This window comes from Stenotrophomonas sp. TWI273 (assembly GCF_039674765.1).
Classification (GTDB): domain Bacteria; phylum Pseudomonadota; class Gammaproteobacteria; order Xanthomonadales; family Xanthomonadaceae; genus Stenotrophomonas.
In genome coordinates, this window is sequence record NZ_JBDJOA010000006.1 from 112,671 (window position 1) to 343,058 (window position 230,388).

A 230,388-nucleotide genomic window follows, 5' to 3' on the forward strand; every position below is an offset into this window, starting at 1 on the left:
ACCTCGAACTGGCGCGCAGGCGCGGCGGGAGCTGCCGGGGCGGGCCCGCTGCAGGCGGTCAGTCCGAACAGGCCGGCCGCGGCAGCCATGCCACCCATTCCAAGCACATTGCGACGTGTGTAACGCATGGCCGATCTCCGGGCACGGGGACGATGCGGCCATGCTGCGCCCGGCCCGGTCAACGAATCCTCACGCAGGGTTAAATTTTCCGTGACACATTCAGGTCGCGATCCGTCGACAATGCCGCCATGCCCTCCTGCCGCCCCCTGAGCCGATGAGCAGTGCCAAGCGCGTCCTGATCGTCGAAGACGATGTCCACATCGCCAACCTGCTGCGCATGCACCTGCGCGATGAAGGCTATGAGGTCACCCATGCCGCCACCGGCGACGAGGGCCTGGCCCTGCTGGAGGCGCAGCCGTGGAGCGCGCTGGTGCTGGACCTGATGCTGCCCGGTGTGGACGGCCTGGAGATCTGCAAGCGCGCCCGTGCGATGACGCGCTACACGCCGATCATCATCACCAGTGCGCGCGCCAGTGAAGTGCACCGCATTCTCGGCCTGGAGCTGGGCGCAGACGATTACCTGGCCAAGCCCTTCTCGATGCTGGAACTGGTGGCACGCGTGAAAGCGCTGCTGCGCCGGGTGGAAGCGATGGCCCAGAACGCACGCATCGATGCCGGTGAGATCGAGGTGGCCGGGCTGCGCATCGACCCGGTCGCCCGCACGGCGCTGGTGGAGGGACGACCGCTGGAATTGACTCCGCGCGAGTTCGACCTGCTGTACTTCTTCGCCCGTCATCCCGGCCAGGTGTATTCGCGCATGGACCTGCTCAACCAGGTGTGGGGCTACCAGCACGACGGCTACGAGCACACCGTCAACACCCACATCAACCGCCTGCGCAACAAGATCGAGCGCGATGCGGCCAACCCGCAACGCATCCAGACGGTGTGGGGGCGCGGCTACAAACTGGTCGATGGCCACGAGGGGACAGACACGTGATCCGCCTCACCTTGTCCCAGCGCCTGTCCGCGGTGTTTTTCGCGCTGTTGCTGCTGTGCTGTGGCGCACTGGTCTGGATCCAGATGCGCAGCACTGCCGTGCATGAGCAGGAAACCGTGCAGCGCCTGTCGCGCGGGCTGGCCGAGCACATCGCGCGCAGTGGTGAGCTGATGGATGGCCGCGGCATGCGCAATGGGGAAGTGCGCGCGCTGTTCGGCAAGCTGATGGCGGTCAACCCGAGCGTGGAGGTGTATCTGCTTGATGACCAGGGCCGCATCCTTGGCCATGATGCGCCCGACGGTCACCTCAAGCGCAGCCGTGTCGATCTGGCGCCTGTGCAGGCGCTGCTGCGCGACGAGCCGTTGCCGATCCTCGGCGATGACCCACGCAGTGCGACCGGCCGCAAGGTTTTCAACGCGGCGCCGCTGTGGGTGCAGGGGCATCAGGCGGGTTACATCTACGTGGTGCTGGTCGGCGAGCAGCGCGAAGCGCTCGCCGCCAATATCGCGGCCAACAGTACGCTGCGTACCACGTTGTGGTCGCTGGCGATCGTCGCCGTGGTGGGCCTGCTGGCCGGCCTGGTCGCGTTCCGCTGGGTGACCCGCCCGCTGCGCCAGCTGACCCGGCGCATCCAGTCCTTCGATGTGGATAGTGCCACCCCGGATGCCGCACCGCCCCCGGCGCCGCTGCGCCCCGGCGAGCGCGACGAGCTGGCCATCCTGCAGCACAGCTTCGGCCACATGGCCCAGCGCCTGGGCGAGCAGTGGCAACAGCTGCGCCAGCAGGATCTGCAGCGGCGCGAACTGGTCGCCAACATCTCCCACGACCTGCGCACACCGTTGTCGTCGCTGCACGGGTATCTGGAAACGCTGGCACTCAAAGACGCCACGCTCAGTGCCGACGAACGCCAGCGTTACCTGTCCATTGCCCTGTCGCAGAGTCACAAGGTCGGGCGCCTGGCCCAGGCGCTGTTCGAGCTGGCCCGGCTGGAGCACGGCGGGGTGGTGCTCGACCGCCAGGCCTTCTCGCTGCCGGATCTGATCCAGGATGTGTTCCAGAAGTTCGAGCTGGCAGCCGAGTCACGCCGGCAGACGCTCGGGGCCGACATCCCGCCCGGCGTGCCGCCGGTGGTCGCGGATCTGGCGTTGATCGAGCGGGTGCTGACCAACCTGCTGGACAACGCCATCCGCCATACGCCGGAAGGTGGCCGTATCACCGTGACCCTGCGCGCGGCCGAGGGCGAGGTGCAGATCAGCGTGGCCGACACGGGCCCCGGCATCGCCCCCGAACGGCGCGACACCCTGTTCACCGCGATGCCGGCACTGGGCAGCCAACGACCGGACAGCGGCGGGCTGGGCCTGTTGATCGTGCATCGCATCCTGCAGCTGCATGGGCGCGATATCCGCCTGCTGGAGAGTCGCGACGGGGCGCTGTTCGTGTTCTCGCTGCCGGCCACGCGCTGAGCAATGCGCCGGGGGCTCAGGCGTGTGGCAGGAGCACCCGAAAGCGCGCGCCGCCGAGCACCGAGTCGCATACATCTGCACTTCCACCATGTTTGGTGGCGATGATGTGGACCAAGGCCAGTCCCAGTCCGAAGCCGTCGGGGTGTCGCTGCAGCTGCACATAAGGCTGAAAGATACGCTCACGGTCGGCTGGGGCCACGCCAGGTCCGTCGTCATCCACGGCGATGACCACCCCCGATCCGGCGGCATGCAGGCTCACGACCACCTGACTGACTGCGTGACGCCGTGCGTTGCCGATCAGGTTGCCCAACGCCAGCATCAATGCGTCGCGGTTGGCGATCAGCGTGCACCGATGAGAAGGCTGGAAGCTCAGTCTCGCGGCGCTGTCGCCGACAGCAGGAAAGCGCTGTTCGAGCGCCTCGAAAAGCCGCCAGACATCCAGCCGGTGTGTGGTGACATGTCGGCTGCGACCGAACTGCGCGTAAGTCACGCCGGCAGAGGCCAACTGCTCCAGCCGCGCGACATCGGTCTTCAGGCCGTTCAGCAGCGCTGCCCCTTCCGGGTCGTCATCGGCGATCTGCATCATGGCCAGCGCGAAGCGCATCCGCGCCAATGGCGTACGCGTTTCGTGGGCGACCGCCTGGGACAGAATCCGTTGCCCTTCCATCGCGCCATGCAGTTGCGTGGCCATGCTGGACAGCGCCTCACGCAGCGGCCGCACGAGATGGGTGCTGATGGCGGGGGCCGCGACTGCCAGCTCACCCTGCTGGATCGCCAGCGCCATGTGCCCGAGCGCATAGACATCGCGCCACAGGCGATACACCAGGAAGTACAGCGGGAACGCGATGGCGATGATGAAGATGCTGATCATCACTGCGGCATCCACGTGCTCGCTGTCGTACAAGGCAAGATCGGCCTGCTCGGGTTCGGAGAAATCGCCCAGTACCAACACGTCGGCCGAGCCAGGAAGTCGCTGATAGCTGAAGTGCCCGTCTGGAGACAGCACCAGCCCACCCTGGTCCAGATGCTGCAGCGACGGAACATCCAGTACGTGCGGCGCCTTGGCCAGCGACATGACCTTCAGCGGGTAGGCGAACTGCATTTGCAGGTGCCGGGTCAGCTGCGGCCAGTCTGTCTGCGGCGTGTCGGCATAGCGCGCGTGCAGAAGGTGGTGGGTGCCTTGCAGTTGTGTGCGGATCTGCTGTTCTTCTCCCTGCTCGGTGAGTGACGCCCACAGATACAGGCCCGAGGCGATCAGCACCAGGTAGGCCAGCACGAAGCCCAGGCAATAGCGCAGGAACAGGCGGAAGTGACCCCTGTGCTGTGCCGGCGTGCGGTGGGGCTGCAGCGTCTTCAGCCCCATCCGGCTCGATTGAACAGATAGCCCTTGCCGCGGATGGTCTTGATCCGGCCGGGTACCTCCGCCAGGTCACCGAGCTTGCGACGCAGTCGTGAGATACGGGCATCGATCGAGCGGTCCAGGCCATCGAAACCGATCCCGCGCAGATCGCGCATCAGATCATCGCGGCTGAGGATCGTGCCTGCGCTGTCAGCCAGGCACAGCAACAGATCGAACTCAGCCGTGGTCAATTCGATCCGCTCACCCTGCAGCGTCACCTCGCGGGTATCGCGTTCGATGCGAAGCCCCCCGAAGCACAGTGTCGGGCGTGTCTGTCGCTGGCTGCTGGCGCGACGCAGGTGCGCGCGTACGCGCGCCAGCAGGACCCGTGGCTCGATCGGCTTGCCGATGTAATCATCCGCGCCCAGCTCCAGCCCGAGCACCTGATCGATATCATCGGTGCGCGCGCTCAACATGCAGATCACCCCGCTGAAGCGCGGTCGGATCGCGGCACAGACAGCAAAGCCGTCGATACCGGGCAGGGTGACATCCAGCAGCACCACGGCCGGGTCCAGACCGGGAATGCGCTCCACCGCACTTTCGCCGCTGAGCTGGTGCACCACGTCGTAGCCATGGCGCGAGAGATAGCCGCTGACCAGAGCGCCGAGACGCTCGTCATCCTCCACCACCACGATGTCGACCATCGCTACCCTGCCTTGTCTTCCTGAGCTGGCGCGATCCTAAGGCAGCACGACGGGGCAGCGAGGTGTGCGCTGAACGTGCCCGTCAGACTGTTCATCCAGAGGCAACTTGTGGGGACTGGTGCGGCGAATCTGCGGTGCAACACGTCGGGCGATGTCGTCATCGGGCGGTCTGAAAGTGTGCCCGCGAAGGCACGAAACACGTGTGTGATTGTCGCGTTCAACCCGCTGTCACGAACCGTTACACAGGGTCTAGAACGGTTGCGCGGGTCACACGTGCGCTGCACTGACAGGGCCCCGCCAACAACCCACCGTGTGCACTCCCAACCACGGAGTCATCCATGTACATCAAACGTTCCCTGATTGCCCTCTCGTTGGCCCTGGTCACCACAACGGCCCACGCCTCTCCTGCGGATCGCGAAGGTCTCTACGTGTACGGTGGCCTCGGCAAGACGCACGCCAACGGGAAGGTCCCCGCTGCCGATGCCGCACCGGGGACCAAGCGCAAGCAGCGCAGCTCCGGCACGAGCTACAGCGTCGGTGCCGGGTACCGGTTCAACCCGTTCCTGGCGGCCGAAGGCTCCTTCGACAACACTGTCGGCAACCGCCGCAGCAAGGATCCGGGCACGGCGAATCTCTCCAGCCGTTCGCTCACCCTGGGGGGCTTGGCCCTGATACCGATCGGTGATCACGTGGAGCTGTTCGGCAAGGTGGCCGTCGGCAGCCGCCAGCAGAGTTTCCTGCCGCCCAAGGGCACGGAGATCAAGACGACTCGGCAGCGCAAATTTGCCACCACGCCCAGCGTCGGCGCCAACGTGTATCTGACCGACGCGCTCGCGTTGCGCGCCGAGTACACGATCCCGATGTCGGCCAACAAGAAGGTCCAACAGGCGGCCGGCGTGGAAAAGATGCGCCTCAATAATTGGTACGTGGGTATGTCCTACGCCTTCTGATCGGCAATGCCATCGCCACCCCGGAGCCGCTGCGGTCGGGGGTGGCGTTTCCGCGATCCTGACAGGAGAAACCTCTGCATGAGTGGTATCTGTGGCGTCGTCGTGCGCCCTGGAAAATGTTCCGCTGGCTTGCCGCAACGCTTGGACGCCATGAGTGCGACGTTGCGCCACGGCGGCCGCGCTCCGTCGACCTGGTACGACGAGCGCCACGGCGTGGCGCTGGCGCGATTGCACAGCGTGGGCGGGACCCAACGGTCACCGCAGCGGTCCGCATGTGGGCGCTATGTGCTGTGTCTGGACGGTACGCTGCATACCCGTACGACCCTGCAGCGCGAGTTTGCGACGTCGGCAGGGGCCGCCGAGGAGGATGCGACGCTGCTGCTGCTCTCGATTGCTGCCCGTGGACTGCAGCGCACGTTGAATGAGTGCGACGGGGACTTCGCGCTGGCCGTATGGGATCGCCAGGAGCACGTACTGTGGCTGGCACGCGATCGGGTCGGCGCGCGGCCGCTGTACTACGGCTGGTGCCGCGGCGATCTGCTGTTCGGCATGGGGCTGGCCTCGCTGCACGGCTATCCCGGCTTTCAGGCGCCGATCAATCGCGATGCGCTGACGCTGCTGCTGCGTTTTGGCTACATTCCCGCGCCGCACAGCATCCAGCAGGGCATCTTCAAAGTGGCCGCCGGGTGCGTGGTCCGGCTTACCTTGGCCGTGCGCGAGGCGGGGGCGCTGGCACACAAGGACCACGCGGGTGGTCGCCGCTATTGGGACGCCCGCGAGGAAATGCGCACGGCGATTGAAGCGCGTGCGCACCTGCCGTTGTCCACCCGTGACGATGCGGTGGAGCGGCTGGAACTGGTGCTGCACCAAGCGGTATCGCGGCGGTCGCCACAGGAGGGCACAGCGGCGGCATTCCTGTCCGGGGGGACCGATTCCTCGTTGGTCACCGCCGTCCTGCAGTCGCAGTCCATGCTGCCGGTCGACACCTTCACGGTCGGCTTCGACGATCCGCGCCACGACGAAGCCGACTGGGCAGATCAGGTCGCCGCCCGGCTCGGGACCCGGCACACCCGTCACATCCTCCGGCGTAGCGAGGCAGAAACCCTCGTGGCGGCGCTACCGGACATCTGGTGCGAGCCCTTTGCCGATGCATCGCAGGTGCCGACACTGCTGGCCAGCATGCTGGTCGCCGGCCGCCATCGTGTGGTGATGACAGGCGATGGCGGGGATGAGTTGTTCCATGGACATACCGCTTATCAACGTGCCATCCGCAATGCAGCGTGGAACGAACGTGTGCCTGCGCCGTTGCGGTGCCTGTTGCGGCGATGGCCTGCGGCCGACCCCGAACGGGCGCGATTGGGCGGCTGGCCCGCGCTGCGTTCGGAACTGAGCGCCGATAGCGTGGAGGCGCACTACCTGTTGCGGGTATCGCGTTGGCGCGATCCGGCGCGGGTGGTACTGCAGACAACCGAGCCGGCGACGGTGTTCGCCGATCGCGCGCGCTGGCTGGACGCAGGCGAACCGGCCGATCGGGTGCAGTATCTGGACTTCCTGATGGATCTCGGCAACGGCATCCTGACCAAGATCGATCGGGCCGGGGCAGCCCAGGGGCTGGAAACCCGATCGCCGCTACTGGATCCGGCGGTGGCGCGCTTTGCCTGGTCGTTGCCCGGTGGCCTCACGTTCGCCGATGGCGAACACAAGTGGATTCTCAAGCAGCTGCTGTCGCGGCATCTGCCCGAACGGCTGGTGTACCGGCCCAAGATGGGGTTCGGCCCGCCGGTCGCCGCCTGGCTGGCCGGCCCGCTCTTCCCATGGGCCAATGCGCTGCTGGACGAACAACGGCTGTGCCGCGAGGGCTACTTCGATGCAGCGCTGGTCGGGCGGATATGGACGGAGTTCTGTGAGGGCCGGCGCAAGTGGCACACCCACCTGTGGCCGATCCTGATGTTCCAGGCATGGCTGGAGCGCCATCGGTGCGCCATTGCCTAGGCCTGATCGCCGCCCAAAAAAAGACCCGACAGAGGGAGGGTTCTGTCGGGTCTGGGATTGCGTGGGGGGAGGGACCCACGCAAATTCGATGTTGTCCGGCTCAGCCGCGCGTCTTGCCCGCGCTGGGCGTGGCGGCCGCGAACGGCTGCCGGGCGAGTTCGCCGAAGGCTTCGGAGGCCTTCAGCCCCAGGCCGGCCACTTCCTGGCTGGCGCTGGTCCAACGGGCGAGGTTGTCACGTGCCAGTTGCGCGCCTTTGGGCAGCAGCGACTGCAGCGTGCCGGCATCCTGTGACTGCACGATTTCACCGAAGAACCCGCTGGTGGCGGTGATGTTCTTCTCCAGCGTCTTCAACCGCACCCCGAACATGCTTTCGGCATTTTCCAGCGCGAGCCGGTTGGCACGCGTGGCCGTGGCGGCCAGCTGGCGGGTGTAGTCGCTGAAGGAATCGGTGAACGCGGACGCCATGGTCAGGACGGCTCGAGAACGTTGATGCAATGCAGCATACGCCGAAAATATTGCATTGCAACATTCCATCGCCAGTGGTGGCCCGGTTTTAGTTGAACCGGTTTCCAATCAATGGGTTGCGAAGGCTTGCGGGCGATGATGATGGGGTGGGAGCCGACCAACGGTCGGCTCTACCGCGCGCTGCCGGGTCAGCCGCGGTAGCGGCAGCCGGAGGTGCAGGTTTCGTGCACGGTGACTTCGCTCAGCTCGGGCAGGGCCGGCTTGAGTTCGTCCCAGATCCACATCGCAAGGCGCTCGCTGGTCGGGTTCTCCAGGCCGGGGATGTCGTTGAGGTAGTGGTGGTCCAGACGGTCGTAGATCGGCTGGAAAGCGGCTTTGACGTCGCCGAAATCCATGATCCAGCCGGTCTGCTCGCCGGGCTCGCCTTCCACTTTGAGTTCCACCCGGAAGGAGTGGCCGTGCAGGCGCGCGCACTTGTGGCCCGGCGGCACGTTGGGGAGGTGGTGAGCGGCCTCGAGGGTAAAGACTTTGAAGATTTCCATGGCCGCATTGTAGCGGTGGGCTGGGGCTCCAGTAGGGGGCGGGCGTTAATTGTTGCTAACGAAAACATTTCCATCCGGATGAAGAGATGTTAGTTTCTCTTATATCCGTATGAAGAGATGTTATTGGCCGCGGTTCAGCCAGGCATGGACTACTGCGGAACTTGTCGTCCACCACCCCACTGAAGTTCATGCCCAAGCACACTCTTCTTGTAGCGGCGCTGTCCGTCGCTCTGGCAACGCCTTTGACCGCGTTTGCCGACGCCGCCCCCGATGCCGCCGCCGCCGGCGACAGCAAGACCCTTGCCGCCGTGCGGGTCACCGGGTCCAACATCAAGCGCACCGATACCGAGTCGGCCAACCCGGTGCAGGTGATCGAGCGCCAGCAGCTGGAGGAGACCGGCAAGGCCACCGTCGCCGACCTGCTGCGCTCGATCTCGGCCAACACCGGCAACGCCGCCAACGAAACCACCAACAACGGCTGGGCCTCCGGTTCGGCGGGCATCGGCCTGCGCGGCCTGTCGCAGAAGAACACGCTGGTGCTGCTCAACGGCCGGCGCCTGGCCAACTATGGCTTCCCGGCCGGCGGCCTGTCGGACACCTTCGTCAATCTCAACGCGCTGCCGCTGGTTGCGGTGGAGCGCATCGAAGTGCTCAAGGACGGCGCCTCGGCCGTGTACGGTTCGGATGCCGTGGCTGGCGTGGTCAACATCATCACCCGGCAGAATTTCGAAGGTGCCGAACTCGGTGGCAGCCTCGGCACCGCCGACCAGGGCGGGCTGGACGAGCAGAACCTGAAGTTCATCGGCGGCATCGGTGATCTGGACACGGACGGCTACAACATCCTGGTCAGCCTGGAAGGCTACAACCGCGAGCGCCTGGACCAGGACCAGCGCGACCTGACCAAGTCCGGCATCTACACCGACAAGCCCGGCGGCCGCTGGAACGGCTGGTCGGCCAAGGGTGCGCGCTATCTGGTCAATGGCACCTCGGTGCCGATGCTCGATGCCAGCGGCAACTGCCCGGACGGCACCACGCTGGTCGCCAGCGCACCGATCGACGGCCTGGCCGGCAACACCTGCGGCTTCAACCAGGCGCCGTACACCACGCTGATCCCCTCGACCAAGCGCTACCAGGCCTACGTCAACGGCACCTTCCGGGTGAACGACAACGTCGAAGCATTCGGCGAAGTGCTCTACAGCGACATCAAGGGTGTCTCCTGGTTCGGCAGCAGCCCGTTCTTCACCCTGGAAAGCGGCCGCTTCGCGCTCAACGCCGATACCGGCCTGGCCGAACCGGTGTCGTCCAATCTGCCCGCCAGCAGCCCGTACAACCCGTATGGTCGCGCGGTGCCGATCGAGTACACCTTCTTCAACCTCGGCGCGACCATCAAGACCAACCGCTCGCAGGCTTACCGCGGCCTGGTCGGGCTGCGCGGCAGCCTGCAGAACTGGGATTGGGAAGTCGGGGCGTTCGGTGCGCGCAGCAGCGAGCGCGAGACGGTTTCCGGCGGCTTCGCCAACCGGTATGCACTGGCCGATGCGCTGGCCTCCGGCAGCTACAACCTGCTCAATCCATCGGCGACCTCGCAGGACGTGCTCAACGCGATCAACATCAGCACGCTGCGCCCGGCCGAGTCGGTGCTGCAGAGCGTGGATGCCAAGATCTCCGGGGCGATCGGCCACACCTGGGCCGGTGAGATCGGGTTCGCCGCCGGTGCCGAATGGCGCCGCGAGAAGCTCGACTCCAACAACCCGTGGCAGATCGATGCGGGCCTGCAGATCCGCCCGGCGATTGCCGAGGTGCATGGTGAGCGCAAGGTCACCGCGGCCTATGCCGAAGTGAACGTGCCGCTGGCCGAGCGTCTGGAACTGCAGGCGGCTGCGCGCGCCGATCACTACAGCGATTTCGGCGATGCGTTCTCGCCCAAGCTGAGCCTGCGCTGGCAGCCGTGGGACATCCTGCTGGTGCGCGCCGCCGCCTCCAAGGGCTTCCGCGCGCCGTCGCTGTCGGAGAACTCCAACAGCACCAGCATCGCCTACGGCAGCGTGATCGATCCGCGCGACCCGGACGTGCCGGGCTCGCGCCAGAACCCGACCTTCTTCACCGTCGGCAACAACGATCTCAAGCCGGAGCGTACCAAGAGCTTCAATGCCGGCATCGTGCTCTCGCCGTGGTCCAACACCAGCCTGAGCGTGGATTACTACCGCATCGAGCTGGAAAACCTGGTGGGCACCAACAACACCCAGACCCTGGTCACCGACAACGTGCCGGGTGCGGTCAGCCGCGATGAGCGCGGCAAGCTGCTGGCGGTGTTCAACCGCTACCAGAACCTGAGCGAGCTGAAGACCTCCGGTTTCGATGTCGAGCTGCGTCAGCGCTTCCCGACCGCGCGTGCCGGCGACTTCGGCCTGAGCACCGCCTTCACCCACGTGCGCGACTACAGCCGCCCGACCGTGGTCGGTGGTCCGCTGGTGGATTACGCCGGCAGCAACCTCGGCGCCACCCTGCCCAAGAACAAGGCCACCACCACCTTCGATTGGAGCTACGGCGACTTCCGCACCGCGCTGACCTGGTACTACACCAGTGGTTACGACCAGAAGGCCAGCGCCGCGGCCACTTCCGTGCAGGATCGGGTGGATGCGTACAACCAGTTCGATCTGTACCTGGGCTACACCGGTATCGACAAGCTGACCCTGTACGCGAAGATCCAGAACCTGGCCGATGAGGAGCCGCCGTACGACGCCTCCTTCCCGGGCATCCGCGCGCCGTACGACTTCAGTCAGTACGACCTGCGCGGTCGCTACTTCACGGTCGGCTTCGACTACCGCTTCTGACCTCATCCAGCGCACCGGAGCGTGCGTATCCACAGGGCCGGAAGGAACCGGCCCGTCTTTCGGGGAATCGCTGTGTCTTTGCAACGTCGTCTGCTGTCTCCCATCGCCTGGTTGGCGCTGGTGCTGTCTGTGTTCGCTGCGCCTGCGTCCGCGCAGAGCGCGTACTTCTTCCCGGGCGGTGGTGATTTTGATCCGGCCGTGCCCACGCCCCAACAGTTTCTCGGCTATGAGATCGGCAGCCGTTACACGCGGCACGATCAGCTGGTGGCCTACTTCAACGAACTGGCCAGGCACTCGGACAAGATCAAGGTGGAAGAGATCGGCCGCAGCTACGAGGGCCGCCCGCTGCTGATCGCCACGGTGACCTCGGCGCCGAACCTGCAGAACCTGGATACGCTGCGCCGCCAGCACGTCACCCTGGCCGATCCGGCGCAGCCGCTCTCGGCCGCCGGCAACAGCCCGGTGGTGGTGTGGCTGGGTTACAGCGTGCACGGCAATGAAACCTCCAGCGGTGAAGCGGCGATGCTGACCGCCTACTACCTGGTCGCCAACCGCAGCGCGGAGACGGCGCAGTGGCTGCAGCAGGCGGTGGTGCTGTTCGATCCGGCGCAGAACCCGGATGGGCGCGACCGCGCGGCAAGCTGGCACAACGCCTATGCCTCCTCGCCTGCCTCGGCCGATCCGGCCGACAAGGAACATGTCGAACCGTTCCCGCAGGGCCGCACCAATCACTACTTCACCGATCTCAACCGCGACTGGCTGGCGCTGACCCAGCAGGACACGCGGCCGAAGATCGCCTATTTCCACCAGTGGTATCCCAACGTCCAGATCGACTTCCACGAGATGGGCAAGGACAGCACCTACTACTTCGAACCGTCACCGGCGAGCATGCACAGCCCGCTGATTCCGGCGGCGTCGTATGACTTCAACAAGACCCTGGCCAAGTACCACGCCCAATCGCTGGATGCACTGGGCTCGCTGTATTACACCGGGGAGAACTTCGACAACTTCTCGCCGGTGTATGGCTCGACCTACCCGGACTTCCACGGTGCGGTCGGCGTGACCGTGGAGCAGGCCAGCTCGCGCGGCCGCGTGCAGGAATCGGTCAACGGCCTGCTGACCTTCGGCTTCACCATCCGCAACCAGGTGGCGACCGGACTGGGCACGGTGCGCGGCGCAGTGACCGAACGCGACGGGCTGCTGAAGCTGCAGAAGGACTTCTTCCAGTCCGCGCTGAAGCAGGCCAACCAGCAGCCGGTGAAGTCCTTCGTGTTCGGCGACGCGGCTGATCCGGGCCTGACCCAGCGGCTGCTGGATCTGCTGCTGCAACACCAGATCACGGTGCAGGCGTTGAGCGCCCCGATCACCGTGGATGGGCTGCGCTTCGAGCCGGGCAGCGCGTACGTCGTCCAGGCCGCGCAGCCGCAGTTCCGCCTCGTGCATTCGATCTTCGCCGACACCCCGCCGATCAAGGGCGATGTGTTCTACGGCAGCACCTCCTATGCGATCGCGCCGGCCTACGGTATCGCCTTCGCCGCAAGCCGCAGCCGGATTGCCGGTGGCGAGCGCGTGGCCAGCGTACCGGCCGCCAACGGTGGCGTGGTTGGCGGCCAGGCGGGCTACGCCTACGTATTCGATTGGCGCGATTACAACGCCAGCCGCGCGCTGTATGCGCTGCAGGCCAAGGGCGTGGTGACCCGCGCAGCCTTCCAGCCGTTCACCGCGGCCACCGCGCAGGGCGAGCAGTCATTCGGCTATGGCAGCGTGGTGGTGCCGGTCGCGGGCCAGCCGCTGGCCGGTGCCGAGCTGCTTGCCGCGGTCGATGCGGTCGCACGCAGCAGTGGCGTGCACATCCAGGCGCTGTCCAGCGGGCAGAGCCGCGGTGGCATCGATCTGGGCAGTGACAGCGTCAAGGCACTGCGCAAGCCGGCGGTGGCGCTGGTGATGGGCGAGGGCGTCAGCGCCACCGAGATCGGCTCGGCGTGGTTCCTGCTGGATCAGCACCTGCAGTTGCCGGCCAGCAAGATCGACCCGGCCCAGTTGGGCAAGATCACCCTGGACCGCTACACCACCATTGTCCTGGCCGGCGGTACCTATGCCGGCGTGGACGCCACCGCCGTGGCGGCGCTCAAGCGCTGGATCAATGCCGGTGGCTCGCTGATCACCTACGGCACGGCCGCGCGCTGGGCGATCGAGCAGAAGCTCAGCGACGAAGTGCTGGGGCCGGAGGAGAAGGCGCCGGACGCAGCGCGGCGCGCGTTCGGTGACCAGCGCGACATCGCGGCGATCGAGCGGGTGAGCGGCAACATCCTCAGCGCGGACGTGGACAACACCCATCCGCTGGGCTTCGGCGTACCGCGTCGGCAGCTGGCGGTGAACAAGGAAAACGGCCTGAGCTTCCAGCCCAGCCGCAACCCGTTCTCTACCGTGGTGCGCATCGACGAGGCGCCGAAGGTCAACGGGTACCTTTCCGAGCGAAACCGCAGCCGCGTCGCCGGTGCCGCGTGGCTGGTGGTCTCGCCGCAGGGGCAGGGCAATGTGGTGCTGTTCGCCGATGATCCGGCGCACCGCAAGTACTGGCATGGCACCGAGCGCCTGCTGTTGAACGCGATCTTCTTCGGCAACCAGCTCAACCCGACCAAGCCGCGCGGCTGACACGCCCACGGGTAGTGCCGGCCGCCGGCCGGCTCCCGCCCCCCCCACGCACACAGCCGACTCCCCGTCGGCTGTGTTCATTCCGCCCCATCACAGCCCCCGTGAAAATTTCGTATTGCGAATCATTCGCAATAAGAATAGGATGGCGCCCGCTCACGCTGGACATGAGCGTCACCGGTACCGTCGCGCCGATCCACGCCAACCCCTCCCGGGTTGCGCATCCGCGTCCTCGAACCGTCACCGTCCTTTCTCCAGGGGAACCACCATGAAGATCGTCCCGCTCACCGCTGCCCTGATGGCCCTGGTGCTGGCCCCGGCCGTCCTCGCGCAGCCGGCCAGCAAGACCGCCACCGCCTCGCCGACCGCCGCCGCCTTCCTCGCACAGTTCGCCACCAACGGCACCGACAGCGTCAGCTGGGCCCAGTTCGAGGCCTTCCGCAAACAGCGTTATGCCCAGACCGACCGCAACCACGACGGTCATGTCGACGAACAGGAATACGTCGACGAGTACCTGCAGCGCTTCGACGTGCGTCTGGCCGACGCACGCGCCGGCCACCTGCGCCAGACCGACACCCGCTTCAAAGCGTTGGACCGCGACAACAACGGCGCGATCAGCCGTGCCGAGTACGATGCCGCCGGCGAACGTACCTGGGCCAGCTACGAAAACATCCCAGAACGCCACGCAGGAGACGGCCGGGGCGTCTTCGCGCGATCCGTTGAAGATGCCGACGTCGCATACCGCCAACGGCATGCTGGAACTGTACGACCGCAACAAGGACGGCGCGGTCGATCGCGCAGAGTTCGATGCAGTGCGTGCAGCGAGCTTCGCCGCCACCGATACCGACGGCGACGGCACGCTGTCGCTAGCCGAGTACACCGCCGAGTTTGACGGCCGCCTGGACCACCAGCGCCAGCGTGTCCGTGCCGATGCCGAGCGCCAGGCCCGCGTGCGCTTCGCCTCGCTGGACAAGGACGCCGATGGCCACATGACGTTCGCCGAGTACCAGCTCTCGGGCAAGCGCATGTTCGACCGTGCCGACAGCAACGGTGATGGCGTCGTCGATGCGCGCGATCCGGAGCCGGTCGCCGGCGCGCACTCGGCCAACGGCAACCGCTAGCGGCCCGGACGTGCCGTGCACGTCCCACGTATCAGCCAACGATGATTCCGGCGCGCGATTCCCCGCGCGTCCTTGTGCCTCCCAGCCCCGCTCGATCCACTGATCGCCGCAGCCAGGAACGGCCCGCCGCCAACCGCGGCGTTCACGCCATTCCCTACCTCTCCTGCGGAGCTTGATCATGAAGTCGTCCCTCACCCTGCTGGCCATGGCGGTTGCCGCCGGCCTGTCCGTCACCGTGCACGCTGAAACCGTCAACGATGCCAGCACGCTCGATACCGTGCGTGTGCAGGCTGAGCGCGCCAAGAAAACGCGCTCGGCCAACCAGAACGTCACCGTGCTCACTTCGGCCGATCTCGACAGCGAGATGGCCAATACGATGGAAGAGGCGATCCGCTACATCCCCGGTGTCAGCATCGTGGACATGGGCCGTTTCGGCGATAACGGCTTCAACATCCGTGGTCTGGAAAGCGACCGCGTGGCGATCACCGTCGATGGCCTGAGCCTGGGCGAATCGGTGGAAACCGCGCGTTCCTATGAGTTCTTCCGCGGTGGCCGCGGCGATGTGGACATCGATACGCTCAAGAGCCTGGCCGTGATCAAGGGCGCCGATTCGATCAGCGCCGGCAGCGGCGCACTGGGCGGCGCGGTGGTGTTCACCACCAAGGACCCGGCCGACTATCTCAAGGCGAGCGGCAACGATACCCACCTTGGATTCAAGGCGGGGTACTCCGGCGCCAACGACGAAACCATGGGCACGCTGACCGTCGCCAACCGCACCGGCTTCGTCGAATCGATGCTGGTCTACACCCGTCGCGAAGGCCATGAATCCGAGTCGTGGTACGACACCACGAACGATCGCATCGGGGTCGGTCGCCGTACCCCCGATCCGGTCGACAGCACCCGCGACAACCTGCTCGGCAAGCTCGACCTGCAGCTCGACGAGGCCAATACGCTGGGCTTCCTGTACGAGCGTGGCCGCGCCACCAACGACGTGGACAACCTGTCGCGTGTCTATGCACCGGGTTACCTGTCGCGCAAAGGCCATGACACCAACGACCGTGACCGCTACGGGGTGAACTACCAGTGGCGGGCCGACAACGCGCTGTTCGATACCCTGGATGCGCAGGTGGACCGGCAGGTCACCGACAGCCGTGGCATCACCACCATCGTGGCCGGCAGCGGCTGCCCGGGCGGCGCCACGCCGTGCCTGCGCAGCGAGAACCGCTCCACCAAGCAGACCCTGGACCGTGCCGCGGCCGATTTCAGCAAGGTGTTTGCCACCGCAGGCGCACGCCACGACGTGGTCTACGGCCTGGCCTGGCAGCAGCGCGACATTGATTTCACTGCCGTCGACACGCGCTGGAATGCCGCTGGTGCCGTGGCCTCGGTGGAGATCGATCCGCGCCAGGTGCCCAAGACCGACGTCACCGCCTGGAACCTGTACCTGCGCGACAGCGTGCAGCTGCTCGACGAACGCCTGACCCTCAGCGCGGGAGCGCGCTACGACCGTTACGATTACGCGCCGCAGGTGGATGCCACCTTCGTGGACCGCACCGGCACCGTGCGTGATGTGAGCTTCGCCTCGCCGAGCTGGCAGCTGGGCGCGGAATACCGCTTCCTGCCCGATCACGCGCTGTGGGCCCAGGTGGGTCGTGGCTTCCGTGCGCCCACTGTGGCGGACATGTACTCGCCGACCAGCGCCACCCAGGTGATCAACGCGCAGAACGGCCAGCCGCTGCTGCTCAACGACACCGTGTCCAATCCGGACCTGGAGGCGGAAAAGAGCCTGAACCTCGAGTTCGGCTACCGCTGGAGCACGGACCGCGCGCAGCTGGGCCTGTCGGTGTTCCGCGACCGCTACGAGAACTTCATCGAGTACACCAACCTGGTCCAGTCGGTACCAGGTGGTTTCCGCACGACGGCGACCGGTCCGGTGCTGTACTCGCGCAACTACACGATGCCGACCAACGCGGGCGAAGTGACGGTCAAGGGCGCGGAGCTCGAGGGCCGCTGGCAGATCAGTGATGCGTGGTCCTCGCGACTGGCCGCGTCCTACGCCAAAGGCGAGAAGCGCAATGGCGATCCGCTGGAGAGCATCGTGCCGGCCAGCGCCGTGCTCGGCGTGCGCTATGCCCCCTCGCCGGTGTGGAACCTCACCGCCAGCGTGACCCATGCCGTGGCCAAGAAGACCAAGGACGCCTACACCACCGACGCCACCGGCAAGGTCACCACGCCGGCCTTCGTCGACAAGGCCGATGGCTACACCGTGCTGGATCTGTATGGCACCTGGAACGTCACCCCGCAGTGGAAGCTCAGCGCTGGCCTCTACAACCTGACCAACGAGACGTACTACCTCTGGCAGCGCGTGCGCAACGTCAACAAGGGCAGCAACACGCTCTACGGCTACGTCAACGATGAGGGCATCGGCCGCTACAGCGAGCCGGGCCGCAATGCACGGATCACGGTGGCCTACAGCTTCTGAGTCGGGGCGCCGAGCCACAGCCGTACAGGCGCCAACGGCCGGGCCGGTAGTGCCGGCCGCTGGCCGGCGCCAGACAAACAAAAAAAGGGCGACGCAGATGCGTCGCCCTTTCTACGTTTCAGCGATGCCCGAAGGAATCAGCTGGCGCGACCGCCACCGCCACCCTGGCTGCGGCCACCGCCGGCATTGCCACCGCCACGGCGCTGGCCCTGCGGCTGGCCACCGCGCGGTGCACCGCGGCCGGCGCCATCACGCTGACCGCCACCGGCTTTCTTCGGGCCGGCATGGGCGTGGCGCGGGGCCTCGGCGTGCGGGCGACGTGCATGCTTGCGCGGCGAGCGATCGCCACCCGGCAGTTCGGCCTTGCCCGGCGCGCTGTTGCCCCAGCGGATCGGGGTCTGCGGCTCGAAGCCCGGCACGTCGCGGATGTCCATGTCCTTGTCGAGCAGGCGCACGATCTGGCGCAGCAGCTTGGCTTCGTCCTGCGCCACCAGCGAGATCGCCTGGCCGGTCGAGCCGTTACGACCGGTACGGCCGATGCGGTGCACGTAATCCTCGGCCACCATCGGCAGGTCATAGTTGATGACCTTCGGCAGCTCGTTGATGTCGATGCCGCGCGCGGCGATATCGGTGGCCACCAGCACGGTCACGCGGCCGGCCTTGAAATCACCCAGCGCACGCAGGCGCTGGCCCTGGCTCTTGTTGCCGTGGATCGCCGCGGTCTTGATGCCGGACTTGTCCAGGAACATGGCCAGCTTGTCGCAGCCGTGCTTGGTTCGGCCGAACACCAGGGTCTGCTCACGGCTGTCCTGGGCCAGCAGGTGCAGCAGCAGCTCGCGCTTGCGCGGGCCATCGACCGGGTGCACGCGGTGGCTGATGTTCTCGGCAACGGTGTTCTTCGGCGTGACCTGGATCTGCTCCGGGTTGCGCATGAACTCCAGCGCCAGCTGCTTGATGCTCTCTTCGAAGGTCGCCGAGAACAGCAGGGTCTGGCGGTTCTGGCGCGGCAGCTTGGCGAGGATCTTCTTGATCGACGGCAGGAAGCCCATGTCGAGCATGCGGTCGGCTTCGTCCAGCACCAGGATTTCGATGCCGGAAAGGTCGACGCTGCGGCGCTCGATGTGATCGATCAGGCGGCCCGGGCAGGCGACCAGCAGGTCCACGCCACGGCGCAGCACGTCGAACTGGTTGCCCATGCCGACGCCGCCGTAGATGCAGGCGCTCGGGATGCGCAGGTACTTGCTGTAGCCGCGCAGGCTGTCATGCACCTGGGTGGCCAGCTCGCGGGTCGGGGTCAGCACCAGCGCACGCGGGCGGCGCGGGCCATCGACGGCCTGCGGGTTGGTGCCCAGGTGCTGCAGCAGCGGCAGGCCGAACGCGGCGGTCTTGCCGGTACCGGTCTGTGCGCCGGCCAGCAGGTCGCGGCCTTCCAGGGCGAGCGGGATGGCCTGCTCCTGGATCGGGGTGGGGGTTTCGTAGCCCTGCTCGGCCAACGCGCGCAGCAGGAACGGGGCAAGGCCCAAGGATTCAAAAGACATCGGGTGGAAGCTCCAAAGACAAAGTAACGCCAGGCCGAATGGCCGGACGCGAGGCAGATCAATGTGATCGGCTGACTCGGAGCGTTCCCGTAAACCGCGCTGCGAGAATTGGGTGCAGTCGACGCGGTGCGCAGACTGGAATGCATGACGAATGGCGTCGGAGTGGGGGCGGGCGACGGATCGTTTGATCCATATCGCCGGCGATCCCGAAGGGAAACGGACGGCCGCTGCAGACCCGGATAGTCTAACGGATGTTTGAGACCCATACCAAACCCCCCTGTTCAGCTTGGGAGGAGGGGGGCGGAACGGTAGAGCCACGCCATGCGTGGCTGCTCCTGCGCGTAGGCAATGCATTACGGTAAGGCGATGCGGCGGTGCAGCTGGTAGGCCCGTCAACCATTTGATTACACTTGAAACCTATTTTCGCGATCCCGGATACCCACCCATGAAGCTTGGTTCTTTGAAGGAAGGCGGCCGCGACGGCACCCTGATCGTGGTCTCGCGCGATCTGCGCCAGGGCGTGCGCGCCACCGGCATCGCCGCGACCCTGCAGCAGGCCCTGGAAGACTGGAGCCACCTGGCGCCGCGACTGAACGCCCTGTACGAATCGCTGAACGACGGCGACGCCGACGGCGTGTTCGATATCGACCTGCAGGCGCTGGCCGCCCCGCTGCCGCGTTCCTACGAGTTCGTCGACGGCAGCGCCTACCTGCCGCACGTGGCCCGCGTGCGCCGCGCCCGTGGCGCCGAGGTGCCGGAAAGCTTCTACACCGATCCACTGATGTACCAGGCCACCAGTGCCGGCTTTTATGGCCCGCGCGATGCGGTCAAGGTGGTCAGCGAGGAATACGGGATCGACCTGGAAGCCGAGCTGGTGGTGATCACCGACGACGTGCCGATGGCGGTGACGCCCGAGCAGGCTGCCGGCCATATCCAGCTGATCGGCCTGGTCAACGATGTCTCGCTGCGCAACCTGATCCCGGGCGAATTGGCCAAGGGCTTCGGCTTCCTGCAGTCCAAGCCGCGCTCGGCGCTGTCGCCGGTGTTCGTCACCCCCGATGAACTCGGCGAGGCGTGGCAGGACAGCAAGGTCCACCTGCCGCTGGTCACCCACATCAATGGCACCTGGTTTGGCGCGCCGGAAGCGGGCGTGGACATGCAGTTCAACTTCGCCCAGCTGGTCGCGCACGCGGCCAAGACCCGCCCGCTGGGCGCCGGTGCGATCGTCGGCTCGGGCACCATCGCCAACGAAGACACCAGCAAGGGCGCCTCCTGCTTCGCCGAACAGCGCACCGTGGAAACCCTGCGCGACGGCAAGCCGAGCACGCCCTTCATGTCCTTCGGCGACGTGGTGCGGATCGAGATGTTCGATGCGGCCGGCGACAGCATCTTCGGTGCGATCGAGCAGCGCATCGAGCAGGCGGCCAAGCCCTGAGCGCGGAGGCGGAGACCGTCATGGAACCGATCGAACTCTTCAGTTACTGGCGGTCCAGCGCGGCCTACCGCGTGCGTATCGGGCTGAACCTCAAGGGCCTTCCGCACCGGATCACCCCGGTGCACCTGGTCCGCGAGGGCGGTGAGCAGCACAGCGTGGCCTATGCCGCGCTCAACCCGCAGGAACTGGTGCCGACCCTGCGCCATGGCGGCCGGGTCCTGCAGCAGTCGATGGCGATCCTGGAGTACCTCGACGAGGTGTTCCCGGCCACGCCGTTGCTGCCCAGCGACGCCGAGGGCAGGGCGCGCGTGCGTGCGCTGGCCCAACTGGTGGCCTGCGACCTCCACCCGCTCAACAACCTGCGGGTGATGCAGTATCTGGAGCGCACGCTGCAGGCAAGCGCCGAGGCGCGCACGGCGTGGACGCTGCACTGGATGGCGGAGGGCTTGGCGGCGATGGAAACGCTGCTGGCCGATCATCTGGCGACGGGTACGTTCTGCCATGGCGACCAGCCCGGGCTGGCCGATGCCTGCCTGGTGCCGCAGCTGTACAACGCGCACCGGTTCGGCCTGGCGCTGGCGCCGTACCCGACCCTGCAGCGGATCGAGGCGGCGTGCCTGGCGCTGCCGGCCTTCGACGCGGCGCGGCCCGAGCATCAGATCGACGCAGGGTGACGGGTAGGCATCGACTGTTGGTCGATGCGCCTGGCCCATTGCCCCCGCCAACGGTGGGGGCTTTCCCGTCAGAACCCGTGGGTGATCGACGCCGGTGCGCTGTTGGCCGAGAAATCCGCGTACGGATCGTGCTCGCCGCTGCCGCCTTCGGACAGCCGGAACTTCAACGCCAGGCCATCGCGCGAATCGGCCGCGCGCAGCGCTTCCTCCTGCTCGATGATGCCGTTCTTGGCCATCCGGAACAGGCACTGGTCGAAGCTCTCCATGCCTTCTTCCAGCGAGGCTTCCATCGCCGCCTTGATCTCGTGCACCTGGCCGCGGCGCAGCAGGTCGCGGATCATCGGCGTATTGATCAGCACTTCGGTGGCCGGCAGGCGGCGCCCGTCCTTGCCCTTGACCAGGCGCTGGGAGACCACCGCGCGCAGGTTCAGCGAGAGGTTCATCAGCACGTTGCGATGTGCACTCTCAGGGAAGAAGTTGAGGATGCGCTCGATGGTCTGGTCGGCGTTGTTGGAGTGCAGGGTAGCCAGGCACAGGTGCCCGGTTTCGGCGAAGGCGATGGCCGCTTCCATCGTTTCCGCATCCAGGATTTCGCCGATCAGGATGACATCGGGCGCTTCGCGCATCGCGTTCTTCAACGCGTCGTGGAAGGTGTGCGTGTCGAGCCCGACCTCGCGCTGGTTCACGATCGACATCTTGTGCTTGTGCAGGTACTCGATCGGGTCCTCGATGGTGAGGATGTGCCCGGTCGTGGTGCTGTTGCGGTGGTCGATCATCGAGGCCAGCGAGGTGGACTTGCCCGAGCCGGTCGAGCCGACCACCAGCACCAGCCCGCGTGGCGTCATGATGACGTCCTTGAGCACCTGCGGCAGGTTGAGCTCTTCGATGCTGGGGATCTTGCTGCGGATCGCACGGATCACCATGCCGACCTCGCCGCGCTGCTTGAACACGTTGACGCGGAAGCGCCCGGCATCGGGCAGGGCAATGGCCATGTTGAGCTCGAGCTCGCGCTCGAACTGCGGGGCCTGGCCTTCATCCATCAACGAGTAGGCGATCTTCTTGACCATCCCGGGCGGCAGCCCGGTATTGCCCAGCGGATAGAGTTTCCCCTCGATCTTGATGTATACCGGTGCTCCGGTCGTCAAGAACATGTCCGACGCGTTCTTTTCGGTCATCAGCTTCAGGAAATAGCCGATATCCATGCGAAATGTTTCCCCAACAATCAGCGGCTTGCCATTGCAAGCGCACCGCAGGCTTCCGACAATGGCCGTGCACACAACTTCTGGCGACGGCACCCCCAATGAAACCTAGCTTCGCACAAATACGACGGGCCCTGTATGTGACGGTGTGCGCATTCGCGCTCTCTGGTGCCGCACAAGCGCAGGATGGCGCCCTGGAGCTGATGCAGGCCCAGCAGGCGGTCGACAAGGCCACCCAGGCCGATGCCGACCAGTACGCCCCGGACCTGATCGCCGTGGCCCGCCAGGGTCTGGAGCAGGCCCAGCGTGCCGCTGGCGACCGCCGCGAGCGCAAGAACGCGCCGATACTGGCCGTTCGCGCCACGGTCGATGCCGACCTGGCCCGCGCCCGCAGCGAAGAAGCCACCGCCACCGCGCAGCTGCAGCTGCGCCGCAATGAAGTCAGCCAGCTGCAGCGCCAGTTGGCCACCGGGGAAGACCGCTGATGATGTCCACCAAGATGCGCATGCCCTGCCTGCTGCTGGCCGCCAGCCTCAGCCTGCCGCTGATGGTCCAGGCCGCCGATGACCCGGCCGTGGCCCAGCTGACCCAGCGTCTGATGGCGATCCAGTCCAACCCGGATGCGGCCCAGCTGGCCGCCTTCGAGCGCTTGCAGGCCCAGCAGGCCGTGGCCGATCTGGCCAAGGCCAAGCGCCGCGACCAGGACCAGGCCCGTTACCTGGCCGAGCGCCGGGTCGAGATCGCCGAGACCAGTGTCCGTGCCGCGCTGGCCCAGCGTGAGGTGGATCAGCTTGAACGTACCCGCAGCGAGCTGCTGATCGAAGCCAGCCGCCGCGATGCCCAGCGTGCCCGCCAGGAAGCCGAGCGCCTGCGCGTGCAGGCCCAGATCCAGGCCGAGGAAAGCGAGCGCCTGCGCCAGGCGGCCGAGCAGGAAGCGCTGGCCCGCCAGGATGCCGAAACCGCGCTGACCAGCGTGGCTGGCAAGCAGACCGCGCGACTGAGCGCCGCCCAGCAGAACGCGGCCAAGCTGGCCCGTGAGGAAGCCGAGCTGGTGGCGGGCAGCAAGCTGCCGGGCTCCAAGTTCGACAGCCGCGGCGAAGTGTTCACCTTCAACGGCGATGCTTTCGCGGCGGGCAAGGGCAGCCTGTCCGGCGGTGCCAAGGGCCAGGCCAAGGCCTTGGCCGAGTACCTGAACATCGGCAAGAAGGGCCGGGTCCGGATCGAGGCATACGACGCCGCGGCCGGTGTCGGCCAGCAGCGCGCCGAGGCCCTGCGCGATGCGCTCGTGGCGGCTGGTGTCAGTGCCAGCCGGCTGCAGGTCAGCGGCAAGAAGGCCGCCGCGACCAAGGCCCGCTCGGCCGAGGTCATCATCGCGCCCTGATGCCGGACCGGTGCTGCGTCATGCGCGGGGGTCATGACGCAACTGGTTGTTTTTGTTTAATTTTCGTTGTTCTGCGCGTTCAGCCTGAACCCCGCTTAGGCGGGGTCGACGATATCGTTTGAAAGGGTTGAACCGGCCCCGAAGCAAGCGTAGGGTCAGTTGTCCGGGTCGCCTTCCGCGTCCCGGACGATAGGAGGGCCGGCAATGCACCAGCGCCACGAATCACAGCAGTCCGAGGTCCAGTCTCTACTGGCCGCCGCTGCGGGTTCGCAGGTCAGGGTTGTCCGGCACTCCGCCCCAAGCAGCGCCCCGTGCCGTCAGGCCGGGGCGTTCTTGTTTCTGCAGAAGCGATAGGAGGTTCATCATGTTTGAAGGTCAGCCCCAGAGCGATATCGACGCACGGCGCAAGCAGGATCCTGAATTCAAGGCGCTCTACGAACGGCACCAGAAGTTGAACAAGAAGTGCATGGATGCCGAGCTGGGTGTGCTTCCGATAGACAGCCTCACCCTGGGACAGATGAAGCGTGAAAAGCTGCTGGCCAAGCAGAAACTGGAACGGATGTACGCCTCCCCCGTGCACTGACCCCCCTTGCTGCCCTACGTCGCGGGCGGTTCCGGTCTCCTCGTCGACCGGTGCCGTCCGCGCCGCTTGATGAACGCGGCAACCTGACTTTCGCCGCCAACCGTCGGATAATCACCGGTCCGGCCGCATTGCGGCGCGAATCGATGTGATCCGATGGCAATCCACTCCTCCGTACTCGAACTCATTGGCCAGACCCCGATCGTCAAGGCCCAGCGCCTGGATACCGGTGTCTGCGAGCTTTACCTGAAGCTCGAGAGTGCCAATCCCGGAGGATCGATCAAGGACCGCATCGGCCTGTCGATGATCGAAGCCGCCGAGCAGCGTGGCGACCTCAAGCCGGGCGCGACCCTGGTCGAGGGCACCGCCGGCAACACCGGCCTGGGCCTGGCGCTGGTCGCCCAGCAGAAGGGCTACAAGCTGATCCTGGTCGTGCCGGACAAGATGAGCCGCGAGAAGATCTTCAACCTCAAGGCGATGGGCGCCGAAGTGCGCCTGACCCGTTCGGATGTGGCCAAGGGGCACCCCGAGTACTACCAGGACATGGCCAAGCGCGTGGCCGAGGAAACCCCCGGCGCGTACTTCATCAACCAGTTCGGCAATCCGGACAACCCGGCCGCGCATGAGTTCGGCACCGGCCCGGAAATCCTGGCGCAGATGGACGGCGACCTGGACGCGATCGTGTTCGGCTGTGGCAGCTCCGGCACCATGACCGGCCTGTCGCGCGCCTTCTCCACCCTCTCGCCGAAGACCGAACTGGTCCTGGCCGACCCGGTCGGCTCGATCCTCGCCGAGTACATCAATGACGGCGTGCTCAACGACAAGTCGGGCAGCTGGCTGGTGGAAGGCATCGGCGAGGACTTCCTGCCCTCGATCGCCGATTTCAGCCGCGTCACCAAGGCCTACGCGATCAGCGATGCCGAGAGCTTCCATACCGCGCGCGAGCTGCTGGGCAAGGAAGGCATCCTCGGCGGCTCGTCCACCGGTACCCTGCTGGCCGCGGCGCTGAAGTACTGCAAAGAGCAGACCACCCCGAAGAAGGTGCTGGTGCTGGTCTGCGACACCGGCAACAAGTACCTGTCCAAGATGTACAACGACTACTGGATGCTGGACAACGGCTTCCTGGAGCGCCCGCAGAGCGGCGACCTGCGCGACCTGATCCTGCGCCCGTACGGCCAGCGCGATACTGTCGTGATCGGCCCGAACGACCTGCTCACCACCGCCTACCAGCGCATGAAGCTGTACGACGTGTCGCAGCTGCCGGTGATGGACGGCGACCAGCTGGTCGGCATCGTGGATGAAAGCGACGTCCTGCTGCATGTGTACGGCGACGAAGCCCGCTTCCGCGACCCGGTCGCCACCGCGATGGTCAGCAAGCTGGACCGCCTGGACGTGAAATCCCCGATCGAGGCCCTGCTGCCGGTGTTCGACCGTGGCCAGGTCGCCATCGTCATGGATGGCGCCAACTTCCTCGGCCTGATCACCCGCATCGACCTGCTGAACTACCTGCGCCGGCGCGTACAGTAAGCGTCTGTGTCGCAATGAACCCATGTTTATCCGCGTCAACGGCCGATTAAGCCACCGCTGATAGACTTCCGCTCCTTTTGCGGGGCCCCCCATGGGGGCTCCTCTTGCTGGGAAACAACATGTCCGATCACGCTTCTTCCGGGCACGGCGACCGTTCGCTCGCCCTGGCTACCCTGGCCATCCACGGCGGCCAATCGCCGGATCCGAGCACCGGCGCGGTGATGCCGCCGATCTATGCGACCTCCACCTACGCCCAGTCCAGCCCCGGCGAGCACCAGGGCTTCGAGTACTCGCGTACCCACAATCCCACCCGCTTCGCCTACGAGCGTTGCGTGGCCTCCCTGGAAGGCGGTAGCCGCGGTTACGCGTTCGCCTCGGGCATGGCCGCCAGCTCCACGGTGATGGAGCTGCTGGATGCCGGCAGCCACGTGGTGGCGATGGACGACATCTATGGCGGCACCTTCCGCCTGTTCGAGCGCGTGCGTAAGCGCACCGCCGGCCTGCAGTTCAGCTTCGTCGACCTGACCGACCTGGCCGCGTTCGAGGCCTCGATCACCCCGCAGACGAAGATGGTCTGGATCGAGACCCCGACCAACCCGATGCTGAAGATCGTGGACATCGCCGCAGTCGCTGCGATCGCCAAGCGCCACAACCTGCTGGTGGTGGTCGACAACACCTTCGCCTCGCCGATGCTGCAGCGCCCGCTGGAGCAGGGCGCGGACCTGGTCCTGCACTCGGCCACCAAGTACCTCAACGGGCACTCGGACATGGTCGGCGGCATGGTGGTGGTCGGTGACAACGCCGAACTGGCCGAGCAGATGGCCTTCCTGCAGAACTCCATCGGCGCCGTGCAGGGGCCGTTCGACAGCTTCCTGGCCCTGCGCGGCCTGAAGACCCTGCCGCTGCGCATGAAGGCACACTGCGCCAACGCGCTGGCCCTGGCCCAGTGGCTGGAAAAGCACCCGGCCGTCGAGAAGGTCATCTACCCTGGCCTGACCTCGCACCCGCAGCATGAACTGGCGACCCGCCAGATGAATGGCTACGGCGGCATTGTTTCGATCGTGCTCAAGGGCGGTTTCGAGGCGGCCAAGCGTTTCTGCGAGAAGACCGAACTGTTCACCCTGGCCGAGTCGCTGGGGGGCGTGGAAAGCCTGGTCAACCATCCTGCGGTGATGACGCATGCCTCGATCCCGGTCGAGCGCCGCGAGAAGCTGGGCATCAGCGATGCGCTGGTGCGGCTGAGCGTGGGGGTTGAGGAGTTGGGGGATCTGCAGGTGGATCTGGAGCGGGCGCTGGGTACCGAGGCCGCTTGAGATGGGCATCCTGTCGGTATTCGGAAAGAACCGCTCGCTTGCCTACGAACTGACCCAGCGTGAAGTGCTGGGCCGGTATCGTGGCGCGAGCTTCGGCCTGTTGTGGTCGTTGATCAGTCCGTTCCTGATGTTGCTGGTCTACACGCTGGCGTTCGGCTTCGTGATGAAGGGGCGCTGGCCAGGCTCGAGTGGTTCGACGACTGATTTCGCGCTGATCCTGTTTGCCGGCTTGACCGTCCATGGGTTTTTTGCCGAGTGCTTCATCCGCGCGCCGCAGTTGATCGTCGGCAATACCGGTTATGTGAAACGCGTGGTGTTCCCGCTGGATATCCTGGTGTGGAGCATGACGTTCTCCGCGCTGTTCCACCTCGCCATGAACATGGTGGTATTGCTGATTCTGTATCTGTGCCTGAAAGGCAATATCCACGCCACTGCGCTGCTGTTGCCGCTGGTGCTGGCGCCCTTGGTGATCCTGACCGTTGGCGTCGGCTGGGCGGTATCAGCGCTGGGCGTGTACCTGCGCGACATCGGGCAGATTGCCGGCGTCGTCGCAACCGCCATGTTGTTCCTTTCCTCGGCGATCATTCCGGTGGAATCGGTGCCGGAGAGTTATCGCATCGTGTTTGAACTGAATCCACTGACCTTCATCATCAACCAGGTGCGTGAAGTGGTGATCTGGGGCCGCCTGCCGGATTGGACAGGACTGGCGATCTACACGGTGATCGCGTGCGTGGTCGCATTCATCGGACATCGCATTTTCACCAAGCTGCGCGTGGGGTTTGCCGATGTCCTCTGAAGTCACTGCGGCAGAAACCGTCATCGAGGTCCAGGGCGTCGGCAAGGCGTACCACATGTACGAGCGGCCCTCGCATCGCCTGTGGCAGGCGCTGGCCGGCAAGCGCAAGTCGTTCTACAAGGACTTCTGGGCGCTGCGCGGCGTCAGCTTCTCGATCCGCCGCGGCCAGACCGTGGGTATCGTTGGCCGCAACGGGTCGGGCAAGTCGACCCTGCTGCAGATGATCGCCGGCACCTTGAACCCCACCGAAGGCCATATTTCGGTGAAGGGACGGGTCGCCGCCCTGCTGGAACTGGGCAGCGGCTTCAACCCGGAATTCACCGGGCGTGAGAACGTGCTGCTCAACGCGACCATCCTTGGGCTGCGACGCGATCAGATCGAGCAGCGGATGCAGAGCATCCTGGCGTTCGCCGACATCGGCGAGTTCATCGATCAGCCGGTGCGCAGTTACTCCAGTGGCATGTCCGTGCGCCTGGCGTTCGCGGTGATCGCCCACGTGGATGCGGACATCCTGATCATCGATGAGGCGCTTGCGGTCGGTGATGCGTTCTTCTCGCAGAAGTGCATGCGCTTCCTGCGCGAGTTCCAGAAACACGGCACCCTGCTGTTCGTGAGCCACGATGCCGCGGCCGTCACCAACCTCTGCGAGAACGCGGTATGGCTGGAGAACGGCAAGATGCGCCTGGCCGGGACCTCGCAGGAGGTGGTCGAGGCCTACATGACCGAACAGCACGTCGTCGGCCGGCGCGAGGCAGGGTCCGAAGACATCGTCGTGGCGGCGAAGAAGAAGCCCCGCCGGTTGTCGACCGATCATGCCGATTTCCGCCAGGACGCCTTCAATGAAGCGGGCGTGCAGAATCGCATCGCGTTGTTCGAGTTCGATCCGGACAATGTCGGGCAGGAGTTCGGCGCGGACGGTGCGCGCATTGTCGATGTGCGCATGACCGATGCCGAAGGCACGCCGCTGTCGATCCTGGAAGGAGGCGAGCTGGTGCGCCTGGAGGTGCGGGTCGCCCTGCGCGAAACCCTGGACAACCTGATCGTCGGCTTCTACGTGAAGGACCGACTGGGCCAGCGCCTGTTCGGTGACAACAGTTACTTCGCCTGCAAGGACGCGCCCGTGTCCGGCGAGGCAGGCGAGACCGTGGTAGGGGCATTCGTCTTCCGGATGCCGATCATGCCGTCCGGTTCCTACATGGTCGATGTTGCCGTGGCCTCCGGCGACCAGCACGACCATACACAGCAGCATTGGATCCACGACGCGCTGGAGTTTCGCGCGCTGGATGAAACCATGCGGTTCGGCCTGATCGGGTTGCCGATGCTGTCCATTGAAGTTTCCAAGGAGTCGCGATGATCGAGTTTACCGGCGAGCGCTTTGTGCCCACTGAGCACGGCGTGATCAGGCAGGAGCACCTGCATCGCTATGCGTGGTGCCTGCCGCTGGTGGAAGGCAAGGACGTGCTCGATGTCGCCAGTGGCGAAGGCTATGGCAGCGCCATGCTGGCCTCCAAAGCGCGCTCGGTGCGCGGCGTGGATATTTCCCACGATGCAGTGAATCATGCCGCCGAACGGTATGCCGCGCTTGGCAACCTGCAGTATCTGCAGGGTTCGGCAGCGGCCATTCCGCTTGCCGATGACAGCGTGGATGTCGTGGTGTCCTTCGAGACCATCGAGCACCTGCTGGAGCAGGATGAAATGATGGCCGAGATCCGGCGCGTGCTGCGCCCGGACGGCATTCTGGTCATGTCCTCGCCGAACAAGGAGGTCTACTCCGACCAGGCCGGTTACCACAACGATTATCACGTCAAGGAACTCTATCTCAATGAGTTCCAGGCCCTGCTGGAGAAGTACTTCCCGGCGGTGGAACTGTCCGGTCACCGCATGGCGGTCTGCTCGACCATCACGCCCCTGGATGGCGCGCCGGAACAGCAGGTGTTCCAGGCGTTGGCCGATACCGGCGAACGCGTGGAGCAGCGCGTGGCGCACATGCCGGCGGCGGTCTACTTCGTGGCCATCGCCGCGGCAGACCGTGGGCTGATCCCGGTGCTGCCTGCCTCGGTGCTGTATGCCGAAGGCGAAGATCTTTACAACCATCATCATGAAGTGGCCCGGTGGGCGAAGGCGCAGGATGCGGAGATCGCGTCGTTGCGCGGTCACGTGCAGCGCGAGCAGGCCGAGGTCGGGTCGTTGCACGGGCACCTGTTACAGCAGCAGAACGCGTTGGAGAAGCTCGCAGGAGAATTCGAGCAGCAGCGACAGACTGTCGAGAGCCTCGCAGGCGAGCTCGAACATCAGCGTCAATTGATGAACTCACGGGGGATTGAGCTTCAGCAAAAGCAGCATCATGCCGAAGTCCTCGAGCGTAACCTGGCGCACGCGCAGAATGTGCTGAGCGTCGAGCGCGATCATGCCCGCCGGCTCGAAGGCGCCATCGCGGCGTTGTGGGAAGCGAAAATCCAGCTGGAAGTCGATCTGTCCAATCTCTTGGGCAGCGCACGGGATGACCTCCACAAGCATCACCTTGATATCGGGCTGTTGATGGCCTCGGCGGGGGGAGTGTCCAGTGAATCACCCGCCGCGGACCTGGCGGCCGATCATCGGCGCGAACAGGAACTGGCCGACGTCGTGCAGCGCTATCGTGGTGAGTTGTCGTCGCTGCAGGCATTCACCAGCACGTTGTTGCAGTCGAAATCGTGGAAAGTCACACGGCCGCTGCGGTTCCTGTCCCGTGTCGTGCGGGGTGACAGCGATGCCGTGTTGAATTCGCTGCGTGCCACTGGCCTGGCACGGCATCGCCTGCTCGCGCCCTTGGTGCCGACGATCAAGCGGTTCTTGATGCGTCGCCGGGACGCTGTCGTGGTTCCGGTGGAGGGGCTCAAGCTGGATCAGATTCTCCAGAATCCCGACCAGGCGCTGCAGGACCTCCGCTTCGAGTCAGTCGAGGCGCCGGTGGTCAGCATCGTCATCCCCACCTACGGCAACTACGAACAGAGCCTGGCCTGCATCGCATCGATCGCCCGTGCCGGTGCGGATGTTTCCTTCGAGGTGCTGGTCCTGGAGGATGCTTCCGGCGATCAGGACATCAAGAAGCTCGCCCGGATTCCGGGCCTGCGGTTCCACGATAACCCGACGAACCTCGGCTTCCTGCTGTCATGCAATCAGTCCTTGACCTTGGCCAAGGGCGAGTTCATTTACCTTCTCAACAACGACACCGAAGTGACGCCTGGCTGGCTGGACGCACTGGTGCAGGTCTTCCGGACCCATCCGGACGCCGGCATGGTCGGCTCCAAACTCGTCTATCCGGACGGGCGGCTGCAGGAGGCCGGTGGCATTGTCTGGGCCGACGGCAGTGCCTGGAATTTCGGCCGTCTGGATGTTCCCGGCAGATCGGCGTATTCCTACCTGAAGGAAGTCGACTACGTCTCGGGTGCGTCGATCATGCTGCCGGCGACCTTGTTCCGGACGCTGGGTGGCTTCGATGAGCGCTATGTACCGGCCTACTATGAAGATACCGATCTTGCCTTCCGGATCCGCGAACAGGGATTGAAGGTCTATCTCCAGCCGGCATCGGTTGTCGTCCATTACGAAGGTCTGTCCAGCGGCACCGATGAAACGACCGGCGTGAAGGCGTTCCAGGCGATCAACCGCGAGAAGTTCCTGGCACGCTGGGAAAACACGCTGCGCGACGAACAGTTCCCGAACGCCCAGGATGTGTTCCTGGCGCGCGACCGCTCCCGCAACCGCCGACACGTGCTGGTCGTGGACCATTACGTACCGCAGCCGGACCGCGATGCGGGATCACGGGCGACCTGGCAGGTGATCGAGACCCTCGTCCGCCAAGGGTGCCAGGTGTCGTTCTGGCCCGCCAATGCGTACCAGGACCCGATCTATACCCCGCCGCTGCAACAGCTCGGCGTTGAGGTGCTGTGCGGCTCGGAGTACGTCGGTCGCTTCGACGCATGGCTGACCGAACACGGCAACTACCTTGATGCGGTGGTGCTGAACCGGCCGCATATCTCCGCCGACCTGGTGGGCAGCGTACGCCGGCACAGCCGTGCGAAGGTTGTCTACTACGGGCACGATATCCATCACCTGCGCATGCAGCAGCAGCTGGCGCTGCATCCGGATCGTGAACTCGAAGAAGAGACTCGCCGCTTCCGTGATTTTGAACACGGTCTGTGGAAGCAGGCAGACGTGGTGCTGTATCCATCCACTGATGAAACGGCCCACGTCCGCCGTTGGCTGGCCGAGCATGAGCCGGGTGTCGACATCCGTGCGGAGACCATTCCGCTGTACGCGTATGACCCTGTGCCCGAGGCTGATATGGCCGGGCCGGAGGGCCGCGAGGGCATCCTCTTTGTTGCCGGTTTCGCTCACGCGCCCAACGTCGATGCGGCGTTGTGGTTCGTTCGCGAGGTCCTTCCGCTGGTCCACCGTGAGGTCCCCGGCGTCCGGTTGAGCCTGGTCGGCTCCAATCCGCGGCCGGAGGTCCTGGCGATGGCATCGGCGCATATCGAAGTCACCGGTTACGTCAGCGATCAGGTCCTGACCCAGCGATACCAGCACGCACGCGTCGCGGTGGCCCCGCTGCGTTTCGGCGGTGGTGTGAAGGGGAAAGTGCTGGAAAGCCTGCAGCATGGTCTCCCCTGTGTCACCACCTCGATCGGCATGCAGGGCCTCGGCGCTGCGTCTTCTTTCATGCCGGTAGGTGATGCGGCTGAGGAAATGGCCGCCCATATTGTCAAACTGCTGCGCGATGACGAGGCTTGGCAGCAGGTCTCTGATGCAGAACGGATGTTCATCCGGAGCTTCTACTCGCACGACGCTCTTTGGCGTGTACTGTCCGCAGCCGTCGAGCCGCGCTTGTAGCCATTCTGGGCGCATTGGCTGGCCGGGGTATGCGACGTCGCGCTGTGATGGCTGACGATTAGTCAGGAATTGATGTGACAGGAGTAAAAAATGGCATGAACAAGGCGACGCGCAACCTCATGGGTGCGGCGACGGTGGCGGTGATCGTACTGGTGGTTGCTGTCGCAAGGTTCTCGGGCATCGCGATCCTGCATGGTCCGGACGCCGACGACGTGCTTGTACCGATGTACTTCGACATCAGCCGATCGATAGGTGAGCACGGGCTGTTTGCCGGCATGTACGACTCCGGTCTGGTTGCAGGCTTGTCGTACTGGGGCAGCCCGAGTTTTCATCCCTTGTATCCGTTGTATTTCAACTGGCTGGGCAGTGATTCAACGATTCTGGATACGCTGGATCGCCTGAAGCTGGTTTTCTTTCTCCACATGGGAATCTACGGCGTCGGCAGCTATCTGCTCGGGCGTTGCCTGGGCCTGCGGCAGCTGCTGGCAATCTCCGTCGGCCTCGTCGCTCCTTTCCTGCCTGCGTTCCAGAGCGTTGGAGTGTGGCCGCCCATTTCGGCTTCACTGGCATGGTTGCCGTGGATACTGTTCTTCCAGGCGCGGATCTACCAGCGAGGTTGGGCGCCCGTGGCGGCCATCGGCCTTGCGGCCTCGGTGACGCTTCTTATCTATGCACAGCCAGCGCAGAATCTGGTGCTGGCATTCGTTGGCTCGGCAATTGTCGGAGCGGTTTACAGCGTTGTCGTGCTGAGGCAGCGGGGGTGGCAGAAAGCTCACGTCCACCTTCGTCCCATCTATGCGTCACTTGCGTTGGCCGCGGCGGTGATCGTCGTCGCTTGTTACCCCTACCTGTCCGGGGTGATGGACTTCCATAGCGATTCGATCCGGTGGCTGGGTGATGGTCGGGACATCAGCGGAAAGGACAAGCTGCCCCTGTCCGCGTTGACGGCCCATGGGCTGGGGTGGAAGGCTGTTTTTGCACCCTTCGCATTCGCTCATCAGTACAGCATGGTGGTGGGCAACCTTTATCTGGGCGCTCCCATTGCACTGGCCTGTCTGTCCTATCCATGGTTGTTCAGGACGAGGCCGCTGATGACTGCCTTGCTTGCATCAATCGCAATCAGTGCCATCTTCTGCTTTGCTGCGTTCGGCTGGCTGCTGTATCTGTTGCCGATTGCCAACAAGGTGCGCGAAGTAAACTGGTGGTCGCTGTACGTCGTCATGCTGGCTCTTCCGGTGGGTGCGCTGTGTCTGCAGCGGCTTGTCTCGTTGATCCGCCGCAAGCAGCAGCGTCAGTGGATCTGGTGGCCCGAGATCGCGGCAGCGACCATTGTCGTCATGGCCTTGCTGGGTGTGTTGGTCAGTGGCGAGTTCTATTGGCAGATAATCCCCGTGTTGCTGGGCGCTGCGCTGCTGTGGTGGTCGGCCAGCAGAGGTGTCGCGGTCAACAAGGCGCTGCTGAGCTTGGTTGTCATTGTCTCGGCTGCAGTACCGATTGTCGTTGCCAAGACGCCGAGCCTGGGGCAATCGATGATCGTGCGGGGCGAACGGATAGAACAACGGCATTCGATGGCGACGGTGTTCGCAGCCCTGGAGAGTCCGGAGAACTACCGCGTCGCCGTCAGCGAGACGCTGCCTGATTTCAAAATCCTTGGCCACCAGCTGGCCAATCTCGGAGCCCGGGGGATCCGCGGGGACCTGAATCCACAGCGGCGTTCAAAGTTCGAACTGCTTTACTTCCCCAAGCCCGCGGTGGCCCATTTGTATGGCGTCCGTTACACGGTGGTTGCGGCAGGGACCGAGGGCGCGCTCGCCATTGATGATCGCTACGCGCTCCGCGACGATCCCGCAGCGCTGCCTCGTCTCTTCCTTGCGGAGGGTGGCCTGGCGGTCGTCCCTTCGCCTTCTGCATCGCTTCAGGCAGCGGACGGCGCTCAGGTCGATCACATCTATGCCACCCCCAGGGCGGTGGAGAGACTGGGGGTAGGGCAGACGACGCTCGGCGAAGGGAAATTCTCGGCCCGTCCGGTCGCTGCCTGGCATAACTCGGCAGTGATGTTGCAGGCGATGGTGGAGACCAGTGGTCCCGCCTTGCTGGTGTTGAACGAAGACAGCGACGGCAGGTGGTATGCCATCGTCGATGGCGACGTTCGACCAGGGGTGGCCGTGAATGGCTTCCAGACTGCATTCGCATTGCCGGCGGCGGGGAAGCATAGCGTCATCATCCGCCGACCTGCCGGCTTTGCCGATTACTTTGCCGGGCTGCCCGTGGGTGGACAGCAGTGAACGGTGAGCGCTCGCCGCTTGCTGGATCGGGCGCTCCCGGTCCACTGCAACGCTTCTTCAAGGATCAGCGCGTCCTCTTCCTGATCGTCGGTGGAGCAAATACAGCGTTCAGCACGGCGTTGTTCGCGGGCTTGGTGCTGCTGTTTGGCCCCGGCGTTCCCTCCGTGACCAGCCTGGTGATCGCATGGGTTGTGTCACTGGTGCTGGTGTTTTTCGTCTATCGCCGTTTGGTGTTCCGGGTATCGGGTCATGCTTGGCGTGACTTCGCCCGCTTCGCCAGTGTCAACCTCGGCAGTCTGATGATCAACATGGCAGCCCTGGCACTCCTCGCGGATGTGCTGGGTCTGCCCCCCATTCCGACACAGATCCTCATCACGGTGGTCGTGGTGATCTTCAATTATGTCGGTCACAAGTATTTCTCGTTCCGGCGACGCCCGGAGCCTGGTTCCAAGGAGGAACGTTGATGACTCCTCGAGTGTCGGTCGTTGTACCTGCCTACAAGAATGCGGACTACCTGCAGCAGACCCTGGATTCAATCCTGGCGCAGGACTATCAGGATTACGAACTGGTCATTGCCGATCATTCATCCGCTGATGGAACCGAGACACTGTTGGCGCAGTATGCCGAGCACCCGCGCGTACGTGTTCTGTCACCGACCCCGCCAGGCGGCGGTGCCAAGGCCAACTGGGACCGGGTAACGCAGGCCGCACGTGGTGAGCTGTTGAAGCTGGTGTGTGGTGACGACCTCATCGCACCGGATGCGCTCAGCAAGCAGGTCGCCGCGCTTGATGCCCACCCTTCTGCGGTGTTCGTCGCCTGTAAGCGAGATCTCATCGACGCGCAGGGAAAGGTGGTGATCGGTGCCCGGGGGCTCGGCACGCTCAATGGCCTGGTCTCGGGCCGTGACGCCGTGCGCGCTTCAGTAATGGCCGGAACAAATCTGTTCGGCGAGCCCGGGTGCGTGATGTTCCGGCGCGAGCTGCTGCCTGCCAGCGGATGGGACAACAGTCACCCCTACCTCATCGATCAGGCAAGCTACACCAGCGTGATGCTGCAGGGAGACATGGTGGCGTTACGCGAAAGCCTGGCCAGTTTCAGGATCAACGCCGGGCAGTGGAGCGTGCGTCTGATGCATGAACAGGCGAATCAGGCTATCGCATTCCACAACGCGTTGGCTGCGGCAGATCCCACTTTGTTGCCAGGCCTGACGCTTCGCGTGGGGAATCTCAAGGCTCGCTTGATGGCCCATGCGCGCCGCTTGACCTATGTCTGGCTGGGTCGCCGAATGCAGGCCGGCTGAGGCCGGCTGCCCGAGGGAAGCCCCTGAGGCATGAGCGGATGACCTGCTTGGTCTCCAGGGGCGCAGTGACGACGTTCCGCCGGCAACGTCAGCGCGGTCAGCTCTCCGGCGCGTCATCCACATTGGCGGTTTCGCCAATGATGTACTGAGGGCGATTATTGATGTTCAGCAGGATTCTGCCGGTGTACTCGCCAATCGCACCCAACGCCAACAACTGCAGACCACCCATGAAGAGGATGGTGATGATCAGCGAGGGCCACCCGACAGCAACCTGAGGGGAGTGCAGTTTCTGCCACAGGACGACGATCGCAAGCAGAAAGGCGATGCACGAGGCCACGATACCTGCGAGGGATACAAACCTCAGCGGAACGATCGAGAAGCTGGTGGCCATCTGCAACCACAGCGAGATGGACTTGCTCAGGCTGTAACCGGACTGCCCATCCCCGCGTGCATGATGCTGCGCGATGACGGTTGCGATGCGTTTGTGGCTGGTGCTTTGGATCAGCAGTCCATCAAGGTAGACGAAAGGACCGTTGTACCTCCGCGCCTCTTCACCGAGTTCGCGGACGAATCCCCGAAACGGAGAGAGGTACAGGCCCTTTGGCTTCTTGAGCAGGCGCGCGGCAACCATGTCGTTGAAGCGGCTGCCGAGCCGCTTCCATAGCGCGTGCTGCTTTTCCGGGAACTGCGCGTAGCACAGGTCTGCGCCTTCACGTAGTTTGGCGACGATCCGAGGAATGTCGGCAGGATCGTGCTGGAGGTCGTCGTCCATCGTCACGATGTATCGGCCGCGCGCTATGCCCAGTCCCGCCATGATCGCATTGTGCTGCCCTGCGTTTCGTCGTAGATCCAAGCCACGCAGCCAAGGGCGTGCCTGGGCCTGCTGCACGATGACGGACCAGGCGTCATCGGGGCCGGCGTCATGCACCAGAATGACTTCAAAGCCGCCGTCCCCAAACGCCGGGAACAGTGTCTCCTCCAGTCTGGCCACCAGGTTCGGCAGGATGCCGGCGCTGCCATAGACAGGTATGACGACGGAGATTTCAGGATTCATGGGGCTGGCCGTAGTACTTGTGGATCACGCGGAGAGGGTAGTCTGGACCAAAATCCAGCCCGATGTCGCGCGCCGTGCGCTCGGCCAGCGCGGTATCAATCAGCATCTCCTCGCCCCGGTCCACCGCGATGATCTGCGCGCGGCGTCCAAGCACGGATTCGAACAGGCCGACGATCTCCGTCATCGGCAGCGACCATGGGGAAGCGATCGAGGCCACCTTGGGCACCGGCCCAGCGCCGGAGAGCAGTTGCGCGGCGATGCGGACGACGTCGTCGATATCGATCAGATTGCGGCAGGCGCGTGTCCAGACGGTCAGCGGATCGCCAGCCAGGATGCGGTCTCGCAGGAAGTTGGTGAGCGTGTTCGGATTGCGGGTATGCCCGACCACCTGTGGAAGCCGCAGCACGATACCGGCCGGATGCGCGGCGACCAGTGCTTCCATGGCACGTTTGTGCCGGAAATAGGGCGAGTCCTGCAGCGGGTTGACCACATTGCAGCTGCCGAAATAGACCAGCCGGGTGATGTCGCCGGCCAGGTACTGCGCCAGCATTGCACGCTCGCGTGCGAAGGCGGCCGGGTCTGTTTCGCTGGAGTTGGACACCCCGGAGGCGAAAATGACGGTTCTGGCGTCGTCTGCGAACAGGGGCGCGAATGCACGCGCCACCAGTCCCGAACCGACGATCATCGCAGGTCCCCGTTCGGTAGGCAGTGGCGGAAAGGTACGGGCATATCGAATCACGTCCATGCTGGGCGGCCGGTGGCAGCGCTGCGGCCACCCGGGGGGCTTACCTTACGCGGCCTGGACGGCCCGCGGAAAGAGGCAGGGCGTGAGGGCCGAGGCCATCACGCCCTGCGGGTCGGGCTCAGCCCAGCGCCGCTTCCAGCTCCGGCAGCAGGGTGAACAGATCCCCCACCAGGCCGATATCGGCGATCTCGAAGATCGGCGAATCCGGATCCTTGTTGATCGCCACGATGGTGCCCGCGTCCTTGATGCCGGTCAGGTGCTGGATGGCACCGCTGATGCCGACGGCCACGTACAGCTCCGGCGAGATGATCTTGCCGGTCTGGCCGACCTGCAGGTCGCTCGGCACATAGCCGGCGTCCACGGCGGCGCGGGAGGCACCGACCGCGGCACCGAGCTTGTCGGCCAGCTGGAAGATCACCTTGAAGTTCTCTTCCGAGCCCACGCCACGGCCGCCGGAGACCACGCGCTTGGCGCTCTGCAGGTCCGGGCGGTCGGTGGCACCGGCGGCGAGGCCGATGAAGCGGGTGTGGCTCGGCAGGGTCGCATCGACGCTGGCCGCTTCCACGCTGGCGCTGCCGCCCTTGGCTGCTTCCGGCCAGGAGGCGGCACGCACGGTGGCCACGACGATCTGGTCGGCCGGGACCTCCACGGTGATGATCGCGTTGCCGGCGTAGATCGGGCGCTTGAAGCTGTGGCTGCCTTCGACGGTCATCAGGTCCGAGACCTGGTTGACGCCCAGCAGGGCGGCCACGCACGGCATCAGGTCCTTGCCGAAGGTGGTCGAGGGGCCGAACACGTGGGTGTAGCCGGTGGCCAGCTTCGCGATCTGCGGGGCCAGCACCTGGGCGAGCGCCTGCGCGTTGGCGGCGTTGGCCACGGTCAGTACCTTGGCCACGCCCGCCAGCTGCGCGGCCTCGGCGGCTACGGCGGCCGGATCCGCGGCCAGCACCAGCACGTCGATGCTGGCGCCGCTGATCGCGGCGGCCGCACTTACGGTCTTGGCGGTGGCGGCGTTGAGCTTGCCGTCGTGGTGTTCAGCGACAACGAGGATCTTGGTCATTACAGCAACCCCTTCTGCTTGAGTGCGGCGACCAGTTCGGCCGCGTCCTTGACCATCACGCCCTTGCTGCGCTTGACCGGCGCGGCGTACTGGGTGGTCTTGAAGGTATCGGCGGCGTCCACGCCGAGGTCGGCCAGCTGCAGGGTTTCCAACGGCTTCGCCTTGGCCTTCATGATGTCGGGCAGCTTGATGAAGCGCGGCTCGTTCAGGCGCAGGTCGGTGGTGACCACGGCCGGCAGGTCGACTTCCAGCGTTTCCAGGCCGGCGTCGACTTCACGGGTGACCGTGGCCTTGCCGTCGGCAATGTCCAGCTTGCTGGCGAAGGTCGCCTGCGGGCGCCCCCACAGCGTGGCCAGCATCTGGCCGGTCTGGTTGGCGTCGTCGTCGATGGCCTGCTTGCCCAGGATCACCAGGTCCGGCTGTTCCTTCTCGACCAGCTTGAGCAGGGTGCGGGCGGCGGTCAGCGGCTGGATCGCCTGGTCGGTCACGACATGGATGGCGCGGTTGGCGCCCATGGCCAGGCCGTTGCGCAGGTGCGCCTGGGCATCGGCCGGTGCGATCGTGGCGACCACGACCTCGGTGGCGATGCCCTTGTCGCGCAGGCGCAGCGCTTCTTCCAGGGCGATTTCATCGAACGGGTTGGGGGACAGCTTGACGCCGTCGGTGACCACGCCGGAACCGTCCGGCTTGACCTGAATGCGGACGTTGTAGTCCACCACGCGCTTGTACGCGACGAGGATTTTCATCTGGTGCTGGATCCTTCAATAACGGGAGAACGTCCGGTTCTTTGACTAGCAACCGGTTCGGGGGTGGGACAGCGATTCTAACTGGCGCAAGGGCACCATGCGAATGCGTATGGTTATGCTGCAGCGCGTCATGAAATCGACGGAAAACGCCGACTGTTCACGCTGCACGGGCAGTCGTGAAGACGGCCGCCATGTATCCTGTGGCGCTGAGTCGGGGCGCCACCAGGCCCCTGCACGCACATCGAACAGGAGAACGGGTAGTGCCCACATGGCTTGTCACCGGCGGAGCCGGATTCATTGGCGGTAACTTTGTCCTCGAAGCGGTCGCCAAAGGCGTGCGCGTCATCAATCTCGATGCGCTGACCTACGCGGGCAACCTCAAGACGCTGGCCTCGCTGGACGGCAACCCGGACCACGTGTTTGTCGAGGGCGACATCGGCGACCAGGCGCTGGTCTCGCGCCTGCTGGCCGAGCACCAGCCCGACGCAGTGCTGAACTTCGCCGCCGAAAGCCACGTGGACCGTTCCATCGACGGCCCGGGCGCGTTCATCCAGACCAACGTGGTGGGCACCCTGGCGCTGCTGGAAGCCGTACGCGATTACTGGAAGGCGCTGCCGGACGACAAGGGCCAGGCGTTCCGCTTCCTGCACGTCTCCACCGATGAGGTCTACGGCACCCTCGGCGAGACCGGCAAGTTCAGCGAGACCACCCCGTATGCGCCCAACTCGCCGTACTCGGCGTCCAAGGCGGCCTCGGACCATCTGGTGCGCGCGTTCCACCACACCTACGGGCTGCCGGTGCTGACCACCAACTGCTCCAACAACTACGGCCCGTACCACTTCCCCGAGAAGCTGATCCCGCTGGTGATCGCCAAGGCCCTGGCCGGCGAACCGCTGCCGGTCTACGGCGATGGCAAGCAGGTGCGCGACTGGCTGTTCGTCAGCGACCACTGCGAAGCGATCCGCACCGTGCTGGCCAAGGGCCAGATCGGTGAGACCTACAACGTCGGCGGCAACTCCGAGAAGCAGAACATCGAAGTGGTGCAGGCGATCTGCGCACTGCTCGATGCACGCCGCCCGCGTGAGGATGGCCAGCCGCGCGCCAGCCAGATCACCTACGTGACCGACCGCCCCGGCCATGACCGCCGCTACGCGATCGATGCCTCCAAGCTCAAGGACCAGCTGGGCTGGGAGCCGAAGTACACCTTCGAGCAGGGCATCGGCTTCACCGTGGACTGGTACCTGGACAACCAGGACTGGGTCAACGGCGTGCTCGACGGCAGCTACCGCCTGCAGCGCATCGGCACCACCGCCTGAGCGCGGTGATCACCAGACAGAGGACAACCGCATGACTCAACGCAAGGGCATCATCCTCGCAGGTGGTTCGGGCACGCGCCTGTATCCGATCACCAAGGGCGTCAGCAAGCAGCTGCTGCCCGTGTACGACAAGCCGATGATCTACTACCCGCTCAGCGTGCTGATGCTGGCCGGGATCCGCGACGTGCTGATCATCAACACGCCGCACGAGCAGGCGCTGTTCCAGAGCCTGCTCGGCGATGGCTCGCAGTGGGGCATGAACATCGAGTACGCCGTGCAGCCGAGTCCGGACGGGCTGGCGCAGGCCTACCTGATCGGCAAGGACTTCATCGGCGGCAAGCCGAGCTGCCTGGTGCTGGGCGACAACATCTTCCACGGTCATGGCCTGCGTGAAGTGCTGCGCAATGCCGACCAGCGCGATACCGGTGCCACGGTGTTCGGTTACTGGGTCAATGATCCGGAGCGCTACGGCGTGGCCGAATTCGACAAAGCCGGCAAGGTCATCGATCTGGTCGAGAAGCCCGAAAAGCCGCGTTCGAACTATGCCGTCACCGGCCTGTACTTCTACGACGGCAACGCCAGCGATTACGCCGCGGAGCTGAAGCCGTCGCCGCGCGGCGAGCTGGAGATCACCGATCTCAACCAGCGTTACCTGCGCGAGGGCAACCTGCATCTGGAAGCGCTGGGTCGTGGCTATGCGTGGCTGGATACCGGCACCCACCAGTCGCTGCTGGAAGCCTCCAACTTCATCGAGACCATCCAGACCCGCCAGGGCCTGCAGGTCTGCTGCCCGGAAGAAATCGCCTTCGGCCAGGGCTGGATCAACGCCGAGCAGCTGGAGAGGCTGGCAGCGCCGCTGATCAAGAACGGCTACGGCCAGTACCTGCACACGCTGGCTGTGCGAGGAGTGGTGCCGTGAAGATTGTCGACACCAAGCTGCCGGGTTGCGTGGTGATCGAGCCGGCCGTGTTCGGCGACGAGCGCGGCTTCTTCTTCGAGACCTGGAACGCGGCCCGCTTCGGTGAGCATGGACTGCCGACGAAATTCGTACAGAGCAACGTCTCCAGCTCGTCCAAGGGCGTGCTGCGCGGCCTGCACTATCAGTGGCCGCGGCCGCAGGGCAAGCTGGTCAGCGTGCTTGAAGGCGAAGTCTACGACGTGGCGGTGGATATCCGTCGTGGCTCGCCGACCTTCGGCCAGTGGGCTGCCGTGGTGCTGAGCGCGGAGAACAAGAAGCAGTTCTGGATTCCGGAAGGCTTCGCGCATGGTTTCGCCGTGCTGTCCGAACGGGCGATTTTCAGCTACCTCTGCACCGAGGTGTACCTGAAGGACTTCGACGCCGGCGTCCGCTGGAACGATGCCGACATCGCCGTCGACTGGCCGATCAGCGCACCCACGCTGTCGGCCAAGGACGAGTCTGCGCCGTTCCTGAAGGACATCGCCGAGGACCGCCTGCCGGTCTACCAGCCGTGACGATCCTGCTGCTGGGGGCCAATGGCCAGCTTGGCCAGGAACTGCGACGCGCGCTGGCCCCGCTGGGTACGATCGTGGCGACCACCCGCAGTGGCGCGCTGCCCGATGGCAGCGCGTGCGAAGTGGCCGACTTCGACCAGCCCGCCTCGCTAACCGCACTGCTGGACCGCGTCCGGCCGGCGCTGGTGGTCAATGCCGCCGCCTACACCGCGGTGGACCGGGCCGAGGACGACCGGGAGGCGGCTTTCCGTGCGAACGCCGAAGCCCCCGGTGTACTGGCGCACTGGTGCGCGCAGGCCGGCGTCCCGTTGGTGCATTACTCCACCGATTACGTGTTCGACGGGCAGGGCACGCGCCCGTACCGGGAAGACGATGCGACCGCCCCGCTGGGCGTGTATGGCGCCAGCAAGCTGGCCGGTGAGCAAGCCATCCGTGCGGCCGGTGGACGCCACCTGATCTTCCGCACCGCGTGGGTATACGCTTCCCACAGCGCCAACTTCCTGCGCACGATGCTGCGGGTGGGGGCGGAGCGCGACGTACTGCGCGTGGTGGCGGATCAGATTGGTACGCCGACGCCGGCAGCGTTGATTGCCGATGTGACCGCGCAGGCGCTGCAGCACGACGGCGCACTCTCGGGCACGTGGCATCTGACCGCCAAAGGCGAGACCAGCTGGCACGGCTTTGCCGAAGCGATCTTTGCGGACGCGGTCGCAACAGGCGTGCTGCCGCGGGCACCGATCGTCGAGGCGATCTCCACGGCCGAGTACCCGACGCCGGCCAAGCGCCCCGCCTATTCGCACCTGGATGTCGCGAAGCTGGAGCAGGACTTCGGTGTCAGCTTGCCAAGCTGGCAGGAAGGACTGAAGCGGGTCATCGCGGACTGCTGACCCAGGCGTAGAGCCACGCCACGCGTGGCTGACGCGGTGTCAGGATTCCAGGCAGGGCAGCCACGCATGGCGTGGCTCTACCCGCAATAAAAAAAACCCGGCCTTGGCCGGGTTTTTTGTTTATCTGTTTGCCGTCGATCAGGTACGCCCGTACGTATCCTCAAACCGCACGATATCGTCCTCGCCCAGATAGCTGCCGGACTGCACTTCGATCAGCTCCAGCGGCAACTTGCCCGGGTTCTTCAGGCGATGGGTCACGCCCAGCGGGATGTAGGTGCTCTGGTTCTCGGTGAGCAGCAGCACTTCCTCACCCCGCGTGACCTCAGCCGTACCGCTGACCACGATCCAATGCTCGGCACGGTGGTGATGCATCTGCAGGCTCAGCGTTGCGCCCGGCTTGACCGTGATGCGCTTGACCTGGAAGCGGGCGCCATTGTCGATCGAGTCGTAGGCGCCCCACGGGCGGTACACCTTGCGGTGCCAGGTCGCTTCGGGACGGCCATCGGCCTTGATCCGGGCGACCACCTGCTTGATCTCCTGCATGCGGTCGCTCTTGCCGACCATGACCGCATCATCGGTCTCGACCACGATCACGTCATCCAGGCCGACCAGCGCGATCAGGCGCTCGCCGTAAGCGAAGGTGTTGCGGCAGTCGATCGCGATCACGTCGCCGTGGTGCGCGTTGCCCTCGCCATCCTGTTCGGACACGTCACGCAGCGCGGTCCACGAACCGACGTCGTTCCAGCCGGCATCCAGCGGCACGACCACGGCGTCGGCGGTCTTTTCCATCACCGCGTAGTCGATGGAATCCGACGGCACGGCGGCGAAGGCGTCTTTGTCCAGGCGGGTGAAATCGCTGTCGCGGCGCGCCTGCTGCCAGGCGGTGCGGCTGCCGGCCAGCATGGCGGGATTGAACGTCTCGAGCTCGGCCAGGAAGCGCGAGGCCTTGAACAGGAACATGCCGCTGTTCCAGAAATACTCGCCCGACTGCACGTACGCGCTGGCGGTTTCCGCATCCGGCTTCTCGACAAACCGATCCACGGCGCGTACATCACCGCCGGAGGCGGCCTTGATATAGCCGTAGCCCGTTTCCGGGCCGGTCGGCACGATGCCGAACGTCACCAGCTTGCCGGACTCCGCGGCCGGTACCGCACGCAGTACGGCAGCACGGAACGCCTGTTCGTCGGCGATTACATGGTCCGACGGCAGCACCAGCAGCAGCGCATCATCACCCTCGCGGGTCGCTTCCAGCGCGGCCACCGCGATCGCCGGGGCGGTGTTGCGGCCAATCGGCTCCAGCAGGATTGCCTGCGGCTGCACGCCCAGCTGCTGCAGCTGCTCGGCGGCGACGAAGCGGTGCTCCTCGTTGGCGACGATCAGCGGCGCGCGGCCGGCGATCGCTGCCACACGCTGCCAGGTGGCCTGCAGCATGGTCTGTTCGCCGGCCAATGCCAGGAACTGCTTGGGGTAGGACTCGCGCGACAGTGGCCACAGGCGGGTGCCGGAGCCGCCGGAAAGGATGACGGGAAGAAGGTTCTGCATGGTGGGGGTACTCGCCTCAGGCGTCCTTGAGCAATTGGGAAATTTCATCGGTGCGTGCGCGCAGCAGCGCTGCGTCGCCGCGGGTTTCAACATTCAGGCGCAGCAGCGGCTCGGTGTTGGAACTGCGCAGGTTGAAGCGCCACTCGCCGAAATCGGCGCTGATGCCATCGGTGTGGTCCAGTGCCGGCGCCTGCGCGGCGTAATGCTCCATCACGCGGGCGACGGAGCGCTTGGCATCGGCGACCTTGAAATTGATCTCGCCACTGCACGGGAACTTCTGCATGCGCGCTTCGACCAGATCGGCCAGCGAGCGGCCGGACTCGGACACCAGCGCGGCGATCAGCAGCCACGGGATCATGCCGGAATCGGCGTAGGCGAACTCGCGGAAATAATGGTGCGCACTCATCTCGCCGCCGTAGACGGCATTTTCCGAGCGCATCTTTTCCTTGATGAACGCGTGGCCGCTCTTGCACAGCACCGGCTGGCCACCGGCTTCCTCGACCATTTCCACCGTGTTCCAGGTCAGGCGCGGGTCGTGCACGATCTTGCCGCCGGGCTGGCGCGCGAGGATCGCCTGGGCAAGCAGACCGACCAGGTAATAGCCTTCGATGAAGCGGCCGTTATGGTCGAAGAAGAAGCAGCGGTCGAAGTCGCCATCCCAGGCGATGCCGAAGTCCGCGCCATGCTCGCGCACGGCCTGTGCGGTGAGCTCGCGGTTTTCCGGCAGCAGCGGATTGGGGATGCCATTCGGGAAGCTGCCATCGGGCTCGTGGCAGATGCGGATGAACTCCAGCGGCAGGTGCGGGGCGAGCAGATCCACGATCGTGCCGGCGCCGCCGTTGCCGGCATTGACGACCAGCTTCAAGGGCTTGAGGGCCTTGGGCTCGATGTAGCTCAGCAGGTGCGCGATGTAGGCGCTCTTGTCCGGATGCGACTGCAGGCCGGCGCTCGGCTCGGCGGCGGGGGCCTGGTCGGCCTCGACCGCATCGGAGATCGCGAACAGGCCGGTATCGGAGCTGATCGGGCGGGCCTGCTCCTTGACCAGCTTCATGCCGTTGTAATCCATCGGATTATGGCTGGCGGTGACCATGACCCCGCCGGCCGCCTTCAGGTGGTCCACCTGGAAATAGACTTCTTCGGTTCCGCACAGCCCGATGTCGAGCACCTCGCGGCCGGCGCCGCGCAGGCCGGCTGCCAGCGCATCCTGCAGGGCCCCGCTGGTGAGGCGGACATCGTGGCCAACCACCACCGTGCCGGGCGACAGCTGCGCCGCCAGGGCCACGCCGATGCGACGGGCCAGATCTTCGTTCAGTTCATCCGGAACCCGGCCGCGGATGTCGTACGCCTTGAATGCGGGGAGCGTCATCTATTCAGTCCTTCTGACAGTCAGCGCACTAGTTTAGCCGCTGCCGTGTATGGGAATCGTTTTCACCGGGGCGGGCCGGGTCAATGCCGGAGCCCGGGGGCAGGGAAAGCCCCGGGCAATGGCTACAATGGCCGCTTACATCAACGAGGTGAGGGCGTAGATGAGCAAGTCCCCAGACAACGCCGGGCGACGTGGAAAGCAGTACGCCAGTGCGGCTGAAGCGCTGCAAGGCGCCATCGCCGATGGCCAGACCCTGGCGGTCGGCGGGTTCGGCCTGTGCGGTATTCCCGAGGCCCTGATCGCCGCGCTGCGCGATTCCGGTGCCAAGGATCTGACCGTGATCTCCAACAATGCGGGCGTGGATGGCTTTGGCCTCGGCCAGCTGCTGGCGACCCGCCAGATCCGGAAAATGATCTCGTCCTACGTGGGCGAGAACAAGGAATTCGAGCGCCAGTACCTGGCCGGTGAGCTGGAGCTGGAGTTCAACCCGCAGGGCACCCTGGCCGAGCGCCTGCGTGCCGGCGGTGCCGGCATCCCGGCCTTCTTCACCGCAACCGGCTACGGCACGGTGGTGGCCGAGGGCAAGGAAACCCGCGAATTCGATGGCAAGCACTACGTGATGGAGACCGCGCTGCGCGCCGACGTCGCGCTGGTCAAGGCGTGGAAGGCCGACGAGGCCGGCAACCTGGTGTTCCGCAAGACCGCGCGCAACTTCAACCCGGCCTGCGCGATGGCCGGCAAGCTGTGCATCGTGGAAGTGGAAGAGGTGGTGCCGGTGGGCAGCATCGACCCGGACCAGGTGCACCTGCCGGGCATCTACGTGCACCGCATCGTGCACAACCCGCACCCCGAGAAGCGTATCGAACAGCGTACCGTGCGCCAGGAGGCGAACTGAGATGGCCTGGACCCGCGATGAAATGGCACAGCGCGCCGCGCGCGAACTGACCGACGGCGCCTACGTGAACCTGGGTATTGGCCTGCCGACCCTGGTCGCCAACCACATTCCCGACGGTGTGGATGTCTGGTTGCAGTCCGAAAATGGCCTGCTCGGCATCGGCCCGTTCCCGACCGAGGCCGAGGTCGACGCCGACCTGATCAATGCCGGCAAGCAGACGGTGACCGCACGCGCGGGCGCCAGCTACTTCGGCAGCCACGACAGCTTCGCGATGATCCGCGGCGGCCACATCAACCTGGCCATCCTCGGCGCGATGCAGGTCACCGACAAGGGCGACCTCGCGAACTGGATGGTGCCGGGCAAGATGGTCAAGGGCATGGGCGGGGCAATGGATCTGGTCGCCGGCGTGCAGCGCGTGGTGGTGCTGATGGAGCACACCGCCAAAAGCGGCGAGCACAAGATTCTGCCCGAGTGCAATCTGCCGCTGACTGGTGTCGGCGTGGTGGACCGCATCATCACCGACCTTGCCGTGTTCGATGTCACTGACACGGGCCTGGTGCTGGTCGAGGCGGCTCCGGGCGTGGGTATGGATGAGTTGAAGGAAAAGACCGGCGTGGCCTTCGTCCAAGCCTGATTGCCATTGCCGCCGTGGTGTCCGTTCAACGGGCACCACGCTGGCTCCTGAGGAAGGCCATGGACCTGCATCTGCGCGACGCTGAAGTGAGTTGGCACCGTCACTGGCTCTCCCGCGACACCGCCGACACCCTCCAGCGCACGCTCCGCGACGACGTTCCATGGGAGGTGCACACGATCCGGATGTTCGGCCGACAGGTCGATTCCCCGCGCCTGAGCTGCTGGATGGGCGACCCGGCCGCGCGCTACCGCTATTCCGGTACCGAATTCGTGCCGCAGCCCTGGCATCCGGCGCTGCTGCCGCTGCGCGATCAGCTGGCGACCTGCTGTGGCCATGCGTTCAACAGCGTGCTGCTCAACCGCTACCGCGATGGCGATGATGGGATGGGCTGGCACAGCGACAACGAGCCCGAACTGGGGCCCGCACCGGTGATCGCGTCATTGAGTCTGGGCGCGGCGCGGCGGTTCCTGCTGCGGCGCCGGGACGACCATGCGAAGAAGGCCGAGGTCCTGCTGGACCATGGCGATCTGCTGGTGATGGGCGGGCAGACCCAGCGCCATTACCAGCATTCGCTGCCGAAGAGCGCCCGGCCGCTGGCCGAGCGCCTGAATCTCACGTTCCGCTGGATCAACGCACCCGGGCAGGGGTGACCGCGCTGCGGGCGTGATCCTGCTCGCCGGTCACCAGCGTCCAGCCCACCACGTTCGTGGTCAGTGTCTGCAGCCCCTGTTCCAGCGCGGCGGTGACCTGGGCGACGTCGGTGCTGCCGACCGGGTTTTCCTGGCGGAAGGTGCGGTCGGCGACCACGCGCTGGTCGATCACGTGGATCAGCTTGGCGTTGACTTCGATCAGCGCGGTCGGCGTAGCCTGGCCGCGGTAGTCGGCTTCGAAGCGGCGCACGTCCATGGCCAGTTTGTAGTCGGCCCGGATGCCGGTGGTGACCCGGGCCACCCCGTTGATGCGACCGGAATCCTCGAAACCGCGCACCAGCGCGTCATCGAGCATGTCGGTGGCCGGCTGGGCCCAGCTCACGCCCTTGTAGACCTCCAGTTCGGAGGGGGTCGGGCGCACGTTGATGCGCGGGCTGTCGACCACGCGCGCGGCGCTGGGCTTGACCAGCACCAGCTGCCAATCGACGGTCGGCCAGCTCGGGTCGGCCTGGATGCGGACCACGGGCGAATAGATGGTCACCGCGCTGCGCTCGTTGCTGCCCAGCAGCGAGCAGCCGCCAAGCGCGGCGATCAGGGCGATCGGCAGCAGGGGCCGGAACAAGGTCGGGCGGCTCATTTGGGTTCGAACTCCTTGGGTGCGTCGCGGCCGAGCAGATAACGTGCCGGGTTGTTGTCCAGGCGGTCGCTGACCCGGCGCAGGTCGCGGATCAGGCCGCGCAGCTCGGTCAGGGTCGGGCCGAGCTGGGCCAGGCCATCGTTGGCGAAGCTGTTGATCGCCGCACGGTTCTCGCCAAGGATCGAATCGGCGTTTCCGGCGGCCGAATCCAGCTTGCTCAGGGTGGTTTCCAGCTTGTCCAGGATCGGCGGCAACTGCTGCACCAGGTTCTTGTCCAGGCGCTGGATGGTGCCGTTGGTGCTCTTGAGGGTGACATCCAGGCTGCGCGCGGCGTCGCGCGCGCTGAGCAGCAGCGCCTGGGTGCCCTGGTCGCGGTCAGCCAGGCCGCCACTGATGGTTTCCAGGTTGGCCAGGGTCGCGTTGATGCTGGCCACGTTGCGGTCGCTCAGCACCTGGTCCATGCGCTCGACGATGCGGTTGGCCACGTCGGTGATGTTCTGCAGCGCCGACGGCGTGGTCGGGATGATCGGGGCCGGGTCCTTGTTGACCGCGGTCAGCGCGGCGGACTGCGGCGTGCCGCCACTGAGCTGGATGATCGACGGACCGGTCAGGCTGGTGATCGCCAGTTTGGCGCGGGTGTCGGTCTTGACCGGCGTATTGGAGTTCAGCCGGATCCGCGCGACCACCTGGCGCGGATCGTCCGGGACCAGGTTCAACTCGGTGATCGAGCCGACCGCGATGCCGTTGTACTGCACCGGGCTACCCACCGACAGGCCGGTGACGGCCTCGCGGAACACCACGCGGTATTCCGTCCAGGTGCGGTCGGAGGAGTACTTGGCGGCCCACAGGCCGAAGGCCAGCAGCGCCAGTCCCACCACCAGGGTGAAGGCGCCGATCAGGACGTAATTGGCTTTGGTTTCCATGGCTTACTCGCTCTCGTGCTTTGCATCGCGCGCAGCACGCGCGCGCGGTCCGTGGAAGTACTCCTGGATCCACGGGTGGTCCAGTTGTTCGATCTCGTGCAGCGGGGCATTGGCGATGACCTTCTTGTCGGCCAACACCGCCACCCGGTCACAGATCGCATACAGCGTGTCCAGATCGTGTGTGATCAGGAAGACAGTGAGGCCCAGCGCTTCCTGCAGGGTCTTGATGAGGCGGTCGAACGCGGCCGCGCCGATCGGGTCCAGCCCGGCCGTGGGCTCGTCCAGGAACAGCAGCGGCGGGTCCAAGGCCAGCGCGCGGGCCAGGCCGGCGCGCTTGCGCATGCCGCCGGACAGCTGCGAGGGCAGCTTGTTGATCGCATCGGCGGGCAGGCCGGCCAGCTTCACCTTGAGCAGGGCCAGTTCGTAATGCCAGCGCTCGGGCAGCTCGCCGTGATGTTCCTTCAACGGCACCTGCACGTTCTCGCCCACGGTCAGCGAGGAGAACAGCGCACCATCCTGGAACAGCACGCCGGTATTGCGTTCGATATGCAGGCGGTTGGCCGGGTCGCTGGAGCGGGCATCGACGCCGAGCACCTCGATCTGACCATCGTCCGGCGTGCGCAGGCCGAGGATGCTGCGCATCAACACCGATTTGCCGGTGCCCGAGCCGCCGACCACGCCGAGGATCTCGCCGCGACGCACATCCAGGTCCAGCCCGTCGTGTACCACCTGCGCACCGAAACGGTTGGTCAGCCCGCGCACGCGGATCAGCAATTCGCCGTCATCGCTGGCGGCAGCGTCGCGGTCAGGGGCCGGGGCGGTGTCGGTGATCATCGGTTACCAGCCCATCTTCATGAACCACAGCGCGGCGAACGCGTCGAGGATGATCACCAGCGAAATGGCCTGCACCACGCTGGAGGTGGTGCGCTCGCCGACCGACTGCGCGGTGCCTTCCACCTTCAGGCCTTCCAGGCAGCCGATCAGGCCGATCACCAGCGCGAACACCGGCGCCTTGGACAGGCCCACCAGCATGTTGCGCACTTCCATGGTGTCGTGCATCCGCGCGATGTACATCTGCGGCGGGATATCCAGATCGAACGCACCCACGGTGATGCCACCGGCCAGGCCGGCGACCATCGCGATGAAGGTCAGCAGCGGCAGGGTGATCAGCAGGGCGATCAGCCGCGGCAGCACCAGCAGATCGACCGGGTCCAGGCCCAGCGTCTTCATCGCGTCGATTTCTTCGCGCGCCTTCATCGCACCGATCTGCGCGGTGAACGCACTGGCGGTGCGGCCGGCCAGCACGATCGCGGTCAACAACACGGCGAACTCGCGCAGGAAGGCGATGCTGACCAGTTCGACCACGTAGATCTCGGCGCCGAAGTCGCGCAGGATCGTGGAGCCGAGGAAGGCGATCACCGCACCCACCAGATACGACAGCAGTGCCACCAGCGGCACCGCATCCAGGCCGACCTGTTCCATCTGGGCGACGGTGGCGGTGAGCCGGAAACGGCGCGGTTCCTTGATCAGGCGCGCGCCCTTGACCAGGTTCTCGCCGAGGAAGCTGGCCAGCGCCACGATGTTGTGGCCCATGCCGTGCACGCTGACACCCAGCCGTTCCAGTGCGGCCAGCACGCCGAAGTCGCGCTTGGCCTTGGGCCGGTCGTCGGCGACTTCCTCGATGGTGGAGACCAGCGCACGATGCTCCTCGCGGAACGTCACCGCGTCCTCGCCGAGATCGGCGCGGTGGGCCACGCGCAGCAACTGCAGCACGCCGGCCGAGTCGAGCAGGGTGATCCCGCTGGCGTCCAGACCGGTCACCTTCTCCGGAAGGCCGCGCAGCACCTCGGCCGCGTCCAGCGCGGTGCGTAAAGTCCAATGACCAGACAACCGGATCAGACCGGGGTCTTGGGCATCCTGCTCGAGATGGGGGGCTTGGTCTGAGGTCATGTAGGCGTCCTGCGCGCAGCATAACCTGTCCGGGTGCATGGCTCGCGTATGCGCCGGACCGGGCTGAACGCGTTGCTCGGCAACACCGGGGGCGTCATGCCGCGATGCGATGCCACCGGGATTCTTCAGGCCGGGGCGTGTTCGGGTAATACTACGGCGCATGTCTGCCGACGCCCCCACCATCGTTGCACCACCGGCCACCTACGCACAGCGCGTGGCCTTCGTTTCGGAAATGGCCGGGCGCCTGCACAGCTATGGCACTACCGCGCAGCGGCTGGAAGCCGCCGTGGTCGCGCTGGCGCAGCGGCTGGACCTGGATTGCGAGCCGTGGTCGAACCCGACCGGCCTGATCCTGAGTTTCAGCGACCCGACCAAGGCGATCGGTTCGTCGGACATCACCCGCGTGATCCGGCTGGCGCCGGGCGAGAACGACCTGCATAAACTCAGCATCGCCGACCAGATCACCGATGCGGTGGCCAACGGCACCATGAGCATCGCGCAGGGGCACACCGCGCTGCGCCAGCTGGACAAGGATCCCGGCCGCTGGGGCAAGATCCGCACCATTCTTTCCTACAGCCTGGGCGCAGCGGGCGTGGCCGGCCTGTGGAAACTGCCGTGGCTGGATATCGCCACCGCCGGCGTGATCGGTCTGCTGATCGGCGTCATGGGCATGTATACCGACCGCCGCCCGGCCACGCGCGAGGCCAACGAAGCGTTGGCGGCCCTGCTGGCCGGCTCGGTGGCGACGCTGGTGGCCTCCTTCATCGGGGCGCTCAACCTCAACACGGTGATCATCGCCTCGCTGGTGGTGCTGCTGCCCGGGATGTCGCTGACCAATGCGGTCAATGAGCTGGCCAGCCAGCACTGGGTCTCCGGCACGGCGCGGTTTGCCGGTGCGGTGACCACGATCCTGAAACTGACGGTGGGCGCGGTGATCGCGGTGACCCTGTCCGGCATCGTCGGGCTGGAACCGCTGGTGCGCGCCTCGCGACCGCAGGCCGATTGGGTCGAGTGGGGCGCGCTGCTGCTGGCCGCGTTCGCGTTCGCGATGTTGTTCAAGGCCAACCGCCGCGATTTCCCCTGGGTGATGGCGGCGGCCGTCGCCGGCTATGCGATCTCCAAGTTCGCGGGCCAGGCCTGGGGCATCCCGGCCGGTATTTTCATGTCGGCGATGCTGCTGACCGCCGCCGGCAATCTGTTTGGCCGGCTGGCGCAGCGCCCGGGCGCGATCATCCGCTTGCCCGGCATCATCATGCTCGTGCCCGGCAGTACCAGCCTGCGCGGCGTGCTGACGCTGGTCCAGCAGCAGGACATGAGCGCCGGCCAGACCGTGCTGATGACCGTGCTCAACGTGGTGATGGCGCTGGTGGCCGGCCTGCTGTTCGGCAATCTGCTGATCCCGGCGCGCAAGAATCTTTGACCCTCCCGGTCACCGCGCGCGCCATCAACGGGTACGAAAACGCCGGCGCGAGGCCGGCGTTTTCATGTGCAGCAGTGACTGACCGGCTTACTTCTTGATCAGGAACTCTTCAACCTTCTTGCCCTTGGCAGTATGCGCAGCCAGCCAGCGCGGCTGCTTGCCACGGCCGGTCCAGGTTTCCTTCGGGTTGGCCGGGTTGCGATACTTCGGAGCGACCTTGCCGAGCTTGCGCACGGCCTTGGCCGGGGCCTTGGTGGCCTTGCTCGCGGCACGGCCACGTGCGGCCGGGGCGGCGCCGCCGAACAGTTCTTCCACCGAATAGCCCTGGGCCTTGGCCAGCTTGGTCAGCTGTGCGCGGACCTTGGTGATCGCCGGACGCTTGGCCACGATGGTCTGCTGCTTCTTGGCGTTCTTGATCAGCGCGCCCAGCTCTTTGGCGGACAGGCCGCTCAGGTCGATACTCATCTACTACTCCGCAATATATTAAGGACAGGGTGAGCCGGTCCTTGGCGTCGGAAACAGCATACATTCTCTTTTGCGAAATACACAAACAAACCGGAGTTATTGAAACCGGGTCCGCCATTGAAAAGGCCGGGTTATTCACCCGGCCTTTGTCATTACTTCGTCAATTTTGCCAGCAGCGCGTCCTTGTCGAGGACCTCCGCTTCGGCGGCATTGCGCGCGCGGTACTCGAACGTGCCGGCGGCGACGCCGCGTTCGGACACCACGATCCGGTGCGGGACGCCGATCAGTTCCATGTCGGCGAACATCGCGCCCGGGCGCAGGCCGCGGTCATCCAGCGCCACATCCAGGCCGGCGGCCTGCAACTGCGCAAGCAGCTCGGCGGCGGTGGACGACACGGTCTCGTCCTGCTTCGGATTGATCATGCAGACCACGACCTGCCACGGCGCCATCGCGTCCGGCCAGATAATGCCGGCATCGTCGTGATTCTGTTCGATCGCCGCCGCCACGATGCGCGAAATGCCGATGCCGTAGCAGCCCATCGCCAACACCGCAGCCTTGCCGTTTTCGTCAAGCACGGTCGCATTCAACGCCTGCGCATACTGGCGGCCGAGCTGGAACACATGGCCGACTTCGATGCCGCGCGCGATCTTGAGTTCACCGCCATCGGCGGCACGATCACCGGCCTTGGCGTTGCGGATGTCCGCCACTTCCGGTTCGGGCAGGTCGCGGCCCCAGTTGACGCCGGCGATATGGGCACCGGCTTCGTTGGCACCGATGACGAAATCGGCCAGCGCGGCGACGTCGCGGTCGGCCACGATGCGGATCGGCTGGGCCGGATTGAGCGGGCCGAGGAAGCCCGGCTCGCTGCCCAGATGCGTGGCGATCTCCGCCTCGCTGGCCATGCGGTAGCCCTGCAGACCCTCGACCTTGCCCAGCTTGATTTCATTGACGTCGTGATCGCCGCGCACCAGCGCCAGCACGAAGCCGGCCTCGCTCATGATCGCGACCGACTTGACGGTGCGCTCCAGGCCCAGGCCGAGCAGGGCGGCGACGGCTTCGCAGGTCTTCTGCGTGGGCGTATCGATCCTGCGCAGCGCTTCGCTGGCGGCCGGGCGCCCGCCCGGGGCCGCGGCGATGGCCGCTTCCATGTTGGCCGCGTAATCCGAGCCGGTGGAAAACACCAGCGCGTCTTCGCCCGACTCGGCGATCACGTGGAATTCCTGCGAGGCGTCGCCACCGATCGCGCCGGAGTCGGCCTGCACCATGCGGAAATCCAGGCCCAGGCGGGTGAAGATGCGGCTGTAGGCCGACTTCATGTTTTCGTATTCGCGCACCAGGCACGCATCGTGCAGGTGGAAGGAATAGGCATCCTTCATCAGGAATTCGCGCGAGCGCATCACGCCGAAGCGCGGGCGGATCTCATCGCGGAACTTGGTCTGGATCTGGAAGAAATTGACCGGCAGCTGCTTGTAGCTGGACAGCTCCTGGCGCGCGAAGTCAGCGGCAGCCTCTTCCGCGGTCGGGCTGTAGCAGAACACCTGCTCCTTGCGATCCTTGAGCTTCAGCAGCTGCGGGCCGAACTTTTCCCAGCGGCCGGTGGCTTCCCACAGTTCCTTGGGCTGGATGGTCGGAATCTGGAATTCCACCGCGCCGGCCCGCTCCATTTCCTCACGCACGATGCGCTCGACCTTGCGCAGCACGCGCAGGCCCAGCGGCGACCAGGTGTACAGCCCCGAGGCCAGCTTGCGGATCATGCCCGCGCGCAGCATCAAGCGGTGGCTGGTCAGCTCCGCGTCGCTGGGGGTTTCCTTGGTGGTGTGCAGGTGGAACTGGGAGAGGCGCATCGTCGGCTTCGCTGAACGGCAGAAGCCGATATTCTGCCAGTCCGGCCGCCGCGATGGGTGTTGCGGTTGGTTTTGGCCGCCTCGACGGGGCCGGTGGCTCAGGCCTTGGGGGTGCAGTAGGCCTGGATGGCGGCCTCGGCCAGGGTCTTCTGGGCGCTGCGCTGCTCGTCGGTCAGGGCGGTATCGGCCGTGCCGTCGCCATCGGCGTCCTGCATGACCTTGCCCGGCCCGTTGAGCAGGGTGAGATTGCCGCGGGCGTCGGTGCAGGCCTTGTTCTCGGCCGGGGCGGCGGCGGTCTCGCGCGGGAGCGGGTCCCGGTTCTCGACCTGGCGGGCCTCGTACTTCTGCCCGGCCGGTGGCTTCTCCGAATACTGGGTGACGCCGTTGGCATCTTTCCACTTGTAGACAGTGCCGGCGCTGGCCGTGGCGCTGGCGAGCAGCAGCAGGCCGCTCAGACGGGACAGGGCACGCATGGCAACTCCGGGAACGGGGCAGAACCGCGATTGCAGCACCCCGGGCCGGTGCTGGCAAGCTAAACTGGCCGCATGGATCAGATGAAACCCCCGCCGCGCTCGCGCAGCATTTACCTGCTGCCCAACCTGTTCACCACCGCAGGCCTGTTCGCCGGCTTCTACGCGATCATCGCCGCGGCCAACGGCGACTTCGTGAATGCCGCGGTCGCGGTGTTTGTCGCGGCGGTCATGGACGGCCTGGACGGCCGCGTGGCCCGCCTGACCGGCACCAGCAGCGAATTCGGCGTGCAGTACGACTCGCTGGCCGATCTGGTCAGCTTCGGCATGGCCCCGGCCCTGGTGATGTACCACTGGTCGCTGTCCTGGCTGAAGTTCGACGACCCGGTGATGGGTCGCGTCGGCTGGGCGGTCGCCTTCCTGTATGCCGCCTGCGCCGCGCTGCGCCTGGCCCGTTTCAATACCCAGGTCAGCGTGGTCGATAAACGCTGGTTCATCGGCCTGGCCAGCCCGGCCGCCGCGGGCCTGATGATGTCCTTCGTCTGGGCCTTCGCCGATGGCAACCTCGGCTGGGACGGCAACCAGCTGCGCTATGTCGCGCTGGGCGTGACCCTGGTGGCGGCGCTGCTGATGGTGAGCCGGATCCGCTTCTGGAGCTTCAAGGGCAGTGGCGAGAAAGGACCGCGCGCCGATCGCGTGCCGTTCCTGGCGCTGGCCCTGGTGCCGATCGCCATCGCGATCATGGTCATCGATCTGCCGCGCGTGCTGTTCGCGGTAGGCGTGGTTTATGCCTTGTCCGGCCCGTGCTACTGGGCGTGGCAGCGCACCCGCAAGACGGTCGAGCCGAACGCGTGAGCGGGCAGGCGCTGCCGCCATTGTGGTCGCCGGCGCAGCAGTCCTGGCTGCAGGCGATGGGCTATACGGTGTTCGTCGACGGCAGTGTCGAGCCGGAGGCCGCTGCCGTACCTGATGTGCAGCTCAGCGCGGCGCCGCTCGCAGAGTCGTCCGTGCCCGTGCGCCAGTCGCGGCCGGCACCGGCGGTGGATGCGCCCGCACCGGTGCGCCGAAGCGCGCCGCGCACGGTCGAAGAAGGCGCGCCGCCGCCCGTTCCGGCGGCCACGCCGGCACGCGCAGGCGGAGGCCGCCGCGCCGCGGTGCGGATGCCCGATCGCCTGCAGATCGCCCTGCTACGCGCCTCCGGCTGCAACCCGGCCGAGCCGGACACCCAGGCCTTGATGGCCAGCTGGAACCTGGATGAACTGCGCAGCAGCGCCGCCGCCAAGCGCGCGTTGTGGCCGCAGCTGCGCGCCCTGCGCAAACGGGGCCGGTCGTGAGTGCGGTGAGCTCGCCGCGGCCGTTGTCGCTGCGCGCGCTGCGCGAAAGCGACCTCAATGCGGTGATGGCCATCGAGGTACGTGGTTACCCGTACCCGTGGACCCGCGGCATCTTCCAGGACTGCCTGCGTGCCGGTTATCCCGGCCTGGCGATGGAAGAGGACGGCCTGCTGATGGGCTACGGCCTGCTCAGCATCGCCGCCGATGAAGCCCATATCCTCAACATCTGTGTGGACCCGCTGTGCCAGTCCCGTGGCCACGGCCGCTACCTGCTGCGCGCGCTGGTGAAGCTGGCACGCGACCATGGCGCGCACCGCGTGTTCCTGGAAGTGCGCCCGTCCAATACCTCGGCCGTGGCGCTGTACCACAGCGAAGGGTTCAATGAGATCGGCCGCCGGCCGCGCTATTACCCCGCCCGCGACGGGCGCGAGGATGCGCTGGTGATGGCGATCGAGCTGGTCGACGACGACATCCAGGTGATGCCGCCGCTCTGACGTCGTGATGTAGAGCCACCCCATGGGTGGCTGCTGTTCGATCCGGCCCGTACCGGGTGTGGCTGTCGGAGACAGGCGCAGCCACCCATGGGGTGGCTCTACGTGATCCGCAGCACCACTGCCCCGAGCACGATCAGGCCGGCGGCGATCCAGCGCTGGCAGGTGACCCGTTCGTGCAGGATCCAGGCCGAGATCAGGATGCCGAACAGGATCGAGGTTTCGCGCAGCGCGGCGATCATCGCAACCGGCGCCACGGTCATGGCCCACAGCGCCAGGCCGTAGGAGATCAGTGTCCCGAACCCGCCCACGATGCCGTAGGCCCAGTTGCGGCGCGCATAGTCACGCAGCGCGCCGGCGCGGGTGCACAGCGCCCACAGGGGCAGGGGCAGGCCGGAGAGCAGGAACAGCCACAGGGTGTAACTCACCGCCGCGCCCGAGTGGCGCGCGCCCCAGGCATCGACCAAGGTGTAGGTGGCGATGACGCCGGCATTGAGCAACGGCAGCCACAGATGCTGGCGCGAGGTGCCGCGGGTCATGCACAGGATGCCCAGGCAGATCAGCGCGATTCCGCTCCACGCGATCCACGCCAGGCGCTCACCCAGAAACAGCGTGCTGATCAGCGCCACCAGGATCGGCGCGCAGCCGCGCATCAGCGGGTAGGACGCGCTCATGTCGGTCAATTGGTAGGTACGTGCGACGAGGACGTAATACCCGACCTGGAGCAGGGTCGAGGTCGCCAGCCATGGCCAGCTCTGCGCGGCGGGTGTGGGCATGAACGGCAGCGCGATCGCGGCGATCACCGCCGCCGAGCCGGTGACCAGGATCGTGGTCAGCAGCGTGTCGGTGCCGCGTTTGACGATCGCGTTCCAGCTGGCATGCAGCAGGGCGGCGAACAGCACGATGCAGAAGAGGGACAGCGACATCGTGTCGGCGGTCATTCAATCCGTGGACGAACCCGCATCATGCCGCAGATGGGCAGCCATCGCGCTCGAAAGCGCGCGGGCCGGGCCCTACCTACGTTATCGGCTCAGGGTAGAGCCACCCCATGGGTGGCTGCACGCCATCCCGCCCCGGAAGGCAGCCACGCATGGCGTGGCTCTACCCTGGCCCCGCAGAAGCAGCCACGCATGGCGTGGCTCTACCCTGGCCCCGCAGAAGCAGCCACGCATGGCGTGGCTCTACCCGTGCGCTTACAGCTTCGCGCGCTGCGAGCGCAGGCCATCCAGCTGGGCGGTCCATTCGACCAGGCGCACGCGCTCCTGCTCGACCACGGCCGCGGGCACCTTGTCGGTGAACTTGGCCAGCTTGGTCTCGCTCTTTTCCTTCTCCGATTCCACCCGGGCGATTTCCTTGTCCAGGCGCGCGCGTTCGGCGCCCAGATCGACCAGGCCCTCCAGCGGCACCAGCAGGGTGAGATCGCCCACGATCGCAGCGGCGGCCGGCGGCGTGTCGCTGCCGTTGGCCAGCCATTCGATGCGCTCCAGCTTGAGCAGGAACGACAGCGACGAGGTGAAACGGGTCATGCGCGCGCGGTCGTCGTCGTTGCCACCCTGCAGCAGCAGCGGCACCAGCTTGGACGGCGGCACGTTCAACTCGCTGCGCACGCGGCGCAGCGCGTTGACCATCGACTTCAGCCATTCCACGTCGGCTTCGGCACGGGCGAAATCACCCGCGAACTCCTCGGCGGTCGGGTACGGACGCAGCGAGATGGTGTCGTCGGTGATGCCCAGGCGCGGGGCGACCTGGCGCCACAGCTGCTCGGTGACGAACGGGGTCAGCGGGTGCAGCAGGCGCAGCAGCGCTTCGAGCACGTACAGCAGGGTGTGGCGGGCGCTGTTGGCATCGTCGGCGTCGGCACCGTTGAGGGCCGGCTTGGTCAGTTCCAGGAACCAATCGCAGAACTCGTTCCAGGCGAATTCGTACAGGCACTGCGCCAGCAGATCGAAGCGGTAGTTGGCGTAATGCGTCTGCGCTTCGGCCGAGACCGCGGCCAGGCGTGCCAGAATCCAGCGCTCGGCATCGGTACGCGGCTGCGGCACGCCGGTGAAGCTGCTGCCCTCGGTGTTCATCAGGGTGAAGCGGCTGGCGTTCCACAGCTTGTTGCAGAAGTTCTTGTAGCCCTCGGCGCGGTTCATGTCGAACTTGATATCGCGGCCGTGGGTGGCCAGCGCGGCGATGGTGAAGCGCAGCGCATCGGCACCGTGGGCGATGATGCCCTCGGGGAATTCGCGGCGGGTCGCCTTCTCGATCTTCGGCGCGTCCTTGGGCTTCATCAGGCCGGTGGTGCGCTTGGCGACCAGGTCCTCGATGGAGATGCCATCGATGATGTCCAGCGGGTCGAGCACGTTGCCCTTGGACTTGGACATCTTCTGGCCCTGCGCATCGCGGATCAGGCCGGTGATGTAGACGTCCTTGAACGGAATCTTCCCGGTGAAGCTGTCGGTGGCCATGATCATGCGGGCCACCCAGAAGAAGATGATGTCGAACCCGGTGATCAGCACCGACGACGGCAGGTAGCGCTCGAAACCGCGCGCGTCCATCGCCTGCTCGTTCGGCCAGCCCAGCGTGGAGAACGGCCACAGCTGCGAGGAGAACCAGGTCTCCAGCACGTCGCTGTCCTGGTGCAGGGCGACATCGGCGGCAAGATTGTTCTTCGCGCGTGCTTCGGCTTCGTCGCGGCCGACATAGCAGTTGCCCGCGTCGTCGAACCACGCCGGGATACGGTGCCCCCACCACAGCTGGCGGCTGATGCACCAGTCCTGGATGTTCTCCATCCAGTGGCGGTAGGTGTTGATCCAGTTGGCCGGCACGAACTGGATGCTGCCGTTCTCGACCAGCTCCAGGCCACGCTTGGCCAGCACGTCCATCTTCACGAACCACTGGTCGGTCAGGTACGGCTCGATCACCTGCTGGGTACGATCACCGCGCGGCACCTGCAGCTTGTGCGCCTTGGTCTCGACCAGGATGCCGAGGTCTTCCAGCTCGGCCAGGATCACCTTGCGCGCTTCGTAACGGTCCAGCCCGCGGTACTTCTCCGGGGCGTTGTCGTTGATCGCCGCCACCGGGGTGAACAGGTTGATCATCGGCAGGTTGTGGCGCAGGCCGACCTGGTAATCGTTGAAATCGTGCGCGGGGGTGACCTTGACCACACCGGTACCGAACTCGCGGTCGACGTAATCATCGGCGATCACCGGGATCTCGCGGTCGGTCAGCGGCAGCTTCACCATTTTGCCGATCAGGTGCGCATAGCGCTCGTCTTCCGGGTGCACCATCACGGCGGTATCGCCGAGCATGGTTTCCGGGCGGGTGGTGGCCACGGTCAGGGTGCCGCTGCCATCGGCCAGCGGGTAGCTGATCGACCACAGGAAGCCGTCTTCCTCAACGCTCTCCACTTCCAGATCGGAGATGGCGGTCTTCAGCACCGGATCCCAGTTGACCAGGCGCTGGCCACGGTAGATCAGGCCCTGCTCGTGCCAGCGCACAAACGCCTCGACCACCGCTTCGGACGGCTGCGGGTCCATGGTGAAGGTGCTGCGCGACCAGTCGCTGGAGGTGCCCAGGCGGCGCATCTGGCGCTCGATGGTGTCACCGGACTGCGCCTTCCACTCCCACACCTTCTCGATGAAGCCGTCGCGGCCCAGCGAATCGCGGGTCTCGCCGGTGTTGGCCAGGGCCAGGTTGCGCGACACCACCATCTCGGTGGCGATGCCGGCGTGGTCGGTACCCACCTGCCACAACGTGTCGTAGCCGCGCATGCGGTGGTAGCGCACCAGCGCATCCATCAGGGTCTGCTGGAAGGCATGGCCCATGTGCAGCGTGCCGGTCACGTTCGGCGGCGGCAGCAGGATGGTGTACGGCTCGCCCTTGCCGGACGGCTTGAAATGGCCGGCCTTCTCCCACGCGTCGTACAGCGCGGTTTCAAAGGTTTTCGGGTCGTAGCTGGAGGCGAGTTGGGTCATGCGGGAACCAGGATCGAATACGGAAAGTGGGGGTGCCGGAAGCTCAGCGCCCGAAGGCGCGGCGGATCTTCTGGTCGGTATGGAACTGTGAGACCGCGTAGGCGGCCCAGATCGCGGCGGGCAGCCAGCCAGACAAGGACAGCCGACTGACAGTCGGCTCTACCTTCGAGACGTTGAGGATGCCTGTGATCGGGCGGCCGATGGTGAAGAAGGCGAACCAGGGAAAGATCAGGGCGATCAACAGGCGCATCAAGGGTCTCCGGGGGCGGCGGCGACCGGACGGGCGCCGCGCGGGTTACATGTCGTACTTGTTCAGGTCAAAGCCCAGCGCCTTGTACTGGCGCCAGCGCTCGCGCAGCGGTTCGCGCGCCTCCGGGTCAGCCGGGACCACTTCCAGCACGCGGTCGCAGGCTGCCAGATAGGGATCGTCGCGCAGGTTGATCACCAGCGGCCGGGCCGGGGCCTCGGTGCCGGGCACGGCGATCAGCACCAGCGCCTCTTCCTCGTCCATGTCTTCGCCGGCGATCTGGTGCGGGATGTAGGCATCGTTGTCGAACGCCCACAGCAGCTCGTCCAGCTCTTCGGCCTGGGCCTGGTCGCGTGCCAGCACCAGGGTGAACAGCCCGGCGTCATTGGCCTTGCGGGCCAGTTCGCAGACCAGGCGCAATGGCTCGGTCAGGAAGCGGGGCTTGGCGATCAGGTAGAAATCAGCACGGGACATGGCAGGGCCTGGAGCGGAGGGAGAACCCGGCGCCAGGCCGGGCGGGACCGCGGCCACCCGCAGGCGGCCGCGATCGGGCAGGGCATCAGGCGCGGGCGACCTGGTCCAGCAGCCACTGGCTCAGCAGGCCGACCGGGCGGCCGGTGGCCATGCCGCGCTTGCCTTCGTCGCTGGCCACGCCGGCGATGTCCAGATGGGCCCAGCGCTGGCCTTCGGCGAAGCGCGACAGGAAACAGCCCGCGGTGATCGCACCGGCCCAGCGGCCGCCGATGTTGTAGATATCGGCGAAGCTGGAATCCAGCATCGGCTGGTACTCGTCCCACAGCGGCAGGCGCCAGGCGCGGTCGAACACATGCTCACCGGCGGCCAGCAGCTCGTTGGCCAGGTCGTCGTGCTTGGTCATCAGGCCGGCGGTCTGGTGGCCCAGCGCGACCAGGCAGGCACCGGTCAGGGTGGCCACGTCGATCAGCGCGGCCGGCTCGAAGCGCTGCGCGTAGGTCAGGGCGTCGCACAGGATCAGGCGGCCTTCGGCGTCGGTGTTGCCCACTTCGATGGTCTTGCCCGACATCGAGGTGATCACGTCCGAGGGGCGGTAGGCATTGCCGTCGATGGCGTTTTCCACCGCCGGCACCACCACCACCAGGTTCAGCGGCAGCTTGGCCGTGACGGCCGCGACGAAGGTGCCGATGACGTTGGCGCCACCGCACATGTCGTACTTCATCTCTTCGATGCCGCCCTGGGTCTTCAGGTTGACGCCACCGGTATCGAAGGTGATGCCCTTGCCGACCAGCACGTAGGGCTTGGCGTCGCCGCCGTTGTTCCACTTCAGCACCACCAGGTGCGGGCGGTTGGCCGAGCCACGGGCCACGGCCAGCAGCGAGCCCATGCCCAGCGCTTCCATCTGCTGTTCGTCCAGCACCTCCGCTTCGGCGCCTTCATGCGCCTGCGCGAACGCGACCGAGGACTCGGCCAGGTAGGCCGGGGTGCAGACGTTCGGCGGCAGGTTGCCCAGCTCGCGGGCGTACTGCACGCCGGCGGCGATGGCCTGGCCCTGGGCCAGCGCCTGGGTGTCGGTGCCGGCGATGGCCAGCGTGGTCAGGCCCGGCTCGTCGGCCTTCTTCTTGCCCAGCGTGGCGCTGTAGCGGTAGGCGGCGTGGTCGGCGGTGATGATGGCCTGGCGGATGTTCCAGGCGGCATCGCGGCCCTTGACCTCGATCTCGGTCAGGGTGAACAGCGCGTGGTGGTTGACCCCGCTCTTCAGGGCGCGGCTGGCATCGCCGACCGCCTTGAGGTACTGCGGCACGCCGAATTTGGCCGGTTCGCCCAGCCCGACCACCAGCACGCGTGCGGCGGTGACGCCGGGCAGATCGTGCAGCAGGGTCGTGTTACCGGTCTTGCCGCCCACGTCGCCGCGGGCGATCAGGGCCGACAGGCGGCCACCGGACGCGGTGTCCAGGGCCTGTGCCGCCGGGCTCAGGGTCTGGTCGGCATAGGCGCCGACGATGACGCAATCGCACTCGGCCGAGGCCGGTGCTGCGTGGTTCAGGGTGAATTCCAGGGCCATTGATCAGATTCCGTTGGCAAATCCGTACAATCGCGAGCTGTTTACGTCCCGTCAGTAGACTGGGCAGCACCGCGAACGAATCCGAGAGTTTAAACCACCGCCCCATGTCGAAGCTCGATCGCTATCTCCTGCGTGATTTCGTCCAGAGTTTCCTGGCCACCCTGATCGTGTTGCTGGTGGTGAGCGTCGGTGGTGTCCTGGTGGACATCCTCGGCAACATCGCCGACGGCCGCCTGCCTGCCCGCCTGCTGTTCTCACAGCTGGGCCTGCAGTTCATCGTCTATATGCCGCTGATCCTGCCGCTGGCGCTGATGCTGGGCCTGCTGCTGGCCACGGCCCGGCTCTACCGGGACTCGGAAATGGCGGTCATCACCGCCATCGGCGTCGGCCCCAAGCGCCTGCTGCGCCCCCTGCTGATGCTGGTGGTGCCGGTGGTCGGCCTGATCGGGCTGTGCTCGCTGTGGCTGGGCCCCTGGGCCGACCGCACCGGCGAGACGATGATCGACGAGGCCAACCGCAGCGTGGTCATGGCGGGCCTGGAGGCGGGCAAGTTCACCTCCCTGCCCAATGGCGGCGTGGTTTACCTGTCTTCGGTCTCCCCGGACGGCACCCAGCTGGGCAAGGTCTTCCTGCAGCGCCAGAAGGAGGACCGCATCGAAGTGATCTCCGCCGATCACGGCCGGATGTACTTCGAGGGCGCCAAGCAACGCTATCTGGAGCTGGATGACGGCCACCAGGTGGAAGGCCCGGCCAACGGTGCGCTGGACTACAAGCTGATGACCTTCGCCCGCAACGACGTGGCCATGCCTGACGGCGCCGAGACCCGCAAGGACGACGACCCCGAACTGCTGCGCACCACCCAGCTGTTCGGCGATGAGCGCCCCGAGGCCCAGGCGCAGCTGCACTCGCGCATCGCCCCGCCGCTGATCGCGCTGGCCTTCGCCCTGATGACCCTGCCGCTGGCCCGCAGCTCGCCGCGCCAGCAGCGCTACGGCCGGATGATGCTGGCCTTCCTGGCCTATATGGTGGGCATGAACCTGATGTTCATCGGCACCCGCTGGATCGCCGATGGCAAGATTCCCGCCGTGGCGGGCCTGTGGTGGCTGACGCTGCCGTTGCTGGCCCTCGCCCTGTGGATGTATTTCCGCGACGGCAAACTGTCGCGTCCCCGGAGGACCGCATGAACGTGTTGCGCCCCATGCGGTTTGATCTGTACCTGGGCCGTGCCGTGTTCGGCACCGTCCTGCTGACCTGGGCGGTGCTGGTCGGCCTGGACGTGGTGATGGCCTTCTCCGGCGAGTTCAAGGACGTCGGCAAGGGCAGCTACACCCTCGGTCACGCGGCCGCCTGGGTGCTCTACACCGTGCCCCGCCGCGCCTATACCTTCTTCCCGACCGCCGCCGTGATCGGCGCGCTGATGGGCCTGGGCCAGCTGGCGGCCACCTCCGAACTCACTGCACTGCGCGCGTTGGGCCTGTCGCGCAAGCGGCTGAGCGTCTCGGTGGCGATCGCGCTGTCGCTGATGACCGCGGTGATGGTGTTCAGCGGCGAAACGCTGGGCCCGTGGGGCCAGAGCAAGGCCGACGACATCAAGATCAGTGCCAAGTGGGGCAGCAGCCTGAGCGCGGCCCGCTATTCGGGCGTGTGGGCGCGCGAAGGCGACACCTTCCTCAACGCCCAGAGCGGCGACGAGCAGTTGCAGGCCGGCGGGGGCACGCGGCTGATCCTGCACGACGTGCGCCTGTACAAGATCGCCGACGACGGCCGCCTGGCCTCGCTGACCTACGCCACCACCGCCGAACATGGCGCCGATGGCTGGGTATTGAACAAGGTCCGCCGCGACACGTTCGGTGAGCGGTCGGCAACGCGGGAGACGGCCGAATCCGAGCCGTGGAATTCACGCCTGGATGCGGCGGCGCTGGCCAGTGGTATCTCCAAGCCACGCAATCTGACGGCGATGGATCTGCGTACCAGCATCGAGTACCGCAAGCGCAATGGGTTGGATGCGCGCGATTACGAGGATGTGTACTGGAGCCGTTGGTTCTATCCGATCAATGTGTTGGCGTTGTGCCTGGCGGCGGTGCCGTTCGCGTTCGGTTCGCTGCGCAGTGGCGGTATGGGCAAGCGGTTGTTCCTGGGCATTCTGTTCGCGCTGGGCTTCTGGTTGTTGCAGTTGTTCTTCGGGCGCATGGCCGGTGCGTTGAAGTTCGATTACCGGATTGCGTATGCGTTGCCGCCGATCGTGATGATGGTGGTGTCCGGGTTGTTGTTCCGACGTAAGTCGGGCTGATTCATCTGCTCACACGCCAAACGCCAAACGCCAAACGCCAAACGCCAAACGCCAGAACCGAGGCCGAAGCCGAAGCCGAAGCGGCCACCATGGGCTGTCGAGCTAGGCGCGACGGGCTCGCCATTCCGGGACCCGCCGCAAGTACGTCCATGTAGGCTCGTGTGCTGCCATCCATGGCTCCACACGGTCCCGGCCTGGCAATCCCGTCGCGCCTCCGACAGTGTTCTGGTGGGGGTAGGGAGAGCAGGAGCAGCCGGGCATGGCCCGGCTCTACCGTTCTGACGGGTTGGCGAAGTGACGCTGTTCGTATTGAATCTTGGCGACTGAGCGACTGAGCGACTGAGCAATTGATCGACGAAGGCTTGATCGATTCAGCGAAGGTACGACTTCGCTATGAAGATTGCGCTCCTTACGCGTCTTGATCGCGAGAGCCGGTACTGAGTGCGAAACGTCGGTCACGCAACAAATCCGCCTTGATCAACCGCACTTCGCAATCTGTCAATGCGGAGAGGCGCAGCCCATTTCAGGGCCGTAGTGCGCCATGGATGGCGCACTACGAGCCTACATGGGTGAGGGCGGATCGCTTGCGAGGCACTGCCTCGCATCCGACCGAACGCACAGCCGCCAGCGGCTGGGCCGGGCCGCGGAGCGGGACTTGCAGCGGGCCCAGAAATGGGTTGCGCCTCTCCGCAAACGCACAGAAAACAGAGGCGCTGCTTTCAGCGCTGTTCTGGAAGGCTTTAGAGCGTCAGTGCGTCAGTGCGTCAGCGCGTCAGTACTTCGGCATCCGCACAACCCGCGTCCCGCTGGCCCGGTCATGCCAGGTCAACCGCTGCCGATCCACCAGCGCCCACCAGAAGCCCAGGCCGGCCGTCAGCACCGACAGGGACCCCACCGCATACCGCAGCCACAACTGCCTGCGCGTCGGCACCGTGCCGTCCAGCGACACCACCCGCAACCGCCACGGCCGCATCCCCAGCGTCTGCCCGCCGCGGCGCCAACTCATCGTCGCGTACAGGCCTGTCACGACCCAGCAGCATGCCCACAACGCCCACTGCCACGCGCTGAACGGGGCGATGTTCTCCCGCGCTGCGTGACCGCTGATCGTGTAGACCGCCACGAACACCGCTCCCAGCACCATCCACAGCGCCAGGGCGGGGAAGAAGTCGTACAACAGTGACAACAGCCGCCACAGCAGCAACGATGCAGGGCGATCAGCAGCGGGGGACGACAGCGCGGTATCGGTCATGACCCGGAGCATACCCGGCCCGCTGCCCGCGTTCGATGGCCCACGCACGGCCTGCTCCGTATGCTGTGCGCATGTCCGATGCCACCACCCCCGCACTGCGCCGCCAGCTCATCCATCACCTGCCCGAGCTGCGCGACGATGACAACGTCCGCATCCAGCGCTTCCTCGACACGGCCTGGGCCGAACACGGCCTCGCGCGTGCCAGTCTGGACAGCTACCGGCGCGATCTGGAAGGTCTCGCGCGCTGGCGTGATGGCGCGGCCGGGGGGCTGGCCGGTCTCGATCGCGCCGGGCTGTTCGACTACCTGGCCTGGCGCTCCCGCCATGGCTGGTCGCCGCGCAGCAATGCCCGCCTGCTTTCCGCGCTGCGGGCCTTCTTCGCCGATGCGGTCCGCCGCGGCGAGCGCAGCGATGACCCCAGTGCGTTGCTCGATCCGCCGAAGCTGCCGCGGCTGCTGCCCAAGGCGCTGGCCGAAAGCCAGATCGATGCGCTGTTGGCCAGTCCCGACATCGAGACGCCACTTGGGCTGCGCGACCGCGCCATGCTGGAGTTGATGTATGCCGCGGGCCTGCGCGTCAGCGAACTGGTCAACCTGCCGGCCAATGCCGTGAACCTGCGCCAAGGTGTGCTGCGCGTGACCGGCAAGGGCAGCAAGGAACGGCTGGTTCCGCTGGGGGAAGAATCCCAGCACTGGCTCGAACGTTATCTGGCCGAATCGCGCCCGCAGCTCACCGGCAAGCGCAACGTGCCGACGCCACAGGACGGCGCTGTGCCGATGTTTTTGGAGCCCTCCCTGCATCCCTTGAGCCGCCAGCAGTTCTGGGGGCTGGTGAAGAAGTACGCGGTGCTGGCCGGGATCGACCCCGCCCGGATCAGTCCCCATGGCCTGCGCCACAGCTTCGCCACCCACCTGCTCAACCGGGGCGCGGATCTGCGCGCCCTGCAGATGCTGCTCGGCCACAGTTCGCTGTCCACCACCCAGATTTACACGCTGGTGGCCCGCGAGCACCTGCAGAAGCTGCACGCCAAGCACCACCCGCGCGGCTGAGGCGGGGCCAAACGCAGCCGCGCCTCACCGTTCCACTGCGGTCCAGCTGCGTGAGCAGGCAGCTGTGCGAGAATCCAGCCTGACCTCTTACACCGGAATGCTCGATGCTCCGTGTTGCCATTGCGGCGCTCTTCGGCGCGCTCAGCCTGTCTGCCTGCGCGCAGCAACCGTCCGCTCCGGCGGCCAAGACCACTGCCGCCACCCCGGCCGCTGCCGGTGATGCCGACCAGCGCGTGCGCACCGCGCTGCAGCAGCTGGACCCCACCTTCAAGCCTGATTTCATCGGGGCCGCGCCGTTTGCCGGTTTCCGCGAGGTGCTGGTCGGTGGCCAGGTGCTGTACGTCTCTGATGACGGCCGCTACCTGATGCAGTCCCAGCCGTACGACATCCAGAACAAGGCGCCGGTCAGCAGCCAGGGCCTGCTCAGCTACCGCCGCAAGCTGCTCGATGGCGTGCCGCACAACGAGCGCATCGTGTTTGCCGCGCCGAATGCCAAGTACACCGTCAGCGTCTTCACCGACATCGAGTGCGGCTACTGCCGCAAGCTGCACCAGGACATCGCCGAGCTCAACCGCAACGGCATCACCGTGGAATACCTGGCCTTCCCGCGCATGGGCCTGGGCAGCCAGGACTACACCGACATGATCTCGGTCTGGTGCGCTGCCGACCGCAAGCAGGCCCTGACCGCCGCCAAGACCGGCAAGGCCGTCACCCCGAAGAACTGCACCAATCCGGTGGCCATGCAGTACAAGCTCGGCCAGCAGATGGGCGTCAACGGCACCCCGGCGATCTTCGCCGCCGATGGCACCCAGCTCGGTGGCTACCTGCCGCCGGCGCAGCTCAAGGCCGCGCTGGAGCGCGTCTCGGCAGGCGGCAGCCGCTGAAGACAGAACGCCCCGGCCAGGCCGGGGCGTTTTCGTTGTTGCGATCAACGCGACGCGTCCCTGCGGGATCAGCGAGACAGCGCCCCGTGTCAGGCGGGCTTACTTCAAGCCGTCACTGATCGCCTTGGTCAGGGTGCCCTGCGCATCATCGCCGCTGAACTCCCAGAAGAATGCACCGCCCAGGCCCTGTGCTTTCACATAGCCCATCTTCTCGGTGACCATCGCGGGCGTATCCAGACTCCAGAACGTGGTGCCGTTGGAGATCCACGTGGCCTTGGCGACGTTGTCGGTGTACACCGGCCAGTTGAGGGTCTTCAGCACCTTCCAATCTTCGATACCGGCTTCGTACGTGCCCGGTGCCGCGCCGCTGGCGCTCTTGTAGAGCCCATTGTTGCCGCTGGCCACGCCGGTCCAGCCACGCCCGTAGTAGCCGATGCCCAGGTTCAACTTGCTGGCCGGTACCCCGCGGCTGAGGAAGGCTTCCATCGCATCGTTGCTGTTGTAGAGCTTCTGGTCGCCGGTGGAGGGATCAGCCGGTGAATCGAACAGGGCCGAGTGATGGTTGGTCTGCGGATCCCATGCGCCGTGGAAGTCGTAGGTCATCACGTTGATGAAATCCAGGTACGGGTGGTAGCTGGCCGGATCGGTCACCCGGATCTTGTCCACGCCTGCGCCCACGGCCACCGTCAGCAGCAGGCCGGGCCGCACCGCATCAAGCTGGCGGCGGAATTCGGCCAGCAGCGCGGTGAAGTTGGCGTTGTCGGCCGGCGTCCCGCAGCTCAGCCCGCACGCCACCGGGTACTCCCAGTCGATGTCGATGCCGTCGAACACGCCGAGCGCCGCACCCGCACCGCCCGCACCATCGGCCACCGGCAGGTTGCCTTTGATGTAGGCGTCGATGCACGAGGCCACGAACGCCTGCCGGTTGGCCGGCTGCGCCGCGCTGGAGAAGCCGCGCGACCAGGTCCAGCCGCCCAGCGAGATCAGCACTTTCACGTTCGGGTGTTTGGCTTTGAGCTGCTTGAGCTGGTTCCAGTTGCCACGCAGTGGCTGGTCCCAGGTGTCGCCCGTGCCGCTCACGCTGTCGCCGGCCGCGAAGGATTTGCCGTAATCGGCGTAGGCATCGCCGCCCACGCCGGTGTTCGGGTCGGAGGCCTGGGTCACGCCGACTTCGCAGCGGTTGTTGCGCACGTTGCCGAAGGCGTAATTGATGTGGGTCAGCTTCGCCGCCGAGCCGCTGGTGTCGATGTTCTTGACCTGGTAATTGCGGCCGTAGATGCCCCACTGGGTGAAGTAGCCGATCACCCGCTTGGCGCCCCCCCCGCCGCCACCGGCGGCCGTGGTTACGCTGATCGAGCCGCTCTGCGCCGAGGCGTTGCCGGCGTTGTCGCGTGCCCGCACCGTGTAGGTATAGGCCGTGCTCGCGGCCAGGCCGCCATCGGTGTACTGGGTGGCACTGGGCGAGCCGACCAGGCTGCCGTTGCGGTACACGTCGTAGCCGGCCACGCCGCTGCCGCCGCTGTTGTCGGTCGCCGCGTTCCAGGCCAGGTTCACCGTCGTGGCGGTTCTGGACGGGGACGCCAATCCGCCCGGAACGCTGGGTGGCGTGGTGTCGTTGCTGGCCGCGGTGACGGTCACATTGACCGTGGCCGAAGAGGTCACGGCGTTGTTGTTGTCGGTCGCCACGGCTTTGAAGGTGTGGCTGCCGGCCGAGGCATTGCTCCAGACCACGCTGTAGGGGGCGCTGGTGTCGATGCCCAGCGAGGTGCCGCCGCGGAAGAACTCGACCTTGCTGATGCTGCCATCGGTATCGCTGGCATTGGCGCTCACCGTGATGCTGCTGCCGGCGGTGAAGCTGGCCCCGGCGGCGGGCGAGGTCAGCGCGACGCTGGGCGGCTGGTTGCTGCCGCTGCCATCGCAGGCACCGAGGTTGGTGTAGTAGGGCGCACCGGCCGGGTGGTCGGGTGGGGCGTTCCAGATGTCCTGGTTGGCGCGGTACAGCACGCCGCCTTTCTGCAGGGTCTGGCCGGCCAGATAGATGGCCGCGCCATTCCATTCGGGCGCCCCGGTACAGTTCGCGGCCTGCACCAGCGTGGGCGTGCCGGCGGCAGCGGCCAAGGCCAGCGCCAGCAACCAGCGCCGTCGGCGCGGACGCAGGGCGGGGGAGGAAAACGATGTCACTGCACGGCGCGCAATCGGGTCTGGCATGGTCGGTCTCCGATCAGGTGGGCGCATGCCGCCGGGATGGCGGCATGCGTGCAGCAGGTCCGGGCGCCGGTGAGAGAGGCCGGCAACGACATGGGGGACGGACAGCACCGGGCGCTGGGGCCAGGTGGTGATAACGTTGTCATGTAATCCCGGCGCAATCCGTGAACCAGCGCATGGTTCGGGTGTGAACGCACCTTGCCGCCTCCCAGGCAGGCCGATCCCCAGGGCCGGGCCGCGGCGGCCGACTTGGGTACAATAGTGGGCCCCGTTCCCAACCACGGTTCCCCGGACATGATGGTCCTCGAGGGCGCATCCGCCCTTTCGCCGTTCCGCCGCGAACGTCTTGAATCCCGCCTGCAGTCCCTGGCCGCCGATCTGCGCATCACCGGTGCCTGGCATGTCTACTTCATCCAGACCGAGGGCGATGCGGCCCCGGACCCGGTGATCCTGAGCCGGATCCTGGAGGCCCAGCCGACCCTGGCCGGGCGTGAGGACGGGGCGGTATCGCGCTTCGTGGTGCCGCGATTGGGCACGCTGTCGCCGTGGTCGAGCAAGGCCACCGAGCTGGTCCGCGGTGCCGGGCAACCGATCCGCCGGGTCGAACGTGGCCTGCGCATCGATCTGGCCGGCTGGCCGGCCGACGCGGCCGCGCAGGAAGCGGTGATCCGCGCGCTGCACGACCCGATGACCCAGTCCGTGCTGGCCGAGACCGCGCAGGCGCAGGCGCTGTTCAGCGCCCCGGCGCGCGGTGAGCTGGAACGGATCGCCCTGGAGGATCTGGAGGCAGCCAACAGCCGCCTCGGCCTGGCCATGGCCCAGGACGAGATCGACTACCTGCGCCAGCGCTTCGGCGAACTGGGCCGCAAGCCGTCGGACGTGGAACTGATGATGTTCGCGCAGGCCAACTCCGAGCACTGCCGCCACAAGATCTTCAATGCCAGCTGGACCATCGACGGTGCCGACCAGTCGCACTCGCTGTTCCGCATGATCAAGAACACCCACCAGCAGACCCCGCAGCACACGTTGAGCGCCTACAGCGACAACGCCGCGGTGGTCGCCGGTTTCCCGACCGCGCGCTATCGCCCGGACCCGGCCACCGGTCAGTACCGCAGCGAAGCCGTGGTCGATTCGGCGTTCTGCATCAAGGTGGAAACGCATAACCACCCGACCGCGATCGCCCCGTTCCCGGGTGCGGCCACCGGTGCCGGCGGTGAAATCCGCGATGAGGGTGCGACCGGGCGCGGCGGCAAGCCGAAGGCCGGCCTGACCGGTTTCTCGGTCTCGCACCTGCGCATCCCGACCCTGCCGCAGCCGTGGGAGGCCCCGCGCGCGCTGAACCCGCGCATGGCGCCGGCGCTGGACATCATGCTGGACGGCCCGCTCGGCGGCGCCGCGTTCAACAACGAGTTCGGCCGCCCGAACCTGCTTGGCTACTTCCGCAGCTTCGAACTGCCCGAAGGCGAGGGCCTGACCCGCGCCTACGACAAGCCGATCATGCTGGCCGGTGGCCTCGGCGCGATCGACCAGAACCAGGTCGAGAAGCTTCGCCTGCAGCCCGGCGACGCCGTCATCGTGCTGGGTGGCCCGGCGATGCTGATCGGTCTGGGCGGCGGCGCCGCCAGCTCGGTGGCCTCCGGTGAAAGCGCCGAAGACCTCGATTTCGCCAGCGTGCAGCGCGACAACCCGGAAATGGAGCGTCGTTGCCAGGAAGTGATCGACCGCTGCGTCGCGCTCGGCCTGGACAACCCGATCCGCTGGTTCCATGACGTGGGCGCCGGTGGCCTGTCCAACGCGATTCCCGAGTTGCTGCATGACTCCGGCGTGGGCGGTGTGATCGATCTGGGCAAGGTGCCCGCCGATGACCCGTCGCTGTCGCCGATGCAGTTGTGGTGCAACGAATCGCAGGAACGCTACGTGCTCGGTGTGCCGCAGGCGCGCCTGGCCGAGTTCGCCGCGCTGTGCGCGCGCGAACGTTGCCCGTTCGCCGCCGTTGGCGTCGCAACCGCTGAAGAGCGGCTCGTCGTGGCGTACGGCGCCACCGTGGGCAATACCCCGGTGGATGCCCCGATCGATCTGCCGATGGACGTGCTGTTCGGCAAGGCGCCGAAGATGCACCGCGACACCGTGCACCCGTCGGCGCCGCGCTGGCCGGCGCTGAAGACCGCGGGGCTGGACCTGCACGAAGCGGGTCTGCGCGTGCTGGCCCATCCCTCGGTGGCCTCGAAGAACTTCCTGGTCACCATCGGTGACCGCAGCGTCGGTGGCCTGACCGCACGCGAACAGATGATCGGCCCGTGGCAGCTGCCGCTGGCCAACGTCGCCATCACCTTGGCCGGTTTCGACACCGTGGCCGGCGAAGCAATGTCGATCGGCGAGCGCACCCCGCTGGCGCTGCTGGATGCGGCCGCGTCGGCGCGCATGGCGGTCGGTGAAGCGATCACCAACCTGTGTGCGGCGCCGGTGGATGCACTGGAAACGGTGAAGCTGTCGGCCAACTGGATGGCCGCGGCTGGCCATCACGGTGAAGACGCGCTGCTGTATGACGCGGTGCGTGCGGTCGGCATGGAGCTGTGCCCGCAGCTGGACCTGAGCATTCCGGTCGGCAAGGACTCGCTCTCCATGCAGGCGCAGTGGCAGGACAACGGCCAGGCGCACAAGTCGGTGTCGCCGGTGTCGCTGGTGATCTCGGCGTTCGCGCCGGTTGCCGATGCGACCGGCCAGCTGACCCCGCTGCTGGACCGTGACGCCGACAGCGAGCTGTGGCTGATCGGCCTGGGCGCCGGCAAGCAGCGTCTGGGCGGCTCGATCCTGGCCCAGGTGCACGCCGACCATTCCGCGCTGCCGGCCTTCGCCGGCGCCGTGCCGGATCTGGACGATGCACAGCGCCTGCGCGCGTTCTTCGAACTGATCCGCGATGCGCGCCAGGCCGGCCTGCTGTTGGCGTACCACGACCGCAGCGATGGCGGTGCGTTCGCCGCGCTGTGCGAGATGGCCTTCGCCTCGCGCCTGGGCCTGGACATCACCCTGGATGCCTGGGGCGATGATCCGTTCCGCAGCCTGTTCAATGAAGAGCTGGGTGCGGTGGTGCAGATCGCCAAGGAAGACCGCGCCGCGTTTGCTGATCTGGTCGAACGCCATGCACTGACCGAATGCGCGCAGCGCATCGCGCGTCCGACCACCGCCCCGGTGGTGCGTGTCTCGCTGCAGGGCGAAAGCCTGGTCGAGTGGCGCTGGGAAGCGCTGTTCGATGCCTGGTGGTCGGTCACCCACGCCATGCAGAAGCTGCGCGACAACCCGGACAACGCCGACCAGGAGCGTGCGATCGCGCGCAACTTCAACGCGCCGGGCCTGAAGCCCAAGCTGACCTTCGATATCAACGAAGATGTGGCGTCGCCTTTCATCAACACCGGCGCACGTCCGCGCGTGGCGGTGCTGCGCGAGCAGGGCGTCAACGGCCAGATTGAAATGGCGAACGTCTTCGAACGTGCCGGCTTCAGTTCGTTCGACGTGCATATGAGCGATCTGATCGAAGGCCGTGTTGCACTGTCCGATTTCACCGGTCTGGTGGCCTGTGGTGGCTTCAGCTACGGCGACGTGCTCGGTGCCGGCCGCGGCTGGGCCACCTCGGTGCTGGAGCGCGGCGCGCTGCGCGATGCCTTCGCGGCTTTCTTCGCCCGCGAGGACAGCTTCGCGCTGGGCGTGTGCAACGGCTGCCAGATGATGAGCCAGCTGAAGGACATCATCCCCGGTGCCGAGCACTGGCCGCAGTTCCGTCGCAACCGCAGCGAGCAGTTCGAAGCGCGCACCGCGTTGCTGGAAGTGGTGGAATCGCCGTCGATCCTGCTGCGTGGCATGGCCGGTTCACGCCTGCCGGTCGCGGTGGCGCATGGCGAAGGCCAAGCGGTGTTCGCCAACGCAATCGACCAGGCCGCGGCGCGCGTGTCGCTGCGTTACATCGATGGCGATGGCAACGTGGCCACCCAGTACCCGCTGAATCCGAACGGCTCGCCCGACGGCATCACCGGCCTGACCACCACCGATGGCCGCACCACGATCATGATGCCGCACCCGGAACGCACCCCGCGTGCGATCAACCACAGCTGGCATCCGGAGGACTGGAACGGTGATTCACCGTGGCTGCGGATGTTCCGCAACGCAAGAGTATGGTGCGGCTGATACTGCGCAACGCATCAAAATCGATGCAGTGAAAATCGCGTGAAGAAACCGCCGGCCTGTCCGGCGGTTTTCTTTTATGCGGTGCACAAACTCATCGGGAGCAATGAGTTACACGGCGTTACAACGTGAAAATCCGTTATATCGTTTGCTCACATGCAGCTAACAAAAATGCGCAATAACGCGGCGTTTTTGTGACGCGCGACACGGTCATATCAAAATCAACGTCAAAGTCTTGACGTCATTGAAACTGTACGTTAACACTGCATCCTCATTTCGACAGCGTTCAGTTCCACAGTAACCGCATGGATGGCGAGCACGCTGTAGGTATCTGCCAGCCATTGCGCACAACGCAGTAAATCAAGCGAAAAAACGCCCCCAGGGGACGTTGGACCACGCGGTCCGGCGTTGGCGTCGCTTTGCCTAAAACCAGCCTAATCAGGAGCCGCATCGATGAATCGGATTTATCGCAAGGTCTGGAACAAAGCACTGGGGCAGATGGTCGTCGCCTCGGAATTGGCCAGCAGCCAGTCCTCGGGTGTCGTCATCGATCAACGCCGAACCGCTGGCGGACGCAACACCGCACTGCTCTCGGCCGCCATCGCGCTGACGCTTGGATTGGGCGTGGCAGGCGCCACGCAGACAGCGCACGCGCAGTCGGTGGAAGTGGGCGGGAATGCGAACTGCGTGGTCTTGAACAGCAAGGTCATCGACAGCTGCGTGGTCGATGGCAACGCCACGGCCTCGGGCACCAACGCGGTCGCCATCGGCAGCAACAGCACCGCCTCCGGCGCCAACAGCGTGGCGCTCGGCGCCGGCTCGAAAACCAACCGCGCCAACACCGTGTCGGTCGGTGATGCCGGCAAGGAGCGCCAGGTCACCAACGTCGCCGCCGGCACCGCCGCTACGGATGCGGTGAACAAGGCGCAGCTGGACAAGGTTGCGGTCGCCGCCGAAGGCGCGACCCGCTATTTCAAGGCCGATGGTGACGGCACCGACGCCGATGCGGCGAAGATCGATGGCGAGGGTGCACTGGCCGCAGGTGCCAGCGCCAACGCCGATGGCGACGGCGCAACGGCCCTGGGCAACAGCAGTCAGGCCATCGGCAATGCCACCACTGCCGTTGGCAGCCAGGCACTCGCGGTTGGCCTCGGCGCAAGTTCGTTCGGCCAGGGCAGCATGGCCTTCGGTGATGCCAGCATCGCGCTCGGCCAGAGCGCCGCAGCGTTTGGTCTGGGCGATGTCGCCCTGGGCGCATCAGCGGTAGCGGCCAGCGAAAACGGTGCGGCAACGGCGATCGGTGGTCTGGCCGAAGCCAGCGCCGATGGTGCGACCGCGATCGGTGGTGGTGCACTGGCCATCGGGCCGGGCAGCACCTCGCTGGGCCGCGGTGCGGCCAGCGCGGGCGAAGCCTCGGTGGCGGTGGGTGCGTTCAGCGTCGCGGTCGCGGATTTCAGCGCGACGCTCGGCGCGAATTCGGCCGCGGTTGCAGTGGGTAGCGTGGCACTCGGTGCCGGCTCGTATGCCGATCGCGTCGACACGGTGTCGGTCGGCAATGCGGACAACGGCCTGCGTCGCCAGATCACCAATCTGGCCGATGGCACCGAAGACAGCGATGCGGTGAACAAGGCGCAGCTCGATGAGGTCGGCGCGGTCGCCGCGAACACGAGCAGGTATTTCCAGGCCACCGGCAGCAGCGACAGCGATGCCGGTGCGTTTGCAGCAGGCGACAACGCGACCGCGATCGGCGAGGCGTCCAACGCGCTGGCCAACGGCGCGACCGCGCTCGGCAGCGGCGCCACCGTCACCGCGCAGAACGCGACGGCCGTCGGCTACAACGCCAGCGCTACCGGTCAGAACAGCGCAGCCTTCGGCACCAACGCGCAGGCCAACGGACCGGGCAGCGTGGCCGTGGGCGGGGCAGCGGTGGATGCCGATGGCAACCCGCTGATCACCAATGGGGGCGTGCCGGTCGATACCGGTGCAACCAGCGCCGGCGTGGGCGGCACGGCAGTGGGCGCGAGTGCGGAAGCCGCAGGCTTCGCGTCGTCGTCGTACGGCGTGGGTGCTTACGCATCCGGTGCACAGGCCTCGGCGTTCGGCGCGGTCTCCAATGCCACCGGCGACTACGCGACGGCGGTCGGTACGCAGAGCGTAGCGACCGGCAACAGCAGTACCGCCATTGGCGGTCCGGCGGATCTGCTGCCGGGGTTGGGCTTCTTCGTGCAGACCCAGGCCAGTGGCGAAGCCGCTACGGCGGTGGGTGCCGGCGCGATCGCCAGTGGTGATTACGCCGTGGCCAACGGCACGTTGAGCGAAGCCTCGGGCACTGAAGCCACGGCAGTGGGCTACTTTGCCTACGCGCCGGGCGAGGGCGCCACCGCACTCGGCGCGGAGACCTGGGCCAGCGGTGAGCTGAGCACCGCCGTCGGTTTCTACAGCACTGCGCGAGGCGCGAACAGCGTCGCGCTGGGTGCCAACTCCACCGCCACCCGAACCAACACGGTCTCGGTGGGTGACGTCGGCAATGAGCGCCAGATCACCAGCGTCGCGGCCGGTACCGAAGCCACAGACGCGGTCAACAAGGCGCAGCTCGATGCGGTTGCGACGTCGGCCTCGGCGACCTCGGCGCAGTTCAAGGCGAACGGTGCGGCCAGCGGTGCGGTCGGTGCATTCGCCGATGGCGAGGATGCGCTGGCGGCCGGTGAGGCCAGCAATGCGCTGGGCGCCGGGGCAACGGCGGTCGGTGGTGGTGCGACCGCGGTCGGCGATGACACCGTCGCGCTGGGCCGCAATAGCAGCGCCACCGGCAACGGCAGCGTGGCCATTGGTGGCCTCGGCCAGGCGTATGACGAGTACAACCAGCCGCTGGTGGATGACCAGGGCAATGCGATCCTGATCGGTGCCACCGCGGCGCCGGACAGCGTGGCGGTCGGTGCCGGTGCACAGGCCACCGGCACCACCAGCAACGCGTTCGGCAGTGGCGCACAGGCCACCGGCAGCAACAGCCTGGCCAGTGGCTACAAGGCACGCGCCACCGGCGATTACAGTGTGGCGCAGGGCGACAACGCCTTTGCCAGCGGTGAAGAAACCACGGCAACCGGCGCATATGCGTGGGCCACTGCGGATGGCGCCACCGCCTTCGGTTCCAGTGCGTGGGCCACCGAAGCCAACGCCACGGCGGTGGGTCAGTCGGCGTGGGCCAGCGGTACCGGGTCCACCTCGATCGGCTACAACAGCTGGGCGCGCGGCAGTAGTTCCACCGCGCTTGGCCGCGGTGCCTTCGGCTACGGCGACAACAGCGTCGCCGTCGGCTTCCAGGCGCTCGGCAACAGCATCAACAGCATCGCCATCGGCACCAACGTGGTGGCCGGCGGTGAAAGCGCGATCGGTATCGGTGCGGGCAGCAATGCCAGCGCGTCCAATACCGTGGCGCTCGGCGCCGGTTCCGTCGCCGACCGTGCCTACACCGTCTCGGTTGGCAACGATGGCCGGCAGCGCCAGATCACCCAGGTTGCCGCCGGTACCGAGGGCAGCGATGCCGTCAATCTGGATCAGCTGACCGCCGCGACGGACCAGTTCCAGGCCAGCGGTGACGGTGTTGCCGTCGCAGGTGGCGAGGAGAGCGTGGCCGCCGGTGCGAACGCGGCGACCGATGGCGACTACGCGACGGCCATCGGCTCGAGCAGCTTCGCGGCCGGCACCGGTGCATCGGCGATCGGCAGCGGCGCCTTCGCCTTGGCGGACAATGCCAGTGCAGTAGGCTTCAATGCCGTCGCCAGCGGTGCCAATGCAACCGCAACCGGTGCCAACGCGCAGTCGACCGCCGAGTACGCGACGGCGACGGGTGCAGAGAGTCTGGCCTCCGGCGAGCAGAGCACCGCGACGGGTGCGGCCAGCGTCGCCTCCGGCGCCGGCAGTCTGGCCGGTGGTGCGCTGTCCGATGCAGCCGGTGAGGAATCGGTGGCGTTGGGTTACTTCAGCAGCGCCAGCGGTGATGGTGCGACCGCCGTCGGTGCGGAAAGCGTGGTCAGCGGGACGCTCTCGGCCGGTTACGGGTTCGCCTCCGAAGCGACCGCCAGCTACACCACCGCGATCGGCGGCTATGCCGTGGCCTCGGCCTTCAACGCGACCGCGCTGGGCAGCTTCGCCCAGGCGACCGGCTCCAACAGCGTGGCCCTCGGCGGCGATGCCGAAGCCTCCGGTGCCTACAGCACCGCGACCGGCCAGGGCAGCCTGGCCAGCGGTACCAACAGCGTGGCCGTCGGTGGTGCGCTGTTCGGGCTGCTGCCTACGGAAGCCTCGGGCAATTACTCCACGGCTGTCGGCGGCGGTGCATGGTCACCGGGCGTGAACAGCACCGCGCTCGGCAATGCGGCTACGTCCAGCGGTGCGAACAGCGTGGCGCTCGGTGCGGACTCGATCGCCGATCGCGATGACAGCGTCTCGGTCGGCAGTGCCGACGCGCAGCGCCAGATCACCAACGTCGCGGCCGGTACCGATGGCACCGATGCGGTGAACGTGAATCAGTTGAATGCAGTCGCCGATGCGGCTGCGACGACCAGCAAGTACTTCCAGGCCAGCGGCAGCGATGACAGCGACGCCGGTGCCTACGTGGAAGGCGAGAATGCCTTGGCTGCCGGTGAGGCTTCCAATGCCATCGGCAACGGCGCCAGCGCGCTGGGCAGTGGTGCCACCGCCATCGCCGACAAGGCCACCGCAATTGGCTTCAACGCGTTGGCAAGCGCCGCAGGTGCCGCAGCACTGGGCAGTGACGCGCAGGCCACCGGCGAAGACAGTGTCGCCATCGGCAACGGTGCCGGCGCCAGCGAGATCGGCGCCACTGCCACCGGTGCAGGCGCGCAGGCCGCAGGGGCCTACGCCACGGCCACCGGCAGCCAGTCCACGGCGAGCGGCCAGCAGGCGACCGCCAATGGCTTCCGCGCCAGTGCGTCCGAAGCCGGCGCCTCGGCCTTCGGCAGCTACAGCGAAGCGACCGGCCAGCTCTCTTCTGCACTGGGCTATGGCGCGGTGGCCTCCAACGCTTACGCCGTCGCGGTCGGTGCGGCCTCGACCGCGTCCGGCTCGGGTGCGGTGGCGGTCGGTGAATACTCCGAAGCCACCGGCGATGAGAGCGTGGCGATCGGTGGCACGACCTTCTTCGGTCTGCTGCCGTCGCGTGCCTCGGGAACCGGTGCCTCGGCGTTCGGTGCAGGTGCCTGGGCGACCGATGACTACGCCACCGCGATCGGCTGGAACGCGTGGGCCGATGCAGGCAATGCCACCGCGCTGGGCGCCAGTGCCAGCGCAGAGGGCGTGAACAGCGTCGCGCTGGGTGCCGGGTCCGTCGCTGACCGCGACAATGCCGTCTCCGTCGGCACGGCCACCGCACAACGCCAGATCACCAACGTCGCCGCCGGTACCGAAGGCACTGACGCAGTGAATGTCGATCAGCTCAATGCGGTGGCCGATGTGGCCGAAACCACCAGCCGCTTCTTCCAGGCGTCGGGCAGCGGCAATGGCGACGACGTCGGCAGCTATGTCGACGGGGCGTATGCCACCGCCGCGGGTGAGGCCGCCAACGCGTTCGGCACCGGGGCCTCGGCCTATGGCAGCGGTTCGCTGGCCTCCGGCCGCAATGCCTCGGCATCGGGCTTCAACGCCTCGGCCACGGCCGACTCGGCGACCGCCATCGGTGGTGCGCTGTATTACGAAGATGAGAACGGCAACGTGCTGCTCGACAAGGCCACCAGCGCCAGCGCCGTCGGTGCCACCGCACTCGGTGCGGGGGCGCAGGCCGAAGGAAGCTTCAGCACCGCCACCGGTGCCGGTGCCACGGCGGCCGGGCTGCAGTCCGCGGCCTTCGGCTACAGCGCCGAAGCAGGCAGTGACTACAGCACGGCGGTCGGTACCTTCAGCGCGGCCAGTGGGGTACGCACCACGGCGCTGGGCTATGGGGCCGAGGCCAGTGGTGATTACGCCTCCGCACTGGGCTGGGGCAGTGCCGCGTCGGGCAGCTACGCCAATGCGATCGGCTACGCATCGCAGGCCAGTGGCGACAACAGCGTCGCGGCCGGTTCCAACGCCTGGGCCACCGCCGCACGCACCACCGCGGTGGGGCAGTTGGCATGGGCAACCTCGCAGGGCGCGACGGCCATCGGCCAGGACAGCTACGCCTACAGCGGCCTGAACGCCACGGCGGTCGGTACCAGTTCGTCGGCCAGTGGCGCAGGCAGCGTCGCGCTCGGCGCCGGTGCCCGCACCAGCGAGGCCAATGTGGTCTCGGTCGGCGGCGGCAATGGCACCACCGGCCCGGCCACGCGCCGCATCACCAATGTCGGTGACGCGGTCAATGCCAGTGACGCGGTGACCAAGTCGCAGCTCGATTCGGTCGCAGCCACCGCCGATGCGGTCGGCAAGCACTTCCAGGCCAGCGGCAGCGGGGTGGCCACGGCCAGCGGCAGTGATGCACTCGCCGCCGGTTCCGGTGCCACCGCCAGTGCGACACGCAGCAGTGCGCTGGGTACCGCGGCCGTCGCCTCGGCGACCGGGGCCACCGCGGTCGGTGCCGATGCCTCGGCACGCGGTGCCAACAGCACCGTGCTGGGCCGGCAGGCCTCGACCAATGCGACCAATGGCGTGGCGATCGGCAACGGTGCATTCGCCAGCAACGGGGCCAACAGCATCGCGATCGGTTCAGCGGCAGGTGTCTCCGGTGCCAACGCGGTGGCGCTGGGGTCCGGTTCGCGCGCGGTCGAAGCCAATGTGGTGTCGGTCGGTGGCGGCAACGGCACGGATGGCCCGGCCACGCGCCGCATCGTCAACGTCGGAGCTGGCCGCATTGCCGCGGGCAGCACCGATGCCGTGACCGGCGGCCAGCTCAACACCACCAACCAGCGCGTCGGCGCGGTGGAAACCCAGGTGGGTGATATCGACACCCGCATCGGCTCGGTCGAGAACGTCACCGCCAATGCGCTGACCTACGATGACAGCAGCCGCGACACGCTGACCCTGTCGGGTCTGCAGGGCACCACGCTGGACAACGTCGGCAGCGGTTCGATCGCGTCCGGCAGCCGCCAGGCGATCAACGGTGGGCAGTTGTTCCAATCGCTCACCGATGTCGCCACCTTCCTCGGTGGCGGCGCCAGCGTGGGCATGCAGGGCGTGTTCGTTGCGCCGAACTATGTGATCCAGGGCGCGACGTACAGCAACGTGGGCGATGCGCTGGGCGCGCTCGACCGCAAGGTCAGCGACCTCGATCAGCGCGTGGCGGGGGGCAGCAGTGGCGGTGCACGGGCACGCACCGCTGCGCTGGCAACGGCCAGCGTTGCACCGGAAGCCAGCGTGATGAGCGCCACCAGCGACGACGCCCTCGCCTCGGTGCAGGGCACGCCCACCGCCGCCAGCGTGGGCGGCAGCCAGCCGCTCAGTGCACCGGCCGCCGCACCGGCCGCCGTCAACGCGGTGGTGATGGGGGAGGGAGCAGTGGCCAGCGGGGCCTCGGCCACGGCCATCGGCCAGGGCGCGACCGCCTCGGCCGCCAACTCGGTGGCACTGGGCCAGGGCTCGGTCGCCGATCGGGCCGATACGGTCTCGGTCGGCAGCGTTGGCAACGAACGCCAGGTCGCCAACGTGGCGGCTGGCACGCAGGCCACCGATGCGGTCAACAAGGGCCAGCTGGACGGCGGCATCGCGACCGCCAACAGCTATACCGACCAGCGCTTCACCTCGATGGCCGACAGCTTCGACATCTACAAGGGCGAGATCGACCAGCGCCTGCGTCATCAGGACCGTCGTATTGATCGCCAGGGGGCGATGAGCGCGGCCATGCTCAACATGGCCACCAGCGCCGCCGGCGTGCGTACCCAGAACCGCGTCGGTGTTGGCGTCGGTTTCCAGGGCGGCGAATCGGCGCTGTCGCTGGGCTACCAGCGCGCGCTCAGTGATCGCGCCACGGTGACCCTGGGCGGTGCCTTCAGCAGTGATGACAGCTCGGTCGGCGTGGGCGCCGGCTTTGGCTGGTAAGCCGTTGGTTTCAATGCGGGGCCGTGCGCGGCCCCGTTGCAACGCAATGCAAGGCCTGAGGGGGCGGGTCACGGGAACCCTGGCCAGGGCCGGCCAGGGAGCTCGCATGGAGTGTTGGCCTGAACAGTCGTTTGATCCATGACCTTGAAGAGGACGTCAACGTGACCAGTAAGCAGAACCTTCGCATCAATGTGCTGGCAGCCGCCGTGCTGTCGTTGTCCGCAGGCGCCAGCGCCTATGCAGCGGGCCTGCCGGCCAAGGAGCCGGTGCGCCAGCCGGCTGCCGCCCAGGGCGCAGAGCGCATCATCGTCAAGTACCGCGCCGGCACCGCTGCGGCCACGGATCGTTCGGCCAAGCTGACGGCCGTGCAGTCGGCGGTCGCCCGCGCCAGTGTCGGTGGCTCCGCCGCCGGCCGTGCCAGTGCCGTGAACCCGCAGATCGTGCGCAAGCTCGGTGTCGGTGCCGATCTGATCCGCCTGCAGGGCCGCTTGAGCCCGGCCGAACTGCAGAAGGTGCTGGCCGAGATCAAGGCCGATCCCTCCGTGCAGTACGCCGAAGTGGACGTGAAGCTGCAGCGCACCGATGTGCGCCCGCGCGACGCGACCCCGCAGCTGGTGCCGAACGATCCGTACTACGCGCAGTACCAGTGGCATCTGAACAGCGCTACCGGCGGCATCAATGCGCCGGCAGCGTGGGACATCGCCCAGGGCGAAGGCGTGGTGGTGGCGGTGCTCGATACCGGCATCCTGCCGCAGCACCCGGATTTCTCCGGCAATCTGCTGGCCGGTTACGACTTCATCAGCGATGCGGAAACCTCGCGCCGACCGACCGACGAGCGCGTGCCGGGTGCGCTGGATTACGGTGATTGGGTAGAAAACGACAACGAGTGCTATGCCGGCTCGCTGGCCGATGACAGCTCCTGGCACGGTACCCACGTCGCGGGCACCATCGCCGAGTCCACCAACAACGGTGTGGGCATGGCGGGCGTTGCGTACAAGGCGCGCGTCCTGCCGGTCCGCGTCCTCGGCAAGTGCGGTGGCTACCTGTCCGACATCGCCGATGCGATCACCTGGGCCTCCGGTGGCACGGTGGCCGGGATCCCGGCCAACGCCAATCCGGCCGAGGTCATCAACATGAGCCTGGGCGGCGGCGGCGCGTGTGATGCGCTGTACCAGGATGCGATCAATGGCGCCGTGTCGCGCGGCACCACCGTGGTGGTCGCCGCCGGCAACTCGGCCTCCAACGCCTCCAATTTCCGTCCGGCCAGCTGCGCCAACGTGGTGGCGGTCGGCGCCACCCGCATCACCGGTGGGATCGCCTACTACTCCAACTTCGGCACCGTGGTGGACCTGTCCGGCCCGGGCGGCGGTGGCAGCGTGGACGGCAATCCGGGCGGCTACGTGTGGCAGTCCGGCTACAACGGCCTGACCACGCCGACCTCCGGTGCCTACAGCTACGTGGGCATGGCCGGCACCTCGATGGCCTCCCCGCATGTCGCGGCGGTGGCAGCGCTGGTGCAGGGCGCGGTCGCGGCGGCCGGCAAGGATCCACTCACTCCGGCTGCGCTGGAAGCCCTGCTCAAGCAGACCGCACGGGCCTTCCCGGTCACCATCCCGACCGCCACCCCGATCGGCACCGGCATCGTCGATGCCAAGGCCGCCCTGGACAAGGCGCTGGAAGAAGAGTGCACCGAGAACTGCGGCCCGGTGGCCACGCCGCTGACCAACAAGGTCGCCGTCGGTGGCCTGAGCGGCGCCGGTGGCAGCGAAGTGCTGTACAGCTTCGAGGCGCAGGCCGGCAAGGTGCTGAGCCTGCTCACCTACGGTGGCAGCGGCAATGTGTCGGTGTACGTGAGCCAGGGCAAGGAGCCGACCGCGACCGCGTTCGATGCCAAGTCCACGCGTCCGGGCAACAGTGAAACCGTGCGCTTCACCGCGCCGGTGGCCGGCACGTATTACATCAAGGTGGTCGGTGAGTCCGCGTTCAGCGGTGTGAGCATCCTCGCCAACCAGTAAGACCGGTAAAACCCCAACGGGAGTCCGTCATGTGACGGGCTCCCGTTTTTACATCTGGACCGTGTGCAATCCCGCGTACGATCGCGGTGAACTGCTAAAGTCGCAGCGGTTGCCAGGAGAAAGTGATTGAACGCGGTTGCCCAGGATCCCACTGCAGAAGCCACCGCCGAATCCCGCATCGTCGGGGTATTGCTGGAGAAAGGTCGGCTCAAGGACAGCGACCTGGCCCGCGCGCGTCCGCTGCACCGTGAGTCCGGCGGCAGCCTGCTCGGTCTGCTGGTGCGGCTGGGGCTGGTCTCCGAGCGGGACCATGCACAGACCTGTGCCGAGGTGCTCGGCCTGCCGTTGCTCGATGCCAAGGCCGTGCCGGAAGCGCCACCCGAAGCGCTGCTTGATGGCTTGCCGTTGACGCTGCGTTTCCTCAAACAATTCCATGTCTGTCCGCTGGTCCTCCAGGACGGCGTGCTCGACCTGTGGCTGTCCGATCCGCAGGACCCGTATGCGGCCGATGCGGTGCAGTTGGCGATGGGCCTGCCGGTGCGCCTGCACGTGGGCCTGCGCTCGGAGATCGACGATCTGATCGAGCGCTGGTTTGGCCAGGGCCGCAGCGCGATGGGCGCGATCATCGAGACCGCCGACGGGGAGGGCGCTGCGGTCGACGACATCGAACACCTGCGCGATCTGGCTTCCGAAGCGCCGGTGATCCGGCTGGTCAACCTGGTCATCCAGCGAGCGGTGGAACTGCGCGCCTCGGATATCCATATCGAACCGTTCGAGAATCGCCTGAAAGTGCGTTACCGCGTGGATGGCGTGCTGATCGAAGGGGAAAGCCCGCCGGTCAATCTCACGGCCGCGGTGATCAGCCGTATCAAGATCATGGCGCGGCTCAACATCGCCGAACGTCGCCTGCCGCAGGACGGCCGCATCATGTTGCGCGTGCAGGGCAAGGAGCTCGATCTGCGTGTCAGCAGCGTGCCCACCGCGCATGGCGAAAGCGTGGTGATGCGCCTGCTCGACCGCGATACGGTGGTGTTCGATTTCCATCGGCTGGGTTTCACCGAGGCATTCCTGCCGCAGTTCCGCAAGGTGCTCGAGCAGCCGCATGGCATCCTGCTGGTGACCGGCCCCACCGGCTCGGGCAAGACCACCACGCTGTACACCGCGCTGAGCCAGCTCAATACCGCCGACGTCAAGATCATCACTGTCGAAGATCCGGTCGAATACCAGATCGAAGGCATCAACCAGATCCAGGCCAAACCGCAGATCGGGTTGGATTTCGCCAATGCGCTGCGCAGCATCGTGCGCCAGGATCCGGACATCATCATGATTGGCGAAATGCGCGATCTGGAAACCGCCCGCATCGCGATCCAGTCCGCGCTCACCGGCCACCTGGTGCTCTCCACCCTGCACACCAACAATGCCGCCGGCGGCATCACCCGCCTGCTGGACATGGGCGTGGAAGATTATCTGCTGACCTCCACGATCAACGGCATCCTCGCCCAGCGCCTGGTGCGCCGGCTGGAGCCGCAGCATGCGCAGCGCTACCGTGCCTCACCGGAAGAGATCGACAAATTCGGCCTGCGCCGCCTGCAGCCGGAGGGGGAGATTTTCCTCTACCGTGCACAGCCCTCGGCGATCGCGCCCACCGGGTATCTCGGCCGCACCACCATCGTCGAGTTCCTGGTGATGAACGATGCGCTGCGCAGCGCGGTGATGCGTCGCGCCGGCATGGGTGAGATCGAACAGATCGCGCGCGCGGCCGGCATGCGCACCATGTATGAGGATGGCCTGTCCAAGGCCCTGCAGGGCCACACCACGCTGGAAGAAGTACTGCGCGTGACGGAGGAATCCTGATGCGTGCATGCGGTCGGCACCCGGTGGGCGGCTGAGCATGGCCCAGTACCGCTACAAGGCGCTCAACGCGCATGGCGAACTGTTCGAGGGCCAGATGGACGCGGCCAGCGAAGCCGAGGTGGCCGCGCGCCTGCAGGACCAGGGTCACATGCCGATGGAGGCGCGCCTGGCCAGCGAAGGTGTCGCGGGGGCGTCATCCTGGGCGGCGATGCTGCGTCGCAAACCGTTCGACGGCGGTGGGCTGGTGCAGTTCACCCAGCAACTGGCGACGCTGCTCGGTGCCGGGCAGCCACTGGACCGTGCGCTCAGCATCCTGCTGGAACTGCCTGAAGACGAGCGCACGCGCCGGGTGGTCACCGACATCCGCGACATCGTGCGCGGCGGTGCGCCGCTCTCCACCGCGCTGGAGCGCCAGCACGGGCTGTTCTCGCGGCTGTACATCAACATGGTGCGCGCCGGTGAAGCCGGTGGCAGCCTGCACGACACCCTGCAGCGGCTGTCGGATTACCTGGAGCGCAGCGCTGAGCTGAAAGGCCGCGTCATCAACGCGCTGATCTACCCGGCGATCCTGCTGGCGGTGGTCGGCGGTGCGCTGCTGTTCCTGCTGGGCTACGTGGTGCCGCAGTTCGCGCTGATGTACGAAAGCCTGGATGTCGCGCTGCCGTGGTTCACCCAGTGGGTGCTCACCGCCGGCCTGGTCGTGCGCGAAGGCTGGATCATCATGATCGTGGTACCGGCCGTGATCGCGCTGGTGGTGGAGCGGCGGCTGCGGCAACCGGCCACGCGCCTGGCCATGGATGGCTGGCTGCTGCAACGCAACGGCATCGGCCCGCTGCTGGCCAAGCTGGAAACCGCGCGCCTGGCCCGCACCCTGGGCACGTTGCTGCGCAACGGCGTGCCGCTGCTGTCCGGCCTGGGCATCGCGCGCAACGTGCTGAGCAACCGCGCGCTGGCCGCCGATGTCGATGCAGCCAGTGACGAGGTCAAGAACGGCAACGGCCTGTCGGCATCGTTGGCGCGCGGCAAACGCTTTCCGCGGCTGGCGCTGCAGATGATCCAGGTCGGCGAGGAATCCGGCGCGCTGGATACGATGCTGCTCAAGACCGCCGATACGTTCGAACAGGAAAGCGCGCGCGCGATCGACCGGTTGCTGTCGGCGCTGGTGCCGGTGATCACCCTGGTGCTGGCTTCGGTGGTCGGCCTGGTGATCGTGGCCGTGCTGGTGCCGTTGTACGACCTGACCAATGCCATCGGCTGACCGGCCGCTGGTGAATACCCCAACGATTCGATGCAAGGAGCCTGCCATATGCAACGCCGTCGCCTGACCCGCTTTTCTTCCGCGCGCCACCAGTCCGGCATGAGCCTGCTGGAGATCATCATCGTGATCGTGCTGATCGGTGCGGTGCTGACCCTGGTCGGCAGCCGCGTGCTCGGCGGCGCCGATCGTGGCAAGGCCAACATCGCCAAGGCACAGGTGCAGACCATGGGCGGCAAGATCGACAACTATCAGCTCGATACCGGCAAGCTGCCGGCCAAACTGGATGATCTGGTCACCCAGCCCAGCGGCAGCGCGGGTTGGCTCGGGCCGTACGCCAAGCCGGCCGACCTCAATGACCCGTGGGGTCATGCGTTGGAGTACCGCGTGCCGGGCGAAAGCCAGCCGTACGACCTGATCAGCCTGGGCAAGGACGGCAAGGTCGGTGGCAGCAGTTACGACGCGGACATCCGGTACGAGTAATCGGCAGTGGGAGCGCTGTGGCCCATGCCGAGCAGACCGCCGCATCGCGTGCCCACGGGCACCCGTGTGCGCGGTCTGTCGTTGCTGGAGATGCTGCTGGTCGTGGCGCTGATCGCCATCATCGGTGTGGTGACCGCCACCGCGATGAACGGTGGCATCGACGGCATGCGCCTGCGCAACGCCGGCAAGGAAATCGCCACCCAGCTGCGCTACACGCGCACGCAGGCCATCGCCACCGGCCAGACCCAGCGCTTCGTGATCGACCCGCGTGCCAGGACGTGGCAGGCCGCCAATGGGCGCCACGGGCAGATTCCCGCCGCGCTGGACGTCCAGTTCCGCGGGGCGAGCCAGCTCAGCATCGCGCCGGGGCAGGGCAGCATCGCCTTCTTCGCCGACGGCGCGGCCAGTGGCGGCAGCATCGACCTGAGCACGCGCGGCGCGGTGTGGGAGATCCACGTCGGCTGGATCACCGGCGAAGTCCGTGCCGGTCCGCGCCGGGAGGGCGGATGAAGCGTCAGCGCGGCTATTCATTGCTGGAGGTGATCATCGCCTTCGCGCTGCTGGCGTTGGCGTTGACCCTGCTGCTGGGCAGCCTGTCCGGTGCGGCGCGTCAGGTCGGTCAGGCCGACGTGCGCAGCCGGGCCACGCTGTATGCGCAGTCGCTGCTGGCCAGTACCGGCGTGGAGGCTCCGCTGCAGGAGGGCAGCACACAGGGCGAGTGGGAGCAGGGCAAGTACCGTTGGCGATTGCAGGTGGAACCGTACGCGGAGCCACGCACGACCACCGCGCCGGTGGCCACCGATGTTGGCGGCCCGACCCTGGCGCAGATCACCCTGCAGGTGCGCTGGGGCGAAGGCAACGGCGAGCAGTTGCAATGGCGCAGCCTGCGCGTGTTGCCGCCGGTACCGGGAACCCCGCGATGACGCGGCGCGCGCGCCGTGCCCGCGGCTTCACCCTGATCGAAATCCTGCTGGCGACCGCGCTGCTGGTCGGCGGCCTGGCGCTGGCCTTCGCCACCGTGCGCTCGGCCATGGCGATCAGCCAGCGCGGCGAGCGCATGGCCGCCCAGAACGAGCGCATGCGCGCGGTCGAAGGCTTTCTGCGGCGTCGCCTGTCGACCGCGCTGGTCATCGCGACCTCGCCGCCGGATCCCACCCGCGACCCGGTGTACTTCGTTGGCGAGCCGCAGCGGATGCTGTTTGTCTCCGATCTGCCTGGCTACCTCGGCCGGGGCGGGCCGTATGCGCATGAGCTGCAGGTCCGTCGTGCGGGTGGGCAGGAACAGCTGGAGGTCGGGCTGACCCTGCTGCAGAACGGCGAGGCGATCGAAGAAGATCCACCGCGGCCGCCGGAAATGCTGGCCGATCAGCTGCGCGACGTGCGCTTCCGCTATCGCGGTACCGATCTGCGCACCGGCCAGCTGACCGAATGGCTGGACCGCTGGGAGGACACCCGCCGCCTGCCGCTGCTGGTCTCGATCGAGATCGTCCCGCTGCAGGGACCGGCGTGGCCACCGATGATCGCGGCGCTCCCGCCACCGCGCGGAGATCGCCGATGAGGCCGGCGCGCGGTGCCGCGCTGGTGCTGGTGCTGTGGTTGATCGCGCTGCTCACGGCGGTGATCGGCGCATTCGCGCTGAGCGCACGCGTGGAGCACATGCAGCAGCGCGTGATTGGCGATGATGCCATCGGCCAGGAATACGCGCGCGCGGGGCTCGAATATGCCCTGCATCGTCTGCAGCCCCGCGCAAGCCAGCCGGCATGGGTGGCCGATGGCCGCCGCTACCGGTGGAGCTTCGATGACCGCCGGATCGATCTGGCGATCCTGGATGAGAACGGCAAAGTGAATCTGAATCTGGCCGATGCCAGCTTCCTCACCGCCTTCCTTCGTGCAATGGGAGAGGAACCTGGCCGCGCCCAGCAGCTGGCCGGTGCCATCGTCGATTGGCGCGACGCCGACAGCCTCAAACAGCCTGGCGGTGGCGCGGAGACGCCGGATTACGTCGCGGCCGGCCTGCCGTATGGCGCACGCAACGCGCGCTTCGAGACCGTGGGCGAGCTGCAGCGCGTGCTGGGCATGGAGGCGGACCTGTATGCGCGGATCGAGCCGATGCTGACCCTGTACAGCCGCCAGGCGCGGCCCGATCCACGCTTCGCGGCTGGCCCGGTGTTGACCGCGCTGGGGCTGGACGCCGAACGCCTGCTGGCCGAGCGCGAGCGTGCGGCGGCGGCAGATGACGCGGGATTACCGACCGCACCGCTTGCAGGTGGCAGCGGCACCTATAGTATCGAGAGTCGCGCCACGGACGAACGCGGCCGGATATCGGTACTGCGCGCCGTGGTGAGGATGGGGTCGGCAGGCACGCCGGGAACGGCATACACAGTACTTCGCTGGGAACAGGGAATGGCAGCAAGATGACGGCATGGCGTGACAGTCTGGTGCGGGCCCGCGGGCGCTTGTCGCCTGGCGTGGGCAGCAGCCTGCGCTGGTGGCGGCAATCGTTGCTGGCCTGGCTGCCGGTGCGGTGGCAATGGGCGATGGGCTGGTCGCGCTCGCGGCTGCTGTTGCAGCGCGATGGTGAGGTGTTGCGCCTGCAGCGCCAGACGGGCGAGCAGATCGAGGCGATCGCCGAACTGCCCTGGCCGGTATCGCCGGACACCCTGGATACCGTGCTGGACGCGCGCCTGCGCAGCTTGCCGCGGCATTGGTTGCTGCCCGCCGGCAGCGTGTTGCGGCGCCCGCTGCGGCTGCCTGCGGCGGCCGCGGAGCGGCTGCGCGATGTGGTCGGTTTTGAAATTGATCGGCAAACCCCCTTCGATGCCAGCCAGGTCAGCTACGACGTGCGCGAGCTGGGCGCGCTGCCGGATGGCCAGTTGCAGCTCGAGCTGGTGGTGATCCCGCGCGTGCAGCTGGAGCAGTGGGCGCAGCAGGCCGGGCCGTGGGCGCAGGCCGTGGCCGGCGTCGATGCGGTGGATGCCACTGGCCAGCCGCTGGACGTCAATCTGCTGCCGGTCGCGCAGCGGCAGCCGTATCGCGACCCGATGGCGCGCTGGAACTGGCTGCTGGCCGTGGGCGCGGTCGTGCTGCTTGCGCTGGCCGGCCATCAGTTGATCGACAATCGCCAGGCCGCGGCAGACCAGTTGCGTGAGCAGGTCGATGCCGCCGCGCGTGATGCGCGGCGGGTTGCCGCCGAACGGCAGCAACTGCAGAGTCTGGTGGAAGGCGCCGCGTTCCTGGAGGGCAAGCGTGCCGAGCATGCGAGCACCGTGGAGATATGGAATGAACTTACCCGCCTGCTGCCCGATGGCACCTATCTGGAAAAAATGTCGATCGAGGGCACCACGCTGCAGTTGATCGGGCTCAGCCGCGAAGCCTCGCAACTGGTGCCGCTGCTGCAGGACTCGCCGCTGTGGCGCAAGGTCAACCTGACCGGCGTGCTGCAGGCCGATGGGGCGACCAGCGGCCGCGACCGTTTCACGCTGACTGCCGAGCTGCAGCCGTTGCCCGGCGCGATGCCGCCTGCCAAGGAGGTTGCCGATGGCAGCACAACCGACGCGCCGTGATCGCTGGCTGGCGCTGGGCCTGCTGCTGGCGGTGATCGCGGTGGCCTACCTGCTGCTGGTGCATCCGTGGTTGACCCGCCCGCTGCTGGCGATCCATGCCGACATCGCAACGGTGCAGGAGCGTCAGCAGCGTGTGCAGGCGCAGCTGGCGCAGCGCGGCCAGATCGCTACCCAACTGAGCGAGGTGCAGACGGCGCTCGAGGGCCGCCCCGGCTTCCTGCGCGAAGCCACGGCCGAATCGGCGGCTGCCGCGCTCTCCAGCCGCCTGCAGGATGCGGTGGCCTCCGCCAGCCCGGGCAATCGCAGCTGCACGATCAGCAATCGCACGCCACTGCCGGATGCCAGTCGCGAACCGGCCTTCCCGCGCGTGGCCCTGCAGGTGCGCCTGCGGTGCGGCGTGCCGGAGATGGCCGCGGTGCTGCACACGCTGGAGACCGGCACGCCGCGCCTGTTCGTGGACAACCTCAATCTGCTGGCGCAGCGCTTCCAGCAATCGCCAAGTGAAACCGGCACCGGCCTGGACGTGTCGTTCGAACTGGTCGGCTATCTGCGCCCGGGCGCCGCGCTGGAGCCTGGTGCGCCGGTGCCGCCCCCCCTTCCGCTGCCGGCGGAACAGGACGCTGGGCAGAACGCTGACCCAGGTGCGGCCCTGCCCAGCGATGCGGCCGAACCCGCGCCGGCACCGGACGCTGCCGAGGAGGTCGAGCATGAAGCTTGAAGCAGCCGGCCTGCGCACCTGGTGGCTGGGGGGCATCGCGCTGTGGGCACTGGCGATCTGGATCGCCACGCTGTTCGGGCTGGGCAGCCGTATCGCGCCGGCCACGGATGGCGATATCGGCCCCGGGCCGTTGCCGCAGCTGGCACCGGCCGCACCGGAGCGCATGGCCTCGGCCAGCACGTACGCACAGATCGGTGCGCGGCCGCTGTTCGCCGAAGACCGGCAGCCGCGCCCGTATCTGCTCGGCGGCACCGAGCAGGGCACCGCCAGCAGCGTTTCGCTGACCGGCGTACTGCTCACGCCTGACTTCGCCATGGCCATCCTGACCACCGATCAGCGCCAGTCGCTGCGGTTGCGCTTGAACGGTGAGGCGGTGAACAGTTGGCAGCTGCTGGCGCTGGAACCACGCCGGGCCACGGTCAGCGGGCCGGGTGGCACCCAGACGCTGGAACTGCCGGTGTTCAACGGGCAGGGCGGCGAGCCCCCCACCGTGCTGGGCGCCACGCCGCTCACGAGCGTTCCTCCGGCCGGTACCGGCGCCCGACCGATCAACGGCGCGGCGGCGCCGATGCCCGCCCCCCCACCGGCCGCAGCCCCTGCGGCGCAGGCAGGAACGCCCTCGAATGCGGCGGCCCCCGCGCAGAACGCGCAGGGCCCCAGCGAAGACCAGATGAAGGCGATCCGCGAGCGCATCCAGGCGCGCCGCCAGCAATTGCAGCAACAACAGCAACAGCAGTCGCAGCAACCGCCCGCGGGCGGCTCCGGCCACAACCCTTAGAGTGACAGCATGACCCTGCGCCTTTTCCCCGTGTCTTTCCTTGTCGCCCTGCTGGTGGGCTGCACCACCGTGCCCGCGCCGGAGGTGCGCCGCGATGCGGTCCTCGACAGCCACCAGGTGGTCGCCGGTGATGGATCCCACACAGGCGTCGATGCCGAGCCACTGGGAACCAGCAGTGCACCGCAGGCGGTGATCCGCCGCGGCACCGGCACGATGATCAACCGCAGCGCCGCCGCGGCGCCGCAGCCGTCGCTGGGCAATGCCTCCACCGGCAATGCGACCTTCAACTTCGAAGGCGAATCGGTGCACGCCGTGGTCAAGGCGATCCTCGGCGACTTCCTCGGCCAGAACTATGTGATCGCGCCGGGCGTGCAGGGCACCGTGACCCTGGCCACGCCCAAGCCGGTCTCCTCGGCGCAGGCCTTGAACCTGCTGGAAATGGTGCTGGGCTGGAACAACGCACGCATGGTCTACAGCGCAGGCCGCTACAACATCGTGGCCGCCGACCAGGCGCTGGCGGGCACCGTATCCCCCAGCACCGCCTCGCCGGCCAATGCGCGTGGCTTCGAAGTGCGCGTGGTGCCGCTGCAGTACATCTCCGCCACCGAGATGAAGAAAGTGCTGGAGCCCTACGCGCGCCCGAACGCGATCGTCAACGTCGACAACGGCCGCAACGTGATCACCCTCGGCGGTACCCGCAGCGAACTGGAGAACTACCTGCGCACGGTCGAGATTTTTGACGTGGACTGGCTCTCGGGCATGTCCGTGGGCGTGTTCCCGATCCAGTCCGGCAAGGCCGAGCAGGTCGCCGCCGATCTGGAGAAGGTGTTCGGCGAGGAAAGTAAAACTCCCAGCGCCGGCATGTTCCGCTTCCTGCCGCTGGAGAATGCCAACGCGGTGCTGGTGATCACCCCGCAGGCGCGCTATCTCGACCAGATCCAGCAGTGGCTGGACCGCATCGATACCGCCGGTGGCAGCGCGCGGCTGTTCTCCTATGAGCTGCGCTACGTCAAGGCCAAGGACCTGGCCGAGCGTCTGGCCGAGGCCTTCGCCAATGAGAACGGCCGCGGCGGCCGCGGCAGCAGTTCGCTGGCGCCGGGCGCGTCGCCGATGGACATCGGCAGCCGCGATGGCAACAGCAACAGCAATTTCTCCAACACCGGCAGCAGCAACGGCAGCAGCCGCGGTGGGCTGGGCGAGGGCACGATGAGCCTGCCGCAGCGCCAGTCCGGCAACGCCAGCTTCAGCCTGGAGGTGCAGGGCGATACGGTCGGTGTCTCGGCAGTGGAGGAAACCAACACGTTGCTGGTGCGCTCCACCCCGCAGGCGTGGCGCTCGATCCGCGAGGTGATCGAAAAGCTCGACGTGATGCCGATGCAGGTCCACATCGAAGCGCAGGTGGCCGAGGTCGCGCTGACCGGCGATCTCAGCTACGGCGTGAACTGGTTCTTCGAGCAGGCCGTGGCCACCGGCAAGACCGAGAGCGGCATCGACCTGCCCAGCGCGCTTGGCCGTTCGATCTGGGGCAGCATTTCCGGCTCGGTCGGCAGTGACGGGGTCGGCTGGACCTTCCTCGGCAAGAACGCCGCCGCGGTGGTCAGCGCGCTGGACAAGGTCAGCAACCTGCGTCTGCTGCAGACCCCGTCGCTGTTCGTGCGCAACAACGCCGAAGCCACCCTCAATGTGGGCACCCAGATTCCGATCAACTCGGTGTCGGTCAATACCGGCGTGGGCGGCGACAACACCTACAGCCAGGTCCAGTACCTGGATACCGGCGTGATCCTCAAAGTGCGCCCGCGCATCACCCGCGATGGCGTGGTGTTCCTGGACATCGTGCAGGAGGTCAGTTCGGCCGGCGCGATCCCGAGCGGCTGCGACCCGACCCGCACCACCTGCAACCCGCCGATCAATACCCGCAAGATTTCCACCGAAGCGGCGGTGCAGAGCGGTGACACCATCATGCTCGCCGGCCTGATCACCGATTCCGGCGAAGACGGCTCCAGTGGCGTACCGGGCCTGAGCAAGCTGCCGGTGATCGGTGCGCTGTTTGGCCGGAAGACGTTGAAGTCCGAACGCTCCGAAGTGATCGTGCTGCTGACCCCGACCATCGTGCGCAACGCACAGGAGTCGCGGAACCTGACCGACGAGTACAGCAGCCGCTTCCGTGCGATGGAGCCGTTCCCCGAGCGCAAGGGCAAGCGCTGAGAGATGCCAGGCCCCTGCTGTCACCGCAGGGGCCGATCTTGTTACGCTGGCCGCGCCCAAGGGAGCCTGCGATGACACAGCGACACGGCGAAGACGGCAGCACGCAGAGGTCGGCATGAGCACGGTCATCCTGTTGCCGATCGGGGTCGACGATGCCGCGCTGGACCGCTGCCTGGCCGCGCTCGATGCCGGCACCGCGCCCGGTACCGCGATCTGGTTGGCCGACGATGGCCAGGCCGGCCCGCGCGCCCAGGCCGTGATCGAACACTGGTTGGCACAGACGCCGCTGCAGGCCGAGTACACCCGCCGTGCCCGGGCGATCGGCGAAGTCGCCCATCTGGATGAAATGCTCGCCGCGTGTACCGGCGCCGACGTGGTGGTGCTCGCCCCGGATGCGATCCCGGCACCGGGCTGGCTGCAGCAGCTGGAGGCCTGCCTGGCCCGCGATGCCTCGATCGGCTCGGCCACGCCGTGGTGCAATGCCGGTGAGACGGCCGCCTGGCCGCGCCTGGGCGAGATCAATCCGCTGCCGGACGATCTGGACCTGGCGCCGTTGGCCCAGGCCTGCGCGGCGATGCCGCCGCTGCATCCCGAGTTGCCTTCGGCGGTGACCCACGCTGTGTTGTTGCGCGGCAATGCCCGGCGCAAGGCCGGCGGGCTGGACATGCACAGCTACGCGTCGTGGAACGCGGCGCTGATCGACCTCAGCCTGCGCATGGCCGGGCTCGGCTGGCGCAACGCGCTGTGCGAGACCGCCTTCGTCGCCCGCGTGGCCGAAGGCGTGACCGGCGAGGGTGACATGGAGGCGTTGGCGACGCGCTGGCCGGCCTGGCCGCCGCGGCTGGCCGGCTTTCTGATGGCTGATCCGTTGCAGCAGGCACGCCACGACCTGCAGCAACACCACCGGCAGGCGATAATGCCCAAGGCGCAGGGCGATCTGTTCGCGCCGCCTGTCATTGCCGCCCCGGAGCCGCCCGTTTGAGCCCTGCCATCGCCGCCATCATCGTCAGCTACCAGAGCGCCAGCACGCTGGACGCCTGCCTGCTGCGCCTGCGCGAGGCGCGCGACATCGCTGAAATCCGCGTGGTCGACAACGATTCCACCGACGGCACCCTGGAGATCGTGCAGCGCCATGCCAGCGCCGATCCGCGGGTGCGCTTCATCGCCAATCCGGACAACCCCGGATTTGCGGCGGCCAACAACCAGGGCGTGGCCGACAGCCAGGCACCCTGGCTGGCCTTCATCAACCCGGACCTGATGGTCGGTCCCGATACCCTGGCCCTGCTGCGCGAACGCGCGCTGCCGCTGGGTGACTGCCTGCTGGGCGTGGAACAGGTCGACGAAGACGGCCGCCCGGACGATGCGGTGCGACGCCGAGACCCGGATTTCGCCGCGATGCTGCGCAACCCCGGGCAGGGCGGAAAGCTGGCGATCCCGGTTGACCGCAGCCAGCCGCTGCAGGTCGTGCCGGCCCTGTCCGGCGCCCTGCTGTTGATGCCGCGCGCGCTGTTCGACCGGATCGGCGGCTGGGATGCGGGCTATCGCCTGCACGCCGAGGATCTGGACCTGTGCCGGCGCGCACGCGAGGCCGGCGCGGTGATCGCGATCGCCAACGACCTGCAGGTCACCCATGTACGCGGTGTCTCCAGCCGCTCACGGCCGTTCTTCGTGGAATGGCACAAGCACCGGGGGCTGTGGCGCTACTTCCGGAAATTCGAGGCGCCGCAACGCGCCTGGCCGGTGCGCTGTGCCGTGTGGGGCGCGATCTGGGCGCATGCGCTGGCGCGGGTGCCGCGTCTGCTCCGCCGCCGGTAGAGGCCCGCGCACTCGCTTCGGCACCGGGGCGATACCTGCCGTGAACGCATTCCACGCTGCGGGCACCGGCCGTTGGTCGTACCCGGTGGCGGGCGCATAATCCCCAGCATGATCATCCAGTCCCTGCTCGACACCGACCTGTACAAATTCACCATGATGCAGGCGGTGCTGCATCAGTACCCCGGCGCGCAGGTGCAGTACCGGTTCAAGTGCCGGACCCCGGGCATCGACCTGGCGCAGTTCATCGACCAGATCAACGCCGAGATCGACCACCTGTGCAGCCTGCGATTCAGTGCCGAAGAGCTGGACTACGTGCGCGGCCTGCGCTTCGTCAAACCGGATTTCGCCGATTTCCTCGGGCTGTTCCACCTGGACCGCAAGTACATCGCGCTGCGCCCCTCGACCACCGTACCCGGTGAGATCGATCTGGACATCACCGGGCCGTGGCTGCACACCATCCTGTTCGAAGTTCCGCTGCTGGCGATCATCAACGAGGTCTGGTTCCGCAACACCACCGACTCGGATTTCAGCGAGGGCGAGCGCCGCCTGCAGGCCAAGACCGCGCTGCTGCGCGATACCCCCGGCTTCGAGCTGTGCCGGATCGCCGACTACGGCAGCCGCCGCCGTTACTCGCGCGAGTGGCACGGGCGGATGCTGCCCATGCTGCGCGACGCGCTCGGTGCGCAGTTCGTGGGCACCAGCAACGTGCATTTTGCCCGGCTGTACGGCATGACCCCGCACGGCACGATGGCCCATGAGTACCTGCAGGCGTTCCAGGCGCTCGGCCCGCGCCTGCGCGATTCGCAGGTGGCGGCGCTGGAATCCTGGGCGCGCGAGTACCGCGGCGACCTGGGCATCGCGCTGTCGGACGTCGTCGGGCTGGACGCCTTCCTGCGCGACTTCGACATGTACTTCTGCAAGCTGTTCGACGGCGTCCGCCATGATTCCGGCGACCCCTTCACCTGGGGCGACCGCATGCTGGCCCACTTTGAGAGCCGCCGGGTGGACCCACGCAGCAAGGTGCTGGTTTTCAGCGACGGGTTGAACATCGAAAAGGTGATGCAGCTGTTCGATTACTTCCGCGGCCGCTGCCAGGTGGCCTTCGGGGTCGGCACACACCTGACCAATGACCTGGGCCCGACCCCGCTCAACATCGTCATCAAGATGGTCCGCTGCAACGGCCAGCCGGTCGCCAAGCTGAGCGATTCACCCGGCAAGAGCATGTGTGATGACCCGGGTTATCTGGCGTATCTGCGCCAGGTGTTCGAGTTGCCGGCCGAGGGTTGAGCGTTGCGGCCGGGCGGTGGATACGCCGCGGCGTCACACTTTTTCGCCCGCCCTGCCGGGGAGGGGCGACGCCACGGGGTGCCGTCACGGCCGCCCGGTACCTCGGGCATTCCACGTTTCCGTTCAGCCCACTGGCCGCGGGTGACGCGGCGCGTCAGGAAGCGACGCAGCGCGCTCGCTATGCAGGAAAGCCAGATGTGCCACAATATTGTGAGGCGTAGTTCACACTTTTGACCGACATCGATGCCGGTAATTGCCCGTATACCGCCTCTGCATCGTGGTTCGTCTAGGCTTTCCAGATGAATTCATCAGCATTGCTTGATTACTACCGTGCCCATTCGTGCTCTCCTCAGTGGCGCGGCTTCCTGCTTGCGCTCTGCGAAGAGTTCGACAGTGCGTTGCCCGATGCCGAGCTGTCCCGGCTGATGGCGCGTATCGGTGAGCGCTTCGGCCGTGACCATGCGCTGCCGGCGGTGGCGACGCTGGAGGAACTGCAGCATGCGGCCAACGCCGTGTGGTCGTCGACGGAGTGGGGGCTGGTCGTATTCGAGGAAGCGCCCGAACAGGTGCGCATCCATCACGCCGCCTCGCCGTTGTCGGCGGTGCTCGGCGCCCGCGCCGGGTGGGACACCGGGTTTCTCGAAGGTGTGTACCGGCAGTGGTTCCGCGCCGCCGGGATGATGTCGGTGCTGGATGTGCGCTATCTGCAGAGCGATCATCCTGATGTAGCCACGTACACGCTGTCGCGTGTGTTCTGAATCCTTCCCCCTTTCGATGGTGCCATGAGCAAGCTTCAGCAACCTGCCGATTCAGAGAGCCACGACGACGTGGCCGGTCTCTTCAACCGTCTGGGGGACCGCGATGACACGCGTGCTTACCGGGATTTCTCTCATAGCCAGTCCCGCGTCAGCGCGGTGGCCAAGCCGCGCGACGAGGCGCCGCCGCCGATTCCGGCCGTGGTCCTGCCGCCGGTGGCCAGTGCCGCAGCGGTGATCGCGCCGGCCCAGGCTGCACCGGTGGAGACACCGACCAGTGCCGCACCGGCACAGAAAACACCGTTGGAACAGGTGTTCCAGCGCTTGGCGGGCGCGCGCAGCGCGACGCCGGGGCACAGCCCGTTGAGCCGGTTGCGCCAGGGTTGAAACGTAGCCGGTGATCGTCCGTCACGCCCTTTCGGGGCGGGGCGACGGGCCGGCTGATGCAAGGGGATGCCGCTGCCTGCGGCCGTGTTGGGGAACATCATGAGCAAGTCTTCCACCCCGAGAGGGGATGCCGTTCTGGCCCGTCTGGCGCTGCTTGCGCTGGCGGTCGGCGGCGCCATGCTGCTGGCCTTCGTGGTCACCGTTCCGATGGAGATCGGCCAGCAGTTCCTGTTCTCGGCGGTGGTGTTCCTGATCGCCCTGTGCCTGCGCAACCGCGAGAACCGGTTGATCCCGCTGATACTGATGGGCCTGTCGCTGGTGATGTCCACGCGCTACATGTACTGGCGTCTGACCGACACCATGGGCATGAGCAGCTTCGTCGATCTGACCCTGGGCCTGGGCCTGGTCGCCGCCGAGGTCTACTCGTTCATCGTGCTGGTGCTGGGCTACTTCCAGGTGGCGTGGCCGCTGCACCGCAAGCCGATGCCGCTGCCCGAAGATCAGTCGCTGTGGCCCAGCGTGGATGTGTTCATCCCCACCTACAACGAACCGCTCTCGGTGGTGCGCACCACGGTGCTGGCGGCGACGGTACTGGACTGGCCGGCCGACAAGCTCAACATCTACCTGCTCGATGACGGCCGCCGTGAGGAATTCCGTGAATTCTGCGACGAGGTCGGGGTGCAGTACATCACCCGGACCAACAACAGCCACGCCAAGGCCGGCAACATCAATGCGGCGCTGAAGAAGACCACGGGCGAATACGTGGCCATCTTCGACTGCGACCACATGCCGACCCGCTCGTTCCTGCAGATGTCGATGGGCTGGTTCCTGCACGACGAAAAGATGGCGGTGGTGCAGACCCCGCACTATTTCTTCTCTGCCGATCCGTTCGAACGCAACCTGGGCAACTTCGGCCGCGTGCCCAACGAAGGCGAGCTGTTCTACGGCCTGCTGCAGGATGGCAACGACCAGTGGAACGCGACCTTCTTCTGCGGCTCCTGCGCGGTGATCAAGCGCGGCCCGCTGGAGGAAGTCGGCGGGGTGGCGATCGAGACCGTCACCGAGGATGCGCACACCGCCATCCGCCTGCACCGCGCCGGTTACCGCAGCGCCTACATCCCGGTGCCGCAGGCCGCTGGCCTGGCCACCGAAAGCCTCTCGGCGCACGTCGGCCAGCGCATCCGCTGGGCCCGTGGCATGGCGCAGATCCTGCGGGTGGACAACCCGATGTTCGGCAAGGGCCTGAGCTTCGTGCAGCGGCTCTGCTACACCAACGCGATGCTGCACTTCTTCTATGGCCTGCCACGGATCATCTTCCTGACCGCGCCGCTGGCCTTCCTGTTCTTCGGCGCCCATGTCATCCACGCCTCGGCGCTGATGATCCTGGCCTACGCGCTGCCGCACATCGTGATGGCCAACCTGACCAACCTGCGTGTGCAGGGCAAGCATCGCCATCTGCTGTGGAACGAGGTGTACGAGACCACGCTGGCCTGGTACATCCTGCGCCCGACCCTGATGGCGGTGATCAACCCCAAGCTGGGCAAGTTCAACGTCACCGCCAAGGGCGGCCTGGTCCAGCGCAGCTACTTCGATGCGCAGATCGCCCGCCCGTACCTGTTGCTGCTGCTGTTGAACCTGGCCGGCGTGATCGCCGGCATCGTGCGGATGGTGATGGCCGAGACCAGCGGCGAGGTCAATACGATCTGGTTGAACCTGGGCTGGACCGTCTACAACATGATCATGCTTGGCGCGGTCATCGCCACCTCCAGCGAACAGCGCCAGATCCGCCGCGCGCACCGCGTGCCGCTGAACATGCGCGCCGTGCTGCATCTGCCTGATGGCCAGGCGCTGCCGTGCCGCACGCTGAACTTCTCCACCGGTGGCATGGCGATCCGCCTGGACCAGGTGCAGCCGGTACAGCCGGGCACCCGCGTCGAGGTCGAGCTGGCCCATCGCCAGCGCAGCCAGCGGTTGCCGGCCGAAGTGCGGCATGACCGCGACGACCAGGGCATCAGCATCCAGTTCGGTGAGCTCACCCTGGAACAGGAGCGCTGGCTGGTCACCTCCACCTTCGCCCGCGCCGATATCTGGGTAAAGCTGTGGGGTCGCCATGACCGCGATACCTTCCTGCGTTCCACCACCGACGTCCTCAAGGCCAGCATGCGCGGCTTCCACCGCCTGGGCAGTTTCGTTCTTGCGGGAGGCCGCAAGGATGGCCCCACCCCGCCGCGCACCGGAGATTCCGCATGACCCGTCGTGACCGTTCCCTGTTCCGCCCGGTGCGCGTGCCGCGTCCGTCCGCCGCAGCGGTGGCGTTCACCCTGACCCTGCTGTGTGGCGCGGTCTACGCGCAGGATCCTGCGGTACCCGCAACGGCCACGCCCGTCGCCGCACCCGCCGATGCCGCCCCGGCAGTGCCCGTGCCGCCTGCCGCGCCAGCGGCTGGTTCGCGGCAGAGCCGCGCCACGCTCAAGCAGCTCGGCATCGATTACGAGATCACCCTGCGCGGCATCCAGGGCACCGCTGGCGTGCCGTTCTCGATCCGCAACGATCAGGTCGTCGATCGCGCCTCGCTGCACCTCAAGTACAGCTATTCCCCGGCGCTGCTGCCCGACCTGTCGCACCTGAAGGTGACCGTCAATGACGTCACCGTGGCGACCCTGCCGACGCCGGTCGACCAGGCCGGGCGGATGATCGAGCGCGATATCGATATCGATCCGCGCATGATCATCGACTACAACCGGATCAACCTGCAGTTGATCGGCCACTACACGCGCGAGTGCGAGGATCCCGACCACACCAGCCTGTGGGCCAATATCGACCGCGCCAGCTACCTGGAGCTGGGCTGGGCGCCGCTGCAGCTGACCAATGACCTGTCGCTGCTGCCGGTGCCGTTCTTCGATGCGCGCGATACCAACCGGCTGGAGCTGCCGTTCGTGTTCACCGGGCAGCCGGGGCAGGGCCTGCTGCAGTCGGCCGGTATCGTCTCCTCCTGGTTTGGCGCGCTGGCCGGCTACCGCGGCGCGTTGTTCCCCGCTTCGATCGATACCGTCCCGCTGGAGGGCAACGCGGTGGTCGTGGCGACCCCGCGCAACCCGCCCGCCGGCCTGGTCCTGCCCGACATCAGTGGGCCGACCCTGGCTGTGATCGCCAACCCCAACGATGCCAACGGCAAGCTGCTGCTGGTGCTCGGCCGCGACGATGGCGAACTGCGCATCGCCGCCACCGCATTGACCCTGGGCGCGCCGCTGTCCGGCCCGACCGCGAGCATTGGCGACTTCAAGGAGATCGCGCCGCGCAAGCCGTACGATGCACCGAACTGGATCCCGAGTGACCGCCCGGTACGCGTTTCCGAGCTGGTCCAGCAGACCAGCGAGTTGAACGTCGTCGGCTACCATCCGGACCTGATCCGGATCGGCCTGCAGTTGCCGCCGGATCTGTTCGTGTGGCGTCGCGACGGCATTCCGTTGGACCTGCGCTACCGCTACACGCTGCCCGAAGGCGCGGACAAGTCCGCGCTGAACATCAGCATCAACGATGCCTTCGTCACCACGCTGCCGTTGAACGGTCGCCCGGCACCGCGCTCGGTGTCGGACATGCTGTGGAACAAGCTCAAGGCGCCGGGCGCGATGCCGATCCAGCAGAAGGTGATGCTGCCGACCGGACCGTTCTCGTCCAACAGCCAGCTGCGCTTCCACTTCTTCTTCGATCGCCCGCAGGCGGCCGAGTGCAAGAACACCTTCCCGGATGTTTCCGCGGCGATCGATGGGGATACCAGCATCGATCTGAGCGGCTTCGACCACTACATGGCGATGCCCAACCTGGCCGCCTTCGGCAATGCCGGCTATCCGTTCACGCGGCTGGCCGACCTCTCCGAGACCGTGCTGGTGCTGCCGGACAACCCCAATGCCGATGACGTCGGCAACGTGTTGACCCTGCTTGGCCGCATGGGTGCGTCGACCGGTTACCCGGCGCTGCGCAACCGCATCATCGCCGCGCGCCAGGTCGGCGAGCATGCCGACCAGGATCTGGTGGTGCTCGGTTCGCGCCGCAGCCAGCCGCTGTTCGGCGAATGGGCCGCGCACCTGCCGATCGGCGAGGCGGGGCAGTCGCGCCGCGTGCAGCTCTCGGACTGGGTGTTCGAACGCATGCCCTCGTTCCTGTCGCCGGATGCACGCCGCACCGATCTGCCGACCACCGCCGAAGTCTCGGTGCGTCCGGATGCGGGCGACGTCGTGCTGATGGGCTTCGAATCGCCGTTGCGCAAGGGCCGCAGCGTGGTGGCGGTGATGGCCGACGACCCCGCCCAGGTCAACCGCCTGTTCGAAGCGTGGTTCGATCCGGACCGCCTGCGTGATTTCCAGGGCAGCGTGGTGCTGCTGCAGAAAGACAAGGTGCGCAGCCTGGCCGGTAACCAGAGTTACTACGTCGGCCACCTGCCGCCGCTGACCTGGCTGCGTTGGTACTTCTCGCAGAGCCCGCTGCTGCTGGCCGCCTTCGTGGGCCTGGGCTGCCTGTTGCTGGCGCTGATCGCGCGCTGGCTGCTCAAGCGCAACGCCAAGGCACGTATCGGGATGTCCGGCTGAGCATGCGCGACACGTCCGACCCCGCGCCGGCGCCACCGCGCCGTCGCTTCCTGCAGGCGCTGGCGGCCGCCGGTGTTGCCGCCGCGCTGCCGCTCGATGCCCTGGCGCAGGCCTGTGGCACGCCGTGGCGTGAGTGGCGGGCGTTCGTCGATCGGCATATCGAGGCCGATGGCCGCGTGGTCGACCATCTCAATACCGATCTGCGCAGCACGTCCGAATCGCAGTCCTACGGACTGTTCTTCGCACTGGTGGACAACGATCCGATCCTGTTCGATCGGATCCTGGCCTGGACCCGCCGCCACCTCTGCCGAGGCCGCGCGGATCTCAATCTGCCGGCATGGCTGTGGGGCCGGGCCGCTGATGGCCAGTTCCGCGTGCTCGACAACAACACCGCCTCCGATGGTGAGGTGTGGATCGCCTACGCGTTGCTTGAAGCCGGCCGCTTGTGGAAGCGCCCCGGCCTGGTCGAGGCCGGCCGGCAGACGCTGGCGCTGATGCGCACGGCCGAAGTCGTCGAGCTGCCCGGCTTCGGACCGATGCTGCTGCCGGGCAACCGCGGCTTCGTGCAGGCCGACCGCTGGACGCTCAACCCCAGTTACCTGCCGCTGTTCGTCCTGCGCCGCTTCGCCGCCGTCGATGCACGCGGTCCGTGGGCGCGGCTGGCCGAGCGCAGCGTGGCGATGGTGCGCGCCAGTGCACCGGTCGGCTTCGCGCCGGACTGGATCGCCTGGAACGGCAAGGCCTTCGTGGTCGACCCGGCCAAGGGCGCGACCGGCAGCTACGATGCCATCCGCTGCTATCTCTGGGCGGGCATGACCGACCCGGCCGATCCGCTGCGACGCACCCTGCTCGATGGCCTGTCCGGCCCGGCATCGCTGCTGCGCGCGCAGGCCGGCTTCGCCGAGAAAATCGAGACGCGTCGTGGCGTTGGCACCGGCGCACCGTCGCCGGGCTTTGCCGCAGCGCTGCTGCCGTATCTCAGTGCCCTCGGCCAGCCCGCGCTGGCCAAGGTGCAGCTGGCGCGGATTCCCGCGGCCGGCACCCTCAACTATTACGATCGTGCCCTGGTGCTGTTCGGCAAGGGCTGGATGGATCGCCGCTACCGTTTTTCTGCCGATGGGCGACTGCTGCCCGCGTGGAGTTCGCCATGTTCCGCAAGACCCTGACACCCCTTTGCCTGGTCGGCCTGTGCGTGTTGACCGTGCCGGCCTTTGCGCAGAACGCGTCATCGACGCAGCAACTGGTCAGCCAGGGCAACTACTGGCAGGACCAGGGCCGCGAGGACCTGGCGTCCGATGCGTGGCGCAAGCTGCTGGCGACCGATCCCAACCAGGCCGATGCGCTGCTCGGCCTGGGCCTGATCGACCTCAACCAGGGCCGCCGTGCCGAAGCGCAGAAGCGTCTGCAGCAGCTGCAGGCACGTCATCCCTCCTCGGCGCAGACCACGCGCCTGCGCATGGCGCTCGGCGGCGGTGGAGGTGGCAACCAGCTGCAGACCGCCCGTCGCGCGGCGGCAGCCGGTCGCTATGTCGAAGCGGTGCGCGCCTATGACGAAGCGTTCGGTGCCGGCGGCCCGCCCAATGATCTGGCGCTGGAGTACTACCAGGTGCTCGCCGGTACGCCCGAAGGCTGGACGCGTGCCCGCGACGGCCTGCGCCGTATCGCCACCGGCAACAACAACCCGGCCAAGCTCGCGCTGGCCCAGGTGCTGACCTATCGCGAGCCGACCCGGCGCGAAGGTATCGCCCAGCTGCGCGCACTGAGCCAGGCCAACGATACCGCCGGCCCTGCGCGCGCGGCCTGGCGCCAGGCGTTGCTGTGGCTCAACGCCACCAACGCCGATGCGCCGCTGTACCAGGCCTTCCTGGAGGTGGTGCCGAACGATCGCGAGGTGGCCGCCAAGCAGGCGCAGCTGCGTGAGCAGGCCATCGCCAACCGTCCCGCGCCGCAGGACCCGAACCAGCGCCTGCTCGGCGAGGGCTTCCGCGCGTTGGACAGCAACAACCTGCCCCAGGCCGAAGCCCGCTTCGCGCAGGTGCTGCGCGCGCGGCCGCGTGATGCCGAGGCGCTCGGCGGGCTGGGCTCGGTGCGCCTGCGCCAGGAGCGCTTTGGTGAAGCCAATGAACTGCTGCGCCCGGCCGCCGCGATCAACGGCAAGTGGCGCAGTGCCGCCGATGCCGCGCGCTACTGGCTGACCCTGCAGGAGGTGCGTCGCCAGCCCAGCGGCGATGCCATCACCCGCGTGCAGCAGGTCATCGCGCTGCAGCCCAAGGAGCCCGCCGGCTACGTCGCGCTGGCCGACCTGCAGAGCGGCAGTGATCCGGTCGCGGCCGAACGCAGCTACCGCAAGGCACTGGAACTGGAGGCCGGCAACGCCGGTGCGCTGCAGGGCCTGGTCGGTCTGCTGGGTCGCCTGGGCCGCGCCGATGAAGCGGCCGCGTTGTTCGACCGGCTGACCCCGGCCCAGCAGGAAAGCGCCGGTGGCCAGTCCGTCCTGCGTGCCAACCTGGCCCGCGCCCGCGCACAGCAGGCGCTGGCCGAGGGCAGCATCGAGATGGCGCAGATCGAATTGGAAGATGCGCTGCTGGTACAGCCGCGCGATCCGTGGCTGCGGCTGGAACTGGCGCGCCTGTACAAGCGTGCCGGCCGCCCCGACCAGGCCAACGGCGTGATCGAGGGGCTGCGCGCGCTGGATGACAGCTCGGCGACCTCGTTGTATGCCCAGGCGCTGTTCGCCCAGGAAAACAGTGACTGGCCGCGCGCGTATGCGTTGCTCGAACGCATTCCCACCGCCTCGCGTGATTCGGAAATGACCGCTCTGCACGACACCGCGTGGGTGCAGGTGCAGGCCGCCCAGGCGCGCTCACTCATGCAGCGCCAGCGCAGCGGCGAAGCGCAGTTGCTGCTGGCCCGCGCCGAAGCTGCACTCGGCGACCGGGTCAAGAATCCGTCCATCGTGGCCGCGTTGGCCGGTGCCTACGCCGACATCGGCAGCCAGCAGCGTGCCCTCGTGCTCGCGCAGCGCCTGATTGAAGGCGGTTCGCCCAGCGTCGACAACCGTCTGGAATATGCCTCGGTGCTGCTGCGCGCCGGTCGCGACGGCGAAGTCGCCGCGATCCTGCGCCAGCTCGCCGACGTGCCGCTCTCGGCGAGCCAGCAGACCCGTTTGAACGATCTGCGCAGCGGCTACGTGTTGCGCCAGGTCGATGCGCTGCGCGAACTCGGCAATCTTGAAGGCGCGTACGCGGTGTTGGCCCCGGCGCTGGCCGAGCGCCCGCAGGATCCGCGCAACATCGCTGCGCTGGCACGCCTGTATGCCGCTGCGGGCGACAACGGCCAGGCCCTGGCGCTGTATCAGCAGCAGTTGCAGCTGGCCCCGGGCGATCTGGATGCGATGGTCGCCGCCGCCGGCAGTGCTGCGGCGATGCGCGACATGGATCTGGCCGAACAGTATCTGGAGCGCGCGCTGAAGCAGGCGCCGGAATCGCCGGATGTGTTGGCGGCCGCAGGCCGTGTGTACCGCGCGGCCGGCAAGAACCGCCGCGCTGAAAGCTACTTCCGCGCGTCGCTGGCGGCTGCCGCAAAGGGCAGTGGCCAGCTCGACAACGGCTACCCGCAGGCGAGCACGGCGATGCTGGCAAGCGGTGGCAGCTTCAATCCGTTCGCCGGCCTCAACCGTGGCGGTGGCACCCGTACCGCAGCGCTGCGCGATGGGGGGCTGCCATTGCCGGCGGCGACCGCCCGTCTGGCCGCCGAACCGCTGCCGATGGACGCCGGTCCGTCGATGGGCCTGAGCCTGGGCCCGGCGAGCGTCACCCCGGTGATCGATGCCGATGGTCTGCCGGAACCGGTCATGGCCACGGCCGCGGCCAGTGGCGGTGTCGGCCTGCCGTTGCCGGTGCCCGGCTCGCGCCAGGTGCCCAGCCAGGCAAGTGTGCCGCGCGCCTCGCGCAACACCGCGCTTGGCCCGCTGCCGGCGGCCACCACCGGCAACGGCGTGCTCGATGAACTGCGCGCACTCAAGGCCGAAAACAGCAGCAGCCTGGCGGTCGGTGCGGCGTACCGCACCCGCGCCGGCGAAGCCGGCATGGGCCAGCTCGATGACCTGCAGGTGCCGCTGGAAGGGCAGTTTGCGGTCGGCGATGGCAAGCTCAAGGTGGCCATCACCCCGACCGTGCTCGATGCCGGCCGCCCCGATCCGGAATACACCAGTGCCAGCCGCTTCGGCGGTGGCCCGCAGGCCGCCCTCGCGGGCGCCCTGGCCGCTGACCGCACGCCGGTGGATGATCTGGTCGGTTCGTCGCTGTACCAGACCCTGTTGACCCGTGGCGAGAGCATCGTCACCCGCAATCTCATCTACGAACGCGCACTGGACAATGGCCGCTACCAGGAGCTGTTCAACCAGACCGACAGCGCGCTGACCCAGGCCGAGCGCGTCGCCGCGACCCGCGAACTGCTGTTCGCCGATCCGCTGCCCAGCTACATCCTCAGCCGCGATCTGGCCAACACACCGATCAGCGATATCGCCACGCAGGTACTGGGCAACGCCAGTCTCGTGCGCGGGTTGAGCGCGGCCGAGCAGGCCCAGCTCAAGACGCTGGCACAGGGCGGCGGTGGCTCGCAGACCCCGCAGGCATTCCAGGACACCTTGTATGCGATGGTGGCCAACGCGGCAGGCTCGCGCCGGATGAGTTCGCAGGACGCCAGCGGTGCCGGCGTCTCGGTGGGGTACGAGCGCGGTGGTTTCCGCGCCGACGTCGGCAGCACGCCGCTGGGCTTCGATGACACCCAGATCGTCGGCGGCATTGGCTACCGCGGTCAGATCGGCGATGCGCTGACCTGGTCCGGCGAAGCCTCGCGCCGCGCGGTGACCGACAGCCTGCTGTCCTTCGCCGGTGTGGAAGACGGGCGCAACGGGCTGCGCTGGGGCGGGGTGACCGCCAGCGGCGCCAAGCTCGCCGCGACCGTCGACAACGGACAGTTGGGCGGCTACGCCAGCGCGTCCTGGCACCGCCTGGAAGGCGAGAACGTGGCCGACAACGACCGCCAGGAAGTCGGCGTGGGCGTATATGTGCACGCGCTGGAAACCGACAACCAATCGCTGACCGCTGGCCTGAACCTCACGGCGATGCAGTACGACCGCAACCTGAGCGGCTTCACCTACGGCCACGGCGGCTACTTCAGCCCGCAGCGCTATGTGGATGTCGGCTTCCCGGTGCACTGGAACGGCCGTACCGCCAGCGGCCGCGTGGCGTGGCAGCTGGATACCAGCGTCGGCGTACAGCACTTCAAGGAAGACGCTGCGCCCTACTTCCCGACCGACCCGGCGATGCAGCAGGCTGCCTACGAGGCCGCCTCGATGGCCGCGCTGCTGGGCCTGACCACGGAGTATGTCGATCCGGTCTACACCGGCCAGACCAAGACCGGTGTGTCCTACAACCTCAGCGCCGCGGCCGAATGGCAGCTGTCTTCGCAGTTGTTCCTGGGCGGGCGCATGGAGTTCAACAACGCGCGTGACTACCGGCAGTTCGGCACCAGCCTGTACCTGCGCTTCCTGCTCGACCGCCTCGGCGCCGGGCTGGGCAAGCAGCCGCAGCCGCTGCGCTCGCCGTACGCCTCGGGTGAATGATCGCCGTCATGCGCTGACGACCGGCCCGCTGCCAGGCTTTACCTGGCCGCGGGCGTCCCGCAGGCTTGGCTGGTTCCTGCTGCGAAGAGGCTGATGTCCCGTGACTGATTCCCCATCGTTCCACCCGATGCGCCGCCGCCTGCTGCAGGCGCTGGCCGTGACCCCGCTGCTGGCCTGCTCGGCCAACGGCCCGGCGCGTGGCCCCGGCCCGTGGACGGCATGGCAGGTGATGCGTGCTTCCAGCGTGACCCCGGACGGCCGCATGGTCGACCACAACAACGCCGACCAGCGCTCGACCTCCGAGGGCCAGTCCTACGCGCTGTTCTTCGCGCTGGTGGACAACGATCAGCCGCTGTTCGACCGCCTGCTGCGCTGGACCGAGGACAACCTCGCCGGTGGCAGCATGACGCAACGCCTGCCGGCCTGGTTGTGGGGGCGCGATGCCGCCGCCAATGCGTGGAAGGTGCTCGACGACAATCCCGCCAGCGACTCGGACGTGTGGCTGGCCTACACCCTGCACGAAGCCGCGCGGCTGTGGAAACGCCCGGCGCTGCGGCAGACCGCCGAGGCGATGCTGGCCGCGATCCAGGTGCAGGAACTGGTGGATGTGCCGGGCCTGGGCACGATGCTGCTGCCGGGGCCGAATGGGTTTGCGACCGAAGATACCTGGCGCTTCAATCCCAGCTACGTACCGTTGCCGCTGCTGCGCCGGTTCGCCGCACTGGACCCGACCGGGCCGTGGACGACCGTGATCGGCAACAGCGTTCGATTGCTGCGCGATACCGCGCCGCACGGCTTTGCGCCGGACTGGACCGCGTGGCGCGACGGCGGTTTCATCGCCGATCCGGACAAGGGCCCGCTGGGCAGTTACGACGCGATCCGCTGTTATCTGTGGGCGGGCATGACCGCGGTCAACGATCCCAGCTTCCGTCCGGTGCTGGAGGCCCTGCATGGCCCGCTGACGGTACTGCGCGATGGCCAACCCATACCCGAGAAGGTCAACACGCTCACCGGCGTGCGCGAGGGCACCGGCAACTACGGCTTCCATGCCGCCTTGGTGCCCTACCTGCAGGCGCAGGGCGAAGCAGACCGCGCAAAGGCGATGGTTGCCGGCCTGCCAACGCCGGAGCAGCAGCGCGCCGCGCCGCCGCGCTATTACGAGCAGGTGCTCAGCCTGTTTGCCCTGGGTTGGTACGAAGGCCGTTATCGCTTCGCCGCCGATGGCCAATTGCGGCCGTCCTGGGCGTGATCCGCCGCCTACCGACCGCAGCTCGGTAGGCGCACCCTCATTCCAGCGCGTAACGCAGCACGAACAACCCGGCCACCAGCCATACCGCCGGGTGCACCTCGCGCCAGCGCCCGGTGCCGGCCTTGAGCACCGCATACGCGATGAAGCCGAAGGCCAGGCCATTGGCGATGGAGTAGGTGAACGGCATCGCCAACGCGCACAGCGCGGCCGGCACCGATTCGGTCAGGTCGCCCCAGTCCACATCGACCAGCTCACGCAGCATCAGCCCGGCCACGAACAGCAGGGCAGGGGCGGTGGCGTAGCCGGGCACCATCGCCGCCAGCGGCGAAAACAGCAGCGCGGCCAGGAACAGGGCGGCTACCACCAACGCGGTCAACCCGGTGCGGCCACCGGCCTGCACGCCCGAAGCGCTCTCAGCGAAGGCGGTGGTGCTGCTGGTCCCGAGCAGCGAGCCGGCCACGATCGCGGTGCTGTCGGCCAGCAACGCGCGGCCGAAGCGCTTCTGTGCGCCCGGTAGTTTCAGCAGCCCCGCGCGACCGACCACGCCGTACAGCGTGCCGGTGGCATCGAACACTTCCACCAGCACGAACACCAGCACCACCTGCAGCAACACCGCGATCGGCGCGCCGCCGTTGTGGTGCAGCAGCCCGGGCAGGTCCAGCTGCAGGAAGGTCGGGGCCAGGCTGGGCGGCAGCGACACCAGCCCATGGAACTGCACGTCACCGAGCAGCCACGCCGCGCCGGTGACGGCCAGAATGCCGATCAGGATCGCGCCACGCACCTTGCGTGCTTCCAGGATCGCAATCAGCAGGAAGCCGGCCAGTGCCAGCAGCGGTGGGGCGGTATTGAGCGGGCCCAGCGCCACCAGCGTGTCGGTGTTGGCGATGATCACCCCGGATTTCTGCAGCGCGATGATCGCCAGGAACAGGCCGATGCCCGCCACGATGGCTGCGCGCAGCGAGGGCGGAATGCCCGCCACCAGCCAGGCCCGCACGCCGGTGAGCGACAGCGCCAGGAACACCAGCCCGGAAATGAACACCGCCGCCAGCGCCTGCTGCCACGGCAGGCCCGACGCGCCGACCACGGTGAAGGCGAAGAACGCGTTCAGGCCCATGCCCGGGGCCATGCCCACCGGGAAGTTGGCGGCGAACGCCATCACCAGCGAACCCAGTGCCGCAGCCAGGCAGGTGGCCACGAACACCGCGCCCGGGTCCATCCCGGTGGTGGCCAGGATGTCCGGATTGACGAAGACGATGTAGGACATCGTCAGGAAGGTGGTCAGCCCGGCCAGCACCTCGGTACGCACGGAGGTGCCGTGCTGCTGGAGCTGGAAGACGCGTTCGAACAGGGACATCGCAGATCTCTCGTGCCGGGGGCGCACTGCCTCGCCCAGGCGGACCTGCGGGTGCGTCGTGTGGCGGGTTAGAAGTGGTAATTCATCTTCAGCGTAACGCTGCTGTAGTCGGTATGGAAGCTGCGGCGGGCCGCATCGGGGTAGTTCGGATCGTGCAGCTGCACCGGGCTGGAGCCCAGGTTGGTGTAGCGGTACTCCACGCCGGCGGACAGGCGCTCGTTGAACCGCACCAGCACGCCTGCACCGACATTGACGCCGGTGGAAACATGGCGGGCGCCGGTCTCGAATTCCGCCACGCGGCAGCCGTTGGTTTTCTCGACCAGCGATGTGTCGCAGCCCAGCGTGTATTCCTGGCGGGCCACGGTCACGCCGGTGGTCAGGTAGGGCAGCACCGGGCCGACCGCATAGCCGAGCATCAGGTTGACCGACCCCGACCGGGTCACCGCGTCCTTGCCGTAGTACGGGCTGTGCGGGTGGTGTTCGCGGTCCTTCCAGTCGCGGTCGATGCTGCCGATAGCGAGGCTGCCTTCGATGCCCGTCACCACGTTGCTGTCGAAATGCCAGGTGCGGCCGGCCTGCACGCCGCCGGTGAACCCGCGCGGGCTTTTTTCAGAGGCGTTGGCGTTGCTGCGGTCCTGGCTCTTGCCTTCTGCATGGCTCGCCTGGACGCCCATGTAGCGGCCTTCCCAGTTCGCCGGCGCCGCCGCGGCGGTGCCCGACAGCAGCAGGGCTGCCGTACTCATGACCAGTGCTTTCATTGGTGGTTTCCTACGTTGACCGCGATTGCAGGGTGCAATTGCGTGGGGTGCGTAGGAGACCTGAAGTCGTTATCTATGGATATGCAATTAATTGCATTCTGGTGCCTATGGCCAGCGGTGGGTACCGACCGGAATGTAAAACGGCCGCGCAGTGCGCGGCCGTCGGTGAAGCGTCACGACCAACGGTCGTGATCTGCCAGGTTACTTCAGCGCCTTGAAGCGCAGGCGCTTCGGTGCGGCGTCGTCGCCCATGCGGCGGCGCTTGTCTTCTTCGTACTCGCGGTAGTTGCCCTGGAAGAACTCCACGTGCGAGTCGCCTTCGAACGCCAGGATGTGGGTCGCGATGCGATCCAGGAACCAGCGGTCATGCGAAATCACGAAGGTGTTGCCCGGGAACTCCAGCAGCGCATCTTCCAGCGCACGCAGGGTTTCGATGTCCAGATCGTTGGACGGTTCATCGAGCAGCAGCACGTTGCCACCCTGCAGCAGGGTCTTGGCCATGTGCAGGCGGCCACGCTCACCACCGGACAGCGAGCCGACCAGCTTCTGCTGGTCCTGGCCCTTGAAGTTGAAGCGGCCGATGTAGGCGCGCGACTGGATCTCCACGCCATTGATGTTGAGGATGTCCAGGCCGCCCGCGATTTCCTGGAAGACGTTGTGGTTGCCTTCCAGCGCGTCGCGGCTCTGATCCACGTAGGACAGCTTGACGGTCGGGCCGACCACGATCTCGCCGGTGTCCGGTTTTTCCTGGCCGGTGATCATCTTGAACAGGGTCGACTTACCGGCACCGTTGGGGCCGATGATGCCGACGATCGCGCCACCCGGCACCAGGAAGTTGAGGTTGTCGAACAGCAGGCGATCACCGAACTTCTTGGAGACGTTCTTGAACTCCATCACCGCATTGCCCAGGCGCTCGCCCGGCGGAATGAAGATTTCGTTGGTCTCGTTGCGCTTCTGGTAATCCACCGACTGCAGCTCTTCCAGGCGGGCCAGACGGGCCTTGCCCTTGGTGCGGCCACCCTTGGCGTTCTGGCGCGACCACTCCAGTTCCTTCTGGATCGCCTTCTGGCGGGACTTTTCCTGGTTGTCTTCCTGACGCAGGCGGTCGTCCTTCTGGGTCAGCCAGTCGGTGTAGTTGCCCTTCCACGGAATGCCGCGGCCGCGATCCAGTTCCAGGATCCACTCGGCGGCGTTGTCCAGGAAGTAGCGATCATGGGTGACGGCCACGACGGTGCCGGTGTAGCGGGCCAGGAACTGCTCCAGCCATTCCACGGACTCGGCGTCCAGATGGTTGGTCGGTTCATCGAGCAGCAGCATGTCCGGCTTCTGCAGCAGCAGGCGGCACAGGGCCACGCGGCGCTTTTCACCACCGGACAGGGTGCCCACGATGGCTTCCCACGGCGGCAGGCGCAGCGCATCGGCGGCCACGTCCAGCTGGTTCTCCAGGGTGTGTGCATCGCCGGCGGCCAGGATCGCCTCCAGGCGCTCCTGTTCCTTGGCCAGCTTGTCGAAGTCCGCGCCTTCCTCGGCATAGGCCAGGTAGACGGCGTCCAGCTGGGCCTGGGCCTGCAGCACTTCGCCCACGCCTTCCTCGACCGATTCACGCACGGTCTTGGTCGGGTCCAGCTCCGGTTCCTGGGCCAGGTAGCCGACCTTGATGCCGGCCTGCGGGCGGGCTTCGCCCTCGAAATCGGTGTCCACGCCGGCCATGATCTTGAGCACCGTCGACTTGCCGGAGCCGTTCAGGCCCAGCAGGCCGATCTTGGCACCCGGGAAGAACGACAGCGAGATGTCCTTGATGATCTGCCGCTTGGGCGGGACCACCTTGCTGACGCGGTTCATGGTGTAGATGTATTGCGAGGACATGAGGTCTCCGAAGGCGCAACCCTGCGCCCGTTCCGGACGGAACAGGAACAGATGGAAGAAAAGGATGCCCCGATTATAGCCGGAAGCGATCAGTGCCGCCGGGAGCCACGAGCCCCGGGGCTTGCCGCCGCCTGAATGCGGGGTCAAAGCGCTTGAATTGGAAACCGTTTCCAGCCGGAGACCGTTCAGACGGCGTGCGCATGATGGAGCCATCAACCCACCAAGCGAGGCCAATCATGCGCATGAATCGATTTGTGGTCGGGGCCGTCGCCTCGCTGCTGGCCTTGGGCACCGTGGCCCCGGCCTTCGCCGATGACCATCGTGGCCGCGGTCACGACCGCCGGGAGTGGCGTGATGACCGCCGCGACAACCGCCACGATCGCCATGACCGGCACGATCGTCATGACCGTCGCGAGGTCCGCCACGACCGCCGTTACGACCCTCGCTACGACAACCGGGGTTACTACCGTCCGGGCCCGCCGCCGCCGCGCGTGGTCTATCGCCCGGCCCCGGGCTACGGCTCCTACGGCTGGGCGCGCGGCCACCGTTACCGCGAGTACTACGGCGGCCCGGTGTACGTGGTGAACGATTACAGCCGCTACTCGGTGCGCCGCCCGCCGCGTGACCACCACTGGATCCGCGATGATCGCGGCAACCTGCTGCTGGTCGCCATCGCCACCGGGATCATTGCCGACTACGTGATCAACCGGTAAGCCCGCCGGCAGGTGCGCTTGACGGCCTGGACGGCGCCCTTCGGGGCGCCGTTCCGCGTTCCGGGGCCGCGCGCCGGGATTGGTCACCCCGCGCCGCGGGGACTACAATCCAGAGCTCGCGCTGTACCCCCTCTGCCTGCCTGGAGTAACCGATGTTCCCGCGTGACGTCCGCATCGAAACCTACGATCCCGAACTGGCCAAGGCCATCGCCGCCGAAACCCAGCGCCAGGAAGACCACGTCGAGCTGATCGCCAGCGAGAACTACACCAGCCCGGCGGTGATGGAAGCCCAGGGCAGCCAGCTGACCAACAAGTACGCCGAGGGCTACCCGGGCAAGCGCTACTACGGTGGCTGCGAGTACGTGGACATCGCCGAACAGCTGGCCATCGACCGCCTCAAGCAGCTGTTCGATGCCGACTACGCCAACGTGCAGCCGCACAGCGGCTCGCAGGCCAACCAGGCCGTGTACTTCGCGCTGCTGCAGCCGGGCGACACCATCCTGGGCATGAGCCTGGCCCATGGTGGCCACCTGACCCACGGTGCCAAGGTCAATGCCTCGGGCAAGCTGTTCAACGCCGTCCAGTACGGTGTCGACGAAGCCGGCCTGATCGACTATGACGAGGTCGAGCGTCTGGCCCTGGAGCACAAGCCGAAGATGGTCGTCGCCGGTTTCTCGGCGTACTCGCAGGTGGTGGACTGGGCGCGCTTCCGCGCCATCGCCGACAAGGTCGGTGCCTACCTGTTCGTGGACATGGCGCACGTGGCGGGTCTGGTTGCCGCTGGCGTCTACCCGAGCCCGCTGCCGCACGCCCACGTGGTCACCTCCACCACCCACAAGACCCTGCGCGGCCCACGCGGCGGCATCATCATCGCCAAGGGCGCCAGCGAAGAACTGCAGAAGAAGCTGCAGTCCATCGTGTTCCCGGGCATCCAGGGCGGTCCGCTGATGCATGTCATCGCCGGCAAGGCCGTAGCCTTCAAGGAAGCGCTGGAGCCGGGCTTCAAGGCCTACCAGCAGCAGGTGGTCAAGAACGCCCAGGCGATGGCCAACACGCTGATCGCGCGCGGCTACAAGATCGTTTCCGGCGGTACCCAGAACCACCTGATGCTGGTCGACATGATCGGCAAGGATGTCTCGGGCAAGGATGCGGAAGCCGCGCTCGGCCTGGCCCACATCACCGTCAACAAGAACTCGGTACCGAACGACCCGCGTTCGCCGTTCGTGACCTCGGGCCTGCGCCTGGGTACTCCGGCGGTCACCACGCGCGGTTACGTGGAGCAGGACTGCGTGGATCTGGCCAACTGGATCGCCGACGTGCTCGACGCCCCGGCCGATGAGGCCGTGATCGCCCGCGTCCGCGACGCGGTCAGCGCGCAGTGCCGCAAGTACCCGGTTTACGGCTGATATGGGCGAGGGCCGGCAACGGCGTACCTACGCCGTGCTGGCCCTTGTCTGCGGCATCGTGGGGATGGCCGGCGGCGGCACGTTCGCCGCCATCGGGGTCTGGGTCGCGTTCCTCGAACCGACCTATCTTGATCGCGCCTCGCGCCTGTTGATCGGGGGCTGGGGAAGTGCGGGCCTGATCGGGGTATTCGGCTGGCTATGGTTGAGCAGCCGCTATCTTCGAGCGGGACGCACCGGCCTGCGTGACAGCGGGGCCTGGCCATGGGCTGCATTGGGCCTTGGGGGGATGGCCGCCGTGGCAGTCGTCGGCATGGCGTTCTGGCAGGCCGCCGCCAGTCCAACGGCGCTGGTCCTGCTGCTGGCGGGGCCGCCGCTGCTGCTGCCGGCGGTCATGCTGGTGCGGCTGCGGCGAACCCAGGGCACCTGACCGGATGCAGGCCCATCGCACACAGCGGCGCATAATGCTTTCGACGGCGCCTTGCCCGCGGCCTTCGCGCGCCTGATGGCAGGCCTGCCGCTGTTCTCCTGTACGGCGCACCTGCTGTGGTTGCGTCGGCGCGCCACCTAGACAGGGCTGGACTCTCCCCCCGTCCATTTGCTGTAGCCGGTCCCTCTCAGGTACCGTTGCGACGCTGCCGTGACCGCGGCATGACGTTTTCCCGATGTAAGGCGTTCCATGTACTGTCCGTTCTGCCAGCATGCCGACACCCGTGTGATCGATTCGCGCGTCTCTGAAGACGGCGCGACGATCCGGCGTCGCCGTGAGTGCGAGGCCTGCAACGAGCGCTTCAGTACCCTGGAAACCATCGAACTGAAACTGCCGGCGATCGTGAAAAGCGATGGCAGCCGCGAGGCCTTCGATGCCCGCAAGGTCCGCAGTGGTTTCGACCGCGCGCTGCAGAAGCGCCCGGTTCCCGAAGACAAGATCGAGCTGGCGGTGCGCGCGGTGATGCAGCAGGCGCGTATCTGTGGCGAACGCGAAATCCCCTCGATCAAGGTCGGCGAGTTCGTGATGAACGAGCTGCGCAAGCTCGATCATGTCGGCTACGTGCGGTTTGCCTCGGTGTACCGCAGCTTCGAAGACGTGGCCGATTTCCGCGAGGAAATCGAGAAGCTCGAACGCGAGCTGCCCTCCAGCACCGAACAGCTGCAGCTGCTCGGCGATGTGATCGCGCTGACCAAGAAAAAGAAAGGCTGAGCCTGCGCCGCATCGCGGCCACCACGGCTGAGCTACCATCGCGGCTGCCTGCCGCCGGACGCTCACCGCCATGACTGAATTTACCGCTCTCGACCACCAGCACATGGCGCATGCGCTGCGCCTGGCCGAGCGCGCCGCGTATACCGCGCGGCCCAACCCGATGGTCGGCTGCGTGATCGCACGCGATGAGGGGGTGGTCGGCGAGGGCTGGCACCAGCGCACCGGCGGCCCGCACGCGGAAGTCTTCGCACTGCGCCAGGCCGGTGAACAGGCCCGCGGTGCCACCGCCTACGTGACCCTGGAGCCATGCGCGCACCACGGTCGCACGCCGCCGTGTGCACTGGCCTTGATCGAGGCAGGGGTGACACGCGTGGTGGCGGCGATGCGCGATCCTTTCCCGAAGGTCGATGGGGGGGGCTTCGTGCTGCTGCGCGACGCCGGCATCGAGGTCGCCGAAGGGTTGATGGCTGCGCAGGCGCGCGAGCTGAACCACGGGTTCCTGTCACGCATCGAGCGCGGCCGCCCGTGGGTGCGGGTGAAGCTCGCGGCCAGTCTGGACGGGCGTACGGCGATGGCCGATGGCCGCTCCAAATGGATCACCGGTGCGGCCGCCCGCGACGATGTGCAGTACTGGCGTGCGCGTGCCGGTGCGATTCTCACCGGCGCGGCCACCGTGTTGGCCGATGACCCGATGTTGACCGTGCGGCTGGCCGATAACGAGGTATTGCCGCCCTTGCGGGTGGTACTCGATGCACGCCTGCGCTCGCTGGAGTGCGCGCGGGTGCGCGAGGGCGGGGCGCCGACCTTGTACGTGCATGACGCCGCGGTCAGCCCGCCGGACGCCGCCGATGCGGAGTTCGCCAGCGTGCCCAGCCATGACGGTCGTCTGGATCTGGGCGCGGTGTTGGCGCTGCTCGCCGAGCGCGGCATCAATGACGTGCATACCGAGGCCGGCGCCACCTTGGCCGGCGCGTTGCTGGCCGGCGGCTGGGTCGACGAACTGTTGCTGTACCAGGCGCCCACGTTGCTCGGTGAGCATGGGCTGCCGCTGCTGTCCGGCCTGGGTATCCACGCGATGGAACAGCAGCGCCGGCTGCGCGTGGTGGACAGGCGCCAGGTGGGTGAGGACCTCCGCCTGTTGCTGCGCCCATAAAAAACGGGCCCCTTGCGGGACCCGTTCGATCATGGCGCGGCGCGGACGCCGCAGCCCGATCAGTAACCGACGTGTGTGCCCTCCTATCCACGGGGCGCAGCACTCAGCGGAATAGCTTAACACTTATTTAACTTAAAGCCCCCAGTCAGGGTGCCCTGTTACACTAGCCGCGCCGGTTCGCCGGTACACAAACGTCTTCAGGGCGGGGTGCGATTCCCCACCGGCGGTAGGTGCGCAAGCACGAGCCCGCGAGCGCTTCCCGGTCCTCGGGAAGGTCAGCAGATCCGGTCCGATGCCGGAGCCGACGGTATAGTCCGGATGAAAGAAGACGGTGCGGCCGGGCCTTGGTGCTCGGCGTGCACCTATATGCCTTGCGGCGTTTTTCGCTCACTTTCCGCGGAGAACGTTCCTTGTTTACTGGAATCATCGAAGGCGTCGGCCGTCTGGCCGCACGCGACACCCTTGGCGGCGATGTCCGCTTTACCTTTGACGTGGGCACCCTGCCGTTCGAGAACGTGCAGATGGGCGAGAGCATCGCCATCAACGGGGTCTGCCTCACCGTCATCGCTTATGACGCCACCCGCTTCCAGGCCGACGCCTCGACCGAGACGTTGGGCCTGACCACGCTGGGGCAGCTGGCCGACGGCGCCGTCATCAATCTCGAACGCGCGATGCGCCCGACCGATCGCCTGGGGGGGCATCTGGTCAGCGGCCATGTCGATGGCCTGGGCCAGGTGTTGTCGGTGCATGACGATGCGCGTGCCCAGCGCTGGCGCTTCGCCGCGCCGGCCGCGTTGCTGCGCTACATCGCCAAGAAAGGCTCGATCTGCGTGGACGGAGTCAGCCTGACCGTCAACGAGGTGGACGAGCAGGGCTTCGAGGTCGCCCTCATCCCGCACACCGTGGCCAACACCGCCTTCGCCGCAACGGCCGTGGGCAGTGCGGTCAATCTTGAAATCGATCTGGTCGCCCGTTACGTCGAACGTTTGTTGGGTGCAGGAGCACGCGCATGAATTTCGCCCCCATTCCCGAGATTCTCGAGGACATCCGCCTTGGCCGCATGGTCGTCATCGTCGATGACGAAGACCGCGAGAACGAAGGCGACCTGATCATGGCCGCCGAGCTGGTCAAGCCGTCGGACATCAACTTCATGGTCACCCATGGCCGTGGCCTGGTGTGCCTGCCGCTGACCCGTGAGCGCGCTGCCGATCTCGGCCTGGCGCCGATGGTCCAGGCCAACACCGCGCAGTTCCAGACCAACTTCACGGTCAGCATCGAGGCCGCCGAGGGTGTCACCACCGGTATCTCGGCCTACGACCGTGCGCACACCATCCGCACCGCGGTAAAACCGGACGCCAAGCCGGCAGACCTGCACCAGCCGGGCCACATCTTCCCGCTGATCGCCCAGCCGGGCGGCGTGCTGACCCGCGCCGGGCATACCGAGGCCGGCGTCGATCTGGCCATGCTGGCAGGCCTGGAGCCGGCTGGCGTGCTGGTGGAGATCCTCAACCCCGACGGCAGCATGGCGCGCCGCCCGGAGCTGGAGGTGTTCGCCCGCGAGCACGGTCTGAAGATGGGCTCGATCGCCGACCTGATCGCCTACCGCCTGGCCACGGAGAAGACGGTCGAGCGTGTGGACGAGCGCGAGATCGAGACCGAGTTCGGCCCGTTCACGCTGGTCACCTACCGCGACCGGATCGCGCACGACCTGCACTTCGCGCTGGTCCGCGGCACCCCGGATGCCGAGCCGACCCTGGTCCGGGTGCAGGTGGAAAACCCGCTGGCCGATCTGCTGCACTGGCGCCGCGATGATTTCGGGGTGGCCTCCACCGATGCCCTGCGTGCCATTGCCGCCGCCGAGCGTGGCGTGATGGTGGTGCTGTCGGCGCCGCGCGACACCAACAGCCTGCTGGCCCGCCTGCGCCAGCAGCCGGTGCCGGTGGTGCCGGGCAAGGACAAGGACGTGAGCCAGTGGCGCCGCAACGGGGCCGGGGCGCAGATCCTGTCCGACCTGGGCCTGGGCAAGCTGCGCGTGCTGGGCACCCCCCGCCGCCAGATCGGCCTGGCCGGGTATGGCCTGGAAGTGGTCGAGACGGTGGAGAGCACTTCATCGCCTGCGCGCTGACGCCCCACGATCTGCTTCGCAGATCACGGGCGCCTCTTAACCATCATCCAGACCCCCGCCGCTTCGCGGCAGCCCCCCTGACTCTCAGGGGGCTTTGGCCCCCGACCCGACCCATAACGCATGGCGACCCGGCTACACGCGGCCATGCGCTAGAATATTCACCTATTAAATGGACCCCACGCCGAACATGAGCCATTACGAAGGCGACCTCCGTACTCCGGAAACGGCCCGTTTCGCCATCCTCGCCAGCCGCTGGAATGCCCGCATCACCGACGTGCTGGTGGCCGGTGCGCGGCAGAGCCTGGCCGGCAACGGGATCGACGAGTCCGCCATCGACGTGATCCGCGTGCCCGGCGCATGGGAACTGCCGCTGGTCGCTGCGCGTCTGGCGGCGGCCCATCAGCATGCCGCGATCATCACCCTGGGCTGCGTGATCCGCGGCGATACCCGCCATTACGAACACGTGGCCGACCGCTGCGCCGAAGGCCTGATGCGCGTGCAGCTGGATTTCGGCGTGCCGGTGCTCAATGGCGTGCTGGCGGTGGAACGGGCCGAGGATGCCGAAGCCCGCGCGGGGGGCAGCCACGGCAACAAGGGGGAGGAAGCCGCACTGACGGCGTTGGAAATGGTCAATCTTCTGGAGCAGCTGCCATGAACAAGTCAAACCCGGGCAAGCCCTCCGGTAAGCCCGTCCGCCGTGATGGCGTCGACCCCGTGCTGCGTTCGCGCGCCCGGCGTCGTGCGCTGCAGGCGATCTACGCGTGGCAGATCTCCGGTGGCAATGCGCAGAGCGTGATCGCCCAGTTCGCCCACGAACAGGCCCGCGAAATCGCGGATCTGGCTTACTTCGAAGCGCTGGTGCACGGCGTGCTCGACAACCGCAAGGATCTGGACGCGGCGATCGATCCGTACCTGGATCGCGGCATCGAAGAAGTGGATGCGATTGAACGCGCCGCGCTGCGTGTGGCTGCGTATGAAATGCGTTACCGCCTGGACGTGCCGTACCGCGTCGTGATCAACGAAGCGATCGAATCGGCCAAGCGTTTCGGTTCCGAACACGGCCACACCTACGTCAACGGTGTGCTGGATCGTGCCGCCGTGGAATGGCGCAAGGTCGAATCGGGTCACTGACCCGCCGGTGGCAATGAGCCGCCGGTGGTAATGACCCGCCTGGTAGTGCCGGGGGCCGGGCCGCCCCCCCCCCCCCGACGCGGAGTGCCGGCCCCCCCCGTGGTCGCCCCCCCGCCGGACCCCTCACCCCGCGGTCCTGTGGAGCCCCCCCCCCCCCCCCCCCCCCCACTACCGACAACCGCGCGTCGCGCGGCACGAAAAACCGCCCCACCGCGCACTGCGCGGCACGCACAACCGCGGGAGCGCCCCATGTCCCTTGCCGAATTCGCCCTGATCGACCGCATCCGTGCCCGCACCGCCGAGCGCGACGACGTGGTGCTCGGCATCGGCGATGACGCGGCGCTGCTGCAGCCGCGCCCGAACGAACAGCTGGTGGTCACCGCCGACACGCTCAACAGCGGCGTGCATTTCCCGGCCGAGACCATGCCCTTCGACATCGGCTGGAAGACCCTGGCGGTCAATCTGTCCGACCTGGCCGCGATGGGCGCACGCCCGGCCTGGTGCACGCTGGCATTGTCGCTGCCCGACGCGCACCCGGACTGGATCGAATCCTTCGCCGACGGCTTCTTCGCGCTGGCCGACGAACACGCCATCGCGTTGATCGGCGGCGACACCACGCGTGGCCCGCTGTCGCTGTCGGTCACGGCGATGGGGCAGGTGGCACGCGGCCAGGCGCTGCGCCGCGACCGCGCCCAGGTGGGCGATGACATCTGGGTGAGCGGTACGGTCGGCGATGCCGCTGGTGCCCTGCAACTGTGGCAGCGCGGCGAGTTGAACATCGCCACCGCCACCGTGCTGGGCGACTACGAAACACTGCGCCTGCGCCTGCTGCGGCCGACCCCACGGGTGACGCTGGGCCTGCGCCTGCGGGCCTTCGCGCATGCTGCCGTGGATATCTCTGACGGCCTGCTGGCCGACCTGGGCCACATCGCCACGCGCAGTGGCGTGCGTGCCGAAGTGGATGCCGATGCCGTGCCGCTGTCACCGGCCCTGCGTGCGGTGCTTGGCCGCGACGCCGCGCGTGCGTGTGCCCTGCGCGGCGGCGACGATTACGAACTGTGTTTCACCGCCGCCGCCGACCAGCGCGAGGCGCTGCATGCCGTAGCCGAATCGCTGCGCCTGCCGCTCACCCGCATCGGCCGCATCGTCGAAGGTCAGGGCGTGCACTGCGAAGGTGAGACTGGCCCAGGGGGTTACCAGCACTTCGCGGAGTGAGTTGAGCAGCCGGGCAGAGCCCAGCTCTACGTAGCCCACACGCCATCGGTAGTGCCGGCCGCTGGCCGGCTCCCGACCAACCCCGGCCGCCAACCCGCCCCAAGCCACCGACCACGCAAAACGGCGCCGGCCATCATCCGGCGCCGTTCCAGTATTACCACCTGTAAGCAACGCTCACGTTCGCGGTGGCTTCGCGATACCCGTGGTCGCCGCGCATCACGCCCAGCCCGCCCCAGCCACTCAGTCCCGAGCGGAAGTCCACCCGGCCACCGGCGCTGATCTCATACCGGTTGCGCGGTACGCTCGCCTGCAGCACGTCTTCATCGAACGCCATGCCGTTGCTGCTGCCATCGCGGTACCAGTTCACCGCCAGGTACGGGCTCACCGCCGCACCCACCGTGGCGCGCGACTCGCCCTGCAGGCGCAGGCCCACGCGGCCCGACAGCCCGTCATCGCCCACGCTGCGCACGATCGTGCCGTTGCGCTCTTCGTGGCGGTCGGTGGTGGCGTCGGTGTACACCAGCTGCAGTTCCGGCTGCAGACTCAACGCGGTGCTGCCGATCTGGCCGATGGTGAAGCGATAGCCCGCTTCCAGCGACGACTGCCATATGTCCGAGTCGTAACGCTCGGCGGCCAGGCCCTCGCCCTGCACGCGGTTGCGGAATTGCCCACGCTGCACACCGGCATCCACATACATCGCCTCGTTGCTCCAGTTGCCGTACACACCGGCCGCGCCGCCTTCCACCTTGCCGCGTGCGCTGTAACCGGTCACCTGCGAACGCGACTGCGCATCGGCCTGTCCGGCGGTGAACATCACGCCCACGCGGCCCCGGCCGTTATCGAACACGCCCACGTCGGCACCCAGCTGCAGGCGCGAGCGCTGCACGCGCAGGTCCAACTGGTCCTGCACCGCGGACAGGTGGCTGTTGGTGGCATCCACCCGCGCCCAGCCACGCACGCCCTCGGCCGTTGCTTCGCCGCCCTGGCGGTCGCGCCACTGGTGGCGCAGCAGCTGGTCCATGGCGAACTGGTTGGCCAGGTAGGCACCGGCTTCCGGGCGCAGCACCGGGGTGGGCGGGTCAATCGGATCAATCGGATCAATCGGATCAATCGGGTTGCACTCGGGCAGGGTCGGGTCGGCCAGGCACGGGTCCGGCGCGGTGGCCAGTTCCGAGCGCAGGTACCAGTTGCCGTTGGCGTCCTTCACCAGCGAATACTCGTACTGCCCACCCACCGCACGCCCGACCAGGTCGAACTGCGCATTGGACGCACCGCCGATGTCGATCAGCTCGATACCACGATCGGTCTTCGCGCCGGTGCCGCCGGCGTTGCTCACCCGCACGTTGGCCTGCCCATTGGCATCGCCGGTGATGACCAGCCGGTCACTGGCCGAACGGTCGTCGCCGAGCTGGGTGTTGAAGGCCAGCGTGCCGCCATCGCCGGTGAACGTATCGACGGTGAGGGTGTTGAACGTGGTGCCGTCGCCCATCCCGATGGTGCCGGTGCTGCCCAGCGCCAGCCGGCCGAGGTTGCTGTCGCCGGTCAGCAGCCAGGTGCTGTCGCCGTCGATGCTGGCCGAGGTGAGGTTGAGGAAGCGGCCGTCGATCTGCGCCTTGTTGCGCAGGACGACATCCAGCGATCCCGTGACGGTCGCCGCATCGAAGGTGATATTGCCCGCCAGGCGGGAATCGTCGACGGTGAAGCTGACATCGGTCTGCTCGGGGCTCCGTATGATGTCGTCGCCGACCCGCAGCAGGTTTCCGTCGCCGCCGATCAGTCGTGAATGGTTGGCGACGGTGATGTCGTAGCGGTTTGCCTCCAACGGCATGACCTGGATCGCGGCACCCCGACCGGATTCCAGCGTCGCGTTGTCGATGCCCAGGCGCAGGCTGCCCGCCGGATTCGCTTCACCCCACAGCATGGCGCCGACGTTGGCAGCGGTGATATGCGAGCCATTGATGATGTCCATCTGACCCATCTGCAACCGCACACCCAAGCCGCTGTTGTAGGGCCTGCTGGTGTCCGGTGCGTCCTCGACGCGGAGGGTGGTGCCACTGATCCACGCATAGGGATTGCGCGCCCCGGCGCCGCCGGGACCGGCAGCCAGATCCACGCCTATGGCCTTGCGTTCGGTGGGCCGCAGGCCCGCAGTCGTGACAATGACCTCGCTGTCGCGCAGGTATGCCTCGGTGCTGAAGGCCCGAAGCGAAATTCCGCCCAGGATACGGCTGTTGTCAGCGCCCAAACGAGCGTTGCCGTAGAGCGTGATGGCATCCTGTGCGGTACCGCTGCGGGTTACCTCGGCACCACGTTCGAGCGTAACGGTGGAGGTGCCGTCGGCGACAATCTGCAGCGTCTTTCCAGCGGCCACCGCCAGCTGCGAGTCATTGATCAGGCTCCATGCTTCCAGCGGATCGGTCGGACCGACGATGGCACTCTGGTCGTCAAGATCACCGGCCAGGGCCACGCCCATGGGCAGGGCGGTCAAGGCCAGCAGCAACCCGTGTGCAAGCGGGCGCAGGGTCGGGCGGACATTCGAGCGGAGGTTCGAGCGTGCAGGAGAATTCATGGTCACGTCCTTTCAAGGGGAAACATCGGCCACGTCGCTGTGTTGAGACGGTTACGGATTCACCTGTACGACGATTAATGCAGTGAATGTGAAACCGGGGTGAGCGGGGGCATCGCAGCGCGTGTGGATCGGGTTGGCTGAAAGTCTGGTCGAACGGCGTTCGGCATCCCATGCAACTAGTTGCAAATGCAGGAGGTGACGATTGTTCGGACGGTTTTGATTCAGGCGGTCGATCGTGTGATTGATCGCCCAAGCTGACATTGCTTCTGATCACTGTCGCTTAGAGCACTACGTCTTAGATCTGTACGACGCTTACAACAATTTGCATGGTGCGCTATCACTCCGATAGTCAGGATCACTCGGCATTTGCCAGGAGCATCCCTATGCGCTTTATCCATCCACGTCATAAAACACTCGCGCTTGCCATGAGCGCTGTACTTTTCGCCGCGCAACCGGCCATGGCCCAACAGGTCATCGCCGACGGCGATGATCAGACGCCCGCTACCGGCGACTATCACACCACCGATCCTGCCGATCCGGGCACTACCGCAGGCCATGCCTTCATGGCACGCAACGGCGGCAGCATCGTGCCGTCGGGCGAGGTCAACCTGCGCACCGAAGGCCAACGTGCATCAGGGGCACGCGTAGAGGGCGCTGGGAGTCGTATCGCGTTGCGCGCTGGTAGCGCGGTCACCACCGGCTACGGTGCCGCCGGCCTGGCCGCGCATGACGGTGGCGGACTGGACCTGCGAGGCACCCGTATCGAGACCAGTGGTACTGCGGCCAGCGGTATCGAACTGGGCAACGGCAGCCTGATCGCCGACAACGTCCACATCACCACCCGTGGCGGTCTGTCCCACGGCGTGGAGCTGCGTGAGGGCAGCGCGGAGCTGCGCAACAGCGTGATCGAGATCCACGGCACCAGTGCCAATGGCCTGTTCGTTGCCGGAGGCAGCCTGCTGGCCGAGCGCGTGCGTATTGAACACGCCGGCGGCGGTGCGGCGGTATGGATAGAGCCGGGGAGTACAAACGATGTGACCCTGCGTTCGGTACAGATCAACGGAAACGGTGCTGGCTCCACCGGCATCCTTGCTGGACGTGGAAGCGTCGTGGAGCTGGAAGACGTGGACATCAACCTCACCCACGAACGCTCCGGTCAGGGCATCCTGGTGGGCGGCGATGTGGTGGTGCGCGGTGGTCGCATCCACGCCGGTGGCAGCAACGCAACCGCGCTCAGCTATGGCGCGAGCGGCGGCAGTGCCGCACTGGACGGCACGCAGGTTCATGGCCACACAGGCGTGTTCATGATGGAGGGGGCCGCGCTGGACATGCGCAACAGCGTACTCACCAGCGTGAGCACCGGCATCAACATCAACCAGCGCAATGCCACAGCGCGCGTGGAAGGGTCTTCCATCACCACACAGAATGGTGTGGGCATCCTGATGTTCAACGACGCGCAGTTGGAGGTGGTCGGTTCGCGCATCAGCGCCGACGGCGAGCTGCATCAAGCGGTGTCGGTGCTGGGCGGAGCGGCTACCCTGCGCGACAGCGCGCTGCGTACCGGCGGTCGAAACGGGCACGGGCTTTATGTGGAGGGCTCCGGCACGCCGGCCCCGGTAGCCCATGCGCAGGCCGTCGATATCCTCACCGAGGGCAACGGTGCCATCGGCGCCATCGCCCGGCTCGGTGGCAGCGTGCACCTGGCCGACAGCGTGGTCCGCACCACCGGTATCAGTTCGCATGGTGTGCTGTCGGGCGGCCGTGGCGAGATGACGCTGCGCGATACGCACGTACGCACTGAAGGCACGGGCGCCTGGGCGGCGGTGATCAATGACAACGGCCGCATGCAGATCGACGGTGGCTCGCTGGTGAGCGCGCAGCACGGCGGCGTGTGGCTGCGTAGCAGCCGCGATGCGGGGCTGACATTGGACAACGGCGCACTGCTGTCCGGAGGCAATGGCACCGCACTGTCGCTGGACGCCGCGGTGAGCGGTCGCTTCGACGTACGGCTGGAGAACGCCGCGCAGATGCAGGGTGACATTGTCATCACCCGCGAAGACCTGGAGAACGGGCTGGTGCCGCAATCGCAGGTGCATGTCAGCCTCGCCGGTGGCTCGCACTGGTGGGGCAGCAGCGACCTCGTGGAGCACATGGAGCTGGACGGCGGCAGCCAGTGGACCCTGCGCGGTGACGCACGCGTGGATGCGCTGACGATGCGCGACAGCACGCTGGCCCTGTCCGATGGGCGTGCTGCGGTGGGCACCCTGCTCACCGTGGACGGCGACCTGCACAGCGATGGCGGCACCTTCCTGTTTCACGGTGCGCTGGCGGGCGATGACACCGTGATCGACCGCCTGCACGTGCGCGGCGATACCAGTGGCGACGCCAGCCTGCGCGTGCAGAACGTCGGTGGCGTGGGTGCACCCACCGAAGATGGCATTCAGCTCATCCAGGTCGACGGTGCATCGCTGGGGCGTTACGCCTTGGCGGGGCGTGCGGTGGGCGGTTCGTACGAGTACTTCCTTTTCCAGGGCGGCATCGCCGATCCCAGCGATGGCCAGTGGTACCTGCGCTCGCAATGGTTCGACCGCTGTCAGGACGATCCCACCTCTCCGGGCTGTGTCACCGATCCGGATCCAACGCCGGGCCCGGACCCGGAAGAAGGGGGCGATGGTGGTATTCCGATCACGCCGCCGGGCCGGGTGCTGCGCCCGGAAGCCGGCGCCTACCTGGCCAACCAGACCGCCGCCAACGGTATGTTCCAGCATCGCCTGCATGACCGCATCGGCGCGCCGGGCCTTGCCGAGGGCCGCGGTGCGTGGGTGCGCGTCGGCCGCCGGCAGGCCGACTTCCAGGCGGTAGGGGGCCAGTTGGCCGTGGACGGCACCACGTCGCTGCTGCAGGTGGGCAGCGACCTCTGGCAGCGCAATGGCAGCACCTTGGGCGTGATGCTGGGCAGCGGCCGGGCCGACAGCACCGTGGTCTCGCCCCTCACCGGGTACACCGCCACGGGACGTGTGCGGGGCAATGCGGTGGGTGTGTATGCCACATGGCAGCAGCAACCGGGCAGCAGCCAGGGCGCTTATGTGGATGCCAGTGTGCAGGCGGGCCGTTTTGACAACCGCGTGGAGGGCGTAGACCTGCCGCGCGAGCAGTACGACACCCGGGTGATCACTACGTCGGTCGAAGGCGGCTACACCTTCACCATCTGGCAGGGACCGCACGCCAACCTGTACGTGCAGCCGCAGCTGCAGGTATCGCACGTGGATTACCGGGCAGACGGTCACGTGGAAGCCAACGGCACCCGGATCGACACCGCCGACGCGGATGGCATCAGCGGCCGCCTGGGCGTGCGCGTCTTCGGCCACGATACCCGTGCGGGCAACGTGGTGCAGCCGTACATGGCGGTGAACTGGCTGCGTGGACCGCGCACCAGCACGCTCGCATTCAATGGCGAAACCCTGGGCGCAGACATGCCGCGCGACCGCTATGAAGTGCAGGCCGGTGCCGAGCTGAAGCTGGGTCAGCGCTGGTCGGCCTGGGGCGGCATGAGCGTACAGCGCGGCGACCACGCCTACCGCAACGTGGGCGGACAGCTGGGCATGCGCGTGCGCTGGTAAAAAAAAGGAGCCGGGTAATGCCCGGCTCCTTCAGGTTGCACGTACTGCATCCAGTATCCCGTGCCGCAGAAACGTAGAGCCTGCTTTGCCCGGCTGCTGCTTGAGGATGTTGCCGCCTGCGCGTCCAGCGGTCCGCTGGGCGCGGTGGTGTACGGCGATCAACCATATCGATGCAATCGATAGTTATTTGCATTTGCAACTAATTGCATGGCCGCCCTGGGGGTGAGTGCACAGACTGTGCGCTCTCCAACGCGAGCTGCGTCATGCCCCGCTTCCTCATTGCCCTGCTGTTGTCCACGCTCTGCTTGCCGGCCGCCGCCGCGACACCGCAGATCAGCGTCGGGCCGCTGTTCGACTACCTGGAACCTACCCACAGCAACCTGCTCAAGCGCATCCGCAACACCGGTGACGCCACGGCCTACGTGCGCGTGGAAGTGACCCAGATGCACTTCGATGCGGAAGGACAGGCCAGTGAAACGCCGGTGGACGGCGCGGCGTTGGTACGCAACGCCCCTGGCGCGCACGGTGTCATCGCCAGCCCCAGCCGCCTGATCATTGCCGGCAACGGCCAACAGGCCACGCGCCTGGTCTATCGCGGCGCACGTGACCAGGAACGTTATTACCGGTTGCGCTTCATCCCGGTGGCACCCAGCGCCGAGGAATTCTCGCTCAGCGAAGAACAGGCGCAGGAAGCGGCGGAATTGAACGCGTCCATCCGCATGTTCACCGGCTACGGCACGATCCTGTTCATCGCGCCGGAGCACGCGCACTACGACACCCGCCTGCAGGATGGCCGCGTGTACAACCACGGCAACGCCACCGTGGTGCTGGACAACCTTCGCCAGTGCGAGCGCGCCCGCCCGGACACCTGCACGCCCGGCATCATCGTCCACGTCCGGCCCGGGCGCTCCTACGCGCTGCAACTGGCCGACGGCCGATTCCTCCGCTACGACCTGAAGGAGGGTGACAGCCAGCGCGGTATCGATTCGCGCCGCTGACCGTTCCGTTCCTCCCGCTGTTCATGCCCCATCGGGTCCGCCAGGCACCCGCCGGGGGTGCTGTGCCCATGTCCTGGCGTCTTGTATCCATCCACTCTTCCTGGAGCAACACCATGTCCTTGAAAACCTACGCGTTGGCGGCCGCCGCCGCCGCGCTGCTGGCCCCGGCGCTGAGCCACGCCGCCATCGAAACCAAGTCGATCACCGTGAACGTCACGGCCGACGTGCCCAACACCGCCGGTCTGCAGGTATCCACGCCCGATGGCTGGGAAGGCCTGCCGCAGAACCTGCCGTGGGATACCGCGCGCCAGGTACTGGGTGAACTGACCGGCCGTGTCATCAACGTCAAGTCGTCGGCCGCCATCACCGCCTACCTGTCGGCCCCGGCGCAGATGGCGTCGGCTGCCGATGTCGTGGACCTGGTGGTGAAGCTGGACAACGTGGCCGTGCCGGTTGCGGGCGGCGTGAAGCTCACCGTCGCCAACCCGGCGCAGGCGGCCGCTGGCAAATCGCTGGCCTTTGCCATCGCCCCGACGGTGCCGACCGGTGGCTACAAACAGGGCAGCTATGGCGGCCAGTTCCACATGATCTTCGAAAGTGATATCGCCGATCCGTGAGCCCCGCAGGCGCTCCCTGCCGCATCCACGGATGCGGCAGGGAGGCCGGAGAACGCACCATGTTTCCCAGGCGCCCTCGCGCATGCCCGCCCTTGGCCCGGTTGACCGTCGCCATCGGTGCCATTGTCGTTGCCGCGTCCTCGCAGGCCGGGGGCCTGGCACCGGATGAGCTGCCCAGCCTTCTGGAACAGCGCGAGCGCATGCCGGCCGAGTTCCGCGCGCATCTGTTCGGCACCCCGCTCACGGTCCGCGTGGAGCTGGACGGGCAGTATCTCGGCGATGCCGAGGTGGTGCTGCACGACGACAACCGCGTGCAGGTGGTGGACTTCGTCGACAGCCATGACAGCCGCCTGCCACCCAGTGAACGTGCACGCTGGGCGACGCAGCTGGCCGAACCGTTGCCACTGGGCGTCTGCCACGAGGCCTGCCGCGGGCTGTCGGCGCTGCATTACAGTCTCTCCAATTCGCTGCTCAGCCTGCTTACGCCGGGCGGCGCGCGGGGCAAGGACCGCCACGTTGCCCAGCCCGAGGGGGGCAGCCGCGGCCTGATCCTGCGCAACAGCCTGGCCGTGCACGGGGGCCAGGACCAGCCCACGGCCACCCGCTACAGCGCCGAGCTGCGTGGCAGCCTGGGGCGCTGGAGCACGCTGGGCAGCTACCAGTACCACGCGCAGCCTGGCAGCGCCGACCACTACCTCAGCGCGTTGTACGCACAACGCGAGCTGGGCGACCACTTCGTGCGCGCCGGCTACTTCCTGCCCACCTTCGAAGGCGTGATCCGCCAGCCGCGCGCACCCGGTACGCAGAACGACACCGCGTTGGGCGTCATGGTCGGCTCGTCGGACATCCTGCTGGCCGATACCCGCAGCGCCAGCATGTACCCGGTCCATGTCACCGCCAGTCGCGACGGGGTGGTGGAGGTCCTGCGCGATGGCGTGCTGTTGTCCACCCAGGCCGTCAGGCCGGGGATCCAGGAAATCGATACACGGCGCTTGCCGGGCGGTATCTACGAGGTGGACCTGCGCGTGGTGGTGGACGGACGCGAAGCCTCGCGCGAGGCGGCCACCATCCACAAGCCCAGCCGCTGGCGCGACCCGACGCGGCGCTGGCGCTACAGCGCGTTCGCCGGCCAGCAGCGCGGCCTGCTCGGCAGCAGCAGCGATGCGGACAGCGGCAAGGTGGCCGCCGGCGCGGTGGTCAATTACCTGGTGCATCCGCGTGCGGTGGCCGGTGCCACCGTGCAGCAGATCGGGCAACGCCGTGCGGCCGGGCTGTCGATGGACTGGCAGGCCAGCAGTGCGCTGAGTGCTTACACCAACCTGTACACCGCCACAGACAGGGGGCGCGGCCTGGACCTGCAGGGCCTGTATCGCTACCGGGCCGGGTCGGTCGTGGCCAGTCACGCGCGCAGTTGGGCCGAACAACGCCACCGCGTGGCGCCAGGCGCCGGGCTCGCGCCGCGATGGGAACGCCAGGGCGGCTGGCAGGACACCACGGCGGTGTCGATCACCCACCGTTTCAGCCACCGCGATACGGCCAGCGTGCGTATCGCGCGCTCGAGCGGATTCACCCGTGGCACCGGCATCGACGTGTCCTACGGCCGCCGCGAAACACTGTTCGGGCGACATGACGTGAACTGGCGCGTATCCGCCCACGACCGTCCGGGCAATCGCCATACCGGCTACCACCGCCAACGCGGCATCGACCTGACGGTGAGCCTTGCGCTCGGCAGTGATCGCCGCAACTACAGTGGCAGCCTGGGCAGCCGAACCGGGGACAACGGGCAGCGCGATGGGTACCTCGCCGCCACCGTCAGCCAGCACCTGGATGGCCCGGTGCTGCGCAGCGTGACCGGCACCGTGGGTGCGGACCGCGGCGGCGTAGGCGCCGGTGCCGGTGCCTACCTGCAGCATGCAGTGCTGGAAGGTGATGCGCAGCTGTACCGCGCGGCGGGCAGCGGCCAACTGAGCGGCAGTGCCAACCTGGACAGCACCGTGGCGTTCGGCGGCGGCCACGTGGCGGTCATTGGCCAGGGCCGCAGCGGTGCGGTGGACACCGGCATCATCGTGGACGTGCGCAGCGACGTCCCCGATGTCGTTCTGCGCGCCGACGACAGCCGCAGCGGCAGCGTGGTGCTGCGGCCGGGCCGCAACTTCGTGCCGGTCAGCGCCTACCGCGCGGGCCAGGTGCAGATCGATTTCGACGGCCGCACGGCCCCGGCGGCCACCCTGCAGCCGGCCGCGCTCGACTACCACCTCAACAAGGGCGGGGTGATGCACGCCACGGTGGATGTGCTGCGCACCTTCACCGTATTGGGCCAGGTCGTGGATGCCGATGGCCGCGGGGTGCGTGGCGTGCAGGTGATCAACCACGCCGGGCGCAGCGTGAGCCAGGACGATGGATTCTTCACCCTTGAACTGAGTGCACGCGCGCCGGTGGTGGAACTGCGCTACCCCAACCTCACCCGCTGTGAACTGGTGATGGAGCAGGCCAGCTACCCGCGCGAAGGCGACCTGTTGATGGTGGGCGGGGTGCGCTGCCCGCCGCCGGTTGCCGTGCAGTGAATCGCCCCTTTCCCCCAGACCTGCAGGTCGCTGCCATGAAATGTCTCCCGTTGCTGATGCTTGTCCTGTTCGCGCTGCACGCCACCCCGGTGGCCGCCCAGGTACGCGGGGTGACCGTCACTGGCCAGTTCAGGCCGAACGCGTTGAACCCCGGCAATACGGCATTCGAAAACACCACGCCACGCGGCGCCTTCTGCAATTGGCGGCCAACGCAATGTGCCCAGAAGGGGGCCTACATCTTTGATCTGGGGGGAGGGGAGTACTGGCGCAAGTCGGGCCCGCAGACCGGCACGGCGCAGCGCGACACGACGTATGTGCGCTTTCCGGCGCCGCGCACGATCACGTTGCAGGATGTCAACACCGGGCGTACGTTCGACGCGGAGATCAGCTTTGTCGCCATTTCCCTGCGATTGAACTTCGGGCGTGGGGCGGATCCGTGGTACCACGGCATCAGCGGTGGCTGCACCGCGATCCGGGGTGCCGGTGGGTTGGGGTGGTCCAATGGCGGCTGGGGCGTCCGTGATCCGCGCAATCCGCAGGCGTGCTACAGCAATCGTATAAGGGACGGGCGGACCTACGCCTACCGCAACGTCGGCATCGGCATTCAGGTGGCACTTCCCAATGCGATGACCCTGCAGGATGGCCGCTATACGGCGCAGGAAACCTGGACCACCGGCGGCGCCGATGCCGACATCGACCTGGGCGACAACATCACCGGCACCACGGCGATCCGGATGAACTTCGTCTTCGATGTGATACATGATTTCCAGGTGCGCTTTTCCAGCGAAACACCGCGCGTGCCACTGGTGCCGGACGGCGGCTGGTCGCAGTGGATCAACCATGGGAAGGTGCCCGCACGGCTGCGCCAGGCGCTGCCGTTCCACCTCACCTCGTCGATGGATTTCAGCATGAAGCTGCGCTGCGAACATGCAGCCGGCAGTGGCTGTGGCATCCGCAATGCAGCCGATGACGTGGTGGTGCCCGTGGACGTGGACGTGACCATTCCGGGCATGCGCAATCTGAAGGACGGACGCCCCGCACAGGACACGCCGCTATCGGCCGACGACGCGCTCGCGCCGCGCTTCAGCCCCGAGGGGTACCTGATGCAGCGCCGCTCGACGCTGCGGTTCACGGCCAACCGCGCCGCCGTGGAGACGATCGTGCAGCTGCCCGGCTCGCGCTGGGACGGGCAGATGACCGTGGTGTTCGACGCGAATCCTTGAGTCGACCCCACTACCCGCTGCATCCCGTTCGGTCGCTGCCCTCCCGCCAATGGGCAGGGAGGTTTAGATAGGGCCTGCGAATACGCAGCCGCAGGCCAACCCATACCGCAGCGAAACGACGGCGCGCGCTGTCGCGTTTGCCCTTTGAAGCGCATCCCCCCTTACCGTGATGCTGTGGGTCACCTCACCTCGGCTGCCCACATGCGCACGCTTGGATGCTCCCACAATCCCGCCATTGACGGCATGCGCGCGCTCGCCGTGCTGGCCGTCATCGTCTTCCATGTCGATGCCCCGCTGCTGCCGGGCGGCTTCACCGGTGTGGATCTGTTCTTCGTCATTTCAGGCTTCGTGATCAGCCAGTCCCTGGCGGCACGGGGTGACACGCCACCGGGTACGTTGCTGCTCGATTTCTATCGTCGCCGCGTGCTGCGCCTGTTGCCCGCGCTGCTGCTGATGCTGGTGGTCACGTTCGTGCTGTCGGCGTTGCTGATTCCGCGGGCATGGCGCAATGAACAGTTCGACCAGACCGGCATGGCCGCGCTGCTTGGCCTGAGCAATATCGTGCTGGCGGGGCAACAGGACAGCTACTTCTCGCCCGGTGCAGACCTCAATCCGTTCCTGCATACCTGGACATTGGGCGTGGAGGAACAGTTCTACCTGGTCTTTCCCGTGCTGTTCATCGTCTGGATGCGCGGTCGCCAGCGCTTCCCTTCGTTGCGCTGGCTGCTTCCGGTCGTGTCGCTGGTGTCTCTGGTGTTGGCGGCATGGCAAAGCCGCGTTGCGCCCACCACTGCCTTCTATCTGCTGCCCGCGCGCCTCTGGGAACTGGCCGCTGGCGCGCTGCTGTATCAATGGATGACGGCCCGTGGCGGTGCGCCGCGCGGACGTCGGCTGGCATGGCCAGGGGGGGCGCTGTTGGGCGCAGGCGTGGTGCTGGCACCGTCGCTGCCGCTGCCCTTCCCGGGGGTGGCCCTCACGGTGATCGGCGCGCTGCTGCTGCTTGCCGCGGTGTCTGCAGAGGGTGCCGCCACGACCGGGTACGCGCGGTTGCTGTCATGGGGGCCGCTGACCTACCTGGGCCGCATCTCGTACTCGCTCTACCTCTGGCATTGGCCCCTGCTGGTCCTGCTGCGTTGGACCTACGGCCTTCAGGGGGCAGCGCTGTGGCTGTACCCGATCCTGCTTCTGCTGGTGGCCTCGGCGTCCTACCGCTGGGTGGAAGTGCCGCTGCGCCGCGCCCCCGCGCTGGCTGCAAAGGCCCCCGCCAGGGTGCTCGCGATGGCGGTGCCGGTGGTGGCCGGCGCCGCGTTGCTGGCCTGGAGCATGGTGAACTTCCACGAGCAGATATCGCTCAGCAGCACCCGCGACGGCGACGCGTGGCAGGCACGCAAGTACCCTGCATGGCGGCCGCTTGACCCGGTGGACGCGCCCGGGCTGGCCGGCCGCCGCCTGTTCGTCGCCGGTGACTCGCATGCCGCCGCGTATCGCACCCTGACGTCGATGGTGGCGCGGCAGACCGGCATGGAGGTGCGCCAGGACGATCAGGGTGGGTGCGGCATCGTCAATCTGCTGCGCGCGGCCCCGGCCGACTGCCGGTCCTTCGCCGAGCGGGCGCTGTCCCGCATCGAGGCGCAGGCGCGACCGGGCGACATCGTGCTGCTGGCATCGCTGCGCATGCCCGAGCTGCGCGGCCGCGACTGGGGCAATGGCGATGCGGTGGTGTTCCAGCAGATGCTGGCAGAGCGCACGCCGTCCGATGCCGCCGCTGCGCGCGCCGAGGCGGAGCGGGTGCTGGACAGGCTGCAGCGGCTGGGCGTGCACGTGGTGGTGGATGCGCCGTTGCCGCTGTTCAAGGCGGGGGCGTATCGCTGCACGGACAGATTCAACCGGATGAATCCAGCCTGCGCCGGCGGGCTGGACATGGCGCGCGCCGACCTGGAGCTGCTGCGTGCACCGCAGCTGGAACTGCTGGCCGCGCTGAGCGACCGCTATCCGTCGTTGCACGTCTGGGATCCGCTACCGCTGTTGTGTGGCGCGCAGACGTGTTCGGCCATGGACGGTGACCAGCCGCTGTTCTTCGACAACGATCACCTGAGCGGTCACGGCAACCGCGTACTGCTGCCGGATTTCCGCACCACGCTGATCGACATCACCCAGCGCGCACCACGCACCGTAGAGCCGGGCTCTGCCCGGCTGCCGTAGAGCGGGGCGCCATCCGGCTGCCATCCGCGCCCGCGGCATGAACCCGCATCACCCCGGCGGCAGCACCTTGCCCGGGTTGAGGATGCCGTCCGGATCCAGCGCGTGCTTGATCGCCCGCATCGCCGCCAGCGTGGCGGGGGAGAAGGCCTGGGCCATGAAATCGCGCTTGGCCAATCCGATGCCATGCTCGCCGGACAACGTGCCGCCGAGTGCCAAGGTCAGTTCAAAGATCTTCGGCAGCGCGGCATGCGCGCGCGCGTTCTCGTCGGCGTCGTCGGGGTGGTACAGGATGTTGACGTGCAGGTTGCCGTTGCCGGCATGGCCGAAGGTGACGATGGTCAGCGTGTACTCGCGCGCCAGCGCCTGCACGCCGGCCACCAGGTCCGGAATACGCGACACCGGCACCACCACGTCTTCGTTGATCTTGCCCGGGGCGATGCTGCGCAGCGCAGGCGACAGCGCCTTGCGCGCGGCCCAGAGTTTCTCGCGTGCGGCCCCTTCCATCGCCACGTCCAGCGCCAGCAGGCCGTCGCCCTCGGCGGCGGTGGCCAGTGCCTGCAGCAGGTAGGGCAGCGTGTCGTGGTCGCCGTCGGCTTCCACCAGCAGCATCGCGCCGGCCTCGGGCACGTCGGCGCCATTGCGACGCAGCAGCGCCAGGCTGCGCGCGTCCATGAATTCCAGCCGCGTGGGCACCACCGGTTGCGCCATCAGGCGCGACACGGCTGCGGCGGCGGCATCGGCATCGCGGTACAGCACGCGCAACCCGGCCTGGGCGACCGGCAGCGGGGTGAGCTTGAGCGTGGCTTCCACGATCAGCGCCAGCGTGCCTTCGCTGCCGACCAGCAGGTGGGTGAGGTCGTAGCCGGTGGCGTCTTTGGTGTAAGCGCCGCCGCAGTGGATGAGGTCGCCTGCGCCGGTGACCGCCACCAGGCCGAGCACGTTGTCGCGGCTGGTGCCGTACTTCACCGCGCGCGGGCCACCGGCATTGCACGCCAGGTTGCCGCCGATGCTGCAGATGTCGGCGCTGGACGGGTCCGGTGCCCAGAACAGGCCGTGCGGCATCAGCGCCTGCTGCAGGTCGCCGTTGAGCACGCCCGGTTCGACCACCGCGCAGCGGTTGCCGGGCTGGATGTCGAGGATGCGCGCCATGCGCGCGAACGACAGCACGATGCTGCCGTTGACCGGCACCGCCGCGCCGGTGGTGCCGGTGCCCGCGCCGCGCGCCACCAGGGCCACGTGGTGCGTGCGGCAGGCGCGGACCAGCGCCACCACCTGCTCGCGGTCACGCGGAAACGCCACGCCGAGCGGCAGCTGGCTGCGCCAGGAGTTGTCCTGCGCATGGGCGGCCAGTGCCGCGTCATCGGTGCGCCACCCGTCGTCGCCCAGCAGGGCATGCACGGTGGACAGGAAGGCGGCGGGCAGGGCGGGGGGGGGCGACATCAGGCGTTCCGGGAATTCACAGGGGCGCGTTGGATCAGCCTCCAGCCGATCACGGCGGCGGCCAGCGGCAACCACACCCAACGCAGTTCAGACACAACGGTGGCCAGCCCGCGCGCGCTGAAGAACTGCCCGGCGAACGGCGATACGCGGATCGGGCGCCACGGCGCGAACAACCGCTCGCCACTCCATGGCCACCACAGGGCAACCCCGAGACCGCCGGAGGTGAACGCGTCCAGCAGCGGGTGCGACAGGGCACTGATGCCAACGAATGCGGCGGCCTGCACTGCACTGGCGCGCAGGCGCGTATGCAGCAGGGCAGCGAGCACGGCCAGCACCGCGGCAAACACGATCGAATGACTGGCCCCGCGGTGGCCGAAGCTGTCGGCATAGGGAATGTGCAGCGCGAAGGCCAGCACATCCGCGTCGGGCAGCATCGCCGCGACCACGCCCGCGGCCAGCAACGGCGCGGCGATGCGACCGCGATCCGCGGCGCACCACAGCGCCAGCGGAATGGCGGCGTGGGTGAAGATGGAGGGCATCAGCAGTCGTCCAGCCGGAACGCGTCGCGCAGCCAGTTCAGCTGCGGGGGCTCGCCACTGGCTTCAACCACGTCGAAGCGGCAGGGCTGCTCGGCCAGCCAGGGATGGGACTGCAGAAACAGCTGCGCGGCGATCACCAGCTTGCGTCGCTTGCGCAGGTCCACCGAAGCCGCGCCGCCGCCGAAGCGGGCAGTGGCGCGGTAGCGCACTTCCACGAACACGACGACATCGCCGTCGCGCATGATCAGGTCGATCTCGCCCCGGCGATACCGCGCGTTGGTGGTGACCGGACGCAGCCCGGCCTCACGAAGATGGTGCTGTGCGGCGGCTTCCACCGCCGCACCGCGTACCGCGCGCCCGGTGGGCACGTGGCTCAGTTGCTGCTGGCGATCGGCATCGGCCGGCCACCGCTGAAGGTCGACCATGCCGGCACCCGCAGTACGTTGCCGTTGCTGTCCAGGAACAGGGTGCCGGTGGCGCCGGCCAGGCCGCCTTCCGTCGCGACCTTGTCCAGGTAGGCGCTGATCTTCCAGGCATCGAAACCGAACGCGAACAGGCGACCGGAGGCACCACGCGCCGAGGGCAGGATCTGCCCGGCCGTGGAGGCCGCCGGCAGGCCGGGCACGCCACGCACGTTCCAGGCTTCGTTCGGATAGACGATGCCGTCCAGCGCCATGTCTTCTTCCGGCTTGCCGGCACCGACGGTCAGCTGCGAGGTGCCGACGCGGCTGGCGCCACCGGCACCGGCCAGCGCCAGCTGCGGGGTCAGTGCACGCGCCTGCGGCGCCTTCACTGCCAGCAACACACCGTCGATGGCGCCGGCCGCACGCACCTGCGCGCCAATGTCGCCGACCGTGTCGCTGACGCCGATGGTGGCCACCACCTGACCACCGCGCTGCGCGAAGCGCTCACGGAAGGCGGCGGCGGCACGGCGGCCGTTGTCATCATTGCTGTGGATCACCAGCACCTTGCTGCGCTCACGTCCGCGCAGGTACTCGGCGGCGATGATGCCGTCGTCTTCCGGGGCCAGCGAGAAACCGGCGCTGCCCGCCGGCGGGGTGTCCTTGCCGCGGTTCAGGGCCAGCACCGGCACCGGCAGTTCGCGGCGGCCGAACACGGCATCCACTTCATCGCGGCCGAGCGGGCCGACGATGAAATCGGCACCGGCGGTCACCGCCTTGTCGTAGGCGGCCACGGCACCGGCGGCGGTACCGGCGGTGTCGATGAACTGGATGTCCGGACGGCGGCGGGTTTCACCGTAGTAACCGCTGAGCAGGCCATCGCGGACCGGCTGCGCGGCGGTGGCCAGGCGGCCACTGAGCGGCAGCAGCACGGCCATCTTCACGGGCGGACGATAGCCATCGCTCATCGCCGGCGGGCGCTTGCTGGTATCGAACTGCGAGGCGCCTTCGCGATCGAACGGACGCGGCAGCGGCAGGCCCCGGGCGATCAGCGCACGGCCGGCGAAGTTGTACAGCGGCTCGTTGGCCGGCAGTGCCGCCGCGCGGGCGCGCAGGGTGGCATCGTCCAGCGTGCCGAGCAGGCCGGCGATGGCCTGCTGGTTGTCGCTGCGCGCCTTGCCGGAGAGCGCGGCGTGCGCACGGGCGCGCTCAAGCGCGGCGCCGAGGTTGTCGCCGGTGGCCTGCAGTGCGTTGGCGCGCGCCAACTGCCAGCGGGTACGCAGCGAGGGGGTGACCGCGTCGGCCGATTCTTTCAGTGCGGCCAGCGCCTGGGCCGGCTGCTTGTCGGCCAGCGCGAGTTCGGCCGTGGTCAGCTGGTAGCGCTGGAGGCTGGCGCCACTGAGCTGGCGCGCAGTGACCTGGGCCAGCAGCGTGCGGGCGCGGGTGGCATCGCCGGCTTCGTGCCAGGCAAAGGCGGCATCGGCCAGGGCGGCGCTGCGGGCACTGCCGCGCAGGGTGTTGGCCAGGGCTTCCAGCTGGACCGCCGCATCGCGCGGCTTGCCCTGCTCGATCAGCGCCAGGGCCTGGCTCTGGGCCGGCGAATCCGGCGCACTGGTGAAGCTGGTCGTGGCGCAGCCGGCAAGCAGCATCAGCGACAACGAAAGGGCGGAGATCCGTACGACGGGCTTGTTCATGATCAGGTCCATTCGATGGGGGCAGCGGCCGTGGCCGGGGAACGGTACGATTCTACCCTTGACCACGGAAGAGCCGCTGATGAGTGCTGTCCCCACGCTGTATGTCGTTGCCACCCCGATCGGCAACCTCGCCGATCTGACACCGCGCGCGCAGGACGTGCTGCGTTCGGTGGCCGCGATCTGCGCCGAGGACACCCGCCGCAGCGGCCAGCTGCTGGCCCACTTCGGCATCCAGCAGCCGTTGGTGGCGCTGCATGACCACAATGAAGAAGCGTTGTCGCAGCGGATCGTGGCGCGCCTGTTGGCCGGGGAGTCGCTGGCACTGGTCAGTGATGCCGGTACCCCGCTGGTCAGCGACCCGGGCTACCGGCTGGTGCGCGCCGCGCGCGAAGCCGGGATCAAGGTCAGCCCGATTCCCGGTGCCTGTGCGGCGATCGCGGCGCTCAGCGTGGCCGGCCTGCCCAGCGATCGCTTCACCTTCGAGGGTTTCCTGCCGGCCAAGGCCTCCGGCCGCCGCGAGCGGCTCCATGCGCTGGCCGGTGAAACCCGCACGCTGGTGTTCTACGAATCCTCGCACCGGATCACCGAATCGCTGGCGGACATGGTCGCCGCGTTCGGGCCCGAGCGGCCCGCGGTGCTGGCGCGTGAGCTGACCAAGCTGTTTGAGACCGTGCTGGATGGTGATCTGGCCTCGCTGCTGCAGCAGGTGGAAGCCGACGACAACCAGCGCAAGGGCGAATTCGTGGTGATGGTGCAGGGCGCGGCCGACGATGAGGAGGCTCAGTTGGCCGCCGGCCGCCGCATGTACGCCAAGCTCAGCGAACACCTCCCGCCGTCCACCGCAGCCAAGCTCGCCGCCGAACTCACCGGTGCCCCCAGAAAAGCCCTGTACGGCGGTTGATCGGCCGGTCGCGCCACCCCACGGGTGGCTGCACGCGGTGCCAAAGAAGGTAGAGCCACCCCATGGGTGGCTGCACGCGGTGCCAAAGAAGGTAGAGCCACCCCATGGGTGGCTGCACGCGGTGCCAGAGAAGGTAGAGCCACCCCATGGGTGGCTGCACGCGGTGCCAGAACGTGAGGCAGCCACCCATGGGGTGGCTCTACCGCGCGTGCAGATTGAATGCCGCCCCACGCCAACCGTCTGGAGGCACAGCCCCCTTTAGTAAAGGGGGCGCGGCGACAGCCGCGGGGAATTGGGCGCTGGTGGCCCGGGGCCCAAGGTGTGCGCTGCAAACCTTGGGGCTTTTTTCGTCATGACGAAAAAAGCGGCGGAGCCGGCCGATAAGCCGGGTTTTGTCGTGGACAGTCATTCCTCTAGGCGCTACGTCACCGCAGCGCTCAAGCAACCTACCCGGACCCGACGCGGGCCACGCCATTAGGTCCCTATTTGGTCTTGCTCCAGGTGGGGTTTGCCGTGCCGGTCTGTTGCCAGACTCGCGGTGCGCTCTTACCGCACCATTTCACCCTTACCGGCTTCCCGAAGGAAACGTAGGCGGTATCTTTCTGTTGCACTTTCCGTCGGCTTGCGCCGCCCAGGCGTTACCTGGCACCTTGCCCTATGGAGCCCGGACTTTCCTCGGCATCCGCAAGGGATGACGCGACTGTCTGGCCGACTCCGCCGCGCGCATTGTCCCACATCCCGGCATGCGGAGGGCGGGCGATCACCCCGGTGTTCGATACTGCCCGGCCGAGATGAACTGCGCGAAGCGTTCGCACCACACCACCACGGTGGTGAATTCCTCGACATCCACGCCCGGTGGCACATCGACCAGGAATCGGTTGAAGGTCTTCACCTCGCCGATCCGCACGGCATCGGTCTTGATCCGTTCAAAGCCGGCCTTGGTATCGACGAACTCGCGGGTCAGATACACCTTGTAGTCGGGCCCCGGGGCGATCTTGCCGGTGAACGCGACCTGGGTGGCGCTCACGCTCAGTGCGCCGTCGGCCCAGTGCAGCGCGTCGCTGCCTTTCTGGTCGCGGTGGAAGGTGGCGTGGTAGCGGGCCTGTCCCATCGCGTCCTGTACCTGTTGCACCGGCGGATCGTCGGGGGCGGTCAGGATCGGCAGGAAGTACACGCCCAGGCCGAAGCCCACGCCAAGGACCAGCAGATGGCTGGCCAATAGAAAGAGGATGCGTCGCATGCAGGTCTCGGGTCCGAAGAGGGCGCGGCGAAGGTGCCGTCCGCCTCATCCTCGTCGCGGGGTGTCCGGGGTCAAGCCACGGCCGATGCCGGCGCCGGCCGTGGCCGGCGCCCGCCCGGGTCCAGCCCGGCGTCATGGCCTGAAATCCGTTGCGGCGCAACGCGTTAAACTTCGGTGAACACCTTCAATCGCGGCTGAAGTGCCCCGTCGCACACCGGCGAAAACGGGCTCGTCGCGTCATATCCCCGCAGCCGGCGCCGTAACCGCCAGCCGCGTCTCGCCGATGCAGCTGCCGTCCGGCCCGAACCGGCGCTCGTGGATGAAGCCCTGGCCGTCGGCATCCAGGGCGATCAGCGTGCTGGCGCGGGTGCCGTACTCCGGGCTGCGGATGAACGCTGCGCTCAGCCAGCGCTCGCGTTCCAGGCCGATGCCGGTGTCGGGCAGGGCGCTGTCGTCGGCCCGGGTTTCATCGGCCAGCGCCGCCCACAGCGGGCCCAGGTCGTCGCTGCCGCTGGTGATCCAGCCCTGCAGGGCGGCGTTCAAGCGCTCCGTCTTGGGCCACGGGGCATCCAGCGGCCCGTTGGACATGCCATGTACGCCGGGCGCCAACGCCTGCCGGCCCGCCGGGTGGTTGCCCAGGAACTGGCAGCTGTCGCGATCGGCCAGCAGCAGGTTGAACGGGGCGAAGTCGGCGGCGCGGGCGGTCAGCCCATCGGCGAAGCGGGCGGCCGGGGCGGTGTCACGCAGGTAGTCGGCTACCAGGGCCCCGCGTGAGGGGCCGGTCTGCCGGGCCAGCGGGTCGCGCACGTTGGTCACCACCGCCATCCGTCCGTCCGCACCGATCCCGGCCCAGGTCCCGCCCGAGCGCAGGTCGCGGCCTGCGGCCACCCCGTCATCCGGCGCGGGCCACCGGGCCAGGGCGGCGGTCGGCCGCGCGTGGAACTCATCGCGGTTACCGACCATCACCAACTGCCAGCGGGGGTGGGTTTTCCAGGCAAGGGCGAGCAGACACATGCCTCACATTGTGCCGGTTCTGCGCAGGGCGAAGGCGATGGCGGCCGGGTCAGGACTGAATACGGGGCGATGTTTCACGCGGCCTCCACAGGCCTGAACTTCGGCGAAATCTCAAAAAATGAGACGAAACAGCAACTTGTGGATAAGCCTTGAACAAGTCTCTAAAGATCGCTGCAAGCCCTTGATGTTCAAAGTGATTTCGCCTTCGCAAAGTTGTTGACAACCCAATCGGCACTGCTAAGGTGGGCATCAGAGGGGAAACCGGGTTTTTTGTGGTTTTTCGTGGTTCAATGTTTCACCAGGCGAAGGAAAGGTGAAAACGTCGTGTTTCAAGGCGAGACGGCCATCACTGTTGACGACAAAGGGCGCATGGCGGTTCCGACCGCGCATCGCGACCTTGTCGCGCGTGTGAGCAACAACCGTCTGGTCCTGACCTACAACCCGTTCGAGTCCGGCTGTCTGTGGCTGTACGCCGAACAGGAATGGGAGCGCGTCCGTGATGACGTCATGTCCAAGCCCAACACGCAGCGCGTCGTGCGCCTCCTGCAACAGAAGCTGGTCGGTTCGGCCGCGCATCTGGAGCTGGACGGCAACGGCCGCATCAGTATTCCCGCCAGCCACCGTGGTGCCGTTGGCATTGAAAAGAAGGCGGTGCTGCTCGGTATGGGCGACAAATTCGAATTGTGGAGCGAGCAGGCTCATCGCGCGTTGATCCAGCAGACGTTGTCTGACGAGGATCTCGGCGATGGGTTGCTCGACCTGAAGTTGTGAGCCGGGGTGCCCGGATGCGCGGAGCAGCGCAGGCCGGTCACCTTCCGGTGTCGCAGTCGCCGGCAGGCCACCTGCCGGTCCTGTACACGCAGGTCCTGGATGGCCTGAAGGTGATCGAAAACGGCGTGTATCTCGATGGCACGTTCGGTCGTGGCGGTCACGCCAGGGGCGTGCTCGAGCAACTCGGTCCGGGAGGCCGACTGCTGGTCATGGACAAGGATCCGGAGGCGATTGCGGTAGCCGAGCGTGATTTCGCGCCGGACCCGCGCGTCTCGATCTTCCGTGGCAGCTTTGCTGATCTGCTGCACTGGGATGCCACCGCACAGGGCCTGGATGGCGTGCTGTTCGACCTGGGCGTGTCCTCGCCCCAGCTGGATGTCGCCGAGCGCGGTTTCAGCTTCGGCAAGGACGGCCCGCTGGACATGCGCATGGACCCGGACAGCGGTGAAAGTGCGGCGCAGTGGCTCAACCGCGTTGAAGAGCGCGAGCTGATGGACGTGCTGTGGACCTACGGCGAAGAACGCCAGGGCCGCCGCATCGCCAAGGCCATCGTCGCCCGCCGCGACAAGCAACCCTTCACCCGCACCGCCGAGCTGGCGGAGGTGATCGCCTCGGTGATGCCGCGTGGCAAGGACAAGATCCACCCGGCCACGCGCAGCTTCCAGGCGATCCGCATCCATATCAACCGCGAACTGGCCGACCTCGAGGCGGGCCTGGACGCGGCGATGGCGCGGCTCAAGCCCGGTGGCCGGCTGGCGGTGATCAGCTTCCATTCGCTGGAAGACCGCATCGTCAAACAGTTCATGAACCGCTACGCCAAGGCACCGCCGAGCAACCGCCGGTTGCCCGAGCTGGCTGCCTTCGTGCCGACGCTGGACCTGCACGGTGGCGCCATCAAGGCCGAAGACGACGAGCTGGCGGTCAATCCGCGCTCGCGCAGTGCCGTGCTGCGCGTCGCCGAAAAGCGTGAGGTGGCTGGATGAGCCGCCTGCTGTTGATCGTGCTGCTGGCCTGCACCGTCGCCTCGGCGATCGGTGTGGTGTTCATGCGCCATCGCCACCGCCAGACCTTCGTGGAGCTGTCCCGGGTCGAGCGTGCGCGCGATGAGATCAACATCGAGTTCGGTCGCCTGCAGCTTGAGCAGGCCACCCTGGCCGAGGCGACCCGGGTCGACCGCGTCGCCCGCGAGCGCCTGGGCATGAAGTTCCCCGAAGCGGCCGACGTCGTGGTGATCCGGCCATGAACAAGTCCGGCCGCAACCGTGCGCGCAACAGCTTCAACCTCCGCCAGCGCCTGAAGTGGGTGGGGCTGGCGCTGGGCCTGTGCTCGGTCTCGCTGGTCGGCCGCGCCGCCTACGTGCAGATCATCAACAGCGAGTTCTACCAGCGCCAGGGCGAAGCCCGTTACCTGCGCGAACTGCCGATCAACACCTCGCGCGGCATGATCACCGACCGCAATGGCGAGCCGGTCGCGGTGTCCACCCCGGTCGCCTCGATCTGGGTCAACCCGCAGGAACTGCTGCGCTCGCCCGACCGTATCCCCGAGCTGGCGACCGCGCTGGGCATGCCGCTGGATGAGCTGACCTCCAAGCTCTCGCAGAAGGCCGATAAAGAATTCATGTATCTGCGCCGCCGGATCAATCCGGACGACGCGGAAAAAGTGGTCGCGATGAAGATCCCGGGCGTGGCCTCGCAGCGCGAGTTCCGCCGCTTCTACCCGCAGGGTGAGGCGATGGCGCACGTGCTCGGCTTCACCAACATCGACGACCGCGGCCAGGAAGGGCTGGAGCTGGCCTTCGACGAATGGCTGCGCGGCAAGGCCGGCGCCAAGCGCGTGATCCGCAACCGCAAGGGCGACACGGTGGAGAGCGATCTGCTGCGCGCCGCCGAGCCGGGCAAGGACCTCACCCTCAGCATCGACCGCCGCATCCAGTTCCTGGCCTTCAAGGAGCTGCGCAACGCGCTGATCGAGAACAAGGCCGCGGGCGGCTCGATGGTGATAATGGATGTTGCCACCGGCGAGATCCTGGCCATGGTCAACCTGCCGACCTACAACCCCAATGCCGTGGGTGGCGCTGCGCCGGACACCCGCCGCAACCGCGCGGTGACCGATCTGGTCGAGCCGGGTTCGACCATGAAGCCGCTGACCATCGCCTCGGCGCTGCAGTCCGGCGTGGTCACCAAAGACACCACGGTGGACACCAACCCGGGCTACATGGCGCTGGGCCGCTACACGATCAAGGACGTGCCGCGGAACAACGGCGTGCTCAACGTCACCGGCGTGATCACCCGCAGCTCGAACATCGGCGCGGCCAAGATCGCCGCCAAGATGCCGGACCAGGTCTTCTACGACCACATTCACAGCTTCGGTTATGGCGTCGCCCCGCACAGCGGCTTCCCGGGCGAATCGGCCGGCGTGCTGCCGCGCCCGGCGCGCTGGAGTGGTCCGTCCAAGACCACCATGTCCTATGGCTACGGCCTGAATGTCAGCCCGCTGCAGATCGCGACCGCCTACTCGGCGCTGGGCAACGGCGGCAAGCTGATCGCGCCGACCTTCGTCAAGGGCCAGCGCAACGAAGGCAAGCAGATCATCGACGAGAAGATCGCCAAGGAAGTCGTGGCGATGATGGAAACCGTGGTCACCCAGGGCGGCGCCAAGCAGGCGGCGGTGCTGGGTTACCACGTGGCCGGCAAGACCGGCACCGCCCGCAAGGCCGGCCCCGGCGGTTACGAGCGTGGCCATTACAACGCGCTGTTCGCCGGCGTGGTGCCCGCCACCAACCCGCGCTTCGCCACGGTGATCGTCATCAACGACCCGCAGGGCGGCAAGTATTACGGCGGCCTGGTCTCCGCACCGGTGTTCCACAACGTCATGGAAGGCGCGCTGCGCCTGATGGACGTGCCGCCGGATGACATCGAGTCGTGGCTGGCCGCCCAGCAGTCCGGAAAGATGGGCCACTCGGCCTCGGTGCTGCCGATGCCGCCGCCGGAAACGGTGATCGCGCCCGATGCCGCCGCAGAATTCGATGCCGCGCTGCCCAGCGCGCACGCCACAGTGCCGCCCGCGCAGGGAGGCACGCAATGAGCCAGATGATGTTGCTGTCGCAGTTGCTTCCCGATGTGGTGCTGAGCCACGACCCGACCATCACCGGCCTGGTGCTGGACAGCCGCGCGGTGCGCCCGGGCAATGCCTTCGTGGCGATCGCCGGCTTCGGCGCGCACGGGCTGGGCTTTGTCGATCAGGCCCGCGCCAATGGCGCCGGGGCGATCCTGTTCGACCCGCCGGCCCCGGCCGAGCTGCCGGCCCCGGCCGATGCGATTGCCGTGCCGGGCCTGCGCCACCGCATGGGCGCGATGGCCGATCAGTTCCACGGCCACCCCTCGCGCGCGATGACGATGGTCGGCGTGACCGGCACCAACGGTAAAACGTCCACCGTGCAGTTGCTGGCCCAGGCCTGGCACCTGCTCGGCACCCGCAGCGGCAGTATCGGCACGTTGGGCGTCGGACTGTATGGCGACGTGGTGCCGACCGGCTTCACCACGCCGCTGGTGCTGCAGATGCATGAGGTGCTGGCGCAGCTGCGCGACGGGGGTGCCCAGGCCGTGGCGATGGAAGTCAGCTCGCACGCGCTTGATCAGGGCCGCGTGGATGCCGTGCATTACGACGTGGCGGTGTTCACCAATCTCACCCGCGACCATCTCGACTATCACGGCGACATGGCGCAGTACGGCGCGGCCAAGGCCAGGCTGTTCCACCGCGACGGGCTCAAGGCCGCCGTGGTCAACCTCGATGACAGCTTCGGCAGCGAACTGCTGCGCACTGTCGGTGAGAGCGTCCGCCCGATCGGCGTGAGCTCGCGCGGTGCCGCGCAGGCCACCGTACGCGCTGATTCGCTCACCCTGGACGGTCGCGGCATCGCCTTCGATCTGGTCGTGGACGGTCAGCGCCATCCGGTGCAGTCGCCGCTGCTCGGCCGCTTCAACGTGGACAACCTGCTGGCCGTGGCCGGTGCGCTGCATGCGCTGGATCACGCCCCGGCCGCGATCGCCGCGCTGCTCTCGCAGCTGCAGCCGATCGCCGGGCGCATGAACCGCCTGGGCGGCGAGGGTGGCCTGCCCACCGTCGTGGTCGATTACGCGCACACCCCGGATGCGCTGGAACAGGCACTGACCAGCGTGCAGGGCCATCTGGCCGGGCGCCTGATCTGCGTGTTCGGCTGCGGCGGCGAGCGCGATACCGGCAAGCGCCCGCAGATGGCCGCCATCGCGGAGCAACATGCCGACGTGGTGATCGTCACCGACGACAATCCACGCGGCGAAGACGGCGACGTGATCGTGGCCGACATCCTCAAGGGATTTGACGCACCCGCTGCCGTCACTGTGCAGCGCGACCGCGCCGCCGCGATTGCCACCGCGATCGGCCAGGCCGGCGCGGGCGATATCGTGCTGATCGCCGGCAAGGGCCACGAGCCCTATCAGGAGATCCACGGGGTCCAGCACGCCTTCGATGACACCGAGGTGGCCGGCCGTGTGCTGGCCGCGCGCGCGGGGGTGACTACATGAAGCGCACCCCGCTGTCGCTGATCGCCCACTGGGCCGGTGGCGAGATCCATGGCGAAGACACCGCCATCGATGCCATCAGCAATGACACCCGTACGCTCGCGCCCGGCAGCCTGTATGTGGCGCTGCGGGGCGAGCGTTTCGATGGCCATGACTTCGCGGCCGACGCGCTGGCACGCGGTGCCTCGGCGATGCTGGTCGAACGCCTGCTTGATGTCGCCCTGCCGCAGATCGTGGTCGCCGACAGCGAACACGCCCTGGGCCGCATCGCCGCCGGCATGCAGCGTGACCGCGACACCGCGGTCTTCGCCATCACCGGCAGCAACGGCAAGACCAGCGTCAAGAGCCTGCTGCTGGCGATCCTGGAACAGGTGGCACGTGACGACCGCAAGGTGGTCTACGCCAACCCCGGCAACCGCAACAACGAGATCGGCCTGCCGCTGGCAGTGCTCGATGCGCCGGAAGATGCCGACTACGCCGTCTACGAGATGGGCGCCGGCAAGCCGGGCGACATCGCCTACCTCACCGAGATCGTGCGCCCGCACTACGCGCTGGTGAACAACATCGCCCCGGCGCATCTGGAACGCATGGGCAGCCTGCAGGGCGTGGCCACCACCAAGGGCGCGATCTACGCGGCGCTGCCGTCCGATGGCGTGGCCGTGATCAATGCCGATGACGCCTTCGGGATCTGGTTCGAACAGCACATCGTCGGCCAGCCGCCGCGTTGCCGCGTGCTGCGCTACGGCCTGGAGCACACCGCCGATGTCACCGCGCGTGCGATCCGCCCGGCCGCGCAGGGCAGCCAGTTCGTGCTGTCCACGCCCGCGGGCGACGCCGAGATCACGCTGGGCCTGCCGGGCCGGCACAACATCAGCAATGCGCTGGCCGCCGCCTCGCTGGCGCTGGCCGCGGGCATTGCGGTGGCGCAGATCGCTGCCGGCCTGGCCCGCGCCGAGCCGGTGCCGGGCCGCCAGATCGCGCACCAGCTGCCCAGCGGCGCGGTGCTGATCGATGACAGTTACAACGCCAACCCGGGTTCGCTCGCCGCCGCCATCGATGCCCTGGCTGCCTCGAAGGACGAGGGCTGGCTGGTACTGGGCGACATGCGCGAGCTCGGCCCGGACGGCGAGGCGCTGCATGCCCAGGCTGGCCGCCGCGCCCGCGATGCCGGCCTGAAGCGGCTGTACACGCTCGGCCCGCTGAGCGCCGCCGCCTCGACCGCCTTCGGTGAAGGCGGCCAACAGTTCCAGAGTCACCAGGCCCTGGCCGCCGCGCTCGCCACCGAACTGCATGCCGGCGTGCGCTGCCTGGTCAAGGGCTCGCGTGGCAGCGCCATGGACACGATCGTCAAAGCGCTGCTCGCGCAAGGAGAGGAAACCCCCAATGTTGCTTGAACTGGCCCGATGGCTGCAGCAGTTGGAGAGCCTGTTCGGGCTGTTCGGCTACCTGACCCTGCGCGGCATCCTCGCGGCGCTGACCGCCCTGTTCCTGTCGCTGTGGCTCGGCCCGGCGATGATCCGCAAGCTGGCCCAGTTCAAGGGCGGCCAGCCGATCCGTACGGATGGTCCGCAGACCCATTTCGCCAAGGCCGGCACGCCGACCATGGGCGGCTCGCTGATCCTGCTGACGATCACGCTGTCGGTGCTGCTGTGGGCCGACCTGCGCAACCGTTACGTCTGGCTGGTGCTGGCGGTGATGCTGTGCTTTGGCGCGATCGGCTGGTACGACGACTGGATCAAGATCGTCCGCCGCGACCCGAACGGCCTGAAGTCGCGCTGGAAATACCTGCTGCAGTCGATCTTCGGTCTGGCGGCCGGTCTGTTCCTGTTCTACACCGCCGATGTGCCGGCGGCGATGACGTTCTACATCCCGATGTTCAAATCGATCGCGCTGCCGCTGGCCGGCATCAGCTTCGTGGCCATCGCGTATTTCTGGATCGTCGGATTCTCCAACGCGGTCAACCTGACCGACGGCCTGGACGGGTTGGCGATCATGCCGACGGTGCTGGTCGCCTGCGCCCTGGGCGTGTTCGCCTATGCCTCGGGCAACGTGGTGTTCTCCAGCTACCTGCAGATCCCGCAGATTCCGGGCGCTGGTGAGCTGGTCATCATCTGCGCGGCGATCGCCGGCGCAGGCCTGGGCTTCCTCTGGTTCAACACCTATCCGGCCATGGTCTTCATGGGCGACATCGGCGCGCTGGCGCTGGGTGCGGTGCTGGGCACGATCGCGGTGATCACCCGCCAGGAGCTGGTGCTGGTGGTGATGGGCGGCGTGTTCGTGATCGAGACGCTGTCGGTGATGATCCAGGTCGCCTCGTTCAAGCTGACCGGCAAGCGCGTATTCCGCATGGCACCGATCCACCATCACTTCGAACTGAAGGGCTGGCCGGAGCCGCGCGTGATCGTGCGCTTCTGGATCATCTCGGTCGTGCTGGTGCTGATCGGCCTGGCCACGTTGAAGGTCCGCTGATGAACGACCTGTCGCGCCAGGCAACCCGCCTTGAAGCCATCGGAGGCCACTTCGACAAGTGGCTGCTGGGCGCGATCATCGCGCTCACCGGGCTGGGCGTGGTGATGGTCGCGTCGAGCTCGATCGCGCTGATGAGCAGCCCGTTCTATTACCTCAACCGCCACCTGATCTTCCTGGCGGTGGGTATCGGCCTGGCAATCATCGCCATGCGCACCGAGCTCAAGAGCATCGAGCAGTACAACCAGATCCTGCTGCTGGGTTGCTTCGCGCTGCTGGTGGTGGTGTTCATCCCGGGCCTGGGCAGCAGCGTCAACGGTGCCCGCCGCTGGATCAACCTGGGTATTTCCAAGTTCCAGACCGTCGAAGCGGTGAAGGTGCTCTACATCGTGTGGCTGTCCAGCTACCTGGTCCGCTTCCGCGATGAGGTCAACGCCACCTGGCCGGCAATGCTCAAGCCGCTGGGCGTGGCCGGCGCGCTGGTGGTGCTGTTGCTGCTGCAGCCGGACTTCGGCTCGTCCACGCTGCTGCTGGCGATCACCGCCGGCATGCTGGTGCTGGGCGGGGTCAACATGCCGCGCATGTCCATGCCGGTGATCATCGGCATGGTCGGCATGAGCGCGCTGGCGATCATCGAACCGTACCGCATGCGCCGCATCACCTCCTTCCTGGACCCGTGGGCCGATCAGCAGGGCGACGGTTACCAGCTGTCCAACGCGCTGATGGCCGTGGGCCGTGGCGAGTGGACCGGCGTGGGCCTGGGCAACTCGGTGCAGAAGCTCTATTACCTGCCCGAAGCGCATACCGATTTCATCTTCTCGGTCACCGCCGAGGAGCTGGGCTTCCTTGGCACCTGCCTGATCATTTCGCTGTATGCGCTGCTGGTCGGCCGCACCTTCTGGCTGGGCATGCGCTGCGTGGAAATGAAGCGCCACTTCTCCGGCTACATCGCCTTCGGCATCGGCCTGTGGATCAGCATGCAGAGCTTCGTCTCGATCGGGGTCAACCTCGGCATCCTGCCGACCAAGGGCCTGACCCTGCCGCTGATTTCCTCGGGCGGCTCGAGTGTGCTGATGACCTGCGTGGCGATGGGCCTGCTGCTGCGCGTCTCCTATGAACTGGACCGCGCCGAGCGCCGCCAGGCCGTGCGCATGGGCGCCGACCAGGAAGGCCCGCTGCCGGGCGACGTGCCCAAGGCCGACAGCGCCAGCGCGGTCGCCGCGGCGATGCAGGACAGCGGCAACCGCGATGCCGCACCGCGCGACAGCGCCACCCGTGGCACCAGCCGCATGCAGCAACGCATCGAACCGACGCTGGGGAGGATGGGATGAGCACGCCTCGCCTCGATCCGTCCCAGCGCCCGGTCATGATCATGGCCGGCGGTACCGGTGGGCACATCTTCCCCGGCCTGGCCGTGGCCAAGGTGCTGCGCGAACGCGGCGTGCCGGTCACCTGGCTCGGTGCCGATGGCGCGATGGAAACGCGCCTGGTGCCGCAGCACGATATCCACATCGATACGCTCGCCATCGGTGGCCTGCGCGGCAAGGGCAAGCTGGCCCTGATCGGCGCACCGCTGCGGCTGCTGCGCGCGATCCGCGCGGCCGGCTTCCTGATCCGCGATCGCCAGCCGCGGGCGGTGATCGCCTTCGGTGGCTTCGCCTCCGGCCCCGGCGGTATCGCCGCGCGCCTGCATGGCCTGCCGTTGCTGGTGCACGAACAGAACCGCGCACCGGGCATGACCAACCGCGTGCTGTCGCGCTTCGCGCGCCGCGTGCTGGCCGGTTTCCCGGGCAGCTTCGCTAAGCGTGAGGAAGCAGTCGGCAACCCGGTGCGCGCCGAGATCGCCGCGATCACGCCGCCCGAGCTGCGCCTGGCCAACCGTCAGGGCCCGCTGCGCCTGCTGGTCCTCGGTGGCAGCCAGGGGGCACGCGTGCTCAACAACGCGGTGCCCAAGGCACTGGCTGCGCTGGGCGCTGGCATGCAGGTGCAGGTGCGCCACCAGAGCGGCGAGAAGCTGCATGCCGAGGCGCTGCAGGCGTATGCCGATGCCAGCGTGCAGGCAAGCGTGGAACCGTTCATTGCCGATATGGCCGAGGCGTTCGCCTGGGCCGATCTGGTGGTGTGCCGCTCCGGCGCCTCCACCTTGGCCGAGCTGTGCGCGGTCGGCGTGGGCAGCGTGCTGGTGCCGTTCGCCGCAGCCGTCGACGATCACCAGACCCGCAATGCGGAGTATCTGGTCGAGCGCGGCGCCGCTGTGTTGCTGAAGCAGGATGAAACGCTGGCGACGCAGCTGGAAGGCGTGTTGCGCGATTTGTCCGAAAATTCCGCCCGACGCATGCAGATGGCCAATGCCGCGCGTGCCCTGGCCAAGGTCGATGCCGCTGAGCGCATCGCCGACATCATTCTCGAGGAATCCAAATGAACACCGCTACGCGCGCCAGCCTGGCGCGAGGCCGCGCATGATCCGCCGCCTCCACGACACCAACGACCTGGTACGCGCGTTCCCGCGCGTGCACTTCGTCGGCATCGGCGGCACCGGCATGAGCGGCATCGCCGAAGTGATGCTGACGCTGGGCTATGAAGTGTCCGGCTCGGACAATGCCGACAACGCCGCGACCCGCCGCCTGGCCGGCCTGGGTGCGCGCGTGATGCGCGGCCACTCGGCCGCCAATGTGCTCGGTACCGACTGCGTGGTCGTCTCCAGCGCGATCCGCGATGACAACCCGGAGTTGATGGAAGCACGCAGCCAGCGCATTCCGATCATGCCGCGCGCGGCGATGCTGGCCGAGCTGATGCGCTTCCGCCGCGGCATCGCGGTGGCCGGCACGCACGGCAAGACCACCACCACCAGCCTGACCGCCGCGGTGCTGAGCGAAGGCGGGCTGGACCCGACCTTCGTGATCGGCGGCCAGCTGCTCGCCGCCGGTGCCAACGCCAAGCTCGGCGGTGGCCAGTGGCTGGTGGCCGAAGCCGACGAGAGCGATGGCAGCTTCCTGCGCCTGAACCCGCTGGTATCGGTGATCACCAACATCGATTCGGACCACCTGGAAAACTACGGCAACGATTTCGCCCGCGTCCAGGCCGCGTTCGCCGAGTTCCTGCAGCGCCTGCCGTTCTACGGGCTGGCGGTGCTGTGCATCGACGATCCGGAAGTGGCCGCATTGGCTGCGCAGACGCCGCGCCATGTCATGAGCTATGGCATGAGCAGCAACGCCGACGTGCGCGCCGAGGACGTGGTCCAGGACGGCCCGCGCATGCATTTCACCCTGCGCCTGCCGGAAGGCAGCAGCCACCCGGTGACGCTGGCCCTGCCGGGCGCGCACAACGTGCTCAACGCGCTGGCCGCCGCCGCCGTGGGCTGGCAGCTGGGCGTGGCCCCGGACGCGATCGCGCGTGCGCTGGAGAGCTTTGCCGGCATCGGCCGCCGCTTCAATGACCTGGGCATCGTCACCACGCACACCGGCGCCAAGGTCCGCGTGATCGACGACTACGGCCACCACCCGCGTGAGCTGGCCGCCGTGTTCGCCGCTGCCCGCGGCGGCTGGCCGAGCCAGCGCCTGGTCGTGGCGTTCCAGCCGCACCGTTACAGCCGTACCCGCGATCAGTTCGATGCCTTTGCCGCCGTGCTGTCCGAAGTGGATGCGCTGGTGCTGAGCGAGGTGTACCCGGCCGGCGAAGCGCCGATCCCGGGGGCCGATTCGCGTTCGCTGGCCCGCGCCATCCGTGCGCGCGGCCGCAGCGAGCCGGTCGTGGTCGGCAACGCCGCAGAACTGGCGCACGTGCTGCCTGACGTGCTGCAGGACGGTGACCTGCTGCTGATGATGGGGGCCGGCGACATCGGCTACATCGCCCAGCAGATCGCCGGCGAAGGTTTCCAGGAGACCCCGGCGGCATGAACGCGCTGACCTTCCCGCCGCTGCGCCTCACCGACCCGGCCATGTTCGGCCGCGTCGCCGTGCTGCTGGGTGGCACCTCCAGCGAGCGCAACGTCTCGCTGGATTCCGGCCGCAACGTGATCGAAGCGCTGCGCGCGCGCGGCGTCGATGCGATCGCGGTCGACGGCATCCCGGCCCTGGCGCTGGCGCTGGTCGAGAAGCGCTTCGACCGCGTGTTCAACATCCTCCACGGCCATAACGGCGGTGGCGAGGACGGCATCGTGCAGGGCCTGATGGAAGCCTTCGGCGTGCCCTACACCGGCTCGGACGTGCTGGGCTCGGCGTTGAGCATGGACAAGATCCGCACCAAGCAGGTGTGGCTGTCGCACGGCCTGCCGACCCCGCGCTTCATCGCGCTGGACCAGGCCTCCGATGTCCACGCCGCCGCGGCCGAGCTCGGCCTGCCGGTGGTGGTCAAGCCGGCCAACGAAGGCTCCAGCGTCGGCATCAGCCGCGTGGTGGAAGCGGCCGGGCTGGATGAGGCGGTCGCGCTGGCGGTGCGCTATGACGGCCAGCTGCTGATGGAGCAGATGGTGGTCGGTGATGAGTTGACCGTGGCGATCCTGGGCGACCAGGCGCTGCCGTCGATCCGCATCGTGCCCAAGGGGCAGTGGTACGACTACAACGCCAAGTACATCGCCGAGGATACCCAGTACCTGTGCCCGGGCCTGGAGGGCGAGGATGAAATCGAGATCCGCCGCCTCGCACTGGCCGCGTTCCGCGCCGCCGGTTGCCGTGGCTGGGGCCGGGTGGACGTGATGCGCGACCGCAGCAGCGGCCGCTTCTACCTGTTGGAAGTGAACACCGCGCCGGGCATGACCAGCCATTCGCTGGTGCCCAAATCGGCCAGCCAGGCCGGGATCGGCTTTGAAGAGCTGGTCTGGCGCGTGCTGGAACAGACCCTGCCGGGTCACGCAGCACAGGAGCACAGCCACGCATGAACGCGGTGCTGCGCATCTTCGTCTGGTTGCTGGCCCTCTCGGTCGTGGCACTGCCCGTAGTGGCCGTGCTCAACGGCTGGGTCGGTGCCGAGCGGTGGCCGTTGGCCAAGCTGCGCGTGCACGGTGAGTTCAAGCGGGTCCCGGCCGAACAGCTGCAGCAGGTCGTGTTGCCGTACGCGAAGTCCGGCTTCTTCGCGGTCAAGCTGCAGGATGCCCAGGACGCCATCGAAACACTGCCGTGGGTGGAAAGCGCGCAGGTCCGCAAGCAGTGGCCGGACGTGCTGGAAATCACCCTGGTCGAGCACAAGCCGTTCGCGCGCTGGGGCCACGACCGCCTGCTTTCCGAGCAGGGCAAGCTCTTCGCCACGCCGAAGAAGCTGCAGGACCTGGAGCTGCCCGACCTGGACGGGCCGGACAGCCAGACTGAAGAAGTCGTGGCGCTCTACAACGATGCGCGCGCGCTGTTCGCGCCGGCCGGGGTGGACGTCAAGCGGGTCACCATGGACGCACGCGGCAGCTGGTCGCTGGTGCTGAGCAATGGCACCGAAGTGGTGGTGGGCCGCGACGATGCCCGCTCGCGCCTGCAGCGGTTCGTGCGCGTACTGCCACAGCTGGCCAACCAGGCGGCGCCGATCGAGCGCGCCGACCTCCGATACACCAATGGTTTCACGCTGAGCTGGGGTACCCCGGCTCCGGCCGCACCGGCCACGCCGGCCACTGTGGCGCACAGGACGCAGGACAGGACATGAATCGCAAGGGTGACAAATCACTGATCGTTGGTCTGGATATCGGCACCTCCAAGGTGGTGGCGCTGGTCGGCGAGTATTCGCCGGGCAATCCGATCGAGGTCATCGGCATCGGCTCGCACGAATCGCGCGGTCTCAAGCGCGGCGTGGTGGTGGATATCGAATCGACCGTGCAGTCCATCCAGCGTGCGGTCGAAGAGGCCGAGCTGATGGCCGGGTGCGAAATCCGCTCGGTGTATGCCTCGATCTCCGGCAACCACGTGCAGTGCAAGAACTCGCCCGGCATCGTGCCGATCCGCGACGGCGAAGTGACCTGGGGCGACCTGGATCGCGTGCTGGATGCGGCCAAGGCGGTGGCGATCCCGGCCGACCAGAAGATCCTGCATGCGATCCCGCGCGAGTACGTGCTGGACGATTCGCAGGAAGGCATCCGCAACCCGGTCGGCATGACCGGCGTGCGCCTGGAAGTGCATGCCCACCTGGTGGTGTGTGCACAGTCGGCGGCGGCCAACATCTCCAAGTGCGTGCAGCGCTGCGGCCTGCAGGTCGATGACCTGGTGCTCTCTTCGCTGGCCTCCAGCGTGGCCGTGCTGACCGCCGACGAGCGCGAGCTGGGCGTGGTGCTGGTCGACATGGGTGCCGGCACCACCGACCTGGCCGTGTTCGTGCAGGGCGCGATCTGCCACACCGCCTCGCTGCCGATCGCTGGCGACCACGTCACCAACGACATCGCGCACATGCTGCGCACGCCGACGCCGGAAGCCGAGCAGATCAAGGTGCGCTATGCCTGCGCCCTGGCCCAGCTGGCCACCGCCGAGGAAAGCATCCAGGTACCCAGCGTCGGCGATCGTCCGCCGCGCCGGATGCCACGCCACGCACTCGCCCAGGCAGTGCAGGGCCGTTACGAAGAGATCTTCGAGATGGTGCAGGCCGAACTGCGCCGCTCCGGTTTCGAGGAGCTGGTGCGCGCCGGCATGGTGCTTACCGGCGGTGCCTCGAAGATGGAAGGCGTGGTCGAACTGGCCGAGGAAATGCTGCAGATGCCGGTGCGCGTGGGCATTCCGCAGCACGTCACCGGGCTGGGCGAAGTGGTGGGCAACCCGGTGCATGCCACCGGCGTGGGCCTGCTGCTGATGGGCAGCCAGATCGAACACCCGCGTCGCCCGTCGCTGCCCACCGGCCGCGCCGGCAGCATGTTCAAGAAACTCAAAACCTGGTTCCGCGGCGAGTTCTGACGCGGCCCGCGGTAGAGCCGACCGTTGGTCGGCTGCATCACCTGCACCCCCGCACCACTGCAACGCAACGCACCACCGCAACACGGCAGCACCGGCAACACACAACCCACACAGCCGCAACGGCAACATGACGCGCGAAAGGCAGGAGGCCTGACCGCCCATGCCACCGAAAGCGGATACAACGAGGACACGGACATGGCGCATTTCGAACTGATTGAAAAGATGGCACCCAATGCGGTGATCAAGGTGATCGGCGTGGGCGGCGGCGGCGGTAACGCCGTGGCGCACATGGTCAGCACCAGTGTGGACGGCGTGGAATTCATCACCGCCAACACCGACTCGCAGGCGATCAAGAACTGCGGTGCCAAGCTGCAGCTGCAGCTGGGTACCAACGTCACCAAGGGCCTGGGCGCAGGCGCGAACCCGGAAGTCGGCCGCCAGGCCGCGCTGGAAGACCGCGAGCGCATCATGGACGCCCTGCAGGGTGCGGACATGGTGTTCATCACCGCCGGCATGGGCGGCGGTACCGGCACCGGTGCAGCTCCGGTCGTGGCCCAGCTGGCCAAGGAGATGGGCATCCTGACCGTCGCCGTGGTCACCAAGCCGTTCCCGTTCGAAGGCCGTCGCCGCATGCAGGTCGCGCTGAAGGGCATCGAGGAACTGAGCCAGCATTGCGACTCGCTGATCACCATCCCGAACGAAAAGCTGATCACCGTGCTGGGCCGCAATGCCACCATGATCCAGGCCTTCCGTGCCGCCAACGACGTCCTCCAGGGCGCCGTGCAGGGCATCGCCGACCTGATCGTGCGTCCGGGCCTGATCAACGTCGACTTCGCCGACGTGCGCACCGTCATGTCCGAAATGGGCTTGGCGATGATGGGCACCGGCACCGCGCGTGGCGATGACCGCGCCCAGGCCGCTGCCGAAGCCGCCATCCAGAACCCGCTGCTGGACGATGTGAACCTGGCCGGTGCCAACGGCATCCTGGTCAACATCACCGCCGGCGCCGACTTCACGATGGCCGAGTTCGACGAGATCGGCCGCACCATCGATGGCTTCGCCTCCGAAGATGCCACCGTGGTCGTGGGTACGGTGCTGGATCCGGACATGCAGGACGAAGTCCGCGTGACCGTGGTCGCCACCGGCCTGAACCGTGCCGTCACCGCCAAGACCCAGCGTCCGGGCGAGCGCGCACCGATCAAGCTGGTCCGCAACGCCACCACCGGCCAGCCGGAGTTCGGCGAGTTCGACAACGGCGGCGATGCGGTTTCCAAGGCCGTGGGCGGAATGGGCATGGGCATGGGCCTGCGTCGACCGAGCGCCGACACCGTGGCCCCGTCGGCCCCGAGCGCGTCGGGTCCGGCTGCTGCTGAACTGCCGAACGATTACCTGGACATCCCGGCGTTCCTGCGCCGCCAGGCGGACTGAGTACTGCGTGCCGGGGCCTTGTCCTCCCCGGTAAGCACCTCCATGTCCCATGCTGCCGGGCCAGGATCGGCCCGGCAGTCTGACCGCCGTCGTGCATCGCGCACGTCCGGGCAGTGCTGTCGACGCACCACGGTTCACGGAAGGGACAGCGGTAGTGCGTGTTATTCTTGTTTGTCACAGCCGCGCTGACCGCGCGCTTTCTGGTCCTGCCCCCCGATGATTCCGCAACGCACCCTCAAGAACACGATCCGCGCCACCGGCGTTGGCCTTCACAGTGGTGACAAGGTCTACATGACCCTGCGCCCGGCCCCGGTCAACCACGGCATCGTCTTCCGTCGCGTCGATATGGACCCGGTGGTGGAAGTGCCCGCGCGTGCGGACCTGGTCACCGAAGTCACGCTGTGCACCGGCCTGACCTATCACGAGGCCAAGATCCAGACCGTCGAACACCTGATGTCGGCCCTGGCCGGCCTGGGTGTGGACAACATCATCGTGGAACTGTCCTCGGCCGAGCTGCCGATCATGGACGGTTCCTCCGGCCCGTTCGTCTTCCTGCTGCAGTCGGCGGGCATCGCCGAGCAGGACGCGCCGAAACGCTTCATCCGCATTCTCAAGACGGTGGAAGTCACCGAGGGCGACAAGGTCGCCCGCTTCGAGCCGTACGAAGGCTACAAGCTCGGTTTCACCATCCAGTTCAACCACCCGATGATCCCGGCCAAGCAGTCGCGGGCGGAAATCGACTTCTCGACCCTGGCCTACACCAAGGAAATCTCGCGCGCCCGGACCTTCGGCTTCATGCGGGATCTGGAGTACATGCGCGAGCGCAACCTGGGTCTGGGCGGTTCGATGGACAACGCCATCGTGCTCGACGAGTTCCGCGTGCTCAACGACGACGGCCTGCGCTACGCCGATGAGTTCGTGCGCCACAAGATCCTCGACGCGATCGGCGATCTGTATCTGGCCGGCGGCCAGGTGCTGGGCGCGTACGAAGGCTTCAAGTCGGGCCACGCGCTCAACAACAAGCTGGTGCGCGCGTTGCTGGCCGATGCCACGGCGTGGGAGTGGGTCAGCTACGACTCGCCTGCCGCCACGGCGCCGGTGGTTTACGGGCTGCCGGCGTACGCCTGAGCCGTCATCACGTAAGTCATTGATATGAAACGAAATAGAACGGCGCCTGGGGCGCCGTTTCTGTTTCCTGCGGTCCAGGCCGATGGAAGGCGGCGTGATCTTGACGTCAATGAACCGTAGGGGTGCACAGCGCACAGATTTGTGAACCTCATCAAGGTTTCTGCCGAATTTAACGTTAATTTAATAAAACACTAACGACTGGCGGCACTGACGCCGCTACAGTGCAGACCGGCTCCCAGCCAAAGTTCACGTGATCGTGACGCGGCCGGGAAGGGGCGGGATGCCCCGATGGCTTCACGATTTGGAGGAATCCACATCGCGCAGACAAGCCAACGCGTCGCGTAGCCCTTTGTGCGTGGCGGCTGAAACAGCGTGGGGGCCATTCCTGTTGTCGACCGCTGGGGAGCGTGGGGGAGGGGCAGATGCTGTTTTGACGGTCACCTTGGTGACCTTCAGCCCGATGGACCGGGCCGCGTCGATCAACTGTGCTTCGGCAAGCCGGACCTTGGCATGCCACACGGGAGATTCGACGAGAAAAACGAGGTGCTCGCCGTTTACATTCGCCAGCCGGCAACGGGTGGCCAGTGCAGGCGGCAAATGGGGGCGCAATTGACGGTCCAGCGCGTCGAGCCACAAGGCACGACGCAGCGGGTTACCGGCTTTGTCCGCCATGACCGCATCCAGCGCCGGCTTCGGCGTGGATGGGGAACGGGCACTGGATTTCGGCTCAGACATGAAAACTCACTGATGGCATTCAAAAAGATCGTAATCAAAACGCGTGAAGGACAGGCCAAGACGCCGCTGGCGCGTTTGCGTTTCTACTTCGAAGATTCCCCCCGGGCCCTGCTGGGCAGTGTGCTGGGGGTGGGCTGCCTGATCGGCTTCGGTGCCGGTATCGGTGGCAGCATGTTCAACGATTCCCGGCTCCACGCCAAGGTCGCACAGCAGGAACGCGAGCTGGCGCAGGCCCAGAAGGACGCTCAGACCCAGGTCAACGCGCTGGCTGCGCGGATGGGCGAGCTGCAGGCGCAGGCCACCCGTCTCAATGCCCTGGGCGAACGACTCACCCAGATGGGCAAACTGGAAGATGGCGAATTCGACTTCAACGAGACCCCCGGCCTCGGTGAAGGTGAGCCCGGCCCGACCCAGGACATCCCGGTCAGCGCGGTCAACGCCGACTTACAGGTGCTGGAGCAGCGCTTTGCTGCTTCAGGCCGCCAGCTGTCGGTGATGGAATCGCTGATGTTCGACCACCAGCTCGAACAGAACGCGGTGCCCTCGCGCATGCCGATCCGCAATACCTACATCACCTCCAACTTCGGCACCCGCAGCGATCCGTTCGGTCGTGGTGCGGCCACCCACAAGGGCATGGATTTCCACGCCAAGGTCGGTGACCCGGTGATGTCGGTAGCCGACGGCGTGGTCAGCTTTGCCGGTGTGAAGGGCGGCTACGGCAACGTGGTCGATGTGGACCATGGCAACGGCTATGTGACCCGCTATGCGCATAATTCGCGCCTGGTGGTGAAGCCGGGCGATCTGGTCCGGGCCGGCCAGGAAGTGGCCAAGGCCGGTTCCACGGGCCGTTCCACCGGTGCCCACGTGCACTTCGAGGTGTGGGAGCGCGGCCAGGTGGTCAATCCGCGCAAGTTCCTCGGTGATGGCGGCAACACCCCGGTCGGCCGCGTTTCGCGGGGCTGATCACGGTAATGAACTTGAACGGGGGTGCTTGAAACGCCGGACCCCCGTCCCAAGCTACAATGGGTGTTGCCATAGACAGGGCGCAGTGCGCCCTGTTTCGTTTGCGGCGTGCGCATCCCCTGGGGAGAGCGCCGCCGTTGGGGCGTCTCATTCCAACCGGTTCCTTCAATGATCAACAGCCTGCTTACCCGCGTCTTCGGCAGTCGTAATGAACGACAGCTGCGCCAGCTCAACCGCATCGTCGCCAAGATCAATGCGTTGGAGCCGGAAATCGAAAAGCTCTCCGACGAGCAGCTCAAGGCCAAGACCCCGGAGTTCAAGCAGCGCATCGCTGACGGTGAGGCCCTGGACAAGGTGCTTCCCGAAGCGTTCGCGGTCTGCCGTGAAGCCAGCCGCCGTGTGCTGGGCATGCGCCATTACGATGTGCAGCTGATCGGCGGCATGGTCCTGCACCTGGGCAAGATCGCCGAAATGCGCACCGGTGAAGGCAAGACCCTGGTCGCCACGCTGCCGGTGTATCTGAACGCGCTGGAAGGCAAGGGCGTCCACGTGGTCACCGTGAACGACTACCTGGCCCGCCGTGACTCGGCGCAGATGGGCAAGCTCTACAACTGGCTGGGCATGAGCGTGGGCGTGGTCTACCCGGGCATGCCGCACGGCGACAAGCGCGAGGCGTATGCCAGCGACATCACCTACGGCACCAACAACGAATTCGGCTTCGATTACCTGCGCGACAACATGGCGCTGTCCCGTGCGGACCGCTACCAGCGCGGCCTGCATTACGCGATCGTCGATGAAGTCGACTCGATCCTGATCGATGAAGCCCGCACCCCGCTGATCATTTCCGGCCCGGCCGATGATTCCCCGGAGCTGTACATCCGTGTCAACCGCGTCGTCCCGCACCTGATCAAGCAGGAGGCCGAGGAGGGCGAGGGCGATTTCTGGGTCGATGAGAAGGGCAAGCAGGTCCATCTGTCCGAAGCGGGCATGGAGCATGCCGAGGCACTGCTGGTCGAAGCCGGCATCCTCAATGCCGAGACCGAAGGCCTGTACGCCGCGCAGAACCTGACCGTGGTGCACCACCTCAACGCGGCGCTGCGTGCGCATGCGATCTATCAGCGCGACGTGGATTACATCGTGCGCGATGGTGAAGTGGTGATCGTGGATGAATTCACCGGCCGTACCCTGGCCGGTCGCCGCTGGTCCGATGGCCTGCACCAGGCGGTGGAAGCGAAGGAAGGCGTGCCGGTCCAGCGCGAGAACCAGACGCTGGCGAGCATCACCTTCCAGAACCTGTTCCGCATGTACAAGAAGCTGTCCGGCATGACCGGTACGGCCGATACGGAAGCCTACGAATTCCAGAGCATCTACAACCTGGAAGTGGTGGTGATCCCGACCAACCGCCCGACCATCCGCAAGGACGGTTCGGACCAGGTGTTCCTCAACCGCAACGGCAAGTTCAACGCGGTGCTGGCCGATATCCAGGCCTGCAACGAGCGCGGCCAGCCGGTGCTGGTGGGTACCACCTCGATCGAAACCTCGGAGATGCTGTCCGAGCATCTGCGCAAGGCCGGTGTGCACCACGAAGTGCTCAACGCCAAGCAGCATGACCGCGAAGCGACGATCATCGCCAACGCCGGCATGCCGGGCGCGGTGACCATCGCCACCAACATGGCCGGCCGTGGTACCGACATCGTGCTGGGCGGTTCGCTGGAAGCGCAGCTGCATGAGCTGGGCGAAGAGGCGACGCCGGAACAGCGCGCCCAGGTCAAGGCCGAGTGGCAGGTCCGTCACGATGCGGTCAAGGCGGCCGGTGGCCTGCACATCGTCGGCACCGAGCGCCATGAGTCGCGCCGTATCGATAACCAGCTGCGTGGCCGTTCGGGCCGCCAGGGCGATCCGGGTTCGTCCCGCTTCTACCTGTCGCTGGAAGACAACCTGATGCGCATCTTCGCCTCGGACTGGGTCCAGAAGGCGATGCGCATGATGGGCATGAAAGAAGACGACGTCATCGAGGATCGCCTGGTCAGCCGCCAGATCGAAAAGGCGCAGCGCAAGGTCGAAGCGCACAACTTCGATATCCGCAAGAACCTGCTGGACTTCGACGACGTCAACAACGATCAGCGCAAGGTGATCTACAGCCAGCGCGATGAGCTGCTGGATGCGGAGTCGGTGAAGGACAACGTGGATGGCATCCGTGGCGATGTGATCTTCGATGTGGTGGCGCGCTTCGTGCCGCCGAACTCGATCGACGAGCAGTGGGACCTGCAGGGTCTGGAAGCAACGCTGGCGTCGGACTTCGGCATCGACATGTCGCTGACCGACCTGGTCAAGGCACACGAAGAGCTGGATGCCGAGGGCATCGCCGAGAAGGTGCAGGCCAAGGTCGACGAGCACTTCGCGGCGAAGGAAGCCGGCGTGGGTGACGAGACCATGCGCGCGCTGGAGAAGCACGTGATGCTGACCGTGCTGGACCAGAGCTGGAAGGAGCATCTGGCGCGCATGGATTACCTGCGCCAGGGCATCTACCTGCGCGGTTATGCGCAGAAGCAGCCGAAGCAGGAATACAAGAAGGAAGCCTTCGAACTGTTCTCGGAGATGCTGGAGAACGTGAAGCGCGAAGTGGTGACGTTGCTGGCGCGCGTGCGTATCCGCAGCGAAGAGGAAGTGGCGGCACTGGAGCAGGCCGAGCGCCAGCAGGCGGAGGCCCGTCTGCTGCAGTCGCAGTTCCAGCATCAGGACGCGGGCGGTTACGGTGCGGACGAAGAGGCCGCGCAGGTGGAGGCGGCGCAGAACGGCGTGCCGCAGGTCACCCGCGATGAGCCGAAGGTCGGCCGCAATGACCCGTGCCCGTGCGGCAGCGGCAAGAAGTACAAGCACTGCCATGGTCAGCTGAGTTGATCGGCTGATTGGACGTGCCGAAGAAGCCCCGCCTTGTGCGGGGCTTTTTTTTGGTTCTTCTTCCATCCGCGTGGCAGGTATGTGGTGCGCGTTGACCCTTCCAGGCACGGCGGTCGCTGCGGGGCCCTTACGCGCGCGGCAGCTCCGAGCGGAGACGCCACCACGAGCCACAACGAGCCCCCACAACTACCCGCAGGGGCATTGCGTCACGGGCCCCGGTTTGGGCATCCTCGGGGTATGTCATCTCCCCTTCGTTCGATCCATGTCGTGGCCGGCGTCATCACCGACGCCCGCGGCCGCATCCTGCTCAACCGTCGTACCGAGAACCGCGATATGGCCGGCCTGTGGGAATTCCCGGGCGGCAAGCGGGAGCCTGGCGAAACCTCCGAGGAGGCGCTTGTTCGGGAGCTGCGCGAGGAGCTGGGGATCGAGGCGGAGATCGGTGAGTGGATCATGGATGTCCCGCAGATCTACCCGGACAAGCGGCTCCGTCTCGAGGTCCGCCGGATCCAGAGCTGGAAGGGCTCGCCGCGGGGCCGCGAGGGACAGGCGATCACCTGGGTGGCGCCGGACAAGCTGCACCGGTATTCGATGCCGCCGGCGGATCTGCCGGTGGTGGCGGCGCTGCGGCAGCCGGACCGGTATCTGATCACGCCGGAGCCGGTGGGGGAGGAGGACAGCCTCCACCAGGCCTGGCTGGGGCGGCTGGCGCAGGCGCTGGAAAGCGGGGTGCGCCGGGTGCAGCTGCGCACGCCGTCCAGTCCGGCACGGGTGGCCTTGGCCGAGCGGGTGATCCAGCAGCATGGGCCGCGCACGCAGTGGCTGGTCAACCGGGATATCGACCTGGCCGGTCGGTTGGGGGTCGGGGTGCATCTGGGCAGTGAGCAGCTGCTGGCGCTGGACGCGCGGCCGCTGCCGGTGGGTCAGCTGGTGGCCGCGTCCTGCCACGATCTGGCGCAGCTGCAGGCGGCGCAGCGATTGGGCTGCGACTTCGCGGTGCTGGGGCCGGTGCAGGCGACGGCCAGCCACCCGGGGGCGGCACCGCTGGGCTGGGCGGCGTTCGAGGCGCTGCGCGAGCAGGTGTCGTTGCCGCTGTATGCGCTCGGCGGGATGACCCCCGGTGATATCGAGGAGGCGCGCCGCCACGGGGCGCAGGGCATTGCGGCGATCCGATCGCTGTGGCCGGCTACAGCGTGATCCAGAAGCAGCCGTACTGACGGCGCAGGCCGAATACGGTCCTGGCCGGGGTGGCGGTGCTGCCGAGGGTCTGCTCGATGCGCAGGCCGACCGGGCGGGGCCGCGAGGGGGCCTCCACAGCGCCCGCAGCGGCGAGTGTCGGGTCCACCCACACTGGCGTGCTGTCCGGGTAGACCGGCGCGATGTCGATCAGCGGGCGTTGCACCACCGATTCCAGACGACCGATGATCTGGTTCGCCGTGGCGTTGGAGACGTTGCTCCACAGGTAGATCGAGGACAGCCGGTTCACGTCCTGCGCGCTGACCGCGTCGCGGATCTGCCCGGTCAGTTCACTGAGCCGGCGCGCGCAGCCGGCGCGGTAGATGCCGGTGTTGCCGACGCTCGCGGTGCGCGGCGGGAGTCGTGAGGTGGCACCCAGTGCATCGCAGCGGCGGTCGGTGAAGACGGTTTCGCCCTGCGCGTTGGTGCAGCGGTTCACGCGCTGCGGTGCCTGCGCCAGGGCAGGCGGCGAGGGCAGGCACAGTGCACACAGCAGGAGCCACACGAGCGGTTTCATCGCAGCAGCGTAGCGGCGTGGGTGTTATCTGCAAGCGATGCGTGGCGGCCTCAGCCGCGCAGCAGTTTCAGGACCTGGGTGGTCGGCTTGGCCAGGTTGAGCGTGTAGAAGTGCAGGCCCGGCGCACCGCCAGCGACCAGGCGTTCGCACAGGCTGGCGACGACCTCCGCACCGAACGCGCGGACCGAGTCGGCATCGTCGCCGTAGGCCTGCATGCGCTTGCCGATCCAGCGCGGAATCTCGGCACCGCACTGCTCGGAGAAGCGGCGCAGCTGGCTGAAATTCGAGATCGGCATGATGCCCGGGACGATCGGTACGGTGACCCCCAGCTTGCGCACCGCATCGACGAAGTGGAAGTAGGCATCGGCGTTGAAGAAGTACTGGGTGATCGCCGCATCGGCACCGGCGTCGATCTTGGTCTTGAAGTGCTTCAGGTCCAGCAGCGCGTCGTTGGCCTGCGGGTGGGTCTCCGGATACGCGCCCACTTCGATGCGGAACGCATCGCCATGCTCGGCGCGGATGAAGCTGATCAGTTCGGAGGCATACCGCAGGTCGCCGGGGTGGCCCATGCCCGAGGGCAGGTCGCCGCGCAGGGCGACGATGCGGCGGCAGCCGATCGCGCGGTACAGCTTGAGCAGTTCGCGGATTTCCTCGCGGCTGCCCCCGACGCAGGACAGGTGCGGGGCGGCTTCGAAACCATGGTGCTGCTTGAGGTGGCGCACGGTTTCGGAGGTATAGCTGAGGGTTGAGCCGCCGGCACCGAACGTACACGACACGTATTCCGGCGCGAACACCTTGAGCTTGGCCGCGGTCCGGTCCAGCTGGGCGCGCTGCTCGTCGGTCTTGGGCGGATAGAACTCGAAGCTGATGGCGGTCATGGCGGGGGTGCGTCGACGGGTGTGGTTCAATCATATCTCTTCATCGCGATGAATGTGAAGTGCTTCGATGTGCCGTGCACGCCGGGCCGGGTACAGTGAGCGCTGATCTTCCGGAGCAATCGCCATGCAGATTCTCGTGACCGGTGGCACCGGCTTCATCGGCAGCCGCCTGTGCGCGCGCCTGCTGGCCGAGGGCCATGACCCCATCGTCCTCACCCGGCGGCCTGGCCGGAACCCGCAGAAGGGCGTGCGCAGCGTTGCAGCGCTGGCGGAGGTCGGTCCGGTCCAGGCGGTGGTCAACCTGGCGGGCGAGCCGTTGATGGACGGCCGCTGGAGTGATGAACGCAAGCAGGCGTTGCGCGATTCCCGGATCGGCACGACGCAGGCGCTGCTGGCCTGGATGGCCGCGCTGCCCGAACGGCCGAAGGTGCTGGTGTCCGGCTCGGCGATCGGTTGGTACGGCCCCCGCGACAGCGCACCGCTGGATGAGACCGCCGCGCCGGGGCACGACTTCGCCGCGATGCTGTGCCGGCAGTGGGAGGCCGAGGCGTTCAAGGCCGAGGACCTCGGCGTGCGCACCTGCGTGCTGCGGACCGGCATCGTGCTCGAACGTGAGGGCGGCGCACTGCAGAAGATGCTGCCACCGTTCCGGATGGGGCTCGGCGGGCCGATGGGCGATGGGCGGCAGTGGATGAGCTGGATCCATCGCGAGGACCTGGTCGGGATGATCCTGTGGCTGCTCACCACCGACCGGGCACGCGGCGCCTACAACGGCACCGCGCCCGGCACGGTCACCAACCGGACCTTCGCCACCACGCTGGGCGAGGTGCTGCACCGTCCGGCACGACTGACCACCCCGGCATTCGCGTTGAAACTGGGCTTCGGGGAAATGAGCGGGCTGCTGCTGACCGGGCAGAACGTGCAGCCGGCGCACGCGTTGGCGGAGGGGTTTGTCTTCCAGTATCCGTCGCTGCCTGAAGCGTTGCAGGCGATCGTGGGTGCGCCGGATCGCTGAGGCGGGGATGTTCATCCGCCACTGCCGACCGCTCATCGTCTGTCTGCCGCCGCTGCTCATGTAATCGCCCCGGCGGCGACGTCCCGCGGCAGTCTTCATGCTCACCCAGCAGGAGCCTGCCATGTCGACCGTCCGTCCCCGCCGCCTCTACTCCATCGCCCCGTTGGCCGCGCTCGCGCTGACCGCATGGGCCACCTTGGTCAGTCCCGCGCATGCCGCCACCGAGCATTTCCAGGATCTGCAGGTCGAGGTGATCGGCAGCGGCCGGCCGGTGCTGATGATCCCGGGCCTCAACAGCGGTGCGCAGGTCTGGCGTGAGACCTGCGCCGCGCTGCAGCCACAGGTGCAATGCCACTTGATACAGCTGCCCGGCTTTGCTGGTGCGCCTGCGGTGGTCAGCGATGACTTTCTGAGCGCCATGCGTGACCGCCTGCTGGCCTACAGCGCGGACCGCAAGCTCGATCATCCGGCCGTGATCGGCCACAGCCTCGGTGGTGTGCTGGCGCTGCAGATGGCGATCGCGGCGCCGCAGAAGATCGGGCCACTGGTGATCGTCGATGCCCTGCCGTATTTCGGCGCGGTCCAGAATCCGGCCGCGACGCCGGCCACGCTCACGCCGATGGCCGAGCAGATGCGGGCCGGCATGCTCGCCGCCGACGCCACGCAGTACGCGGCGCAGACCGACGCCGCCGTCGCCAACATGGCGCACGCCCCCGAACAGGTTGCGACCTTGAAGCTGTGGGGACGCGACAGTGACCGCGCCACCACCGCCAACGCGATGTACTCGATGACGATGACCGACCTGCGCCAGCCGATCGCCGGCATCACGGCCCCGGTGCTGGTGCTGGGCGCGTGGGCGGCCTATCAGCCGTTCGGTGCGACCGAAGCCAGTACGCGGCAGGTATTCGCCACCCAGTACGCCGCGCTGCCCGGCGTGCGGATCGAGATGAGCCGCGCCGGCTACCACTTCCTGATGTGGGATGATCCGCGCTGGCTGCAGACGCAGATCCGGGGCTTCCTTGATCTGCCTGCAGCGCCCTGATCGAGGCCGGCGTGGAGACGATGAGCGAGAAGCGGACAGCACGCGATACCGGTTTCTGGTGGGCGAATGCGGGTCTATGGTCCTGCTACCTGGGCTTGAGCCTCGGCATGGGCATCGCTTACCGCGGCAACTGGTCCGGCGGGACCCTGATCTACGTAATGGTCGCGCTTGGTCTGTTCGCCGGCAGCGCAGCGATTCGCGCCTGGGCGCTTCGTCATGCCTGGTTGCAGCGCGATCTGCTGGGAATCACGTGGCGGATGACGCTGGCCGTGGTGATCGTCGCGGCCGCCATCCAGCTCGCTACCGCGGCTGTGCTGTTGCCCGCGGTGGCCTGGGAGTGGGTGAAGCTGCCGGGGCAACGCGCCTATTACAGGCCGATCGACATCTTCAACTATTGGCTCAGCACCGCCATCGTTCTGAGCGTGTGGTGCGCACTGTGGACCGGTCGCCGCGCGCTGCAGCGTGCGCGCCACAGCGAGATGGCGCAGCTGCGCGCCGAAGCGCAGCGGGCGACGCTGGAGCACCAGGCGCTGCGTGCGCGGCTCAATCCCCACTTCGTGTTCAATGCGCTCAACAACCTGCGCGCCCTGATCAATGAAGACCCGGCGCGTGCACGCGACATGGTCACCCATCTCTCCAGCACGTTGCGGCACGCCCTGGTGCATACCGACGGGGGCTGGGTCACTTTGGCCGAGGAGTGGCGCGTGGTACAGGACTACCTGGCGGTGGAGGCGATCCACTACGAGGACCGCTTGCGCGTTCACACCGACATCGAGCCGGCCGCGCTGTCCGCACGGCTGCCGCCGATGGCGCTGCAGCTGCTGGTGGAAAATGCGATCAAGCACGGCATCGCCGTCCATCCCGGCGGCGGTGAGCTGACGATCCGCGTGCGCCTCGATGGCGGCCGGCTGCGGGTGGCGGTGGACAATCCCGCCGCGCACGACGCCAGCAGCGAAGGCCACGGCATCGGGCTGGCCTATCTGCGCGCGCAGCTGGGCATCGACGCGGCGCCCTCTTCATCCAGCCGGGGCACGTTCCTGCTGGAGCGACAGGGTGAGCGCATGCTGGCCCGCCTGGAGGTGCAGCAATGAGCGCCTTACTGCGGGTGTTGATCGTGGACGATGCGCGACTGGCGCGCCGCGAGCTGCGTACCCTGCTGGCGGCGATCCCGTGGGTGGTGTGTGTCGGCGAGGCCGACGACGTGCCCGCGGCCCGCGAGGCGATCCTGCGCGAGCAGCCCGATCTGGTGTTGCTCGATGTGCAGATGCCCTCGGGCGAGGGCTTCGATGTGCTCGAGGCTCTGGAGACGGTGCCGATGGTGGTGTTCGTCACCGCTTACGACCAGTACGCGGTGCGCGCCTTCGAAACCAACGCGCTCGACTACCTGGTCAAGCCGGTGGAGGCAGGCCGCCTGCAGGCGGCGCTGGAACGCGGCCGGGAGCGCCTCTCGGCACCGGCCGCCCCCACTGCGGCGGACAGCGTGCGCGATGCGCTGGGTGCCGAGGATCAGGTGTTCCTGCGCGATGGGGAGCGCTGCTGGTTCGTGGCGCTCGGGGAGATCCGCAAGGTCGTGGTTGACGGCAACTACGCGCGGCTGTGGTTCCGCGACCAGAACGCGGTGCTGGCACGCAGCCTCAGCACGCTGGAGGCACGGCTGTCGCCGGCGCTGTTCTTCCGCGCCAACCGCAACACCCTGGTCAATCTGCGACGTGTGCGTGCGATCGAACCGTCCCTCGGCGATGGCTACGACCTGACCCTGGATGATGGCAGCCAGGTGGAGGTGTCGCGGCGGCAGGCCCGCGAGCTGCGTGAGCGGCTGGCGCTGTAGGGCACGCGCCTCACGCGTTACCCTGTGGGGATCTCCACCGCCTGATTGTGCCCATGTCCATCGTTCTCACTGCGTTCGCCCGTCCCCGCCTGTTCCCGCGCGTCCCACGCGGCAACACCATCCAGGACTGCACCGCCGAGCAGTTCGAACAGCACCTCAACACGCATGCGCCGTTCAAGGTGCTCGATGGCTACGCGCCCTTCTGCAAACTGCATGTGTACGAGAACTGGACCTCCACGCGCTGCCTGACCGTGCCGATCACGGAGGGCAACCGCCACCAGCTGCGCAGTGGCTACGAGGCGCGCAACCGCGAGGAACTGCCGGTGCTGGTGCGCTGGTTCGAAGGCGTGGAATCGCCGCGCGCGAACTACCTGGTGGTGATCCTGTACAGCGCCGAGCAGTTGGCCAAAGAGGGCTCGCCCATCGATGCGGAGTGGGGCATCGTCGGCTGCATCTACACCGCCGAACCGGAGGAAGTGCCGATGGCCCCGATCACCATGATGCGCAACGCATTGGGCGTGGAAGAGGGTGGCTCGGGCGTGCCGCTGGATCGCGAGGCGTATCAGCGCGCCGTGACGTTCTGGGACCGCAACGCCAACTGGCGGCCCTGAGGCGCTGGAGCCGCAGCGATGGCACGTTGATCGAAGACGACGGGTAGTGCCGGCCGCTGGCCGGCTCCTCAGTCTGTCTGACGCATGAGGCAAGCGTCACGGGGAGCCGGCCAGCGGCCGGCACTACCGGTCAACGCGGTTTGCCGATGCTCGCGTAGCTGCCGCCGGTGAGCTGCAGCAGTTCGGCCGGTGCCAGCGCCACCTCCAGCCCGCGCCGGCCGGCGCTGACATGCAGCGTCGGTAGCGCCTGCGCGCTGGCATCGAGGAAGGTGCGGTGCTTTTTCTTTTGCCCCAGCGGGCTGATCCCGCCGACCAGGTAACCGGTGGCGCGCTGTGCCTGCTCGACCTGTGCCATCTCGCACTTCCTGCAGCCGGCTGTTTCGGCGAGCGCCTTCAGGTCAAGGGTGCCGCTCACCGGCACGATCGCCACCAGCAGCTCGTGCTTCTCGGTACTGGCCAGCAGCGTCTTGAATACCTGCGCTGGATCCAGGCCGAGCTGCTGCACTGCCTCGCCACCGTAGGAGTCGGCGGCGGCGTCATGGTGATAGGACAGCACGGTGTGCGCGATGCCGGATTGCTTCAGCAGGTTGATGGCGGGCGTCATGGCGGCATCGTAGCGTGGTGCGCGGGGTGTTGGCTTGACCGAGGCTATCGGAACCGCCGTACCGACCAACGGTCGGTACCTACCGGAACCGCCGTACCGACCAACGGTCGGTACCTACCGGAACCGCTGTACCGACCAACGGTCGGTACCTACCGGAACCGCTGTACCGACCAACGGTCGGTACCTACCGGAACAGCCGTACCGACCAACGGTCGGTACCTGCCGCCATCCAACGAAAACGGGCGCCTTTCGGCGCCCGTCTGTTTCAACGCAGCTGGACCGGCACGCCGATCAGTAGCGGTAATGCTCCGGCTTGAACGGACCTTCCACCGGCACGCCGATGTAATCGGCCTGTTCCTGGCTCAGGGTGGTCAGCTTCACGCCGATCTTTTCCAGATGCAGGCGCGCCACTTCTTCGTCCAGCTTCTTGGGCAGCAGGTATACCTTCTTCTCGTAGCTGTCCTTGTTCGCCCACAGGTCGATCTGCGCGAGCGTCTGGTTGGCGAACGAGTTGGACATCACGAAGCTCGGGTGGCCGGTCGCGCAGCCCAGGTTGACCAGACGGCCATCGGCCAGCAGGAAGATCGCATTGCCGTTGTCGAAGATGTACTTGTCGACCTGCGGCTTGATGTTGATCTTCTGCACGCCGGCCAGCGCGTTCAGCGCATCGACCTGGATCTCGTTGTCGAAGTGGCCGATGTTGCAGACGATGGCCTGGTCCTTCATCGCGCTCAGGTGCTCGATGCGGATGATGTCCTTGTTGCCGGTGGTGGTGACGTAGATGTCGCCACGGCCCAGGGTGGATTCGAGGGTGTTGACCTCGAAGCCTTCCATCGCGGCCTGCAGGGCGCAGATCGGATCGATCTCGGTGACCACGACGCGTGCGCCGTAGGCACGCAGCGACGCGGCGCAGCCCTTGCCCACGTCACCGTAGCCGCACACCACGGCGACCTTGCCGGCCAGCATCACGTCCATCGCGCGCTTGAGGCCATCGGCCAGCGACTCGCGGCAGCCGTACAGGTTGTCGAACTTGCTCTTGGTGACCGAGTCGTTGACGTTGATCGCCGGGATCAGCAGGGTGCCGGCCTGGGCCAGCTGGTACAGGCGGTGCACGCCGGTGGTGGTCTCTTCGGAGACACCCTTCCAGTCCTTGACCACGCGGGCCCAGTAACCCGGGCGCTCCTTGGCGACGCGCTTGAGCAGGTTCTTGATGACCTGCTCTTCGTGCGAGGCGGCCTTCTCGTTGACCCAGTCGCTGCCGTTTTCGAGCTCATAGCCCTTGTGGATCAGCAGGGTCACGTCACCGCCATCGTCCACCACCAGCTCCGGGCCGGTCAGGGTGCCGTCGGGCAGGGTGAAGGTCAGTGCGTCCAGGGTGCAGTCCCAGTATTCCTCCAGCGACTCGCCCTTCCAGGCGAACACCGGGGTGCCCGACTTGGCAATCGCCGCCGCCGCGTGGTCCTGGGTCGAGAAGATGTTGCACGAGGCCCAGCGCACGTCCGCGCCGATGTCCTTCAGGGTCTCGATCAGCACCGCGGTCTGGATGGTCATGTGCAGCGAGCCGGTCACGCGCACGCCCTTCAGCGGCAGGGTGGCGGCGTGCTTGCGACGGATCGACATCAGGCCCGGCATTTCATGCTCGGCGATGTCCAGCTCCTTGCGGCCCCAATCGGCCAGGGAGATATCGGCAATCTTGTAATCGCCTTCGGTGGAGAAGGTCTTGGCAACAGCGTTCATTCAAAGCTCCGGTGTAATGACGAGTCGATACTCGTGTTCGCCGGGCGCCGTTGGAACCAATCCTGGCCACCGAGCCTGGCCGCCCCCGGAGAAGGTCCGGAACGGTCGCAGCGCCCCTCGGTGGAGGGTCACCCATTATATCGCGGCCGGTTGCATTGGCATGAATCGGTCCCTGCCCCCAACCATCGGCAGGGGGGCGATCGGCGCGCGGCTGTTAAGGTCGGGGGTTCGTATCAGCACAGGCACACACCATGACACGCACCCCCGGTCGACGCGCTCCACAGTGGCGCCATACCTTGATCCTCGGACTGGCCCTGCTGGCGGTGCCGCCGTTGGCGCTGGCCGCCGCCCCGGCCGCGAAGACCACTGCGCCGACCGCAGCCGCCGCCAAGGGCGATCAGGGCGGCTACGAGCTACCGTCGCCGGCCCTGCAGGCCGTGGTCGATGCGCCGCGTGCCCCGACCCTGAGCCTGTCCCCGCGCCGTGACCTGGCCGCGCTGCTGCAGACACCGCCGCTGCCGTCGATCAACGACGTGGCCCAGCCCGAACTGAAGCTGGCCGGCCTGCGCATCAACCCGGCCACGCATTCGGCCAGCCGTTTCAGCTTCGCCGACAAGCTGTGGCTGATGAGCGTCGCCGATGGCAAGGAGCGCCAGATCAGCGGGTTGCCGCAGCCGTTGTCGATCGCCACCTTTGCCTGGTCGCCGGACCAGAAGTACATCGCCTTCAACCAGGTGCACGCGGCCACCCGCACCAATGAACTGTGGATCGTCGATGTCGAGGCCGGTTCGGCGCGCCGCCTGGTCGGTGATCTGAACACCGTGATGGGCGATGGCTACAGCTGGCAGCCCGACAGCCGCGGCCTGCTGGTGATGCAGCAGCTCAAGGGCCAGGGTGCGGCACCGGCTGCCGGCGGCATCCCGACCGGCCCGGCGATCCAGCAGACCGAGGCCGACGCCGGTGTGCGCACGATCCGTACCTACCAGGACATGCTCAAGAACGAGGCCGATGCCCGCCTCTTCGACTACTACGCCAGCGCGCAGCCGGCCAAGGTCGCGCTCAACGGCGTGACCACGCCGCTGTCCACCGGTGGGGTGTACTGGGATGTCACCCTCTCCCCGGATGGCCGTTACCTGCTGAGCGAGCGGGTGGTGCGTCCGTATTCCTATCTGGTGCCGGCCAGCGCGTTCGCGCGTCGCATCGAAGTGCTGTCCGCCGTGGACGGCAAGCTCGAACACACCGTCGCCGACCTGCCGTTGAAGGAAGGCCTGCCGACCGGCAACGATGCGGTGGCCACCGGCGTGCGCCGGATCGACTGGCGCGCCGATGCACCGGCGACCCTGGTCTGGGCCGAAGCGCAGGACGGCGGCGACCCGAACCGCGAGGCCAAGGTGCGCGATGCGGTGCTGATGCAGGCCGCCCCCTTCGATAAGCCGCCGGTGACGCTGGCGCAGCTGGGCAGCCGTTATGCGGGTATCCAGTGGGGCCGTGGCGATCTGGCGCTGCTCAACGAATCGTGGTGGAAGAACCGCGAGGTCAAGCAGTGGCGGATCGCGCCGGACCAGCCGGAGAAGGCGGCGGAACTGCTGTCGGCGCGTTCCTCCCAGGACCGCTACAACGACCCGGGCCGCCCGGGCCTGGTGCGCGACGTCAACGGTCGCTCGCGCCTGCAGGTCAGCGCCGATGGCCGCAGCATCTTCCTGTACGGGCTGGGCGCCTCGCCGGAAGGCGACCGTCCGTTCGTGGATCGCCTTGATCTGGACAGCAAGCAGACCACCCGCCTGTTCCACTCGCAGGCGCCGTCCTACGCCGCGCCGGTGGCGCTGCTTGACCAGGAGGGCACCTCGCTGCTGCTGACCCGTGAATCGCCCGACGAGCCGGCCAACTTCTACGTGCAGTCGCTGGCCGATGCCACCGCCGCACCGAAGGCGTTGACCCACTTCCAGCACCCGCTGCCGCAGCTGCGTGGGGTGAGCAAGGAGCAGATCCGCTACAAGCGCAACGATGGCGTCGACCTGACCGCCACGCTGATGCTGCCGCCGGGCTACAACGCGAAGAAGGACGGTCCGTTGCCGCTGCTGATGTGGGCCTATCCGGGCGAGTTCAAGACGGCCGAGGCCGCCAGCCAGGTCACCGATTCCCCGTACCGCTTCAACGCGATCAGCTACTGGGGCCCGCAGGCGTTCCTGGCCAAGGGCTACGCGGTGCTGGTCAGCCCCTCGATGCCGATCATCGGCGAGGGCGACAAGGAGCCGAACGACACCTACCTGCCGCAGCTGATCGCCAATGCCGAGGCGGCCGTGAATGAAGTGGTGCGGCGTGGCGTGACCGACCGTGAGCACATCGCGATCGGTGGCCACTCCTACGGTGCGTTCATGACCGCCAACCTGCTCGCGCATACCCGCCTGTTCAAGGCCGGCATCGCGCGCAGCGGTGCGTACAACCGCACGCTGACCCCGTTCGGCTTCCAGGCCGAAGAGCGCAACTACTGGCAGGCGCAGGACGTCTACCAGAAGATGTCGCCGTTCAACTATGCCGACAAGATCAAGGACCCGATCCTCTTCATCCACGGCGTGGACGACAACAACTCCGGCACGTTCCCGATCCAGAGCGAGCGCATGTTCGCCGCGGTGAAGGGGCTGGGTGGTACCTCGCGCCTGGTGATGCTGCCCAACGAATCGCATGCTTACCGCGCGCGCGAATCGATCATGACCATGCTGGCCGAAAGCGAGCGGTGGCTGGAGCAGACCGTAGGCGAGGGCAAGCCGGTCAAGAAGAAGCGCTGATCGGCCCTGGCCGGCACCCATCGCGATGGGGCCGGCCACGATCCGATGCGGATCCTGGTCGTTGATACCGGCCGTTGGCCGGTACGAAAAATGACGGGTAGGTACCGGCCGTTGGCCGGTACGAAAAATGATCGGCAAGCGCCGGCCAGCGGCCGGCACTACCAGATGTAACTATTTGCGCGACGCAGCAACGACGCGATTGTGGGTTAGGCTTGAGCGGATTCCGTTCCCGAGGCCAGTGCGTCGCAGATGAACGAGTACCGTAGCAGCATCGTTTTTGCCACTCCCGATATTCCCCTGCGTGACGATGTACGCCGACTCGGCGCACTGGTCGGCGACCTGCTCGCCGAGCAGGTCTCAACGCAGTTTTTCGATGATGTGGAACAGGTGCGTACGCGCGCCATCGCCCGCCGCGAAAGCGACGCCCCGCTGTCCGACCTCAACGATGCCCTGACCGGCCTGCCGCCCGAGCGCGCCGAAGCGATGGTGCGTGCGTTCAGCACCTACTTCCAGGTGGTGAACATCGCCGAGCGCGTGCACCGCATCCGACGTCGCCGTGACTACCAGCGTGCCGGTACGGCCACACCGCAGCCGGATGGCCTGCAGGACGCACTGGTCAATCTCAAAGCGCAGGGCGTGACCCTGACCGAGCTTGCCGAGTGGCTGCCGCGCATCGATATCGAGCCGGTGTTCACCGCGCATCCGACCGAAGCGGTCCGCCGTGCGCTGCTGGAAAAAGAGCAGTTGATGGTTGCCAGCCTGGTCGACAACCTCGACGGCCAGCGCACGCCGGGTGAAGCCGCCGCCGACGCGGCACGTTTCCGCATGGCCCTGACGGCGTCGTGGCAGACCACCGATTCCTCGCCTGTGCGCCCGACCGTGGACGACGAGCGGGAGCATGTCGGCTTCTACCTGGTGCAGGTGCTGTACCGGGTGATTCCGGTGCTGTACGAATCGCTGCAGCAGGCGCTGCTGGATACCTACGGCGAGGAACTGCCGCTGCCGCGCCTGCTGCGCTTCGGCACGTGGGTGGGCGGCGACATGGATGGCAATCCGAACGTGGACGCCGGCACCATCCGCAACACGCTCGATGCGCAGCGCCAGGCCGTACTCGGCCGCTACCAGAAAGACCTGCTGCAGCTGGCCAGCCTGCTCAGCCAGTCCACCGAGCGGGTGGCGGTCAGCGATGCGCTGCAGGCACGTGTGGAGCAGTACAAGGTGCTGCTGCCCAAGGTCACCTCGCGGCCGCGACATGCCGACATGCCCTACCGCCTGCTCAACGACCGCATGCGCGCACGCGTGCAGGCGACGATGGACGATGCGGAAGGCGCCTACGCGTCGCCGCAGGAACTCACCGACGACATCGAGCTGATCCTGCGCAGCCTGCACGACAACAAGGGCGACCACGCGGGCGGTTTCGCGGTGCGCCGCCTGCTGTGGCGGGTGCGTACCTTTGGCTTCCATCTGGCACGGTTGGACGTGCGCCAGGAGTCCAGCGTGCACGGCCGCGCGCTCGCCAGTGTGCTGGATGGGCAGGACGCCTGGGACGCCGCCGACGCGGTCACCCGCGCCGCGCGCCTGGCCCCGTTCGCCAGTGGCGAGCAGGCGCTGCCGGCGAGCGATGAGGAGGGCGGTGAGCGGCTGGATGCAGTGTTCGCGGCACTGGCCGATGCACGCCGGCGACACGGTGCCGATGCGCTGGGCAGCTACATCATCTCGATGGCGCACGACCGCAGCGATGTGCTCGCCGTACTCGCGCTGGCGCGCCGCGGCGGCCTGGTGGATGACGCCGGCGCGGTGCCGCTGGACATCGCGCCGTTGTTCGAAACCGTGGATGACCTCAAGCGCGGTACCGACACCCTGCGCGATCTGCTGGCCGACCCGGTCTACCGCACGCACCTGGCCTCGCGCGGTGATGTGCAGATGGTGATGCTCGGCTATTCGGACAGTGGCAAGGACGGTGGTATCGCGGCCTCGCGCTGGGGGCTGCAGCGCGCCCAGGTGGAACTGCTGGACGTCGCCGCCGAGAACGACATCCGGCTGACCTTCTTCCACGGCCGTGGCGGCTCGATCAGCCGCGGGGGTGGCAAGACCACGCACGCCGTGGATGCCTCGCCGCGCGGCAGCATCGACGGCCGTCTGCGCGTGACCGAGCAGGGCGAAGTGATCCATCGCAAGTACGGCATCCGTGCACTGGCGCTGCGCTCGCTGGAGCAGTCCACCGGTGCGGTGCTGCGCTCCAGCCTGCGCCCGCGCGCAGCGGAACCGCGCGAGGAACAGTGGCGCCCGGTGATGGACCTGATCGCGCAGAAGAGTGCGGAGGCGTACCGCGCCTTCGTCGGCCAGAAAGACTTCATGCAGTACTTCCGCCTGGCCACGCCGATCGACGTCATCGAGCGGATGACCTTGGGCTCACGCCCTTCGCGCCGGCTGGGCGAGGATGCCGCACTGACCAACCTGCGCGCGATTCCATGGGTGTTTGCGTGGAGCCAGGCGCGTGCCGTTATCCCGGGCTGGTATGGCGTCGGCAGTGGCCTGCAGGCGGCGATCGATGCCGGTCACGAAGGCCTCCTGAAAGAGATGGCGCGCGACTGGCCGTTCTTCAGCACCTTCCTGGACGACATCGCGATGGTGCTGTCCAAGGGCGACCTGACCATCGCCGAACAGTTCTCGCAGTTGTCCGGTGCGTTGCATGGCCGCTTCTTCCCGCAGATCCAGGGCGAGCTTGAGCTCACCTCACAGTGGATCCTGGCATTGACCGGGCAGGACGCACTGCTGCAGCACGACCAGCGCCTGGCGCTGTCGATCCGCCTGCGTAATCCCTACATCGATCCGATCAGCGTGCTGCAGGTGGACCTGCTGCGCCGCTGGCGGGAGAGCGGGGGCGAAGACGACGATGTGCTGCGCGCGCTGGTGGCGTGCGTGAACGGTGTTTCGCAGGGCGTACAGAACACCGGATAGGCCACGCCGGGTAGTGCCGGCCGCTGGCCGGCAGCGCGCGCCATATGGCAGGTATCGACCAACGGTCGATACCTGGCCGGTAGGCCATGACCGTTGGTCATGGCCCAGGGCTCAGACCCGCTCGACCAGATCGCCCGGTGCAGGCGGATTGGATGCCAGCAGCTCCAGGTGGCGCTGCTCCATCTCTTCGCGCAGCTGGCGGCGGATCAACGCGGCGGCATGCCGGCGGCGTTCGTCGGCGGTCTCCAGCACCAGCGGCGGCACCGGGGTCGGCTTGCCGTCGTCGTCCACCGCGACCATGGTGAAGAAGCAGCTGTTGGCGTGGCGCACGCTGCGCTTGAGGATGTCCTCGGCCACCACCTTGACCCCGATCTCCATCGAGGAGGTGCCGGTGTAGTTCACCGAGGCCAGGAAGGTGACCAGCTCGCCGACCGCGATCGGCTGGCGGAACATCACCTGGTCCACCGACAGGGTGACCACGTAGCTGCCGGCATAGCGGCTGGCGCAGGCATAGGCGACCTGGTCGAGCAGGCGCAGCACGGCACCGCCGTGCACCTTGCCGGAGAAATTGGCCATGTCCGGCGACATCAGCACCGTCATGGACAGCTGGTTGGATTTGAATTCGGGCATGGACAGAGTGTAGCGCCGGTTGCCCGCCCGGTTGCCCGCCCGGTTGCCCGCCCGGAAGAGCCGACCGTTGGTCGGCTGGGCGGGGTGCCCGAACGACGACGGGCCGCTTTCGCGACCCGTCGTTTGTTTCGATCATTGCCGCGCTGCGCGCGGCCAGCCGACCAACGGTCGGCTCTACCCGTAAGAAAAGGGCCGCTTTCGCGGCCCATTTCTTACTTCAACTTCGCATCCGCGCGCAGGGCGGCGGCGCGATCGGTCTTCTCCCAGGAGAAGGCGGTCGCGTTGACGGTTTCGCCAGCAGCGTTGAGGTAGCTGAAGTCCTTCGGCTTGCGGCCGAAGTGACCGTAGGCCGCAGTCTGCTGGTACATCGGGTGGATCAGGTCCAGCATCTGGATGATGCCGTACGGGCGCAGGTCGAAATGCTTGCGGATCAGCTTTTCGATCTTGTCATCGCTGATCTTGCCGGTGCCGAAGGTGGTGACCGAGATCGAGGTCGGCTCGGCCACGCCGATGGCGTAGGAGACCTGCACTTCGCAACGGTCGGCCAGGCCGGCAGCCACGACGTTCTTGGCGACGTAACGGGCCGCGTAAGCCGCCGAACGGTCGACCTTGGACGGATCCTTGCCCGAGAACGCACCACCCCCGTGACGGGCCCAGCCGCCGTAGGTGTCGACGATGATCTTGCGGCCGGTCAGGCCGCAGTCGCCCACCGGGCCGCCGATCTCGAACTTGCCGGTCGGGTTGATGTGGAACTTGGTGCCCTTGTGCAGCCACTTGGCCGGCAGCACCGGCTTGATGATCTCTTCGCGGACGGCCTCGATGAGGTCCTTCTGCTTCACGCCCGGGGCGTGCTGGGTCGACAGCACCACCGCGTCGATGGCCGAGACGGCACCGTTTTCATAGCGCAGGGTGACCTGGCTCTTGGCATCCGGGCGCAGCCAGGACAGCGGCGAATTCTTCTTCTTGCGGATCTTGGCCTGCTGCTCGACCAGGCGGTGCGACAGGTGGATCGCGGCCGGCATGTAGCTGTCGGTCTCGTTGGTGGCATAGCCGAACATCAGGCCCTGGTCGCCAGCGCCCATTTCTTCGGGCTTCTTACGGTCCACGCCCTGGGCGATGTGCGGCGACTGCTTGCCGATCAGGTTCAGCACGCCGCAGGTCGCGCCATCGAAGCCGACGTCGGAGCTGTCGTAGCCGATGTCCAGGATCACCTTGCGGGTCAAGGCTTCCAGGTCGATCCAGGCGCTGGTGGTGATTTCACCGGCGACGATGGCCACGCCAGTCTTGACCATGGTTTCGCAGGCCACGCGCGCACGCTTGTCCTGGGTCAGGATCGCGTCCAGCACCGCATCGGAGATCTGGTCGGCAATCTTGTCCGGATGGCCTTCGGAGACCGATTCGGAGGTGAACAGGTAGCTGGACATCAGGCGTAATATCCTTTGATTCGGATGGAAAGATGGCCGCGAATGATACACGGCAAGTCGCGCACTTGCATTGTGCGTCAGCACGGGTTGCCCGTGGTTAAGCCCGCGTGCCCGTCGCAGGGCCCGGTGTGACGGGATTGGGGCCCAGGGTCGCCGCCCAGTGTTCCACGAGCGTGACAAATGGCCTGCCGCCTGTGCCGATGGGCGGGCGCCCGGATGCTCCCGAGGCCGGGGCGTGTCACCCGCCCGTCGTCAAACCGCCATCGGGCTGTCGCCGGGGCCGTGCAGGCTTCGGCGCATCCGGCCGCCGGACCTGAGGAGCACGCCATGCACGCATTCGAGCAGCGCGACGCGCGGGAGGCCGCCCCACGGCCCGTGACGACCCTGGCGCCCCATCGGCGGGCCGTCTTCCTGTCTGACGTGCACCTGGGCTCACGCCACTGCCATGCCGCCGAACTGGCCCGGTTCCTGGCCGAGCTGCGCTGCGAACGGCTGTATCTGGTGGGCGACATCATCGACCTGTGGTGGATGGCGCACCGCCGGGCCGCCTGGCGGCCGGCCCACAGCGAGGTGATCCAGGCGCTGCACGCGCTGCAGCGCACCGGCACCGAGATCATCTACATCCCGGGCAACCACGATGCCTCGCTGCGCAAGGTCTGCGGGCTGATGCTGCCGGCCATGCAGGTGCGGCGCCGGGCAATCCATGTGACCGCCGACGGGCGCCGGCTGCTGGTCGTGCACGGCGATGACTACGACGGTGTCACCCACTTCGGCGGCCTGCAGGAACAGTTCGGGGACTGGCTGTACTACCGCATCCTCACCGGCAACCACCTGCTCAATGCCGCGCGACGACGGCTCGGCCAGCGCTACTGGTCGCTCTCCGAATTCCTCAAGAAGCGCAGCGGCGCGGCCGAGCGTTACATCGAGCGCTTCGTCCAGGCCGGGCTTGAGGATGTGCGGCGGCGCGGTCTGGATGGCATCGTCTGCGGGCATATCCACCGTGCCGCGCTGGTCGAGCGCGACGGGCTGATCTATGCCAACGACGGTGACTGGGTGGAAAGCCTGACCGCGTTGGCCGAAGACCCGGATGGGAGCCTGCGGCTGCTGGATCACACCGGGCAGACCCTGGTGGCGCTGCCCGGCAGCGCCGAATTGGCCAGAGCGGCCTGAGCAGAACGGCAGAGGCGCATGGCCAGTCCCGGCTGCTAGCATCGGCCGATGGACTCCTTTACCCAGATCGTTCTCGGCGGCGCGGTCGCCGCCGCCATCGCCCCGGCCGGCCATCGCCGCGCGGCCCTGTTGGCCGGTGCCGCACTCGGCACCCTGCCGGACCTGGATGCGCTGGTACTGGCCTTCACTGCTGCCGATCCCGTGGCGCTGATGGTCGAGCACCGCAGCTACAGTCACTCGCTGCTGGTGCTGCCGTGGGTGGCTGCGCTGATCTGGTGGCTGTTCAAACGGTTCGGTCACGGCCGCGTGGCGCAGGCGCCGGGGCGCTGGTTCTGGGCGATCCTGCTGGCGCTGATCACCCATCCGCTGCTGGATGCCTTCACCGTCTACGGCACCCAGCTGTGGTGGCCGTTCACCCCGCACCCGACGATGTGGGCCAGCGTCTTCATCATCGACCCGCTGTACACCGTGTGGCTGCTGCTCGCCTGCGCAGTGGCATGGTTCGCGCGGGCGCGTCCGCTGGCGCAGAAAGCGCTGGTGGCCGGGCTGGTGCTCAGCAGTGGTTACCTGGGCTGGTCGTTGCTGGCCAAGCACACCGTCGATCGCGACGCCGATCGCGCGCTGGCGGCGATGGGGCTGGGGGATGCGCCGCGCTTCTCGGTGGCGATGCCGTTCAACACGCTGCTCTGGCAGGTGGTGGCGATGACGCCCAACGGCTACGTGATCGGCGAACGCTCGCTGATCGCCGACCGCGGCCCGATGACCTTCGAGGGCCATCCCTCCAACGTGCAGGCCCTGCGCCAGGCAGCCGAGCTGCCGGCCGTGCAGCGGCTGAACTGGTTCAACCGCGGCTTCATGCGTGCCCAGGTGGTCGATGGCGAACTGCGGCTCAGCGATCTGCGCATGGGCCTGGAGCCGGACTACACCTTCACCTTCGCGGTTGCGCGGGCGGAAGGCGATGGCTGGGCCGGGATCACACCGCGACAGCTGCGCCCGGCGTATGAAGGGGAGCCGGGCAGGACGATGCTGAAGCGCCGGTTCGCGGCCCTGTGGCAGCGCATCTGGCATGCGCCGCCGAGCACCGACGTGATCGCACCGAAGGCAGGTTGGACGGAGGCACCGTGACCGAACGGTTTGAAATGGAGATCAATGGCACGCGCTACACGCGGCTGGCCGATGTGCCGCCGGAATACCGCGCGCTGTTGCTGGAGGTGACCCCGGGCCGCTCGGCCGAGCAGCCGGCGGTGCCGTTGCGCGAGATCCTGCACAAGGCCAAGGCGCAGCCGGACCGCGCGCGCCAGCAGCAGGTGCTGCTGGACGAGCTGCGCAAGGTCGATCCCGAGCGCGCGCGACGCATGCAGAACAAGCTCACCGAGCGCAGCCAGCGGCCGGCCACCGGTACCCTGGAAGTGGGCAGCACGCCCACCGCACGCCCGCGCGAAGGGGCCCGCAACACCGCCGGTGGCAGCACGGTGGCCCCGGGGGACCGGGGCGGACTGGGCATCTGGTTGCTGCTGGCCGCCGCGGTCGTGGTGACCGTGATCGCCTGGGCGACGCGGTAGGTCCGCGACGCGGTCAGTACACGGTCGCGCGGGCCTGCACGAAGGAGAAGAAGAACACCGCATTGGGGTCGTTCTGGACCAGGCTGAACTCGCGGCGCATGCCATCCACCGTTTCCTGGTCGACCAGCCCGGCCTCCAGCAGCGGATCGGCGGCCGACAACAGCAGCTGCTCCCAGAACGCGATCATGGTCTTGCGACGGGCCGGTTCGCGGTTGTCCAGGTGGATGGTCTTGATCTCGGTGTGCACATCGCGGAAGCCACCGGCCAGCAGCAGGTTGCCGAGCTTGGCACCGACGAACGGATCGCCCCCGTGGTCGTACTGGAAATCGTTGAAGGCCATCCAGTAGCGCCAGATATGCGGCGAGTACGGATCGAGCAGGAACGAGGCGTTCATCACTTCGGTGACATACACCGGCGAACCCGGCACCAGCACACGGCGCACCTCGTTGAGCACCCGCGCCGGTGACGGCACATGCTCCAGCACCCAGCACAGGAAGGCCGAATCGAACTCACGCGCGCCGAACGGCAGGTTGCCGGCATCGGCCTGCAGCAGCGTGTAGCGCTCGCGGCACCACGGCGTCTTGGCCAGGTTGGTGGCGGCGGTGGCCAGCTGCGCCTCGCTCAGGTCCACGCCGGTGACATGCAGTTCCGGGAACCGCCGCAGCAGGATGTCCGTCTGTGCCCCGACGCCGCTGCCGACTTCCAGCAGGCGCGTGGCGCCGCCGTAATCGATGCCGCTGAAGATGCTCGATTCGAACAGGCGCGACTGGGTGACCAGGCGGTGCTGCTCGGTATCGGAGAAGCCGTGGAGATAGGTCGGTGCAGTGATGGGCGGGGTCATGGCGAAGGCTCAGGCAGCGGACGACAACGACTCGCCGGCGGCGAGGGCGTCGAAATATTCGGTGGTCAGGGCGACCTGGCTGGCCGCATCCTCGGCGCGGTTGACCACCGCACGGAAGGCGGCGTTTTCCGGCCGGTCCTTGGCGTACCAGCCCAGGTGCTTGCGCGCGATGCGCACGCCCTGCTGCTCGCCATAGAAATCATGCAGCGCATGCAGGTGGCCCAGCAGCAGGTCGCGTACCTCGGCGACCGACGGCGGCGCCAGCAGCGCGCCGGTGGCCAGGTAATGCGCCACCTCGCGGAAGATCCACGGGCGGCCCTGGGCGGCGCGACCGATCATCACCGCGTCCACGCCGGTCTGCTTGAGCACCTGCGCGGCCTTCTGCGGTGAATCGATGTCGCCGTTGGCGATCACCGGAATGCGCAGCGCGGCCTTGATCGCGGCGATGGTCTCGTACTCGGCGGTGCCGGTGTAGTGCTGGTCGCGGGTACGCCCGTGCACGGCCAGCGCGGCGATGCCGCTGTCTTCGGCGATGCGCGCGATCAGCGGGCCATTGCGATGGTCGCAATCCCAGCCGGTGCGGATTTTCAGGGTGACCGGCACGTCCACCGCGTTGACCACTGCGGTCAGGATGCGCGCGACCAGATCCTCATCGCGCATCAGCGCCGAACCGGCCCAGGCGTTGCACACCTTCTTGGCCGGGCAGCCCATGTTGATGTCGATGATCTGCGCACCGTGGTCCACGTTGTAGCGCGCCGCCTCGGCCAGCTGCTGCGGCTCGGTCCCGGCGATCTGCACGCTGATCGGGTCCGGCTCGCCGGCATGGTCCATGCGGTGGAGCGATTTGCGGGTGTTCCAGAAGCGCGGATCGGAGATGGTCATCTCCGAGGCAGCCAAGCCCGCACCCAGCTGTTTGCACAGCAGGCGGAAGGGCTTGTCGGTGACACCGGCCATCGGCGCCAGCACCACGTTGGGCTGGATGTTGTAGGGGCCAATCTGCATGTGCGCATTGTAGTGCCGGCCGCTGGCCGGCAACCACGCAGGGACCGGTACCTGTTCAGGCCGATCCGGAAGGGCCTGATGCGCTCCGGTCATGAGCATATGCTTGACGATTGCTTCCGCCGCCCCCAGTGGCGGCTGATGCTGGCCGGTTACCGGTTACGCGCGAATAGGTGCCGACCAACGGTCGCGCTCACGGCGCCGGACCACACGCATAGGCCAGCACCGCCAGATGCCGCTGCGGGTCGAGCCCGAGCAGGGCCAGCACGGCGGCGTCCTCGAACGCGCCGATCGCGCAGCCGGCGGCGTTCATCGCCGCCACTTGCTCCCCCAGTGCGCCCAGCCAGACCCCGGCCTCGATCAATACGAAGCGGCCACCACGCTCGCCGTACTTGGCCAGCGTGCCGGCCGGTTCGGCGATCAGGAACAGCACGGCGGCGGGCCGCTCCGGCCAATCCACGCCGAGCAGCCTGGACAGCGCCGACCATGCCGGGCAGGGCCCCACCGGCACCAGTGCATGCCCGATCGGGTCGTACCAATGGATGCCCGGCTCTGCGGCGATCGCGTCATCGGTGCCGTACAGCGCGGCATACGCCTGGATCGGGTATTTGGCACCGCCGGACGGCAGGCGCCGCGTGTCACTGTCGCCGGGCCGGGCCCGCAGCGGGGCCAGCACGCGCCCCAGTTCCTGCGTGCCCCAGCGTGCGTTACCGAAGCGGCGGCCACTGTGGCGCTGCGCCAGGGCGTCACCCGGCTGTACCGGGTCCGGCAGGGCGATGCCGGCGGCCGCATGCACCGGGCGGGGTGGCGACCCGGGGCGTGCGGCATCTTCGGCGATACGCGTGCGCATCACCCCGGCGCGCGCGGGATTGAGCTCGCCGTTGTGCCAGAACAGATGGAACAGCGGGGCATCGTGCCAGGGGGAGGGCGGTGACGGCATGCGGTCCTCGTGCATCAGCCCAATGGATGCGGGAAGGAATTGGGAAACGCGCCGCTGTGCGGCACGCCGGGATACCGCCACGCCACATCCTGGCAGCGGCCACCAAGGAACGGTGCACGCTCGTCGGCATGCAGGCCACTGAGTTGCGGCGACAGCACGCGCATCACCCGCAGGCCGGCCGCGGCCACATCGGTGGTGGTCAACTCGCGGTAGTACAGCGCGATGCCGGCACGGCCGAGCCGACGCCGCAGCATGTCCAGCTCGGCAATCGCGCGCGGTGCGGCGGGGAGGACCGCGGCGCCCGGCGGGGGCAGCGTCAAGGTGCTGTCCTCCGCCGCCCGCAGCAGCGGCAGCTGCGGCCACAGCGCCGGGCGCAGGGTGTAGAACGCGGCATGTTCGTCGAAGCTGCGCAGCGCGGCCGGTTCACGCGGAAGCCGCGCGTTTTCGCGGCTACACAGATGCGCGGCGAAGGTCAGCGCCTGCTGCCATTCCAGCAGCGCCTTGTGCAGCGCCTCGCCCGGATCGGCGCGGCAGGCGATGCCGAGGACGTAGCGGGGGCGGCCTTCGAACGGAATGCCGCCGGCGACCGCGATCACCGGGTGCGGGTTCCAGTGCTGGGTCAGGTCGAAGGCCTGCAGTTCGCCCCCGCGCGCGTCCGCGAATGCCTGCCATTGGGTCGGCAGGGCGATCCGCCGGCCGGCCACGCCATTGAGCCAGGTCACCGCCAGCGCATCGCGCTCCAGCAGCTCCTGGGCCGCGCGCAGCAGCGCCAGCCAGGCCCCATCGCGGCCATCCCGCCAGGCCGCCAGGCCACTGGACGTCGACGGCAATCGCGCCTGGCCGCTGCGCGGCCCCAGTCCGACCAGTTCCTGCGGCACCCAGGCCACCCGGTTGTCATCCAGTGCATGCACCGCGGCGAACAGATCGTCGTCGCGTTCGGGCATCGGCCATGGAAAACCCGGCGTTGCGCGTTGTCGGGCCGAGAACAGCGCGAAGGCCGATTCGTCCAGGCGTTGTGCGGGCGTCAGCGCATCGCGGCGACGCACCTCCAGGCCCGCCTGCGCCGCCGCCAGTCGCTCCAGGGCTTCGGCAACCGCGCCATCGGCGGCCGCATCGGCCTCCAGCGCGACCGCGCCAGAGACGCCCTGCCAGGGATTGGCCGGATCGGCCGGGGTGGCGGCATTGTGTACGCGCCGTCCCTCGAACAAGGGCCCGGTGGCATCGCAGGGGTTGGCCTCGATCGGCTGTGCCGGGCGCACCAGACCGCAGCGCGGACGCGCCGCGCCATGCAGCAGGTGCGACGACAGCGTGGGCGTTTCCAGCGCCGCCTGCACGGCGGCGCGGCTCATTTCAACACGCTCAGCCAGAGCATCATCTCGAGCGCGCCGACGGCGAACAGGCCCAGCAGCAGCCCGATGGCGATACCGATGCCGCGCCCGAGCGAACGCCCCGCGCGTTCGTAGACGAGGGCATAGATGCCCAGATACAGCCCCACGGCGACGAACAGCCCGAATATCGGGTTGGCGGTGCTCATGAAAATGCCACCGCCGATCGCGGCCAGCGGCAAGGCGAACAGCCCGAGCAACACCCGACTGGTGCGGCTCAATCCGGCCACCGGCACGACAGCGACGGGGGTGTCCGGACGGTCCGGCGTCGCAGCGCTGATCGGTGTCTGCGGCAACGCAGGTGGCTGGGGGGGGAGGTCCGTACCGGTGTCGACGCTGGCGACCGTGGCGTGTGCGTCGCTGCTGACGGCCGCAGTTGTTACGGGGTCCAGCTTGCCAAGCACCACCGCCGACAGCACCGAGGTGCCGAGCAGGGTGACGATGCAGGAACTGCAGGTGGTCGACGTCGAGCCGCCGCCTGCCGCGGCAAGGTCCTGGCGTGAGGCACTGGCATCGAACTGGGTCGGCAGGCGATACATGAGGTCACTCCATTGACCGGGGCGGAAACGCCCGGCGCGTGGCGCACATTATCACGGGCGCCCGGTGTCCCAAGGCAAGGACAGCGGTGGTGGCAGTGACGCTTCGCCACCCTGGCAGGCGGGGCACCACGGCAGCCGCAGCACCCGGTCGCGTTCGCCGTGCAGGCGCTGCAGGTCGAGCCAGACGCTGCGTTCGAGATAGCCCAGCAACAGCGGCGGCTGATCCAGCAAGGGGGCGACCAGCGCCGCGATCCGGGCCGGTTGCGCTGCGACCGCCGGCATCGCCGGCACGGGTGCTTCGCCCCAGCGGCGCAGCACCCGGTTGCCCAGGCAATACACGCAGGCGCTCTGGCCGGGCACTACATAGGGGCCCAGCGCGAGCGTGTGGTGATAGCTGAGGTCGAGCAGCAGATGCGGTTGTACCGGCATCTGTGTGCGGTAGTGGGCCAAGGCCTGTTCCCAGCCCAGCCCGTGCCGGACCAGCACGAGGAGGTCGGCATCCGCGATGGCATCGACGCGCTGCAGATCCGCGCTGGCATGCCGGTCGAAGGCGTCGGGCAACCCGGGCAGCGGTTCGCCGAGCCAGTCGATTGCGTAGCGCGTCACTCTGCGCGCGGCGCGCCGCGGCACCAGCACACCGAGACGTATCAACTGGCGGACCGCCGGGCCGCACTCGGCATCGTCCTGCAGGATCGCCAGGGTGTCGTTTTCCCAGTGGCCGAGGATCCGTTCGATGACCGTCGGGGTGTCGGCCTCATCGACGACATACAGTTCGTCGGCGCCACCGGACACCAGCAGCAGCGGGCGCTGCGCATGGGTCTGCGGAAACAGCGCCCAGGCCGGATTGCGCGTCCAGCGCGGTTCGCCCACGTGCGGGCCGGCGTGTTCCTGACTGCCTGCTGCTGCCACTGCGTACAGTCCGTGTATCCGCGAAAACGCAAGGATAGCGGCAAACAGGCGGGCCACGTTCTGCTAGGGTGCGCGCGTGCCCACGCCGCCTGTTGCCACCGCGTCCGTCCTCCAGCCGCCCTGGCGCGAGGCGATGCTGTGGATGCTGCTGCTCGGCGCCATGTTCATCCACGGCTACAGCTGGACCAACCACTGGGCCGCCAGCCAAGCCCAGACCTATAGCCTGCACGGTCGCTGGGACGAGGCGATTCCGTTCTGGGCGTGGACGATCTGGCCGTACCTGGCCCTGAACCTGCTGTACCCGCTGACGTTCTTCCTCTGCCCGACCCGATCGGCCCTGCGCCGCCATGCGCTGGCCATCGCGCTGGTGCAGGCCGCCTGCATGCTCGCCTTCGTGTGCTGGCCGACCGGCAACGTGCGTGTTTTGCCCCAGCCGGATGGCGTGAGCGGGCTGTTGTTCGCACAGCTGCGCGCGTTCGAGGCGCCGTTCAACATGGCGCCGTCGCTGCACGCCGCGGTATTGGTGGTGGTCTGGCAGGCATGGCGGCAGTGGCTGCAGGCCGATGCGACGGCACTGCGCTGGCTGTGGCACGGCGCCTGTGGGCTGATCCTGCTCTCGACGCTCACCACCTGGCAGCACGATCTGCTGGACGTGCTTGCCGGACTCCTGGTGGGCGCGCTGGCGCTGTGGATCACGCGGCCCCGACGCTTGCGGTAGGCCTGGCGCATCGTACCCACCAACGGTGGGGACTGCCGCTTCCAAAAAAAAAGGCCAGCGCGAACGCTGGCCTCTTGGTATCCACACCGGTGACGCTTACTTGTTTTCGGCGTCGGCCGGGGTGAAGTGCGGCATCGCCGCGGCGGCGCCTTCCTTCTCGGTCGAACGACCGGCGAACTGATTGGCGAAACGCACGTGGCGGGCAAACGCCGCCTCCGGGTCCTGCGCGATCGAGGCGACCAGGGCGCCGTTGAACGCATCGCCTGCACCGGTGGTGTCCAGCACCTGCACCTGCTCGGCGCCCACGCGGTAGTACGGCTGCGTGTCGCCACGCAGGTTTTCTTCGGCGTGCGACACGAATACACCGACCGAACCCAACGTCACCACCACGGTGCCGTTGCCGACCAGCTTGCGGCACAGCGCATGCAGGCTGGCGCCATCCAGCGCGGCGACGTCGTTGGCATCCACGCGCTCGCCGACATGACGGCCGAGCAGGGCAGCGAACTCGGTCTCGTTCGGGGTCAGCACATCGGCCAGCTTGAGCAGGCCGATGCTGGAGGGTGCATCGGCAGGCGCCACGTTGAGCACGGTGGTGGCACCGGCTTCACGCGCGATCGCCAGGGCGGCCTCGATGGTTTCCACCGGCGATTCCAGCTGCGCCAGCACCACCTTGGCACCGGCCAGCAGCGCGCGCTGCTGTTCGACGAAGTCCAGGCTCAGCGCGGCGTTGGCCCCCGGGCCGATCACGATGGTGTTGCGGCCCCGGCTGTCGACATAGATACCGCCGGTGCCGGTCGGCTCGCTGCTGGCTTCGGCGGTCAGCGCAAAGCCATCCTGCTCGGCCAGGCCGCGCGCCATCGCACCGCCGGCGTCATCGCCCAGCGCGCACAGGAACGTGGTCGGCGCGCCGGCACGGCGGGCGGCCACGGCCTGGTTGAAGCCCTTGCCGCCGGGACCGGTGCTGTAGCGGCCGGCGATGGTCGCACCCGGGGCCGGGAGCGACTCACAACGCCAGACATGATCCACATTGAAGGAACCGATTACGACGACACTGCTACTCATAAAGACTGTTTCTCAGGGAACGGATATCAGCTGAAATGCGTCAGCACGCCGGCGATGGTCGCCGTCATGAAGGTGGCAATGGTACCGCCGAGCACGGCACGCAGGCCGAACTTGGCCAGATCGTGGCGACGCTCTGGCGCCAGCCCACCAATACCACCGATCTGGATCGCGATGGAGCTGAAGTTGGCAAAACCGCACAGCGCGTAGGTGGCGACCAGGCGACCCTCGGCCGACAGCACCGTGCCCGGCACCTCGCCTCGGATGATCTTGGCCAGCTCCGAATACGCCACGAACTCGTTGATCACCACCTTCTGGCCGATCAGCGAGCCCACCGTGGTGGCATCGGCCCACGGGGTGCCGATCACCCAGGCGATCGGGGCCAGCAGGAAGCCGAACAGCGTGGACAGGTCGGTCGGGCGGCCGATGAGCGCGGCCAGGCCGGTGATGTCACCCAGCCAGGTCAGGGGCGCGTTGATCAGGGCGATCAGGGCGATGAAGGCCAGCAGCATCGCACCGATGTTCAGCGCCAGCTTGAGGCCGTCGCCGGCGCCGGCGGCAGCCGCGTCGATGATGTTGCTGGAGGTCTTCTCCACTTCCATCTTGACCGTGCCGCGGGTCAGCGGGGTACCGGTCTCGGGCACCAGCAGCTTGGCCACCACCAGGGTCGCCGGGGCCGCCATGATGCTCGCGGCCAGCAGATGCTTGGCGTAGAAGGCCTGTTCGACCGGATCGCCGGCACCGAGCATGCCCACATACGCGGCCAGCACGCCGCCGGCAATGTGCGCCATGCCGCCGATCATCATGGTGATCAGCTCGGACTGGGTCATCTTGGCGATGTACGGGCGTACCGTCAGCGGCGCTTCGGTCTGGCCGATGAACACGCTGGCGCAGACGCTGGTGGTTTCCGCACCGGACACACGCATGATCTTGGTGATCGCCCAGGCCATGCCGCGCACGATCATCTGCATCACGTTGAGGTGGTACATGACCCCCATCAGCGCCGAGAAGAAGATGATGGTCGGCAGCACCTGGAAGGCGAAGATGAAACCGAACTGGCTGGTGTCCATCAGGCTGCCGAAGATGAAGCCCGAGCCGGCGTTGACGAACTCCAGGATCTTGACGAAGCCCTTGCCCAGCGCGTCGAACACATCACGGCCACCCGGGACCAGCAGCACCACCGCCGCGAAGGCGATCTGCAGTGCGATACCGGTGACGACCAGGCGCCAGTCGACAGCCCGCTTGTTGTTCGAGAACAACCAGGCAATGCCGATCAGCACTGCCAACCCGAACAGGCCGAAGCCAATCCTGCCCAAACCTTCGACCATGAGACTTCCCTTGGGGCGCCGCGAAAAACGGGAAGCCTAGAGCAGCGGCAGGGGCGGGGCAAGGAAAAGCAGCGTCCGCGAGCCGATCGGTCGTGATCGGGCCTGTATCGGCAAGGCATGGCCCGGTTTCCGTGCGGCGTGTCACGGGGCGTGAGACCGCCGCCGCGGCAAGCCGCGCGGAACTGCGCCGCCCCGCTCTACACTTACCGGCATCGATCCGGCCCGGTCGCGGGCCCGCAGCAGGAGAACCACATGCTCTATCGCCGTCTTGGCTCCACCGGCCTGAAGCTCTCGGCCCTGTCCTTCGGGGCCTGGGTGACCTTCGGCGACCAGATCGGCCGCGATGAGGCCCGCAAGCTGATCGCCACCGCCTGGGATGCCGGGGTCAATTTCTTCGACAACGCCGAAGGCTATGCCCGCGGCCGCGCCGAGCAGGTGATGGGCGATGTGATCGCCGACCTGCGCCTGCCGCGCGATGGCTTCTGCGTCTCCAGCAAGGTGTTTTTCGGCGCCGTCGACGACCCGCGCCCGACCCAGCACGGGCTGTCGCGAAAGCATGTCACCGACGCCTGCCACGCCGCGCTCAAGCGCCTGCGGGTGGAGTACCTGGACCTTTACTATTGCCATCGCCCGGATCCGGATACCCCGATCGCCGAGACCGTGCAGGCCATGGATACCCTGATCCGCCAGGGCAAGGTGCTGTACTGGGGCACGTCGGAATGGTCGGCCGCGCAGATCCAGGAGGCGGTGGACATCGCCCGCGCGCGCAACCTGCATGCGCCCTCGATGGAACAGCCGCAGTACAACCTGCTGCACCGCGAGCGGGTGGAGCGCGAATACGCGCCGCTGTATGCCGAGGCTGGCCTGGGCACCACCATCTGGTCGCCGCTGGCCTCGGGCCTGCTGACCGGCAAGTACAACGCCGGCGTGGACCCGCAGTCGCGGCTGGGCCAGGAACAGCTGGGCTGGCTGAAGGCGCAGGTGCTCGACGATGGCAGCGACCGCATGGAGCGGGTGCGGCGCTACACCGCACTGGCCGCGCAGCTGGGCGTCTCGCCGGCGCAGCTGGCGATCGCCTGGTGCCTGCGCAATCCGAATGTTTCCAGCGTGATCCTCGGCGCCAGCCGGGTCAGCCAGCTGGAAGAGAACCTGGGCGCCCTGGCGCTGTTCGAGCAGCTCGATGAAGGAATCTGGCAGCAGGTGGAAGCGGTCTTTGCCTGATTGCGTCTGTCGGGATCCGGAGAGCCGGCCAGCGGCCGGCACTACCGCTGCTGCGGCGGCGGCAGACAGAAGCGGGGTCGCTGCGCGGAGCGGAGCAGGGCGTCTGCAACAGGCGCCGTCCCTCCAGGGTAGTGGCGGCCGCAGGCCGGCGCGGCAGGTCACCCGACGGGCGACCACCCACACATGGCGATTGATAAAGGCTATCGAAGTTGGGTAGTCGATCATTAATGCCATCTATCAAAGTGAGAATGGTTGTTGATTGTCAACTGAGAATCATTATCATTTGACTCGCCCCTCGCAACGAGTCCAGACGATGAACACTCAAGCTGCTGTACTGCTGCGCCCCGAAACGCTGACCCTCCGCGACCGTCCGGTCCGCGTGGTCCCGCCGGAAGAAGTGATCGACAGCGAAGCCCTGCTCAAGGGGCGCCGCGAAATCCTGATCCAGCACGGCGATCGTTTCTATCGCCTGCGTCATACCAGCAACGACAAGCTGATCCTGACCAAGTAACGGCCGTTCCTCCCCCAGCTCTCTCCCCCTCGACACTCCGCCGTCGACTCCGGTCCACGGCGTGGGTCGAGGGTCTCCCCTCGCAACCGTCGATTGCAGGTAGACCGCCATGAGCCGTGCCCTTTCCGTCGGCCGCCCACCGGGCCGCCATCCCATCGCCGGCCTGCCATCGGCCGCGCAACTGGCCTCGCTGGGTACCGTGCTGTGCCTGTACCGCCCGGACAGCAGTGAACTCGGTGGCTGGAAACACGCGGTCTCCGCGCATGCCTGCCAGGGCATGGACAGCGAAGGCATCCGCGAAAGCCTCTGCTTCGTCGACGCCCGCGGCCGCTGCTGCTGGCGCCTGTATCTGCTGCCCGACAGCGATTTCCTCGCGTGGGATCGCCTCGTGTCCGCGTTTCCCGCACGGCCCGAACCGGTCAACGACGCCGGTGTCGCCGAGCGCCTGTGGCGACGCCTCGCCGTGCGCCTGGGCAACGACGCGTGGCGCATGTGCGCGCTGCGCCTGCAGGTCGGCGAAGGCCGCGAACTCGCCGCCAGCCTGGCCTCCTTGTCCGCGCTGGGCGCCAGCACCGCGCGCCGGATCGGCACCGTGGAAGGCGCCGAAGGCGAGCTCTGGGTCGACGACGGTTGCTGCGCCAGCGCGGCCCGCCGCAGCGGACCATGGGCGGCCGGCGGCATGCCGGTGATCCAGCTGTAATGACGCCCGCGCTCGCCCTGGCAGGGCTGCTGCTCGCGCTCACCGCCAGCGCGCATGCCACACCGGCCGACCCCGCACGCGACCGCGCCAGCATCCTGGCCATGCAGGGCGAATACATCGTCGACTTCGCCTTCGACGAAACCGTGCTGCTCCAACCCGGCTACGAACGCGCGCCGGCCGTGCGCACCGGCGGCAACGAAGTGGTGATCGTGGTCGAAGACACCCCAACGCGGGTGGTGCTGCAGCACCTGCTGGTCGAACCGAAGAGCGGCCACGTCACCAAGCACTGGCGCCAGGACTGGGTCTACCAGGCACCGACCCGGTTCGAGTTCACTGCCGACCAGACCTGGCAGGTGCGCCCCATTCCCACGGCGCTCACCACCGGTGCCTGGACCCAATGCGTCTACGAAGTCAGCGACGCACCGCGCTACTGCGGCACCGGCGCCTGGCGCTACGACAACGGTATCGCCGCGTGGACCAGCGACCTCAGCTGGCGCCCCCTGCCGCGCCGCGAATACACCCGCCGCAGCGACTACAACGCCCTGGCCGTGATCAACCGGCACACGCGCACGCCCAACGGGTGGACCCACGAGCAGTTCAACACCAAGATCCAGCGGCGCCCCGACGGCGCGCAGACATCGATCGCGCGCGAATTCGGCTTCAACGATTACAACAGAACCACCGAGGTGGACTTCACCCCCGCCTACGCCTACTGGACCGCCACCGCGGGTTAGTGGGCGAAGGTGCGCCAGCGTTGGAACAGCTTCCTCGGCAACGCACCGGGCGTGCACCTGAAAACCAAACCCGACGGCATGGCGATGATCATCCCGCTGTTCACCCAGGCCCAGGACATCCAGGACGGCAAGACCGTGGCGGACACCGAGATCGACGCCGTCTTCCAGCAGTGGGTGGAAAAAGCACCGACAGAACGCGCGCGCTGACGCAGACGCAACCGGCGGCGTTTGCCTCCATCGCCAAACGTCGAAGCAGCACTATGCCCCATCAATGGTGGTGGTAACTGCACGCCAACGGTAGACCCGCCGCTGGCCCATCCATCCATCGGGAAGGATGGCGGGTAGCCCTGCCCAGGACCGTCAGGGCGCCAAGGATGGCGCCCACGAGCCCCCAGGGACGGGTTTACGGCGCGTCCTGGGCAGGGCTGCCCGCCAGCCTTCAGGCCATGAACACCAAGACGCCGTCGCTTTTGCTTTCGCTTTCAATGCAACGGCGCCCCAACTCACGCCTCCCGAAGCGCCAACGCCGGCGGCGTATGCAGAATCCGCCGCGTGCCCCACCAGCCGGCCAGCATGCTCAACAGCACACCCAACCCACCGCCCACCAACAACGGTCCCCACGGCGGGCTCAGCGTCAACTCGAACACCTGCCGCGCCACCACCGTGCCCAGCAGCGCCGCCGCGCCCACCGCCAACAACGCCGACAACAGCCCCAGCGCACCAAACTCCACCAGCACCGCACCGCGCAGCTGACGGCGCGTTGCCCCCAGCGTACGCAGCACCGCACTGTCGTAGCGCCGCTCACCAGCCGTCGCCTGCAACGCCGCCAGCAACACCAGCAGCCCGGCCAGCAGACTGAAGCCCATCACCAGCTGCACCGCCTGGCTCACCCGATCCACCACCTCGCGCACCCGCTCCAGGATGCCGTCGATATCCAACAGTGAAATGTTCGGGTACGCCCGGGTCAGCCCGGCCAGCGCCGGTGCCTGCGCGCGTGGCAGATGGAAGGCGGTGATCAGGTTGTACGGCGCATCGGCAACCGCGCCTTCGTTGAGCAGCAGGAAGAAGTTGACCCGGAACGAATCCCAGTCCGCCTTGCGGATGCTGGTGATCGTGAAACTGCGCTCCTGATCGCCCATCTGCAGCGTCACCGTGTCGCCCAGCGTCATCCCGTAACGCTCGGCCCAGCCCTGCTCGATCGAGGCCTCGGCCGCGGTGCTGCCCGCCTTCCAGAACGTCCCGCTGAGCAGCGTATTGGCCGGCGGGAAATCATGCCGCCACGAAAAATTGACCGGCCGGTTGGCATCGTCTTCCTCGTTGCTGTTGTCCTCGCGCGCCTGCCGCTGCGGCGGCCGGTCGTTGACCGCGAGCAGGCGGCCGGTACTGAACGGCTCGATGCCCGGCGCGACCACCCCGAGCCCACCCAACGTGGCCAGCACCGCATCGCGCTGCTCGGGCTGGATGTTCATCAGGAAGTAGTTCGGTGTATCGGTCGGCAGGCGATCGCGCCACTGCGCCAACAGCCCCGGACCGATCACCGACAGCAGCAGCAGCGAACACAGCGACAGCGACAGGCCGACCAGCTGCATCACCGCCAGCCCGCGGCGTCGCGTCAACGAAGCCAGGCCCAGCTTCCAGCGCCCGCGCAGGCGCGGCTGCAGCCCACGCAGCAGCCACAGCAGCAGCGCGCCGAGCGCACCGGCCAGTGCCGCCAGCGCGGCCAGCCCGCCGAGCACCCACGTCGCCAGTTTCACATCGCCGGTGGCCTGCATGGTGAGCGCCACGGTGGCCGCCAATGCGGCGGCATAGACCAGCATCGAACTCGGCGGCAGCGCGGCGAAGCTGCGGTTGAGCACGCGCATCGGCGGCACGCTGCGCAGGCGCAGCAGCGGCGGCAGACCAAAGCCCAGCAGCAGGACCAGCCCGATGCCGGCTCCACTCAGTGCCGGCGTGGCCTGCGGCAGGGGCAGGCGGTTCGGAATCAACCCGCCCAGTGCCTGCACCAGCCCGGCCTGGGCAGCCATGCCCAGCCCGATACCGACCAGGCAGGCCGGTATCGCCAGCATCACCAGCTGCAGCGCCATCGCGGTGAGGATGTCGCGCTGGCGCGCCCCCAGGCAGCGCAGGATCGCGACCTGGTCGATGCGTCGCATCGCGAAGCGGTTGGCCGCCAGTGCGGTGGCGACACCGGCCAGCAACACCGCCAGCAACGCGGCCAGCGACAGGAAGCGCCCGGCCAGATCGAACGCGCCGCGTACACCGCGCTGGGCATCGGCGATGCCGACAATGCGGTAGCCCTTGGCCTGCGGCGTGAGCCATTCGCGGAAGGCCTCGATCTGCCCCGGCGCACCGGCGAACATCATCCGGTACGACGCGCGGCTGCCCGGCCCCAGCAGGCCGGCGCGATCCACATCGATGCGGTTCACCAGCAGCGGCGGCGACAGTTGCATCAGCTCACCGGAGGTATCCGGCTCGGCCTGCAGCACGCGGGTCACGGTCAACGTGCCCGCGCCGAATTCCAGTGCATCGCCCACCTGCAGGCCAAGCGCCTGCATCAGGCGGGGATCGGCATACGCTTGGCCCGGTGGCGGCGTTCCTGCCGTTTCGCTGGCGCTGTCATGCAGCGTGCGGCTGACCCGCAGTTCACCGCGCAGCGGGTAGCCATCGGCGACCGCCTTGATGTTGGCCATCTGGCTGTCATCGCCATGGAACAGCACGCTGGGGAAGCTGACCATGCGCGTGTTGGCCAAGCCGCGCTCGCGCGCCGCGTCGGCGAAGGTCTGCGGGATGTCCTCACGGCCGCTCAGGCCCAGATCACCGCCAAGCATCTCCGCCGCGCTGCCGGTCAGTGCCAGGGTCACGCGGTTGACCAATGTCCCGACGGCGGTCATCACCGCCACGCCCAACACCAGTGCGGCGAACACGGTCAGCAGATCGCCGGCCAGGAATTCGCGGCGCAGCGCACGCGCCGCATGGCGCACGACATTCATGCGCCTGCGCCGGCAACGGTGTCGGCCAGGCGGCCACCGTCGAGCTGGTAGATGCGCTCGCAGCGCTGCGCCAGGCGCAGGTCATGGGTGACCAGCACCAGGGTGGTATCGCTGGTGGCGTTGAGCGCGAACAGCAGGTCGCTGATCTGCTGCCCGGTGGCCTGGTCCAGGCTGCCGGTCGGCTCATCGGCGAACAGGATGCGCGGCCGCGCCACGAACGCACGGGCCAGCGCCACCCGCTGCTGTTCGCCACCGGAAAGCTGGCGCGGGTAGTGACGCGCACGATGGCCCAGGCCGACCTGTTCCAAGACCTCGCGCACCCGCGCGGGATCTTCGCGGCCGGCCAGTTCCAGCGGCAGCGCGATGTTCTCTTCGGCGGTCAGTGCCGGCAGCAGGTGGAAGCTCTGGAACACGAAGCCGACCTCGCGTGCGCGCAGCTGCGCGCGGGCTTCCTCATCGAGCGTGTTGAGCGCGGCGCCGGCCAGCGCGATGGTGCCGTGGCTGGGCAGGTCCAGGCCGGCGAGCAGGCCGAGCAGGGTGGTCTTGCCCGAACCTGAAGCGCCGACGATCGCCACGCTCTCGCCTTCATGGACGGTCATGTCAATGTTGTCCAGTATGTGGACTTCACCCTCCGGGCCACGTGCGGACTTGCCCACGTTGTGGGCGGCGATGGCGACGGGCGCGCTGCGGGGGGACAGGCTGTCGATGAGGATTCTCCAATGAACCAAGCAAGTGGAATGGGCCGCGTGGCCTCGATGGGCTGGCTGCTGGCAGGGTTGCTGCTGATGCCGATGCTGGCCTGTGCCAAAGCTCCGGACACCCGTGCGGCGGTGCTGGTGGTCGGCGACAGCCTCAGTGCCGCCCACAATATCCCGGCCGCGTCGGGCTGGGTAAACCTGCTTCAGCAGCGGGTCAAACAACAGATCAAGGCGCCGCCGGCGATCATCAACGCCAGCATCAGCGGCGAGACGACCGCCGGCGCGCTGACCCGCCTGCCAGGGCTGCTGGAGAAGCATCGGCCGTCCGTGGTGGTGATCGAACTGGGCGGCAACGATGCGCTGCGCGGACTGACCCCGGCGCAACTGCAGGGCAACCTGGAAAAGATGATCGTGGCCAGCCAGAAGGCGGGCGCCAAGGTGCTGCTGCTGGGTATCGATGTGCCGCCCAACTACGGCCCAGCCTACCGCCAGCGCCTGCGCCAGACCTACGCGGCGCTGGCCAAGCAGTACGACGTGCCGCTGCTGCCGTTCCTGCTCGAAGGGGTGGCCTTGAAGCCGAACCTGATGCAGGCCGACGGGCTGCACCCCACCGCAGCTGCGCAGCCGCAGGTGCTGGACAACGTCTGGCCGCTGCTCAAACCCCTGCTTTGATCGGTGTGTGAGGAACTTCACACCGCGTCCACTGGCGATGCGGCATGTTTCACAAAGCTGAAGAAAGAGGGAATCCCATGCGTCAGACAAAGGAGACCTCCGGCCTGGTGCTGGTGGTCGAAGACAACCGTAATATTTCCGAGATGATCGGCGAGTACCTGGAAGGGCGCGGCTTCGAAGTCGACTACGCCCAGGATGGGCTGGACGGTTATCGTCTGGCGGCCGAGAACAGCTACGACGTGGTCGTGCTGGACCTGATGCTGCCGCGTCTGGACGGCATCGAAGTCTGTCGCCGCCTGCGCAACGACGCGCGCAAGTCCACGCCGGTGCTGATGCTGACCGCGCGCGACACGCTGGACGACAAGCTCACCGGCCTGGGGTTCGGCGCCGATGACTACCTGACCAAGCCGTTCGCGATCCAGGAACTGGAAGCCCGTCTGCGCGCGCTGATCCGTCGCGAGCGTCGCCAGGTCGGCTCGGAAGTGCTCAAGGTCGCCGACCTCGTGCTCGATCCGGTCAGTATGCGCGCGACGCGTGCCGGCACCGAACTGCAGCTCTCGCCGATCGGCCTGCGCCTGCTGACGATCCTCATGCGCGAATCGCCGCGTGTGGTGACCCGCCAGGAAATCGAACGCGAGATCTGGGGCAATGGTCTGCCCGACTCGGACACCCTGCGCAGCCATCTGTACAACCTGCGCAAGATCATCGACAAGCCGTTCGACCGCCCGCTGCTGCACACCGTGCAGAGCGCCGGCTACCGTATTGCCGATATCGCCCAGCCGATGAGCTGATGGGCGGTCGATCGCCGCTCGGCCGCCTGCGGGCGGCATGAGCGATCCGATCCTCCGGTACCCTCTGGAGCATGACGGCCCGGCATCTGCCGGGCCGTTGTCATGGTTTGCACGATGGACTCACGGCAAGCTTTCCTATAATCGCCGCGAACCGCCCTGGACCCCGTAATGCCGCACGGTCTGCCGCGCAAGATCCGCATCGTCTTCATCCTCCAAGCCGTGCTCGCCAGCCTGGGCATCCTGCTGGGTGCCTGGCTGGTGTCGTTGGTGATCAAGCACAGCCTGGTCAGCAGCGCGCTGCAGGAAGAAGCCGGCTACTACTGGCAACTGCACGAGGCCTCGCCGGTGCAGCCGCCGCCCAATACCCAGAACATCCGCGGTTACCTGCTCGAGACCGGGCAGTCGCCGCTGAGCCTGCCGGCCAACCTGCGCACGCTCACCCCCGGCTTCCATGAGCTCAAGGACGACGACCAGCTGGTGCTGGTCGATGCGCGTCCGGAAGGCCGCCTGTACCTGGTGTTCCTGCGTTCGCGCGCGGAGATGCTGGCGTTCTGGTTCGGCGTCGTGCCGGTGCTGCTGACCCTGCTGGCCGTCTACGGCGCCTCGTGGATCACCTATCGCGCCTCCAAACGCCTGGTATCCCCGGTGAACTGGCTGGCCCGGCGCGTCTCGCGATGGGACCCCGGGCATCCGGAAGCGGCCGATCTGGCCCCGGCCAAGCTGCCGGCCGACATGCAGGGCGAGACCCGCCAGCTGGCCGCGGCGCTGCACTCGCTGGCCACCAAGGTCACCGCGCACGTCGCGCGCGAGCGCAACTTCACCCGCGATGCCAGCCATGAGCTGCGCACCCCGCTGACCGTGATCCGGGTGGCCAGCGACATGGCGCTGGGCGACCAGGACATGACCCCGCGCCTGCGCCGCGGCCTGCAGCGCATCCAGCGCGCCGGGCGTGACATGGAAGCGGTGATCGATGCCTTCCTGATCCTCGCCCGCGAGGCCGATGTCGAGCCGCAGGTCGAGCTGTTCGACGTCAACGAGATCGTCCGCTACGAGGTCGACAACGCCCGCGAGCTGATTGCCGGGCGGCCCGTGGAGATCCACCTGCACAGCCATGGCCCGGTGATGCTGCACGCGCCGCCGCGGGTGCTGCAGGTGGTGGTCAGCAACCTGCTGCGCAATGCCTGCAGCTATACCGACGAAGGCCGGATCGACGTCGATGTCGAAGACGATCGCGTGGTCGTGCGCGATACCGGCATCGGGATGTCCGCCGAAGCACTCGGGCGTGCGTTCGAGCCGTTCTATCGTGCCGAGCCCAGCCGTCCACAGGGCACCGGGCTGGGGCTGTCGATCGTGCGCCGGCTGTGCGACCGCTTCGGCTGGAAGATCGCCCTGACCAGCGAGCCCGGGCAGGGTACCCAGGCCACGATCCACTACCGCTGAGTCGGGGAGGCGCTGCGCCTCCCCGCGTGGCTCAGTGGCACTGCACCTTGGGCGCCAGCGCCTTGCGCCAGATCGCATAGCCGTCCGGCGTCATGTGCAGCATGTCCTCGCGGAACAGCGCGGCGCGCGGCTGGCCGTCGGCACCGAGCATCGGCGTGTAGACATCGGTGTAGCCGGTGTTGGGCAGCGAGGCCAGCGCCGTCTGGATCAAGCCGTTGGCTTCCACCACCGCGGGCAGCAGGTTCGCGCGCGAGGGGCTGGGCTTGATCGAGATGATTTCCACCGTGGTCTTGGGCAGGTCGCGGTGCACGCGCTTGACGAAGGCCACCACGTCGTCGCGGACCTGGGCCGGGCTGCGGCCGCTGTTGAGGTCGTTGTCGCCAGCGTAGAAGAACACCTTGCACGGCGCATACGGGATCACGATGCGGTCGGCGTACCAGGTGCTGTCACGCACTTCCGAGCCGCCGAAGCCGCGGTTGAACACCGGCTGGCCCGGAAAATCGGTGGCCAGGCTCTCCCACATGCGGATCGAGGAGCTGCCGATGAACTCGATGCCCCCGCGCGGGGGCGGGTTGGTCGCGTCCTGGGCCGCGAACTGCGCCATGTCGCCGGCCCAGGCCACGTTGGAGACCTGGGTGGGCACCTGCGGCGCAGCGGGGGCCGGGGTACGGGCCAACGCGGGCAGGGCGGCGCCCAGGGCAAGGGCGAGCAGAAGGGGGCGGGCACGGCGATGCAGCATGGGCAACTCCTGGGGTGGGGCACCCGCTCGGGTGCCCGGACGGGCAGGCGTCCATCATAAAAGCTGCCGCCACGCCGCGCTTTACCACGGACGGGCGTTGGCCGCCTTCGACAATGGCTTGGCCGGCTTATGGCAAAATGAGGGATTGCCTGCCCCATTCAGCGATGCCCATGACTGTCTGCCGTGTGCTGTTCCTGCCGTTCCGGCCTGCGTTGCCGACCGGGGCACCTGCCCATGGCGGATGAAATCGGCCACCTGCCGCGCGGCCCCAAGCGCATCTTCAAGGCCGCGGTCTGGTCCTGGCAGGGGCTGCGTGCGGCCTGGCTGCACGAGTCCTCGTTCCGGCTGGAGGTCTACCTGCTGATCGTGCTCGCCCCGTTGGCGCTCTGGCTCGGCCAGACCCCGGTGGAGCGTGCGCTGATGATCGGCTCGGTGCTGCTGGTGCTGGCCATGGAACTGGCCAACTCGGCGATCGAGGCGGTGATCGAACGCTACGGCGCGGAGTTCCACGAGCTCGCCGGACGTGCCAAGGACATGGGCTCGGCCGCGGTCTTTGTGTTGATGATGAACGTACTGGTGTGCTGGGTCCTGATCCTGCTGCCGCAGATCCTCTGACGTAACACTTCTGACGCGTTACGCGCGTCATCCCCCCTGTAAGGATGGAAGTCCATGTTCCTTGAGTTGTTGTCCGACCCCAATGTCTGGTTGACCCTGTTTACGCTGAGCGCGCTGGAAATCGTGCTGGGCATCGACAACCTGGTCTTCATCTCGATCGCGGTGAGCAAGCTGCCCGAGGCGCGCCGTCCGTTCGCGCGCAAGCTCGGCATCGCGGTGGCCTGCATCACCCGCATCCTGCTGCTGGTCTCGCTGGCCTATCTGGCCCACATGGAAGCCAACCTGTTCACCATCGCCGGCATGGGCATCTCCATCCGCGACCTGGTGCTGATCCTCGGTGGCCTGTTCCTGATCATCAAGGGCACCATGGAGATCCGCGAGCTGATCACCGGCGGCGAAGACGAAGACCCGACCACCACCAAGGCCTCGGCCGTGTTCGGCATGGTGATCGCGCAGATCGCCGTGATCGACATCGTGTTCTCGCTGGACTCGGTGATCACCGCCGTGGGCATCGCCGACCACATCCCGGTGATGGTCGCCGCGATCCTGCTGTCGGTCGCCGTGATGCTGCTGGCCGCCAACCCGCTGGGCCGCTTCATCGATGCCAACCCGACCGTGAAGATGCTGGCCCTGGCCTTCATCCTGCTGATCGGCGTGGTGCTCATCCTGGATGGCCTGAGCGTGCACGTGCCCAAGCCCTACATCTACGCCGCGATGGGCTTCTCGGTGCTCGTGGAATGGCTGAACCTGCTGATGCGCCGTCGCGCCGTGGCACACAACGTGCCGGGTGCCGGCAACTGGTAGATACCGACCGTTGGTCGGTATTCCGTGGGTGCCGACCCGGGTCGGCAACCCGTGGGTACCGACCAACCGCCGTTACCACATCCGCTTTACCCAAGACGTGGCATGCTCCGGATCCCGTTCATCGAGATCCGGAGCCGGCCATGCGATCGTTCTCCCGTTTGTTGTGCCTGGCCGTGCTGGCCTCCCTGTTGTCCGGCTGTGGCTACAACGCCATCCAGCAGAAGGATGAGCAGGTCAAGGCCGGTTGGGCCGAGGTGCTCAACCAGTACAAGCGCCGCGCCGATCTGATCCCCAACCTGGTGCAGACCGTGGAAGGCTATGCCAACCAGGAACGCCAGGTGCTGACCGATGTCACCAACGCCCGTGCGCGCGTGGGGCAGGTCAACGTCAATGCCGACGACGCCGACTCCCTGAAGCAGTTCCAGCAGGCCCAGGGCGAACTGAGCGGTGCGCTGTCACGCCTGCTGGTGGTCACCGAGAACTACCCGAACCTGAAATCCGACCAGGGTTTCCGCGATCTGCAGGCGCAGCTGGAAGGCACCGAGAACCGCATCACCGTGGCGCGCGGCCGCTATATCCAGATGGTGCAGGACTACAACACCTACATCCGCCAGTTCCCGCAGGTGATCACCGCCAAGCTGTTCGGCTATGCGACCAAGCCGAACTTCACGGTGGAGAACGAGGCGCAGATCTCGCAGCCGCCGGCGGTCAAGTTCGGTTCGCAGGAACCGGCGCCGGCGCCCGCGCCGCAGCCGCCCGCCCCGCAGCAGCAGCCACAGCCGGCGAACTGAGCCCGTGACCACGCGCCTGCTGCGTTGCCTGCTGCTGCTCTGCCTGGCGCTGGCGCTGCCGGCCTGGGCGCAGACCCAGGCGGCCATCCCGCCGATGTCCTCGCCGGTGGTGGACACCACCGGCACATTGGACGCAGCGCAGATCCAGGCCCTGCAAGCGCAGGCGTTGGCGTTGCAGCAGCGCAAGGGCAGCCAGCTGCAGATCCTGATGGTGCCGACCACCGCGCCGGAAACCATCGAGCAGTACACCCAGCGGGTGTTCGAGCAGTGGTCCATCGGCCGCAAGGGCGTGGATGACGGCGTGCTGCTGGTGGTGGCCAAGGACGATCGCCGGGTCCGCATCGAGCCGGGCTACGGCCTGGAAGGCGCGATCCCGGATGCGATCGCCAACCGGGTGATCCAGGAGTACCTGGCCCCGCGGTTCCGCAGCAACGACTACGCCGGTGGCCTCACCGACGCCAGCGCCGCGCTGGTCAAGCTGATCGACGGCGAGGCGCTGCCCGCGCCGGTCAGCACGCATCGCGCCCAGGACACCCCGGCGGGTGGTAACTGGACGATGGCGCTGGGCATCGGCCTGTTTGCCGGTCTGTTCCTGCGCGGGATGCTGGGCTGGCTGCCGCGACCGCTGCGCGCGCTGGCGAGCGGTGCCGGGGCCGGGGTGGCGGCGTTCCTGTTCACCTCGCTGGTGGTCGCCAGTGGCGCGGCCGCCGTGGTGGGCCTGCTGGTCGGCCTGACGTCGGCCGGCCGCGGCGGCGTGTTCGCGCGCAGTGGCGGCTGGGGTGGGGGTGGCTGGGGCGGTGGCGGGTTCGGTGGCGGCGGGGGTGGCTTCGGCGGCGGTGGAGGCGGCTGGGGCGGAGGGGGGGGGCGTTCGGGAGGCGGTGGCGCCTCGGGAGGCTGGTGATGCGCTGGCTCCGGCATGTGTTCTCCCCGTCGGTGCGGCGCGCCTTCCCACCCGCACAGCTGCAGGCGATCACCGAGGCGATCACCGCCGGCGAGCGCCGCCACGGTGGCCAGGTCATGTTCGCGGTGGAAGCGGATCTGCCGCTGGCCGCGTTGTGGCAGGGCATCACCGCACAGCAACGCGCCGGGCAGGCCTTCGCCCAGCTGCGCACCTGGGATACCGAACACAACAATGGCGTGCTGATCTACCTGCTGCTGGCCGACCATGCGATCGAGCTGGTCGCCGATCGCGGCCTGCGCGGCCGGATCGGTGAGGCGCAGTGGCTGGCCATCTGCGCGCACATGCAGCAGCGGCTGCGCGAGGGTGCGCTGCAGGAGGCCGTGCTGCTGGCGATCGAAGAGGTTTCGGACCTGCTGGCCGGGCACTATCCGCCCGTTCCGGGGTCACAGGATGACGGCCTGCCGGACACGCCGCAGATCCTGGGCTGAAGCCCGGCAATCGCGCGGTCGGGGGCCGCCGCGAGGCCGCTCCCGGGCGGCGCTAGAATATCGGCATCCCTGCAAGGCGCCCTTCATGATCTATTTCCACGACATCGACCCCATCGCCATCTCGCTCGGGCCGATCAAGGTGCATTGGTACGGCATCATGTACCTGCTCGGCTTCACTGCGGCCTGGTGGCTGGGGCGCAAGCGGATCGCGGCCGGGCGCCTGCCCGGGGTCGATGCCAACGGCTTCTCCGACCTGCTGTTCTACGCGATGCTCGGCGTGGTCGTCGGTGGCCGCGTGGGCTACATGCTGTTCTACGCCACCTCCGAATTCCTGCACAACCCGCTGCTGCTGTTCAAGGTGTGGGACGGCGGCATGAGCTTCCACGGTGGCCTGCTCGGCGTGCTGTTCGCCGCGTGGTGGTGGTCGCGCAAGCATCGCCTGCACCTGTTCGACACGATCGATTTCATGGCACCGCTGGTCCCGTTGGGCCTGGGCTTCGGCCGCATCGGCAACTTCATCGGCGCCGAGCTGTGGGGCAAGTACACCGATGGCAGCTGGGGCGTCGTGTTCCCGAGCGGCCTGCCGGCACCGTTGAACGCGCTGGATCTGGCCACGCTGAAGGCCGAGTTCGCCACCGGCGCGCTCAACCCGTACGCCCGCCATCCCTCGCAGCTGTATGAAGCGCTGCTGGAAGGCCTGGTGATGTTCGTGGTGCTGTGGGCCGTGTCGGCCAAGCCGCGCCACCGCTACGTCATCGCCGGCCTGTTCGCGCTGATGTATGGCATCTTCCGCTTCGCGGTCGAGTTCGTGCGCATGCCCGACAACGGCGTCTACCTCGCCTTCGACTGGTTCACCCGGGGCCAGTTGCTGAGCTTGCCGCTGGTGGTGTTCGGCCTGGTGCTGCTGGTGCTGTCGCGCCGCGCGCCGGTGCTGCAGCCGGTGCTGCCGGTCGCCGCCCAAGGAGCCAAGGCATGAAGGCCTATCTGGAACTGCTTGAGCATGTGCTGGAGCACGGCACGGAGAAATCCGACCGCACCGGTACCGGCACGCGCAGCGTGTTCGGCTGGCAGATGCGCTTCAACCTCAATGACGGCTTCCCGCTGGTCACCACCAAGAAGCTGCACCTGCGCTCGATCATCCACGAGCTGCTGTGGTTCCTGAAGGGCGATACCAACATCGGGTACCTCAAGGACAACCAGGTGCGGATCTGGGACGAGTGGGCCGATGCCAACGGCGACCTCGGCCCGATCTACGGCAAGCAATGGCGCAGCTGGGCCACTGCCGATGGCGGCGCGATCGACCAGATGCAGTGGCTGGTGGACGAGATCAAGCGCAACCCCGATTCGCGGCGGCTGGTGGTCAGCGCCTGGAACGTGGGCGAGCTGTCGCAGATGGCCTTGATGCCGTGCCACAACCTGTTCCAGTTCTACGTGGTGGACGGCAAGCTCAGCTGCCAGCTCTACCAGCGCAGCGGCGACATCTTCCTCGGCGTGCCGTTCAACATCGCCAGCTATGCGCTGCTGACCCACATGGTGGCGCAGGCAACGGGGCTGGGTGTCGGCGATTTCGTGCACACCCTGGGTGATGCGCACCTGTACTCGAACCACTTCGAGCAGGCCCGGCAACAGCTCGCGCGTGAGCCGCGCGCGCTGCCGACACTGTGGTTGAACCCCGAGGTGACCGATCTGTTCGGTTTCCAGTTCGATGACATCCGCATCGATGGTTACGACCCGCATCCGGCGATCAAGGCCCCGGTGGCGGTGTGAGCGGCACGCGCATGAAGCTCTCGCTGATCGCCGCGCTTGACCGCGACCACGGCATCGGCCGTGACAACGACCTGCCGTGGAAGCTGCCCGATGATCTCAAGCGCTTCACGGCGCTGACCGTCGGCAAGCCGATCCTGATGGGGCGCAGGACCGCGCAGTCGCTCGGCCGTGCCTTGCCGGGCCGGTTGAACCTGGTGCTGACCCGCAGCGGGCAGGTGCCGTTCGACGGCATGCAGGCGGTGGCCTCGATCGAGCAGGCGCTGCAGGCCGCGGCGGACACCGACGCGGAAGAACTGTGCGTGATCGGCGGCGGTGAGATCTATCGCCTGGCCATGGCCCAGGCCACCGATCTGCACCTGACCTGGGTACAGACCACGGTACCGGCCGATACCCACTTCCCGCCGGTCGATCCGGCGCTGTGGGTGGAAGTGGCGCGCGAACACCACGCGGCCGACGAGCGGCACGCGTACGCGTTCGATTTCGTGGATTACCGCCGGGCCTGAGCACGCGCTGCAGGCAGGCCGGTCGCACTGACCGGCCTGCGGCTCATTCGGCGTCGCTGGTGATGTCGTTGTTCTGCGGCTGCGGCTGCTGCTGTTGCCGCGGCTGCTGCTCGGCGTTCTGCGCGGGCTTCGCACCACCGCCCTGTCGGCCCTGGCCACCGCGGCCACGATCGCGGCCCTGGCCTTGACCCTGACGCGGTGGACGCCCGTTCGGCGGCGCCCCCTCGACGGCCGGCCGGCGTGCCGGCGGACGCGGCGCGGAGACCGGCTTGGGCACATCGCGGCCCGGCACCTGCACCACGCGCAGTTCTTCGGTATCCAACTGCAGTGCGGTGAGCTTGCCTCCCCAGACCGCGCCGGTATCGATCGCGTGCACGCCCTGGGTGATGGTCAGGCCGAGGGCGGACCAGTGCCCGCAGACGATCTTCAGATCGCGCTCGGCGCGGCCCGGCACTTCGAACCAGGGATACAGCCCCTGTTCCTGGGTGCCCGGCGTGCCCTTGTCCTCGATCCCGATCCGGCCCCGCGGCGTGCAGTAACGCATGCGCGTGAACAGGTTGATGATCGCGCGCGAGCGGTCGTAGCCGGCCAGGCCGGGTGACCAGCTCGGCTTGTCGCCGTACATGTTGCGGAACAGCTTGCGGTAGCCGCTGCCGTGCAGCTGCTGCTCGACCTCGCGGGCGTGCTTCTCGGCCAGCTGGGTGGTCCACTTCGGGGCCAGCCCGGCGTGGATCATCATCCAGCCCAGCTCACGGTCCACGTGGGCCAGCTTCTGCAGGCGCAGCCACTCCAGTAGTTCGTCGCGGTCCTCGGCCTGCACGATCCGCAGCAGGTCCGGGTTGACCTTGCGCTGCTCTTCCTCGGTGCGGGCACCGACGGCAAGCAGGGACAGGTCATGGTTGCCCAGCACGATCACGCTGCTCTCGCGCAGCGAATGGACCAGGCGCAGGGTTTCCAGCGATTGCCCACCGCGGTTGACCAGGTCGCCGCAGAACCACAGTTTGTCGACCGCGGGGTCGAACTTGATTTTTTCCAGCAACCGCTGGGTGACGTCGTAGCAGCCCTGCAGGTCGCCGATGGCCCAGACACTCATGCGTGCGCCTCCATCAGTGCAGTGTGCGCGGAACGGTCAGGACGAACGGCGCGATGGGGGCGGCGAACTCGGTGCCGTCATCGGCCACCATGTCGTAGTGCCCCTGCATCGTGCCGTGCTCGGTCTCCAGCATGACACCGGAGGTGTAACGGAAGTCTTCACCGGGGCGCAGCCGCGGCTGCTCGCCGATCACCCCATCGCCGTCGACATGCTCGATGCGGCCATTGGCATCGGTGATCCGCCAGTGGCGGGCCACCAGCCGTGCCGCGACGCGGCCCCGGTTGAGGATGCGGATCGTATAGGCGAACGCGTAGCGGCCGTCCTCCGGGGTGGACTGGTCATCGAGGAATCGGGGGGCGACCTCGACGGAGATCGCGTAGTTTGCAGCGTCGTTCATGCAGGCAGTTTAGTGAATGTTGTGCACGATGAGATGAGTGCTGCCCAAGCTGGCAGCGCCCCCGTCATGGATGTCAGGCGGTTCTACGTGCGCGCGGCCGGTGCTGGCCACGAGGTGGCGCGCTCAACCCTGCGGCGCGTCAGCCTCGTACGGGACGTTGGCCAGCGCGATGAACTGCGCCACGTCCAGCTGCTCGGCGCGGGCATCGCTGCGCACGCCAGCCGCTTCGAACTGCTCGGGCGTGCACACATTCTGCAGGGCATTGCGCAGGGTCTTGCGGCGCTGCCCGAAGGCGGCCTTGACCACGTGGGCGAAGCGCTTGCGGTCCAGGATGCCGACCGTGGCCGGATCCCGCGGGACCAGCCGCACCACCGCCGAATCGACCTTCGGCGGCGGACGGAACGCGCCCGGTGGCACCACGAACAGCGAGGTGACCTTGCAGAACGCCTGCAGCATCACGCTCAGCCGGCCATACACCTTGCTGCCCGGATCGGCGGCCATGCGGTCGACCACTTCCTTCTGCAGCATGAAGTGCATGTCGGTGATCACCGCCGCGTGGTCCAGCGCATGGAACAGGATCGGCGAGGAGATGTTGTAGGGGAGGTTGCCGACCAGGCGGATCGGGCTGCCCGCGGCCAGCTCGGTGAAGTCCACCTGCAGCACGTCGCGGTGGATGATGGTCATCTCGCCCAGCGGTTCGGCGGCGGCGGCCAGCGGGCCGACCAGATCCCGATCGAACTCGATCACGGTCAGCTTCGGGTGGCGGCGCAGCAGCGGCAGGGTGATCGCGCCCTGGCCCGGGCCGATCTCGACCAGGCGGTCGCCGTCTTTCGGGCTGACCGCCAGCACGATCTTGTCGATGTAGCTGCGGTCGGCGAGGAAGTGCTGGCCGAGCTGCTTCTTGGCGGGGCCGGAGAAACCGGGCGCGCCGGAGGAGGAATACGAAGAAGTCATGACACCAGTGTACGTTGGCGCGCCAGCCGGGCACACAGCGCGGTGGCAGCGAGGAGGCTGGAAGGGTCGGCCACGCCGCGGCCGGCCAGATCCAGGGCGGTGCCATGGTCGACCGCGACGCGCGGGTAGGGCAGGCCCAGGGTGATGTTGACGGCCTGCTCGAAGCCGCTGTACTTGAGCACCGGCAGGCCCTGGTCGTGGTACATCGCCAGCACCGTGTCGAACCCGGCCAGCTTGGCCGGCAGGAAGGCGGTGTCGGCCGGCAGCGGGCCAACCAGGTCCATGCCCCGGGTGCGCAGGCGCTCCAGCAGGGGGATGATCAGGTCGAGCTCTTCGCGGCCCAGGTGGCCGTCTTCGCCAGCGTGCGGGTTCAGCCCGAGCACGGCGATGCGCGGCGAGGCCAGGCCGAAATCGCGCTGCAGGGCGTCGTGGACGATCTGCAGGGTCAGCGCCAGCCCGTCAGGGGTGATCGCATCGGCCACGGCGCGCAAGGGCAGGTGGGTGGTGGCCAGGGCGACCCGGACAATGTCATTGGCGAGCATCATCACCACCGGGGTGCGGGCCTGGTCGGCCAGCAGTTCGGTCGTGCCGCTGTAGGCGATGCCGCCCTCGTTGATGACCGCCTTGTGCACCGGGCCGGTGACCACGCCGGCCAGTTCACCGGTCAGGCAGGCCTGCCCAGCCTGTCGCAGCGCGCCGATCACCGCCCCGGCGTTGGCTGGATCCGGCGTGCCGAAACGGGATGGCACCGCATTGGGCACCACGCGCAACGGCAGATCGCCCGGCTGGCGGGCGATGGTGTCTTCAGGCAGGAGCTGCAGCGGCAGCGACAGCGCAGCGGCGGCAGCGTGCAGCGTGTCCGGGTCGGCGAAGGCCAGCAGCCGGCAATCGGTGCGCGGCTGCTGGATCAGACGGAGGCAGAGCTCCGGGCCGATCCCCGCCGGCTCGCCCGGTACCAGCGCGAGCTGCGGGAGCATGAATCAGGACTGCGGCGGCGTGGTCGCCGCGGCACCCGGGGCATAACCGCGCATATCCACGTAGGCTTCGCCACGCAGTTCCTGCAGGAAGCGGTTGTACTCTTCCTCCAGCTTGCGGCGGCCGATCGTTTCACGGATCTGGGCGCGCTGGTTGTCGGTGGTGGCATCGGTCTGGCGCGTGGCGACGCGCTGGACGATGTGCCAGCCGGCATCGGTACGGAACGGCTGGCTCACGCCGCCGTCGGTGATGCCTTCAACCTGCTTGCCGAAGTCCGGGCCGAAGGCATCGGCCGGGAACCAGCCCAGATCGCCGCCCTGGCCCTTGCTGTTGTTGTCTTCCGAGGATTCCTTGGCCACTGCATCGAACTCGGCGCCGCCGGCGATGCGGGCACGCAGGGTGTCGATCTTGGCCTTGGCCGCGGCATTGTCCTGCTGGTCGGTGATGCGGACCAGGATATGACGGGCGTGGTACTCGGTGATGGTGTGACCGCCGTCAGCGGCCGCGCTGGCATCACGCACCTCGACCAGCTTCAGCAGCTGGAAACCACTGGGGCCACGCAGCGGGCCGACCACGTCGCCGGACTTCATCTCTTTCATCATCTGCGCGAAGGCATTCGGGATTTCATCCAGCGAACGCCAGCCCAGGTCGCCGCCTTCCAGCGCGTTGGGACTGTCCGAATAACGGACGGCGGCCGCGTTGAAGTCGAGCTCGCCCTTGTCCAGCAGCGCCTTGACGCCATCGGCCTTCTTCTGGCCGGTGGTGATCTGCTCGGCGGTGGCGCCTTCCGGCAGGCCGATCAGGATGTGGGCCAGGTGATACTGGGTGCCCACGGTGGCCTGCTGCTTGAGCGCGCCATCCACTTCGCCTTCGCTGACGGTGATGCGGCTCTGCGCGAAGCTCTGGCGCAGGCGCTGGACGGTGATCTCGTCACGCACCGAATTGCGGAAATCGTTGAAATCCAGGCCATCGCTGGCCAGACGCTGGCGCAGGGCATCCAGGGTGGAACCGTTCTGCTGGGCGATGGCGTTGATGGCCTGGTTCAGTTCCTGATCGCTGACCTTGATGCCGCTGCTCTCGGCACGCGCCACCTGCAGCTTCACCAGTACCAGACGCTCGAGCACCTGGCGGCTGAGCACGTCATCAGGCGGCAGCTGGTTTTCACGACCGGCGTACTGGGCCTTGATGTTCTGGACGGCGCGGTCCAGTTCGCTCTGCAGCACGACGTCCTCATCGACGATCGCCGCGATGCGGTCCAGCGGCTGACTCTGCTGGGCCAGCACCTGCAACGGGGCCGTCGCGGAGGAGACCGCCAGCAGGGAGGCGAGGAGTACGGGAAGGGTCTTGGTCATGGGATCTGATTCGGATCGTAGTCGTCGCGGGCTGCACCGGTGTTGCTGGGCGGCACCAGATAGAGGTCGTCTCGGTAGTACCCGAGAATAGCACGGCGCAAGGTGCGGTCCGTGTTCTGGCCGATGGAGCTCAGGCCCTTGAGCACGAACTCGATCTGGAAGGAGTTGTTCAGTTCACCCTCGCGATTGCGCACGTAGCGGCGGGCGATGGCGCGAACGGCCAGACAGCAGCTGTCCCACTGCACGCCACCGATGATTTCCAGCGGGGCGCGGTCCTGGATGGAGTAGTAATAGCGTCCGACCAGGCTCCAGCGCTCGTTCAGCGGGTAGAGGAAGGACAGGTCGGCCTGCTCCAGCAGCGTCCGGTCGCGGCGGGTCGCCGTGGTCGAGGCCTGTGGATTCAAGCGGCTGCGGTAGGTCAGGTTGACGATGCCGTCGTTGGACATGAGGTAGCGCGCGCGTACGCTGGCCAGATCCTCACGCTTGTACTTGGGATCCCACTGATAGGTGGCACCCAAGGTCCAGCGGTCGTTGATCATGTAGTTCGTATCGGCGATCCAGGCCGACTTGCCCTGCTCGACCGGCGTTTCACTGCTGTTGAGCGTGACCCGGGAATCATCGAAGTACAGGATCTGGCCGATGCTGCCCGAGAAGCGCTCCTTGCCGGTGTCCTGGTCGATGAAGCGGGTGCTCACCGCCATGGTCAGCTGGTTGGCGTCGTTCTGGCGATCGGCGCCGGAGTAGCGCGAGTCGCGGAACAGCTGGCCCCAGCTGAAGGTGAAGTCACGCGTATCGAACACCGGCAGGTCGCTCTGGTCGCGGTAGGGCGTACGCAGATAGAACAGGCGCGGTTCCAGCGTGTGCAGGAAGCGCGTGTCGCCGATGGTGGTTTCCCGATCGAAGAACAGGCCCGCGTCGATGGTGCCGATCGGCAGGCTGCGGCTCGGCGAGGTGTTGCCGCGCAATTGGTCGGGGGTCGCGGTAGCCGGGTCGATGCCGGCGGCGATCAGATTCTGCCGACGGATGTCATCGGCCAACCCGCGTTCCAAATCGTACCCGGTGTAGCGGTAGGCCAGGGTCGGGGTGACGTACCAGGCCGCGCCGCTGAACGGCATCGAGACATACGGTTTCACATCCAGTCGCGAGCCGCCGTCCATGCTGCGTGACACACCGGTGCGCTCGTATTCCTGGTCCGCGCCGAACTTCTCGTGCACGTCCAGGTGCGTGAAGTTCACCGCTTCGGCATACACGCCGGTTTCCAGCCACGGCAGCAGCGGCTTGTCCCAGTTGACGAACAGGCGCGGCTGGCGCGCGTACGGCAGGGACGCTTCGGTCAGGGTGTAATCGGTGAGCTGCCAATAGTCGGCCATCAGGCCGCCGGTCCAGTTCTCACCGGTGCCGTAGATGCCGATCTGGCTCTGCAGGTTGGAGGTGGTCACGCCGAGCAGCCGGTTGGAGAAATCCTCCAGATAGCGCTCGTCGCTGACCCAGGCCAGGCTCGCACGGGCCTGCCAGTTGGCGTTGATGTTGTGGTACCCGCTGAACTCCACGCGGCCGCGATCCTTGTCGCGCAGCTTGTCGTTGGGCAGGTAGGCGGTCAGCAGCTCGCCGCGGCCGCCGTCGTAGAGATAGCGGAATTCGTTGTCGAGCATGAAACCGCGCTTGCTCATGTAGCGCGGCATCAGGGTGTCGTCGAAGTTCGGCGCCAGGTTCAGATAGATCGGCTGGGTGTAGTCGAAGCCGTTGCGGCCGGACAGCCCCACCTGCGGGTAAAGCAGGCCGGTCTGGCGGCGGTCATCGATCGGGAACTTGAAGTAAGGCGCCCACAGCACCGGAACCTTGCCGATGCGCAGCACGGCATTGCGCGCGGTACCGAAGCCGGCGTCGTTATCGACCTCGATCTGCGGTGCCGAGAGCTTCCACACCGGCTGCGAGGGATCGCAGGTGGTGTAGGTGGAGCGGTGCATCTGGCCCACCGCGCCCTGCAGATCGATCGACTCGGCGCCACCGTTGCCCCGGCGGGACACCAGTTGGTACTGGATGTCGGAGATTTTGTGGGTGTCGCTTTCCTGATTGCCTTCGGCGCGCTTGGCCTTCATCCGGATCGAGGAGTCCTGATAGCGGACGTTGCCCTCGGCGATGTAGTTGCCGCTTTCGGTGTCGAAGCTCAGGTTGTCGGTGCCCAGGAACTGGTCGCCGCGCTTGAGCGCGACATTGCCCTGGTAGTTGGGTACCACGGAGGTACCGGTCAGTTGGTCGCCTTCGATGTCCGTCGGCTGCTGGTCACGCGTCGCGGCCGCGGCTTTGTCAGCCTTGGGCGCATCGTCGAACACGGGCAGCACGTCGGTCACCGGGCACAGGCCCCAGTTCACCGGCTTGTCGTCGGCCAGGGCCGGCAGGCAGATGGCGATACTGAGGGGGAGGGGCAGCAGGCGGAGGGCTCGGCGCACGCGGTATCGGATTCGGGCGAAAACGGATCGTAGCTTGCCCCATCCCTTGCATAGGGGCAATGAAGGTCCCGCCCACGCAGGGGGCCGGGTTCATTCCAAGGCCCGGTCCGCGCGGTTCAGCGCAGCTGGCCGACGTGGGCCACGCTGCACTCGGCCAAGGCCTGCAGGTCGTATCCGCCCTCGAGCATCGACACGATCCGCCCGGCGCCGTGGCGGCGGGCGAGCCCGCGCAGCTCGGCGGTGATCCAGGCGAAATCCTCGGTTTCCAGCATCAGGTCGGCCTGCGGGTCGCGCATGTGCGCATCGAAGCCGGCCGAGATCAGCAGCAGCTGCGGGCGGAAATCATCGATGGCGGGCAGCATTTCGTCGGCCCAGGTGTTGCGGAAGCGGAAGCCGCCACTGCCCGGGGGCAGCAGGATGTTCATCAGATTGCCGGCCCCGCGGTCGCGGCGGAGGCCGGAATTGGGGAACAGACCGGCCTGGTGGGTGCTGTAGTAGGCCACCCCGGGATCGGCGACGAAGATGTCCTGGGTGCCGTTGCCGTGGTGCACGTCGAAATCGACGATGGCGATCCGCTCCAGTCCATAGCGGTCGCGGGCGTAGGCCGCGGCGATGGCGATGTTGTTGAACAGGCAGAAGCCCATCGCCGTGTTGGCGCTGGCATGGTGGCCCGGCGGGCGCACCGCGCAGAACGCGACCGGGTCCTGGCCGAGCATCACCGCATCGACCGCCGCCACGCCGGCACCGGCCGCATGCAGGGCCGCACTGGCCGAGCCGGGCGAGGTCATGGTGTCCATGTCGATCAGGCGCAGCGGCTCGGTCTGCGGCTTGAGGACCAGGTCGATCAGTTCGCTGTCATGGACCCGGGCCAGCTCGCCGAGCTTGGCCGGCGGCGCCTCCCGCCAGTCCAGCTGGTCCGGATAGGCTGTCTTGAGCGCATCGAGCACTCCCTGCAGGCGCGCCGGGCATTCGGGGTGGCCGCGGCCGGGATCGTGTTGCAGACAGGCGGGGTGGGTGAAAACCAGCATGCGGGCAGGATATCCGGGTGGGGCGGCAGGGCCGCTCAGGCGTGGCGGCGCTCGTGGCGCCAGAGCACCTCGCCGTGGCCGTCGGCGCGGGCCAGCACGCGCGCGAGCACGAACAGCAGGTCCGACAGGCGGTTGAGGTAGTGCAGTGCTTCCGGGCGGACCGTCTCGCGGCGCGCCAGCGTGACCGTCTCGCGCTCGGCGCGGCGCACGATGGTGCGGGCCAGATGGCAGCGCGCCGCCGCTTCGCCACCGGCCGGCAGGATGAACTCCTTCAACACCGGCAGATCGGCGTTGTAGTGGTCCAACTGCAGCTCCAGCGCCTCGATGTCGGCGGCGTGGATGGCGGCATGGCCGGGGATGCACAGCTCGCCGCCCAGATCGAACAGCTGGTGCTGGATCACCGTCAGCAGCGCGCGGATGTCGTCGGGCAGCGGTGCCGCGAGCAGCACCCCGAGCGCCGAGTTGGCCTCATCTACGGTGCCGTAGGCGGCGACGCGGGCGTCGTCCTTGGCCACGCGGCTGCCATCGCCCAGCCCGGTACTGCCATCGTCACCGGTGCGCGTATAGATACGGGAAAGGCGGTTACCCATCGGCGAGCCCGGCCGCGCTCAGTGCAGCACGTCGCGGCGCGCCTGCAGCAGCTTGCCGACCTGTTCGGTCGCCAGCTGCAGGGCGGCGGCCAGGCCGACGTAGACCGCGGCGGTGCGCAGGTAGGGCAGGAACCAGTCGCTGTAGTTCTTCGCCCAGCCACCGAGGGTGGGGGCGGCCACGCTGTCACTGGTCCAGTAGAAGCCGCCCTGGGCGAACAGATGACAGACCGCCACCGCCGCGACCAGCAACAGCGCGCCCTTGCCCAGCGCGGCCCAGTGGGCGCCGTGATAGCCGCCGCGCAGCAGCATGCCACCGCCCCACATCGCGAAGTACGCCGGCAGCAGCATCCAGTAGCCCGGCGAGACGCAGTAGTGCTGCCAGAAATCCAGGCCGCTGCGGCGGATCACGATCCAGTCGACCACTACCGCCAGCGCCATCAGCAGCGGGAACGCCCAGCGGGTCCACTGGCGCAGGTAGAAGCCGCCGATGAAGAACACCGCCCAGGAGGCATCCGGAATCGCCGCGAAATGGTTGACCCGCGTGGCCGCCATCAACAGCACGAGCACGGACAGGACAAAGGCGCGTTGGGCAGTGGAGGTCATGGCGGTGACGGGTGAGGGCAGGCATTCATTCTAGCGCCTGCTGCGGCAGGCCGCCGCACGCCGCCGGAACGGACGAACCCTTATCATGGCGGGCATGAGTGAACGACATGATGTAGTGATCGTAGGTGGCGGGCTGGTCGGTGCCAGCCTGGCCATCGCCCTGGACCGTGCCGGCCGCGATGTCGGCCTGGTCGAGGCGTCGCCGCCGGGCACGCTGCCGGCGGTCTTCGACCAGCGCAACCTCAGCTTTGCTGCGGCCACCGTCAACGCGCTGACCGCGCTGGGCGTGATGCAGAAGCTGGCCGCTGCGCCGGGCGCGATCACCCGTATCCATGTCAGCCGTGCCGGCGATTTCGGCCGGGTGCAGATGGAGGCCGCGCAGTACCAGCGCCCGTGGTTCGGCCAGGTGGTCGTGGCCCGCGATTTTGGCCAGGCGCTGGAGGCGCGGCTGGAGACGCTGACCCGCCTGACCCGCTATCGTCCGGCCCGGTTCGTGCGCCTGGGCGCCACGGTGGACGGGTACCGCGAGGTGTTCATTGCCGATGACCGAGGTGAGCGCTGCCTGTTGGCCCGCCTGGTCGTGGGTGCCGATGGGACCCGCAGTGGCGTGCGCGACGCGCTGGGCATCGGCGTGGACGAACACGATTTCCAACAGACCCTGTTCGTGTCGCGGGTGCGTGCCGCACGTGCGCCGGATGGCACCGCGTACGAGCGCTTCACCGACAGCGGCCCGACCGCGTTGCTGCCGCGTGGCGACCGTCACTTCGGTGCGGTGCACGGCGTTGCCCGCGAGCAGGCCGAGGCGGTGATGGCGCTGGACGATGCGGCGTGGGTGAGCCGCCTGCAGGGTGCGATCGGCTGGCGTGCCGGCCGGTTGCTGGAGAGCGGGCCGCGCAGCGCATATCCGTTGATCCAGGTGCTGTCGCGCGCGTTGGTCGGCGAGCGTGCCGTCCTGCTTGGCAATGCCGCGCAGACCATCCATCCGCTGGGCGCACAGGGCTTCAACCTGGGCCTGCGCGATGCGCTGACCCTGGCCGAACTGGTCGCCGAGGCCGACGATGCCGGCAGCGATGCACTGCTGCGCGAACACGTGGCACGACGTCAGGAAGACCGCGAGCAGACCATCGCCTTCTCCGGCGGGCTGGCACGCCTGACCAGCAACCCGGCACCGCTGATGCGGCCGCTGCGTTCGCTCGGGTTGCTGGCGGCACAGGCCACGCCGATGCAGTCGATGCTGGTCGGTGGCGCGATGGGCTTCCGCGGCCAGGTGCCGGCGCTGTGCCGCGGAGCGGGCCTGTGAGCCGGCGTCCGCAGGACGTGGTGGTGGTCGGTGGCGGTGTGGTCGGCGCGGCCTGTGCCTTGGCCTTGGCCGATGCCGGGTTGTCGGTGACGTTGGTGGAAGGCCGCGAGCCCGCCGCCTGGCAACCGCAGCAACCGGATCTGCGCGTGTATGCGTTCGCGCCGGACAACGCCCAGCTGCTGGCCGCGCTCGGCGTGTGGCCGGCGGTGACCGCCGCGCGTGCCTGTGCCTACCGCCGCATGCGGGTCTGGGATGCGGCCGGCGGCGGCGAACTGCGCTTCGACGCCGATACGCTCGGCCGCGAACAACTGGGCTGGATCGTCGAGAACGATCTGCTGGTGGACCGCCTGTGGGCGGCGCTGCCGGGGGCCGGCGTGCAGCTGTGCTGCCCGGCGCGGGTGGAAGCACTCGAGCAGGACGCCAACGGGGTGCGCCTGCGCCTGGACGACGGCCGTCGGCTCGACGCCTCGCTCGCGGTCGCCGCCGACGGGGCCGAATCCACCCTGCGCCGTCTGGCCGGGCTGGAGGTGACCCGCCAGGATTACGGCCAGCGTGGCGTGGTTGCCTACGTGGATACCGAAAAAAACAATGAAGCCACCGCGTGGCAGCGCTTCCTGGTGACCGGCCCGCTGGCGGTCCTGCCGATCAGCGCGCAGCGCAGTTCGATCGTGTGGACGCTGCCCGAGGCCGAGGCCGGGCGCGTGCTGGCACTCGACGAGGCCGCCTTCGGCCGTGAGCTCACCCATGCCTTTGCCGGGCGGCTGGGGGCGATGACCCTGGCCTCCAAGCGCGCGGCCTTCCCGCTGCGCCGCCAGTTGGCGACCGGCTACGTCGCCGGCCGCGTGCTCGCGCTCGGTGATGCGGCGCATGTGGTGCATCCGTTGGCCGGGCAGGGTGTCAATCTCGGCCTGCGCGATGTCGCCGCGCTGCGGACGATGGTGCTGGCGGCACAGCAGCGCCGCCAGGAGTGGATGTCACCGCACCGCCTGCAGCGCTGGGCACGCGAACGCCGCAGTGAGAACACCGTCGCTGCGTACAGCTTCGATGCGATCAACACGGTGTTCTCCAATGATGAGATGCACCTGACCCTGGCGCGCGGTCGCGCGCTGGGCTGCGCCGGCAAGCTGCCGCCGCTGGTATCGATGTTCTGGAAGCGCGCGGCGGGGGGGTGAGCGGCGCGCTCAGTCGATCAGCCAGCCGGCCAGATCGGCGCGGTCCAGCGTGCCGCGCCGCTTCACGTCCAGCGCGTTGAATTCATCGGCCAGCGTCGGGTTGGCCTGCGCCTCGGCGCGGCTGATGAAGCCGTCGCCGTCGACATCCAGCGCCGCGAACGCGATGCGGTACTGTCCCACCACGCTCACCGGCTGCACCGAACGCACCGTCACCGCGGCTTCGCCGGCCGGTGCGGCCAGCGTCACCTGATGGGTCACCTCACCCTGCGAGAGCGGCTGCGCGCGCACGCTGGCCGGCACCTCGCGCAGCGGTTCGCTGACAGCTGGCGATGGGGTGTGGACCTGGGCCAGCGCGAGCGTGGGCAGCAGGGACACCAGGGACAGCAGCAGGGTGAGGCGGGATCGGCGTCGCATGGAAACTCCGTACATGACGTGGGGCGCCGGGTACCCGGCGCGTGCTTCGATCATTGTCGCGCGTTGCGCGGCCAGCCGGGCATGGCCCGGCGCTACCGGTGATGCGCCTGGGTCAGCGCAGCGGCGAAGCCAGCACCGTGATTTCTTCGCGGTCGTGATACAGCTGCTTGGCGCGCAGGTGCAGCGGTTTGCCGGCCTGTTCCTGGAACAGCTCCAGACACAGGCGGGTTTCATCCCAGCGCTTTTTCATCGGCAGCTTGAGGTTGAAGATCGCGTGCTTGCACCAGCCCTCGCGGAACCAGGTGGCCATGCGCTCGGCCACGCGGCGCGGCTGTTCGACCATGTCGCAGACCATCCAGTCCAGCGGGGTCTCCGGCTGCCAGTGGAAGCCGTCGGCGCGCAGGTGCTCCACCAGGCCGGTCTCCAGCACGTGCTCGCGCAACGGGCCGTTGTCCACGCTGATCACCTTCACGTGCTGGCGGGTCAACACCCACGTCCAGCCACCCGGTGCAGCGCCCAGATCGGCCGCGCGCATGCCCGGCTTGACCAGCAGCTCGCGCTCGTCCGGCGTCATCAGGGTGAGCAGGGCTTCATCCAGCTTCAGCGCCGAGCGCGAAGGCGCATCGGGCAGCAGCTTCAGGCGCGGGATGCCCAGCGGCCACGGCGCGCTGTCGCGGGTATCGGCCACGCACACAAACGCATGACGACCATCGACGAACACGATGTGCAGGCGCGGCAGGCCGGGGTTCGGCTTGTCGGTCAGCAGGCCGGCCTTGCGCAGCGCCGGGCGCAGTGCGTTGCCGAACGCGCGGGCCAGCCCAGCCAGCGGCTTGCCTTCGTCCGAGTCCGGATGCTCGACCCACATGTCGCCGAAGCGTTGCTGCCCCTGAAGCGCGGCAATGATCGGGGTGATGCGGTCGGCGGTATCGAGCTGCGGCAGCTCGGCCAGCACCTGCAGTTTCTGCCGGGCGAAGATCAGCGAACGCCAGGACAAGGCCTTGGACAGCGCCGCGCCCTCCTCGGTGACGAACACCACGTAGCCGTCATTGCGCTGGGTACGCGCATAGCCGGCCACGTTGGCATACGCCGCCCGCTCGGAGAGCTCGGCGGCCAGTTCCGGTTCAAAGCCCTGGCGGCACAGACACAGCAGGCCGCTCATCGCATCGCGCCTGAAGCGCGGATATCAGTAATGGGCACCGTTGATCTCTCCGTACTGGCGCAGGACCGCGCGCGCGGCGTCGCGCTCGATGTCGCGCACGACCTCGATGCCACGTTTGTTGAGTTCGCCGATCCAGTCCGCCGGCAGCGGACCCTCGTCGAACGGGGTGAGTTCTTCCACGTCCTGTGCGCTGGCACCGATCAGCAGCCGATCGATACCGGCCCAGATGGTGGCGCCGTAGCACTGGCAGCACGGCTGGGAGGAGGTCGCCAGGGTGATCGGCGACAGCACATCGTTCAGGCGCGGGGTCTGCAGGCGCTGCTGGGCCAGCATGTAGGCCATGTTCTCGGCATGCGCCAGCGAGGTCGTATGCGGGACCACGCGGTTCACGCCGGCGGCGATCACACGATGGTCCGGCCCAAACACCACGGCGCCGAAGGGGCCACCGGTCTGCGCCTCGACATTCAGGCGCGACAGTTCGATCGCCAGCGCGACCTTGTCGGCATCCTCGGGATAGACACGGCCCAGATCGATCTGGTCGTGGATCCAGGCGGGCAGGGTGAGATGGACTTGCGCGTACAGCATCGGGACATGAACCTCTTCAAAGATGGAGCAGCGGCAGTGTATCGGGCCGCGCGTAGGGACGCCGTGCCCGCGCTGAACGCGGCCACGCGCACGCCGGCGCAGGGCTGCGCCGGTCGCAGGGGAGCTGGAGCGCAGGCCCTGCCATGGCAGGGTCGCGCAGGTGACATCAGGCGGCCGGTGCCCGGCACCGGCCACAGCCAGCTTACGCCGACCAGGTATCGCGCAGGGTCACGCTGCGGTTGAACACCGGCGTGGCTGCGGTGTGATCGCGGCGATCGGCGACGAAATAGCCGGTCCGCTCGAACTGGAACGACTGTTCCGGCGCAGCGGTGGCCGCGGCCGGTTCGACATAGCCGGTTACGGTGCGGCGCGAGTCCGGGTTGAGGTAATCGCGGTAGGTCTTGCCCTCGGACTCATCGTCCGGGTTGGCCACCGAGAACAGGCGGTCGTACAGGCGGATCTCGGCCGGTACCGCGTGCACGGCGCTGACCCAATGGATGGTGCCCTTGACCTTGCGGTTGGCGCCTTCCATGCCCGGGCGCGATTCCGGGTCCAGCCAGCCACGCAGCTCGGTGATGGTGCCCTCGGCGTCCTTGATGACCTCATCGCAGCGGATGATGCCGGCCCCGCGCAGGCGCACTTCGCCGCCCGGCACCAGGCGCTTCCAGCCCTTGGGCGGGATCTCGGCGAAGTCCTCGCGTTCGATCCACAGTTCGCGTGCGAACGGCACCTCGCGGGTCCCGAACGCCTCGTCCTTGGGGTGATTGGAGAAAGTCAGGGTTTCTTCGTGACCGTCGGGCAGGTTGGTCAGCACCAGCTTGACCGGATCCACCACCGCCATGCGGCGCGCTGCGGCACTGTCGAGGTCTTCGCGCAGCGCGCCTTCGAGCACGCTGAAATCGATCAGCGAGTTCTGCTTGCTGATGCCCACGCGCTCGGCGAACAGGCGCATCGCGGCCGGGGTATAGCCACGACGACGCAGGCCCTGCAGGGTCGGCATGCGCGGATCTTCCCAGCCGTCCACCAGCTGCTCGGTGACCAGCGCCATCAGCTTGCGCTTGCTCATCACCGTGTAGTTGATGTTCAACCGCGAGAATTCGATCTGGCGCGGCTTGGCGGCTTCACGCGGCAGGCCGCGATCGACCAGCGGCTGGGTCAGCGCATCGTGGTGGGCGAAATCGACGTTGTCCACGCACCAGTCGTACAGCGGGCGGTGGTCTTCGAACTCCAGCGTGCACAGCGAATGGGTGATGCCTTCGATGGAATCGCCCAGCGCATGCGCGAAGTCGTACATCGGGTAGATCGGCCACGCAGTGCCGGTGTTCTGGTGTTCGACGTGCTTGATCCGGTACAGCGCCGGGTCGCGCAGGTTGATGTTGCCGCTGGCCATGTCGATCTTGGCGCGCAGGGTACGTGCACCATCCGGGAACTCGCCCGCGCGCATGCGGCGGAACAGATCCAGGTTTTCTTCGACGCTGCGCTCGCGGAACGGCGACGGGCGGCCCGGCTCGGTCAGGGTGCCGCGGTAGGCGCGCACTTCCTCGGCCGACAGGTCGCACACATAGGCCTTGCCATCGGTGATCAGCTTCTGCGCGGCCAGGTAATAGGCATCGAAGTAATCCGAGGCATGGCGCAGCTCGTTCCACTCAAAGCCCAGCCAGCGCACATCGTCCTGGATCGCGGCCACGTACTCCGGATCTTCCTTGGCCGGGTTGGTGTCGTCGAAGCGCAGGTTGCACACGCCGTTGAACTCAACGGCGATGCCGAAGTTCAGGCAGATCGACTTGGCGTGGCCGATATGCAGGTAGCCGTTGGGCTCGGGCGGGAAGCGCGTCTTGATCGCGGCATGCTTGCCGGCGGCCAGGTCCTCGCGGACGATCTGACGGATGAAATCCCGTTTTTCCTGGGTTTCCGGAAGGGCGTCGGTGGAGGCGGCGGTAGACTCGGACATGATGCGCGGTCGCAGTTAAAAGGCAGAAAGACCAACAGTTTAGCCTGTCGGGGGACGCGCCACCGCATTCGCGCTGTCGCCCCACGTTTTGCTGCGCAAACCGCGGGCCCCTTCTCACCATCACCCAGACCCCCGCGCCTTCGGCGCCGCCCCCTGACTCAGGGGGCTCCCCTCCAGACGCATTCGGTAGTGCCGACCGTTGGTCGGCACGCGTGGACGCGCCACCGCATTCGCGCTGTCGCCCCACGTTTTGCTGCGCAAACCGCGGGCCCCTTCTCACCATCACCCAGACCCCCGCGCCTTCGGCGCCGCCCCCTGACTCAGGGGGCTCCCCTCCAGACGCATTCGGTAGTGCCGACCGTTGGTCGGCACGCGTGGACGCGCCACCGCATTCGCGCTGTCGCCCCACGTTTTGCTGCGCAAACCGCGGGCCCCTTCTCACCATCACCCAGACCCCCGCGCCTTCGGCGCCGCCCCCTGACTCAGG

At 67.4% G+C, this 230,388-nt stretch carries 190 protein-coding genes, 1 other RNA gene, 2 pseudogenes and 2 riboswitches (1 of these 195 cut by a window edge); of the genes and pseudogenes, 123 read left to right on the plus strand and 70 right to left on the minus strand.

Annotated features, from left to right (window positions below):
- Window positions 1–128: the start of a peptide-methionine (R)-S-oxide reductase MsrB gene (gene msrB / locus ABE571_RS10375; RefSeq protein WP_313212095.1), read on the minus strand. It extends 379 nt beyond the left edge of the window; only the first 128 of its 507 coding nucleotides appear in the window; the start codon lies at window positions 126–128; its stop codon lies beyond the left edge, outside the window.
- A 146-nt stretch (window positions 129–274) separates the two neighbouring features.
- Here msrB and ABE571_RS10380 point away from each other — a divergent pair, with 146 nt between their 5' ends.
- Both ABE571_RS10380 and ABE571_RS10385 read left to right on the plus strand, forming a co-directional pair.
- Window positions 275–997 (plus strand): response regulator transcription factor, encoded by a 723-nt coding sequence (locus tag ABE571_RS10380; RefSeq protein ID WP_346481389.1) that lies wholly within the window; start codon window positions 275–277, stop codon window positions 995–997.
- On the plus strand, window positions 994–2,460 hold the full coding sequence (locus ABE571_RS10385; RefSeq protein WP_346493671.1) for a HAMP domain-containing sensor histidine kinase: 1,467 nt from the start codon (window positions 994–996) through the stop codon (window positions 2,458–2,460). The genes ABE571_RS10380 and ABE571_RS10385 overlap by 4 nt, the downstream gene beginning before the upstream one ends.
- Window positions 2,461–2,476: 16 nt before the next feature.
- Here ABE571_RS10385 and ABE571_RS10390 read toward each other — a convergent pair whose 3' ends face one another.
- A complete protein-coding gene (locus ABE571_RS10390; RefSeq protein ID WP_346493672.1) occupies window positions 2,477–3,823 on the minus strand; it encodes an ATP-binding protein in 1,347 nt (448 codons plus the stop codon).
- Entirely contained in the window at window positions 3,814–4,503 is a 690-nt protein-coding gene (locus ABE571_RS10395; protein ID WP_313212091.1) for a winged helix-turn-helix domain-containing protein, read from the minus strand. The genes ABE571_RS10390 and ABE571_RS10395 overlap by 10 nt, the downstream gene beginning before the upstream one ends.
- Window positions 4,504–4,841: 338 nt before the next feature.
- Here ABE571_RS10395 and ABE571_RS10400 point away from each other — a divergent pair, with 338 nt between their 5' ends.
- Complete coding sequence (locus tag ABE571_RS10400) at window positions 4,842–5,453, plus strand: porin family protein (RefSeq protein WP_313212090.1); 612 nt, start codon at window positions 4,842–4,844, stop codon at window positions 5,451–5,453.
- Window positions 5,454–5,603: 150 nt separating this feature from the next.
- The gene (locus ABE571_RS10405) at window positions 5,604–7,445 is read left to right on the plus strand and encodes an asparagine synthase-related protein (RefSeq protein ID WP_346493673.1); all 1,842 of its coding nucleotides are present in this window, start codon (window positions 5,604–5,606) and stop codon (window positions 7,443–7,445) included.
- A gap of 100 nt (window positions 7,446–7,545) precedes the next feature.
- Here the strand turns inward: ABE571_RS10405 and ABE571_RS10410 are convergent, their stop codons facing one another.
- Window positions 7,546–7,911 (minus strand): phasin family protein, encoded by a 366-nt coding sequence (locus ABE571_RS10410; RefSeq protein ID WP_346493674.1) that lies wholly within the window; start codon window positions 7,909–7,911, stop codon window positions 7,546–7,548.
- A gap of 188 nt (window positions 7,912–8,099) precedes the next feature.
- Complete coding sequence (gene queD, locus ABE571_RS10415) at window positions 8,100–8,453, minus strand: 6-carboxytetrahydropterin synthase QueD (RefSeq protein ID WP_019182605.1); 354 nt, start codon at window positions 8,451–8,453, stop codon at window positions 8,100–8,102.
- Window positions 8,454–8,641: 188 nt separating this feature from the next.
- On the opposite strand from queD, the gene ABE571_RS10420 reads away from it, so the two are divergent.
- Together ABE571_RS10420 and ABE571_RS10425 are read left to right on the plus strand one after the other, a co-directional pair.
- Complete coding sequence (locus ABE571_RS10420) at window positions 8,642–11,287, plus strand: TonB-dependent receptor (RefSeq protein ID WP_346493728.1); 2,646 nt, start codon at window positions 8,642–8,644, stop codon at window positions 11,285–11,287.
- Window positions 11,288–11,377: 90 nt separating this feature from the next.
- Complete coding sequence (locus ABE571_RS10425) at window positions 11,378–13,942, plus strand: M14 family zinc carboxypeptidase (RefSeq protein WP_346493729.1); 2,565 nt, start codon at window positions 11,378–11,380, stop codon at window positions 13,940–13,942.
- Here ABE571_RS10425 and ABE571_RS10430 read toward each other — a convergent pair.
- A complete protein-coding gene (locus tag ABE571_RS10430) occupies window positions 13,917–14,693 on the minus strand; it encodes a hypothetical protein (protein ID WP_346493675.1) in 777 nt (258 codons plus the stop codon). The genes ABE571_RS10425 and ABE571_RS10430 overlap by 26 nt on opposite strands.
- Here ABE571_RS10430 and ABE571_RS10435 point away from each other — a divergent pair.
- Both ABE571_RS10435 and ABE571_RS10440 read left to right on the plus strand, forming a co-directional pair.
- Complete coding sequence (locus tag ABE571_RS10435) at window positions 14,665–15,060, plus strand: hypothetical protein (protein ID WP_346493676.1); 396 nt, start codon at window positions 14,665–14,667, stop codon at window positions 15,058–15,060. The genes ABE571_RS10430 and ABE571_RS10435 overlap by 29 nt on opposite strands.
- A gap of 178 nt (window positions 15,061–15,238) precedes the next feature.
- A complete protein-coding gene (locus ABE571_RS10440; RefSeq protein WP_346481395.1) occupies window positions 15,239–17,542 on the plus strand; it encodes a TonB-dependent hemoglobin/transferrin/lactoferrin family receptor in 2,304 nt (767 codons plus the stop codon).
- 137 nt (window positions 17,543–17,679) lie between these two features.
- Here the strand turns inward: ABE571_RS10440 and ABE571_RS10445 are convergent, their stop codons facing one another.
- Complete coding sequence (locus ABE571_RS10445; protein ID WP_121042519.1) at window positions 17,680–19,080, minus strand: DEAD/DEAH box helicase; 1,401 nt, start codon at window positions 19,078–19,080, stop codon at window positions 17,680–17,682.
- A gap of 445 nt (window positions 19,081–19,525) precedes the next feature.
- On the opposite strand from ABE571_RS10445, the gene ABE571_RS10450 reads away from it, so the two are divergent.
- Entirely contained in the window at window positions 19,526–20,515 is a 990-nt protein-coding gene (locus ABE571_RS10450) for a fumarylacetoacetate hydrolase family protein (RefSeq protein ID WP_313212085.1), read from the plus strand.
- A 20-nt stretch (window positions 20,516–20,535) separates the two neighbouring features.
- Window positions 20,536–21,189, plus strand: coding sequence for a maleylacetoacetate isomerase (gene maiA, locus ABE571_RS10455; protein ID WP_346483080.1), 654 nt, complete (start codon window positions 20,536–20,538; stop codon window positions 21,187–21,189).
- Between the two features lie 68 nt (window positions 21,190–21,257).
- Here the strand turns inward: maiA and ABE571_RS10460 are convergent, their stop codons facing one another.
- Window positions 21,258–22,391, minus strand: a complete 1,134-nt coding sequence (locus ABE571_RS10460) for a PilT/PilU family type 4a pilus ATPase (protein ID WP_313212083.1) — start codon at window positions 22,389–22,391, stop codon at window positions 21,258–21,260.
- Window positions 22,392–22,489: 98 nt separating this feature from the next.
- Between ABE571_RS10460 and ABE571_RS10465 the strand changes: the two genes are divergently transcribed.
- The 11 genes from ABE571_RS10465 to ABE571_RS10515 all read left to right on the plus strand — a co-directional run bounded on the left by ABE571_RS10465 (window position 22,490) and on the right by ABE571_RS10515 (window position 36,439).
- A complete protein-coding gene (locus ABE571_RS10465; RefSeq protein WP_167390367.1) occupies window positions 22,490–22,873 on the plus strand; it encodes a DUF4398 domain-containing protein in 384 nt (127 codons plus the stop codon).
- Window positions 22,874–22,887: 14 nt separating this feature from the next.
- The gene (locus ABE571_RS10470) at window positions 22,888–23,769 is read left to right on the plus strand and encodes a hypothetical protein (RefSeq protein WP_167390370.1); all 882 of its coding nucleotides are present in this window, start codon (window positions 22,888–22,890) and stop codon (window positions 23,767–23,769) included.
- Window positions 23,770–24,133: 364 nt separating this feature from the next.
- Complete coding sequence (locus tag ABE571_RS10475) at window positions 24,134–24,352, plus strand: YdcH family protein (protein WP_019182593.1); 219 nt, start codon at window positions 24,134–24,136, stop codon at window positions 24,350–24,352.
- A 153-nt stretch (window positions 24,353–24,505) separates the two neighbouring features.
- On the plus strand, window positions 24,506–25,876 hold the full coding sequence (locus ABE571_RS10480) for a pyridoxal-phosphate dependent enzyme (protein WP_102788976.1): 1,371 nt from the start codon (window positions 24,506–24,508) through the stop codon (window positions 25,874–25,876).
- Window positions 25,877–25,995: 119 nt separating this feature from the next.
- A complete protein-coding gene (locus ABE571_RS10485) occupies window positions 25,996–27,189 on the plus strand; it encodes a cystathionine gamma-synthase (protein WP_346462907.1) in 1,194 nt (397 codons plus the stop codon).
- A 1-nt stretch (window position 27,190) separates the two neighbouring features.
- The gene (locus tag ABE571_RS10490; protein ID WP_319206731.1) at window positions 27,191–27,985 is read left to right on the plus strand and encodes an ABC transporter permease; all 795 of its coding nucleotides are present in this window, start codon (window positions 27,191–27,193) and stop codon (window positions 27,983–27,985) included.
- Window positions 27,975–29,339, plus strand: coding sequence for an ABC transporter ATP-binding protein (locus ABE571_RS10495; protein WP_346466137.1), 1,365 nt, complete (start codon window positions 27,975–27,977; stop codon window positions 29,337–29,339). The genes ABE571_RS10490 and ABE571_RS10495 overlap by 11 nt, the downstream gene beginning before the upstream one ends.
- Window positions 29,340–29,428: 89 nt before the next feature.
- Complete coding sequence (locus ABE571_RS10500) at window positions 29,429–32,854, plus strand: glycosyltransferase (protein WP_346493677.1); 3,426 nt, start codon at window positions 29,429–29,431, stop codon at window positions 32,852–32,854.
- 95 nt (window positions 32,855–32,949) lie between these two features.
- A complete protein-coding gene (locus ABE571_RS10505; protein ID WP_346493678.1) occupies window positions 32,950–35,139 on the plus strand; it encodes a hypothetical protein in 2,190 nt (729 codons plus the stop codon).
- Window positions 35,136–35,603, plus strand: coding sequence for a GtrA family protein (locus ABE571_RS10510; RefSeq protein WP_346481401.1), 468 nt, complete (start codon window positions 35,136–35,138; stop codon window positions 35,601–35,603). The genes ABE571_RS10505 and ABE571_RS10510 overlap by 4 nt, the downstream gene beginning before the upstream one ends.
- Window positions 35,603–36,439, plus strand: a complete 837-nt coding sequence (locus ABE571_RS10515; protein WP_346481402.1) for a glycosyltransferase family A protein — start codon at window positions 35,603–35,605, stop codon at window positions 36,437–36,439. Before ABE571_RS10510 ends, ABE571_RS10515 begins: the two co-directional genes overlap by 1 nt.
- Before the next feature lie 97 nt (window positions 36,440–36,536).
- Here the strand turns inward: ABE571_RS10515 and ABE571_RS10520 are convergent, their stop codons facing one another.
- The 4 genes from ABE571_RS10520 to ABE571_RS10535 form a co-directional block, all read right to left on the minus strand.
- On the minus strand, window positions 36,537–37,493 hold the full coding sequence (locus ABE571_RS10520; RefSeq protein ID WP_346481403.1) for a glycosyltransferase family 2 protein: 957 nt from the start codon (window positions 37,491–37,493) through the stop codon (window positions 36,537–36,539).
- On the minus strand, window positions 37,483–38,178 hold the full coding sequence (locus tag ABE571_RS10525) for an NAD-dependent epimerase/dehydratase family protein (RefSeq protein WP_346466141.1): 696 nt from the start codon (window positions 38,176–38,178) through the stop codon (window positions 37,483–37,485). The genes ABE571_RS10520 and ABE571_RS10525 overlap by 11 nt, the downstream gene beginning before the upstream one ends.
- Window positions 38,179–38,356: 178 nt before the next feature.
- Window positions 38,357–39,298, minus strand: coding sequence for an electron transfer flavoprotein subunit alpha/FixB family protein (locus tag ABE571_RS10530; protein WP_346466142.1), 942 nt, complete (start codon window positions 39,296–39,298; stop codon window positions 38,357–38,359).
- Window positions 39,298–40,044, minus strand: a complete 747-nt coding sequence (locus ABE571_RS10535) for an electron transfer flavoprotein subunit beta/FixA family protein (RefSeq protein ID WP_121042567.1) — start codon at window positions 40,042–40,044, stop codon at window positions 39,298–39,300. Before ABE571_RS10535 ends, ABE571_RS10530 begins: the two co-directional genes overlap by 1 nt.
- 260 nt (window positions 40,045–40,304) lie before the next feature.
- Here ABE571_RS10535 and rfbB point away from each other — a divergent pair, with 260 nt between their 5' ends.
- The 4 genes from rfbB to rfbD are packed head-to-tail and all read left to right on the plus strand — an operon-like array spanning window position 40,305 to window position 43,720.
- Window positions 40,305–41,360, plus strand: coding sequence for a dTDP-glucose 4,6-dehydratase (rfbB, locus tag ABE571_RS10540; RefSeq protein WP_346462899.1), 1,056 nt, complete (start codon window positions 40,305–40,307; stop codon window positions 41,358–41,360).
- A gap of 31 nt (window positions 41,361–41,391) precedes the next feature.
- Window positions 41,392–42,279, plus strand: coding sequence for a glucose-1-phosphate thymidylyltransferase RfbA (gene rfbA, locus ABE571_RS10545; RefSeq protein WP_346462898.1), 888 nt, complete (start codon window positions 41,392–41,394; stop codon window positions 42,277–42,279).
- The gene (gene rfbC / locus ABE571_RS10550) at window positions 42,276–42,833 is read left to right on the plus strand and encodes a dTDP-4-dehydrorhamnose 3,5-epimerase (RefSeq protein WP_346466143.1); all 558 of its coding nucleotides are present in this window, start codon (window positions 42,276–42,278) and stop codon (window positions 42,831–42,833) included. Before rfbA ends, rfbC begins: the two co-directional genes overlap by 4 nt.
- On the plus strand, window positions 42,830–43,720 hold the full coding sequence (gene rfbD / locus ABE571_RS10555; RefSeq protein WP_346493679.1) for a dTDP-4-dehydrorhamnose reductase: 891 nt from the start codon (window positions 42,830–42,832) through the stop codon (window positions 43,718–43,720). Before rfbC ends, rfbD begins: the two co-directional genes overlap by 4 nt.
- Before the next feature lie 138 nt (window positions 43,721–43,858).
- Here rfbD and ABE571_RS10560 read toward each other — a convergent pair whose 3' ends face one another.
- Window positions 43,859–45,262 carry a mannose-1-phosphate guanylyltransferase/mannose-6-phosphate isomerase gene (locus ABE571_RS10560; RefSeq protein ID WP_313209214.1) on the minus strand — a complete coding sequence of 468 codons (1,404 nt, stop codon included), beginning with the start codon at window positions 45,260–45,262 and terminating at the stop codon, window positions 43,859–43,861.
- A gap of 16 nt (window positions 45,263–45,278) precedes the next feature.
- Window positions 45,279–46,628, minus strand: coding sequence for a phosphomannomutase (locus ABE571_RS10565; RefSeq protein WP_284128399.1), 1,350 nt, complete (start codon window positions 46,626–46,628; stop codon window positions 45,279–45,281).
- A 160-nt stretch (window positions 46,629–46,788) separates the two neighbouring features.
- Here ABE571_RS10565 and ABE571_RS10570 point away from each other — a divergent pair, with 160 nt between their 5' ends.
- From ABE571_RS10570 to ABE571_RS10580, 3 genes are read left to right on the plus strand one after another with little or no spacing between them, the layout of a single operon-like run.
- Entirely contained in the window at window positions 46,789–47,523 is a 735-nt protein-coding gene (locus ABE571_RS10570; protein ID WP_284128398.1) for a CoA transferase subunit A, read from the plus strand.
- Window position 47,524: 1 nt separating this feature from the next.
- Window positions 47,525–48,157, plus strand: a complete 633-nt coding sequence (locus ABE571_RS10575; RefSeq protein WP_346462895.1) for a CoA transferase subunit B — start codon at window positions 47,525–47,527, stop codon at window positions 48,155–48,157.
- Window positions 48,158–48,216: 59 nt separating this feature from the next.
- A complete protein-coding gene (locus tag ABE571_RS10580; RefSeq protein ID WP_346493680.1) occupies window positions 48,217–48,807 on the plus strand; it encodes an alpha-ketoglutarate-dependent dioxygenase AlkB in 591 nt (196 codons plus the stop codon).
- Here ABE571_RS10580 and ABE571_RS10585 read toward each other — a convergent pair.
- Genes ABE571_RS10585 through ABE571_RS10600 form a run of 4 tightly spaced genes read right to left on the minus strand, consistent with a single transcriptional unit; the run spans window position 48,785 to window position 52,317 of the window.
- The gene (locus tag ABE571_RS10585) at window positions 48,785–49,444 is read right to left on the minus strand and encodes an ABC-type transport auxiliary lipoprotein family protein (protein ID WP_284128394.1); all 660 of its coding nucleotides are present in this window, start codon (window positions 49,442–49,444) and stop codon (window positions 48,785–48,787) included. The genes ABE571_RS10580 and ABE571_RS10585 overlap by 23 nt on opposite strands.
- Window positions 49,441–50,367, minus strand: coding sequence for an MlaD family protein (locus ABE571_RS10590; protein WP_121042588.1), 927 nt, complete (start codon window positions 50,365–50,367; stop codon window positions 49,441–49,443). The genes ABE571_RS10585 and ABE571_RS10590 overlap by 4 nt, the downstream gene beginning before the upstream one ends.
- A 3-nt stretch (window positions 50,368–50,370) precedes the next feature.
- Window positions 50,371–51,201 (minus strand): ABC transporter ATP-binding protein, encoded by an 831-nt coding sequence (locus tag ABE571_RS10595; RefSeq protein ID WP_346462893.1) that lies wholly within the window; start codon window positions 51,199–51,201, stop codon window positions 50,371–50,373.
- 3 nt (window positions 51,202–51,204) lie between these two features.
- Window positions 51,205–52,317, minus strand: a complete 1,113-nt coding sequence (locus tag ABE571_RS10600) for an ABC transporter permease (protein WP_070426576.1) — start codon at window positions 52,315–52,317, stop codon at window positions 51,205–51,207.
- Window positions 52,318–52,477: 160 nt separating this feature from the next.
- Between ABE571_RS10600 and ABE571_RS10605 the strand changes: the two genes are divergently transcribed.
- Window positions 52,478–53,737 (plus strand): threonine/serine exporter family protein, encoded by a 1,260-nt coding sequence (locus tag ABE571_RS10605; protein ID WP_088432072.1) that lies wholly within the window; start codon window positions 52,478–52,480, stop codon window positions 53,735–53,737.
- Between the two features lie 90 nt (window positions 53,738–53,827).
- Here ABE571_RS10605 and ABE571_RS10610 read toward each other — a convergent pair.
- The 3 genes and pseudogenes from ABE571_RS10610 to ABE571_RS10620 all read right to left on the minus strand — a co-directional run.
- Window positions 53,828–54,202: pseudogene (locus ABE571_RS10610) on the minus strand (H-NS histone family protein); the annotation flags it as partial.
- Window positions 54,203–54,354: 152 nt separating this feature from the next.
- Window positions 54,355–56,046 carry a proline--tRNA ligase gene (locus tag ABE571_RS10615; protein ID WP_346493681.1) on the minus strand — a complete coding sequence of 564 codons (1,692 nt, stop codon included), beginning with the start codon at window positions 56,044–56,046 and terminating at the stop codon, window positions 54,355–54,357.
- Between the two features lie 98 nt (window positions 56,047–56,144).
- Window positions 56,145–56,519 carry a DUF4124 domain-containing protein gene (locus ABE571_RS10620; RefSeq protein WP_284128390.1) on the minus strand — a complete coding sequence of 125 codons (375 nt, stop codon included), beginning with the start codon at window positions 56,517–56,519 and terminating at the stop codon, window positions 56,145–56,147.
- A gap of 72 nt (window positions 56,520–56,591) precedes the next feature.
- Here ABE571_RS10620 and pssA point away from each other — a divergent pair, with 72 nt between their 5' ends.
- Genes pssA through rimI form a run of 3 tightly spaced genes read left to right on the plus strand, consistent with a single transcriptional unit; the run spans window position 56,592 to window position 58,344 of the window.
- Window positions 56,592–57,371 carry a CDP-diacylglycerol--serine O-phosphatidyltransferase gene (gene pssA, locus ABE571_RS10625; RefSeq protein WP_284128389.1) on the plus strand — a complete coding sequence of 260 codons (780 nt, stop codon included), beginning with the start codon at window positions 56,592–56,594 and terminating at the stop codon, window positions 57,369–57,371.
- A complete protein-coding gene (locus tag ABE571_RS10630) occupies window positions 57,368–57,850 on the plus strand; it encodes a hypothetical protein (protein ID WP_346462891.1) in 483 nt (160 codons plus the stop codon). Before pssA ends, ABE571_RS10630 begins: the two co-directional genes overlap by 4 nt.
- Window positions 57,847–58,344, plus strand: coding sequence for a ribosomal protein S18-alanine N-acetyltransferase (gene rimI, locus ABE571_RS10635; RefSeq protein ID WP_121042847.1), 498 nt, complete (start codon window positions 57,847–57,849; stop codon window positions 58,342–58,344). Before ABE571_RS10630 ends, rimI begins: the two co-directional genes overlap by 4 nt.
- Before the next feature lie 98 nt (window positions 58,345–58,442).
- Here rimI and ABE571_RS10640 read toward each other — a convergent pair whose 3' ends face one another.
- The 5 genes from ABE571_RS10640 to ABE571_RS10660 form a co-directional block, all read right to left on the minus strand.
- A complete protein-coding gene (locus ABE571_RS10640; RefSeq protein ID WP_346493682.1) occupies window positions 58,443–59,267 on the minus strand; it encodes a DMT family transporter in 825 nt (274 codons plus the stop codon).
- 267 nt (window positions 59,268–59,534) lie between these two features.
- Complete coding sequence (locus ABE571_RS10645) at window positions 59,535–62,303, minus strand: valine--tRNA ligase (protein WP_346493683.1); 2,769 nt, start codon at window positions 62,301–62,303, stop codon at window positions 59,535–59,537.
- Between the two features lie 43 nt (window positions 62,304–62,346).
- Window positions 62,347–62,553, minus strand: coding sequence for a YqaE/Pmp3 family membrane protein (locus ABE571_RS10650; protein WP_313209222.1), 207 nt, complete (start codon window positions 62,551–62,553; stop codon window positions 62,347–62,349).
- A gap of 45 nt (window positions 62,554–62,598) precedes the next feature.
- Window positions 62,599–63,024, minus strand: coding sequence for a DNA polymerase III subunit chi (locus ABE571_RS10655; protein WP_019182556.1), 426 nt, complete (start codon window positions 63,022–63,024; stop codon window positions 62,599–62,601).
- 85 nt (window positions 63,025–63,109) lie between these two features.
- Window positions 63,110–64,588, minus strand: coding sequence for a leucyl aminopeptidase (locus ABE571_RS10660; RefSeq protein WP_313220012.1), 1,479 nt, complete (start codon window positions 64,586–64,588; stop codon window positions 63,110–63,112).
- 104 nt (window positions 64,589–64,692) lie between these two features.
- Here ABE571_RS10660 and lptF point away from each other — a divergent pair, with 104 nt between their 5' ends.
- On the plus strand, window positions 64,693–65,772 hold the full coding sequence (lptF, locus tag ABE571_RS10665) for an LPS export ABC transporter permease LptF (protein ID WP_313209225.1): 1,080 nt from the start codon (window positions 64,693–64,695) through the stop codon (window positions 65,770–65,772).
- Window positions 65,769–66,878, plus strand: a complete 1,110-nt coding sequence (gene lptG, locus ABE571_RS10670; protein ID WP_313209226.1) for an LPS export ABC transporter permease LptG — start codon at window positions 65,769–65,771, stop codon at window positions 66,876–66,878. The genes lptF and lptG overlap by 4 nt, the downstream gene beginning before the upstream one ends.
- A gap of 772 nt (window positions 66,879–67,650) precedes the next feature.
- Here the strand turns inward: lptG and ABE571_RS10675 are convergent.
- Window positions 67,651–68,127, minus strand: a complete 477-nt coding sequence (locus tag ABE571_RS10675; protein WP_346493684.1) for an RDD family protein — start codon at window positions 68,125–68,127, stop codon at window positions 67,651–67,653.
- A 71-nt stretch (window positions 68,128–68,198) separates the two neighbouring features.
- On the opposite strand from ABE571_RS10675, the gene xerD reads away from it, so the two are divergent.
- Both xerD and ABE571_RS10685 read left to right on the plus strand, forming a co-directional pair.
- A complete protein-coding gene (gene xerD / locus ABE571_RS10680) occupies window positions 68,199–69,176 on the plus strand; it encodes a site-specific tyrosine recombinase XerD (protein WP_346493685.1) in 978 nt (325 codons plus the stop codon).
- 104 nt (window positions 69,177–69,280) lie between these two features.
- On the plus strand, window positions 69,281–70,060 hold the full coding sequence (locus tag ABE571_RS10685; RefSeq protein ID WP_313209232.1) for a thioredoxin fold domain-containing protein: 780 nt from the start codon (window positions 69,281–69,283) through the stop codon (window positions 70,058–70,060).
- Window positions 70,061–70,159: 99 nt separating this feature from the next.
- Here ABE571_RS10685 and ABE571_RS10690 read toward each other — a convergent pair whose 3' ends face one another.
- Window positions 70,160–72,268: a glycosyl hydrolase family 18 protein gene (locus tag ABE571_RS10690; RefSeq protein ID WP_313209234.1), complete on the minus strand. Its 2,109-nt coding sequence runs from the start codon at window positions 72,266–72,268 to the stop codon at window positions 70,160–70,162.
- 291 nt (window positions 72,269–72,559) lie between these two features.
- On the opposite strand from ABE571_RS10690, the gene purL reads away from it, so the two are divergent.
- The 24 genes from purL to bcsZ (ABE571_RS10810) all read left to right on the plus strand — a co-directional run bounded on the left by purL (window position 72,560) and on the right by bcsZ (ABE571_RS10810) (window position 113,045).
- On the plus strand, window positions 72,560–76,444 hold the full coding sequence (purL, locus tag ABE571_RS10695; RefSeq protein ID WP_346493686.1) for a phosphoribosylformylglycinamidine synthase: 3,885 nt from the start codon (window positions 72,560–72,562) through the stop codon (window positions 76,442–76,444).
- A gap of 450 nt (window positions 76,445–76,894) precedes the next feature.
- Complete coding sequence (locus ABE571_RS10700) at window positions 76,895–84,466, plus strand: ESPR-type extended signal peptide-containing protein (RefSeq protein ID WP_346493687.1); 7,572 nt, start codon at window positions 76,895–76,897, stop codon at window positions 84,464–84,466.
- Between the two features lie 161 nt (window positions 84,467–84,627).
- A complete protein-coding gene (locus ABE571_RS10705) occupies window positions 84,628–86,481 on the plus strand; it encodes a S8 family peptidase (RefSeq protein WP_313209240.1) in 1,854 nt (617 codons plus the stop codon).
- Between the two features lie 126 nt (window positions 86,482–86,607).
- Window positions 86,608–88,335: a type II secretion system ATPase GspE gene (gene gspE, locus ABE571_RS10710; protein ID WP_313209242.1), complete on the plus strand. Its 1,728-nt coding sequence runs from the start codon at window positions 86,608–86,610 to the stop codon at window positions 88,333–88,335.
- Between the two features lie 37 nt (window positions 88,336–88,372).
- Window positions 88,373–89,593, plus strand: a complete 1,221-nt coding sequence (locus tag ABE571_RS10715) for a type II secretion system F family protein (RefSeq protein WP_346493730.1) — start codon at window positions 88,373–88,375, stop codon at window positions 89,591–89,593.
- Between the two features lie 48 nt (window positions 89,594–89,641).
- The gene (gspG, locus tag ABE571_RS10720) at window positions 89,642–90,073 is read left to right on the plus strand and encodes a type II secretion system major pseudopilin GspG (protein WP_346493688.1); all 432 of its coding nucleotides are present in this window, start codon (window positions 89,642–89,644) and stop codon (window positions 90,071–90,073) included.
- A gap of 24 nt (window positions 90,074–90,097) precedes the next feature.
- Entirely contained in the window at window positions 90,098–90,583 is a 486-nt protein-coding gene (locus tag ABE571_RS10725) for a GspH/FimT family pseudopilin (protein ID WP_346493689.1), read from the plus strand.
- Entirely contained in the window at window positions 90,580–90,996 is a 417-nt protein-coding gene (locus tag ABE571_RS10730) for a prepilin-type N-terminal cleavage/methylation domain-containing protein (RefSeq protein ID WP_313209247.1), read from the plus strand. Before ABE571_RS10725 ends, ABE571_RS10730 begins: the two co-directional genes overlap by 4 nt.
- On the plus strand, window positions 90,993–91,631 hold the full coding sequence (locus ABE571_RS10735; RefSeq protein WP_346493690.1) for a type II secretion system protein J: 639 nt from the start codon (window positions 90,993–90,995) through the stop codon (window positions 91,629–91,631). Before ABE571_RS10730 ends, ABE571_RS10735 begins: the two co-directional genes overlap by 4 nt.
- On the plus strand, window positions 91,628–92,491 hold the full coding sequence (locus tag ABE571_RS10740) for a type II secretion system protein GspK (RefSeq protein ID WP_313209251.1): 864 nt from the start codon (window positions 91,628–91,630) through the stop codon (window positions 92,489–92,491). The genes ABE571_RS10735 and ABE571_RS10740 overlap by 4 nt, the downstream gene beginning before the upstream one ends.
- Window positions 92,488–93,636 carry a PilN domain-containing protein gene (locus tag ABE571_RS10745; RefSeq protein ID WP_346493691.1) on the plus strand — a complete coding sequence of 383 codons (1,149 nt, stop codon included), beginning with the start codon at window positions 92,488–92,490 and terminating at the stop codon, window positions 93,634–93,636. The genes ABE571_RS10740 and ABE571_RS10745 overlap by 4 nt, the downstream gene beginning before the upstream one ends.
- Window positions 93,605–94,354 (plus strand): type II secretion system protein GspM, encoded by a 750-nt coding sequence (gene gspM / locus ABE571_RS10750; protein ID WP_346493692.1) that lies wholly within the window; start codon window positions 93,605–93,607, stop codon window positions 94,352–94,354. The genes ABE571_RS10745 and gspM overlap by 32 nt, the downstream gene beginning before the upstream one ends.
- Window positions 94,344–95,132, plus strand: coding sequence for a hypothetical protein (locus ABE571_RS10755; protein WP_346493693.1), 789 nt, complete (start codon window positions 94,344–94,346; stop codon window positions 95,130–95,132). Before gspM ends, ABE571_RS10755 begins: the two co-directional genes overlap by 11 nt.
- Before the next feature lie 9 nt (window positions 95,133–95,141).
- Entirely contained in the window at window positions 95,142–97,337 is a 2,196-nt protein-coding gene (gene gspD / locus ABE571_RS10760; RefSeq protein WP_346493694.1) for a type II secretion system secretin GspD, read from the plus strand.
- A gap of 115 nt (window positions 97,338–97,452) precedes the next feature.
- Window positions 97,453–98,319, plus strand: coding sequence for a glycosyltransferase (locus ABE571_RS10765; RefSeq protein ID WP_313220006.1), 867 nt, complete (start codon window positions 97,453–97,455; stop codon window positions 98,317–98,319).
- The gene (locus ABE571_RS10770; protein WP_346493695.1) at window positions 98,316–99,152 is read left to right on the plus strand and encodes a glycosyltransferase family 2 protein; all 837 of its coding nucleotides are present in this window, start codon (window positions 98,316–98,318) and stop codon (window positions 99,150–99,152) included. The genes ABE571_RS10765 and ABE571_RS10770 overlap by 4 nt, the downstream gene beginning before the upstream one ends.
- 108 nt (window positions 99,153–99,260) lie before the next feature.
- Window positions 99,261–100,439: a nicotinate phosphoribosyltransferase gene (gene pncB, locus ABE571_RS10775; protein ID WP_346462881.1), complete on the plus strand. Its 1,179-nt coding sequence runs from the start codon at window positions 99,261–99,263 to the stop codon at window positions 100,437–100,439.
- A gap of 299 nt (window positions 100,440–100,738) precedes the next feature.
- Window positions 100,739–101,197, plus strand: coding sequence for a cellulose biosynthesis protein BcsD (bcsD, locus tag ABE571_RS10780; RefSeq protein WP_313209267.1), 459 nt, complete (start codon window positions 100,739–100,741; stop codon window positions 101,195–101,197).
- 24 nt (window positions 101,198–101,221) lie between these two features.
- Window positions 101,222–101,581, plus strand: coding sequence for a hypothetical protein (locus ABE571_RS10785; RefSeq protein WP_313209269.1), 360 nt, complete (start codon window positions 101,222–101,224; stop codon window positions 101,579–101,581).
- A gap of 99 nt (window positions 101,582–101,680) precedes the next feature.
- A complete protein-coding gene (bcsA, locus tag ABE571_RS10790) occupies window positions 101,681–103,831 on the plus strand; it encodes a UDP-forming cellulose synthase catalytic subunit (RefSeq protein ID WP_313209271.1) in 2,151 nt (716 codons plus the stop codon).
- Window positions 103,828–106,167, plus strand: coding sequence for a cellulose biosynthesis cyclic di-GMP-binding regulatory protein BcsB (gene bcsB / locus ABE571_RS10795; protein ID WP_313220001.1), 2,340 nt, complete (start codon window positions 103,828–103,830; stop codon window positions 106,165–106,167). The genes bcsA and bcsB overlap by 4 nt, the downstream gene beginning before the upstream one ends.
- 2 nt (window positions 106,168–106,169) lie before the next feature.
- Window positions 106,170–107,333 carry a cellulose synthase complex periplasmic endoglucanase BcsZ gene (gene bcsZ / locus ABE571_RS10800; RefSeq protein ID WP_313220000.1) on the plus strand — a complete coding sequence of 388 codons (1,164 nt, stop codon included), beginning with the start codon at window positions 106,170–106,172 and terminating at the stop codon, window positions 107,331–107,333.
- Window positions 107,315–111,796, plus strand: a complete 4,482-nt coding sequence (locus ABE571_RS10805) for a cellulose synthase subunit BcsC-related outer membrane protein (protein ID WP_346493696.1) — start codon at window positions 107,315–107,317, stop codon at window positions 111,794–111,796. The genes bcsZ (ABE571_RS10800) and ABE571_RS10805 overlap by 19 nt, the downstream gene beginning before the upstream one ends.
- Window positions 111,797–111,896: 100 nt before the next feature.
- Entirely contained in the window at window positions 111,897–113,045 is a 1,149-nt protein-coding gene (gene bcsZ / locus ABE571_RS10810; RefSeq protein ID WP_313209279.1) for a cellulose synthase complex periplasmic endoglucanase BcsZ, read from the plus strand.
- Between the two features lie 37 nt (window positions 113,046–113,082).
- Here bcsZ (ABE571_RS10810) and ABE571_RS10815 read toward each other — a convergent pair whose 3' ends face one another.
- From ABE571_RS10815 to ettA, 3 genes are all read right to left on the minus strand, one after another.
- On the minus strand, window positions 113,083–114,399 hold the full coding sequence (locus tag ABE571_RS10815; RefSeq protein WP_346493697.1) for an NCS2 family permease: 1,317 nt from the start codon (window positions 114,397–114,399) through the stop codon (window positions 113,083–113,085).
- A 68-nt stretch (window positions 114,400–114,467) separates the two neighbouring features.
- On the minus strand, window positions 114,468–115,142 hold the full coding sequence (locus tag ABE571_RS10820; RefSeq protein WP_346493698.1) for an outer membrane beta-barrel protein: 675 nt from the start codon (window positions 115,140–115,142) through the stop codon (window positions 114,468–114,470).
- Between the two features lie 216 nt (window positions 115,143–115,358).
- Window positions 115,359–117,023: an energy-dependent translational throttle protein EttA gene (gene ettA / locus ABE571_RS10825; RefSeq protein WP_121042662.1), complete on the minus strand. Its 1,665-nt coding sequence runs from the start codon at window positions 117,021–117,023 to the stop codon at window positions 115,359–115,361.
- A 236-nt stretch (window positions 117,024–117,259) separates the two neighbouring features.
- Between ettA and ABE571_RS10830 the strand changes: the two genes are divergently transcribed.
- From ABE571_RS10830 to thiL, 10 genes are all read left to right on the plus strand, one after another.
- On the plus strand, window positions 117,260–117,736 hold the full coding sequence (locus ABE571_RS10830; protein ID WP_265309649.1) for an RcnB family protein: 477 nt from the start codon (window positions 117,260–117,262) through the stop codon (window positions 117,734–117,736).
- A gap of 152 nt (window positions 117,737–117,888) precedes the next feature.
- Entirely contained in the window at window positions 117,889–119,142 is a 1,254-nt protein-coding gene (glyA, locus tag ABE571_RS10835; RefSeq protein ID WP_070471705.1) for a serine hydroxymethyltransferase, read from the plus strand.
- 34 nt (window positions 119,143–119,176) lie between these two features.
- Complete coding sequence (locus ABE571_RS10840) at window positions 119,177–119,569, plus strand: hypothetical protein (RefSeq protein ID WP_313209289.1); 393 nt, start codon at window positions 119,177–119,179, stop codon at window positions 119,567–119,569.
- 249 nt (window positions 119,570–119,818) lie between these two features.
- Window positions 119,819–120,340: a transcriptional regulator NrdR gene (gene nrdR / locus ABE571_RS10845; protein WP_019182518.1), complete on the plus strand. Its 522-nt coding sequence runs from the start codon at window positions 119,819–119,821 to the stop codon at window positions 120,338–120,340.
- A gap of 70 nt (window positions 120,341–120,410) precedes the next feature.
- The gene (ribD, locus tag ABE571_RS10850; protein WP_313219995.1) at window positions 120,411–121,493 is read left to right on the plus strand and encodes a bifunctional diaminohydroxyphosphoribosylaminopyrimidine deaminase/5-amino-6-(5-phosphoribosylamino)uracil reductase RibD; all 1,083 of its coding nucleotides are present in this window, start codon (window positions 120,411–120,413) and stop codon (window positions 121,491–121,493) included.
- Window positions 121,494–121,682: 189 nt separating this feature from the next.
- Window positions 121,683–121,827, plus strand: a riboswitch (FMN riboswitch).
- A 76-nt stretch (window positions 121,828–121,903) separates the two neighbouring features.
- Entirely contained in the window at window positions 121,904–122,506 is a 603-nt protein-coding gene (locus tag ABE571_RS10855) for a riboflavin synthase (RefSeq protein WP_070426607.1), read from the plus strand.
- Entirely contained in the window at window positions 122,503–123,618 is a 1,116-nt protein-coding gene (ribB, locus tag ABE571_RS10860; RefSeq protein WP_346481418.1) for a 3,4-dihydroxy-2-butanone-4-phosphate synthase, read from the plus strand. Before ABE571_RS10855 ends, ribB begins: the two co-directional genes overlap by 4 nt.
- A 187-nt stretch (window positions 123,619–123,805) precedes the next feature.
- Entirely contained in the window at window positions 123,806–124,273 is a 468-nt protein-coding gene (gene ribH / locus ABE571_RS10865) for a 6,7-dimethyl-8-ribityllumazine synthase (protein WP_313209297.1), read from the plus strand.
- Window positions 124,270–124,749 (plus strand): transcription antitermination factor NusB, encoded by a 480-nt coding sequence (gene nusB / locus ABE571_RS10870; protein ID WP_313209299.1) that lies wholly within the window; start codon window positions 124,270–124,272, stop codon window positions 124,747–124,749. The genes ribH and nusB overlap by 4 nt, the downstream gene beginning before the upstream one ends.
- Before the next feature lie 249 nt (window positions 124,750–124,998).
- The gene (gene thiL / locus ABE571_RS10875) at window positions 124,999–125,964 is read left to right on the plus strand and encodes a thiamine-phosphate kinase (RefSeq protein WP_346493699.1); all 966 of its coding nucleotides are present in this window, start codon (window positions 124,999–125,001) and stop codon (window positions 125,962–125,964) included.
- Between the two features lie 154 nt (window positions 125,965–126,118).
- Here the strand turns inward: thiL and ABE571_RS10880 are convergent, their stop codons facing one another.
- Complete coding sequence (locus ABE571_RS10880; protein ID WP_346493700.1) at window positions 126,119–128,533, minus strand: autotransporter outer membrane beta-barrel domain-containing protein; 2,415 nt, start codon at window positions 128,531–128,533, stop codon at window positions 126,119–126,121.
- Window positions 128,534–128,958: 425 nt separating this feature from the next.
- On the opposite strand from ABE571_RS10880, the gene ABE571_RS10885 reads away from it, so the two are divergent.
- The 6 genes from ABE571_RS10885 (at window position 128,959) to ABE571_RS10910 (ending at window position 139,757) form a co-directional block, all read left to right on the plus strand.
- Window positions 128,959–132,153: an autotransporter outer membrane beta-barrel domain-containing protein gene (locus tag ABE571_RS10885; RefSeq protein WP_346493701.1), complete on the plus strand. Its 3,195-nt coding sequence runs from the start codon at window positions 128,959–128,961 to the stop codon at window positions 132,151–132,153.
- Between the two features lie 263 nt (window positions 132,154–132,416).
- Entirely contained in the window at window positions 132,417–133,151 is a 735-nt protein-coding gene (locus tag ABE571_RS10890) for a CS1 fimbrial subunit B flags: Precursor (protein ID WP_346466255.1), read from the plus strand.
- 113 nt (window positions 133,152–133,264) lie between these two features.
- Window positions 133,265–133,768 carry a CS1 type fimbrial major subunit gene (locus ABE571_RS10895; protein ID WP_346493702.1) on the plus strand — a complete coding sequence of 168 codons (504 nt, stop codon included), beginning with the start codon at window positions 133,265–133,267 and terminating at the stop codon, window positions 133,766–133,768.
- A gap of 92 nt (window positions 133,769–133,860) precedes the next feature.
- Window positions 133,861–136,332, plus strand: a complete 2,472-nt coding sequence (locus ABE571_RS10900) for a TcfC E-set like domain-containing protein (protein ID WP_346493703.1) — start codon at window positions 133,861–133,863, stop codon at window positions 136,330–136,332.
- 35 nt (window positions 136,333–136,367) lie between these two features.
- Window positions 136,368–137,555 carry a hypothetical protein gene (locus ABE571_RS10905; RefSeq protein ID WP_346493704.1) on the plus strand — a complete coding sequence of 396 codons (1,188 nt, stop codon included), beginning with the start codon at window positions 136,368–136,370 and terminating at the stop codon, window positions 137,553–137,555.
- Window positions 137,556–137,756: 201 nt separating this feature from the next.
- Entirely contained in the window at window positions 137,757–139,757 is a 2,001-nt protein-coding gene (locus ABE571_RS10910) for an acyltransferase family protein (RefSeq protein WP_346493705.1), read from the plus strand.
- Between the two features lie 48 nt (window positions 139,758–139,805).
- On the opposite strand, the gene ABE571_RS10915 is transcribed toward ABE571_RS10910, so the two are convergent.
- From ABE571_RS10915 to ABE571_RS10930, 4 genes are read right to left on the minus strand one after another with little or no spacing between them, the layout of a single operon-like run.
- Window positions 139,806–141,197, minus strand: coding sequence for an FAD-linked oxidase C-terminal domain-containing protein (locus ABE571_RS10915; protein ID WP_346493706.1), 1,392 nt, complete (start codon window positions 141,195–141,197; stop codon window positions 139,806–139,808).
- Window positions 141,197–141,736: a metal-dependent hydrolase gene (locus ABE571_RS10920; protein WP_346481783.1), complete on the minus strand. Its 540-nt coding sequence runs from the start codon at window positions 141,734–141,736 to the stop codon at window positions 141,197–141,199. The genes ABE571_RS10915 and ABE571_RS10920 overlap by 1 nt, the downstream gene beginning before the upstream one ends.
- Window positions 141,736–142,161 carry a YraN family protein gene (locus ABE571_RS10925; RefSeq protein ID WP_313210251.1) on the minus strand — a complete coding sequence of 142 codons (426 nt, stop codon included), beginning with the start codon at window positions 142,159–142,161 and terminating at the stop codon, window positions 141,736–141,738. The genes ABE571_RS10920 and ABE571_RS10925 overlap by 1 nt, the downstream gene beginning before the upstream one ends.
- Window positions 142,110–143,831 (minus strand): penicillin-binding protein activator, encoded by a 1,722-nt coding sequence (locus tag ABE571_RS10930; RefSeq protein ID WP_313210249.1) that lies wholly within the window; start codon window positions 143,829–143,831, stop codon window positions 142,110–142,112. The genes ABE571_RS10925 and ABE571_RS10930 overlap by 52 nt, the downstream gene beginning before the upstream one ends.
- A gap of 79 nt (window positions 143,832–143,910) precedes the next feature.
- Between ABE571_RS10930 and rsmI the strand changes: the two genes are divergently transcribed.
- A complete protein-coding gene (rsmI, locus tag ABE571_RS10935; protein ID WP_313219986.1) occupies window positions 143,911–144,732 on the plus strand; it encodes a 16S rRNA (cytidine(1402)-2'-O)-methyltransferase in 822 nt (273 codons plus the stop codon).
- Window positions 144,733–145,097: 365 nt separating this feature from the next.
- Here rsmI and rnpB read toward each other — a convergent pair.
- From rnpB to ABE571_RS10950, 3 genes are all read right to left on the minus strand, one after another.
- An RNA gene (gene rnpB, locus ABE571_RS10940) (RNase P RNA component class A) lies at window positions 145,098–145,448 on the minus strand.
- Between the two features lie 44 nt (window positions 145,449–145,492).
- Window positions 145,493–145,972 carry a DM13 domain-containing protein gene (locus tag ABE571_RS10945; protein WP_313210244.1) on the minus strand — a complete coding sequence of 160 codons (480 nt, stop codon included), beginning with the start codon at window positions 145,970–145,972 and terminating at the stop codon, window positions 145,493–145,495.
- A 237-nt stretch (window positions 145,973–146,209) separates the two neighbouring features.
- Complete coding sequence (locus ABE571_RS10950) at window positions 146,210–146,986, minus strand: NRDE family protein (protein WP_346493707.1); 777 nt, start codon at window positions 146,984–146,986, stop codon at window positions 146,210–146,212.
- Between the two features lie 324 nt (window positions 146,987–147,310).
- Here ABE571_RS10950 and mraZ point away from each other — a divergent pair, with 324 nt between their 5' ends.
- The 15 genes from mraZ to lpxC all read left to right on the plus strand — a co-directional run bounded on the left by mraZ (window position 147,311) and on the right by lpxC (window position 164,195).
- On the plus strand, window positions 147,311–147,757 hold the full coding sequence (mraZ, locus tag ABE571_RS10955) for a division/cell wall cluster transcriptional repressor MraZ (protein ID WP_019182494.1): 447 nt from the start codon (window positions 147,311–147,313) through the stop codon (window positions 147,755–147,757).
- A 14-nt stretch (window positions 147,758–147,771) separates the two neighbouring features.
- Complete coding sequence (rsmH, locus tag ABE571_RS10960; RefSeq protein WP_346493708.1) at window positions 147,772–148,740, plus strand: 16S rRNA (cytosine(1402)-N(4))-methyltransferase RsmH; 969 nt, start codon at window positions 147,772–147,774, stop codon at window positions 148,738–148,740.
- The gene (gene ftsL, locus ABE571_RS10965) at window positions 148,737–149,000 is read left to right on the plus strand and encodes a cell division protein FtsL (RefSeq protein ID WP_019182492.1); all 264 of its coding nucleotides are present in this window, start codon (window positions 148,737–148,739) and stop codon (window positions 148,998–149,000) included. Before rsmH ends, ftsL begins: the two co-directional genes overlap by 4 nt.
- The gene (locus ABE571_RS10970; protein WP_121042695.1) at window positions 148,997–150,841 is read left to right on the plus strand and encodes a penicillin-binding transpeptidase domain-containing protein; all 1,845 of its coding nucleotides are present in this window, start codon (window positions 148,997–148,999) and stop codon (window positions 150,839–150,841) included. Before ftsL ends, ABE571_RS10970 begins: the two co-directional genes overlap by 4 nt.
- Window positions 150,838–152,319, plus strand: a complete 1,482-nt coding sequence (locus tag ABE571_RS10975) for a UDP-N-acetylmuramoyl-L-alanyl-D-glutamate--2,6-diaminopimelate ligase (RefSeq protein WP_313210235.1) — start codon at window positions 150,838–150,840, stop codon at window positions 152,317–152,319. Before ABE571_RS10970 ends, ABE571_RS10975 begins: the two co-directional genes overlap by 4 nt.
- Window positions 152,316–153,710, plus strand: coding sequence for a UDP-N-acetylmuramoyl-tripeptide--D-alanyl-D-alanine ligase (murF, locus tag ABE571_RS10980; protein WP_313219983.1), 1,395 nt, complete (start codon window positions 152,316–152,318; stop codon window positions 153,708–153,710). Before ABE571_RS10975 ends, murF begins: the two co-directional genes overlap by 4 nt.
- Window positions 153,700–154,785 (plus strand): phospho-N-acetylmuramoyl-pentapeptide-transferase, encoded by a 1,086-nt coding sequence (gene mraY / locus ABE571_RS10985; protein WP_088433957.1) that lies wholly within the window; start codon window positions 153,700–153,702, stop codon window positions 154,783–154,785. The genes murF and mraY overlap by 11 nt, the downstream gene beginning before the upstream one ends.
- On the plus strand, window positions 154,785–156,113 hold the full coding sequence (gene ftsW / locus ABE571_RS10990) for a putative lipid II flippase FtsW (protein WP_070471723.1): 1,329 nt from the start codon (window positions 154,785–154,787) through the stop codon (window positions 156,111–156,113). Before mraY ends, ftsW begins: the two co-directional genes overlap by 1 nt.
- Window positions 156,110–157,204, plus strand: coding sequence for an undecaprenyldiphospho-muramoylpentapeptide beta-N-acetylglucosaminyltransferase (murG, locus tag ABE571_RS10995; protein WP_346493709.1), 1,095 nt, complete (start codon window positions 156,110–156,112; stop codon window positions 157,202–157,204). Before ftsW ends, murG begins: the two co-directional genes overlap by 4 nt.
- Window positions 157,205–157,241: 37 nt before the next feature.
- A complete protein-coding gene (gene murC / locus ABE571_RS11000) occupies window positions 157,242–158,678 on the plus strand; it encodes a UDP-N-acetylmuramate--L-alanine ligase (protein ID WP_313210226.1) in 1,437 nt (478 codons plus the stop codon).
- Window positions 158,675–159,658, plus strand: coding sequence for a D-alanine--D-alanine ligase (locus tag ABE571_RS11005; RefSeq protein ID WP_313210224.1), 984 nt, complete (start codon window positions 158,675–158,677; stop codon window positions 159,656–159,658). The genes murC and ABE571_RS11005 overlap by 4 nt, the downstream gene beginning before the upstream one ends.
- On the plus strand, window positions 159,655–160,407 hold the full coding sequence (locus ABE571_RS11010) for a cell division protein FtsQ/DivIB (protein WP_313210222.1): 753 nt from the start codon (window positions 159,655–159,657) through the stop codon (window positions 160,405–160,407). The genes ABE571_RS11005 and ABE571_RS11010 overlap by 4 nt, the downstream gene beginning before the upstream one ends.
- Window positions 160,404–161,639: a cell division protein FtsA gene (gene ftsA / locus ABE571_RS11015; RefSeq protein WP_017355446.1), complete on the plus strand. Its 1,236-nt coding sequence runs from the start codon at window positions 160,404–160,406 to the stop codon at window positions 161,637–161,639. The genes ABE571_RS11010 and ftsA overlap by 4 nt, the downstream gene beginning before the upstream one ends.
- A gap of 195 nt (window positions 161,640–161,834) precedes the next feature.
- A complete protein-coding gene (gene ftsZ, locus ABE571_RS11020; protein ID WP_019182482.1) occupies window positions 161,835–163,067 on the plus strand; it encodes a cell division protein FtsZ in 1,233 nt (410 codons plus the stop codon).
- A 216-nt stretch (window positions 163,068–163,283) separates the two neighbouring features.
- Window positions 163,284–164,195: a UDP-3-O-acyl-N-acetylglucosamine deacetylase gene (gene lpxC / locus ABE571_RS11025; RefSeq protein WP_313210219.1), complete on the plus strand. Its 912-nt coding sequence runs from the start codon at window positions 163,284–163,286 to the stop codon at window positions 164,193–164,195.
- 294 nt (window positions 164,196–164,489) lie between these two features.
- Here the strand turns inward: lpxC and ABE571_RS11030 are convergent, their stop codons facing one another.
- On the minus strand, window positions 164,490–164,930 hold the full coding sequence (locus tag ABE571_RS11030; RefSeq protein WP_282258203.1) for a DUF721 domain-containing protein: 441 nt from the start codon (window positions 164,928–164,930) through the stop codon (window positions 164,490–164,492).
- A gap of 12 nt (window positions 164,931–164,942) precedes the next feature.
- On the opposite strand from ABE571_RS11030, the gene ABE571_RS11035 reads away from it, so the two are divergent.
- From ABE571_RS11035 to ABE571_RS11045, 3 genes are all read left to right on the plus strand, one after another.
- Window positions 164,943–165,893: a M23 family metallopeptidase gene (locus tag ABE571_RS11035; protein ID WP_019182479.1), complete on the plus strand. Its 951-nt coding sequence runs from the start codon at window positions 164,943–164,945 to the stop codon at window positions 165,891–165,893.
- 168 nt (window positions 165,894–166,061) lie between these two features.
- Window positions 166,062–168,794: a preprotein translocase subunit SecA gene (gene secA / locus ABE571_RS11040; RefSeq protein WP_313210213.1), complete on the plus strand. Its 2,733-nt coding sequence runs from the start codon at window positions 166,062–166,064 to the stop codon at window positions 168,792–168,794.
- A 237-nt stretch (window positions 168,795–169,031) separates the two neighbouring features.
- Window positions 169,032–169,991, plus strand: coding sequence for a Nudix family hydrolase (locus ABE571_RS11045; RefSeq protein ID WP_346493710.1), 960 nt, complete (start codon window positions 169,032–169,034; stop codon window positions 169,989–169,991).
- Here ABE571_RS11045 and ABE571_RS11050 read toward each other — a convergent pair.
- Window positions 169,981–170,547, minus strand: a complete 567-nt coding sequence (locus ABE571_RS11050; RefSeq protein WP_313219980.1) for a hypothetical protein — start codon at window positions 170,545–170,547, stop codon at window positions 169,981–169,983. The genes ABE571_RS11045 and ABE571_RS11050 overlap by 11 nt on opposite strands.
- Before the next feature lie 50 nt (window positions 170,548–170,597).
- Entirely contained in the window at window positions 170,598–171,425 is an 828-nt protein-coding gene (gene metF / locus ABE571_RS11055; RefSeq protein WP_313219979.1) for a methylenetetrahydrofolate reductase [NAD(P)H], read from the minus strand.
- Between the two features lie 124 nt (window positions 171,426–171,549).
- Between metF and ABE571_RS11060 the strand changes: the two genes are divergently transcribed.
- The 5 genes from ABE571_RS11060 to ABE571_RS11080 all read left to right on the plus strand — a co-directional run bounded on the left by ABE571_RS11060 (window position 171,550) and on the right by ABE571_RS11080 (window position 175,921).
- A complete protein-coding gene (locus ABE571_RS11060; protein WP_346466267.1) occupies window positions 171,550–172,440 on the plus strand; it encodes a TIGR01777 family oxidoreductase in 891 nt (296 codons plus the stop codon).
- Between the two features lie 121 nt (window positions 172,441–172,561).
- The gene (locus tag ABE571_RS11065) at window positions 172,562–173,482 is read left to right on the plus strand and encodes an alpha/beta hydrolase (RefSeq protein WP_346493711.1); all 921 of its coding nucleotides are present in this window, start codon (window positions 172,562–172,564) and stop codon (window positions 173,480–173,482) included.
- A gap of 20 nt (window positions 173,483–173,502) precedes the next feature.
- A complete protein-coding gene (locus ABE571_RS11070) occupies window positions 173,503–174,573 on the plus strand; it encodes a histidine kinase (RefSeq protein WP_346483138.1) in 1,071 nt (356 codons plus the stop codon).
- A complete protein-coding gene (locus tag ABE571_RS11075) occupies window positions 174,570–175,310 on the plus strand; it encodes a LytTR family DNA-binding domain-containing protein (RefSeq protein WP_346481794.1) in 741 nt (246 codons plus the stop codon). The genes ABE571_RS11070 and ABE571_RS11075 overlap by 4 nt, the downstream gene beginning before the upstream one ends.
- 53 nt (window positions 175,311–175,363) lie before the next feature.
- Window positions 175,364–175,921: a DUF3228 family protein gene (locus tag ABE571_RS11080; RefSeq protein WP_346493712.1), complete on the plus strand. Its 558-nt coding sequence runs from the start codon at window positions 175,364–175,366 to the stop codon at window positions 175,919–175,921.
- A gap of 130 nt (window positions 175,922–176,051) precedes the next feature.
- Here ABE571_RS11080 and ybaK read toward each other — a convergent pair whose 3' ends face one another.
- Window positions 176,052–176,525 carry a Cys-tRNA(Pro) deacylase gene (gene ybaK, locus ABE571_RS11085; RefSeq protein WP_346493713.1) on the minus strand — a complete coding sequence of 158 codons (474 nt, stop codon included), beginning with the start codon at window positions 176,523–176,525 and terminating at the stop codon, window positions 176,052–176,054.
- A 291-nt stretch (window positions 176,526–176,816) separates the two neighbouring features.
- Entirely contained in the window at window positions 176,817–178,262 is a 1,446-nt protein-coding gene (ahcY, locus tag ABE571_RS11090) for an adenosylhomocysteinase (RefSeq protein ID WP_313210192.1), read from the minus strand.
- Between the two features lie 35 nt (window positions 178,263–178,297).
- Window positions 178,298–178,387, minus strand: a riboswitch (S-adenosyl-L-homocysteine riboswitch).
- 126 nt (window positions 178,388–178,513) lie between these two features.
- Here ahcY and ABE571_RS11095 point away from each other — a divergent pair.
- Together ABE571_RS11095 and ppc are read left to right on the plus strand one after the other, a co-directional pair.
- Entirely contained in the window at window positions 178,514–181,048 is a 2,535-nt protein-coding gene (locus tag ABE571_RS11095; protein WP_346493714.1) for a prolyl oligopeptidase family serine peptidase, read from the plus strand.
- Window positions 181,049–181,297: 249 nt separating this feature from the next.
- Complete coding sequence (gene ppc, locus ABE571_RS11100) at window positions 181,298–184,009, plus strand: phosphoenolpyruvate carboxylase (RefSeq protein ID WP_346493715.1); 2,712 nt, start codon at window positions 181,298–181,300, stop codon at window positions 184,007–184,009.
- Between the two features lie 111 nt (window positions 184,010–184,120).
- Here the strand turns inward: ppc and ABE571_RS11105 are convergent, their stop codons facing one another.
- Window positions 184,121–184,639, minus strand: coding sequence for an acyl-CoA thioesterase (locus ABE571_RS11105; RefSeq protein WP_070471768.1), 519 nt, complete (start codon window positions 184,637–184,639; stop codon window positions 184,121–184,123).
- A 212-nt stretch (window positions 184,640–184,851) separates the two neighbouring features.
- Window positions 184,852–186,063 carry a methionine adenosyltransferase gene (gene metK / locus ABE571_RS11110; RefSeq protein ID WP_313210185.1) on the minus strand — a complete coding sequence of 404 codons (1,212 nt, stop codon included), beginning with the start codon at window positions 186,061–186,063 and terminating at the stop codon, window positions 184,852–184,854.
- 327 nt (window positions 186,064–186,390) lie between these two features.
- Here metK and ABE571_RS11115 point away from each other — a divergent pair, with 327 nt between their 5' ends.
- The 3 genes from ABE571_RS11115 to ABE571_RS11125 are packed head-to-tail and all read left to right on the plus strand — an operon-like array spanning window position 186,391 to window position 188,795.
- Complete coding sequence (locus ABE571_RS11115) at window positions 186,391–187,233, plus strand: UDP-2,3-diacylglucosamine diphosphatase (RefSeq protein WP_346483118.1); 843 nt, start codon at window positions 186,391–186,393, stop codon at window positions 187,231–187,233.
- 48 nt (window positions 187,234–187,281) lie between these two features.
- On the plus strand, window positions 187,282–188,358 hold the full coding sequence (locus ABE571_RS11120) for a metal-dependent hydrolase (RefSeq protein WP_346493716.1): 1,077 nt from the start codon (window positions 187,282–187,284) through the stop codon (window positions 188,356–188,358).
- Complete coding sequence (locus ABE571_RS11125) at window positions 188,355–188,795, plus strand: hypothetical protein (RefSeq protein WP_346493717.1); 441 nt, start codon at window positions 188,355–188,357, stop codon at window positions 188,793–188,795. Before ABE571_RS11120 ends, ABE571_RS11125 begins: the two co-directional genes overlap by 4 nt.
- Window positions 188,796–188,808: 13 nt before the next feature.
- Here the strand turns inward: ABE571_RS11125 and ABE571_RS11130 are convergent, their stop codons facing one another.
- The 6 genes from ABE571_RS11130 to ABE571_RS11155 form a co-directional block, all read right to left on the minus strand.
- Complete coding sequence (locus ABE571_RS11130; RefSeq protein ID WP_070471740.1) at window positions 188,809–189,636, minus strand: methyltransferase domain-containing protein; 828 nt, start codon at window positions 189,634–189,636, stop codon at window positions 188,809–188,811.
- 9 nt (window positions 189,637–189,645) lie between these two features.
- Window positions 189,646–190,638, minus strand: coding sequence for a tRNA dihydrouridine synthase DusB (gene dusB, locus ABE571_RS11135; protein ID WP_313210176.1), 993 nt, complete (start codon window positions 190,636–190,638; stop codon window positions 189,646–189,648).
- 190 nt (window positions 190,639–190,828) lie between these two features.
- The gene (locus ABE571_RS11140) at window positions 190,829–191,575 is read right to left on the minus strand and encodes a SagB/ThcOx family dehydrogenase (protein WP_346493718.1); all 747 of its coding nucleotides are present in this window, start codon (window positions 191,573–191,575) and stop codon (window positions 190,829–190,831) included.
- Between the two features lie 14 nt (window positions 191,576–191,589).
- Complete coding sequence (locus tag ABE571_RS11145; protein WP_346493719.1) at window positions 191,590–192,924, minus strand: YcaO-like family protein; 1,335 nt, start codon at window positions 192,922–192,924, stop codon at window positions 191,590–191,592.
- Window positions 192,921–193,499 (minus strand): hypothetical protein, encoded by a 579-nt coding sequence (locus tag ABE571_RS11150; protein WP_346462836.1) that lies wholly within the window; start codon window positions 193,497–193,499, stop codon window positions 192,921–192,923. The genes ABE571_RS11145 and ABE571_RS11150 overlap by 4 nt, the downstream gene beginning before the upstream one ends.
- A 51-nt stretch (window positions 193,500–193,550) precedes the next feature.
- Complete coding sequence (locus ABE571_RS11155) at window positions 193,551–194,408, minus strand: hypothetical protein (RefSeq protein WP_346493720.1); 858 nt, start codon at window positions 194,406–194,408, stop codon at window positions 193,551–193,553.
- Between the two features lie 76 nt (window positions 194,409–194,484).
- Between ABE571_RS11155 and ABE571_RS11160 the strand changes: the two genes are divergently transcribed.
- A complete protein-coding gene (locus ABE571_RS11160; protein ID WP_346481803.1) occupies window positions 194,485–195,126 on the plus strand; it encodes a hypothetical protein in 642 nt (213 codons plus the stop codon).
- Between the two features lie 96 nt (window positions 195,127–195,222).
- Here ABE571_RS11160 and ABE571_RS11165 read toward each other — a convergent pair whose 3' ends face one another.
- A complete protein-coding gene (locus ABE571_RS11165) occupies window positions 195,223–196,188 on the minus strand; it encodes a ribokinase (RefSeq protein ID WP_313210164.1) in 966 nt (321 codons plus the stop codon).
- A gap of 26 nt (window positions 196,189–196,214) precedes the next feature.
- Window positions 196,215–197,513 carry a nucleoside transporter C-terminal domain-containing protein gene (locus ABE571_RS11170; protein WP_121042760.1) on the minus strand — a complete coding sequence of 433 codons (1,299 nt, stop codon included), beginning with the start codon at window positions 197,511–197,513 and terminating at the stop codon, window positions 196,215–196,217.
- Window positions 197,514–197,765: 252 nt separating this feature from the next.
- Between ABE571_RS11170 and ABE571_RS11175 the strand changes: the two genes are divergently transcribed.
- From ABE571_RS11175 to ABE571_RS11190, 4 genes and pseudogenes are all read left to right on the plus strand, one after another.
- Window positions 197,766–198,734: an aldo/keto reductase gene (locus tag ABE571_RS11175; RefSeq protein WP_313219964.1), complete on the plus strand. Its 969-nt coding sequence runs from the start codon at window positions 197,766–197,768 to the stop codon at window positions 198,732–198,734.
- A 313-nt stretch (window positions 198,735–199,047) separates the two neighbouring features.
- On the plus strand, window positions 199,048–199,245 hold the full coding sequence (locus ABE571_RS11180) for a hemin uptake protein HemP (protein WP_019182448.1): 198 nt from the start codon (window positions 199,048–199,050) through the stop codon (window positions 199,243–199,245).
- Between the two features lie 109 nt (window positions 199,246–199,354).
- A complete protein-coding gene (locus tag ABE571_RS11185; RefSeq protein WP_313219963.1) occupies window positions 199,355–199,945 on the plus strand; it encodes a Hemin transport protein in 591 nt (196 codons plus the stop codon).
- Window positions 199,945–200,886, plus strand: a pseudogene (locus ABE571_RS11190) (DUF6607 family protein). Before ABE571_RS11185 ends, ABE571_RS11190 begins: the two are co-directional and overlap by 1 nt.
- 296 nt (window positions 200,887–201,182) lie before the next feature.
- Here the strand turns inward: ABE571_RS11190 and ABE571_RS11195 are convergent.
- Complete coding sequence (locus ABE571_RS11195; protein ID WP_346462831.1) at window positions 201,183–203,669, minus strand: FtsX-like permease family protein; 2,487 nt, start codon at window positions 203,667–203,669, stop codon at window positions 201,183–201,185.
- Window positions 203,666–204,268, minus strand: a complete 603-nt coding sequence (locus ABE571_RS11200) for an ATP-binding cassette domain-containing protein (protein WP_313210153.1) — start codon at window positions 204,266–204,268, stop codon at window positions 203,666–203,668. The genes ABE571_RS11195 and ABE571_RS11200 overlap by 4 nt, the downstream gene beginning before the upstream one ends.
- 120 nt (window positions 204,269–204,388) lie before the next feature.
- On the opposite strand from ABE571_RS11200, the gene ABE571_RS11205 reads away from it, so the two are divergent.
- From ABE571_RS11205 to ABE571_RS11215, 3 genes are all read left to right on the plus strand, one after another.
- Window positions 204,389–205,039 carry an arylesterase gene (locus ABE571_RS11205; RefSeq protein ID WP_313210151.1) on the plus strand — a complete coding sequence of 217 codons (651 nt, stop codon included), beginning with the start codon at window positions 204,389–204,391 and terminating at the stop codon, window positions 205,037–205,039.
- Window positions 205,040–205,116: 77 nt separating this feature from the next.
- Window positions 205,117–205,830 (plus strand): response regulator transcription factor, encoded by a 714-nt coding sequence (locus ABE571_RS11210; protein ID WP_019182442.1) that lies wholly within the window; start codon window positions 205,117–205,119, stop codon window positions 205,828–205,830.
- Window positions 205,831–205,998: 168 nt separating this feature from the next.
- A complete protein-coding gene (locus ABE571_RS11215; protein ID WP_313210148.1) occupies window positions 205,999–207,270 on the plus strand; it encodes a HAMP domain-containing sensor histidine kinase in 1,272 nt (423 codons plus the stop codon).
- Between the two features lie 31 nt (window positions 207,271–207,301).
- On the opposite strand, the gene ABE571_RS11220 is transcribed toward ABE571_RS11215, so the two are convergent.
- On the minus strand, window positions 207,302–208,009 hold the full coding sequence (locus tag ABE571_RS11220; RefSeq protein ID WP_313210146.1) for an SGNH/GDSL hydrolase family protein: 708 nt from the start codon (window positions 208,007–208,009) through the stop codon (window positions 207,302–207,304).
- A gap of 234 nt (window positions 208,010–208,243) precedes the next feature.
- Here ABE571_RS11220 and ABE571_RS11225 point away from each other — a divergent pair, with 234 nt between their 5' ends.
- The 8 genes from ABE571_RS11225 to ABE571_RS11260 all read left to right on the plus strand — a co-directional run bounded on the left by ABE571_RS11225 (window position 208,244) and on the right by ABE571_RS11260 (window position 213,878).
- On the plus strand, window positions 208,244–208,624 hold the full coding sequence (locus tag ABE571_RS11225) for a diacylglycerol kinase (RefSeq protein ID WP_070471748.1): 381 nt from the start codon (window positions 208,244–208,246) through the stop codon (window positions 208,622–208,624).
- Between the two features lie 54 nt (window positions 208,625–208,678).
- On the plus strand, window positions 208,679–209,428 hold the full coding sequence (locus ABE571_RS11230) for a TerC family protein (RefSeq protein ID WP_088433998.1): 750 nt from the start codon (window positions 208,679–208,681) through the stop codon (window positions 209,426–209,428).
- Window positions 209,429–209,568: 140 nt separating this feature from the next.
- Complete coding sequence (locus ABE571_RS11235; RefSeq protein WP_346481809.1) at window positions 209,569–210,219, plus strand: LemA family protein; 651 nt, start codon at window positions 209,569–209,571, stop codon at window positions 210,217–210,219.
- Between the two features lie 4 nt (window positions 210,220–210,223).
- Complete coding sequence (locus ABE571_RS11240) at window positions 210,224–211,120, plus strand: TPM domain-containing protein (protein WP_346483128.1); 897 nt, start codon at window positions 210,224–210,226, stop codon at window positions 211,118–211,120.
- Window positions 211,120–211,608, plus strand: coding sequence for a TPM domain-containing protein (locus ABE571_RS11245; RefSeq protein WP_313210138.1), 489 nt, complete (start codon window positions 211,120–211,122; stop codon window positions 211,606–211,608). Before ABE571_RS11240 ends, ABE571_RS11245 begins: the two co-directional genes overlap by 1 nt.
- Window positions 211,609–211,693: 85 nt before the next feature.
- Window positions 211,694–212,584 (plus strand): prolipoprotein diacylglyceryl transferase, encoded by an 891-nt coding sequence (gene lgt, locus ABE571_RS11250; RefSeq protein WP_313210136.1) that lies wholly within the window; start codon window positions 211,694–211,696, stop codon window positions 212,582–212,584.
- The gene (locus ABE571_RS11255; protein ID WP_313219958.1) at window positions 212,581–213,375 is read left to right on the plus strand and encodes a thymidylate synthase; all 795 of its coding nucleotides are present in this window, start codon (window positions 212,581–212,583) and stop codon (window positions 213,373–213,375) included. Before lgt ends, ABE571_RS11255 begins: the two co-directional genes overlap by 4 nt.
- A gap of 11 nt (window positions 213,376–213,386) precedes the next feature.
- On the plus strand, window positions 213,387–213,878 hold the full coding sequence (locus ABE571_RS11260; protein ID WP_346493731.1) for a dihydrofolate reductase: 492 nt from the start codon (window positions 213,387–213,389) through the stop codon (window positions 213,876–213,878).
- Between the two features lie 43 nt (window positions 213,879–213,921).
- Here ABE571_RS11260 and ABE571_RS11265 read toward each other — a convergent pair whose 3' ends face one another.
- From ABE571_RS11265 to ABE571_RS11305, 9 genes are all read right to left on the minus strand, one after another.
- Window positions 213,922–214,971, minus strand: coding sequence for a symmetrical bis(5'-nucleosyl)-tetraphosphatase (locus ABE571_RS11265; protein ID WP_346493721.1), 1,050 nt, complete (start codon window positions 214,969–214,971; stop codon window positions 213,922–213,924).
- A gap of 13 nt (window positions 214,972–214,984) precedes the next feature.
- Complete coding sequence (gene apaG / locus ABE571_RS11270) at window positions 214,985–215,368, minus strand: Co2+/Mg2+ efflux protein ApaG (protein WP_121042792.1); 384 nt, start codon at window positions 215,366–215,368, stop codon at window positions 214,985–214,987.
- 123 nt (window positions 215,369–215,491) lie between these two features.
- Window positions 215,492–216,322: a 16S rRNA (adenine(1518)-N(6)/adenine(1519)-N(6))-dimethyltransferase RsmA gene (gene rsmA / locus ABE571_RS11275; protein ID WP_152154483.1), complete on the minus strand. Its 831-nt coding sequence runs from the start codon at window positions 216,320–216,322 to the stop codon at window positions 215,492–215,494.
- Window positions 216,319–217,299 (minus strand): 4-hydroxythreonine-4-phosphate dehydrogenase PdxA, encoded by a 981-nt coding sequence (pdxA, locus tag ABE571_RS11280; protein WP_346493722.1) that lies wholly within the window; start codon window positions 217,297–217,299, stop codon window positions 216,319–216,321. The genes rsmA and pdxA overlap by 4 nt, the downstream gene beginning before the upstream one ends.
- Window positions 217,300–217,302: 3 nt before the next feature.
- A complete protein-coding gene (locus ABE571_RS11285; RefSeq protein ID WP_313210120.1) occupies window positions 217,303–218,649 on the minus strand; it encodes a peptidylprolyl isomerase in 1,347 nt (448 codons plus the stop codon).
- Complete coding sequence (lptD, locus tag ABE571_RS11290) at window positions 218,646–221,099, minus strand: LPS-assembly protein LptD (protein WP_313219955.1); 2,454 nt, start codon at window positions 221,097–221,099, stop codon at window positions 218,646–218,648. The genes ABE571_RS11285 and lptD overlap by 4 nt, the downstream gene beginning before the upstream one ends.
- A gap of 116 nt (window positions 221,100–221,215) precedes the next feature.
- Window positions 221,216–222,127: a histone deacetylase family protein gene (locus ABE571_RS11295; protein WP_346462824.1), complete on the minus strand. Its 912-nt coding sequence runs from the start codon at window positions 222,125–222,127 to the stop codon at window positions 221,216–221,218.
- 35 nt (window positions 222,128–222,162) lie between these two features.
- Window positions 222,163–222,717 (minus strand): cob(I)yrinic acid a,c-diamide adenosyltransferase, encoded by a 555-nt coding sequence (locus tag ABE571_RS11300; protein ID WP_313210114.1) that lies wholly within the window; start codon window positions 222,715–222,717, stop codon window positions 222,163–222,165.
- An 18-nt stretch (window positions 222,718–222,735) separates the two neighbouring features.
- The gene (locus ABE571_RS11305) at window positions 222,736–223,320 is read right to left on the minus strand and encodes a hypothetical protein (protein WP_313210112.1); all 585 of its coding nucleotides are present in this window, start codon (window positions 223,318–223,320) and stop codon (window positions 222,736–222,738) included.
- 94 nt (window positions 223,321–223,414) lie between these two features.
- Here ABE571_RS11305 and ubiH point away from each other — a divergent pair, with 94 nt between their 5' ends.
- A complete protein-coding gene (ubiH, locus tag ABE571_RS11310) occupies window positions 223,415–224,620 on the plus strand; it encodes a 2-octaprenyl-6-methoxyphenyl hydroxylase (protein ID WP_313219953.1) in 1,206 nt (401 codons plus the stop codon).
- Window positions 224,617–225,792 (plus strand): UbiH/UbiF family hydroxylase, encoded by a 1,176-nt coding sequence (locus ABE571_RS11315; RefSeq protein WP_313210108.1) that lies wholly within the window; start codon window positions 224,617–224,619, stop codon window positions 225,790–225,792. The genes ubiH and ABE571_RS11315 overlap by 4 nt, the downstream gene beginning before the upstream one ends.
- A 9-nt stretch (window positions 225,793–225,801) precedes the next feature.
- Here ABE571_RS11315 and ABE571_RS11320 read toward each other — a convergent pair whose 3' ends face one another.
- The 4 genes from ABE571_RS11320 to ABE571_RS11335 all read right to left on the minus strand — a co-directional run bounded on the left by ABE571_RS11320 (window position 225,802) and on the right by ABE571_RS11335 (window position 229,901).
- Window positions 225,802–226,206, minus strand: a complete 405-nt coding sequence (locus ABE571_RS11320) for an EF-hand domain-containing protein (RefSeq protein ID WP_313219951.1) — start codon at window positions 226,204–226,206, stop codon at window positions 225,802–225,804.
- A gap of 112 nt (window positions 226,207–226,318) precedes the next feature.
- Window positions 226,319–227,365, minus strand: coding sequence for a 23S rRNA (cytidine(2498)-2'-O)-methyltransferase RlmM (gene rlmM, locus ABE571_RS11325; RefSeq protein WP_346493723.1), 1,047 nt, complete (start codon window positions 227,363–227,365; stop codon window positions 226,319–226,321).
- A 24-nt stretch (window positions 227,366–227,389) separates the two neighbouring features.
- Window positions 227,390–227,950 carry a nucleoside deaminase gene (locus ABE571_RS11330; RefSeq protein WP_123728403.1) on the minus strand — a complete coding sequence of 187 codons (561 nt, stop codon included), beginning with the start codon at window positions 227,948–227,950 and terminating at the stop codon, window positions 227,390–227,392.
- 202 nt (window positions 227,951–228,152) lie between these two features.
- On the minus strand, window positions 228,153–229,901 hold the full coding sequence (locus ABE571_RS11335; RefSeq protein ID WP_346493724.1) for a glutamine--tRNA ligase/YqeY domain fusion protein: 1,749 nt from the start codon (window positions 229,899–229,901) through the stop codon (window positions 228,153–228,155).
- Between the last annotated feature and the right edge of the window lie 487 nt (window positions 229,902–230,388).

Bases quoted from the DNA above. Each gene is read 5' to 3' on its own strand.
- ABE571_RS10380 (WP_346481389.1), top strand. From the start codon at position 275: ATGAGCAGTGCCAAGCGCGTCCTGATCGTCGAAGACGATGTCCACATC.
- ABE571_RS10390 (WP_346493672.1), bottom strand. From the start codon at position 3,823: ATGGGGCTGAAGACGCTGCAGCCCCACCGCACGCCGGCACAGCACAGG.
- ABE571_RS10395 (WP_313212091.1), bottom strand. From the start codon at position 4,503: ATGGTCGACATCGTGGTGGTGGAGGATGACGAGCGTCTCGGCGCTCTG.
- ABE571_RS10400 (WP_313212090.1), top strand. From the start codon at position 4,842: ATGTACATCAAACGTTCCCTGATTGCCCTCTCGTTGGCCCTGGTCACC.
- ABE571_RS10405 (WP_346493673.1), top strand. From the start codon at position 5,604: ATGAGTGCGACGTTGCGCCACGGCGGCCGCGCTCCGTCGACCTGGTAC.
- ABE571_RS10410 (WP_346493674.1), bottom strand. From the start codon at position 7,911: ATGGCGTCCGCGTTCACCGATTCCTTCAGCGACTACACCCGCCAGCTG.
- queD (WP_019182605.1), bottom strand. From the start codon at position 8,453: ATGGAAATCTTCAAAGTCTTTACCCTCGAGGCCGCTCACCACCTCCCC.
- ABE571_RS10420 (WP_346493728.1), top strand. From the start codon at position 8,642: ATGCCCAAGCACACTCTTCTTGTAGCGGCGCTGTCCGTCGCTCTGGCA.
- ABE571_RS10435 (WP_346493676.1), top strand. From the start codon at position 14,665: ATGCCGACGTCGCATACCGCCAACGGCATGCTGGAACTGTACGACCGC.
- ABE571_RS10430 (WP_346493675.1), bottom strand. From the start codon at position 14,693: ATGCCGTTGGCGGTATGCGACGTCGGCATCTTCAACGGATCGCGCGAA.
- ABE571_RS10440 (WP_346481395.1), top strand. From the start codon at position 15,239: ATGAAGTCGTCCCTCACCCTGCTGGCCATGGCGGTTGCCGCCGGCCTG.
- ABE571_RS10445 (WP_121042519.1), bottom strand. From the start codon at position 19,080: ATGTCTTTTGAATCCTTGGGCCTTGCCCCGTTCCTGCTGCGCGCGTTG.
- ABE571_RS10450 (WP_313212085.1), top strand. From the start codon at position 19,526: ATGAAGCTTGGTTCTTTGAAGGAAGGCGGCCGCGACGGCACCCTGATC.
- maiA (WP_346483080.1), top strand. From the start codon at position 20,536: ATGGAACCGATCGAACTCTTCAGTTACTGGCGGTCCAGCGCGGCCTAC.
- ABE571_RS10460 (WP_313212083.1), bottom strand. From the start codon at position 22,391: ATGGATATCGGCTATTTCCTGAAGCTGATGACCGAAAAGAACGCGTCG.
- ABE571_RS10465 (WP_167390367.1), top strand. From the start codon at position 22,490: ATGAAACCTAGCTTCGCACAAATACGACGGGCCCTGTATGTGACGGTG.
- ABE571_RS10470 (WP_167390370.1), top strand. From the start codon at position 22,888: ATGCGCATGCCCTGCCTGCTGCTGGCCGCCAGCCTCAGCCTGCCGCTG.
- ABE571_RS10475 (WP_019182593.1), top strand. From the start codon at position 24,134: ATGTTTGAAGGTCAGCCCCAGAGCGATATCGACGCACGGCGCAAGCAG.
- ABE571_RS10480 (WP_102788976.1), top strand. From the start codon at position 24,506: ATGGCAATCCACTCCTCCGTACTCGAACTCATTGGCCAGACCCCGATC.
- ABE571_RS10485 (WP_346462907.1), top strand. From the start codon at position 25,996: ATGTCCGATCACGCTTCTTCCGGGCACGGCGACCGTTCGCTCGCCCTG.
- ABE571_RS10490 (WP_319206731.1), top strand. From the start codon at position 27,191: ATGGGCATCCTGTCGGTATTCGGAAAGAACCGCTCGCTTGCCTACGAA.
- ABE571_RS10495 (WP_346466137.1), top strand. From the start codon at position 27,975: ATGTCCTCTGAAGTCACTGCGGCAGAAACCGTCATCGAGGTCCAGGGC.
- ABE571_RS10505 (WP_346493678.1), top strand. From the start codon at position 32,950: ATGAACAAGGCGACGCGCAACCTCATGGGTGCGGCGACGGTGGCGGTG.
- ABE571_RS10515 (WP_346481402.1), top strand. From the start codon at position 35,603: ATGACTCCTCGAGTGTCGGTCGTTGTACCTGCCTACAAGAATGCGGAC.
- ABE571_RS10520 (WP_346481403.1), bottom strand. From the start codon at position 37,493: ATGAATCCTGAAATCTCCGTCGTCATACCTGTCTATGGCAGCGCCGGC.
- ABE571_RS10525 (WP_346466141.1), bottom strand. From the start codon at position 38,178: ATGATCGTCGGTTCGGGACTGGTGGCGCGTGCATTCGCGCCCCTGTTC.
- ABE571_RS10530 (WP_346466142.1), bottom strand. From the start codon at position 39,298: ATGACCAAGATCCTCGTTGTCGCTGAACACCACGACGGCAAGCTCAAC.
- ABE571_RS10535 (WP_121042567.1), bottom strand. From the start codon at position 40,044: ATGAAAATCCTCGTCGCGTACAAGCGCGTGGTGGACTACAACGTCCGC.
- rfbA (WP_346462898.1), top strand. From the start codon at position 41,392: ATGACTCAACGCAAGGGCATCATCCTCGCAGGTGGTTCGGGCACGCGC.
- ABE571_RS10560 (WP_313209214.1), bottom strand. From the start codon at position 45,262: ATGCAGAACCTTCTTCCCGTCATCCTTTCCGGCGGCTCCGGCACCCGC.
- ABE571_RS10565 (WP_284128399.1), bottom strand. From the start codon at position 46,628: ATGACGCTCCCCGCATTCAAGGCGTACGACATCCGCGGCCGGGTTCCG.
- ABE571_RS10570 (WP_284128398.1), top strand. From the start codon at position 46,789: ATGAGCAAGTCCCCAGACAACGCCGGGCGACGTGGAAAGCAGTACGCC.
- ABE571_RS10575 (WP_346462895.1), top strand. From the start codon at position 47,525: ATGGCCTGGACCCGCGATGAAATGGCACAGCGCGCCGCGCGCGAACTG.
- ABE571_RS10580 (WP_346493680.1), top strand. From the start codon at position 48,217: ATGGACCTGCATCTGCGCGACGCTGAAGTGAGTTGGCACCGTCACTGG.
- ABE571_RS10585 (WP_284128394.1), bottom strand. From the start codon at position 49,444: ATGAGCCGCCCGACCTTGTTCCGGCCCCTGCTGCCGATCGCCCTGATC.
- ABE571_RS10590 (WP_121042588.1), bottom strand. From the start codon at position 50,367: ATGGAAACCAAAGCCAATTACGTCCTGATCGGCGCCTTCACCCTGGTG.
- ABE571_RS10595 (WP_346462893.1), bottom strand. From the start codon at position 51,201: ATGATCACCGACACCGCCCCGGCCCCTGACCGCGACGCTGCCGCCAGC.
- ABE571_RS10600 (WP_070426576.1), bottom strand. From the start codon at position 52,317: ATGACCTCAGACCAAGCCCCCCATCTCGAGCAGGATGCCCAAGACCCC.
- ABE571_RS10605 (WP_088432072.1), top strand. From the start codon at position 52,478: ATGTCTGCCGACGCCCCCACCATCGTTGCACCACCGGCCACCTACGCA.
- ABE571_RS10615 (WP_346493681.1), bottom strand. From the start codon at position 56,046: ATGCGCCTCTCCCAGTTCCACCTGCACACCACCAAGGAAACCCCCAGC.
- ABE571_RS10620 (WP_284128390.1), bottom strand. From the start codon at position 56,519: ATGCGTGCCCTGTCCCGTCTGAGCGGCCTGCTGCTGCTCGCCAGCGCC.
- pssA (WP_284128389.1), top strand. From the start codon at position 56,592: ATGGATCAGATGAAACCCCCGCCGCGCTCGCGCAGCATTTACCTGCTG.
- ABE571_RS10640 (WP_346493682.1), bottom strand. From the start codon at position 59,267: ATGTCGCTGTCCCTCTTCTGCATCGTGCTGTTCGCCGCCCTGCTGCAT.
- ABE571_RS10645 (WP_346493683.1), bottom strand. From the start codon at position 62,303: ATGACCCAACTCGCCTCCAGCTACGACCCGAAAACCTTTGAAACCGCG.
- ABE571_RS10650 (WP_313209222.1), bottom strand. From the start codon at position 62,553: ATGCGCCTGTTGATCGCCCTGATCTTTCCCTGGTTCGCCTTCTTCACC.
- ABE571_RS10655 (WP_019182556.1), bottom strand. From the start codon at position 63,024: ATGTCCCGTGCTGATTTCTACCTGATCGCCAAGCCCCGCTTCCTGACC.
- ABE571_RS10660 (WP_313220012.1), bottom strand. From the start codon at position 64,588: ATGGCCCTGGAATTCACCCTGAACCACGCAGCACCGGCCTCGGCCGAG.
- lptF (WP_313209225.1), top strand. From the start codon at position 64,693: ATGTCGAAGCTCGATCGCTATCTCCTGCGTGATTTCGTCCAGAGTTTC.
- lptG (WP_313209226.1), top strand. From the start codon at position 65,769: ATGAACGTGTTGCGCCCCATGCGGTTTGATCTGTACCTGGGCCGTGCC.
- ABE571_RS10675 (WP_346493684.1), bottom strand. From the start codon at position 68,127: ATGACCGATACCGCGCTGTCGTCCCCCGCTGCTGATCGCCCTGCATCG.
- xerD (WP_346493685.1), top strand. From the start codon at position 68,199: ATGTCCGATGCCACCACCCCCGCACTGCGCCGCCAGCTCATCCATCAC.
- ABE571_RS10685 (WP_313209232.1), top strand. From the start codon at position 69,281: ATGCTCCGTGTTGCCATTGCGGCGCTCTTCGGCGCGCTCAGCCTGTCT.
- ABE571_RS10690 (WP_313209234.1), bottom strand. From the start codon at position 72,268: ATGCCAGACCCGATTGCGCGCCGTGCAGTGACATCGTTTTCCTCCCCC.
- purL (WP_346493686.1), top strand. From the start codon at position 72,560: ATGATGGTCCTCGAGGGCGCATCCGCCCTTTCGCCGTTCCGCCGCGAA.
- ABE571_RS10700 (WP_346493687.1), top strand. From the start codon at position 76,895: ATGAATCGGATTTATCGCAAGGTCTGGAACAAAGCACTGGGGCAGATG.
- ABE571_RS10715 (WP_346493730.1), top strand. From the start codon at position 88,373: ATGGCCCAGTACCGCTACAAGGCGCTCAACGCGCATGGCGAACTGTTC.
- gspG (WP_346493688.1), top strand. From the start codon at position 89,642: ATGCAACGCCGTCGCCTGACCCGCTTTTCTTCCGCGCGCCACCAGTCC.
- ABE571_RS10725 (WP_346493689.1), top strand. From the start codon at position 90,098: ATGCCGAGCAGACCGCCGCATCGCGTGCCCACGGGCACCCGTGTGCGC.
- ABE571_RS10730 (WP_313209247.1), top strand. From the start codon at position 90,580: ATGAAGCGTCAGCGCGGCTATTCATTGCTGGAGGTGATCATCGCCTTC.
- ABE571_RS10735 (WP_346493690.1), top strand. From the start codon at position 90,993: ATGACGCGGCGCGCGCGCCGTGCCCGCGGCTTCACCCTGATCGAAATC.
- ABE571_RS10740 (WP_313209251.1), top strand. From the start codon at position 91,628: ATGAGGCCGGCGCGCGGTGCCGCGCTGGTGCTGGTGCTGTGGTTGATC.
- ABE571_RS10745 (WP_346493691.1), top strand. From the start codon at position 92,488: ATGACGGCATGGCGTGACAGTCTGGTGCGGGCCCGCGGGCGCTTGTCG.
- ABE571_RS10755 (WP_346493693.1), top strand. From the start codon at position 94,344: ATGAAGCTTGAAGCAGCCGGCCTGCGCACCTGGTGGCTGGGGGGCATC.
- gspD (WP_346493694.1), top strand. From the start codon at position 95,142: ATGACCCTGCGCCTTTTCCCCGTGTCTTTCCTTGTCGCCCTGCTGGTG.
- ABE571_RS10765 (WP_313220006.1), top strand. From the start codon at position 97,453: ATGAGCACGGTCATCCTGTTGCCGATCGGGGTCGACGATGCCGCGCTG.
- pncB (WP_346462881.1), top strand. From the start codon at position 99,261: ATGATCATCCAGTCCCTGCTCGACACCGACCTGTACAAATTCACCATG.
- bcsD (WP_313209267.1), top strand. From the start codon at position 100,739: ATGAATTCATCAGCATTGCTTGATTACTACCGTGCCCATTCGTGCTCT.
- ABE571_RS10785 (WP_313209269.1), top strand. From the start codon at position 101,222: ATGAGCAAGCTTCAGCAACCTGCCGATTCAGAGAGCCACGACGACGTG.
- bcsA (WP_313209271.1), top strand. From the start codon at position 101,681: ATGAGCAAGTCTTCCACCCCGAGAGGGGATGCCGTTCTGGCCCGTCTG.
- bcsB (WP_313220001.1), top strand. From the start codon at position 103,828: ATGACCCGTCGTGACCGTTCCCTGTTCCGCCCGGTGCGCGTGCCGCGT.
- bcsZ (WP_313220000.1), top strand. From the start codon at position 106,170: ATGCGCGACACGTCCGACCCCGCGCCGGCGCCACCGCGCCGTCGCTTC.
- ABE571_RS10805 (WP_346493696.1), top strand. From the start codon at position 107,315: ATGTTCCGCAAGACCCTGACACCCCTTTGCCTGGTCGGCCTGTGCGTG.
- ABE571_RS10815 (WP_346493697.1), bottom strand. From the start codon at position 114,399: ATGTCCCTGTTCGAACGCGTCTTCCAGCTCCAGCAGCACGGCACCTCC.
- ABE571_RS10820 (WP_346493698.1), bottom strand. From the start codon at position 115,142: ATGAGTACGGCAGCCCTGCTGCTGTCGGGCACCGCCGCGGCGGCGCCG.
- ettA (WP_121042662.1), bottom strand. From the start codon at position 117,023: ATGTCCTCGCAATACATCTACACCATGAACCGCGTCAGCAAGGTGGTC.
- ABE571_RS10830 (WP_265309649.1), top strand. From the start codon at position 117,260: ATGCGCATGAATCGATTTGTGGTCGGGGCCGTCGCCTCGCTGCTGGCC.
- glyA (WP_070471705.1), top strand. From the start codon at position 117,889: ATGTTCCCGCGTGACGTCCGCATCGAAACCTACGATCCCGAACTGGCC.
- nrdR (WP_019182518.1), top strand. From the start codon at position 119,819: ATGTACTGTCCGTTCTGCCAGCATGCCGACACCCGTGTGATCGATTCG.
- ribD (WP_313219995.1), top strand. From the start codon at position 120,411: ATGACTGAATTTACCGCTCTCGACCACCAGCACATGGCGCATGCGCTG.
- ribB (WP_346481418.1), top strand. From the start codon at position 122,503: ATGAATTTCGCCCCCATTCCCGAGATTCTCGAGGACATCCGCCTTGGC.
- ribH (WP_313209297.1), top strand. From the start codon at position 123,806: ATGAGCCATTACGAAGGCGACCTCCGTACTCCGGAAACGGCCCGTTTC.
- nusB (WP_313209299.1), top strand. From the start codon at position 124,270: ATGAACAAGTCAAACCCGGGCAAGCCCTCCGGTAAGCCCGTCCGCCGT.
- thiL (WP_346493699.1), top strand. From the start codon at position 124,999: ATGTCCCTTGCCGAATTCGCCCTGATCGACCGCATCCGTGCCCGCACC.
- ABE571_RS10880 (WP_346493700.1), bottom strand. From the start codon at position 128,533: ATGAATTCTCCTGCACGCTCGAACCTCCGCTCGAATGTCCGCCCGACC.
- ABE571_RS10885 (WP_346493701.1), top strand. From the start codon at position 128,959: ATGAGCGCTGTACTTTTCGCCGCGCAACCGGCCATGGCCCAACAGGTC.
- ABE571_RS10890 (WP_346466255.1), top strand. From the start codon at position 132,417: ATGCCCCGCTTCCTCATTGCCCTGCTGTTGTCCACGCTCTGCTTGCCG.
- ABE571_RS10895 (WP_346493702.1), top strand. From the start codon at position 133,265: ATGTCCTTGAAAACCTACGCGTTGGCGGCCGCCGCCGCCGCGCTGCTG.
- ABE571_RS10905 (WP_346493704.1), top strand. From the start codon at position 136,368: ATGAAATGTCTCCCGTTGCTGATGCTTGTCCTGTTCGCGCTGCACGCC.
- ABE571_RS10910 (WP_346493705.1), top strand. From the start codon at position 137,757: ATGCGCACGCTTGGATGCTCCCACAATCCCGCCATTGACGGCATGCGC.
- ABE571_RS10915 (WP_346493706.1), bottom strand. From the start codon at position 141,197: ATGTCGCCCCCCCCCGCCCTGCCCGCCGCCTTCCTGTCCACCGTGCAT.
- ABE571_RS10920 (WP_346481783.1), bottom strand. From the start codon at position 141,736: ATGCCCTCCATCTTCACCCACGCCGCCATTCCGCTGGCGCTGTGGTGC.
- ABE571_RS10925 (WP_313210251.1), bottom strand. From the start codon at position 142,161: ATGGTCGACCTTCAGCGGTGGCCGGCCGATGCCGATCGCCAGCAGCAA.
- ABE571_RS10930 (WP_313210249.1), bottom strand. From the start codon at position 143,831: ATGAACAAGCCCGTCGTACGGATCTCCGCCCTTTCGTTGTCGCTGATG.
- rsmI (WP_313219986.1), top strand. From the start codon at position 143,911: ATGAGTGCTGTCCCCACGCTGTATGTCGTTGCCACCCCGATCGGCAAC.
- ABE571_RS10945 (WP_313210244.1), bottom strand. From the start codon at position 145,972: ATGCGACGCATCCTCTTTCTATTGGCCAGCCATCTGCTGGTCCTTGGC.
- ABE571_RS10950 (WP_346493707.1), bottom strand. From the start codon at position 146,986: ATGTGTCTGCTCGCCCTTGCCTGGAAAACCCACCCCCGCTGGCAGTTG.
- rsmH (WP_346493708.1), top strand. From the start codon at position 147,772: ATGCGCGGAGCAGCGCAGGCCGGTCACCTTCCGGTGTCGCAGTCGCCG.
- ftsL (WP_019182492.1), top strand. From the start codon at position 148,737: ATGAGCCGCCTGCTGTTGATCGTGCTGCTGGCCTGCACCGTCGCCTCG.
- ABE571_RS10970 (WP_121042695.1), top strand. From the start codon at position 148,997: ATGAACAAGTCCGGCCGCAACCGTGCGCGCAACAGCTTCAACCTCCGC.
- ABE571_RS10975 (WP_313210235.1), top strand. From the start codon at position 150,838: ATGAGCCAGATGATGTTGCTGTCGCAGTTGCTTCCCGATGTGGTGCTG.
- murF (WP_313219983.1), top strand. From the start codon at position 152,316: ATGAAGCGCACCCCGCTGTCGCTGATCGCCCACTGGGCCGGTGGCGAG.
- mraY (WP_088433957.1), top strand. From the start codon at position 153,700: ATGTTGCTTGAACTGGCCCGATGGCTGCAGCAGTTGGAGAGCCTGTTC.
- ftsW (WP_070471723.1), top strand. From the start codon at position 154,785: ATGAACGACCTGTCGCGCCAGGCAACCCGCCTTGAAGCCATCGGAGGC.
- murG (WP_346493709.1), top strand. From the start codon at position 156,110: ATGAGCACGCCTCGCCTCGATCCGTCCCAGCGCCCGGTCATGATCATG.
- murC (WP_313210226.1), top strand. From the start codon at position 157,242: ATGATCCGCCGCCTCCACGACACCAACGACCTGGTACGCGCGTTCCCG.
- ABE571_RS11005 (WP_313210224.1), top strand. From the start codon at position 158,675: ATGAACGCGCTGACCTTCCCGCCGCTGCGCCTCACCGACCCGGCCATG.
- ABE571_RS11010 (WP_313210222.1), top strand. From the start codon at position 159,655: ATGAACGCGGTGCTGCGCATCTTCGTCTGGTTGCTGGCCCTCTCGGTC.
- ftsA (WP_017355446.1), top strand. From the start codon at position 160,404: ATGAATCGCAAGGGTGACAAATCACTGATCGTTGGTCTGGATATCGGC.
- ftsZ (WP_019182482.1), top strand. From the start codon at position 161,835: ATGGCGCATTTCGAACTGATTGAAAAGATGGCACCCAATGCGGTGATC.
- lpxC (WP_313210219.1), top strand. From the start codon at position 163,284: ATGATTCCGCAACGCACCCTCAAGAACACGATCCGCGCCACCGGCGTT.
- ABE571_RS11030 (WP_282258203.1), bottom strand. From the start codon at position 164,930: ATGTCTGAGCCGAAATCCAGTGCCCGTTCCCCATCCACGCCGAAGCCG.
- ABE571_RS11035 (WP_019182479.1), top strand. From the start codon at position 164,943: ATGGCATTCAAAAAGATCGTAATCAAAACGCGTGAAGGACAGGCCAAG.
- secA (WP_313210213.1), top strand. From the start codon at position 166,062: ATGATCAACAGCCTGCTTACCCGCGTCTTCGGCAGTCGTAATGAACGA.
- ABE571_RS11045 (WP_346493710.1), top strand. From the start codon at position 169,032: ATGTCATCTCCCCTTCGTTCGATCCATGTCGTGGCCGGCGTCATCACC.
- ABE571_RS11050 (WP_313219980.1), bottom strand. From the start codon at position 170,547: ATGAAACCGCTCGTGTGGCTCCTGCTGTGTGCACTGTGCCTGCCCTCG.
- metF (WP_313219979.1), bottom strand. From the start codon at position 171,425: ATGACCGCCATCAGCTTCGAGTTCTATCCGCCCAAGACCGACGAGCAG.
- ABE571_RS11060 (WP_346466267.1), top strand. From the start codon at position 171,550: ATGCAGATTCTCGTGACCGGTGGCACCGGCTTCATCGGCAGCCGCCTG.
- ABE571_RS11065 (WP_346493711.1), top strand. From the start codon at position 172,562: ATGTCGACCGTCCGTCCCCGCCGCCTCTACTCCATCGCCCCGTTGGCC.
- ABE571_RS11070 (WP_346483138.1), top strand. From the start codon at position 173,503: ATGAGCGAGAAGCGGACAGCACGCGATACCGGTTTCTGGTGGGCGAAT.
- ABE571_RS11075 (WP_346481794.1), top strand. From the start codon at position 174,570: ATGAGCGCCTTACTGCGGGTGTTGATCGTGGACGATGCGCGACTGGCG.
- ABE571_RS11080 (WP_346493712.1), top strand. From the start codon at position 175,364: ATGTCCATCGTTCTCACTGCGTTCGCCCGTCCCCGCCTGTTCCCGCGC.
- ybaK (WP_346493713.1), bottom strand. From the start codon at position 176,525: ATGACGCCCGCCATCAACCTGCTGAAGCAATCCGGCATCGCGCACACC.
- ahcY (WP_313210192.1), bottom strand. From the start codon at position 178,262: ATGAACGCTGTTGCCAAGACCTTCTCCACCGAAGGCGATTACAAGATT.
- ABE571_RS11095 (WP_346493714.1), top strand. From the start codon at position 178,514: ATGACACGCACCCCCGGTCGACGCGCTCCACAGTGGCGCCATACCTTG.
- ppc (WP_346493715.1), top strand. From the start codon at position 181,298: ATGAACGAGTACCGTAGCAGCATCGTTTTTGCCACTCCCGATATTCCC.
- ABE571_RS11105 (WP_070471768.1), bottom strand. From the start codon at position 184,639: ATGCCCGAATTCAAATCCAACCAGCTGTCCATGACGGTGCTGATGTCG.
- metK (WP_313210185.1), bottom strand. From the start codon at position 186,063: ATGTCCAGCTACCTGTTCACCTCCGAATCGGTCTCCGAAGGCCATCCG.
- ABE571_RS11115 (WP_346483118.1), top strand. From the start codon at position 186,391: ATGCACGCATTCGAGCAGCGCGACGCGCGGGAGGCCGCCCCACGGCCC.
- ABE571_RS11120 (WP_346493716.1), top strand. From the start codon at position 187,282: ATGGACTCCTTTACCCAGATCGTTCTCGGCGGCGCGGTCGCCGCCGCC.
- ABE571_RS11130 (WP_070471740.1), bottom strand. From the start codon at position 189,636: ATGACCCCGCCCATCACTGCACCGACCTATCTCCACGGCTTCTCCGAT.
- dusB (WP_313210176.1), bottom strand. From the start codon at position 190,638: ATGCAGATTGGCCCCTACAACATCCAGCCCAACGTGGTGCTGGCGCCG.
- ABE571_RS11140 (WP_346493718.1), bottom strand. From the start codon at position 191,575: ATGCCGTCACCGCCCTCCCCCTGGCACGATGCCCCGCTGTTCCATCTG.
- ABE571_RS11145 (WP_346493719.1), bottom strand. From the start codon at position 192,924: ATGAGCCGCGCCGCCGTGCAGGCGGCGCTGGAAACGCCCACGCTGTCG.
- ABE571_RS11150 (WP_346462836.1), bottom strand. From the start codon at position 193,499: ATGTATCGCCTGCCGACCCAGTTCGATGCCAGTGCCTCACGCCAGGAC.
- ABE571_RS11165 (WP_313210164.1), bottom strand. From the start codon at position 196,188: ATGAGTAGCAGTGTCGTCGTAATCGGTTCCTTCAATGTGGATCATGTC.
- ABE571_RS11170 (WP_121042760.1), bottom strand. From the start codon at position 197,513: ATGGTCGAAGGTTTGGGCAGGATTGGCTTCGGCCTGTTCGGGTTGGCA.
- ABE571_RS11175 (WP_313219964.1), top strand. From the start codon at position 197,766: ATGCTCTATCGCCGTCTTGGCTCCACCGGCCTGAAGCTCTCGGCCCTG.
- ABE571_RS11180 (WP_019182448.1), top strand. From the start codon at position 199,048: ATGAACACTCAAGCTGCTGTACTGCTGCGCCCCGAAACGCTGACCCTC.
- ABE571_RS11185 (WP_313219963.1), top strand. From the start codon at position 199,355: ATGAGCCGTGCCCTTTCCGTCGGCCGCCCACCGGGCCGCCATCCCATC.
- ABE571_RS11195 (WP_346462831.1), bottom strand. From the start codon at position 203,669: ATGAATGTCGTGCGCCATGCGGCGCGTGCGCTGCGCCGCGAATTCCTG.
- ABE571_RS11200 (WP_313210153.1), bottom strand. From the start codon at position 204,268: ATGACCGTCCATGAAGGCGAGAGCGTGGCGATCGTCGGCGCTTCAGGT.
- ABE571_RS11205 (WP_313210151.1), top strand. From the start codon at position 204,389: ATGAACCAAGCAAGTGGAATGGGCCGCGTGGCCTCGATGGGCTGGCTG.
- ABE571_RS11210 (WP_019182442.1), top strand. From the start codon at position 205,117: ATGCGTCAGACAAAGGAGACCTCCGGCCTGGTGCTGGTGGTCGAAGAC.
- ABE571_RS11215 (WP_313210148.1), top strand. From the start codon at position 205,999: ATGCCGCACGGTCTGCCGCGCAAGATCCGCATCGTCTTCATCCTCCAA.
- ABE571_RS11220 (WP_313210146.1), bottom strand. From the start codon at position 208,009: ATGCTGCATCGCCGTGCCCGCCCCCTTCTGCTCGCCCTTGCCCTGGGC.
- ABE571_RS11225 (WP_070471748.1), top strand. From the start codon at position 208,244: ATGGCGGATGAAATCGGCCACCTGCCGCGCGGCCCCAAGCGCATCTTC.
- ABE571_RS11230 (WP_088433998.1), top strand. From the start codon at position 208,679: ATGTTCCTTGAGTTGTTGTCCGACCCCAATGTCTGGTTGACCCTGTTT.
- ABE571_RS11235 (WP_346481809.1), top strand. From the start codon at position 209,569: ATGCGATCGTTCTCCCGTTTGTTGTGCCTGGCCGTGCTGGCCTCCCTG.
- ABE571_RS11245 (WP_313210138.1), top strand. From the start codon at position 211,120: ATGCGCTGGCTCCGGCATGTGTTCTCCCCGTCGGTGCGGCGCGCCTTC.
- lgt (WP_313210136.1), top strand. From the start codon at position 211,694: ATGATCTATTTCCACGACATCGACCCCATCGCCATCTCGCTCGGGCCG.
- ABE571_RS11255 (WP_313219958.1), top strand. From the start codon at position 212,581: ATGAAGGCCTATCTGGAACTGCTTGAGCATGTGCTGGAGCACGGCACG.
- ABE571_RS11260 (WP_346493731.1), top strand. From the start codon at position 213,387: ATGAAGCTCTCGCTGATCGCCGCGCTTGACCGCGACCACGGCATCGGC.
- ABE571_RS11265 (WP_346493721.1), bottom strand. From the start codon at position 214,971: ATGAGTGTCTGGGCCATCGGCGACCTGCAGGGCTGCTACGACGTCACC.
- apaG (WP_121042792.1), bottom strand. From the start codon at position 215,368: ATGAACGACGCTGCAAACTACGCGATCTCCGTCGAGGTCGCCCCCCGA.
- rsmA (WP_152154483.1), bottom strand. From the start codon at position 216,322: ATGACTTCTTCGTATTCCTCCTCCGGCGCGCCCGGTTTCTCCGGCCCC.
- pdxA (WP_346493722.1), bottom strand. From the start codon at position 217,299: ATGCTCCCGCAGCTCGCGCTGGTACCGGGCGAGCCGGCGGGGATCGGC.
- ABE571_RS11285 (WP_313210120.1), bottom strand. From the start codon at position 218,649: ATGACCAAGACCCTTCCCGTACTCCTCGCCTCCCTGCTGGCGGTCTCC.
- ABE571_RS11295 (WP_346462824.1), bottom strand. From the start codon at position 222,127: ATGCTGGTTTTCACCCACCCCGCCTGTCTGCAACACGATCCCGGCCGC.
- ABE571_RS11300 (WP_313210114.1), bottom strand. From the start codon at position 222,717: ATGGGTAACCGCCTTTCCCGTATCTATACGCGCACCGGTGACGATGGC.
- ABE571_RS11305 (WP_313210112.1), bottom strand. From the start codon at position 223,320: ATGACCTCCACTGCCCAACGCGCCTTTGTCCTGTCCGTGCTCGTGCTG.
- ubiH (WP_313219953.1), top strand. From the start codon at position 223,415: ATGAGTGAACGACATGATGTAGTGATCGTAGGTGGCGGGCTGGTCGGT.
- ABE571_RS11320 (WP_313219951.1), bottom strand. From the start codon at position 226,206: ATGCGACGCCGATCCCGCCTCACCCTGCTGCTGTCCCTGGTGTCCCTG.
- rlmM (WP_346493723.1), bottom strand. From the start codon at position 227,365: ATGAGCGGCCTGCTGTGTCTGTGCCGCCAGGGCTTTGAACCGGAACTG.
- ABE571_RS11330 (WP_123728403.1), bottom strand. From the start codon at position 227,950: ATGCTGTACGCGCAAGTCCATCTCACCCTGCCCGCCTGGATCCACGAC.
- ABE571_RS11335 (WP_346493724.1), bottom strand. From the start codon at position 229,901: ATGTCCGAGTCTACCGCCGCCTCCACCGACGCCCTTCCGGAAACCCAG.